This window comes from Pseudarthrobacter sp. PvP090, assembly GCF_040547365.1.
Taxonomy (GTDB): domain Bacteria; phylum Actinomycetota; class Actinomycetes; order Actinomycetales; family Micrococcaceae; genus Arthrobacter.
This window is the reverse complement of sequence record NZ_JBEPPO010000002.1, coordinates 230,687-406,391: the sequence shown is the minus strand read 5'-3', so window position 1 is coordinate 406,391 and position 175,705 is coordinate 230,687. Positions and strand designations below refer to the sequence as shown.

147 protein-coding genes and 1 tRNA gene (1 of these 148 only partly in view) are annotated in these 175,705 nt (G+C 68.4%); 99 read left to right on the top strand and 49 right to left on the bottom strand.

Annotated features, from left to right (window positions below; genetic code table 11):
* From ABIC21_RS03745 to ABIC21_RS03695, 11 genes are all read left to right on the top strand, one after another.
* Positions 1–1,449, top strand: a 1,449-nt coding sequence (locus ABIC21_RS03745) for a hypothetical protein (RefSeq protein WP_354349058.1), incomplete at its 5' end; no start/stop codon positions are given.
* A 6-nt stretch (positions 1,450–1,455) separates the two neighbouring features.
* Complete coding sequence (locus ABIC21_RS03740) at positions 1,456–2,445, top strand: HAD-IIA family hydrolase (protein ID WP_354349057.1); 990 nt, start codon at positions 1,456–1,458, stop codon at positions 2,443–2,445.
* A gap of 10 nt (positions 2,446–2,455) precedes the next feature.
* On the top strand, positions 2,456–2,773 hold the full coding sequence (locus ABIC21_RS03735; RefSeq protein ID WP_354349056.1) for a hypothetical protein: 318 nt from the start codon (positions 2,456–2,458) through the stop codon (positions 2,771–2,773).
* Complete coding sequence (locus ABIC21_RS03730; RefSeq protein WP_354349055.1) at positions 2,760–3,572, top strand: TlyA family RNA methyltransferase; 813 nt, start codon at positions 2,760–2,762, stop codon at positions 3,570–3,572. The genes ABIC21_RS03735 and ABIC21_RS03730 overlap by 14 nt, the downstream gene beginning before the upstream one ends.
* A gap of 22 nt (positions 3,573–3,594) precedes the next feature.
* The gene (locus tag ABIC21_RS03725) at positions 3,595–4,635 is read left to right on the top strand and encodes an NAD kinase (RefSeq protein WP_354349054.1); all 1,041 of its coding nucleotides are present in this window, start codon (positions 3,595–3,597) and stop codon (positions 4,633–4,635) included.
* A 3-nt stretch (positions 4,636–4,638) separates the two neighbouring features.
* Positions 4,639–6,378, top strand: a complete 1,740-nt coding sequence (recN, locus tag ABIC21_RS03720) for a DNA repair protein RecN (protein ID WP_354349053.1) — start codon at positions 4,639–4,641, stop codon at positions 6,376–6,378.
* A 79-nt stretch (positions 6,379–6,457) separates the two neighbouring features.
* Positions 6,458–8,269 carry a CTP synthase gene (gene pyrG / locus ABIC21_RS03715; protein WP_354349052.1) on the top strand — a complete coding sequence of 604 codons (1,812 nt, stop codon included), beginning with the start codon at positions 6,458–6,460 and terminating at the stop codon, positions 8,267–8,269.
* 27 nt (positions 8,270–8,296) lie between these two features.
* The gene (locus ABIC21_RS03710) at positions 8,297–8,959 is read left to right on the top strand and encodes an NUDIX domain-containing protein (protein ID WP_354349051.1); all 663 of its coding nucleotides are present in this window, start codon (positions 8,297–8,299) and stop codon (positions 8,957–8,959) included.
* Positions 8,959–9,954: a site-specific tyrosine recombinase XerD gene (gene xerD, locus ABIC21_RS03705; protein WP_354349050.1), complete on the top strand. Its 996-nt coding sequence runs from the start codon at positions 8,959–8,961 to the stop codon at positions 9,952–9,954. The genes ABIC21_RS03710 and xerD overlap by 1 nt, the downstream gene beginning before the upstream one ends.
* Positions 9,955–9,990: 36 nt before the next feature.
* On the top strand, positions 9,991–10,479 hold the full coding sequence (locus ABIC21_RS03700) for an 8-oxo-dGTP diphosphatase (RefSeq protein ID WP_354349049.1): 489 nt from the start codon (positions 9,991–9,993) through the stop codon (positions 10,477–10,479).
* A gap of 69 nt (positions 10,480–10,548) precedes the next feature.
* The gene (locus tag ABIC21_RS03695) at positions 10,549–11,433 is read left to right on the top strand and encodes a hypothetical protein (protein ID WP_354349048.1); all 885 of its coding nucleotides are present in this window, start codon (positions 10,549–10,551) and stop codon (positions 11,431–11,433) included.
* A gap of 62 nt (positions 11,434–11,495) precedes the next feature.
* Here the strand turns inward: ABIC21_RS03695 and ABIC21_RS03690 are convergent, their stop codons facing one another.
* The 4 genes from ABIC21_RS03690 to ABIC21_RS03675 all read right to left on the bottom strand — a co-directional run bounded on the left by ABIC21_RS03690 (position 11,496) and on the right by ABIC21_RS03675 (position 15,772).
* Entirely contained in the window at positions 11,496–12,635 is a 1,140-nt protein-coding gene (locus ABIC21_RS03690) for a bifunctional 2-methylcitrate synthase/citrate synthase (RefSeq protein WP_354349047.1), read from the bottom strand.
* Positions 12,636–12,696: 61 nt separating this feature from the next.
* The gene (gene prpB, locus ABIC21_RS03685; RefSeq protein WP_354349046.1) at positions 12,697–13,599 is read right to left on the bottom strand and encodes a methylisocitrate lyase; all 903 of its coding nucleotides are present in this window, start codon (positions 13,597–13,599) and stop codon (positions 12,697–12,699) included.
* On the bottom strand, positions 13,600–15,120 hold the full coding sequence (locus ABIC21_RS03680) for an MmgE/PrpD family protein (protein WP_354349045.1): 1,521 nt from the start codon (positions 15,118–15,120) through the stop codon (positions 13,600–13,602). It lies immediately after the preceding gene.
* Between the two features lie 10 nt (positions 15,121–15,130).
* Positions 15,131–15,772 carry a GntR family transcriptional regulator gene (locus ABIC21_RS03675; RefSeq protein WP_354349044.1) on the bottom strand — a complete coding sequence of 214 codons (642 nt, stop codon included), beginning with the start codon at positions 15,770–15,772 and terminating at the stop codon, positions 15,131–15,133.
* 175 nt (positions 15,773–15,947) lie between these two features.
* Between ABIC21_RS03675 and ABIC21_RS03670 the strand changes: the two genes are divergently transcribed.
* Positions 15,948–17,840 carry a propionyl-CoA synthetase gene (locus ABIC21_RS03670; RefSeq protein WP_354349075.1) on the top strand — a complete coding sequence of 631 codons (1,893 nt, stop codon included), beginning with the start codon at positions 15,948–15,950 and terminating at the stop codon, positions 17,838–17,840.
* 106 nt (positions 17,841–17,946) lie between these two features.
* On the opposite strand, the gene ABIC21_RS03665 is transcribed toward ABIC21_RS03670, so the two are convergent.
* Positions 17,947–18,666 carry a response regulator gene (locus tag ABIC21_RS03665; protein ID WP_354349043.1) on the bottom strand — a complete coding sequence of 240 codons (720 nt, stop codon included), beginning with the start codon at positions 18,664–18,666 and terminating at the stop codon, positions 17,947–17,949.
* Positions 18,663–20,372, bottom strand: coding sequence for a sensor histidine kinase (locus tag ABIC21_RS03660; RefSeq protein WP_354349042.1), 1,710 nt, complete (start codon positions 20,370–20,372; stop codon positions 18,663–18,665). The genes ABIC21_RS03665 and ABIC21_RS03660 overlap by 4 nt, the downstream gene beginning before the upstream one ends.
* 138 nt (positions 20,373–20,510) lie before the next feature.
* Here ABIC21_RS03660 and ABIC21_RS03655 point away from each other — a divergent pair, with 138 nt between their 5' ends.
* The 10 genes from ABIC21_RS03655 to ABIC21_RS03610 all read left to right on the top strand — a co-directional run bounded on the left by ABIC21_RS03655 (position 20,511) and on the right by ABIC21_RS03610 (position 30,376).
* Positions 20,511–21,866, top strand: coding sequence for a cation:dicarboxylate symporter family transporter (locus ABIC21_RS03655; RefSeq protein ID WP_354349041.1), 1,356 nt, complete (start codon positions 20,511–20,513; stop codon positions 21,864–21,866).
* 299 nt (positions 21,867–22,165) lie between these two features.
* Positions 22,166–23,065, top strand: a complete 900-nt coding sequence (locus tag ABIC21_RS03650) for a ParA family protein (protein ID WP_354349040.1) — start codon at positions 22,166–22,168, stop codon at positions 23,063–23,065.
* Between the two features lie 8 nt (positions 23,066–23,073).
* Entirely contained in the window at positions 23,074–23,922 is an 849-nt protein-coding gene (locus tag ABIC21_RS03645) for a segregation and condensation protein A (RefSeq protein ID WP_354349039.1), read from the top strand.
* Entirely contained in the window at positions 23,919–24,584 is a 666-nt protein-coding gene (gene scpB, locus ABIC21_RS03640) for an SMC-Scp complex subunit ScpB (RefSeq protein WP_354349038.1), read from the top strand. Before ABIC21_RS03645 ends, scpB begins: the two co-directional genes overlap by 4 nt.
* Positions 24,585–24,695: 111 nt before the next feature.
* Entirely contained in the window at positions 24,696–26,006 is a 1,311-nt protein-coding gene (locus tag ABIC21_RS03635; protein WP_354349037.1) for a pseudouridine synthase, read from the top strand.
* Positions 26,007–26,008: 2 nt separating this feature from the next.
* Positions 26,009–27,118: a prephenate dehydrogenase gene (locus tag ABIC21_RS03630; RefSeq protein ID WP_354349036.1), complete on the top strand. Its 1,110-nt coding sequence runs from the start codon at positions 26,009–26,011 to the stop codon at positions 27,116–27,118.
* On the top strand, positions 27,118–27,846 hold the full coding sequence (cmk, locus tag ABIC21_RS03625; RefSeq protein WP_354349035.1) for a (d)CMP kinase: 729 nt from the start codon (positions 27,118–27,120) through the stop codon (positions 27,844–27,846). The genes ABIC21_RS03630 and cmk overlap by 1 nt, the downstream gene beginning before the upstream one ends.
* Before the next feature lie 73 nt (positions 27,847–27,919).
* Positions 27,920–28,600: a lysophospholipid acyltransferase family protein gene (locus ABIC21_RS03620; protein WP_354349074.1), complete on the top strand. Its 681-nt coding sequence runs from the start codon at positions 27,920–27,922 to the stop codon at positions 28,598–28,600.
* Positions 28,597–30,147 (top strand): ribosome biogenesis GTPase Der, encoded by a 1,551-nt coding sequence (gene der, locus ABIC21_RS03615; protein WP_354173381.1) that lies wholly within the window; start codon positions 28,597–28,599, stop codon positions 30,145–30,147. Before ABIC21_RS03620 ends, der begins: the two co-directional genes overlap by 4 nt.
* Before the next feature lie 152 nt (positions 30,148–30,299).
* Positions 30,300–30,376: transfer RNA gene (locus ABIC21_RS03610), tRNA-Pro, on the top strand.
* A gap of 220 nt (positions 30,377–30,596) precedes the next feature.
* Here the strand turns inward: ABIC21_RS03610 and ABIC21_RS03605 are convergent.
* The gene (locus ABIC21_RS03605) at positions 30,597–31,466 is read right to left on the bottom strand and encodes an Fpg/Nei family DNA glycosylase (RefSeq protein ID WP_354349034.1); all 870 of its coding nucleotides are present in this window, start codon (positions 31,464–31,466) and stop codon (positions 30,597–30,599) included.
* 146 nt (positions 31,467–31,612) lie between these two features.
* Between ABIC21_RS03605 and gcvH the strand changes: the two genes are divergently transcribed.
* From gcvH to ABIC21_RS03580, 5 genes are all read left to right on the top strand, one after another.
* Positions 31,613–31,999, top strand: a complete 387-nt coding sequence (gene gcvH / locus ABIC21_RS03600; protein ID WP_354349033.1) for a glycine cleavage system protein GcvH — start codon at positions 31,613–31,615, stop codon at positions 31,997–31,999.
* Between the two features lie 153 nt (positions 32,000–32,152).
* Positions 32,153–32,629: an FHA domain-containing protein gene (locus ABIC21_RS03595; protein ID WP_354349032.1), complete on the top strand. Its 477-nt coding sequence runs from the start codon at positions 32,153–32,155 to the stop codon at positions 32,627–32,629.
* Between the two features lie 23 nt (positions 32,630–32,652).
* Complete coding sequence (ftsR, locus tag ABIC21_RS03590) at positions 32,653–33,369, top strand: transcriptional regulator FtsR (protein ID WP_354349031.1); 717 nt, start codon at positions 32,653–32,655, stop codon at positions 33,367–33,369.
* Positions 33,369–33,872 (top strand): bifunctional nuclease family protein, encoded by a 504-nt coding sequence (locus ABIC21_RS03585; protein ID WP_354349030.1) that lies wholly within the window; start codon positions 33,369–33,371, stop codon positions 33,870–33,872. Before ftsR ends, ABIC21_RS03585 begins: the two co-directional genes overlap by 1 nt.
* A gap of 271 nt (positions 33,873–34,143) precedes the next feature.
* Positions 34,144–34,740, top strand: coding sequence for a MerR family transcriptional regulator (locus ABIC21_RS03580; RefSeq protein WP_282383637.1), 597 nt, complete (start codon positions 34,144–34,146; stop codon positions 34,738–34,740).
* A gap of 129 nt (positions 34,741–34,869) precedes the next feature.
* Here the strand turns inward: ABIC21_RS03580 and ABIC21_RS03575 are convergent, their stop codons facing one another.
* On the bottom strand, positions 34,870–35,721 hold the full coding sequence (locus tag ABIC21_RS03575) for a ParA family protein (protein ID WP_354349029.1): 852 nt from the start codon (positions 35,719–35,721) through the stop codon (positions 34,870–34,872).
* Between the two features lie 335 nt (positions 35,722–36,056).
* Between ABIC21_RS03575 and ABIC21_RS03570 the strand changes: the two genes are divergently transcribed.
* Positions 36,057–39,452 carry a pyruvate carboxylase gene (locus ABIC21_RS03570; RefSeq protein ID WP_354349028.1) on the top strand — a complete coding sequence of 1,132 codons (3,396 nt, stop codon included), beginning with the start codon at positions 36,057–36,059 and terminating at the stop codon, positions 39,450–39,452.
* A gap of 94 nt (positions 39,453–39,546) precedes the next feature.
* Here the strand turns inward: ABIC21_RS03570 and ABIC21_RS03565 are convergent, their stop codons facing one another.
* Positions 39,547–41,367, bottom strand: coding sequence for an AMP-dependent synthetase/ligase (locus ABIC21_RS03565; RefSeq protein ID WP_354349027.1), 1,821 nt, complete (start codon positions 41,365–41,367; stop codon positions 39,547–39,549).
* 180 nt (positions 41,368–41,547) lie between these two features.
* On the opposite strand from ABIC21_RS03565, the gene ABIC21_RS03560 reads away from it, so the two are divergent.
* A complete protein-coding gene (locus tag ABIC21_RS03560; protein ID WP_354349026.1) occupies positions 41,548–42,639 on the top strand; it encodes an ROK family glucokinase in 1,092 nt (363 codons plus the stop codon).
* 63 nt (positions 42,640–42,702) lie between these two features.
* Here ABIC21_RS03560 and ABIC21_RS03555 read toward each other — a convergent pair whose 3' ends face one another.
* From ABIC21_RS03555 to ABIC21_RS03545, 3 genes are read right to left on the bottom strand one after another with little or no spacing between them, the layout of a single operon-like run.
* The gene (locus ABIC21_RS03555; RefSeq protein WP_354349025.1) at positions 42,703–43,347 is read right to left on the bottom strand and encodes a hypothetical protein; all 645 of its coding nucleotides are present in this window, start codon (positions 43,345–43,347) and stop codon (positions 42,703–42,705) included.
* On the bottom strand, positions 43,340–44,143 hold the full coding sequence (locus ABIC21_RS03550; protein WP_354349024.1) for an alpha/beta hydrolase: 804 nt from the start codon (positions 44,141–44,143) through the stop codon (positions 43,340–43,342). The genes ABIC21_RS03555 and ABIC21_RS03550 overlap by 8 nt, the downstream gene beginning before the upstream one ends.
* A complete protein-coding gene (locus tag ABIC21_RS03545) occupies positions 44,140–44,964 on the bottom strand; it encodes an alpha/beta hydrolase (protein ID WP_354349023.1) in 825 nt (274 codons plus the stop codon). Before ABIC21_RS03545 ends, ABIC21_RS03550 begins: the two co-directional genes overlap by 4 nt.
* A 111-nt stretch (positions 44,965–45,075) precedes the next feature.
* Between ABIC21_RS03545 and ABIC21_RS03540 the strand changes: the two genes are divergently transcribed.
* A complete protein-coding gene (locus ABIC21_RS03540; RefSeq protein ID WP_354349022.1) occupies positions 45,076–45,819 on the top strand; it encodes a lysophospholipid acyltransferase family protein in 744 nt (247 codons plus the stop codon).
* 124 nt (positions 45,820–45,943) lie between these two features.
* Entirely contained in the window at positions 45,944–47,332 is a 1,389-nt protein-coding gene (locus ABIC21_RS03535; RefSeq protein WP_502935952.1) for a class II 3-deoxy-7-phosphoheptulonate synthase, read from the top strand.
* A gap of 95 nt (positions 47,333–47,427) precedes the next feature.
* Here ABIC21_RS03535 and ABIC21_RS03530 read toward each other — a convergent pair whose 3' ends face one another.
* Together ABIC21_RS03530 and ABIC21_RS03525 are read right to left on the bottom strand one after the other, a co-directional pair.
* Positions 47,428–49,545 carry a Stk1 family PASTA domain-containing Ser/Thr kinase gene (locus ABIC21_RS03530; protein ID WP_502935949.1) on the bottom strand — a complete coding sequence of 706 codons (2,118 nt, stop codon included), beginning with the start codon at positions 49,543–49,545 and terminating at the stop codon, positions 47,428–47,430.
* 120 nt (positions 49,546–49,665) lie between these two features.
* Positions 49,666–51,036: a LysM peptidoglycan-binding domain-containing protein gene (locus ABIC21_RS03525; protein ID WP_354349021.1), complete on the bottom strand. Its 1,371-nt coding sequence runs from the start codon at positions 51,034–51,036 to the stop codon at positions 49,666–49,668.
* A 264-nt stretch (positions 51,037–51,300) separates the two neighbouring features.
* On the opposite strand from ABIC21_RS03525, the gene ABIC21_RS03520 reads away from it, so the two are divergent.
* A complete protein-coding gene (locus ABIC21_RS03520) occupies positions 51,301–51,654 on the top strand; it encodes an Rv2175c family DNA-binding protein (protein ID WP_024367566.1) in 354 nt (117 codons plus the stop codon).
* Positions 51,655–51,764: 110 nt separating this feature from the next.
* Here ABIC21_RS03520 and ABIC21_RS03515 read toward each other — a convergent pair whose 3' ends face one another.
* A complete protein-coding gene (locus tag ABIC21_RS03515) occupies positions 51,765–52,859 on the bottom strand; it encodes a polyprenyl synthetase family protein (RefSeq protein WP_354349020.1) in 1,095 nt (364 codons plus the stop codon).
* Positions 52,856–53,389 (bottom strand): hypothetical protein, encoded by a 534-nt coding sequence (locus ABIC21_RS03510; protein ID WP_354349019.1) that lies wholly within the window; start codon positions 53,387–53,389, stop codon positions 52,856–52,858. The genes ABIC21_RS03515 and ABIC21_RS03510 overlap by 4 nt, the downstream gene beginning before the upstream one ends.
* A gap of 74 nt (positions 53,390–53,463) precedes the next feature.
* Here ABIC21_RS03510 and dinB point away from each other — a divergent pair, with 74 nt between their 5' ends.
* The 23 genes from dinB (at position 53,464) to dnaE (ending at position 81,422) form a co-directional block, all read left to right on the top strand.
* Positions 53,464–54,726, top strand: coding sequence for a DNA polymerase IV (gene dinB / locus ABIC21_RS03505; RefSeq protein WP_502935948.1), 1,263 nt, complete (start codon positions 53,464–53,466; stop codon positions 54,724–54,726).
* A 277-nt stretch (positions 54,727–55,003) separates the two neighbouring features.
* Complete coding sequence (locus tag ABIC21_RS03500; protein ID WP_282383623.1) at positions 55,004–55,378, top strand: SCO2097 family morphological protein; 375 nt, start codon at positions 55,004–55,006, stop codon at positions 55,376–55,378.
* A 443-nt stretch (positions 55,379–55,821) separates the two neighbouring features.
* Positions 55,822–56,250 carry a division/cell wall cluster transcriptional repressor MraZ gene (mraZ, locus tag ABIC21_RS03495; RefSeq protein WP_160666519.1) on the top strand — a complete coding sequence of 143 codons (429 nt, stop codon included), beginning with the start codon at positions 55,822–55,824 and terminating at the stop codon, positions 56,248–56,250.
* A 195-nt stretch (positions 56,251–56,445) separates the two neighbouring features.
* Entirely contained in the window at positions 56,446–57,444 is a 999-nt protein-coding gene (gene rsmH, locus ABIC21_RS03490; protein WP_354349018.1) for a 16S rRNA (cytosine(1402)-N(4))-methyltransferase RsmH, read from the top strand.
* On the top strand, positions 57,441–58,121 hold the full coding sequence (gene ftsL, locus ABIC21_RS03485) for a cell division protein FtsL (RefSeq protein ID WP_354349017.1): 681 nt from the start codon (positions 57,441–57,443) through the stop codon (positions 58,119–58,121). Before rsmH ends, ftsL begins: the two co-directional genes overlap by 4 nt.
* Positions 58,122–58,163: 42 nt before the next feature.
* The gene (locus ABIC21_RS03480; RefSeq protein WP_354349016.1) at positions 58,164–59,966 is read left to right on the top strand and encodes a peptidoglycan D,D-transpeptidase FtsI family protein; all 1,803 of its coding nucleotides are present in this window, start codon (positions 58,164–58,166) and stop codon (positions 59,964–59,966) included.
* A gap of 126 nt (positions 59,967–60,092) precedes the next feature.
* Complete coding sequence (locus tag ABIC21_RS03475) at positions 60,093–61,748, top strand: UDP-N-acetylmuramoyl-L-alanyl-D-glutamate--2,6-diaminopimelate ligase (protein WP_354349015.1); 1,656 nt, start codon at positions 60,093–60,095, stop codon at positions 61,746–61,748.
* Positions 61,749–61,754: 6 nt separating this feature from the next.
* Positions 61,755–63,305 carry a UDP-N-acetylmuramoyl-tripeptide--D-alanyl-D-alanine ligase gene (locus ABIC21_RS03470; protein WP_354349014.1) on the top strand — a complete coding sequence of 517 codons (1,551 nt, stop codon included), beginning with the start codon at positions 61,755–61,757 and terminating at the stop codon, positions 63,303–63,305.
* A complete protein-coding gene (gene mraY / locus ABIC21_RS03465; protein WP_354349013.1) occupies positions 63,302–64,411 on the top strand; it encodes a phospho-N-acetylmuramoyl-pentapeptide-transferase in 1,110 nt (369 codons plus the stop codon). The genes ABIC21_RS03470 and mraY overlap by 4 nt, the downstream gene beginning before the upstream one ends.
* Complete coding sequence (gene murD, locus ABIC21_RS03460; RefSeq protein WP_502935947.1) at positions 64,393–65,991, top strand: UDP-N-acetylmuramoyl-L-alanine--D-glutamate ligase; 1,599 nt, start codon at positions 64,393–64,395, stop codon at positions 65,989–65,991. Before mraY ends, murD begins: the two co-directional genes overlap by 19 nt.
* Before the next feature lie 2 nt (positions 65,992–65,993).
* Complete coding sequence (ftsW, locus tag ABIC21_RS03455; protein ID WP_354349011.1) at positions 65,994–67,538, top strand: putative lipid II flippase FtsW; 1,545 nt, start codon at positions 65,994–65,996, stop codon at positions 67,536–67,538.
* Between the two features lie 6 nt (positions 67,539–67,544).
* Positions 67,545–68,732 carry an undecaprenyldiphospho-muramoylpentapeptide beta-N-acetylglucosaminyltransferase gene (gene murG, locus ABIC21_RS03450; protein WP_354349010.1) on the top strand — a complete coding sequence of 396 codons (1,188 nt, stop codon included), beginning with the start codon at positions 67,545–67,547 and terminating at the stop codon, positions 68,730–68,732.
* Positions 68,733–68,736: 4 nt separating this feature from the next.
* Positions 68,737–70,152 (top strand): UDP-N-acetylmuramate--L-alanine ligase, encoded by a 1,416-nt coding sequence (gene murC, locus ABIC21_RS03445; protein ID WP_354349009.1) that lies wholly within the window; start codon positions 68,737–68,739, stop codon positions 70,150–70,152.
* Positions 70,145–71,017 (top strand): cell division protein FtsQ/DivIB, encoded by an 873-nt coding sequence (locus tag ABIC21_RS03440; protein WP_354349008.1) that lies wholly within the window; start codon positions 70,145–70,147, stop codon positions 71,015–71,017. Before murC ends, ABIC21_RS03440 begins: the two co-directional genes overlap by 8 nt.
* A gap of 204 nt (positions 71,018–71,221) precedes the next feature.
* The gene (gene ftsZ / locus ABIC21_RS03435) at positions 71,222–72,448 is read left to right on the top strand and encodes a cell division protein FtsZ (protein WP_354349007.1); all 1,227 of its coding nucleotides are present in this window, start codon (positions 71,222–71,224) and stop codon (positions 72,446–72,448) included.
* Between the two features lie 99 nt (positions 72,449–72,547).
* Entirely contained in the window at positions 72,548–73,294 is a 747-nt protein-coding gene (locus ABIC21_RS03430) for a purine nucleoside phosphorylase YfiH/LACC1 family protein (RefSeq protein WP_354349006.1), read from the top strand.
* Between the two features lie 37 nt (positions 73,295–73,331).
* Positions 73,332–74,078, top strand: a complete 747-nt coding sequence (locus ABIC21_RS03425) for a YggS family pyridoxal phosphate-dependent enzyme (RefSeq protein ID WP_354349005.1) — start codon at positions 73,332–73,334, stop codon at positions 74,076–74,078.
* Positions 74,079–74,166: 88 nt separating this feature from the next.
* Positions 74,167–74,697, top strand: a complete 531-nt coding sequence (locus ABIC21_RS03420) for a cell division protein SepF (protein ID WP_354349004.1) — start codon at positions 74,167–74,169, stop codon at positions 74,695–74,697.
* Positions 74,698–74,836: 139 nt separating this feature from the next.
* The gene (locus tag ABIC21_RS03415) at positions 74,837–75,145 is read left to right on the top strand and encodes a YggT family protein (RefSeq protein ID WP_354349003.1); all 309 of its coding nucleotides are present in this window, start codon (positions 74,837–74,839) and stop codon (positions 75,143–75,145) included.
* A gap of 150 nt (positions 75,146–75,295) precedes the next feature.
* The gene (locus tag ABIC21_RS03410; RefSeq protein ID WP_354349002.1) at positions 75,296–75,982 is read left to right on the top strand and encodes a DivIVA domain-containing protein; all 687 of its coding nucleotides are present in this window, start codon (positions 75,296–75,298) and stop codon (positions 75,980–75,982) included.
* Positions 75,983–76,122: 140 nt separating this feature from the next.
* The gene (lspA, locus tag ABIC21_RS03405; protein WP_354349001.1) at positions 76,123–76,707 is read left to right on the top strand and encodes a signal peptidase II; all 585 of its coding nucleotides are present in this window, start codon (positions 76,123–76,125) and stop codon (positions 76,705–76,707) included.
* Entirely contained in the window at positions 76,697–77,770 is a 1,074-nt protein-coding gene (locus ABIC21_RS03400; RefSeq protein WP_354349000.1) for an RluA family pseudouridine synthase, read from the top strand. Before lspA ends, ABIC21_RS03400 begins: the two co-directional genes overlap by 11 nt.
* A gap of 94 nt (positions 77,771–77,864) precedes the next feature.
* A complete protein-coding gene (dnaE, locus tag ABIC21_RS03395; protein WP_354348999.1) occupies positions 77,865–81,422 on the top strand; it encodes a DNA polymerase III subunit alpha in 3,558 nt (1,185 codons plus the stop codon).
* 97 nt (positions 81,423–81,519) lie between these two features.
* Here the strand turns inward: dnaE and ABIC21_RS03390 are convergent, their stop codons facing one another.
* Positions 81,520–81,978, bottom strand: coding sequence for a flavin reductase family protein (locus tag ABIC21_RS03390; protein WP_354349070.1), 459 nt, complete (start codon positions 81,976–81,978; stop codon positions 81,520–81,522).
* A gap of 208 nt (positions 81,979–82,186) precedes the next feature.
* On the opposite strand from ABIC21_RS03390, the gene ABIC21_RS03385 reads away from it, so the two are divergent.
* The 3 genes from ABIC21_RS03385 (at position 82,187) to nrdR (ending at position 84,936) form a co-directional block, all read left to right on the top strand.
* Positions 82,187–82,804, top strand: coding sequence for a hypothetical protein (locus ABIC21_RS03385; protein WP_354348998.1), 618 nt, complete (start codon positions 82,187–82,189; stop codon positions 82,802–82,804).
* A 103-nt stretch (positions 82,805–82,907) separates the two neighbouring features.
* Positions 82,908–84,299: a histidinol dehydrogenase gene (hisD, locus tag ABIC21_RS03380; protein ID WP_502935946.1), complete on the top strand. Its 1,392-nt coding sequence runs from the start codon at positions 82,908–82,910 to the stop codon at positions 84,297–84,299.
* Between the two features lie 145 nt (positions 84,300–84,444).
* Positions 84,445–84,936, top strand: coding sequence for a transcriptional regulator NrdR (gene nrdR, locus ABIC21_RS03375; protein ID WP_354348997.1), 492 nt, complete (start codon positions 84,445–84,447; stop codon positions 84,934–84,936).
* Between the two features lie 145 nt (positions 84,937–85,081).
* Here the strand turns inward: nrdR and ppgK are convergent, their stop codons facing one another.
* A complete protein-coding gene (gene ppgK, locus ABIC21_RS03370; protein ID WP_354348996.1) occupies positions 85,082–85,885 on the bottom strand; it encodes a polyphosphate--glucose phosphotransferase in 804 nt (267 codons plus the stop codon).
* Between the two features lie 90 nt (positions 85,886–85,975).
* Positions 85,976–86,854, bottom strand: a complete 879-nt coding sequence (map, locus tag ABIC21_RS03365) for a type I methionyl aminopeptidase (protein ID WP_354348995.1) — start codon at positions 86,852–86,854, stop codon at positions 85,976–85,978.
* A gap of 70 nt (positions 86,855–86,924) precedes the next feature.
* On the opposite strand from map, the gene ABIC21_RS03360 reads away from it, so the two are divergent.
* The gene (locus tag ABIC21_RS03360; protein WP_128081649.1) at positions 86,925–87,092 is read left to right on the top strand and encodes an SPOR domain-containing protein; all 168 of its coding nucleotides are present in this window, start codon (positions 86,925–86,927) and stop codon (positions 87,090–87,092) included.
* Positions 87,093–87,224: 132 nt separating this feature from the next.
* On the top strand, positions 87,225–89,258 hold the full coding sequence (locus tag ABIC21_RS03355) for a phage holin family protein (RefSeq protein WP_354348994.1): 2,034 nt from the start codon (positions 87,225–87,227) through the stop codon (positions 89,256–89,258).
* Positions 89,259–89,333: 75 nt separating this feature from the next.
* Here the strand turns inward: ABIC21_RS03355 and ABIC21_RS03350 are convergent, their stop codons facing one another.
* The 4 genes from ABIC21_RS03350 to panB all read right to left on the bottom strand — a co-directional run bounded on the left by ABIC21_RS03350 (position 89,334) and on the right by panB (position 92,092).
* Positions 89,334–90,092 (bottom strand): MBL fold metallo-hydrolase, encoded by a 759-nt coding sequence (locus ABIC21_RS03350; protein ID WP_354348993.1) that lies wholly within the window; start codon positions 90,090–90,092, stop codon positions 89,334–89,336.
* A 13-nt stretch (positions 90,093–90,105) separates the two neighbouring features.
* Positions 90,106–90,423 (bottom strand): carboxymuconolactone decarboxylase family protein, encoded by a 318-nt coding sequence (locus ABIC21_RS03345; RefSeq protein WP_354348992.1) that lies wholly within the window; start codon positions 90,421–90,423, stop codon positions 90,106–90,108.
* A 107-nt stretch (positions 90,424–90,530) separates the two neighbouring features.
* Positions 90,531–90,926, bottom strand: coding sequence for an SHOCT domain-containing protein (locus ABIC21_RS03340; protein ID WP_354348991.1), 396 nt, complete (start codon positions 90,924–90,926; stop codon positions 90,531–90,533).
* Positions 90,927–91,156: 230 nt separating this feature from the next.
* Entirely contained in the window at positions 91,157–92,092 is a 936-nt protein-coding gene (panB, locus tag ABIC21_RS03335) for a 3-methyl-2-oxobutanoate hydroxymethyltransferase (protein WP_354348990.1), read from the bottom strand.
* 265 nt (positions 92,093–92,357) lie between these two features.
* Here panB and glnA (ABIC21_RS03330) point away from each other — a divergent pair, with 265 nt between their 5' ends.
* From glnA (ABIC21_RS03330) to ABIC21_RS03315, 4 genes are all read left to right on the top strand, one after another.
* Complete coding sequence (gene glnA, locus ABIC21_RS03330) at positions 92,358–93,698, top strand: type I glutamate--ammonia ligase (RefSeq protein ID WP_282383217.1); 1,341 nt, start codon at positions 92,358–92,360, stop codon at positions 93,696–93,698.
* Between the two features lie 9 nt (positions 93,699–93,707).
* Positions 93,708–96,719, top strand: coding sequence for a bifunctional [glutamine synthetase] adenylyltransferase/[glutamine synthetase]-adenylyl-L-tyrosine phosphorylase (locus ABIC21_RS03325; RefSeq protein WP_354348989.1), 3,012 nt, complete (start codon positions 93,708–93,710; stop codon positions 96,717–96,719).
* 116 nt (positions 96,720–96,835) lie between these two features.
* Positions 96,836–97,252, top strand: a complete 417-nt coding sequence (locus ABIC21_RS03320) for a VOC family protein (protein ID WP_354348988.1) — start codon at positions 96,836–96,838, stop codon at positions 97,250–97,252.
* A 53-nt stretch (positions 97,253–97,305) separates the two neighbouring features.
* Positions 97,306–97,821 (top strand): GNAT family N-acetyltransferase, encoded by a 516-nt coding sequence (locus ABIC21_RS03315; RefSeq protein ID WP_354348987.1) that lies wholly within the window; start codon positions 97,306–97,308, stop codon positions 97,819–97,821.
* 127 nt (positions 97,822–97,948) lie between these two features.
* Here the strand turns inward: ABIC21_RS03315 and glnA (ABIC21_RS03310) are convergent, their stop codons facing one another.
* Entirely contained in the window at positions 97,949–99,373 is a 1,425-nt protein-coding gene (glnA, locus tag ABIC21_RS03310) for a type I glutamate--ammonia ligase (RefSeq protein ID WP_354348986.1), read from the bottom strand.
* A gap of 296 nt (positions 99,374–99,669) precedes the next feature.
* Here glnA (ABIC21_RS03310) and ABIC21_RS03305 point away from each other — a divergent pair, with 296 nt between their 5' ends.
* Positions 99,670–100,107 (top strand): RDD family protein, encoded by a 438-nt coding sequence (locus tag ABIC21_RS03305; RefSeq protein WP_354348985.1) that lies wholly within the window; start codon positions 99,670–99,672, stop codon positions 100,105–100,107.
* A gap of 202 nt (positions 100,108–100,309) precedes the next feature.
* Here ABIC21_RS03305 and ABIC21_RS03300 read toward each other — a convergent pair whose 3' ends face one another.
* The 4 genes from ABIC21_RS03300 to lipB all read right to left on the bottom strand — a co-directional run bounded on the left by ABIC21_RS03300 (position 100,310) and on the right by lipB (position 103,313).
* On the bottom strand, positions 100,310–100,672 hold the full coding sequence (locus ABIC21_RS03300) for a DUF3817 domain-containing protein (protein ID WP_354348984.1): 363 nt from the start codon (positions 100,670–100,672) through the stop codon (positions 100,310–100,312).
* A 117-nt stretch (positions 100,673–100,789) separates the two neighbouring features.
* Complete coding sequence (locus tag ABIC21_RS03295; protein ID WP_354348983.1) at positions 100,790–101,551, bottom strand: DUF4191 domain-containing protein; 762 nt, start codon at positions 101,549–101,551, stop codon at positions 100,790–100,792.
* Positions 101,552–101,640: 89 nt separating this feature from the next.
* On the bottom strand, positions 101,641–102,648 hold the full coding sequence (gene lipA, locus ABIC21_RS03290; protein WP_354348982.1) for a lipoyl synthase: 1,008 nt from the start codon (positions 102,646–102,648) through the stop codon (positions 101,641–101,643).
* Positions 102,645–103,313 carry a lipoyl(octanoyl) transferase LipB gene (gene lipB, locus ABIC21_RS03285; RefSeq protein WP_354348981.1) on the bottom strand — a complete coding sequence of 223 codons (669 nt, stop codon included), beginning with the start codon at positions 103,311–103,313 and terminating at the stop codon, positions 102,645–102,647. Before lipB ends, lipA begins: the two co-directional genes overlap by 4 nt.
* A gap of 107 nt (positions 103,314–103,420) precedes the next feature.
* Between lipB and ABIC21_RS03280 the strand changes: the two genes are divergently transcribed.
* Positions 103,421–105,322 (top strand): protein kinase domain-containing protein, encoded by a 1,902-nt coding sequence (locus ABIC21_RS03280; protein ID WP_354348980.1) that lies wholly within the window; start codon positions 103,421–103,423, stop codon positions 105,320–105,322.
* Positions 105,323–105,362: 40 nt separating this feature from the next.
* Here ABIC21_RS03280 and ABIC21_RS03275 read toward each other — a convergent pair whose 3' ends face one another.
* Positions 105,363–106,265, bottom strand: coding sequence for a TIGR01777 family oxidoreductase (locus ABIC21_RS03275; protein WP_354348979.1), 903 nt, complete (start codon positions 106,263–106,265; stop codon positions 105,363–105,365).
* A 74-nt stretch (positions 106,266–106,339) separates the two neighbouring features.
* Between ABIC21_RS03275 and ABIC21_RS03270 the strand changes: the two genes are divergently transcribed.
* Complete coding sequence (locus tag ABIC21_RS03270) at positions 106,340–109,966, top strand: S41 family peptidase (RefSeq protein ID WP_354348978.1); 3,627 nt, start codon at positions 106,340–106,342, stop codon at positions 109,964–109,966.
* Between the two features lie 98 nt (positions 109,967–110,064).
* Here ABIC21_RS03270 and ABIC21_RS03265 read toward each other — a convergent pair whose 3' ends face one another.
* Positions 110,065–110,493, bottom strand: a complete 429-nt coding sequence (locus ABIC21_RS03265; RefSeq protein ID WP_354348977.1) for an OsmC family protein — start codon at positions 110,491–110,493, stop codon at positions 110,065–110,067.
* Between the two features lie 163 nt (positions 110,494–110,656).
* Between ABIC21_RS03265 and ABIC21_RS03260 the strand changes: the two genes are divergently transcribed.
* Positions 110,657–111,031, top strand: a complete 375-nt coding sequence (locus tag ABIC21_RS03260; RefSeq protein WP_354348976.1) for a VOC family protein — start codon at positions 110,657–110,659, stop codon at positions 111,029–111,031.
* An 83-nt stretch (positions 111,032–111,114) separates the two neighbouring features.
* On the opposite strand, the gene ABIC21_RS03255 is transcribed toward ABIC21_RS03260, so the two are convergent.
* The 4 genes from ABIC21_RS03255 to ABIC21_RS03240 all read right to left on the bottom strand — a co-directional run bounded on the left by ABIC21_RS03255 (position 111,115) and on the right by ABIC21_RS03240 (position 116,658).
* Positions 111,115–111,465 (bottom strand): hypothetical protein, encoded by a 351-nt coding sequence (locus ABIC21_RS03255; RefSeq protein ID WP_354348975.1) that lies wholly within the window; start codon positions 111,463–111,465, stop codon positions 111,115–111,117.
* Positions 111,466–111,625: 160 nt separating this feature from the next.
* Positions 111,626–113,368, bottom strand: a complete 1,743-nt coding sequence (sucB, locus tag ABIC21_RS03250; protein WP_354348974.1) for a 2-oxoglutarate dehydrogenase, E2 component, dihydrolipoamide succinyltransferase — start codon at positions 113,366–113,368, stop codon at positions 111,626–111,628.
* A 124-nt stretch (positions 113,369–113,492) separates the two neighbouring features.
* Positions 113,493–114,878 carry a dihydrolipoyl dehydrogenase gene (gene lpdA, locus ABIC21_RS03245; protein ID WP_226759879.1) on the bottom strand — a complete coding sequence of 462 codons (1,386 nt, stop codon included), beginning with the start codon at positions 114,876–114,878 and terminating at the stop codon, positions 113,493–113,495.
* Between the two features lie 253 nt (positions 114,879–115,131).
* Positions 115,132–116,658 (bottom strand): leucyl aminopeptidase, encoded by a 1,527-nt coding sequence (locus tag ABIC21_RS03240; RefSeq protein ID WP_354348973.1) that lies wholly within the window; start codon positions 116,656–116,658, stop codon positions 115,132–115,134.
* A 290-nt stretch (positions 116,659–116,948) separates the two neighbouring features.
* Between ABIC21_RS03240 and ABIC21_RS03235 the strand changes: the two genes are divergently transcribed.
* The 4 genes from ABIC21_RS03235 to ABIC21_RS03220 all read left to right on the top strand — a co-directional run bounded on the left by ABIC21_RS03235 (position 116,949) and on the right by ABIC21_RS03220 (position 122,361).
* Complete coding sequence (locus ABIC21_RS03235; RefSeq protein ID WP_354348972.1) at positions 116,949–117,887, top strand: proteasome assembly chaperone family protein; 939 nt, start codon at positions 116,949–116,951, stop codon at positions 117,885–117,887.
* A gap of 36 nt (positions 117,888–117,923) precedes the next feature.
* Positions 117,924–119,255 (top strand): MFS transporter, encoded by a 1,332-nt coding sequence (locus tag ABIC21_RS03230; RefSeq protein WP_354348971.1) that lies wholly within the window; start codon positions 117,924–117,926, stop codon positions 119,253–119,255.
* A 114-nt stretch (positions 119,256–119,369) separates the two neighbouring features.
* A complete protein-coding gene (locus ABIC21_RS03225; RefSeq protein ID WP_354348970.1) occupies positions 119,370–120,704 on the top strand; it encodes a DUF4192 family protein in 1,335 nt (444 codons plus the stop codon).
* 322 nt (positions 120,705–121,026) lie between these two features.
* Positions 121,027–122,361 carry an RNA polymerase sigma factor gene (locus tag ABIC21_RS03220; RefSeq protein WP_354348969.1) on the top strand — a complete coding sequence of 445 codons (1,335 nt, stop codon included), beginning with the start codon at positions 121,027–121,029 and terminating at the stop codon, positions 122,359–122,361.
* 189 nt (positions 122,362–122,550) lie between these two features.
* On the opposite strand, the gene ABIC21_RS03215 is transcribed toward ABIC21_RS03220, so the two are convergent.
* The gene (locus ABIC21_RS03215; protein WP_082492737.1) at positions 122,551–122,772 is read right to left on the bottom strand and encodes a DUF7455 domain-containing protein; all 222 of its coding nucleotides are present in this window, start codon (positions 122,770–122,772) and stop codon (positions 122,551–122,553) included.
* 238 nt (positions 122,773–123,010) lie between these two features.
* On the opposite strand from ABIC21_RS03215, the gene ABIC21_RS03210 reads away from it, so the two are divergent.
* A complete protein-coding gene (locus ABIC21_RS03210; RefSeq protein WP_354348968.1) occupies positions 123,011–125,119 on the top strand; it encodes a DNA gyrase/topoisomerase IV subunit B in 2,109 nt (702 codons plus the stop codon).
* Between the two features lie 169 nt (positions 125,120–125,288).
* Positions 125,289–126,809: a M20/M25/M40 family metallo-hydrolase gene (locus tag ABIC21_RS03205; protein ID WP_354348967.1), complete on the top strand. Its 1,521-nt coding sequence runs from the start codon at positions 125,289–125,291 to the stop codon at positions 126,807–126,809.
* A gap of 142 nt (positions 126,810–126,951) precedes the next feature.
* Here ABIC21_RS03205 and ABIC21_RS03200 read toward each other — a convergent pair whose 3' ends face one another.
* Both ABIC21_RS03200 and ABIC21_RS03195 read right to left on the bottom strand, forming a co-directional pair.
* Positions 126,952–127,941 carry a M56 family metallopeptidase gene (locus ABIC21_RS03200; RefSeq protein ID WP_354348966.1) on the bottom strand — a complete coding sequence of 330 codons (990 nt, stop codon included), beginning with the start codon at positions 127,939–127,941 and terminating at the stop codon, positions 126,952–126,954.
* A 6-nt stretch (positions 127,942–127,947) separates the two neighbouring features.
* Positions 127,948–128,334 (bottom strand): BlaI/MecI/CopY family transcriptional regulator, encoded by a 387-nt coding sequence (locus ABIC21_RS03195; RefSeq protein WP_024368330.1) that lies wholly within the window; start codon positions 128,332–128,334, stop codon positions 127,948–127,950.
* 299 nt (positions 128,335–128,633) lie between these two features.
* Between ABIC21_RS03195 and ABIC21_RS03190 the strand changes: the two genes are divergently transcribed.
* From ABIC21_RS03190 to ABIC21_RS03175, 4 genes are read left to right on the top strand one after another with little or no spacing between them, the layout of a single operon-like run.
* On the top strand, positions 128,634–130,229 hold the full coding sequence (locus ABIC21_RS03190; protein WP_354348965.1) for a cytochrome ubiquinol oxidase subunit I: 1,596 nt from the start codon (positions 128,634–128,636) through the stop codon (positions 130,227–130,229).
* Between the two features lie 36 nt (positions 130,230–130,265).
* Entirely contained in the window at positions 130,266–131,315 is a 1,050-nt protein-coding gene (gene cydB / locus ABIC21_RS03185; protein WP_354348964.1) for a cytochrome d ubiquinol oxidase subunit II, read from the top strand.
* A gap of 6 nt (positions 131,316–131,321) precedes the next feature.
* The gene (gene cydD, locus ABIC21_RS03180; RefSeq protein ID WP_354348963.1) at positions 131,322–134,948 is read left to right on the top strand and encodes a thiol reductant ABC exporter subunit CydD; all 3,627 of its coding nucleotides are present in this window, start codon (positions 131,322–131,324) and stop codon (positions 134,946–134,948) included.
* Positions 134,949–134,969: 21 nt separating this feature from the next.
* On the top strand, positions 134,970–135,962 hold the full coding sequence (locus ABIC21_RS03175; protein WP_354348962.1) for a GNAT family N-acetyltransferase: 993 nt from the start codon (positions 134,970–134,972) through the stop codon (positions 135,960–135,962).
* Between the two features lie 30 nt (positions 135,963–135,992).
* On the opposite strand, the gene ABIC21_RS03170 is transcribed toward ABIC21_RS03175, so the two are convergent.
* A complete protein-coding gene (locus ABIC21_RS03170; protein WP_354348961.1) occupies positions 135,993–136,511 on the bottom strand; it encodes a DinB family protein in 519 nt (172 codons plus the stop codon).
* A gap of 705 nt (positions 136,512–137,216) precedes the next feature.
* Positions 137,217–139,739: a DNA gyrase/topoisomerase IV subunit A gene (locus ABIC21_RS03165; protein ID WP_354348960.1), complete on the bottom strand. Its 2,523-nt coding sequence runs from the start codon at positions 139,737–139,739 to the stop codon at positions 137,217–137,219.
* Between the two features lie 67 nt (positions 139,740–139,806).
* Here ABIC21_RS03165 and ABIC21_RS03160 point away from each other — a divergent pair, with 67 nt between their 5' ends.
* The 3 genes from ABIC21_RS03160 (at position 139,807) to ABIC21_RS03150 (ending at position 144,572) form a co-directional block, all read left to right on the top strand.
* Positions 139,807–142,497 carry a bifunctional acetate--CoA ligase family protein/GNAT family N-acetyltransferase gene (locus ABIC21_RS03160; protein WP_354348959.1) on the top strand — a complete coding sequence of 897 codons (2,691 nt, stop codon included), beginning with the start codon at positions 139,807–139,809 and terminating at the stop codon, positions 142,495–142,497.
* A 100-nt stretch (positions 142,498–142,597) separates the two neighbouring features.
* A complete protein-coding gene (locus ABIC21_RS03155) occupies positions 142,598–143,344 on the top strand; it encodes a DUF5998 family protein (RefSeq protein WP_354348958.1) in 747 nt (248 codons plus the stop codon).
* Between the two features lies 1 nt (position 143,345).
* A complete protein-coding gene (locus ABIC21_RS03150; RefSeq protein WP_354348957.1) occupies positions 143,346–144,572 on the top strand; it encodes an alkaline phosphatase family protein in 1,227 nt (408 codons plus the stop codon).
* A gap of 54 nt (positions 144,573–144,626) precedes the next feature.
* Here ABIC21_RS03150 and sepH read toward each other — a convergent pair whose 3' ends face one another.
* On the bottom strand, positions 144,627–145,982 hold the full coding sequence (sepH, locus tag ABIC21_RS03145; RefSeq protein WP_354348956.1) for a septation protein SepH: 1,356 nt from the start codon (positions 145,980–145,982) through the stop codon (positions 144,627–144,629).
* A gap of 357 nt (positions 145,983–146,339) precedes the next feature.
* On the opposite strand from sepH, the gene ABIC21_RS03140 reads away from it, so the two are divergent.
* A complete protein-coding gene (locus tag ABIC21_RS03140; RefSeq protein ID WP_354348955.1) occupies positions 146,340–146,639 on the top strand; it encodes a DUF4193 domain-containing protein in 300 nt (99 codons plus the stop codon).
* A 14-nt stretch (positions 146,640–146,653) separates the two neighbouring features.
* Here the strand turns inward: ABIC21_RS03140 and ABIC21_RS03135 are convergent, their stop codons facing one another.
* Positions 146,654–147,139 (bottom strand): DUF3093 domain-containing protein, encoded by a 486-nt coding sequence (locus tag ABIC21_RS03135; protein ID WP_354348954.1) that lies wholly within the window; start codon positions 147,137–147,139, stop codon positions 146,654–146,656.
* 119 nt (positions 147,140–147,258) lie between these two features.
* Here ABIC21_RS03135 and dut point away from each other — a divergent pair, with 119 nt between their 5' ends.
* The 4 genes from dut to ABIC21_RS03115 all read left to right on the top strand — a co-directional run bounded on the left by dut (position 147,259) and on the right by ABIC21_RS03115 (position 149,945).
* A complete protein-coding gene (dut, locus tag ABIC21_RS03130) occupies positions 147,259–147,789 on the top strand; it encodes a dUTP diphosphatase (protein WP_354348953.1) in 531 nt (176 codons plus the stop codon).
* 176 nt (positions 147,790–147,965) lie between these two features.
* Complete coding sequence (locus tag ABIC21_RS03125; protein ID WP_354348952.1) at positions 147,966–148,697, top strand: DUF3710 domain-containing protein; 732 nt, start codon at positions 147,966–147,968, stop codon at positions 148,695–148,697.
* On the top strand, positions 148,690–149,130 hold the full coding sequence (locus tag ABIC21_RS03120; protein WP_354348951.1) for a hypothetical protein: 441 nt from the start codon (positions 148,690–148,692) through the stop codon (positions 149,128–149,130). Before ABIC21_RS03125 ends, ABIC21_RS03120 begins: the two co-directional genes overlap by 8 nt.
* On the top strand, positions 149,127–149,945 hold the full coding sequence (locus ABIC21_RS03115; protein WP_354348950.1) for a DUF3159 domain-containing protein: 819 nt from the start codon (positions 149,127–149,129) through the stop codon (positions 149,943–149,945). The genes ABIC21_RS03120 and ABIC21_RS03115 overlap by 4 nt, the downstream gene beginning before the upstream one ends.
* Positions 149,946–150,022: 77 nt before the next feature.
* Here the strand turns inward: ABIC21_RS03115 and ABIC21_RS03110 are convergent, their stop codons facing one another.
* The gene (locus tag ABIC21_RS03110; RefSeq protein ID WP_354348949.1) at positions 150,023–150,748 is read right to left on the bottom strand and encodes a potassium channel family protein; all 726 of its coding nucleotides are present in this window, start codon (positions 150,746–150,748) and stop codon (positions 150,023–150,025) included.
* Complete coding sequence (locus tag ABIC21_RS03105) at positions 150,749–151,420, bottom strand: potassium channel family protein (RefSeq protein ID WP_354348948.1); 672 nt, start codon at positions 151,418–151,420, stop codon at positions 150,749–150,751.
* A gap of 143 nt (positions 151,421–151,563) precedes the next feature.
* Between ABIC21_RS03105 and ABIC21_RS03100 the strand changes: the two genes are divergently transcribed.
* From ABIC21_RS03100 to ABIC21_RS03040, 13 genes are all read left to right on the top strand, one after another.
* Positions 151,564–153,540, top strand: a complete 1,977-nt coding sequence (locus ABIC21_RS03100; protein WP_354348947.1) for an APC family permease — start codon at positions 151,564–151,566, stop codon at positions 153,538–153,540.
* A complete protein-coding gene (locus ABIC21_RS03095) occupies positions 153,537–154,883 on the top strand; it encodes a class I SAM-dependent RNA methyltransferase (RefSeq protein ID WP_354348946.1) in 1,347 nt (448 codons plus the stop codon). The genes ABIC21_RS03100 and ABIC21_RS03095 overlap by 4 nt, the downstream gene beginning before the upstream one ends.
* 170 nt (positions 154,884–155,053) lie before the next feature.
* Complete coding sequence (locus ABIC21_RS03090; RefSeq protein WP_354348945.1) at positions 155,054–157,867, top strand: aconitate hydratase; 2,814 nt, start codon at positions 155,054–155,056, stop codon at positions 157,865–157,867.
* 183 nt (positions 157,868–158,050) lie between these two features.
* On the top strand, positions 158,051–160,024 hold the full coding sequence (dxs, locus tag ABIC21_RS03085; protein ID WP_354348944.1) for a 1-deoxy-D-xylulose-5-phosphate synthase: 1,974 nt from the start codon (positions 158,051–158,053) through the stop codon (positions 160,022–160,024).
* Between the two features lie 8 nt (positions 160,025–160,032).
* Positions 160,033–160,578, top strand: a complete 546-nt coding sequence (locus ABIC21_RS03080; RefSeq protein WP_354348943.1) for a DUF402 domain-containing protein — start codon at positions 160,033–160,035, stop codon at positions 160,576–160,578.
* Positions 160,575–161,132 carry a hypothetical protein gene (locus ABIC21_RS03075; RefSeq protein WP_354348942.1) on the top strand — a complete coding sequence of 186 codons (558 nt, stop codon included), beginning with the start codon at positions 160,575–160,577 and terminating at the stop codon, positions 161,130–161,132. Before ABIC21_RS03080 ends, ABIC21_RS03075 begins: the two co-directional genes overlap by 4 nt.
* Positions 161,133–161,199: 67 nt before the next feature.
* Positions 161,200–161,418, top strand: coding sequence for a helix-hairpin-helix domain-containing protein (locus ABIC21_RS03070; RefSeq protein WP_354348941.1), 219 nt, complete (start codon positions 161,200–161,202; stop codon positions 161,416–161,418).
* A gap of 70 nt (positions 161,419–161,488) precedes the next feature.
* The gene (locus ABIC21_RS03065) at positions 161,489–162,466 is read left to right on the top strand and encodes an aldo/keto reductase (RefSeq protein WP_354348940.1); all 978 of its coding nucleotides are present in this window, start codon (positions 161,489–161,491) and stop codon (positions 162,464–162,466) included.
* 15 nt (positions 162,467–162,481) lie between these two features.
* Positions 162,482–163,570, top strand: coding sequence for a nucleoside hydrolase (locus ABIC21_RS03060; RefSeq protein WP_354348939.1), 1,089 nt, complete (start codon positions 162,482–162,484; stop codon positions 163,568–163,570).
* A gap of 62 nt (positions 163,571–163,632) precedes the next feature.
* Positions 163,633–164,487 carry an ECF transporter S component gene (locus ABIC21_RS03055; RefSeq protein ID WP_354348938.1) on the top strand — a complete coding sequence of 285 codons (855 nt, stop codon included), beginning with the start codon at positions 163,633–163,635 and terminating at the stop codon, positions 164,485–164,487.
* A 17-nt stretch (positions 164,488–164,504) separates the two neighbouring features.
* Entirely contained in the window at positions 164,505–165,263 is a 759-nt protein-coding gene (locus ABIC21_RS03050; RefSeq protein WP_354348937.1) for an energy-coupling factor transporter transmembrane component T, read from the top strand.
* Complete coding sequence (locus ABIC21_RS03045; protein ID WP_354348936.1) at positions 165,260–166,837, top strand: ABC transporter ATP-binding protein; 1,578 nt, start codon at positions 165,260–165,262, stop codon at positions 166,835–166,837. The genes ABIC21_RS03050 and ABIC21_RS03045 overlap by 4 nt, the downstream gene beginning before the upstream one ends.
* A 57-nt stretch (positions 166,838–166,894) precedes the next feature.
* The gene (locus ABIC21_RS03040; RefSeq protein ID WP_354348935.1) at positions 166,895–167,857 is read left to right on the top strand and encodes a hypothetical protein; all 963 of its coding nucleotides are present in this window, start codon (positions 166,895–166,897) and stop codon (positions 167,855–167,857) included.
* A 62-nt stretch (positions 167,858–167,919) separates the two neighbouring features.
* Here the strand turns inward: ABIC21_RS03040 and ABIC21_RS03035 are convergent, their stop codons facing one another.
* The 6 genes from ABIC21_RS03035 to ABIC21_RS03010 all read right to left on the bottom strand — a co-directional run.
* The gene (locus tag ABIC21_RS03035) at positions 167,920–170,085 is read right to left on the bottom strand and encodes a 3-hydroxyacyl-CoA dehydrogenase NAD-binding domain-containing protein (protein ID WP_354348934.1); all 2,166 of its coding nucleotides are present in this window, start codon (positions 170,083–170,085) and stop codon (positions 167,920–167,922) included.
* Positions 170,082–171,323, bottom strand: a complete 1,242-nt coding sequence (locus ABIC21_RS03030; RefSeq protein WP_354349068.1) for a thiolase family protein — start codon at positions 171,321–171,323, stop codon at positions 170,082–170,084. The genes ABIC21_RS03035 and ABIC21_RS03030 overlap by 4 nt, the downstream gene beginning before the upstream one ends.
* 283 nt (positions 171,324–171,606) lie before the next feature.
* Positions 171,607–172,986: an HRDC domain-containing protein gene (locus ABIC21_RS03025; RefSeq protein ID WP_354348933.1), complete on the bottom strand. Its 1,380-nt coding sequence runs from the start codon at positions 172,984–172,986 to the stop codon at positions 171,607–171,609.
* An 86-nt stretch (positions 172,987–173,072) separates the two neighbouring features.
* Entirely contained in the window at positions 173,073–173,723 is a 651-nt protein-coding gene (locus ABIC21_RS03020) for a DUF3000 domain-containing protein (RefSeq protein WP_354349067.1), read from the bottom strand.
* Between the two features lie 102 nt (positions 173,724–173,825).
* The gene (locus tag ABIC21_RS03015; protein WP_354349066.1) at positions 173,826–174,914 is read right to left on the bottom strand and encodes a threonine aldolase family protein; all 1,089 of its coding nucleotides are present in this window, start codon (positions 174,912–174,914) and stop codon (positions 173,826–173,828) included.
* Between the two features lie 63 nt (positions 174,915–174,977).
* Positions 174,978–175,705: the 3' portion of an SDR family NAD(P)-dependent oxidoreductase gene (locus ABIC21_RS03010; RefSeq protein ID WP_354348932.1), read on the bottom strand. 31 nt of this gene lie beyond the right edge of the window; only the last 728 of its 759 coding nucleotides appear in the window; the start codon falls outside the window, past its right edge; the stop codon is at positions 174,978–174,980.

Genomic DNA, 175,705 nt, shown 5'->3' with positions numbered 1-175,705 from the left:
GACCGGAAGCCGCCGTACAGCGGTGGCGGCGATCGTGACCGCAAGCCGTATGGTGACCGTGCTCCGCGTGAAGGTGGCGGCGAACGCCGGAGCTTTGGTACCGGTGGCGGGGACCGGAAGCCGCCGTACAGCGGTGGCGGCGATCGTGACCGCAAGCCGTATGGTGACCGTGCTCCGCGTGAAGGTGGCGGCGAACGCCGGAGCTTCGGTACCGGCGGCGCGGACCGCAAGCCCTACAGCGCCGGCGACAACCGTAAGCCCTTTGGCAGCCGTGATGACCGGCCTGCCCGGAGCTTTGACCGCGGCGACTCCGGTCCCCGCCAGTTCGGCCGCGACCGGGCAGAAGACCGCCCCGTCCGCGTCCCCAACGCCCGGGACCTCCGCAGCGCCAACCGCCCCGACCGCGAGCGTTCACCGCAGATCGACGACGACGTTACGGGCAAGGAACTGGACCGCGCCACGCACCACCAGATCAAGACCCTCGAGGACAACAGCGCCGAGTGGGTGGCCCGCCACCTCGTGATGGCCGGCCGTCTCATCGACGACGAGCCGGAGCTGGCCTTCCAGCATGCCCTCGCAGCCAGCCGGCGCGGAGGCCGCCTCGCGGCCGTCCGCGAAGCCGTGGGCCTGACGGCCTACGCCGCCGGCCACTACGGCGAAGCCCTGCGCGAGTTCCGCACCTACCGGAGGATCAGCGGCTCCAACATGCACCTGCCCGTGATGGCCGACTGCGAACGCGGACTCGGCCGGCCCGACCGCGCCCTGGAAATGGCACGCTCCGAAGAAGCCAAGGACCTCGACGCCCCCGGCAAGGCGGAACTGGCCATTGTGGCCGCCGGCGCCCGCACCGATCTGGGCCAGCTCGACGCCGCCGTCTCGGAACTGGAAATCGCCCAGCTGGACATCAACCGGGCGTTCTCCTACAGCCCGCGGCTGTTCCGCGCCTACGCCGAAGCCCTCGCCGCGGTCGGCCGCACCGCCGAGGCGGAGAAGTGGCAGCGCCAGGCCACCGTCGCCGAGAACGCCCTTGGCCTCGACGTCTCGGAGGACCCGGACATCATCGATCTTGGCTGGGACGAGGAAGAGGAAGCCCGCGAGGAAGAGCAGCAGCGCCGGCTCCTGGCCGAGCAGGCCGCCCAGCGGTCCGCCGCGGCTGCCCCGCAGGAAGGGTCGCCGCGCGCCGCCAGTGCCGAGGCGGTGGCCGGCCTGCCGGAAACAGAGGCGGCAGGCAACGCCCTCGACGAAGGATCCGACGACGCTGAATCCGACTTCTGGGAGTCCGACGATGCTGAGTCCGATGACGACTCGGTGGAAAAGGACGCTTTGGACCGGTCGGAGGTCCTCACCGGAGACGACTCCGGGGAGACCGGACACGATGATTCAGGCGAGACCGGGCATGAAGAGTCCCGCGACGCCGACTCCCGCGAGCCGGAACGCTCCGAAGGCTGATCGGGAATGGCCGCACCGGAGCTGATCTCCACCTTCGACGCACTGCTCGCCGACCTCGACGGCGTTGTCTACGCGGGCCCGCACGCCATACCAGGCGCCGTGGAATCCCTGCGCCGGCTCGCCGGGATCGGCGTCGGCCTCGGCTACGTGACGAACAACGCCTCCCGGACGCCGGCGCAGGTGGCGCAGCACCTGCGCGAGCTGGGAGCGCCGGCGGAAGACCACCAGGTGGTCAGCTCCTCGCAGGCCGCGGGCGAGCTGCTGGCTTCCCTGCTGCCGGCGGGTGCCCGCGTGCTGGTCACCGGCGGGGACTCCCTGGCGCAGGAGATCGAGCTCGCCGGCCTGGTGCCGGTGCGGAGCGAAGCGGAGCAGCCCGTCGCCGTCGTGCAGGGCTTCCATCCGGACCTCGGGTGGAAAGACCTGGCGGAAGCCGCCTACGTCATTGCCGGCGGCGCCCTGTGGGTGGCCACCAACACGGACATGTCCATTCCCCAGGCCCGGGGGATGGCCCCCGGCAACGGGACACTCGTTGCTGCCGTGGCGGCCGCCACCGGGCAGCGGCCGCTCGTCGCCGGGAAACCGGAAGCGCCGCTGTTCCACGCTGCGGCCAAACGCCTTGCCGCGGACCGGCCGCTCGTCGTTGGCGACCGCCTGGACACCGACATCCTCGGCGGAAACAGGGCCGGCTTCGCAACCGTGGCCGTGCTGACCGGCGTCGACACGCGGGAAACGATTCTCGCCGCGCGCACACTGGAGCGGCCCGGCTATCTCATCAACGACCTCACGGACCTCTACCGTCCCTACCCGGCGATTGAGATCGACGCCGGGCAGCACCGCTGCGGCGCGGCCGCCGCCGCCGTGCACGGGCAAGCGGTCCGGGTCAGCGGAGATCCCGGCGACCTCGACGCCTGGCGGGCCGCCTGCTCGGCCTGGTGGGCCGCCCATCCCGAGACCGCCACTGCCCTGGCACCGGTCCTCGAATGGCTGGATCACTAGACTGGGGATCATGACCGAGCTGAACCACACCACCGGAACCGACCCCGAAGGGGGAGACGCCCAGGTCACCTGGCCGCAACTTCCGGCGGAAGCCGGTGGGGCCGCAGGAAGTGATCCTTCCCGGGACCTCGCCGTCGGCGAACTGCTGAGCCGTCTCGGGGACGTGCCGGGCCTCCCCGTGGCCCGCCACGGGGAGGTCTATACCCTCCTGCACGATGAACTGCTGGCGGCCCTGAACGAGGCCGTCGCGGAACAACCAGCCACAGACCCGGCCGCCGCCGCCGGACCGACCCACTCACCAAGGAATGCCACGAATGAGCAGGCTTGACCAGGCCCTCGTCAGCCGAGGGCTGGCGAGGTCCCGCACCCATGCCGCCCGCCTCATCGCCGAAGGCAAGGTCAGTTCCGCCGGTGAGGTGCTGGCCAAGGCCTCCCTCCAGATCCAGGACGAGACCGTCCTCGACGTCGCAGCCGCCGACGAGGACAATTACGTCAGCCGTGCCGGACACAAACTGGCCGGCGCGCTGGACGCTTTTCCGGCCGTCGAGGTCGAGGGCAAGCGGTGCCTGGACGCCGGGGCCTCCACCGGCGGATTCACCGAGGTGCTGCTGCGGCGCGGCGCGGCCCACGTCGTGGCCGTCGACGTCGGTCACGACCAGCTGGTCCCCGTGATCCGGAATGACCCCCGTGTTTCCGTCCACGAGGGCCTCAACGTCCGCTACATGGCCCCGGATGAGATCGGCGGACCGGCGGCGGTGACGGTGGCGGACCTGTCTTTCATCTCCCTCACGCTCGTCCTTGCGCCCCTCGCGGCGTGCACGGAACCTGGCGGCGACCTCGTCCTGATGGTCAAGCCGCAGTTCGAGATCGGCAAGGACCGGCTGGGCCGCACCGGTGTCGTCACCTCGGAGTGGGAGCGCCGCCTCGCCGTGGGCAAAGTCGCGGCGGAGGCCATGGACACGGGGCTGGAACTGAGGGGCCTCGCCAGCAGCCCGCTGCCCGGCCAGGACGGAAACGTCGAGTACTTCCTGTGGATAAAGCGCGGGATTCGAACAGACCTGCCTAAGATCGAAGAGCGGGACGCAGCCGTCGCTGCGTTGCTCGGAACAATCTGGCCCAAGTACTAGAAGCACTGGAAAGCGGAACCCGATGAGCAGGCGTGTCCTCATCCTTGCCCACACAGGCCGTGAGGAGTCCCTCAAGGCTGCCTGGGAAGCGTGCGCGCAGCTTCACGAGTCCGGCATCATTCCCGTGATGCTCAAATCCGAGCTCGGCGACATGGTCCGTTTCTTCGGCCGGCTCGACCAGCCTGTCGAAATCCTCCATGACCACGTGATGCTGCCCGACGTCGAGCTCGTCATGGTGCTCGGCGGCGACGGGACCATTCTCCGTGCGGCTGAACTGGTGCGCGAGGTCGACGTTCCTCTGCTCGGTGTGAACCTTGGCCACGTGGGATTCCTGGCCGAGAGCGAGCGGGCGGATCTGGCCCAAACCGTCGAATGGATCGCGAGCCGCGAATACACCGTGGAAGAGCGGATGACCATCGACGTCCAGGTCTGGGTCCGCGGGCAGAAAATCTGGCACACCTGGGCCCTGAACGAGGCCGCGATCGAAAAAGGCAACCGGGAACGGATGCTCGAGGTGGTCACCGAGGTCGACGAACGCCCGCTGACGTCCTTCGGCTGCGACGGCGTTGTCCTTGCCACCCCCACCGGCTCCACGGCCTACGCCTTCTCCGCTGGCGGCCCGGTGGTATGGCCTGAGGTCGAGGCGCTGCTGATTGTGCCGATCAGCGCCCACGCGCTCTTCGCCAAGCCGCTGGTGGTCTCGCCCCGGTCCCGGCTCGCGGTCGAAATCCTGAACCGCACCGACGCGCAGGGCGTCCTGTGGTGCGACGGCCGCCGCTCGGTGGACCTTCCGCCCGGCGCGCGCGTGGAAGTGACCCGCTCCGCCACCCCCGTCCGGCTCGCCCGCACCCACCAGACACCCTTCTCCGGTCGCCTGGTCCGCAAGTTCGAACTGCCCATCCAGGGCTGGCGCGGGCCGATGCCGCACACCGCCACGGTCCATACCGGGCCGGTGCCGGTGATCCGCACCCCCCGGCCGATGCCCCCGCTTCCCACTCCGCCGCAGGCTGGGCCGCCGTACGCCGGGCCGGGCGAGACCCCTGATCCCTCGACTGCGAAGTGACCCATGCTTGAAGAACTGAGAATCCGCGACCTCGGCGTCATCACCGACGCGACGCTGCCCCTCGGCCCGGGACTGAGCGTCGTGACCGGTGAAACCGGTGCCGGCAAGACCATGGTGGTGACCGCCGTCGGGCTGCTGCTCGGCGCCCGGTCCGACGCCGGTGCCGTGCGCAGCGGCGCGAAAAGCGCCTCCGCGGAGGCGACAGTGAAGCTCGACGCCGGGCACCCGGCCGTGGCGCGCGCCCGGGAGGCCGGGGCCGAGGTCGAGGAGTTCGACGGCGGCGCCGAGCTGCTGCTCGCCCGCAGCGTGGGCGCGGACGGCCGCAGCCGCGCCTACCTCGGCGGGCGGGCCGCGCCGGTGGGGGTGCTCGGGGAGATCGGGGAAACCCTCGTGGTGGTCCACGGCCAGTCCGGGCAGATCCGGCTCAAGAGTGCGGTCGCGCAGCGCGGCGCCCTCGACAAATTCGCGGGGGAGAGCCTCTCCGCAGCGCTCGGCAGCTACCAGGAGCTCTACGCCCACTGGAAGTCCAGCCAGACCGAGCTGGACGAGCTCCGCAGCGCCGCCCGGGAACGCCTCCGCGAGGCCGAATCCCTGGAGGCTGCCCTGGCCGAGATCGACGCCGTCGACCCGCAACCGGGGGAGGACGAAACGCTCAAGGCGGAGGCGGTCAAGCTCGCCAACGTCGAGGAACTCCGGATCGCGGCCACCACGGCACACCAGGCGCTCATCGCCGAGGACTTCGGTGACGGCAACGACGCCACCGCACTGGTGGATGCCGCCAAACGCACCCTGGAGCACGTCGCCGAGCATGACGAGGAACTCGGCTCCGCGGCCGCCCGGCTCGCTGAGGTCGGCTTCCTGCTCAACGACATCGCCACCGAACTCGCCAGCTACCAGGCCGCCCTCGACACCGAAGGCCCGGAACGGCTCGCCGAGATCGAGGACCGCCGGGCCGCCCTGGCAAAGCTGGTGCGCAAATACGCCCCGAGCATCGACGAAGTGCTGGTCTGGGCCGAGGAGTCCCGGGCGCGCTTCCTGGAGCTGCAGGACGACTCCACCAGGATCGAGGCACTGGAGGCCGAGGTGGGCCGCGCCGGGACCGAGCTGGCCAAGCAGGCCGCCGGCATCAGCAAGCTCCGCACGAAGGCCGCCAAGGACCTCTCCGCCCGCGTCAGCGCCGAACTGAAGGCCCTGGCGATGGCGGATGCCACCCTGGTCATCAACGTCGAATCCGGCGGCCGGCCGGGACCGCACGGCGCGGACGAGATCTCCTTCCTGCTCCAGCCGCACTCCGGCGCCCCCGCCCGCCCGCTGGGCAAAGGCGCCTCGGGGGGTGAACTGTCCCGCGTGATGCTTGCCATCGAGGTGGTGCTGGCCGCGGTCGACCCGGTCCCCACCTTCGTCTTCGACGAGGTTGACGCCGGCGTGGGCGGCCGTGCCGCCGTCGAGATCGGACGCCGGCTGGCGATGCTGGCCCGCCACGTCCAGGTGCTCGTAGTCACCCACTTGCCGCAGGTGGCGGCCTTCGCCGACCAGCACATCCGGGTCACCAAGACCTCCGTGCGCGGCGCCGATGGCGCTACGGCAACCGGCTTCACGTCCAGCGACGTCCAGCTCCTCGACGAGGCGGAACGCGTCCGGGAGCTGGCCCGCATGCTCGCCGGCCAGGAGGACTCCGAATCCGCCCAGGCCCACGCCCAGGAGCTCCTCGACGACGCCCGGCTGCTGCCGCAGCAAGCGTGAACGCCCACGTGTGGCGGCCCCGTGCCGGAATGACAATCACACCGGCTCGCCGCGAACAGACCCCTGGAAGGCTGAATTGATGATAGGCTCGAACTCCGTGGTGCAGCGATCAAATTCCCGTGTAAATTCCCGGTTTCCGGGCTCGTCCAAGACGACCAAACACATCTTCGTCACCGGTGGTGTGGCGTCCTCGCTCGGTAAGGGGCTGACGGCTTCGAGCCTCGGCCACCTCCTGCGGGCACGCGGCTTGTCTGTAACAATGCAAAAGCTCGATCCCTATCTGAATGTGGATCCGGGCACGATGAACCCCTTCCAGCACGGCGAAGTCTTCGTGACTGACGACGGCGCCGAAACGGACCTCGACATCGGCCACTACGAGCGGTTCCTCGATGAGAACCTTGAGGGCTCGGCCAACGTCACGACCGGCCAGGTCTACTCCACGGTCATCGCCAAGGAACGCCGCGGCGAATACCTCGGCGACACCGTCCAGGTCATCCCGCACATCACCGATGAGATCAAGCGCCGCATGCGGCTTCCCGCCGAGGGCAAGCACGCTCCCGACGTGATCATCACCGAAATCGGCGGCACCGTGGGCGACATCGAGTCACAGCCCTTCCTAGAGTCCGCCCGCCAGGTCCGTCAGGACATCGGCCGCGGCAACGTGTTCTTCCTGCACGTCTCCCTCGTGCCGTACATCGGCCCGTCGCAGGAACTGAAGACCAAACCGACGCAGCACTCCGTTGCCGCACTGCGCTCCATCGGCATCCAGCCCGAGGCCATCGTGATCCGTTCGGACCGTGAAGTCCCGCAGGCCATGCGCGACAAGATCGGCCGCATGTGCGACGTCGACATCGACGCCGTCATCGGCTGCCCGGATGCGCCGAGCATCTACGACATCCCGAAGACCCTGCACTCCCAGGGCCTGGATTCCTACATCGTCCGCGCCCTGGACCTTCCCTTCAAGGACGTTGACTGGACCAGCTGGGACAGGCTCCTCGACGCGGTCCACAACCCCAAGCACGAGGTTGAAATCGCCCTGGTCGGCAAGTACATCGACCTGCCGGACGCCTACCTGTCCGTGACCGAGGCCCTGCGCGCCGGCGGCTTCGCCAACGACACCAAGGTCAAGATCCGCTGGGTCCCCTCGGACGAATGCGAAACCCACGAGGGCGCCGTCAAGTCCCTGGACGGCGTCGACGCCATCTGTGTCCCGGGCGGCTTCGGCATCCGCGGACTCGAAGGTAAGCTGGGCGCGCTGAAGTACGCCCGTGAAAGCAAGCTCCCGGTCCTGGGCCTCTGCCTGGGCCTGCAGTGCATGGTGATCGAGTACGCCCGCAACGTGGTCGGACTCGAGGGCGCTTCCTCGTCCGAGTTCGAGCCGGATTCGAAGTACCCGGTGATTGCCACGATGGAGGAGCAGCTGGACATCGTCGACGGCAAGGGCGACCTGGGCGGCACCATGCGCCTGGGCCTGTACGAGGCCAAACTGGACGAAGGGTCCGTGGTCGCCGAGACCTACGGCACCACCAAGGTCAGCGAACGGCACCGCCACCGCTACGAGGTCAACAACAAGTACCGCGAGCAGATCGCCGCCCAGGGACTGGTGTTCTCCGGAACGTCGCCCGACGGCAAACTGGTGGAGTACGTGGAGCTTCCCCGCGAAGTCCACCCGTACTATGTGGCCACGCAGGCGCACCCGGAGCTCAGCTCACGCCCCACCCGGCCGCACGCCCTGTTCTCGGGGCTGGTGAAGGCCGCCCTGGAGCACCAGAAGGGCAACGGCAGCAAGGCCCCTAAGGCAGGTGCAGCCCAGGCAGAGACAGGCACGGCAGAGGCGGCCAAGACTGCTCCGGCCGCCACCAAGCCTTCTTCCCCGGTAGTGTCGAAGTAACCCCCAACTGAATCAAAGGACGGCGCGATGCCCGGAACCCCTGAAACCCCCAGTGCTGCACGGCAGGTTTCGGATGAACCGAGCCCGCGCCGTCTTTTGTCCTCCAGGACGGTCTACGAAGGCCGGATCTGGGACGTCGTCAGTGACAGTTTCCAGCTCAACGACGACGGCGATCCGCTCGTCCGTGACTACATCGACCACCCCGGGGCGGTGGCGATCCTCCCGATGAACGACGACGGCGAGGTGCTGCTGATCAAGCAGTACCGGCACCCCGTCGGCATGGACCTCTGGGAGATCCCGGCCGGGCTCCTCGACGTCGAGGGCGAGGACTTCGTCGCCGGCGCGGCCCGGGAACTCGCCGAGGAGGCCGACCTCATCGCCGGCCAATGGAACGTGCTGGCCGATTTCTTCAATTCCCCCGGCTCCTCCAGCGAGGCGATCCGCATCTACCTCGCCCGGGACCTGAGTGATGTGCCCGGCCACGAACTCCACGTCCGCACCGACGAGGAAGCCGAAATCGAACTGCACTGGATCCCGCTGGACGCTGCCGTCCTGGCCGTGCTGGAGGGGCGCCTGCACAACCCGTCCGCCGTCGTCGGAGTCCTCGCCGCCGCGGCCGCCCGTGCCGACGACTTCAAGAGCCTCCGCCCGGGCAGCGCGCCGTGGCCCGCGCATCCCAGCCAGCGCTGATGGCGGAACCGCTGACAGCCGCGCCTCCGGCCCGGCCGCTGACGGCGATAGACCGCGCCATGACGGACTACCTGCAGCACATGGGCGTGGAACGGGGACTCGCGGCCAACACCCTCTCCGCCTACCGCCGGGATCTGGCCCGTTACGCCAGGCACCTCGCCCACACCGGCCGCCGGCGCCCCGCCGAGATCACCCGGCGCGACGTCACCGGCTTCGTCCAGGCGCTCTCCGACGGATCCGACGGCGGCTCGGTCCTGGGCGTCCGGTCGGCAGCCCGGACGGTAGTGGCCGTACGGGGACTGCACAAGTTCTGGGCACTCGAGGGTGTTACTCCCACTGACCCCGCCAGCGACGTCCACCCGCCCATGCCCGGCAAACGCCTGCCCAAGGCCATCAGTGTCGACGAGGTCACGCGGATCCTGGAGGCGGTCGGCACGGACACCGCCACCGGACTGCGCGACCGCGCGCTGCTGGAGTTCCTGTATTCCACCGGCGCCCGGATCAGCGAAGCCGTGGGCCTCGACGTCGATGACATCTCCCTGCACACGGCTGGGGAAGCAGGACACGCCGGGGACGCCGGCCCGGCAATCGTCCGGCTCTTCGGCAAGGGATCCAAGGAACGGCTCGTCCCGCTGGGATCCTTCGGTGCCCGTGCCCTGGACGCCTACCTCGTCCGCGGCCGGCCGCTGCTGTCCGCCAAGGGCAAGGGGACCCCTGCACTGTTCCTGAACGCCCGCGGCGGACGGATCAGCCGGCAGAGTGCCTGGACCATCCTCAAGACTGCCGCAGAAAAAGCCGGCATCACCAAGGACGTCTCGCCGCACACCCTGCGGCACTCCTTCGCGACGCACCTGCTCGAGGGCGGGGCCGACGTCCGCGTGGTCCAGGAACTGCTCGGCCATGCCTCCGTCACCACCACGCAGGTCTACACGCTGGTCACGGCGGACACCCTGCGGGAGATTTATGCCGCCGCGCATCCCCGGGCGCTGGGCTGAGCCGTAGCAGCGTACCGCGACGCTAGGCTTGGACACATGGCCTCCACTCCCGTCACCCTATGTTTCCTGCTCCGCGACGCAGGCTCCCGCACTGAGGTGCTGCTGGGGCTGAAGCGGACCGGGTTCGGCACGGGCAAGATCGTGGGCATTGGCGGTCACGTCGAAGCGGGGGAGAGCGACGCCGAAGCCGTCGTCCGCGAAGTCTGGGAAGAGGCCGGGGTCGTCGTCCGGCGGGAGGACCTCGCCGATGCCGGGGTCGTTGAGTTCCTCTTTCCCACCCGCCCCGAGTGGAACATGTACTGCCGGCTCTTCACCGCGCGGCGCTGGGAGGGCGAGCCGGCGGAGAGCCCTGAGATCACGCCCGACTGGTTCGATACCGAAGCCCTGCCGCTGCACCTGATGTGGCAGGACGCGGAACACTGGCTCCCGGCCGCCCTGGCGGGCGAGGCGCACGACGTCGTGGTGGTCCTGAACGAGGACAACGAGACTGTGGCGTCGGTCGAAAAACTTTCCGGGGAAGTTTAAGCCGGGCAGGCCAGCCAACCAACCAACCACTCGAAGAATTCACCAGGACACACAACCAGGGGGACGGACATGGAATCGAGCAACGACACCGCGAGCAGGGTATTCAGCGACGACGGCACGGAGCCGGGCCGCTCCGCGGAGGCTGCCCCGCGCCGCCGCTGGCCCTGGGTGGCGGGGATCCTGGCCGTGGCCGCCGTCGCGGCCGCGAGCGGGGTGCTGATGGCCGGCACCCTGGCCTCCACACCGGAGCCGGCCGGAACGGCCGGGGGCGTGGTGGCTCCCACCGCCTCGGCATCGCTCGCGACGGAACCGGGCACGGCGCCTTCGGCGGATCCAGGCGTCGTCCCGCCGGGCGCCCCGTCTACGGCCCCGCCCCCGGCGACGGACGACACCGTCGCCGGCCCCCCGGCCGGACGTTACGTCAGCGCCTCGGCCGGAGCCTCCTTCGAGCTCCCCGACGGCTGGACAGTGGAGGAGCCCGCAGCCCGGTCCGCGGACTACCCGGGCAGCCGCATCGTCGTCTTCAATGAAGCCCGGATGCAGGTAGCGGAGTTGTTCCACGGGACGGCCGGTGGGGTTGGCGGCGCATGCGGCCCTGGCCCCTACACCATGACGGAGCTGGACTCCGCTCCCGCGCTGGAGAACCAGTGGGCCACGGCAGCCGGCGTGCGGTTTTCCTACCGCGTCCTCGATCTGCGGGCCGACGGCGGTGCCTTCGATTACCAGCTTGGGCTGGTCGACCGGGCGACCGGGCAGCTGGGCGGCAGTTGCCTGATGTACTCGTTCGTCTCCGGGGCGCCCCAGGGCACGCTGTCCTTCGCGAACCGCGCGGCCCAGGGCCCGGCGCACGATGACCCCATCTTCAACTCGATGGACGACGCCAAGGAGTACATGCGGACTCCGGAATACCGGAAGCTCAAGGCCATGATCCTTAGCCTGGAGGTCAAGGACTAGCAGCAACGACGGCGGCCGGCCACCTCGTTGAGGTGACCGGCCGCCGTTGCGGTGCAGGGGGACTAGGCCAGGTGCCGTTCCTCGACGCCGTTGTATTCGCTGAGCGGGCGGATCAGCGAGTTCGCGTCCAGCTGCTCCATGATGTGCGCGGTCCAGCCGGTGATGCGGCTCGCGACAAACAAAGGAGTGAAGGTCGCGGTGTCGAACCCCATGAGGTGGTACGTGGGGCCGGTCGGATAGTCGAGGTTCGGCTTGATGGCCTTGGCCTCGTCCATGGCCTGCTCAAGACCGTTGTAGAGTCCCAGGAGTTCCGGCCGGCCGTAGTGCGCAATCATCTTGTCCAGCGCCGCCTTCATCGTGGGCACGCGGGAGTCGCCGTGCTTGTAGACGCGGTGGCCGAACCCCATGACCTTCTTCTTCTGGGCCAGGGCGTTTTCCATCCAGGCCTTGGCCCGGGCGGCTGCCTCCTCCAGGGATTCCTCCGGCCGGATGCCGATCTCGTCGAAGGTGTGCATAACGGCCTCGTTGGCTCCGCCGTGGAGCGGACCCTTGAGCGCACCGATGGCACCCGTCACGGCCGAATGCAGGTCCGAGAGGGTGGAGGTGATGACCCGGGCCGTGAACGTGGAGGCGTTGAAGGAGTGCTCGGCGTACAGGATCATCGAGACGTTGAACGCGTCGACGACTTCGGGGACGGCCTCCTCGCCGAACGTCATCCAGAGGAAGTTCGCGTCGTAGCCCAGATCCTCGCGGGGCTCCACGAGGTCCAGGCCGTGACGGCGACGCTGGTCGTAGGCCACCACGGCCGGCATGGCCGCGAACAGGTCAACGGCCTTGGCCAGGTTGGCCTCGCGCGAGGAGTCCTCGGCGAGCGGGTGCCGCGCCCCCATGACGGAGGCCGCCGTCCGGCAGACGTCCATTGGATGTGAGGTGGTCGGCAGCGCGTCGATGACCTGCTTGACGACCGGATCCAGGGCGCGGCCGGCCCGTTCCCGGGCCGTGAACTCCGCCAGCTGCTCCGGGGTCGGCAGTTCGCCGTTCCACAGCAGGTAGGCAACTTCCTCGAAGCTGCACTTGGCGGCCAGTTCCTGGACTGGATAGCCGCGGTACAGCAGGGAATTGGTGTCCGGGTTGACCTTGGAGACGGCGGTGTAGTCCACCACGACGCCGGCGAGGCCCTTTTTGATGTCCTGTTCAGCCATGCTGAAACTCCTTTGTTCCTGTCGCCTGGGTACCGGCACGAGCCGGTGGTTCTGTATGCGGTTACTGCCCGGGGATCTGGAAATTGAAGACCCCGGTATCAAAGCGGTTGTAGGACTCGTAGTCGACGAGGTCATACAAACGCGCACGGGTCAGCATGCTTCCAACCTGTGCCTCCTGCGTTCCGTCGGCCCTAATCGATTCCAGAGTACGCTCCGCAGCGCCCATGGCACTACGGAGCAGGGTCACCGGGTAGATGATCATGTTGACCCCGACTCCGGCGAGCTGTTCCACCGTGAACAGGGCGCTCTGGCCGAACTCGGTCATGTTGGCCAGGATCGGCACGTCGACGGCGTCACGGATCGCCTGGAACTCGCTGAGGTCCTTCATGGCCTCCGGGAAGATGGCGTCCGCCCCGGCCTCCACGAGCGACTTGGCGCGGTCCTGGGCCGCCTTGAGACCGTCCGTGGCACGGATGTCTGTCCGCGCCATGATCAGGAAGTTCGGGTCACGCCTGGCATCGGCCGCCGCGCGGATGCGCTTGGTGGCCGTGTCCAGGTCCACCACGTTCTTGCCGTCGAGGTGGCCGCAGCGCTTCGGGTTGAACTGGTCCTCGATGTGCAGGCCGGCGAGGCCGGCGTTCTCAAGTTCCTGGACCGAGCGGGCCACGTTCATCGGCTCGCCGAAGCCGGTGTCGGCGTCGACGATGCTGGGCAGGTCCGTCATCCGGGCGATCTGCCCGGCCCGGGTGGCCACCTCGGTGAGCGTGGTCAGCCCGATGTCGGGCAGGCCCAGGTCATTGGCCAGGACGGCGCCGGAGATGTAGACACCGGCGAAGCCCTTTTCCTCGATCAGCCGGGCCGAGAGCGGATTGAACGCGCCCGGGAACTGCTGGATCGTCCCGGAGGCCAGGAGCTCGCGGAAACGGACCCGCTTCTGCTCCGGCGTGACCTTCGAGTACAGCATTTAGAAGAGTCCCTTCGGTGCGGCGGCCAGGTCGATCACGCCGTCGGCGGCCCGGATGTTGAGCTGGTCCAGCTCGCCGGCGGCCAGCTCGGGCAGGCGGGCGGCGGCGGCCAGGAAGCGTTCGATCTCCTCGTCGGCGACGAGGCCGGCGGCGAGGGTGCGGAATTTGTTCACGTACTGTTCCCGCGCAAACGGCCGGGCGCCCAGCGGGTGCGCGTCGGCGACGGCGATCTCGTCGGCGATGACCGTGCCGTCCTTGAGCGTGATGACCACGGTGCCGCCGAAGGCCTTCTCCGCGATGTCCAGGGAGTGGTAGCGGCGGGTCCATTCCGGGTCCTCGACGGTGGTGACCTTGTGCCAGAGTTCCACGGTGTCCGGGCGCGCGGCGCGTTCCGGGGCGTAGGAATCGACGTGGTGCCAGGCGCCGTCCTGCAGCGCGACCGTGAAGATGTACGGGATGGAGTGGTCCAGTGTTTCGCGGCTGGCCGTGGGGCTGTACTTCTGCGGATCGTTGGCGCCGGAGCCGATCACGTAGTGCGTGTGGTGGCTGGTCTTGATCAGCACGGACTCCACGTTGGCCGGGTCCGTGACCTCCGGGTGCGCGCCGTGGAGCTTGCGTGCCAGGTCGATCCACGCCTGGGCCTGGTACTCGGCCGAGTGCTCCTTGGTGTAGGTGTCCATGATGGCGCGCTTGGTTTCGCCGGGTGTCGGCAGCGGCACGGTGTAGGAGGCGTCGGGGCCGTCCAGCATCCAGGCGATGACGCCGTCCTCGCCCTCGTAGATCGGCACGGGGGAGGTCTGGCCGCGCATGGCCCGGTCCGCGGACTCGACGGCCATCTTGCCGGCAAACGCGGGGGCGTGCGCCTTCCAGGTGGAGATCTCGCCTTTGCGGGACTGCCGGGTGGCGGTGGTGGTGTGCAGGGCCTGTCCGATGGACTGGAAGATCGTCTCGACGTCGAGTCCCAGCAGGGTGCCGATGCCGGCGGCGGCGGAGGGGCCGAGGTGCGCGACATGGTCGATCTTGTGCTTGTGCAGGCAGATGGCCTTGACCAGGTTGACCTGGATCTCATAGCCGGTGGCGATGCCGCGGATCAGGTCCTGGCCGCTGGAGCCCACGTGCTGGGCGACGGCGAGGATCGGGGGAATGTTGTCACCGGGGTGGGAGTAGTCCGCGGCGAGGAAGGTGTCGTGGTAGTCGAGCTCACGGACGGCGACGCCGTTGGCCCAGGCAGCCCATTCGGGGGCCACGCGCTCTTCGATGCCGAAGACCTTCGAGCCCTGGCCGCCGGTGGTGGGGCCGTGGGTCAGGGCCTGGGCGCGGGCCGCGACGATCGGTGCGCGGTTCAGCGAGGCGATCGCCACGGAGGCGTTGTCGATCACCCGGTTGATCACCATGTCGGTGACCTCGTCCGAGACCGCGACGGGGTCGGCGGCAACCTGGGCGATCTTGAAGGCGAGCTGGTCCTCGCGGGGCAGGTTTTCCTCGCTCTTGTAAACGCGGACGTGATGTTCCTTGACCATGGTGCTCCTTTTATTGAGGTGTATGCGTGGCTTTGACGTGGGAAAGACTGCGGTGCAGGTGGAGCGTGGTCGCGGCCTCCGCCAGCCGGGGGTTGCCGGCGGCGATCGCCTCGGCGATGGCGGCATGCTCGGCGGCGGCCGCGGTGAGCCGTTCGGCGTCGTCGGCCGCCAGCCGGCGGACCCTGACCAGGTGGACGCGCAGGCTGCGCATCGCCTGCGCGAGGTAGGAGTTGTGGATCGCGGCGTCGATGGCCGCGTCCAGCCGTCCGACCAGCCCGTAGTAGTCGTGCCGGGCCGGGTCACCGGCGCTGATCAGCGACGGTGCCTGGCACAGTTCGCTGCGGAGCTGTTCGAAGGTGGCGGCGTCGCCGCGTTCGGCGGCCAGCGCCGCTGCCTTGCCCTCCAGTGTTTCGCGCAGTTCGAAGAGTTCGTCGATGTCCTCCAGCGAGATATCGGTGACGACGACGCCGCGGCCGCCCGCCGTCGTCGTCAGTCCCTCCGCGGTGAGCCGGCTCAGGGCCTCCCGCAGCGGGGTCCGGGAGATGCCGAGCCGCTCGGATTGCTCCACTTCCGCGAGCACCGTCCCCGGCGCCAGGCGCCACTCGATGATGTCGTCGCGCAGGGCCGCATAGGCCTTGTCGCTGGCGCGCATCCTGACTCCTTCGTTGGCTGACGCTGTCCAGTGTATACACGGAAGTTACTTTTGCCCAGCATTTGCCCCAAATCGGGTTCGCCGGCAGTGGTTCTGTATACATAAGCCTTGTGCCGCGAGCCCGGACGGGGCTACCATGAGCACCATCACATCGTCGTGGACGGGACTCATTTTCATGGTTAGCAAGAACTACCGGGACAGCTACGCACGCAGCCTGGACACGCCCGAAGCATTCTGGCTCGAAGCCGCAGGGAAGATATCCTGGACCACCCCGCCGCAGCAGGCCCTGGATTCCAGCAGGGAGCCGCTGTACGACTGGTTCCCCGACGGCGTGCTCAACACGTCCTACAACGCGCTGGACCGCCACGTGGAGGAGGGCAGGGGCGGGCAGGACGCCCTGATCTACGACTCCGCCATGCTCGGCACACAGCAGCGCTACAGCTACGCGGAGCTCACGGACCTCGTCGCCCGGTTCGCCGGCGTGCTGCGCAGCCACGGCGTGGGCAAGGGCGACCGCGTCGTCATCTACATGCCGATGATCCCGGAGGCGGCCATCGCGATGCTCGCCACCGCCCGGCTCGGCGCCGTGCACTCCGTCGTCTTCGGCGGCTTCGCCCCCAAGGAACTCGCCGCCCGCATCCGCGACGCCGCCCCCGCCGCCATCGTCACGGCCTCCGGCGGCATCGAACCCTCGCGCCGGATAGAGTACCTCCCCGCCGTCGGGGAAGCCCTCGGCCTGGCCGGCGTGCCGGACACCCCCGTCCTGGTGAAAGCGCGCGAAGGCTTTGCCTCCGTGGTGGCCGACCACGCCGGCTGGCTGGACTGGGACGCCGAGATAGCCTCCGCCGTGCCCGCCGCGCCGGTGGACGTCAAGGCCACCGATCCGCTGTACATCCTCTACACCTCGGGAACCACCGGCGCCCCCAAAGGCGTCGTGCGGGACAACGGCGGCCACGCCGTGGCGCTCAGCTGGACCCTGGAGAACATCTACGACATCGGACCCGGCGACGTGATGTGGACAGCCTCCGACGTCGGCTGGGTGGTGGGGCATTCATACATCGTGTACGGCCCGCTGCTGGCCGGCGCCACCACCGTCCTCTACGAAGGCAAGCCCGTGGGCACGCCCGACGCCGGGGCGTTCTGGCGCGTCATCCAGGACCACAAGGTCAACGTGCTGTTCACCGCGCCCACCGCCCTGCGCGCCATCCGGAAGGCCGACCCCGAAGCCAGCCTGCTCGGCGCCTACGACATTTCCAGCCTGCGCACCCTGTTTGCCGCCGGTGAACGGCTCGACACCGACACCTTCCACTGGGCCACCCGGATCCTGGGCGTCCCGGTCGTGGACCACTGGTGGCAGACGGAGACCGGCTGGGCCATCTGCGCCAACCCGCGCGGGCTCGACGGCCTGCCCATCAAGGCCGGCTCGCCCAGTGTGCCGATGCCCGGCTTCAAGCTGAACATCGTCGACGGATCCGGGACGGACGTCGAGGCGGGGACGGAGGGCAACATCGTCCTGGCGCTGCCGCTGCCGCCGGGCACACTGACGACGCTCTGGGGCAACGACGAGCGCTACATCTCTTCCTACCTGCAGGCGTTCGAGGGCTACTACGCCACCGGCGACTCCGGCTACCGGGATGAGGACGGCTACCTTTTCGTGATGGGCCGCACCGACGACATCATCAACGTGGCCGGCCACCGGCTCTCGACCGGCGCCATGGAACAGGTCATCGGCCAGCACCCGGCCGTTGCCGAATGCGCCGTGATCGGCCTCGCGGACCCGTTGAAGGGCCAGCGTCCCAGCGGCTATGTGGTGCTGAAGTCCGGAGTCGATGTGCCCGAGGAGATCCTGGTCAAGGACCTCATCGCGCTGGTCCGGCGCGACATCGGCGCCGTCGCCGACTTCAAGCACGTCACCGTGGTGGAAGCACTGCCCAAGACCCGGTCGGGCAAGATCCTGCGCAAAACCATGCGCCAGATAGCCGACGGCGACGACTACGTGGTGCCCTCGACGATCGAGGACGCCGGCGTGATCGACCAGCTCATCGGAACGCTCCGCCCCGGCCAGTAGTCCCGGCCAGCCAATCGCGCCCCAGCCCCGACGCCGAGTGTGCACCTCGCGGCAGTGTTCTTGAGAGTTATTGCCGCGAAATGCACACTCGACGGGAGCGGAAGGCTTACGACGCCGTCCGGGTCCAGCGGTATTCGTTCTCCGGCCGGCCCGGCGCTCCGTAGCGCGCGGTCCGGGTGACCGTGCCGGCGTCGGCGAGATATTCGAGGTAGCGCCGTGCGGTCACCCTGGACATCCCCAGGGCGTCCATCACCTCGCTCGCCGACACGGCCCCGGACTGCAGCTTCATAAAGTCCTGCACCGATTCCAGCGTGGACGCGGCCAGCCCCTTGGGCAGGGGCAGCTCCGAGGGCGCTCGCAGGCTCGCGAAGGCCTGGTCCACGTCGCTCTGCGATGCGCCGGGACCGGCGTGACCGGCGGCGGGGGAGGCCAGCTGCTCCCGGAAGAGCCGGTAGCTGCCGAGCTTGTCCGCGAAGGTGGCGAAGGTGAAGGGCTTGATCAGGTACTGCACCACGCCGGTGGCCACAGCGCTGCGGACGATGTTCAGTTCGCGGACGGCGGTGATGGCGATGATGTCCGCGAACAGCCCGGCGGCACGCATCCGCCGGGCGATGTCGAGGCCGTGCAGGTCCGGCAGGTTCATGTCCAGCAGGACCAGATCCACCGGTGTGCCGGCCGCCGCGAAGTCCGTCATCAGCCGGAGCGCTGACTGCCCGTCCGGGGCCGTGCCCGCCAGCGTGAATCCCTCCAGCCGGCCGATATAGGCGGCGTGGGCCGCCGCGGCGATGGGCTCGTCTTCGACGACGAGTACACGGATGTCGCTCATTGCTGTCCCTTGCTGGTCAGTGGTGCCGCCGGCGCTGTCGCAGTTAATGCCGCCGGCGACGTTGGCAGTGTGACACGGAACAGCGCCCCGGCCGGGCTGGTGATGGTCATGGTACCGCCGAGCCGCTGCACGGCCTGGCGGACCAGGGCCAGGCCGAGGCCCCGCCCGAACGGCCCCGGGGCTTTGGTGCTGAAGCCGTGCCGGAAGATGTCCTCGACGGCCTGCGGGTCGATCCCAGGCCCGCTGTCCTCCACCGTGATCTCCAGGGCCCCGGGGGACGTTTCCACCGTGAGCTCGACGAGTTTCGGGGCCGGGGCCTCGGCCGCGGCATCGATGGCGTTGTCCAGCAGGTTGCCCAGGATCGCCACGAGGTCCTGTACGGCCAGCCCGGACACGCCCGCCGGGCCGCTCCCGGTCCCCGCGGTGTTCAGGGTCAGCTCGACGCCCCGCTCGTGGGCCTCCGCGGCCTTGCCCATGATCAGCGCGCCGAGCACGGGCTCCTCGAGGGAGCCCACCACGTCATCGGTCAGCCGCTGGCTCAGCTCTAGGTCCTGGGTGGCGAAGGCCAGGGCTTCGGTGCCGCGCCCCAGTTCCATCAGGGAAACGATCGTGTGGAGCCGGTTGGCGTGCTCGTGGGTCTGAGCGCGCAGTGCATCGGAGAGGGTGCGCATGGTTTCCAGCTCGCTGCCCAGCGACTCGATTTCGGTGCGGTCGCGGATCGTGGCCACGGTCCCGTATACGGCCGCGCTGCCGCGCCCGCCGGCAGAACCGGGCCCGACGGCCGGCCCCTGGTTCACCACGAGGACCCGCGAGCCGGTCAGGTGGATCTCGTCGAGGGCGGTCCGGCCTGATTCGAACAGCTCCCTGAGGCTGGGGGCCAGCGGGAGCTCCGCGAGCGACGGCGCCTCCTGCCGCCCGCGGCCGTCGGATGGGCCGGGTGAGCCGCCGCCGTCGGACGCGCGCGGGGTGAGCCCCAGCAGTTCGGCGGCCTGGTCGTTGTACATCACCACCTTGCCCCTGGGATCGATCAGGATGACACCTTCGCGGACCGAGTGCAGGACCGATTCGTAGTAGGCGAAGAGCTGCGCCAACTGCTCCGGTCCCCAGCCGCGGGTGACCTGGCGCAGGTACCGCCCCAGCAGCCAGGACGCCGCCGCTCCGCCGGCCAGGAGGGCCAGGCCGATGGCCACGAGCGCCGGCAGCCTGCCGGAGACGGCGATGTCCACGGTGCGGACGGTCACGCCGGCCGCAACCAGCGCCCGCACGGTGCCGTCGGAGTCCCGGACCGGGGCGATGGTCCGCACCGATGGTCCGAGGGTGCCGGCCGTCATCTCGGTGAACACCTGCCCGTTCAGGGCGGCGTCGATCGAGCCGATATAGGGCTTCCCGAGTTCCTCGTCCCGGGGGTGGGTCCACCGGGTCCGGTCCGGCGCCATGATCGTGATGAAATCCGCGTCCGCGTCCTCCGTCACCTTCAGGGCATACGGCTGCAGCAGGGCGGTGGGATCGGCGGCGTCCGCCGCCTCCAGCACGAGGGGGTTGTCCGCCACCGAGGTCGCGACGGCGGCCATCCGCCGGCCGGCCTCATCGTAGGCGTGGTCGCGCGCATCAACGAACGTCGCCGTCCCCACGATCGCCGTGAGGGTCAGCATAAACAGCAGATGGGCCACAAACAGCCGTCTGGCGATGCTCCAGCGGTGGATCATCCACACCTTCCATGACCAATATGAACGCAACGGTGATGCGCGTCACTCCATCCCCAATGATGGTGGAACACGCAGAACGGACGTGATGGGCCCACAGCCTGTGCCGCACCGACGTCCAGACTATCCAAGGAGAACACCATGACCTCTCAAAGAGGAGAGTCGGCGGCATTGGCCGCGACGCCGGTCAAGAAGCGCAAGGGTCTCGACAAGTCCCATTATCTCTACATCGCGGTCATCGCGGCCGTCATCCTCGGCGCCCTGGTCGGGCTGATGTTCCCCGAGTTCGCCAAGTCCCTGAAGCCGCTGGGCGACGGGTTCATCAAACTCATCAAGATGATGATCGGCCCGGTCATCTTCTGCACCATCGTGCTGGGTATCGGCTCGATCGCCAAGGCGGCCACGGTCGGCAAGGTCGGCGGCCTGGCCCTGGGCTACTTCATGGTGATGTCCACCTTCGCGCTGGCCATCGGCCTCGTCGTCGGCAACCTGATCCACCCGGGCGAGGGCCTCAAGCTCGCCCCCTACGACCCGAGCAAGAAGGCCGCCACGGACAGCACGGTCGAATTCCTGCTCGGCATCATCCCGGGTGACATCCCGGTCCTGCCGACCCTGCTCGCCGCGCTGCTGGTCGGTTTCGCCCTCCAGCAGATGGGCGCCCAGGGCGCTCCGATCCTCAAGACCGTCGGCTACGGCCAGGCCCTCGTCTTCCGCATCCTGGTCATGATCATGTGGCTGGCCCCGGTCGGAGCCTTCGGCGCGATCGCCGCCGTCGTCGGTGCCACCGGCATGCAGGCCATCCTCAGCATGGCCACCCTGATGGGCGCCTTCTACATCACCTGCGCACTGTTCATCGACGTGATCCTCGGCGGCCTGCTCAAGGTCGTCGCCGGCCTCAACATCTTCCGCCTGATGAAGTACCTTGGCCGCGAATACCTGCTGATCTTCTCCACGTCGTCCTCCGAAGCCGCCCTGCCCCGGCTGATCGCGAAGATGGAACACCTTGGCGTGTCCAAGCCGGTCGTCGGCGTCACGGTCCCCACCGGCTACTCCTTCAACCTCGACGGCACCGCCATCTACCTGACCATGGCGTCCCTGTTCGTCGCCAACGCCATGGGCACCCCGCTGGACCTCGGCGCTCAGGTCTCGCTGCTGATCTTCATGATCATCGCTTCCAAGGGCGCTGCCGGTGTCACCGGCGCCGGCCTGGCCACGCTGGCTGCCGGGCTCCAGGCCCACAAGCCGGAACTGCTCGGCGGCGTCGGCATGATCGTCGGCATCGACCGGTTCATGTCCGAGGCCCGCGCCCTGACCAACTTCACCGGCAACGCTGTCGCCACCGTCCTGATCGGCACCTGGGTCAAGGAGATCGACGGCGCCCAGGTCGAGCGGGTCCTCTCCGGCAGCGAACCCTTCGACGAGCAGACCATGATCGCCGGACACGGTACACACGAGGAAACGCCGGCACCGGCACAGCCCGTGCTGGCCAACGCCTGAGCTGTTCCAGCACCCGTCGCGAACCACCAATGACCGCCCGGACGCGCGCAAGCGTCCGGGCGGTTTTTCGCGCCGCCGCAGGAACCTTCGACTTCTACCAGAAGGTTGAGGCTCAAATAATGGCCGCTGTCAAGGTCCGCGGAATACCGTGTCGGGCGCTGTAGCCTTGGGAGGAATAAGATCGTCGCTGGACGTCCGGCGGCAGTAGTACCAGGCGTGAAAACTACCAGCACGACAATCACCAGGCACGACAATCACCAGGCACGACAATCACCGTCATCGAAAGTGTGGATAGATACGTGAGCAGCGAACAGGGTTCAGCAACTCTGGAAGGCACCGAACTCGATCTGGAAGACGCCGTCATGGGCCCCACCGGGCGCCCTCAACGCGACTTTCCGGAGCCGGCACCGCTGTCATCCCACGGACCCGCGCGGGTCATTGCCATGGTCAACCAGAAGGGCGGGGTGGGGAAAACCACCTCCACCATCAACCTTGCCGCGGCGCTGGCCGAATTCGGCCGCCGTGTGCTGGTCGTGGACTTCGACCCGCAGGGTGCACTCTCCGCCGGCCTCGGCATCAATCCTCACGAACTGGATCTCACGGTCTACAACGTCCTGATGGACCGCAAGGTCGACATCCGCGATGCCATCCACAAGACCGGCGTGGAAAACCTGGACCTGCTCCCGGCCAACATCGACCTCTCCGCCGCGGAGGTCCAGCTCGTCAACGAGGTGGCCCGCGAACAGGTGCTGGACCGGGCCCTGAAGAAGGTGGAGGATGACTACGACGTCGTCCTGATCGACTGCCAGCCCTCGCTGGGCCTCCTCACGGTCAACGCCCTGACGGCCGCCCACGGCGTCATCATCCCGCTGATCTGCGAGTTCTTCGCGCTACGCGCCGTCGCCCTGCTGGTGGAGACCATCGACAAGGTCCAGGACCGGCTGAATCCGCGGCTCCAGGTCGACGGCGTCCTCGCCACCATGTACGACGCCCGCACGCTGCACAGCCGCGAGGTGATCTCCCGCCTGGTGGAGGCCTTCGACGACAAAGTCTTCGAAACCGTCATCAAGCGGTCCATCAAGTTCGCGGACGCCACTGTCGCGGCCGAGCCGATCACCAGCTACGCCGGCAACCACATCGGCGCCGACGCCTACCGCAACCTGGCCAAAGAGCTGATCTCGCGCGGCGGCGCGCCCTAGTCAGGGCCGTGGCAGCAACAGGGACCCCGACGGCGGAGCTTTCGCCGGCCGGGAAGAAACCCGGCTTCGAGGTCAGGCTGGCCAACTTCACCGGCCCTTTCGACCTCCTTCTGGGCCTGATCTCCAAGCACCAGCTGGACATCACGGACGTGGCGCTGTCCACCGTCACCGATGAGTTCATCAAGTACATCAAGGGCCTGCAGAACCTGGGCGAGGAATGGGCGCTTGATGAAGCCAGCGAATTCCTGGTCATCGCCGCCACCCTGCTCGACCTCAAGGCAGCCCGGCTGTTGCCCTCCGGCGAAGTCGAGGACGAGGAAGACATTGCCCTGCTGGAAGCCCGGGACCTGTTGTTCGCACGGCTCCTGCAGTACAAGGCGTTCAAGCAGGTGGCGGGCATGATGGGTTCCACCCTCGAGCTCGAGGGCCGCCGCTACCCGCGGCAGGTCGCGCTTGAAGGGCACTTCGCGGCCCTGCTTCCGGAGCTGCTCTGGAAGCACACCCCGCAGCAGTTCGCCGCCCTGGCCGGGAAGGCCCTCGAGGCCAAGGACGCAGCGCCCACCGAGATCGGCCTCGCCCACCTCCACGGCACCCCCGTCAGCGTCAAGGAGCAGGCCGAACTGCTCGGCCTGCGGCTGCAGCGCGGCGCCCCACTCACTTTCCGGACCCTGATCGCCGACGCCGAGTCCACGCTCGTCGTGGTGGCACGCTTCCTGGCCCTGCTGGAGCTGTTCCGGGACAAGGCGGTGGCCTTCGAGCAGCTGGAGCCGCTGGGCGACCTGACCGTCCGCTGGACCGCCGACGGCGGGTCCTGGAGCAGCGACGACCTGAGCGACGAATATGAGGAGCAGCCGTGAATGAAACACCCGACGCCGGTCCCGACGGCACCGGCCCGCCCGGCGTCGGCAGCCTCCCCGGTGGAGCCCGCGCCGCCCTTGAAGCCGTCCTCATGGTGATCGACGAACCGGCGACGGCGGCCGGGCTCGCTTCCGGGCTTAACCTGACCGTCGACGTCGTCGAGGAACTGCTCACGGAACTGCAGCGGGAGTATAACGGTTATACTGTTAATGCCCCGGATGTGCACGACGCCAGTTTCAACGGCTTCAGTGCCACCCCCCGGGGCTTTGAATTGCGGAATATCGCCGGAGGCTGGCGGATCTATTCCCGCGCCGAGTTCGCCGATATTGTCGGCGGGTTCGTGCTGGAGGGACAGACAGCCAGGCTGACGCAGGCGGCGCTCGAAACGCTCGCCGTGATCGCTTACCGCCAGCCCGTATCAAGGGCGCGGGTGTCTGCAATTCGAGGAGTTAATGTTGACTCTGTCGTGCGGACGCTGACGCAGCGGGGGCTGATCGAGGACTCGGGAACTGATCCTGAATCCGGGGCCATCCTCTACCGTACGACGTCGTATTTCCTGGAGCGGATGGGAATCGGCTCGGTGGCGGAACTGCCGCAACTTTCACCCCATCTTCCGGGGCTGGAAGGCATCGAAGAATTCTACGACGCAGCAAGAATGTAGGCAGGAACAACTGCCTGCGCACGAGTATCCACCGGGGCAGAAGCTTTTTGCCCCAGCAGGCGGGTGTTGTCGGGAGACAGCGGCCGTCGGCCAATAAACGAAGGACGGGTCATGACACAGGCGGGACGCCAGGGTTCACCACGTAACAGTTCGGGACGCAACAGTGCCGAACAAAGCAGTGCCGGACAAAGCAGAGGTCAGGGCTCCGGCCGCGGCGCACAGGGCGGCGCAGGCCGCAGCGGCGGAGCCGACTACAAGGGCGGTTCAGGCCGCGGCGCACAGGGCAGCGGAAGCCGCAGCGGGGGAGCAGGCTTCAAGGGCGGCGGAGACCGCACCTTCAAGCACCCCAAGCCCCGCGAAGAGGCCTTCATCGATCCGGACCTGCAGGGTCCCGACGGCACGCCGACGGCAGCGTCGTCTACAAAAAGGACAGTTTCCGGCGACTGGAAGTCCAAGGCGCCCTCCGGCAAGGAAGCAGCCCGCAAGGCCGCCGCCCGCAAGCCTGGCTTCGGCAAGGCCCCCGGCACCCCTGGTGCCCTCAAGCCCAAGCCGCGCATCGGCGCCGGAGCGGCCAAGGCCACCGGTTCCCGCGCCTTCGGCAGCGAACGCTTCGGCCAGAACCTCGGACCAGTGCGCAAGCCGGCCCGCAAGCGCGGCCCCCGCGCCGAGGTGCCCCAGTCCGAACTGCACGACCAGGACGGCATCCGCCTCCAGAAGGTCATGGCCTCGGCCGGCGTCGCCTCACGGCGCGTCTGCGAAGAAATGATCGCCGAGGGCCGTGTTGAGGTCGACGGCCAGGTCGTCACAGAGCTCGGTGTCCGCATCGACCCGAAGACCGCCGTGGTCCACGTGGACGGCCTGCGCATCCAGCTCGACGAGAACATGGTCTACATGGTGTTCAACAAGCCCAAGGGCGTTGTCTCCACGATGGAAGACCCGGACGGCCGTCCCTGCGTCAGCGACTTCGTCCGCAACAACCACGGCGAACGCCTGTTCCACGTCGGACGCCTCGACGTTGCCACCGAGGGCCTGCTGCTGCTGACGAACGACGGCGAACTGGCCAACCGCCTGACGCACCCCTCCTACGAAGTCCCCAAGACCTACCTGGTGCAGGTCCGCGGGCCGTTCCCGCAGGGCATCGGCGCCGAGCTCAAGGCCGGCGTCGAACTCGAGGACGGCATCGCGTCGGTTGACTCCTTCAAGCTGGTGGACTCCACCCCGGGCCACGTGCTGATCGAGGTCGTGCTGCACTCGGGCAAAAACCGGATTGTCCGCCGCCTGTTCGATGCCGTCGGTTTCCCGGTGCTGCGCCTGGTCCGGGTGAAGGTCGGCCCCATCGGCCTGGGCGACCAGCGCCAGGGCAGCATCCGCAACCTCGGCAAGCAGGAAGTCGGCCACCTGCTGGCATCCGTAGGGCTGTAGGCATGTCCGCCTTTCGCACCCACGGCCGCGGCCACCTTAACGGTCCGGTGGTGGTCGTGGGGACCGGGCTCCTGGGCACCAGCATCGGGCTGGGGCTGCGGGGCCGCGGAGTGGCAGTCTTCCTCTCCGACCCTTCGCCCACCAACCAGGCCGTCGCCGTCGACATCGGCGCGGGCCTGCCTTTGGCGCGCCTTGACGGCGAGCAGCCGGAACTCGTCGTGGTCGCCGCACCGCCCGATGTCACGGCGGACGTGGTGGAACGCGCCCTCCAGGACTACCCGGCGGCCACTGTCGTGGATATCGCCAGCGTGAAGGCGGGCATCCAGGCCGAGCTCCGCGCCCGCGGCGCCGACCTCGGCCGCTACGTGGGCACCCACCCCATGGCCGGCCGTGAAAAGTCGGGCCCCGTCGCTGCCCGCGGCGAGCTGTTCACCTCGATGCCGTGGGTCCTGTGCCCCTCGGAGGAGACCCTGCCCCAGTCCCTGCAGGCTGCGCGCGCGCTGGCCGGGGACCTGGGCGCCGTCGTCTCTGAATTCGCGGCCGAGGAACACGACGAGGCCGTCGCGCTCGTGTCGCACGTGCCGCAGGTGGTGTCCTCGCTCGTGGCCAGCCGGCTGCAGGGCACCCCGCTGCATGCGCTGTCCCTCGCCGGGAACGGCCTGCGGGACGTCACCCGGATCGCGGCGAGTGATCCGACCCTGTGGGTGCAGATCCTCGGCGCGAACGCGGACAAGGTCGTGGAGATCCTGCACGGCCTCCGCGAGGACCTCAACCGGCTCATCGGAACGCTGGAGGACCCGACGGCGCCCGGTGCCCGTCTCGACCTTGCCCAGCTGATCAGCGAAGGCAACGCCGGCCAGGCCCGCATCCCGGGCAAGCACGGCGGACCGCCGCAGGCGTACTCCTGGCTGACGGTCCTCGTCGACGACACGCCCGGACAGATCGCCAGGCTCCTGACCGAGATCGGCGAGATCGGCGTCAACCTCGAGGACCTCCGGCTGGACCACTCCTCGGGCCAGAACGTGGGCATGGTGGAAATCTCCGTGCTGCCGAACAAGCACGAACTGTTAATAGAAGCCCTGAACGACCGTGGATGGCGGGTACTCCAGTAATGACCCAGGAACTTATCGAAACCGTGGACGTCCTGCGCCCCGGGAAGAGCCTTGTCGTCGCCATTGACGGGCCGTCCGGATCGGGCAAGTCCAGCGTGAGCAAAGAGGTGGCACGCCGGCTCAAACTGGCCTACCTCGACACCGGCGCCATGTACCGTGCCCTGACCTGGTTCTGCCTGGACAGCGGCACGGACCTGGACGACGGCGCAGCCGTCGAGGCTGCCTCCAAGAGCTTGCCGCTGGAAATCAGCACCAGCCCGCTGGAGGAATACGTGCTGGTCGGCGGCACCGATGTCACCCTCGCGATCCGCGAGCCGTCGATCTCCGCCGCCGTCAGCGCCGTCGCCACCACCCTGGGCGCCCGCACGGAACTGATCCGCCGGCAGCGCGAGCTGATCGAAAAGCACCACCGCCGCATGGTGGTCGAAGGGCGCGACATCACCACCGTCGTCGCGCCCCACGCCGAGGTGCGGATGCTGCTCACCGCGAGCGAGGAGGCGCGCCTACGCCGCCGGGGCATCCAGCTTGGCGGCAGCCAGAACGCCGAACAGCTCGCCGCGCAGGTCACCCAGCGCGACGCGAAGGACTCGACCGTGGTGAACTTCACGCGGGCCGCTGACGGTGTGGTGACGCTGGACTCCTCGGAGCTCGACTTCGCCGAGACCGTCGATGCCGCGCTCAGCATCGTTAACCGCATCGTGAACCATCAGGTGCTCAACCGTGACTGACGCCGGGCAGAAGCAGGCTGTTCCGTCCCCGGCAGGGCTGCCGGCCCGCTGGACCACCCTCTGGAGCCGGCCCGTGGGCTGGGCCCTGAACCACGTCCTCTACCGGACGTCGGTCACGGGGCGGTCGAACGTGCCGGCGACGGGTCCGGTGATCTTCGCCGGCAACCACATCAGCTTCCTGGACGGACCGGTGATGTTCGGGGCGTCCCCGCGCGCCATGCACATCCTGGTCAAGAAGGAAATGTTCACCGGCTTCCTCGGCCGCGTGCTGCGGGCCTCCGGGCAGCTGGCGGTGGACCGCACGGGCGACCGGGCGGCCCTCCTCGCGGCCAAGGCCGTGCTCGACGCCGGACGGTGCGTCGGCATTCTTCCCGAAGGGACGCGGGGGAGTGGAGAGGCCTCCGCCATCAACAAGGGGGTGGCCTGGCTCGCGCTGAACTCCGGCGCAACCGTGGTGCCCGTGGCCATCCTCGGGACCCGGATGGGCGGCGAACACCTCGACGCCGTTCCCCGGCCGCGCCGGAGGCTGCACGTCAGCTTCGGCGGAGCCCTCAATGTCAGCCGCAGGCCCGGCGAGACCGGGCGTGTTTCAATGGACAGGGCCGGAACCGAGATCCGCGCCGCGCTGGCCCGCCATGTCCAGGACTCGATCCTAAGAACAGGGCAGCCCTTGCCCGACGCGGATTCCCCGCAAGAACGTCATGAAGCAGTAGCCGGGACGCCGGCAGATCACCCCATAAGGAATGTGCAATGAGCGATACGACTCAAACCTCCGGCCAATTTGGCGCCGGCGAAGACGAATACACGCCCACCGGCACGGACCAGGTGGCCGAGCACCTCGCCGCCCTGGACGATGAGGAAGCCGAGGTCCGTGCGGCCTCCCTCCGGGCCGGCCTGGACGACTACGATCTGGACGAAGACGACGCCGCCCTCCTGAGCGGCGAGTACGACGACGAGGATTTCGACGGCCCCGTCAAGCTTGATCCGGTCCTGGCCATCATCGGCCGGCCCAACGTGGGCAAGTCCACCCTGGTGAACCGCATCCTCGGCCGCCGCGAAGCCGTGGTGGAAGACACCCCCGGCGTCACGCGCGACCGCGTGATGTACTCGGCCACCTGGAACGGCCGGAACTTCACGGTCGTCGACACCGGCGGCTGGGAGCACGATGCCCGCGGCATCCACGCCCGCGTCGCCGAACAGGCCGAGATGGCCGTGGAACTCGCCGACGCCGTGCTGTTCGTCGTCGACTCCGCCGTTGGCGCCACCGCCACCGACGAAGCCGTCGTGAAGATGCTCCGGAAGTCCAAGAAGCCGGTCATCATGGTGGCCAACAAGGTCGACGACTTCGCGCAGGAAGCCGACTCGGCAACGCTCTGGGGCCTCGGCTTCGGCGAGCCCTACCCGGTCTCGGCGCTGCACGGCCGCGGCGTCGCCGACCTGCTGGACCACGTCATGGACACTCTTCCCGAGTTCTCCACCATCGAGGGCCTGGAGCGCTCCGGCGGTCCGCGCCGCATTGCCCTCATCGGGCGCCCGAACGTGGGCAAGTCCTCGCTGCTGAACAAGCTGGCCGGTTCCGAGCGCGTTGTCGTGGACAACACCGCCGGCACCACCCGTGACCCGGTCGATGAGTTCATCGAGCTCGGCGGCCGCACCTGGCGTTTCGTTGATACCGCCGGTATCCGCCGCCGCCAGCACATGGCCCAGGGCGCGGATTTCTACGCCTCACTGCGCACGCAGAGCGCGCTCGAAAAGGCGGAGGTCGCCGTCGTGCTCCTCGCGGTCGACGAAGTGCTCAGCGAGCAGGATGTCCGCATCCTGCAGCTGGCCATCGAATCCGGCCGGGCCCTGGTTCTCGCGTTCAACAAGTGGGACCTGCTGGACGACGAGCGTCGCATCTACCTGGAGCGTGAAATCGAGCAGGACCTGGCCCACGTGGCCTGGGCGCCGCGCGTGAACATCTCGGCGCTGACCGGGTGGCACAAGGACCGGCTGGTCCCGGCCCTCGACACGGCCCTGGAAAGCTGGGACAAGCGCATCCCCACGGGGCGGCTCAACGCCTTCCTCGGCGAGCTGGTCGCGGCACACCCGCACCCGGTCCGCGGCGGCAAGCAGCCCCGCATCCTCTTCGGCACCCAGGCCTCCAGCCGTCCGCCGAAGTTCGTGCTCTTCACCACGGGCTTCCTGGACCCGGGCTACCGCCGCTTCATCACCCGCCGGCTCCGCGAAACCTTCGGGTTCGAGGGCACGCCCATCGAGGTCAACATGCGTGTGCGGGAAAAGCGCGGCAAGAAGCGTTAATTCCGACACACCTTGCCCGTGGCATGCGGAAAGTGTCACGGGCACCCTCCGGAATCGTGTAAGCTTTTGGAGGTGGTTCGGCCGGACTGCTCAGATGAACTCTTCTGGTTACACAGGAGGATGACATCGAGAGCGGAGAACGGCGGAACTAACGGGCTGTAGCGCAGCTTGGTAGCGCACTTGACTGGGGGTCAAGGGGTCGCAGGTTCAAATCCTGTCAGCCCGACCATAGAAACCGCAGGTCAGGGGCCGTTTCCGGAGAAATCCGGAAACGGCCTTTGCTGTTTAACCAGGATGCAGCAACGGATGTAGCAACGCGGGAGCCTCTCTATGATCAGGAAGGGATCGTTGTCGCAGACGTCGACCTGGGTCGCTGCATGACCGCGAAGCGATGGTTCGACGTCGTGGGGCACTACAGCCGCGAGGACGTTACCCCCTGGTAACGGCGGCTACTTCAGGAAACGCGATGTCCGGCGGTCGGCCAGGATCTTTCCCTGCGTCTGGCAGCCGGGGCAGTACTGCAGGGACGTGTCCGCGAAGGACACCTCGCGGACGGTGTCCCCGCACACCGGGCACGCTTCACCGGCCCGCCCGTGGACCCTCATGTTGCTCCGCTTGGTGTCCTTGAGTTCCTGGGGCGGTTTGCCGCTGGCTTTCCGCAGCGCCGTCCCGAGGCTGCCGTGGATCGCGTCGTAGAGCCGCTGGACCGCATCCCGGTCCAGGGACCGGGCAAGGGCGAAGGGTGAGATCCTGGCCGCGTGCAGGATCTCGTCGCTGTAGGCGTTTCCGATGCCGGCGATGACGCCCTGGCTCCGCAGCACGCCCTTGATTTGCTGGGAACTGGAACTGAGGATCCCCGCCAGGGCACCGACGTCGAACCCTGCACTGAACGGATCCGGTCCCAGCGCGGCAATGCCGGGAACGTCGGCGGGATCCCGGACCACGTACACCGCCAGGCTCTTCTTCGTGCCGGCCTCGGTCAGGTCCAAATCGAGGGGACCGGAGCCGCCGGAAAACGACAGCCGCACCGCAATGTGCCCCGTGCCCATTTTCAGGGGGGTGCCCGTGGGCGTGTCGGTGAAGCGGACCCAGCCGGCCCGCGCCAGGTGGAAGACAAAAGACAGCCCGCCGGCCTCCAGACTGACGAACTTGCCGAAGCGGCGCACCCCGGTCACGGTCCGGCCCTCCAGTTCGGAGATGGGGGGATCCGCCGTTTTGAGCACCGCGAAGGAGACGACCTGGATCTTCGTGACAGCAGCGCCGAGCAGGTGCGCGGCGAGGAAGTCCGTCAGGGCTGCCACTTCCGGAAGTTCGGGCATTGCCTAGCCGTTACCGGGGATTTCCGTCATCGCCCCATCATGCCAGAGTCCTCCCCGGGCCCGACCGGATATGCCTATACTTTCAGCGGCGGACAGTTCACGTGCCCGCCGTCGATATTGGTGATTGACCCGATGAAAGGCCCGTCATGAGCATCATTCCCGAAGAGCTGTCCTACACCGCAGAACACGAGTGGGTTTCCGCCCCGAACGCCGACGGTGTCGTGCGCGTGGGCATCACTGATTTTGCCCAGGACGCCCTTGGGGACGTCGTCTATGCCCAGATGCCTGAGGTGGGCACGACGATCAAGGCAAACGACGTCGTCGGGGAGGTCGAGTCCACCAAGAGCGTCAGCGACATCTACGCCCCGGTTTCCGGCGAAGTCGTGTCCCGGAACGAGGCCCTGGACACCGATTCCGCCCTCATCAATTCGGATCCCTACGGCGAGGGCTGGCTGATGGAAATCAAGCTGGCAGAAGCCGACGCGATCGAGTCACTCCTCAGTGCATCGGAGTACGAACAACAGGTAGGCTAAAGCTAAAGCCCTTTCGGGCCGGGTCGTTGTTCTCACCGCTGGGAAACCAGCCAGACAACGCCCCGCCGAAGGGTTGAATCCCGGATTTGCCAGGCACTTCCGGACGGCATGCGTTGTTTGCAGGGGGGACACCTGCAGCGAATGGAGGAATCAATGTTTGGGCACGAACGCAACAACACCGGTGACGGTTTTGGCACGGGTGGAGTGAAGGCTTCGGAGACCACGTCGATCAACCTCACGCCGGTCCGCGACGAACCGACCATCACCCCGAAGCTCTCGGCTGAGGAGCGGGCCGCCGTCGAGGCGCTGCCTTACGGCTCCGCCCTGCTGGTCGCGCACAGCGGCCCCAACACCGGCGCCCGCTTCCTGCTGGACTCGGACATCACGACGGCGGGCCGGCACCCGGACGCCGACATCTTCCTCGACGACGTCACGGTCTCCCGCCGGCACGTCGAGTTCCGCCGCACGGCACGCAGCTTCGAAGTCGTGGACACCGGAAGCCTGAACGGCACCTACGTGAACCACGACCGCGTCGACAGCGTCGAACTGAAGTCCGGCCACGAGGTGCAGATCGGGAAGTTCCGCCTCACCTTCTACCTGAGCCCTGCCCGCGCAGCAGGCAACGTCTGATTCCGGGGTAGCTGCCTGTGGCCATGGCACAAGCGGAACGGCGCGGACCCCAGGTTCTGAACATCGGGGAAGTCCTGGCTCAGTTGAGCGACGACTTCCCCAGCATGACCGCGTCAAAAATCCGGTTCCTTGAGGAAAAAGGACTGATCAACCCCCAGCGGACCCCCGCCGGGTACCGGCAGTACGCCGAGAACGACGTCGAGCGGCTGCGTTTTGTGCTTGCCCTCCAGCGGGACCAGTACCTGCCGCTGAAGGTCATCAAGGACTACCTTGACGCGATCGACCGCGGCGAACGTCCGGACAACCTGCCTCCCGGCGTTACGGTCTCGCCGCGGATCGTCTCCGAGGAACTGGCCTCCGAACTCCAGAACCGGGTCCGCCGGCTCAGCGAGGCACAACTCCGGACCGAGTCCGGCGCCAGCGTGCCCCTGCTGGAATCGCTCCTGAGCTACGGCCTGATCGGCCATGTAAACGGCAAATTCGATGAGCACGCCCTCCAGGTGGCACGCGCCTGCGTCCAGCTGGAAAGCCACGGACTGGAACCACGCCACCTGCGGCCGTTCCAGGCCGCCGCCGAACGCGAATTCGGGCTGGTGGAGCGTGCGGTGGCCACCCTGACCTCCCGCAAGGATGCCGCCTCCCATGCCCGCGCCGCCGAGGCGGCCCGGGAGATCAGCGAGCTGTGCCTGACGCTGCACCGGGCCCTGGTCCAAGACCGCATCTCGAGGATGGACATCTGATGATTGAGGTGGAAATTGTAGGCGTGCGGATTGAGCTTCCGTCCAACCAGCCGCTGGTCCTGCTCAAGGAGATCCACGGGGAGCGGCACGTGCCGATCTGGATCGGCACCCCGGAGGCCAGCGCCATCGCCCTGGCCCAGCAGGGGGTCGTGCCGCCGCGCCCCATGACCCACGACCTGCTGATCGACGTCGTCGAAACCCTCGGACACACGATCGTCAGCGTCAACATCGTGGCCGTGGAGGACAACATCTTCTACGGGCAGCTCCAGTTCGAGAACGGGACCACGGTCAGTTCCCGGGCCTCCGACGCCCTCGCACTGGCCCTCCGCGCCAAGTGCCGGATCTGGTGCGCCGACGCCGTGATGGAAGAGGCCGGGGTGCGGATCACCGAACACGACGAGGGCGAAGACACCCACCCGGGTCCCGCCGTCGACGAGGAGGGGGAGCTGCGCCGCTTCCGCGAGTTCCTCGACGACGTCGAGCCTGAAGACTTCGCCGGCTGAGCGGGCCCGCACCACGCGAAGGTTAAAGTCGAGGATGAAAGTTTCGACACGCCCCGGCAATACCCCGAACGTCTTTGACCTTGGGCCCCGGCAGGCCTAACGTCAGAAGTACAAGTTCCCATTGCACGCAACAACCGCTCAGGTCACACTGGAAGGTGCAGCCCCGGCGAAATGACACGGATGAATTTTATCCACCCGTGGTTTCTTTTCGCTAGGGATAACTGGTTGTTACTGCATTTTCCGCAGGGGAGCCATGACAAGGAGGATCCACGTGAGTCCGAAAGGCGAAGCAGGCGAGCTCAACCAGCCCTCGACGGCTGGTGTAGCCGTGCCCGCTAGCGGTGCCCAGGGCCTGCTGTTCACCGAGGATCTCCCTGTTTTGGACGAGGACGCGGGCTACCGCGGCCCGACGGCCTGCAAGGCGGCAGGCATCACCTACCGTCAGCTGGACTACTGGGCACGCACGGGTCTGGTCGAGCCCGCCGTCCGCGGTGCCGCAGGTTCAGGGTCCCAGCGCCTCTACGGATTCCGCGACATCCTGGTCCTCAAGGTCGTCAAACGCCTCCTTGATACCGGCGTTTCCCTGCAGCAGATCCGGACCGCCGTCGAGCACCTCCGGGAACGCGGCGTCGAGGATCTCGCCCAGATCACCCTGATGAGCGACGGCGCCAGTGTGTACGAGTGCACCTCGGCGGATGAAGTCATTGATCTCGTCCAGGGCGGACAGGGCGTCTTCGGCATCGCCGTCGGCCGTGTCTGGCGGGAAGTGGAAGGCAGCCTCGCGGCGCTGCCGAGCGAACATGCCGGCGTCCAGTCGTTCCCGGACGATGAACTCAGCAAGCGCCGGGCCACCCGCAAGATCGGCTAGGCACCGGCCGCCAGCCGCACTGGCCCCCGCTGCACCAAACAGCAACGCGGGGTCACTTGCCGCCATCACGGCATGATTGATGGGCGGTAAGTGACCCCGCGTTGCTTTTCGTTTTTTTGCGGGGCGTGGCTAGCGGTTGACGCGGTCCCGGATCCGGGCAGGTGTCGGCTGGCCGTCCGCGCCCAGCAGGTTGGCCAGCAGTGTGTCGAACAGGGCGGCGGCGTTCTTTGCCGAATCGCCGGGCCAGTGGTGGATGGAGTGGGCGGCGCCCTGGATTTGCTGCCAGTTGGCCTGCTCCGGGATGTGCGGTGACAGCAGCAGCCCGCCGAACATCAACTCCATTTCGGCGAGCCGGAAGGTGTGCTCGGCGGATCCGGTGCGCACCCGGTTCGCGACGATGCCGGCCGGGGAGAGTTTCGGGGCGAATTCCTGCCGGAACAGTTGGATGGCCCGCATGGTGCGTTCCGTGCCCGCAACCGAGAAGAGACCCGGTTCGGCCACGAGGGTGACCTTGTCGCTGGCGGACCAGGCCATCCGGGTGAGCCCGTTCAGGGAGGGCGGGCAATCCACGAGGACCAGCTCGTACTTCTCCGCGCCGGCCAGGACTGCGGAGAGCCGGCGCAGGTCGCGGCGGCCCAGATCCGGGCGGTCGTAAATGCCGGTGTAGGCGGAGCCGACGGCCACATCCAGGATGGCCGGCGCGGAACCTGCGGGAGCACCGCCGTTGGCGGCTGCGCGTTCCACCCAGCCGCTGGGGACCACGTTTTCGGCCAGGCGGGCCCGCCGGGGAGCCTTGAGCATCCGGCCGATGTCCTGCTGGTCTCCCGGCCGGACTCCAAGGGCCGTACTCGCATCCGCGTGCGGATCAAGGTCGACGACGAGGGTGGGGATGCCGGCGGCCAATGCCGCGGACGCCAATCCGGTGGTCACCGATGTCTTGCCGACACCGCCTTTGAGGCTGCTGATGCTGACTACTTGCACTTGAAAAACCAATACCTAACGCCGGTTGCCGGGACGGGGTCCTGCCGGCTCCTGCGTTCCCCGGAGCCGGGGCGTGCATGCGCCACCCACCACCTCATCATATGTTGCCGCCCTGCCTAAACCTGCCTCATCTGGTGCCGGGGCGGCAGATGAAAGATAAGCTTCAGGCAGGGCCGGGACCCGCCCTGCCGGATGTACTGTCCTGATGTACTTGCCTAATCCGGCACACGTGACGCGCGTCGCTGTGACGGTCGACACAATAATTTGTGTTTGTCCGTGCACGTCTTAGACACTGTGACCAATTACCGATACACCCGCGATGATGCAGGAGAAGTATGTTTTCGAAGATTCTGGTGGCCAATCGCGGCGAAATCGCGATCCGTGCCTTCCGCGCCGGCTACGAACTCGGTGCCAAGACTGTCGCCGTCTTCCCCAACGAGGACCGCAACTCAATCCACCGCCAGAAGGCCGACGAGGCCTATCTGATCGGTGAGGAGGGCCACCCCGTCCGGGCCTACCTCGACGTCGACGAGGTGGTGCGCGTGGCCAAGGAATCCGGGGCCGACGCCATCTACCCCGGCTACGGTTTCCTCTCCGAGAACCCGCGCCTGGCCCGGGCCGCGGCGGCGGCCGGCATCACCTTTGTGGGGCCGCCCGCCGAGGTCCTGGAACTGGCAGGCAACAAGGTCGCCGCGCTCGAGGCAGCCCGCAAAGCCGGCGTCCCGGTCCTGAAGTCCAGCCAGCCCTCCAAGGACCTGGACGAACTCATCGCAGCCGCCGACGTCATCGGCTTCCCCATCTTCGCCAAGGCCGTCGCCGGCGGCGGCGGGCGCGGCATGCGCCGCGTCGACACCCGCGACGCCCTTCCGGAAGCGCTGCAGGCTGCCATGCGCGAAGCCGACGCAGCGTTCGGCGACCCGACTATGTTTCTGGAGCAGGCCGTGCTGCGCCCCCGACACATCGAGGTCCAGATCCTGGCCGATGCCGAGGGCAACGTCATGCACCTCTTCGAGCGCGACTGCTCCATCCAGCGCCGCCACCAGAAGGTCATCGAGATCGCCCCGGCGCCGAACCTCGACGAAGGCATCCGGCAGGCGCTGTACCGCGACGCCGTGAAGTTCGCCAAGGCGCTGAACTACGTCAACGCCGGAACCGTGGAATTCCTTGTCGACACCGTCGGGGAGCGCGCCGGCCAGCACGTCTTCATCGAAATGAACCCGCGGATCCAGGTAGAGCACACGGTCACCGAGGAAGTCACCGACGTCGACCTCGTCCAGGCACAGCTGCGCATCGCTGCCGGAGAGACGCTCGCGGACCTTGGCCTCTCCCAGGAGACGGTCCAGCTCAAGGGTGCCGCCCTGCAGTGCCGAATCACCACGGAGGACCCCGCCAACGGCTTCCGGCCCGACGTCGGCAAGATCACCGGCTACCGTTCAGCCGGCGGAGCCGGTGTCAGGCTCGACGGCGGCACCGTCTACTCCGGTGCCGAAATCAGCCCGCACTTCGACTCGATGCTGGTCAAGCTGACCTGCCGCGGCCGCGAGTACCCGGCCGCCGTGGCCCGGGCACGCAGGGCCCTCGCCGAGTTCCGCATCCGCGGGGTCTCCACTAACATCTCGTTCCTGCAGGCTGTCCTGGACGATCCGGACTTCATCGCCGGCAACGTGGCCACGTCCTTCATTGACGAACGCCCCGAACTGCTCAAGGCCCGGGTCTCCGCGGACCGCGGCACCAAGCTCCTGACCTGGCTCGCCGACGTCACCGTGAACAAGCCCAACGGCGAGCTCACGGTCCACAGCGATCCCGCCGCCAAGCTCCCTTCCCTCGACGACGCGCCCGCCCGGCAGGGCTCCCGCCAGCGGCTGCTGGAGCTGGGCCCGGATGGGTTCGCGAAGGCCCTGCGCACGCAGGACGCGGTCGCCGTCACGGACACCACGTTCCGCGACGCCCACCAGTCGCTGCTCGCCACCCGCGTCCGTACCCGCGACCTCGTCGCTGCGGGCCCGGCCGTGTCCAAACTCCTGCCGGAACTGCTCTCCGTCGAGGCCTGGGGCGGCGCCACCTACGATGTGGCCCTGCGCTTCCTGGGCGAGGACCCCTGGGATCGGCTCGCGGCCCTGCGCAAGGCGCTGCCGAACGTCTGCCTGCAGATGCTCCTCCGCGGCCGCAACACGGTCGGCTACACCCCCTACCCGGAAGAGGTCACGGTGGCCTTCGTCAACGAGGCCGCCGCCACCGGCATCGATATCTTCCGCATCTTCGATGCGCTCAACGACGTCAACCAGATGGCCCCGGCCATCCGCGCCGTCCGCGGGACCGGCACGGCCGTCGCGGAGGTGGCCCTGTGCTACACCGCAGACATGCTGGACCCGGACGAGACGCTGTACACCCTGGACTACTACCTGGAGCTGGCGCAGAAGATCGTCGACGCCGGCGCGCACATCCTGGCGATCAAGGATATGGCCGGGCTCCTGCGCCCCGCCGCCGCGGCCCGCCTCGTGACCGCCCTGCGCGAGCGCTTCGACCTCCCGGTCCACCTGCACACCCACGACACCGCCGGCGGCCAGCTGGCCACCCTGCTGGCAGCGGTCGACGCCGGAGTGGACGCCGTGGACGTAGCCTCCGCCTCGCTCGCCGGCACCACCAGCCAGCCCTCAGCCTCTGCGCTGGTGGCGGCCCTGGCCCACACGCCCCGCGACACCGGGCTGAGCCTGGCGAACGTGTGCGCCCTGGAACCGTACTGGGAGGCCGTCCGCCGCGTCTATGCACCGTTCGAATCCGGCCTCCCGGGCCCCACCGGGCGCGTGTACCAGCACGAAATCCCCGGCGGACAGCTCTCCAACCTGCGCCAGCAGGCGATCGCGCTGGGCCTCGGGGAGCGGTTCGAGGCCATCGAGGACATGTACACCGCGGCTGACCGGATCCTCGGCCGGCTCGTGAAGGTCACCCCGTCCTCCAAGGTCGTAGGTGACCTGGCCCTGCACCTCGTGGGACTCAACGCCGACCCCGCGGACTTCAACGAGAACCCGCAGAAATACGACATCCCGGATTCCGTGATCGGCTTCCTCTCCGGTGAACTGGGCGATCCTCCCGGAGGCTGGCCGGAGCCGTTCCGCACCAAGGCGCTGCAGGGCCGCACCGTCAAGGTCCGCGACGTCGAGCTCAGCGCCGAGGACAGCGCCGCCCTGGCGTCCGATTCCAAGACCGTGCAGCAGACCCTCAACCGGCTGCTCTTCGCCGGTCCCACCAAGGACTACCAGAAGAGTGTGGAGTCCTACGGCAACCTCTCGGTGCTGGACACCCGCGACTACCTCTTCGGGCTGCAGCGCGGCGCCGAGCACGAGATCGAGCTGGAGAAGGGAGTCCGCCTGATCGCCTCCCTCGAAGCGGTCTCCGAGCCGGACGAGAAGGGCATGCGCACCGTGATGTGCACGCTCAACGGACAGTCCCGCCCCGTAGTGGTCCGGGACCGTTCCGTGGTCAGCAACGTCAAGGCCGCCGAACGTGCCGACACCTCCCAGCCCGGCCAGGTGGCCGCACCGTTCGCCGGCGCCGTCACCCTGACCGTCAAGGCCGGCGAGGCGGTCAAGGCCGGCGACACCGTCGCCACGATCGAGGCCATGAAGATGGAGGCGTCCATCACGACGCCGGTCGACGGCACGGTCTCGCGCCTCGCCGTCGGAGCGATCGAGCAGGTCCAGGGCGGCGACCTGCTGCTGGTCGTCGAGTAACCGCACCGCAACGCCCGACACCACCGCGCGAGACCAAATGAGGGTCCTTCCGGCCGAGAGGCAGGAAGGACCCTCCTACTTGTGGCTGCGCCGCCTAGACCTGGGCGGGACGCGGGGTGCCGTACATTTCCTCGATGACGTTCTCGAAGTCCTTCATCACCTGGGCGCGCTTGACCTTCATCGACGGCGTGAGGTGCCCGGAGGCTTCGGTGAAATCGGCGGGCACGATCCGGAAGGACTTGATGGCCTCGGCCTGGGACACCGACTGGTTGGCGCCGTTGATGAGTTCCTGCACAGCGGCCTTGACCACCGGGTTGTCCGTGGCCTCGGCAAGGGTGGTCGAGGCGGGCAGCCCGTGCCGGTGCAGCCAGCCGGGCAGGGCCTCCTCGTCGAGGGTGACCAGGGCGCCGATGAAGGGTCGGTTGTCACCAACCACCAGCACCTGGGAGACGAGCGCGTCGGCACGGATCTGGTCCTCCAGGAGGGCCGGCACCACGTTCTTGCCGCTGGCTGTGACAATGATTTCCTTCTTGCGCCCGGTGATGGTCAGGAAGCCCTGCTCATCGAGCTGGCCAATATCGCCGGTGCGGAACCAGCCATCGACAAAGGACTCGCCGGAGAGGTCTTCACGCTTGTAGTACCCGCGCATCACGCACACGCCCTTGGCGAGGATCTCGCCGTCTTCGGCGATTTTCACGGCATTGCCGGGAATCGGGGCGCCGACGGTGCCGATCTTGATCAGATCCGGGGTGTTCACGGTGACGGGGGCCGTGGTCTCGGTCAGCCCGTAGCCTTCCAGGATCTGCATGCCGATGCCCTGGAAGAAGTGACCTAGCCGCTCGCCCAGCGGGCCGCCGCCGGAGACGGCGTGGGCCACCTCGCCGCCCATGGCCGCGCGGAGCTTGCTGTAGACGAGCTTGTCGAAGAGGGTGTGCTTGAGCTTGAGGCCCAGGCCGATCTTGCCGGCCTGGCGGGCGCGGGAGAATTCGATGGCGGTGTCCGCGGCGCGGTGGAAGATGGCGCCCTTGCCACCGTCCTCGGCCTTGGTCAGTGCCGAGTTGTAGACCTTTTCGAAGACCCGCGGCACCGCGAGGATGAAGGTCGGCTTGTAGCTCTGCAGGTCCGGCAGGAGGTTCTTGATGTCCGGAGTGTGCGCCACGGTGACGCCGGCGGCGACCGCGAGCACCGAGATGAAGCGCGCGAACACGTGGGCCAAGGGCAGGAACATGATGGTCCGGGCCTGCTCGTGGACGATCTTGTTCAGCGAGGTGGCGAGCGCGTTTTCGGAGAGTTCCACGAAATTGCCGTGGGTCAGCTCGCAGCCCTTGGGCCTACCAGTGGTGCCCGAGGTGTAGATGATGGTGGCGAGGTCGCCGAGGGAAGCAAGGCTGCGCCGTGCCTCGAGTTCCTCGTCGGTGACGGCCGCGCCGGCGGCACGGACCTCGTCCAACCCGGACCCTTCGAGCTGCCAGACGTGGGCCAGGGCGGTGAGACCTTCGGAGGTGGCGGCCTGCCGGATGACATTTTCATGGTGGGCGGACTCGCCGAACGCGGCGACGGCGCCGGAGTCCCCCAGGTTCCAGGCGACCTGGGAGGGGGAAGAAGTCTCGTAGATCGGCACGGAGACGGCACCGGCGAACCAGATGGCAAAGTCGATGAGGGCCCACTCATACCGTGTGCGCGACATGATGCCCACCCGGTCGCCGGCTGCCACGCCGCTGGCCATCAGGCCCTTGGCGAGCAGGGATACGTCGGCGAGGAAGTCGGTGGCCCGGACGTCCTGCCATTGTCCGGCCGCGTCGAGGCGGGAGAACAAAGCCGGATTGGAGGCCTTCGCGGCCTGGCGCAGCACCAGGTCGGTGACGTTCGTTTCCGGGGGGACGGTGACCAGGGGCGGGACACTGATTTCTCGCACATTAGCTCCTTTGATATCCATGACCCGCGAGGGGTACGACTAACACTAGTATGCGGTCCTAGGCATGTGTGTTACGCCACATCTACTGGTGGGTAACCTTACGGTTTGGTAACCCCCGGTGCCGGCGGGAGCGGTGATGCGGCCGCTGCCCGGCCGCTCCGGCGAATAGGATAGGGAACCATGCACACACCTACACCCGGACAGCAGCCCGGCCCGTACCGCAGGACGGCCGCCTGGCGGCGCAGGACGCTGGCGGGCGCAGCCGCCGCACCGGCCGGCCAGGGTTTCCGTGAGCACCTGCGGCTGGGCCGGAAAGGACTCGCCATCGGCGTGGACATCGGCGGCACCAAGGTTGCGGCCGGTGTGGTCGACGCGGAGGGCAGGATCCTCGCACAGGCCAAGCGGTCCACCCCCGGCAACGACCCCCGTGCGGTCGAACAAGTGATTGTCGAACTGGTCGAGGAATTAGGCCAAGGCCACCGGATCTGGTCGGTCGGGATCGGCGCGGCCGGCTGGATGGACCTCGACGGCGGGACCGTGCTGTTCAGCCCGCATCTTGCCTGGCGCAACGAGCCGCTCCGGGACAACCTGCAGCGGTTGCTCCGCCGGCCCGTGCTGCTGACCAACGACGCCGATGCGGCCGGCTGGGCGGAGTGGCGCTTCGGTGCCGGGCAGGGCCAGAACCGACTGGTCTGCATTACCCTCGGCACCGGGATTGGCGGTGCCATGGTGATGGACGGCCGGCTGGAACGCGGGCGCTTCGGTGTGGCCGGGGAATTCGGCCATCAGATCATCATGCCAGGCGGCCACCGCTGCGAGTGCGGCAACCGGGGCTGCTGGGAGCAGTACGCGTCCGGCAACGCGCTCGGCCGGGAAGCCCGGGAACTCGCCGCCGCCAACTCCCCGGTGGCCCAGGAACTGCTCAAAGCGGTGGACGGCCACGCGGAGCGCATCACCGGAGTGATCGTCACGGAATTGGCCAAAGCCGGTGACCCGACTTCCCGCGAGCTGCTGGAGGACGTCGGGGAGTGGCTCGGGCTGGGCCTGGCCAACCTCGCCGCCGCGCTGGATCCGGGCAAGTTCGTGATTGGCGGCGGACTCTGCGACGCCGGCGAGCTGCTGGTCGGCCCGGCCCGGAAGGCGTTCGCCCGGAACCTGACGGGACGCGGGTTCCGGCCGGCAGCGGACATCGAGCTGGCGGCGCTGGGCCCGAACGCGGGCCTGATCGGCGCGGCGGACCTGTCCCGGGTCAGCAGCCGCATGCACAGCTAGCCGGACACCGGCCCGGCCGGCGCGCCGGCACAGCGGGCACCGCCGGAACGGGGTCCGGCCCGGTCAGATGCGTGCGCCGTCGTCGTGTTCGTCCTTTTCCCCCGGCAGCTTCATGATCAGGAAGACCACCGACGCCGCGAAGGCGGCCACCATTCCGAGGATGGCCAGCAGCGGGGCGGAGCGCCAGAACATCGCGGAGATCAGGAGCGCCACGGGGCCACCCACGGCCCCCAGCCAAGCCAGCATCGTCAGCGGGTCTGTTCCGGCGAGGCTGGGCGGTTCCTCCGGCACGAAGTCGCCCGGACCCAGCGGGTCATCGTCCGAGCCCTCGTAGTCCCGAGGCCCCGGGGCATCCCCAGGACGATCGGCGCCCGCTCCCGCCGAGGGGCCCCCGTCCGCCCGGCTCTGCGCCCCCCGCTCCTCGGCGGACAGCTCAATCGGCACGCCAACGGAAAGGCCTAGCGGGTCGAAGTCGCTGAAAGGCCGTGGCGCGCCGGCGCCGGCGCCTTCACTAGCCGAACGGTCCGCGCCGGATGCTTCCGGGAGCCCCGGTTCGTCATCGCTGTCCCGGTCGTCCCGGGCTTCGGGGGTCCCGGGGCCCGCCTCCGCGTCCGTGTCCCTGCCTTCCAGTCGCGCGACCAGATCCAGCCAGACGGCGTCGTCCTGGTTGGCGCTGGAATCCGCGGAGTCCGGGTCCGGTCTAGTCATCTGCCGTGTCCTTTTGGCTAGCGTGGGCGGCGTCCGGGCCGCCTTCCGCACCCAGCGACCGGATAAATTCGGCCGTGCCGCGGAAGATTTCGGGCGCGTCGTTGTCCATCGTAGCCACGTGGTAGCTGTTTTCCAGCCGGATCACCTCCAGCGGGGCGTGGGCCAGTCCCCGGCGCAGGGCCACCATGCTCGACTCGGAGACCACGTGGTCCACCGCGGAACGGTACACCCGCACCGGGGCGGTAATCCGGGGGAGCAGCCGCACGGTGTCCTTGAACATCTTGTTGAGCTCGTGGGCCGCGGCGACCGGCGTCCGGGGGTAGGCCCCCTCGTCGATGCCCTCTTTGAGGATGTCGTTGGCGATCGCCGGGGTGCTCTTGACCACGAATTTCAGGATTCCCGCCAGCGGTGCCCTGGGATCGTCAATGACAAGGCCGGGGTTCACCACCACGGCCCCGGCCACCGGACGCGTGGCGGCAATCCGCAGCGCCAGTGCCCCGCCCATCGACAGCCCGGCCACGACGACCTGCTCACAGTCCGCAGCGAGTTCAAGGTAGGCAGCGTCGAGCGCCGCGTGCCAGTCCCGCCAGTGTGTCCGGGCCAAATCCTGCCAGCTGGTACCGTGCCCGGGCAGCAGCGGTGCCCGCACGGCGAAGCCGGCATCGGCCAGTGACCAGGCCCAGTCCCTGACGCCGTGCGGGCTGCCTGTGAAGCCGTGCGAGATTACGACGCCGGTGCGGAAACCGGTTCCGGTGAACGGGCTGCAGAACGGTGTGTGGTCCGGGGGGATGGTCATCGGGTCTCCGGGGGGCTGGTGGCGGGTTGGTCGGTTACCGCCGCGGACCGTGCGGAGGCGGCGGCATGGCGGAGGAAGAACTGAACGGACTGTTCGAAAATCAGCGGGGCGTCGACGTCGAGCGTCGCCACATGCCCGCTGTCCGGCAAACTGACCAGCTCCAGCTCCCGCGACCCCAGTCCTTTCCGCAGCAGCTCGACGGAGGAGGGCGGGACCACGATGTCGGTCGCGGACTGGAAGACGAGGGCCGGAGCGGCGACGGCGGGCAGTTCGCGCCGCGCGGCCTTGAAGAGCCTGCTCAGCTGGTGGACGGCTTCCAAAGGGGTGAGCGAGTAGTCGCCGTCCTCGGTGGCGGACGCCGTCGGATGCGGTTCCTGTACCGGGACGGTGGTGCGCTTGATGTGCTTGAGCAGGCCGATGTAGCGCACCCTGCGGTCGTAGAAGCTCAGTCCCGGGTTGACGACGGCAACTCCGGTGACACGGTGGTGCGCCGCCGTGCGCAGGGCGATGGTCCCGCCCATGGAAAGCCCTGCCACGTAGCAGTGCCCGGTCCGGGCGGAGAGTTCCAGATAGGCGTCCTCGAAGGCCTGGTACCAGTCCTGCCAGCCGTGGCGGGCCAGATCGCGCCAGTCCGTGCCATGCCCCGGCAGCAGCGGCACGGACACCGCGAAGCCCTGACGGGCCAGATGCTCCGCCCAGGGCAGGACGCTCAGGGGGCTGCCGGTGAAGCCGTGGCAGATGGCCACGCCGATGCCCGCGGTGGCGCCGTGGCCGGGATAACTGAACGCTGCGGGCGCCAGGGGAGTGCTGCTTCCGGTCATGAGCCCATCGTGTCACTGTTCCGGACAAAACTCACTAGAGTAGGGTGTCATTGAAGTGCCGGCCGGGTCCGATGGAGGGCCGGCCGAACGCCTTCCGGAGAGGTTCACCACGTGTTTTATTGGTTCATGAAGACGTTCGTTCTCGGGCCCGTCCTGAAGACGCTTTTCAGGCCCTGGGTCAAGGGCCTGGACAACGTCCCCGCCCAAGGCGCAGCCATCCTGGCCTCCAACCATCTCTCCTTTTCCGACTCCATCTTCATGCCGCTGATGGTGCCCCGCCCCGTTGTGTTCCTCGCGAAATCGGAGTACTTCACCGGAAAGGGGATCAAGGGCAGGCTGACGGCCGCCTTCTTCCGGCTGACCAACCAGCTGCCGATGGACCGCTCCGGCGGTGCGGCATCCGCCCTCTCACTCAATGCCGGCATGGACGTGCTGAAGAACGGCTCGCTGCTGGGCATCTACCCGGAAGGCACCCGCAGCCCTGATTCCCGGCTGTACCGCGGCAAGGTGGGGGTGGCGCGGCTGGCCCTGCAGGCCCGCGTCCCGGTGATCCCGGTCGCGATGATCGGCACGGACAAGGTCCAGCCGATCGGCAAGCGGATGCCCAACATCCGGCGCATCGGCATGATCTTCGGCGAACCACTGGACTTTAGCCGGTACTACGGCATGGAGGATGACCGGCTGATCCAGCGGTCCGTGACAGATGAGATCATGTACGAGCTCATGAGGCTCTCCGGCCAGGAATACGTCGACGAGTACGCCGCCGTCGTCAAGCTCCGGCTCGCCGGGAAAGCCACCGGGGTGCCGGAGGACGGCGCCGCCGGCACCGGACCGGCGACCACGGGGAACGCGTGACCGGAGCGTGTGACGGTACCAGCGCAGTCAATGACGGCCCGGGTCCGACGATCGCCGCGGAGGCAACTATCCTTAGAGTGTGACTGAGCTATCTGCGCCTTCGGCCTCCCCCCTGAACAGTTCCTTGAGCGGCTCGCCCGTGGCGGGCTCTGCCCTGACCAGCACCGCCCAGAGCGGTGCCGCCAACTATCCCGGCCTGGACCACTGGCGGGATCTGCCTGCCTCCCAGCAGCCGAACTGGTCGGACAAGTCCGTCTTCGAAGCCTCCGTTAAGGAACTCTCCGTCCTCCCGCCGCTCGTGTTCGCGGGCGAAGTGGACATCCTGCGCGAACGCCTCGCCGCAGCGGCACAGGGCAAGGCCTTCCTGCTTCAGGGCGGCGACTGCGCGGAAACGTTCGAGGCCGCCACGGCGGACAAGATCAGTGCCCGCGTCCGCACCATCCTGCAGATGGCGGTGGTCCTCACTTACGGCGCCGCGATGCCGGTGATCAAAATGGGCCGGATGGCCGGGCAGTTCGCGAAGCCGCGTTCCTCCAACGATGAGACCCGTGAGGGCGTCACCCTGCCGGCCTACCGCGGCGACATCGTCAACGGCTACGACTTCACGCCGGAATCCCGCGCGCACGACGCTGGCCGGATGCTGAAGGCCTACCACACCTCCGCCTCCACCCTGAACCTGATCCGGGCGTTCACCCAGGGCGGCTTCGCGGACCTTCGGCTGGTGCACCAGTGGAACAAGGGCTTCACCGAAAACCCCGCCCACGCACGCTACGAATCGCTGGCGCGTGACATCGACCGTGCCATCAAGTTCATGTCTTCCTGCGGCGCGGACTTCGAGGCCCTCAAGCGCGTGGAGTTCTACGCCAGCCACGAAGCGCTGCTCCTCGACTACGAGCGGGCCCTGACCCGCATCGATTCCCGCACGGGCTTCCCGTATGACACCTCGGCGCACTTCCTCTGGATCGGTGAGCGCACCCGCGAACTGGACCACGCCCACGTGGACTTCCTCTCGCGGGTCCGCAACCCGATTGGGGTGAAGCTGGGGCCGGGCACCAGCGGCGACGACGCGCTGCGCCTGATCGACAAGCTGGACCCGGACCGCGAACCCGGCCGCCTGACCTTCATCACCCGGATGGGCGCCGGCAACATCCGCGAGAAGCTGCCCCCGATCGTGGAGCGGGTGACCGCGTCCGGCGCCCAGGTCCTCTGGGTCACCGACCCGATGCACGGCAACACGGTCACCTCGCCGAACGGCTACAAGACCCGCAACTTCGACGACGTCATTGATGAGGTGCGCGGCTTCTTCGAGGTCCACCACTCGCTCGGCACGGTCCCCGGCGGGCTGCACGTCGAAATGACCGGCGACGACGTGGCCGAGTGCCTCGGAGGGGCCGATCCGGTGGACCAGGAGTCATTCCTGGACCGCTACGAATCGGTCTGCGACCCACGCCTGAACCACATGCAGTCCCTCGAGATGGCCTTCCTGGTGGCCGGGGCCCTGGCCAAGCGCTAAAACGGTCCCAGCTTGAGAAAGCTCCGCCCGGCTGGTTTCAGCCGGGCGGAGCTTTCTTAATGGAGCCTGTTTAAAGCCGAGCCGAGCCGGCCCGGTCAGACCACCGTCAGGGTGACGACGGAGCCCTCCGGAACCTTCTTGTTTACGGGGTCCTGGTCCCGGACGGTGCCAAAGAAACCGCCCAGGATTTCGTTCACCCGGACTTCGAACCCCAGCTGCTTGAGGGCTGCTTCGGCTTCTTCGACCTGTTTGCCGATGAAGCTCGGAACGTCGACGAGCCTGGGCCCCTTGGAAACGGTCAGGGTGACGGTGCTGCCCCGGGTGAGGTTTCCGGAGGCCGGATCCTGCGCCACCACGGCTCCCTTGGGCACGGTCCGGTGAAAGACGGTTTCGGGCGAGATCACGGCCTTCAGGCCGGCGGCTTCGATGGCCTTGACCGCCTCCCCCTGCTCCTGGCCCCGCACGTCCGGCACCGGAATGGGCTGCGGGCCCTTGGAGACGATGAGGTCCACCGGCGTGCCGTGCCGGACCGGATTGCCGCTGCGCGGCGCCTGCGCCAGGACGGTGCCGGCGGGTGCGGATTCGTCAAAGGTTTCAGAGATCTGTCCCAGGGCCATGCCCGCGCCGTTAAGGGAGGTCTTGGCCTCGTCCAGGGACTTCCCGACCAGCTCCGGCAGGGGGAACAGCTCGGGGCCCTTGGAGACCGCGAGGGACACGGGCTGGAACTTTCGGATAACTTCGCCGGCGGCGGGTTCAGATCCCACCACCAGCCCGGGGGCGACGTCGTCGTGGAAGACATCCCTGGTGGTGGACTGGAATCCGGCCGTGCGGAGCAGCTGCTGGGCCTCCGCCACGGTCTTGTTCGCGAGTTCCGGGATCGTGCCGGGGGAGCCCGGCCCCATGCCGAAGAACCAGCCTGCCCCGCCGGCCAGCAGCGCAGCGATGACGAGAACAAGTATCCAGAGCAGCCCACGCCGCCGGGGGTCGCCCTCGCGCAGGCTGCGGACCGGCGTGGCGGCGGCCCGCTGGCGCGCTTTCTCCTCGTCACGGTCGTGTTTGCGCTGCGCCCGCTTGCCGGCAGGACCTGGCGGACCGCCTCCGTCGTCGTAGTTGGCTGCGTAGGGCACGTCGTCGGGGGCGGACAGGGGGCCGTAGCCGGGGTGCCGCGGGGCCGCGGACATCACGGTGGTCGGATTGCTGCCGCGGACGATGAATTCGGTGGGCTGCTGGCGTCCGCCGATGACTTCGGTGGCGCCGTTGCCGGATTGCGGATCCGGGGAACCGCCGGGGCGTCGGGCCGGCGGACCGGGCGGGGGCGGCACTGCCGGCAGGGCCGGACGCGCAGCAGGGGGCTGCAGGTCGAGTTCGGCGTCGCTGAGGTTCCTCCGGATGTGGCGGAGTTCGGAAAGCAGCGCGTACCCGTCGACGGGGCGTTTGTCGGGGTCGTTGGCCGTGCACCACTGCACGAGTTCGTCGATCTCGGCGGCGAGCCCCGGCACCAACACGGAGGGGGCACCAACGGACGAGTTGACGTGCTGGTAGGCGACCTGGATGGGGACCTCGCCGTCGAACGGCTGCCGGCCGGTGATCATCTCATAGAGCATGATCCCGACCGAATAGATGTCACTGCGCGCATCGGCCTGCCGGCCCAGCACGAGTTCGGGGGAGAGGTATGCCACGGTGCCGATCAAGGCGCCGGTACTGGTCGACGTCGAAATGGCCCGGGCCAGCCCGAAGTCACCCAGCTTGATCCGACCGTCGTCGGCGATCAGCACGTTCTCGGGTTTGATGTCCCGGTGGATGAGGCCGGCTTCATGGGCAGCCCCCAGGCCTTCGACCACGGGGTCGATCAGGGCCAGGGCCAGGCGCGGGGGAAGGGCGCCCTTGTCCTTGAGGACATCGCGCAGGGTGTGGCCCTTGATGTATTCCATGACCAGGTAGGCCACCCGGTCGTCCTCGCCCTGGTCAAGCACCCCCACGACGTGCGGGTGCGACAGGCGGGCGGCGGCCTTTGCCTCGCGGCCCAGCCGGTCGAGGAACTGCGGGTCGCCGGCCATGTGGGGGTGCAGCACCTTCAGGGCAACATCCCGCTCCAGCCTGCGGTCGGTGGCCACGTAAACAGTGGACATGCCGCCGCTGGCGAGCCTGGACTGAATCAGGTACCGGCCATCCACCAGGGTGCCAACGAGAGGGTCCGACGAGTAATCCTGCACTATACGATCCTAATCGCTGCACGGAAACGGGCCCGAATCAACATGCGATCCGGGCCCGTATCGTTATCCTCCGGGCGCGGCAGGGGCGGGTAACGCCGCGGCCGTGGCTGCTCTGGATTCTTAGCCGAAGTTCTTCCGGTGGGCCTTGATGGACTCCACGTAGAGCTTGGTGTCGTCATACATGCCGTACTGGCTGACCGAGTACTGGCCCTGGTAGTAGCCCGCGATGGCGTTGTCCAGGCCCTCGCTGGTGCGGAGCAGCTGGCGGATGATCGCGACGCCGGCCGTTACGTTGTCGTAAGGGTCCAACAGGTTCAGCTGGCGTCCCACGAGGTCCGACGCCCACTCCCCCGAGGATGGGATGACCTGCATGGTGCCGATCGCGTTGGCTGGGGAGACGGAGCGGTGGTCGAAGCCTGATTCCTGGAGCGCGAAGGCCAGGGCGAGGGCCGGGTCGACCCCCATGCGGCGCGCCGTGTCCGCGACGATGTTCTTCATCTGCTCACGGCTGGGCACCGGCGAGGCGTTCAGCAGGGCCTTGTTCCGGTTGGCGGAGCTAACGACGGCGGCCGGGTATGTGTAGCCGAGGAAGGTGCTCGGGACGAGCGGCGTGACGGTGGCAGCGGGCGGAGTGGAGGCCGGTGCGATGGATGCGCCCGAAAGCGCCAGCTTCTGGCCCGGGTAGATGATGCTGCTCATCGTCAGGCGGTTGGCGGACAGGATGTCGGCGAGCCTGACGCCGTTCCTGGCGGCGATGCCCGAGAGGGTGTCGCCGGCCTTGATGGTGTAGGAACCTGACGCGGGGGCGGGAGCCGGGGTCGCCGCCGGCGCCACCGGGGCGGGGCCAGCCGGGGCAGGAGCTTCGGTGCCGCCGCCGATCTTGATCTTCTGGCCGGGGTAAATGATGGAGCCCATGTTGAGCCCGTTCCACTCGAACACGTGGGAGAGCTTGACGCCGTGGCGGGCTGCGATTGCGCCGAGCGTGTCGCCTGACTTCACGGTGTAGACGCTGCCGCCCGCAGCAACGGCGGACGTGGCGGGAGCCGCCGGGTCCGGTGCTGTGGCCGTGCCGCCCAGTTTGACCTTCTGGCCGGGGTAGATGATCGTGTTCGCCTGCAGCCCGTTCAATGTCAGGACGGCATACGTGTCCAGGCCAAACTTGCCGGCGATGCCGCTGACCGTGTCGCCGCGGGCGATTGTGTACTCCGCCGGGACGGAAACCTTTGCTGGACGGAAGGCGGACGGCAGGGACGCCGGGACGGATCCGGCGGGAATCATCGCGGAACCCAGCGCCCGGGCGGTCTGCCCCTGGGCCTGTGCCTGCATGGCCGCAGCGAGCGTGGCCGGGATGGCTTGGGAGCGGGAATCCGCCGCAGCCGGCTGGGCGATCGCCAAAGAAGACAGGACGACGGCGGGAAGGGCTGCCGTTGTGGCCGCAATCAGCGGCAGGCTGGGCCGCGCAGTGGGCTGTGGCGAACGTGACGTCGTCATGGGAAAGGTCCTCTTCTCAGCGGCGAACGCTGCGGTTCTGGCCGGCAGTACTGGTGTTACCAGTGTGACTCAAGTTATGATTGTTACAAATGTGATCTATGTGAATCTCTCATAATTTGGGGATTAGCACAAGAACTGTTTGACCTTCCGCAAACAGGAATTTGTGGAGTGTCGATCGGGGGCTGCGTGCGGCCGGAGGCAGCCGGCACTTAGCCGGCGGGCACCGACTAGGCGCAGAGCCCGCAGACATGGCAATCTTGATCCGTGAGTAATGTAGAAAGCCTTGTGGGCGAATGGCTGCCCCTGCCCGATGTCGCACAGCTCCTGAACGTCTCGATTACTAAGGTTCATGCGCTCCTCGACGAACGCGCGCTGGCTGCTCTGAGGGTCGGTGAACGCCGGATCCGTTGCGTTCCTGCGGAATTCATCCAGGACGGCCATGCCGTTGAGAGCCTCAAGGGAACAATCGTGGTCCTCGCCGACGCCGGCTATTCCGACGAAGAACTTATCACCTGGTTGTTTACGCCGGATGAATCCCTTCGCGGCCGTCCGATCGACGCCCTCCGGGAGGGGCGCAAGACGGAAATCCGGCGCCGGGCGCAGTCCCTGGCCTGGTAGCCGCGAACAACGCCCCCGTCCTTGAATAATGCAGGCCCGGCACCTCACATCTGAGGTGCCGGGCCTGCATTATTGGTCCTGCCGGGTTGGGGTGTTGCCGGGACTCCGATTCAGGCTGCGCGGCTGACCGTGGCCTCGGCCAGCTTCCGGAGCGCCGTCTTGGGCAGCTCCTCCAGCGGCAGGAGGTCCAGTGCGGCGAAAGCTGCGCGGCCAAATTCATCGATCAGCACTTCCGTGGCCTGGAGGGCGCCGCAGTCCGCGATGATGCGGCGGATTTCGTCCACGTCGGCTTCGTCCAGTCCGGGGCTGCCCAGCTTCGCGTCGATGAACGCGGATTCGGCGGGGCTGGCCAGGTCCAGGGCAAAGGCGATCAGAACGGTGCGCTTGCCTTCACGCAGATCGTCTCCCGCCGGTTTGCCGGTGGTGACCGGATCGCCGAAGACCCCCAGGACGTCGTCGCGGAGCTGGAAGGCCTCGCCCAGGGGGAGGGCGAATGCCGAGTAGCCCCGCAGCAGCTCGTCGTGGGCGCCAGCCAGGGCGCCGCCCAGAGCCAGCGGATGTTCAGTGGAGTACTTGGCCGACTTGAAGCGAATGATCGACTGGGCGCGGCTGACGGCTCCGGCCCGGTCGCGGCGGGGTCCGGCGACCTCTTCGAGGATGTCGAGGTACTGGCCCGCCATGACCTCGGCCCGCATCAGGTTGAAGATCAGCCGTGCCTGGCTTCCCGAGGCTGCGCTCTGCCCGATCTCGGTAAATGATTCCTCGCTGAACGACAGGCAGAGGTCGCCGGTCAGGATGGCGGCCGCGTGTCCGAACCGTTCGCTGTCCAGTGCCCAGCCCTGCGTCTCGTGCAGTTCGCTGAAGCGCCGGTGCACGCTGGGGCCGCCCCTGCGCGTGTCGGAGCGGTCGATGATGTCGTCGTGGATGAGGGCAGCTGCCTGGAACAGCTCCAGCGCGGAGCCGGCCGTCACGATCTCGTTGGCTCCCGCCCCGCCGCCGGCGCCCCGCCAGCCCCAGTAGCACATGAGGGCCCGGAGGCGTTTGCCGCCCGTGACGAGGTTCGAGATCGATCCCATCAGCGGATCGATGTCCGGCGAGATCGAGGACATCACCGTCTGGCGGGTGGCCAGGAAATCGGTGAGCTTCCCGGCGACGGCGGCCACGTAGGCGGCCTGTTCCAGACGCAGCTGCTCCGCGAGGGTCACTTGACGGACTCGGCGGTGACGTTCGCGCCGATGGTGAAGGTGGAGGTCCCGGCGTTTTCGAGCACCGAAATGTTGACCGTTTCGGTGTCGCCGCGAAGGAAGTCCTTGGACGGCACCGCTCCCACGGTTTCCCCCGGAACGGCTGTGAAGCCCTGGGCTTCCAGTTCCTTCGTGTAGAAGGCGAGCACCTCGGCCGACGGCGCGGAGATGCTGCCGACGAGTGCCACGGTGGCGGGCTCCGTGGTCTTGTCAAAGCTGCTTGATACGACCTTCGCCCCGGGCATCACCGGCAGGAGCGCCTCCGGGAACCCGGGAACCATCGCGCCGACGGTGGCCGAGGTACCGGGTTCAGCGGAGGGGCTGGCCGGCGCCGTCGTCGTGGGCGCGGCCGCGGACGGCGCAACCGAGGCCGACGGGGAGCCCGAGGAGGCGGTGCCGGGATTGGCGGGCGTGCATGCGGCCAGGGCCATCAGCGTGCCCGCCGCCACAACGGCTAACGCAGCACGGTTGCGCTGTCCAAATACCTTCACAGGGACTTTCCTCCTGGTGTTGACGCCGGATTCAGCCTCCAGTTTAGTCAGTCCCGGGGCATAGGATTGAAGTTGTGGGGCCGGACCAGGATAAACAGCAGCGGGAGCAGTCTCCCCAGGGCGCAGCACGACGGCCCAGCGAAGCGCAAATGCGGGAGCTCCGGCGGAGCAGCATCATGCACGTGGACATGGACGCATTCTTTGTGTCCGTAGAACTGCGCAGCCGTCCGGCGCTTGTGGGAAGGCCCGTGATCGTGGGCTACCCCGCCGACCGGTCCGTCGTGCTCTCCGCCTCCTACGAAGCCCGGAGATTCGGCGTCAAATCCGCCATGCCGATGGTGGTGGCCATGCGGATGTGCCCCTCCGCCGTCGTCATCGAGCCCCGGCACAAGCTGTACTACGAGGTGTCCGGCCAGATTATGGAGATCTTCGGGTCGATAACCGACCTGGTGGAGCCGCTCAGCGTGGACGAGGCGTTCCTCGACGTCGGGGGAGCGATCCGACGGCTGGGCCCGCCCCGCGAGATCGGCGAACTCATCCGCACCCGGGTCCGCAGTGAACTAGGCATCACCGCGTCCGTGGGGATTGCCGCCAGCAAGTTCGTGGCGAAAATTGCCTCCACCCGGTGCAAGCCGAACGGGCTCCTGCTCATCGGTCCCGAAGAGACCGTCCCGTACCTGCACAGTCTTCCGGTCAGCGCACTCTGGGGGGTCGGGGCCAAGACGGTGGAGGTGCTGTCCCGGATGGGCATCCGCACCGTCGCGGACGTCGCGGCGTCCCCGCTCCCGTCCCTCCGGAAGGTGCTCGGAGCTTCCGGCGAACACGTTTACCGGCTGTCGTGGGGGATTGACCCCCGCCCGGTGACCCCCGTCCGGCTCGAGAAGAGCATTGGCGCGGAAGAGACCTTTGCGGTGGACACGGCCGACGAGGCCCTGCTGCACCGGGAATTGCTGCGCCTGTCGCACCGGACGGCGGAGCGGCTCCGCGGGGCCGGCATGCACGCCCGGACCGTTGCCCTCAAGCTGCGCTACGCCGACTTCTCCACGATTACCCGCAGCCGCACCGTCAGCACCCCGATCGACAGCGCGCAGCTGCTGTACGCCGTCGCCGTCCAGCTGCTGGAATCGATCGGCGACCGCCCCATGACCGTGCGGCTCGTGGGCATCCGCGCCGAGCAGCTGGAAGAGGCGGCACAGGCGCCGCTGCAGCTCAGCCTTGACCGCCGGGACGACAACTGGCGCGCCGCGGAGCAGGTCCTGGACCAGGTGACCCGGAAATTTGGCACAAAGTCCGTGCTGCCGGCCAGGCTCCTGGACCCCGGGAGCAATTCGGGCTGATCCCGGGACGAAAATCGGCCACCTCTTGAAGTCAAGGGGACGTTCGGCATCTTTCAGAACAGGGCGCAACAAACTATCCTTATTTATACGTAAGTTTGGAACGACCGGATCGAGCGTTCGGGCTAATGCAGGACCAGCTGAACACCCCGGAAGGGGCCGTGGAGAACTCCACTCGGCCAAAGACGGCGAATGGGAACCACGCGCGAATCCCGCACGTTGTGGGTTTAGGGACACTGGCCGCGTCAGCCTGGACGTTGGCCGACTTAAGGAGGTCGTGATGCCGCTCTCGGAGCACGAACAGAAGTTGCTGGAGCAACTTGAGAAGCAGCTGCATGAGGACGACCCGAAGTTCGCCAGCTCGATGGGCTCGGACGCGGGACGTTCATGGTCAACCCGCCACCTGGTGATCGGCGTCCTGGCCACCCTGGCCGGCGTCGTCCTCCTGCTCTTTGGCGTGACGATCCAGAACATCTTCGTCGGGGTCTTGGGCTTTGTGGTCATGGGTGCCGGGGTCTATTACGCCACCATGCGCGGTGCGGCCGCCGGGAAGGCCAAGGCCTCAGGTGCGGCCCGGAAGTCCGGAAAGCCCCGGAGTTCGTTCATGAGCAATCTTGAGGAACGCTGGGACGAGAGGCACCGCGGGGAGCCCTAAGCTCCGCCCGACACAGGACTTCCAGTCCAATCTCCACTTTCCACCACAGGGCAAACCCCGGTGGCATAAAGGACCCGCTCCGGCGGGTCTTTTGTCGTTAAACCAGGGCCGACCATGATCAGCCAGGGCTAAAGCGCCGCGGTTCGCGCCGAATTCGGTGCCGCACGAGCGCCGCCGGACCTCGCTGTGTCCTTCACGGCCCCTCCCGTGGCCCACGCTGCAGCGCGGTCCGCCGCGGCCCCTCCGCATGCCCTCCACTCCGGCCCACTCGCCCCGTTTCCCAGTCATTACAGGGAAAAAGGTGCCCCCGGTCCCACAAATTGACGCCGAATCGCTCGGCGTGTCGTTGACTGTGGAGGGATGTGGAGTAATGTGGAGGACGTAAGAGGGTAGTGGCAGCACAGGGGACGTTGGGCTTCCTACGATCAGACGGGCGGTGGGCCGTGTTTCTCGGCACACATTCACCGCGTCTGGACGAAAAGGGTCGAATCATCCTTCCTGCGAAGTTCCGCGAGGAGCTTGCCGGCGGACTGGTTCTCACAAGGGGCCAGGAACGCTGCATCTACGTCTTCAGTGAGGCGGAATTCGGCCGGGTTCACGAGCAAATGCGGGAGGCTCCCATCTCCAGCAAGCAGGCTCGTGACTACATCCGTGTCTTCCTCTCTGGAGCCTCCGACGAGGTACCTGACAAGCAGGGGCGCGTGACGATTCCGCCGGCGCTCCGGGAGTACGCAGGACTCGGCCGGGAACTCGCCGTTATTGGTGCAGGCACCCGCGCGGAGATCTGGGATGCCCAGGCCTGGAATGAGTACCTCGCTGAAAAGGAAACGGCCTTCTCGGAGACCGACGACGCAATACCGGGGATTCTCTGAGGCCCCACAGAACCAAGCAGCACTGCACGATTCTTGACCGAGATCTCCAGCCGCCCATCCTGCCGTTTTCCTGGCTCACTTCCCCGGAGCCAGGCGGACGCAGGGTAGGCGCGGATGGGGATCTGGATCAAGAAGCGGCACGCGCAGCCCGCAACCGCACTCCAGGAATCAGCCGGACCACGAAAGGACGCAGGCATGACGGACCCTGACCAGTCGAAGCCCACGTCCGAACGTCATGTACCGGTCCTCAAGGACCGGTGCATCAATTTGCTGGCCCCCGGGTTCGAGGCCGCACGCAGCCGTGGCGAGACCCCCGTGGTCATCGACGCCACCCTGGGCATGGGCGGTCACTCCGAGGCCATGCTGCAGCGATTTCCGGACCTGCACCTGATCGGCATCGACCGTGACGAGGAAGCGTTGGCCCTCGCGGGGGAACGGCTCCGGCCCTTCGTTGACCGGATCGACCTCGTGCACGCCGTATACGACGAAATCCCCGACATCCTTGCCGACCTCGGCTTCGCGGAGGTCCACGGGGTCCTGATGGACCTCGGGGTCTCGTCGCTCCAGCTGGACGAACGGGAACGCGGCTTCGCCTACTCTTTCGACGCCCCGCTGGACATGCGCATGGACACGAGCCGCGGCCAGACTGCCGCCGACGTCGTCAACAACTACAGCGAAGAGGACCTGGTCCGGATCATCCGGAAATGGGGCGAGGAGAAATTCGCCGGACGCATCGCCAACCGGATCGTCACCGCCCGCGCCGGGAAGCCCTTCACGACAACGGGGGAGCTTGTCGAACAGATCCGTGACGTTGTCCCCGCCGGCGCCGCCAAGACGGGCGGACACCCGGCAAAGCGCACCTTCCAGGCCCTCCGGATCGAGGTCAACGAAGAGCTCGACGTCCTGGAACGCGCCATCCCCGCGGCCATCAACGCCATCGCCGTCGGCGGCCGCGTCGTCGTTATGTCCTACCACTCGCTGGAAGACAAGATCGTCAAAGGCTTCTTCCAGTCAGGATCCAAATCCTCCGCACCGCTCGGCTTTCCCGTGGAACTCGAAGAGCACAAGGCCGAGCTGAAAACCCTGACGAAGGGCACCGAAGTGCCCACCGCCGCCGAAATCGCCGAGAACCCACGCGCCGCGTCCGCCAGGCTCCGCGCCGTGGAACGCATCAAAGCCAGGAGGGCCGCATGAGCACTGCCGCTGTCAACAGATTCCCCGTTGCCACAGGCGCGACAGCCCGCGCCCTGCCCGGGATCAGTCCCGGTCCCTCCCGGAAAGCCCGCACCCCGCTCTCGCTGGTCCGGTCAGCCCCGCAGAAGCGCCGTGCCCCGTTCGTGGTGCTCTGCTTCGGCCTCCTCGCAGTAGCCCTGATGACGGTGCTGGTCCTCAACATTTCTGTGTCCACCGCGCAGTACCAGCTGGTGCAGCTGCGGAGCGCGCAGTCCACGCTGACGAAGCAGAATCAGGACCTGACCCAGCAGGTGCAGAACTTTGATGCGCCGCAGAACCTGGCCGCCAAAGCGACCGAGCTGGGCATGGTGGCCTCCACCGCGAAGGGCCAGATCGACCTCTCCACCCTGACCGTCACCGGCAAGGCCAAACCCGCGGTCAAGGGCGACGCCCCCGGCGCTGTCATTGCCGCCCCGGCCGTGGCCGGACAACTCAGCGTCGTTCCGCCCGCCACCGTCAAGGAGCCCCTCGCGGGCCGCAATACCGCAGCGGCGCCAGCCGCCGCCGCTGCCGAGGCAGCATCGGCCGCAACCGCCGGGGACGCGCCCGTTCCGCCCGCCGCCGAAGCCGCCGCCCCGGCCGTCGAACTCCACGGAGGCTCCGTTCCCGCCCCCGCGCAGAAGGTTCCGGGACAGTAACGCAGAACGGACCACCAGCCAGGCAACCAGCAAGGGATCATCGTGGCGCAGAACACCGGTAAGGCACGCAAGGCGAAAGCGCCGAGCGCGACCCGGCGGCTGCGGCTGGGCCTCGGCGTCATGCTGACGCTCCTGCTCGTCGTCGGCGGAAAACTCTTCCTGGTCCAGGGCCTCGACGTCGGCGGCATGGCCGAGGCCGCCCTGCAGAACAGGCTGACCCCCATTGAACTGCCTGCCGAGCGCGGAAGCATCCTGGATACCAACGGCACCGTCCTGGCCAGCAGCGTGATCCGCTACAACCTGGTGGTCGACCAGACGGTCAATACCAAGACCGAGGAGTTCCGCCGGCTGGAGCCGGTGGACGGCAAGGAGGAGCTGGTCAAGGTCTCCCGGGAGCAGGGCATCGACGAACTCGCCACAGTGCTGGGAATGGACAAGGACACCCTCACGGACGCACTGACGGGGGAACAGCGCTACTACATCGTGGCCAAGGACCTGAAGCCGGACGTCGAGGACCGCATCTCGAAGCTCCAAATCCCCGGCATCGTCACCGAGGGCACCAGCAAGCGGGTCTACCCCAACGGCTCGGTGGCCGGCGGGATTGTTGGGTTCCTGCGGGACGGCACCACCGGCCAGGCCGGCCTCGAGCAGACCCAGGACGAGATTCTCAAAGGAACCGCGGGCAAACGGCTCTTCGAAATCGGCGCGGACGGGCTGCGCATCCCGGTCGGTGTCGACCAGCTGACCCCGGCTGTGAACGGCAAGGACATCAAGCTCACACTGAACTCGGACCTCCAGTACTTCGCCCAGCAGGCCATCCAGAGCCAGCGGGATAAACTCAGCGCCGAGTGGGGCGTCGTCATTGTCCAGGACATCAAGACCGGCAACATTATCGCGATGGCGGACACCAACGCACCGGACCCCAACGACCCGGGCAAGGTCGATGCGCAGGACCGCGGCGTCCGCGCCGTCACCGCGGCGTATGAGCCCGGCTCGGTGGAAAAGATGATCACGGCCGCCGCCCTGATCGAGGAGGGCAAGTCCAGCCCGTTGGACAAGTTCACCATCCCGCCGTCGTACACCGTGGACGGGCAGACGTTCAGCGATGCCTTCCCCCACGGCACCGAAGACCGGACCCTGGCCGGCATCCTTGGCTTCTCGATGAATACCGGCACCGTCATGGCCGGCCAGCGGCTCAGCAAGGAGCAGCGCTACGACTGGCTGAAGAAGTTCGGCATCGGGGAAGCCCCGGACATCGGGCTCCCTGCCGAGGCCGCGGGCATCCTCACCCCCCACGAGCAATGGGACGGCCGCCAGGAGTACACGGTCCTGTTCGGCCAGGGCGTCTCGCAGTCCACCCTGCAAACAGTCCGGGCCTTCCAGGCCATCGGCAACGACGGCGTGATGCTCCAGCCGCGGCTGATCGACAGCTACATCAACCCGGACGGCTCCGAGGAAATGGTGCCGGCGCAGGCTCCGCGGCAGATCGTCACCCCGGACACCGCCCGGCAGGTGCGGGACATCCTCGAGAGCGCCGTCACGGAGGGACAGATCAAGGAAGCAGGACTGGGCGGCTACCGGGTCGGGGCAAAGACCGGCACCTCGCAGTCGCCGTGCGACGACGGCACCGCCGGCTTCTGCGGCTTCACGGCGACGATGGTGGGGATGGCGCCGATGGACGATCCGCGGTTTATTGTTGAAGTGGTCCTGCAACGGCCCAAAGGCGATATCTACGGCATCTCGAACGGACCGGTATTCCGGTCCGTGATGAGCCAGGCGCTGCGGACGTACAACGTCCCGCCGTCCACCGGCGAACCCGTCCGGCTGCCGCAGTACGCCAGGTAGCACCCGCGCAGCAACCAGCATCACGCACGTCCAACCACCAACCTGTACCGGGAAACTGAGCCTGCGGGCCGGAGCAATCCTCCGTGCGCAGCGTCAGATCCACCGGCACCACCAACGGAGATCCACGTGTCAGACCAGAATGCCCCCGGTCCTTCCGCCGCGCCGTCCGGCCCCGGGTCCACCTCGGGCTTCCGGCCCACTGCGGTTGCTGCAGTGCCGCTGGCGACGATCGGTGAGTCGATCGGAGTCGTTGTTCCCGGGGCGTCGGGCTCCGTCCCGGTCACCGGGATCTCCCTGAATTCCCGAGCCATCCAGCCCGGCGACCTCTACGTCGCCCTGCCCGGCGCGACCCGGCACGGGGCCGACTTCGTGTCCCAGGCACTGGAGGCCGGAGCGGCCGCCGTACTGACGGACGACGCCGGGGCGCGCCTGCTGGCGTTTTCCCACGATATCGCCGTGCCGGTGCTGCTCGCCGGGGAACCCCGCAGCCACGTGGGCAGGCTGTCGGCCCTGATCTACCGCAGCCGGCCGGAGGACGCCCCGGCACCGGCCCTCTACGGCGTCACAGGCACCAACGGGAAAACCACCACCACTTACTTCATCAACGCCCTCCTGCAGGCCCTCGGGCAGAAAACGGGACTGATCGGCACCATCGAAATCCTGGCCGGTGGCGCACCGATTCCGAGCCTCCTCACCACGCCGGAGTCCACCGACGTCCACGCCCTGCTGGCCCTCATGCGCGAACGCGGCCTCGACGCGGCCTCGATGGAGGTCTCCTCGCACGCGATCTCCTTCCGTCGCGTAGACGGGGTGGTGTTCGACGTCGCCGGCTTCACCAACCTGACCCAGGACCACCTCGACCTGCACGGCAGCATGGACGAGTACTTCCAGACCAAGGCTCAGCTTTTCACCCCCGGGCGGGCCAGCAGGGCAGTCGTGACGGTGGACGACGACTGGGGTGTCAAGCTGGCCGGTACCGCAGCCATCCCGGTCACGACCCTGGCCACGCACGCCCATGCAGGGACGGGGTCGCCGGCAGCGGCGGACTGGACAGTCAACCGGCAGGCACCGCACGGACTCGGCACCGACTTCACCCTCCGCCACCGCGACGGCACGGAACTGCGGATCCACACCGGGTTGCCCGGGAGCTTCAACGTGGCCAACGCGGCGCTGGCAACGGTGATGGTGCTCGCGGGCGGCTACGACGCCGCAACCGTCCAGGCCGCCCTCGACGCCGCCGACCCCTTCACCGTCGCCGTCCCCGGCCGCATGCAGCTCGTCTCCACCGCCCCCGCCGCGGTGGTCGACTTCGCCCACAACCCCGACGCCCTGGCCCGCGCACTGGAAGCCGTCCGCTCGCCGGAACCGGGGTCCCGGGTGATCATCGTCTTTGGCGCCACCGGACAACGGGACCAGGGCAAGCGCCCCGCCATGGGCGCTATTGCCGCGCGCCTCGCCGACGTCGTCATTGTCAGCGACGACGACCCGCACGACGAGGACGCCGCGGCGATCCGCGGCGACGTCCTGGTCGGCGCGGTCGAGGCCAAGGAGCACGAGGGCCTGGACTGCAGCATCCTCGAGGTCTTTCCCCGCGATGCCGCCATCCGGAAGGCCGTGGAACTCGCGGGCCCGGCCGACACCATCCTCGTCGCGGGACGGGGCCACGAAATTTGGCAGGAAGTCAAGGGCGTCAACCTCGCCCTTGACGACAGGGTGGAGCTCCGCTCCGCCTTGACAGCTCGGGGATTCACCGTTCTCGAAGACCAGCGGATAGAGTCCTAAACCGAGATGATTGAACTTACCGCGGCGGAAATCGCCGACATAACCAACGGCCGGCTGGCCGCCGAACCGGGGATTACCCCCGGCTCCGTGGTGACCGATTCCCGGGAAGCCACGCCGGGTTCCCTCTACGTGGCCAGACCGGGGGAGACGGCCGACGGCCACGATTTCGTCGCCGCGGCCTTCGAACGCGGGGCCGTGCTGGCCCTGGTCGAACACGACGTCTCCGACGCCGCCGGCCGCAACTACCCGGCCGTCGTGGTCCAGGACTCGGTCCTCGCGATGGGCGCCCTGGCCGCGGAGACCGTGCGGCGGATCCGTGCCGCCCGCGCGGCCGAGGGCGAGCCGCTGACCGTGATTGGCATCACCGGGTCCGCCGGCAAGACCACCACCAAGGACCTGCTGGCCGGGATCCTGGCAGCGGAAGGCAACACCGTTGCCCCGCAGGGTTCCTACAACGGTGAAGTCGGGGTCCCGCTCACCATCTTCAAAGCCGGGATCGACACCCGTTACCTCGTGATCGAGATGGGCGCCACGGGCGTCGGACACATCAGCTACCTCGCGGAGATGGTCCGCCCCGACATCGGGGTGGTGCTGGGGGTCGGCACGGCCCACGCCGGCGAATTCGGCGGTGTGGACAACATCGCCCTCGCCAAGGGGGAACTCGTCGAGGCCCTGCCGGCGACCGGCACTGCCGTCCTGAACCTGGACGATGCCCGCGTTGCCGCCATGGCCTCGCGCACCCGGGCCGCCGTGCTCGGCTACTCCGCCCAGCCGGCCCGTGACCCGCAACGCGACACAGCCGGAACAGCCGGGGTCCGTGCCGAGGGCCTCGAGCTGACTCCGGGCGGCAACCCCGAATTCGACCTTTTCGTGCCGGGTGAGAGCGCCGGCCACCACGTCGCGGCCAAGCTGATCGGCGCCCACCACATCGCCAACCTGCTGGCAGCGGCGGCGGCGGCCCACGCCGCCGGCGTCCCGGCCGCACGGATCGCGGCGTCGCTGGGCGCCCAGACGGCCGCCAGCCGGTGGCGGATGGAACGCACCGAACGGCCCGACGGCGTCACCGTCATCAACGATGCATACAATGCCAATCCGGAATCCATGCGCGCCGCGCTGCGGACCCTCGCCGATCTCGGCAGGGGCCGCCGGACCTGGGCCGTGCTCGGAGCAATGCTGGAGCTCGGCCCCGACTCCATCCGTGAACACATGGCGGTGGGCACCCAGGTGGTCCGTCTCAACATCTCCCGGCTCGTCGTCGTCGGACGCGAGGCGCGTTCGCTGTACGTGTCGGCCGTCAACGAGGGGTCCTGGGGTGACGAGTGCGTCTTCGCCGAGACCCCGGAGGAGGCCTACGACCTCCTGCAGGCCGAGCTCGAGCCCGGTGACCTCGTGCTCTTCAAGTCCTCCAACAGCATCGGGCTGCGCCACTTGGGGGATCGGATAGCATTACCCCCACAGGCCCCCGGGACCGCTGCCGGTGCCGATGAGGGAACGGCTGCCCAAAACGCAGCCGGAAACGCCGCCGGAACCGCCACTGAAGGGAGTGCGCTGCTGTGATTGCACTGCTCATGGGCTCTGGACTGGCCTTGCTGTTTGCCTTCCTGGGCACCCCGCTTTTTATCCGCTTCCTGGTCCGCAAGAGCTACGGGCAATTCATCCGGGATGACGGACCCACCACGCACCACACCAAGCGCGGCACCCCCACCATGGGCGGCGCCGTCGTGGTCCTGGCGGTGCTCGCCAGCTACGGCATCACGCACTTCGTCATGTGGATGATCAACCCGGCGTCACCGGGCCCTTCCGCTTCGGCCCTGCTGCTGCTGTTCCTTATGGTCGGCATGGGGCTGGTGGGCTTCCTGGATGACTTCATCAAGATCTCCAAGCAGCGGAGCCTGGGCCTGAACGCCAAGGCAAAGCTGGTCCTGCAGGCCGCCGTGGGCATCATCTTCGCGGTCCTCGCCCTGCAGTTCCCGGACGAGAACAACGTGACGCCTGCGTCCTACCAGATCTCCCTGGTCCGCGACATCCCGTGGCTGAACCTGGCCTTCGCCGGCACGGTCATTGGCGCCATCCTCTTCGTGCTGTGGTCGAACCTGATCATCACCGCCGCCACCAACGGCGTGAACCTCACGGACGGCCTCGACGGCCTCGCCGCCGGTGCCTCGATCATGGTCTTCGGCGCCTACACCCTGATGGGGATCTGGCAGAGCAACCAGTCCTGCGGTTCGCCGCGTCAGGCCGGCGCCGGCTGCTACACCGTCCGCGACCCGCTGGACCTGGCGCTGCTCGCCGCGATCCTTAGTGCGGCCCTGGTCGGGTTCCTGTGGTGGAACACCTCGCCGGCAAAAATCTTCATGGGCGACACCGGTTCCCTCGCCATCGGCGGCGCCGTCGCCGGCTTCGCCATCCTGTCCCGGACCGAACTGCTGCTCGCCTTCATCGGCGGCCTCTTCGTCCTGATCACGCTCTCCGTGATCATCCAGGTCGGCTACTTCAAGATCACCAAGGGCAAACGGTTCTTCAAGATGGCCCCGCTCCAGCACCACTTTGAACTCAAAGGCTGGGCCGAGGTCACGGTCGTCGTCCGGTTCTGGATCCTGTGCGGACTCTTCGTCGCCGCCGGCCTGGGCATCTTCTACGCCGAATGGGTGGTACTCCTGTGACTGGTCCGATTCCCGCACCCCTCACCACCTCGCCCCGCCTCCAGGACCTGATCAGCTGGGACTCCGACTGGGCCGGACTGAGGGTCGTCGTTACCGGCATCGGAGTCTCCGGCTTCGCCGCCGCTGACACGCTGATCGAACTTGGCGCGCGCGTGGTCGTGGTCGACGCCGCCACCAGTCCCACGGCGCAGGCCCAGGCGGACACCCTCCGGATCGTCGGCGCCGACGTCCTGCTGGGCGAGGACGCCGTGGAGACCGTTCCGAAAATCGACGGTGCCAGGCCGGACCTGATCGTCACCTCCCCGGGCTGGCGGCCCGACCAGGCGCTGCTTGCCGCCGCGGCCAGGGCCCACATCCCGGTCTGGGGCGACGTCGAACTCGCGTGGCGGCTCCGCGAACGCAAGGGACGCAAGACCGCCGACTGGCTGACCATCACCGGCACCAACGGCAAGACCACCACCGTCGGGCTGACCGAGTCGATGCTACAGGCGGCCGGGCTCAAGGCCATCGCCGTCGGCAACGTCGGGACACCGATCCTGGATGCCCTGCGCGATCCGGTGGACTACGACGTCTTCGCCGTCGAGCTCTCCAGCTTCCAGCTGCACTGGAGCGACTCCGTCTCACCGGTCGCGAGCGTTTGCCTCAATGTCGCCGAGGACCATGTCGACTGGCACGGATCCTATGCCTCCTACCTGGCGGACAAGGCCAAAATCTACGAACACACCCAGAAGGCGTGCATCTACAACGCCGAGCAGATCGAAACCGAACGCATGGTCGAGGACGCCGACGTCGTCGAAGGCTGCCGTGCGGTGGCCTTCACCACGGTCACGCCGGCCGTCAGCATGCTCGGCGTCGTCGAAGGTCTTTTGGTGGACCGCGCCTTCATCGCCGAGCGCAAGGACAGCGCCGCCGAACTGGCGGCCGTGTCGGACCTCGGTCCGGTGGCACCGCGCCACATGGTGGCCAATGCCCTGGCCGCCGCGGCCCTCGTCCGGGCGTACGGCGTCGAGCCGGCGGCCGTGCGCAAGGGCCTGCTGAACTATCTGCCGGGGGACCACCGCATCCAGCTCGTCGCGCGCCACGACGGCGTCCTCTGGATCAATGACTCAAAGGCCACGAACCCGCACGCCGCCGCTGCCTCGCTCTCCGCGTTTGAGAGCGTCGTGTGGATCGCCGGCGGGCTGTCCAAAGGCGTGAACTATGAGCCGCTGGTCCAGGAACACGCCCGACGCCTCAAAGCAGTGGTCCTGATCGGCGCCGACTCCAGCGATCTGCGCTCGGCGCTGCAGCGACACGCACCCGATGTCCCCGTGTTCGGCGCGGGGAAGGGCGAAACTGAAGAGGTGCAGACTGCCGGAACGGCCGACGCCGTAGCAGGACCCCCGCCGATATTCGGCGAGACTGTGATGGCCCAGGCCGTTGCGTCGGCGGCGCGGCTGGCCGCCTCCGGGGACACTGTGCTCCTGGCCCCGGCGGCAGCATCCATGGATCAGTTCTCTTCCTACGCTCACCGTGGCGACGCCTTCATCGAAGCTGTCCGCGAGCTCGTGGAAGGGCAGGCTCAGACCAGCGAGGAGTAACAATGGTCAGCACGCCCACACGTAACCCCGCGGCCGCACCGGCCGCCACCAAGCCGCCGGCCGCGAAAGCACCGGCGCCCGGGGCAGCACCCGGCCCACAATCGGTCGCCAGGAGAGTCCAGGGCTGGTACCGGGGATTCTGGTCCGCCCTGGAAGGGACGGGGAAGTCCCGCAACGGCTCCACGTACTACCTGATCCTGGGATCAACCCTCGCGCTCACGGCCATCGGCATCATGATGGTGCTCTCCGCGTCCAGCGTCGAGGCCATCGCGGCAGGGGAGTCGCCCTACACTGCCGCCCTCAAACAGGGGATGTTCGCCGGGATCGGCTTGTTCGGCATGTTCCTGCTTTCGCGGGTCAATGTTGCCTGGCTTAAGCGCGGCGCCTGGATCGCCATCATTGTGGCGTTCGTGCTGCTGGCGCTGGTGCTGCTCGTCGGCCGCAGCGCCCTCGGCAACCAGAACTGGATCGACGTCGGACCCTTCACCTTCCAGCCCTCCGAGGCCGCCAAACTGGCCCTTGCCCTCTGGATGGCCACGGTCCTGGACCGCAAGGCCAAACTGCTGTCCCAGGCCAAGCATGCCCTGATTCCCGTCGTGCTCCCGGGCGCCGCCGGAGTGATCGGGCTCATTCTTATGGGCAACGACCTCGGTACCGCCATGATCGTCATGATGATCACGGCTGCCGCCCTGTTCTTCGCCGGAGTGCGGCTGTACCTGTTCGGCATCGCCGGGGTGGTCCTCGCCGCGGGCACCGCCGTCCTGGCCATCACGAGCCCCAACCGCGTGTGCCGCATCCTGTCCTGGACCGGGCAAACCTGCGCCGACGGCTCCGACTTGAACTACCAGTCCACCAACGGCCTCTACGGGCTCGCCTCCGGCGGATGGTTCGGGGTGGGGCTGGGCCAGAGCCGGCAGAAGTACAGCTGGATCCCGGAAGCCCACAATGACTTCATTTTCGCCATCATCGGCGAGGAGCTCGGACTCGTCGGAACCCTCGTGGTGCTGGTCCTCTTCGGCATTCTCGGCACCGCCATCTACCGCGTGGTGGTGGCCCAGAAGGACATGTTCCACCGGGTCCTGGCCGGCACCATCATGGTCTGGCTGCTCGGCCAGGCGACGGTCAACATGGCCGTGGTCACCGGGCTGGCCCCCGTGGTCGGCATCCCGCTCCCGTTCATTTCCTATGGCGGTTCTGCGCTTCTGATGTCGCTGTGCGCCATCGGCGTAGTCTTGTCACTGGCCCGGGCCCAGATGGCACCCGGCCTGCAGCCGAAGCGGCTGTTCAGGTTCGGCCCGGCCGGACTCGCGGCGTCCTTGCGGAAACGCACCGCGGCGCGTACCGCGGCCGCGAACACTGCAAAACCAGCCAAACCAGCCAAACCCGGCAACCCCGGAAACCCGGGAAAACCGGGCGCGGGTCCGGCTGCCAGGGCCGCCACGGCCCGGAAGGCGGCCGCCGGAACAACGCTCGCCGGAGCTCCGGCTGCCGGACCACCGACCGCCAGAACGCCCGCCCCCAGCAATCCCGCACGAAAGCGTAAATAGGCCTCCATGAACACCGATTCATCCTTGTCCGTCGTCCTCGCCGGCGGCGGAACCGCCGGGCACATCAGCCCGCTCCTGGCCATCGCGAACGCACTCCGCGAGGCCCGCCCCGGGGTACGGCTGCTGGCTGTCGGAACACCCGGCGGGATGGAAGCCAGGCTGGTCCCGGCCGCAGGCCTGGACCTCGCCACCGTGAGCCGGGTGCCGTTCCCGCGCAGGCCCTCCATGGACCTGTTGCGGCTCCCCGGCCGGCTGGCCGGCGCCGTGAAGCAAGCCGGCGTCATCCTTGATGAGGCCAATGCGGACGTCCTGGTCGGCGTCGGCGGATACGTCTGCACGCCGATGTACCTCGCCGCCTGGCGCCGGAAGATCCCCATCGTCATCCACGAGGCGAACACCCGCCCGGGGCTGGCGAACCGCGTGGGAGCCCGGCTGGGCGGACACGTCGCCGTGGCCTTCGCCGCCACCAGGCTGGGGGACTCCCGGCACGTCGGCATGCCGATGCGCCAGGAAATCTCCGGCCTTGACCGGTCCGCTGCCAGGACCGCGGCCCGGGCAGCCCTCGGACTGGACCCGGACCGTCCGGCCCTGATTGTGACCGGTGGCTCCTCGGGCGCCCAAAGCATCAACCGCACCATCGCCGCATCGGTCGGCCTCCTCGCGGACGCCGGCATCCAGACCCTGCACCTCACCGGACGCGGCAAGGCAGTCCACGACGCCGACGGCAAGCCCCTCGCGGCACCCGGCTACCAGCAGCGCGAATACGTCGACGGCATGGAAACCGTGTACGCCGCGGCAGACCTGCTGCTGGCCCGGTCCGGGGCCGCAACGGTCTGCGAGGTCGCCGCCGTCGGCCTGCCCGCAGTCTTCGTTCCGCTGCCGATCGGCAACGGCGAACAGGCGCTCAACGCCGCCGGACTCGTCGACGCGGGAGGTGCCCTGCTGGTGGAGGACAGCACGTTTTCGCCCGGCTGGGTCGGTGAGCACATCATCCCGCTGCTCCAAGACCCGGACCGGCTCGCCCGGATGGCGGCCAGCGCCGAAAAGCTCGGCATCCGGGACGCTGACCAGCGCATGGCCGGGCTCGTCCTTGAAACGGCGGCCTCAGTGCACGCGAAGCCGTTGAAGGCACCGTCGTCGAATGCCACGTCGTTGAAAGCAAAGCCCTCGAAGCAGCACAGCAGGAAGCGGTAACGGAATGACCCAGCCCGAACACCACAACGCCCCCGCGGCGGCCCGCACCGGGGCAGACCTCGGCCGGGTGCACTTCATCGGCATCGGCGGCGTGGGCATGTCCGCCGTGGCCCGCATCCTTGTGGCCCGCGGCCTGCCGGTTAGCGGCTCCGACGCCAAGGACCTGCCGGTCATGGCGGACCTGGCCGCCGCCGGAGCCCGGATCTGCGTCGGCTACGAGGCCGCCAACCTGGGCGACGCGCAAAGTGTGGTCGCCGGTTCGGCCATCCGCCCGGACAATCCCGAGCTGACGGCGGCCCGCGCCGCCGGACTTCCGGTGCTGCACCGCTCCGAGGCCCTGGCGGCCGCGATGGCGCAGGACACCGCCGTCACCGTGGCCGGAACACACGGCAAGTCCACCACGACGTCGATGATCACCGTCCTCCTGCAGGGCGCCGGCCTGGACCCGTCCTTCGCCATCGGCGCGAACGTCCCGGCGCTGGGCGTCAACGCCGCCACCGGCAGCTCGCCGGTCTTCGTCGCTGAAGCCGACGAATCCGACGGCTCGTTCCTGAACTACCGCCCGCGCATCGCCGTCGTGACCAACGTCGAACCGGACCACCTCGACTACTACGGCACCGCCGAGGCCGTCTACGCCTCCTTCGACCGCTTCACCGCCCTGCTCCCGGCCGACGGGGTGCTGGTTGCCTGCGCGGACGATCCGGGAGCCCTGGCCCTGGCCCGGCGGACGCTGGAGCGCGGCAACACCCGCGTCGTGCTCTACGGCACCGGCGATGACGCCCAGGTTGTCCTGCACGACGGCGGCCAGGGGGACGTTGCGGTCACCACCGCCGCCGGACGCTTCCCCCTTGAACTGCACGTTCCCGGGCGGCACAACGCCCTCAACGCGGCGGCCGCCTTCGCCGTCGCCCTGGAACTCGGTGTGGACCCCGGCATCGCCGCGGGAGCCCTGGCCCACTTCACTGGGGCGTCCCGGCGCTTCGAATACAAGGGCGAGGGCCGCGGCGTCCGCGTCTACGACGACTACGCCCACCACCCCACCGAAGTGCGGGCAGCCCTGTCCGCCGCGCGGTCGGTGGCCGGCGGCCACAGGCTGCACGTCCTCTTCCAGCCGCACCTGTTTTCCCGGACCCGGGAATTCGCCGAAGAGTTCGCCGCAGCGCTCAGCGCGGCCGACACCGCGCTGGTCCTGGACATCTACCCCGCCCGCGAAGATCCGATTCCGGGCGTCAGCAGCGAGCTGATCGCGGTACACCTTGGCGCCGGGGGCCGGCTCGTAGGACCGGGCGACGAGGCGGTGCGGTCCGTTGTCTCCGCCGCGGCGTCCGGGGACATCGTGCTCACCGTCGGGGCGGGTGACGTCACCGCCTACGGGCCGCTGATCGTCGCGGCCCTCAACGGCGGGGCTCCCCGTGCCTAGCACCCGCCGCCCCAGCTATAAGGCCGGCGCACGCCGGCCGCCCTCGGCCCACGGGACCCCGGGGTCTCCCGACGTCATCTCAGCCTCCAAGGACAGTCCGGCGGTTGGCGCCGCAACCACCCCGGCGACCCCGCCGGCTCCAGGGAACGTGCTGTCCTTTCCGGAACCCAAAGCCAAACGCCGCAGGCGCATGCTGCAGGGCACCACCGCGGCCCTGGCGGTGCTGATCGCGGGAATCCTCACCGCCGCCGTCTATTCACCGGTCCTGGCGCTCCAGACGGTCACCGTGGAGGGAACCAGACTGCTGACGACAGACCAGGTCCGGACGGCCCTCGCGCCGCTGCAGGGCAAACCGCTCCCGCAGATCAGCGACGACGACGTGGCAGCACTCCTGCAGCCGCTGGTCCAGGTCAAAAAAGTCACCACCCAGGCCCGCCCGCCCTCGACACTCCAGATCAAGGTGACCGAACGCGTTCCGGTGGCTTTGGTCAAGCAGGGCGAGGCGCACCAGTTGGTCGACGTCGAGGGCGTGAAACTCAGCGACACGGCCGATCCGGCGTCGATCCCGCTGCCGGTCATCGACGGCGGCGGCGGCACCCTGCCCAAGGACTTGTTCCACGCCATCACCGAAGTCCTGGGCGCGCTGCCCGCCGATGTGCTGGCCCGCCTCTCGAATGCCTCGGCGAAGTCGGTGGACGCTGTTGAACTCAAGCTCGTGGACGGCCAAACGATCGTCTGGGGCAACGCGGGGGAGAAGGAGCTCAAAGCCAAGGTCCTCGAGGTCCTGCTGAAGGCCCCCGTTGACCCGAAAAACCCAGTGAAGATCTACGACGTCAGCGTTCCGCGGCACCCGGTCACCCGGTAGCCGCCGATCAGTTCGCCGGGAAGCTATTTCACGGTATTACCGCGACACGCGGCGCCGGTTATTGAATGTCCCCGGCATAGGAAATAGCGTCACAACATGAGTTACTTGACATAACTATAACCTTCAACTCGAAGGTTAAGGTTCAAAGCTTCAAGCCCGACTCCATCAGTTTTCGCAATAGAACACGAACAAGGGACACGTAACGTGGCAGCTCCGCAGAATTACTTGGCCGTCATCAAGGTCGTCGGCATCGGCGGCGGTGGCGTGAACGCAGTCAACCGCATGATCGAGGTCGGTCTCCGCGGCGTCGAATTCATCGCTGTCAACACCGATGCGCAGGCATTGTTGATGAGCGATGCAGACGTCAAGCTCGACATCGGGCGTGAGCTAACGCGCGGCCTGGGAGCCGGTGCGAACCCGGAGGTCGGGCGGCAGGCTGCCGAGGACCACGCCGAGGAAATCGAAGAGGTCATCCGCGGCGCTGACATGGTCTTCGTCACTGCCGGCGAAGGCGGCGGCACCGGCACCGGCGGCGCACCCGTCGTCGCCCGCATCGCCCGCTCGCTTGGCGCGCTGACCATCGGCGTTGTCACCCGCCCGTTCACGTTCGAAGGCCGACGCCGCGCCGGCTCCGCGGAGGCCGGCATCGACGCCCTGCGCGATGAAGTCGACACACTGATCGTCATCCCGAACGATCGTCTGCTCTCCATCAGCGACCGCAACGTCTCCGTCCTTGACGCGTTCCGTTCCGCCGACCAGGTCCTGCTGTCCGGTGTCCAGGGCATCACGGACCTGATCACCACGCCGGGCCTGATCAACCTCGACTTCGCCGACGTCAAATCCGTCATGCAGGGCGCTGGCTCCGCGCTGATGGGCATCGGTTCGGCACGCGGTGAAGACCGCGCCGTCAAGGCAGCGGAGCTCGCCATCGCCTCCCCGCTGCTTGAAGCATCGATCGACGGGGCCCACGGCGTCCTGCTGTCCATCCAGGGCGGCTCGGACCTTGGTCTCTTCGAGATCAACGAGGCCGCCCGGCTGGTCCAGGAAGTCGCCCACCCCGAGGCCAACATCATCTTCGGCGCGGTCATCGACGATGCCCTCGGTGACGAGGCTCGTGTCACGGTCATCGCAGCGGGCTTCGACGACGTCAAGGCCACATCGCCGTCCATGGACCAGTCCCTGCCGCAGTCGGCGCCGCAGCGTCCGGCCGCGCCGGCCGCAGCGCCCGCCCCGGTCCAGGCCCCGTCCTCGGCCCAGGTCCAGCCGCTGCACGCCACGGTCGGCGCCTCGAGTTACGGCGGCTGGGGCCAGCAGCGCCCGTCCGCAGTCCCGGCAGACTCCGGCTTCGACGTCGACCTGCCGTCTGTCGTGGAACCGGACCTGTCCGGCCGCCACTCCGACGATCTGGATGTCCCTGACTTCCTCAAGTAGATCCTGAAGCACCATGGCACTGCCGGTTGGCAGTGCCATGGTGCTTTCTCGTAGGATCGAAGTTCGGCAAACAAGTTTGGCAACGATTTGGGGTTTTGAGTGTTCTCATGGCGGGCGGAAGTCCGGCCCGGCGTCTGGGTGGCATTCACCGACGCTGCCGCCGGCAACCTGGCGCTCCATGTCGGCGATGATCCGGCCGCGGTCGGGCTCCGGCGCCGGGCCATCGAAGCGGCGGCAGGACTCGGAGTCCGGCGCTTCCAGTACATGAACCAGGTCCATGGCAGCGACGTCGCGGGCATTGGCGCCGCCGCGACCGCCGCCGGTTCTGGTGCCGCCACTGCCGGCGCCCCGACCGCCGACGCCATGGTGTCCTTCGGCGAGCCGCTGGCGGTGATGGTGGCCGACTGTGTGCCGGTCGTCCTGGTGGGGGACAGGACCGGCGGAGAAGCCCCCGTCCTCGCGGTGGTGCATGCCGGCCGCCCCGGCGTCGCATCCGGCGTCGTCCCGGCGGCGGTGGCGCGCATGCACGAACTTGGCGCGGCGCGGCTGAGCGCCTGGATCGGCCCGTCCGTCTGCGGGCGCTGCTATGAGGTCCCCGGGGACATGCGCGACCGCGTGGCCGCCGTGGTTCCCGCCGCCAGGTGCACCACCTCCCGCGGTACCCCTGGCCTGGACCTGCCGGCGGCCGTCCGCAGTCAGCTGCAGGACGGCGGTGCCAGGATCGAGTACTCCGGGGGCTGCACCCTGGAAGACGAAAATCTCTTCTCGTACCGCCGTGACCCGCACACCGGACGCTTCGCGGGACTCGTCTGGACCGATGCCGGGAACGCCGGCGGGAACCCTTAGGGCGAATGAGCGAATGAGTGAATGAGCGGATGAGCGGATGACCGAACGTGAGCCTACACCCGGGCAGCACGATCCCCGGCTGGAACAGCTGCGCGTGCGGCTCGCTGCCGTCCGGCAGCGCATCGACACCGCCGTCGCAGCGGCCGGCCGGCAGGGGCGGCCGCCCCACCTGATCGTGGTTACGAAATTCCACCCCGCCGACGACGTCCGGCGCCTCGCCGCGCTCGGCATCACCGACGTCGGCGAGAACCGGGACCAGGAGGCCGCGGAGAAGGCCGCCGCGCTGGGCGGGCTTCAGCTCCGCTGGCACTTCATCGGCCAGCTCCAGAGCAACAAGGCCAAGTCCGTCGTGAAATACGCCCACGCCGTGCACTCCGTGGACCGGCTGCAACTGGCCGGCGCCCTGGCAAAAGCTATGGCCGCCGAACAGCAGCGAACCGGGCGGGCGCCGCTGGAGTGCTTCATCCAGGTCAGCCTCGACGACGACGCCGGCGGACACCGCGGCGGAGCCCTTGCCGCGGACGTCCCGGCGCTGGCCGAGCAGTTGGCCGGGGCGGAGGGGCTTCGCCTGGCCGGCGTGATGGCAGTCGCCCCCTTCGGCGCGGATCCGGTTCCGGCATTCGAGAAGCTCGCAGGGATTTCCGCCCGCCTGTCCGCCGTCCATCCCGGCGCCACCGGCATTTCGGCGGGCATGAGCCAGGACCTGGAACAGGCCGTCCGGTTCGGGGCGACACACCTTCGCGTCGGCTCCGATATTCTCGGTCCGCGTCCGGCGTTGCGGTAGGTTCAAACGTATTGGAAGGTAATGGCGGGGATTCCAAGGCTGCTAAGTCATTGATCGGCCCGCTGACGGACACGATTAGGAGTCGACCATGGCCGGCGCTCTGCGCAAGACAATGATCTATCTTGGGCTCGCCGACGGCGACGAACACTACGGGTCCGAGCACCAAACATCGCACAAGGATGAGGACAATTCCATGGAGCATGACCGCGAGGAACGCCGTGCACCGGCGCCTGTCCGCGAGGTCCCCAGGGAAGAGCCCTACGCCGCTGAAGAGGAATATCGCGCACCTGTGACACCCATCAAGCGAGCGGCATCGAGCCGTGAAGAGCACACCGGACTCCGCCAGATCACCACGATCCATCCGCGGTCCTACAACGACGCCAAACTCATCGGTGAAAGCTTCAGAGACGGCATTCCCGTCATCATGAATGTCACGGATATGGGGGAAGCGGACGCGAAGCGACTCGTCGACTTCTCCGCCGGTCTCGTCTTTGGACTTCGCGGCAGCATCGAGCGCGTCACCAACAAGGTTTTCCTGCTGTCGCCTTCGTACGTTGAAGTCATCGGCGATGACAAGAAGGTCAGCGAGACACAGGCGAGCTTCTTCAACCAAAGCTGAGCCAGGATTCTTCCGACAGATGCCAGGCAGGGACACCTTTGTCTGGCATCCTTGCTGAATTTTCCGTGTTGAAATAGAGGCGTAACTATCAAGAGGACACTGCGGTATCCGGAATGAACATGGAGATATGAGTTAACTCATGGGAATTGTTTTCGGACTTGTTTATATCGCCCTGCTGCTGTTCTTTGTTGCCCTCATCATCCGGCTGATCTTTGACTGGGTGCAGATGTTTGCGCGAAGCTGGCGGCCGCGCGGCGTGGCCCTCGTCACCGCACACGCTGTGTATTCGGTCACAGACAGGCCCCTCAAACTGCTTCGGCGGCTCATTCCGCCGCTGCGGCTGGGAGGAATCTCCCTGGACCTCGGCTTCCTGCTGCTGTTCGTGGCAGTCACCATCGCCATGGGGGTAGCCAAGTTCCTGGTGTTCTCCCAGCCCGTCGTGGCGTAGCCGGGCCGCGGACCTGGTCCGCAGCCACCAACAGCTAGAAAACTCCGGTTTGACACTGCGGTGTTGAATTAGAGTAACCAGACCATATTTAGGTACCGTAGTTTGACGGCCGAAAGGCCTACTGACTAACTAGACCAACGAGGTGACCAGATGGCTTTGACGCCAGAAGACGTTGTCAACAAGCGCTTTCAGCCGACCAAGTTCCGCGAAGGCTACGACCAGGACGAAGTTGATGACTTCCTGGACGAGATCGTCGTCGAACTGCGACGCCTGAACCAGGAGAACGACGAGCTCCGCAAGAAGCTCGCCGGACTGGGCGCCGGCACGCCTGCCAGCTCCGCCGCCGCGGCTCCCGTCGTGGAAAAGGTTCCGGCACCCGTCAAGGCCGAAAAGGAAGACCGCGCCAAGGCAGAAGCCGAGGCCAAGGCCGCCGAAGCCGCCAAAGCTGCTGAAGCTGCCAAGAAGAAGGCGGCCGAGCAGGCCGCGGCCCCGGCACGCGCCGCGGCTACGCCGGCCGCCGAATCCGCAGCCGGCCTGCTGGCCATGGCGCAGCAGATGCACGACAAGCACGTCGCCGACGGTGAGCAGCAGCGCGACAAAATCATCGCCGAAGCGCAGATCGAGGCCAGCAGCCTCGTCAACGACGCGCAGGAGAAGTCACGCAAGATCCTTGGTGCCCTCGAACAGCAGCGCTCCGTCCTGGAACGCAAGGTCGAGCAGCTCCGCGGCTTCGAGCGTGACTACCGCTCACGCCTGAAGGCCTACATCGAAGGCCAGCTGCGTGACCTGGATGCCCGCGGCTCCGTCGCGGCCCCTGAGGTCGAAGCCAGCAGCTAGGGCAATAAGCAAGTATTCTGAAAGCCGGTGGCTGAGGATTCCTCGGCCGCCGGCTTTTGGCATTAACCCCCGGTTCCGCCGGCGGCCGTGACCGAGCACCCAGCCCCCAGTCCCTGCACTGGCCCGCGAACGAAAGCCTTATGACTGACGCACCATCACCCGACGCCACGCAGCCCGCTGGGCAGGCCGCCGAGATCCCCGCCAGGCCGCGTCCGCGGCGCGCCCTGCTGCTCTCCGTCTTTTTTGGCCTGGCGGTGTTCGCCTACGTCTTCGACCAGCTGACCAAACTGTGGGTTACCGGGAACATGACCGAGGGGGAGCGGATCCCGGTGCTGCCCCCGCTGCTGCACTGGTACTACATCCGCAACTCCGGCGCTGCCTTCTCCATCGGCGAGAACGTCACCTGGGTGTTCACCATCATCATGACCGCGGTCTCCATCGCCATCCTGCTTCAGCTGCGCAAGCTGGGGTCGATCTGGTGGGCCCTGGCGCTCGGGCTGCTGCTCGGCGGCGCGCTGGGCAACCTCACGGACCGGCTGTTCCGCGAGCCCTCGTTCGCCATGGGCCACGTCGTGGACTTCATCCAGCTCCCCAACTTCGCGATCTTCAACATCGCCGACTCGGCCGTCGTATCCTCCGTGGTGATCATCTGCCTGCTGACGCTGCGCGGGATCTCCCTGGACGGCTCCCGCCTGACGAAAGACACAGTAAAACATGACTCCTGAGCCCACGGCGCCTGAACACCACACGCCCGAAGACCTGGCCCCGGAGGACCTGACGCCCGCCGGCGCCCAGCCGGAGGACATCCTGCCCGAAGACGTCGACGACGTCGACGACGGCAGCGAGGGCGCCACGGCTGCCGCCTCCTACCGGTTTGTGGTCCCGGATGAACTCGCGGGAAGCCGGGTGGATGCCGGGCTGGCGAAACTCATGGATATTTCCCGCTCACAGGCCGCCACGCTGATCGCTGAGGGCAACGTGATCAGCAAGGACAAAGCGGTCGGGAAGTCGCTTAAGCTGGCCCCCGGCGCCGTGCTCGACGTCACCGTCCCGGCACGCCGGGACCCCCTGGAAATTGTGGAGGAAGTAGTGGAAGGCCTGAACATCCTGCTGGACGATGACGAATTTGTCGTCATCGACAAACCGGTCGGTGTGGCCGCGCATCCCTCACCGGGCTGGGTGGGACCCACGGTCGTCGGAGGACTCGCCGGCCTCGGCTACCGAATCTCCACGTCCGGCTCCCCGGAACGTGCGGGCATCGTCCACCGGCTCGACGTCGGGACGTCCGGGGTTATGGTGGTCGCCAAGACAGAAGAGGCGTACACCGCGCTCAAGCGTGCCTTCAAGGAACGCACCGTGGACAAGGTTTACCACGCCGTGGTCCAGGGCCTTCCGGATCCGCTGGCGGGCACCATTGACGCGCCGATCGGGCGCCACCCCGGCCATGACTGGCGTTTCGCGGTCATCGAGGACGGCCGGGACTCCATCACGCACTACGAGGTCTTGGAGGCGTTCGGTAAGGCTTCGCTCGTGGAAGTCCACCTCGAGACCGGCCGCACGCACCAGATCCGCGTCCACTTTTCCGCCCTGCGCCACCCCTGCGCCGGCGACCTGACCTACGGCGCGGACCCGCGCCTCGCCGCCACGCTGGGGCTCACCCGGCAGTGGCTGCACGCCCGGCAGTTGGGCTTCGACCACCCCCGGACCGGGGAACGGGTCATAGTCACCAGCGAGTACCCGCAGGACCTGCGGTACGCGCTGGAGGTCCTGGAGTCCGGACAGGCCTGACGCCCCTTGGTGCGCCACCCGATGTGACCTGTCCAATCGGGTGGCGGACGGAGTGCCGCGCTGAAAGGTCCGTGCGCGGCACTAGAATGGTTCGGTGACTTCCAGCAACGACTCGTTTGTCCATCTCCACAACCACACCGAGTACTCGATGTTGGACGGCGCCGCCCGGCTCAGTGAACTGTTCGACGAAACCGAGCGGCTCGGCATGCCCGCCCTGGCCACCACGGACCACGGCTACCTGTTCGGCGCCTTCGACTTCTGGAAGCGGGCCACGGACCAGGGCATCAGGCCGATCATCGGCGTCGAGGCCTACGTCACGCCCGGAACGGCGCGCACGGACAAGACCCGCGTCCGCTGGGGCGAGGAGAGCCAGCGCAAGGATGACATCTCCGGCGGTGGCTCCTATACGCACATGACGCTGCTCAGCTACAACAACAAGGGCATGCGGAACCTGTTCCGGGCCTCGTCCATCGCCTCCCTGGACTCGGTCTTCGGCAAATGGCCCCGGCTGGACCGCGAGCTGCTGAACACCTACTCCGAAGGCCTGATCGCCACCACCGGCTGCCCGTCCGGTGAAGTCCAGACCAGGCTCCGGCTCGGGCAGTACCGGGAAGCCGTCGAGGCGGCCGCCGAGTTCCGCGACATTTTCGGCGCCGAGAACTACTTTTGCGAACTCATGGACCATGGCCTGGACATCGAGCGGCGCGTCACCGGTGACCTGCTGCGCCTGGCCAAGGAACTGAACCTGCCGCTGGTGGCCACCAACGACCTGCACTACACGCACGAGCACGACGCGAAGGCGCACGAGGCCCTGCTGGCCATCCAGTCGGGTTCCACCCTGCTGGAGCCCACCTACGACAACGGCGGCTCGCGCTTCGCCTTCTCCGGCAGCGGCTACTACCTGAAGTCCCCGCAGGAAATGCGGGAGCTGTTCCGCGACCACCCGGAGGCGTGCGACAACACCCTCCTGATCGCCGAGCGCTGCGACGTGTCCTTCAACACCGGCGCCAACTACATGCCCCGGTTCCCCTGCCCGGAGGGGGAGGATGAGACGTCCTGGCTGGTCAAGGAAGTCGACAAGGGACTCCAGTACCGCTACCCCAAGGGCATCCCGGACAAGGTGCGCGCCCAGGCCGACTACGAACTCGGCGTCATCACGTCCATGGGCTTCCCGGGCTACTTCCTCGTCGTGGCCGACTTCATCAACTGGGCCAAGAACAACGGCATCCGGGTGGGTCCCGGACGTGGCTCGGGCGCCGGGTCCATGGTGGCCTACGCCATGCGCATCACCGACCTCGATCCGCTGCACCACGGCCTCATCTTCGAGCGCTTCCTCAACCCGGACCGCGTCTCCATGCCCGACTTCGACGTCGACTTCGATGACCGGCGCCGCTCCGAAGTCATCGACTACGTCACGCGCAAATACGGCGACGAACGTGTCGCGATGATCGTCACCTACGGCACCATCAAAACCAAGCAGGCGCTCAAGGACTCCTCGCGCGTGCTGGGCTACCCGTTCAGCATGGGCGAACAGCTCACCAAGGCGCTCCCGCCGGCCGTGATGGCCAAGGACATTCCGCTGGCGGATATCCAGAACAAGGACTCCAAGCGCTACAGCGAGGCCGGCGACTTCCGGCAGCTGATCGCCACGGACCCGGAAGCCGCCAAGGTGTTCGAAACGGCGCTCGGCATCGAGGGCCTGAAACGCCAGTGGGGTGTCCACGCGGCCGGTGTCATCATGTCCTCGGACCCGATCATCGACGTCATCCCGATCATGCGCCGTTTCCAGGACGGCCAGGTCATCACGCAGTTTGACTACCCGACGTCCGAGGGCCTCGGCCTGATCAAGATGGACTTCCTCGGCCTGCGAAACCTCACGATCATTTCCGACGCCCTCGAAAACATCAAGATGAACCGCGGGATCGACCTGGACCTGGAGTCCCTGGAGCTCGACGACGCGGCATCCTACGAGCTGCTGGCCCGGGGCGACACCCTGGGCGTGTTCCAGCTCGACGGCGGCCCGATGCGCTCCCTGCTCAAACTCATGAAGCCTGACAACTTCGAAGACATCTCCGCCGTGTTGGCCCTCTACCGCCCCGGCCCCATGGGCGCCAACGCCCACACTGACTACGCCCTGCGCAAGAACAAAATCCAGGAAGTCATCCCGATCCACCCGGAGCTGGAGGAACCGCTCGCCGAAATCCTCGGTGGCACCTACGGCCTGATCGTGTACCAGGAGCAGGTGATGGCCGTGGCGCAGAAGCTCGCCGGCTACACCCTGGGACAGGCCGACATCCTGCGCCGCGCCATGGGCAAGAAGAAGAAATCCGAGCTGGACAAGCAGTTCGCGGGCTTCTCCCAGGGCATGCAGGACAACGGCTACTCCATGGCCGCGGTCAAGACCCTCTGGGACATCCTGCTGCCGTTCTCCGACTACGCCTTCAACAAGGCCCACTCGGCCGCCTACGGCGTGATCTCCTACTGGACCGCCTACCTCAAAGCCCACTATGCGCCCGAGTACATGGCCGCCCTGCTCACCAGCGTCGGGGACGACAAGGACAAGTCGGCCATCTACCTCAACGAATGCCGGCGCATGGGCATCACGGTGCTGCCGCCGGACGTCAACGAGTCCGCGCTTAACTTCACCCCCGTCGGCACCGACATCCGCTTCGGCATGGGCGCCATCCGCAACGTCGGCGTCAACGCCGTCGAGGCCATGGTCGCCGCCCGGGACACGGAAGGCGCCTACACGTCCTTCAAGGACTACCTGGTGAAGGTCCCGGCCGTGGTGTGCAACAAGCGCACGATTGAATCCCTCATCAAGGCCGGTGCGTTCGATTCGCTCGGCCACCACCGGCGCGCCCTGGCCATGATCCACGAAGAAGCGATCGACTCAGTCATTACGCTCAAACGCAACGAGGCGATCGGCCAGTTCGACCTGTTCGCCGGTTTCGACGAGGCCGAATCCGAGGCCTCGCTGAGCATTGAAATCCCGGACCTCCCCGAATGGGAGAAAAAGGACAAGCTCTCCTTCGAACGCGACATGCTCGGCCTGTACGTCTCCGACCACCCGCTCCAGGGACTCGAAGGGGTCCTGAGCCAGCACGCCGACCAGTCCATCACCTCGCTCATCGCCGAGGACGGCCCGCACGACGGCGCCATCGTCACCATCGCCGGCATGATCACCTCACTGAGCCGGCGGATCGCGAAAGCCAGCGGCAACGCCTACGCCCGCGCGGAGATCGAGGACCTGGGCGGTTCCGTCGAGGTCATGTTCTTCGGCCAGGTCTACGGCCCCATCGCCTCCGTGCTCGCCGAAGACCTGATCGTGGTGGTCAAGGGACGGCTGCAGCGCCGCGATGACGGCGCCGTCGCCCTCAACTGCATGGAACTGTCCGTCCCGGACCTCAGCGAGGGCCTCAACGGCCCGCTCGTGATCACCATGCAGACCCACAAAGCGACCGAAGCGGTCGTGACCGAGCTCGGAGACGTGCTGCGCACACACCGCGGCAAGTCCGAGGTCCGGCTGCACCTGCAGGGCGACTCCCGGGTGGAGATCATGGGCCTGCCCGTGCATCTCCGGGTGAACCCCAGCCCCTCATTGTTCGGGGACCTGAAGGTGCTGCTCGGCCCGACCTGCCTGGACAGCTGAGTTGCAGGGGGCCCTTCCCCCGCCGAGGTGACAGCTAATGCCCATGCCGCTCAAGGACATGGGCATTAACTGTCACCTCGTGAGGCGAAGCAGCCGCTCAGATCTCGTAGTCGAGCGGCGCGGGCTGGCCGTAGGCGCCGGAGTGGTAGAGCAGCGGAGCGCCGTCGGCGCCCACCTCACCTTCCACGACCTCGACCACCACCACGGCGTTGTTCTCGAAGGAGAGCCGCATCTGGACCTTCCCGATCAGCCAGCCGGCCACGTCGTTCAGGATGGGCACCTCATGGGGCCCGAGCGCCCAGTGATCGCCCTCGAAGCGGTTGCTGGTCCGGGCAAAGCGGTCGGCCAGCGACTGGTTCTCCAGTCCCAGCATGTGGACGCCGATGTAGGTGGTGTTGGCCACGGCCGGCCAGGAGCTGGAAGTGCGGGCCATATTGAACGTGAACCGGGGCGGCTTCGCCGACAGCGAGGCCACGGAGGTCGCCGTAAAACCGAAGGGGACACCGTTGAAGTTGGCGGTGATGATGGCCACACCGGCCGCATGCCGGCGGAACATTTCCTTGAAGGTTCCCTCGAAGGCTTGGTCCTCTGTGGCCACTGCGATCCAACTCCCTGCTGCACGTGTGTGATGTTCCTACCCTGCCAGCGTATTGCGCCTGGGAACGGCGGCGGTACTTGTTTACCCGGAGGCGTCATGTGGAACGTCACCCGGGGCCGCGCGGTGTCATGTGCCCCGCCGCCGGAAAGCTTGTTAAGGTGTGTGCATGACACACCCCGCAGTGCACGGCCAGCTCCCGCAGGATGCCCCGCAGCAGATGCCCGGGGTTTCGCTCCCGGGTTCCGGCGGGGACGCGGCATCCGGCCGGCCGGTCCCCACGGACGGCGTCCGTGCCACGTCGTGGCGGAAGGCCGCCGTCATCGCCGCCGCCGGAGTTCCCGTGGGGCTGCTCTGGTGGATCCTGGCGCCCTCCGGGCTGAACCTGCTCTCGGGCGATCCGGAGCTGCGGAGCGGCGGCAACACCGAAGGGTGGCTGCCCCGGGACCTGGTGCTGGCGGGCCTGTTCCTGCTCGCCGGCTGCATTTCGGGCGCAGTCGCCTCCGGCAGCAAGCACGTGCCGCCGTCCGGCCGGGACGTTGTTCTCGCCGTGGGTGCGGGCGCACTGGGCGCCCTCGCGGCCTGGGGGACCGGCGTGCTGTGTGGCCTCTGGTGGGGAACGCCCGAAGACACCTCGGCCAGTGCCAGCATTGCCTTTTCATTGCGCTCCCTCGCCGTCCTCGCGATCTGGCCGGCCGCGACGGCACTGACCATTTTCCTGAACACTGTCTTCACGACGCCGACGCCGACGCCGACGCCGACGCCCGAAGACGGGCCGGGGGCCTGAAGCCGGGCCCGGGGCCTGACCACGGGTCCGCCGGGCATCCCCGGACCGACAGGCCCGGTGTAACAGGCGCGGAACCCGCCGGCGCTGCCCGTAAAATGAACGGGTGACCACTTCAGCTGACAGCTCCGTGCCCGCCGCTACCGCGCCCCCGGTTCCCGCCGGTCCCACCTTCCGCACCGTGGACCTCCGCGGCCAGCGGCTGACCCTCGCCGGCCTCCGCGCCGCGGTGCCCCGGGCGCAGGCAGGCACCATGGCTGATGCCGAGCACAAAGTCCTGGACATTATCGACGCCGTCCGGACCCGGGGTTTCGAGGCGCTCAGCGAACTGGCCCGGACCTTCGACGGCGTGGAGCAGTCGCACCCGAGGGTCCCCGCCGAAGCGCTGGCAGCGGCCCTGGCCGGACTCGATCCCGCCGTGCGGGCGGCTCTGGAAGAGTCCATCAGGCGCGCGCGGCTCTTTGCCGACGCCCAGCGGCCCGCGGACACCGACGTCGAACTCGGCGAAGGTGCGGTGGTCAGCCAGAACTGGGTCCCCGTGGCCCGCGTGGGCCTCTACGTCCCCGGCGGCCTGGCGGTCTACCCCTCCTCCGTGATCATGAACGTCGTCCCGGCCCTCGCGGCCGGCGTCGAATCCATCGCCCTGGCATCTCCGCCGCAGAAGGACTTCGGCGGGCTCCCGCACCCCACGATCCTTGCCGCAGCGTGCCTGCTCGGGATTGACGAGGTCTACGCGATCGGCGGCGCCCAGGCCATTGCGGCCTTCGCCTACGGCATCGCCGCCACGGAGGAGAAGGCCGGACTGGACCCCGTTGACGTCGTCACCGGCCCGGGCAACGTCTTTGTCGCCACGGCTAAGCGCCTCGTCAAGGGCGTCGTCGGCATCGATTCCGAGGCCGGCACCACTGAGATCGCGATCCTGGCCGATGCCACCGCGAAGCCGGACCTCGTCGCGGCCGACCTGATCAGCCAGGCCGAGCACGACCCCAAGGCGGCGTCCGTGCTGATCACGGACTCCGAGGACCTCGCCGCCGCCGTCCGGGTGGAACTCGAGCGGCAGGCGGCAGCGACCAAGCACAGTGCGCGGGTCCGTGAGGCTCTCTCCGGCCCGCAGTCCGGCGTCGTGCTGGTGGACAACCTGGACCAGGGCATCGCGGCGTGCAACGCCTACGCCGCCGAACACCTGGAGATCATGACGGCGGACGCGGCCGGCGTCGCGGGCCGGATCCGCAGCGCCGGGGCGATCTTCGTGGGGGACTACAGCCCAGTCAGCCTCGGCGACTACTGCGCCGGTTCCAACCACGTGCTGCCGACCAGCGGCACCGCGGCGTTCTCCTCGGGCCTGAACGTGACCACGTTCCTGCGTGCCATCCAGGTGGTTAACTACACGCGCGCCGCCCTGGCAGAGGTCAGCGGCCACATCGTGAGCCTGTCCGGGGCGGAGGACCTGCCGGCGCACGGCGAGGCGGTCACCGCCCGGTTCCCGCAGGGCGCCTGACCACAACATGTAGTAATTACAGGCTTGTTATTCAGCTACATCTAGTCGTAAACTGATGGCGGAGCCAACCGCCGAACGCCGAACGCCAACCGCCGAATCGTCGAACACCGTTCGGCCATCCGCCTGCGCCAGGGGAGGAAACGTTATGTATTGTCCGTTTTGCCGGAACCCTGATTCGCGTGTCGTGGACAGCCGGATCGCCGACGACGGTTCAGCCATCCGGCGGCGCCGGCAGTGCCCCGAATGCGGCCGCCGCTTCACCACTGTCGAGACCACCAGCCTGACCGTGATCAAGCGCTCCGGCGTTGGCGAGCCGTTCAGCCGCAGCAAGGTCATCAACGGCGTCCGCAAGGCCTGCCAGGGCCGTCCGGTCACCGAGGACGACCTCGCGATGCTGGCCCAGGAAGTCGAAGAGGCCATCCGCGCCTCCGGCGCCGCGGAAATCGAGGCGCATGAAGTCGGCCTTGCCATCCTCAACCCGCTCCAGCGCCTCGACGAGGTCGCCTACCTGCGCTTCGCGAGCGTCTACCAGGCCTTCGAATCCCTCGAGGACTTCGAGGCGGCCATTTCCCTGCTCCGCCATGAGGCCGAGACCAAGGGCCGTGAGGGCACGAGCCAGCAGAAGAGCGCGCTCTAAGGCCGTTCCAGGAGCGCCGGCTCACAGACTCCGGTGGTGGCAGCGGAGGGGAAGCCGCGGCCACCACCGGCACCACATAATAAAGAGCCATCACTCCGGGTCGTTCCCAGCGTTCAGAACGACCCGGAGTGATAGCTCTTTTTGGCTACTTGGCGAGCTTGTGCTTCAGTGCGATCTCGAGGGCGGCGCCGACGATGCCGGCGTCATTCTTCAGCTCGGCCGGAACGATGGGCGTGCGCAGCTGCAGCCGCGGCAGGTACTCGTCGGCGCGCTTCGAGATGCCGCCGCCGATGATGAACAGCTCGGGGGAGAAGAGGAACTCCACGTGGGACAGGTACCGCTGCAGCAGCACGCTGTACTCTTCCCAGCTCAGGCCGTCCCGCTCACGGGCCACGGCCGAGGCCTTGCTCTCGGCGTCGAATCCGTCAATTTCCAGGTGTCCGAGTTCGGCGTTGGGAACCAGCTTGCCGTCGAAGATGAACGCGGAACCGATGCCCGTGCCGAGCGTGATGACGAGCACGGTACCTTCCACGAATTCACCCGCGCCGAAACGGGCCTCCGCGAGACCGGCTGCGTCGGCGTCGTTGATGACCTCCACGGGCCGGCCCAGGCGGGCGGTCAGCATTGCGTCAATGTCCATTTCCAGCCAGGACTTGTCCACGTTGGCGGCGGAGTGGACCACACCATGCTGGATGATGCCGGGAAAGGTGACGCCCACGGGCGAGTCCGGCGCCGGAGCGTCGGGCCGGGCGGACAGCTCGGCGACAACCTGGGCCACGACCTCGGCCACGGATTCGGGGGTGGAGGGCTGCGGCGTGGGCATGCGGAGGCGGTCACCGACCAGTTTCCCCTTCTTCAGGTCCACGATCCCGCCCTTGATCCCGGTCCCGCCGATGTCGATGCCGATCAGCGGGGCGTTCTTCTTCAACTTCTCGTCCTTCTTGGCCAATGTGGTTCCGTTCGTGGCAGGGGGGCGGGGCTAGGAGGGTGCGGCCCAGGGCCGACGGGCGAAGACCGGGATCTTCTGGTGGAGCGGGAATCAGGGGAGCGTCAGTACTTCGGCGCCGGACTCCGTGACAAGCAGTGTGTGCTCGAACTGTGCGGTGCGTTTGCGGTCGCGGGTCACCACGGTCCAGTCATCGGCCCACATGTCCCAGTCCACGGTTCCGAGCGTCAGCATGGGCTCGATCGTGAAGACCATTCCGGCTTCGATGACGGTGTTGTAGGCGGGGGCGGCGTCGTAGTGCGGGATGATCAGGCCGGTGTGGAAAGCCTCGCCCACGCCGTGGCCGGTGAAGTCGCGGACCACCCCGTACCCAAAGCGTTTGGCATAGGACTCGATGGCCCGGCCGATCACGTTGATTTCGCGGCCCGGTGCCACGGCGCGGATGGCGCGGTTCAGAGACTCCTGCGTGCGCTCTACGAGCAGCCGGGATTCTTCGTCGACATCGCCGACCAGGAAAGTGTAGTTGGTGTCGCCGTGGACGCCGCCAATGAAGGCCGTGATGTCGATATTGAGGATGTCCCCGTCCCGGACCACCGTGCTGTCCGGGATGCCATGGCAGATGACTTCGTTCAGCGACGAGCACAAGGACTTGGGAAAGCCGCGGTAGCCGAGGGTCGACGGATACGCCTTGTGGTCCAGCAGGAACTCGTGGCCCACCCGGTCCAGCTGGTCCGTGGTGACTCCGGGCTGGATATGCTTCCCGACCTCGACGATCGCCTGCGCGGCGATTCGTGAAGCGATGCGGATCTTTTCAATGGTCTCCGCCGTCTTGACCTCTGATCCGGTGAACTTGGCCGGTGCGGGCTTGCCCACGTATTCGGGACGCGCGATCGACGCCGGAACGGGAAGCTGCGGACTGACGGCTCCCGGGACCAGGGTTCCGATGGGTGCAGTCGAGGCTAGAGAAGGCATACATTGATCATATAAGGCACGGCCGGAGGCATATAAACAATGGCCGGGAAATATCAGCTGAGGAGCATCGATGCCGGAGTACTGGTACAACGTCAACACGCATGAGGTTGAAGAGGACGCCATGTCCGATTGGAGCCAGCTGATTGGCCCGTACAAGACGCGGGAAGAAGCTGAACACGCCCTCGAGAAGGTCAAGGCCCGCAACGAATCCTGGGAAAAAGGCGACGAGGACGACTAGGTTCGATAACACAGCCTGAAGCTGGACAGTCGCCTGCACGTATCCGCGGGCAGCCGCGCCACCCGGCGGGCCCGGTTTTTCTCACCCGGTGCGGATGAGTGACCGCCGGTTGCGGCGGGCCATACTGGGAAAATGCCGACGAGCGATACGCGCACCCGCGGCGTCCGAGTCACCGACCTGGCCAGGCTGGCCGCAGCCTGGGCCGCCTCGACTGTAGCGCTCATCATCACCGGGGCGCTGCTGCCGGGGTTCTCGGCAACCAGTTGGTGGGACTACGCCGCCGTGGCAGCAGCGGCCGGCATCGTCGGCCTGATCCTGCGCCCCATGCTGGTGGAGATCTCGGCGAGGGTGGGCTGGCTGGCGGTGCTTCTTACCGCTGTTCTAGGCCAGGCCCTGATCATGTATGTCGCCATCCGGCTGGTGCCCGGCATCGAGTCGACGGCGTGGACCGCCCTTGCCGCAACCTGGATCAGTGCCGTCGTGGCCACCCTCATCTCGTGGGCCACCACGGCCGGTACTGATGACGGCCTGATCACGTCCCTGGCCGGCAGGGCGCGCCGGCAGAACACGGTGACCGACCCGGACGTTGACGGCGTCCTGTTCGTGCAGCTCGACGGTGTCCCTTTCCCGGTGCTGCAGTGGGCGGTCCAGTCCGGAGCGGTACCGAATATCCGGCGGTGGCTGTCCTCGGGCGACTACACGTGCCGCGAATGGACTCCCCAACTCCCATGCACCACCCCGGCCAGCCAGATGGGCATCCTGCACGGCACCGTTGACGGGATCCCCGCGTTCCGGTGGTACGACCGGGAGCTCAACCGGGTCCTGGTCGCCAACCGTCCGGCGGACGCACGGGTGATCGAGGAAAGGCACAGCACCGGGCAGGGCCTGCTTTGCGACGACGGGGTCTCCATTTCGAACCTGTTCACCGGTGACGCGCCCCGATCGCTGCTGACGATGAGCCGGGTGGAGGTCAGCCGTGGCTCCACCCAGACGCGCCGTGCGTTCGCCTGGTTCTTCACTTCACCGAACGGGTTCATGCGCAGCCTCACGCGGACCGTCGGGGAGGTCATCAAGGAGCGGTGGCAGGCCCGACGACAGGTCAGGCGTGACTTCGACCCGCGGGTGCACCGGGACTGGACCTTCGCCCTGCTGCGGGCAGTGACCAACAGTCTCCTGCGTGACCTGAACACGGCCCTGGTCGCCGAGGAGCTTCGTCGCGGCACGAAATGCATCTATGTCGACTACGTGGACTACGACGAGATCGCCCACCACGCAGGCGTGTTCCGGCCCGAGTCACTCGCTTCCCTGGATGGGCTGGACCGCACGCTGGGGTCCCTGGCCCGGCTCGCCGGCTCCGCTCCCCGCCGCTACCGGCTGGTGGTGCTCTCGGATCACGGCCAGTCCCAGGGCACCCCCTTCGCTGACCGGTACGGCCAGACGCTCGGCGACCTGTGTGCTGAACTCATGCAGGAACATGTACAGACCGTGGACGCGTCCGTCGAGGGGCTGGGGCGCGCAGACTCGATAGCCGGCGACATCGCGGCCGGGGGGATGACCGGGAAGCTTGCCGCCCGCGCCAACGAGGGGCTGACCAAGGCACAGCAGACTTCAGCTCCCGGCAAGGCCGCCGAGGAGCCCGTGGTTGTGCTGGGCTCGGGCAACCTGGGCCTGGTCTACGTGCGCGGTGACCGGCGCTGGACGCTCGAGGCGCTCGAGCGGGAGTGGCCGGCCCTGGTGCCGGGCCTGGCGGGCCATCCCGGCGTCGGGTTCGTCGCCGGCATCGACGACGACGGCCGGGCATGGGCGATCGGGAACGGCGGGCGCGTCGACCTCGCCAGCGGGGCGGTGGAGGGCGCCGACCCGCTGACCGGCCTCGGGCCCCACGCGGCGCGGGTCCTCCGACGTGCCCTGATGGACCCCGAGGCGCCGGATCTCTACGTCAACAGCATGGTCGATCCGGTGACCAACGACGTCGCGGCGTTCGAGGGCCTGGTCGGCTCCCACGGGGGCCTCGGCGGCTGGCAGGACCGCGCCGTGCTGCTCGGCCCCGCCGATCTCATGGCGGGGCTGCCCGAGCGGATAGAGGGTGCCGATGAGCTCCACCGGGTGCTGGTGGCGATGCTCGAGGCCTGTGGCCAGCGCGCCACGACGGCGTTCCCGCGCTGAGTAATCTGGCCACCGCGCGAAGTGGCCGGACCGCCGCGGCGGGCCTGGCCCGCGGGCCAGTTCACCGTCCCCGGCTCACCCGGGCGCCACCCATGACTGGCCTGGGGAGAGAACGACGGCCGTGCAGCCGGGGGCCCGCTCCGCCACGGCGTCCGCGAACCGGCGCCCGGGCAGTTCCAGCCAGCTCCGGGCAAAGTGTGTGACGAAGGGCGGGTGCAGCGTGCCCCAGTGCACCGGCAGGGCAAATCGCGCTCCGCTCAGTGCGACGGCCTGGGCGGCCGTCTCGGGGTTCAGGTGCCCCGCCGAGAGCTTGGGCCCCCACCCCCAGACCGGCACCAAGGCGACATCGATGGGGCCGCCCGCCATGGCGGCGAACCCGGCCATCTCCGGAAACAGCCCCGTGTCACCCGCGATCCAGACGATGCCCGACGGGCCGCGCACGATCTGGCCGTGGGCGTCGTTGGGGCGGTGCGGCATGGGGCGGTGTCGATGCTCCGCCGGCACCTGCCGTATTTCAACGCCGCGGCCTGCCGGCGTCCAGCCATCCCCCAACGGGACTGTGTTCAGAAACCTGCGGCGGCTCAGCCAGGCAACGTTTCCCGGGGCACTCATCAGGGCCGCCCCTGGCAGCATGCGGAGGGACCGCAGTTCGGCATGGTCGTGGTGCAGGTGGGAGAGGAGTACGACGTCGGGCCCGTTCCACGACGCCGGGTCCGGCCGGGGCGCCAGGCGCCGCAGCAGCCCGGCGTGGGGACGTAGCAACGGATCGGTCAGGATCCGGACGCCGTCGAGATCCAGGACCACAGAGGAGTGGCCGAGCCAGGTGAGTCTCATGCCGGGACCTGTGTCACTCCGTCTCTTCCTCCATGACGGCGATCGCGAACCCAAGCGCTTCGGTGATGTTGATTGCAGCCGACATCGTCCGGGCCGTTCCGATGATGGGGGCCACGGCGACGAGCACGTTTTGAACATCCTCGGCCGTAACGCCGGACTCGATCGCGGGCCCCACATGGGCAAGGTAGGAGATGGGCCGGGCATCGACCGCGGCGAGAGCGGCGATGCGAATCATGAGCAGCGCATCGGCCGGCAGGTCGGAGCGCCCCAGCGCGGCGTCGGTAATGGCGCCGATGGTCTCGAGAACCGGGTTCTCACTCTGAGCGGACATGGTCGATCTCCTTCACATGGGTTGCCATGACGGCCCCAGGAGGGGTCGCCGTTCGTGCTCAATGAAGAACGCGCACCGGGACCCGGGGCGCAGCCCGTCACTTCGGGTCAGGCCATGGCCTTTGCCTTGAGGGACTCAAACTCGGTCTGGTTGATGGCTCCGGAGTCGAGCAGGGCCTTGGCATCGGCGATCTGGCTGGCCGGGCTGGCAGACTTCCCTGCGACCTGCTGGATGTACTCCTGCTGGGCGGCCTGTTGTTCGGCCATGGCGGCCATCTGCCGTTCGGTCATGCTGCGGCCCCGGGCGATCAGGTAGATGAGGGCGCCCAGCCAGGGGACGAAGACCAGCAGGACCACCCAGCCGGCTTTGCCCCAGCCGCTGAGCGATCGGTCGCCGAACAAGTCAAACAGGCAACGGAACCACACCATCAGGGCCGCGATCCAGATAAAGAACCAGAAACTCCACAGCAGGACGTCCCAGAAGTCAGTCGAAATCGAGTCCATGGCTACTCCTCCACTAGTGTCCGCCGGTGTCCGGCCCGTCGTCTCAAGCACGAATCAGGCCGGCGGGGCGGAATATCTGCCGGGGCCCGGTGCAGGCCCTCAATGGCCAGACTGCCCGGCCGGGCGGGACTCCGCATCGTTCGTGAAGGATGAGGTGGCGCCGCGAACCCGCGGCGGCGGCCCCGGAGGGTCAGCCCACAGCGGCCTGGGAGGTCAATACCGGCGGCCGCCTAGAAGGAGTGCTCGGGGCCGGGGAACCCGCCGGAGCGCACGTCCTCGCCGTAGGCCTTCGCGGCGTCGCTGAGTGAGGTGCGCAGATCCGCGTACTGCTTGACGAACTTGGCCATCTTGCCGCCGCGCAGGCCCGCCATGTCCTGCCACACCAGCACCTGGCCGGTGGTGGCGTTGCCGGCGCCGATCCCGACGGTGGGGACGTCGACGGCGGCGTCCACGGCCGCCGCCGTCGCCGCCGGAACCATTTCCATCAGGACGCAGAACGCGCCGGCCTCGGCGAGGGCGACGGCGTCGTCGATGAGGCGCTGGGCGTCGTCGCCGCGGCCCTGGACCCGGTAGCCGCCGAGGGCGTGCTCGCTCTGCGGGGTGAATCCGATATGCGCCATCACGGGAATGCCGGCCTGGACCATGGCCCGGACGGTTTCGGCGTAGAACTTGCCGCCCTCGATCTTGACTGCGTGGGCGAGCCCCTCCTTGAGGAAACGCACGCCGGTGGCCACCGCCTGCTGGGCGGAGACCTCGTAGCTGCCAAAGGGCAGGTCCGCCACGACGAGGGCGCGCTTGGCCGAGCGGGTGACGGCGCGGCAGAGGGGGAGCAGCTCGTCCACGGTGACGGGCAGGCTGGTTTCGTTGCCGAAGACATTGTTGGAGGCCGAGTCACCCACGAGGAGGACCTCGATGCCGGCCTGGTCGAAGATTTCCGCCGTGTACTGGTCGTAGGCGGTCAGCATGGCGAAGCGCTCACCGTTGAGCTTGGCCTGGCGCAGGTGGTGGGTGCGGATCTTCGCCACCGGCTTCCGGGCGCCGGGCTCCTGGCCCCCCGTCGGGCCTGCGGCCGCAGCCGCGGACGTGCCCGCGGCCGCCGGTCCGTTGCCGTAGGGGGCGGCTAGTTCTGCGGGCATGCTGGAATCGGGGCTTGTGCTTGAGGCCATGGCACGAGCGTAGTGCGATACCGTGCGTCCTAGCTACCGGCCTCCAGCCCGCGGATGCGTGAATCACATCACACAGCCGCCCGCAGGGAGACCCGGGGAGCGTCCGGGGCGGCGAATCCGGGGCTCCCAGTGTTAACGCTGTGTTACGCGGGGCAGCGGCGCCAGCAATCGGTGGCAATGATTAGTAAAGTGAACCGTGAGCAGCTGCGGGACCCATGCACGACGGGCCTGGGGCACGGACGAAAGAACCGGAAAGAGGGCCAGTATGGACCGCCAGCAAGAGTTTGTCCTGCGGACGATCGAAGAGCGCGACGTGCGGTTTGTGCGGCTGTGGTTCACCGACGTCGTGGGATCGCTGAAGTCCGTTGCGCTGGCCCCGGCCGAAGTCGAAGGCGCGTTCGAGGAGGGCCTGGGCTTTGACGGGTCCTCCATCGAGGGCCTGGCCCGCGTTTTCGAATCCGACATGCTGGCCCAGCCGGACCCCGCCACGTTCCAGATCCTGCCGTGGCGGGGCGAGACCGAAGCGACGTCCCGGATGTTCTGCGACATCCTGACCCCCGATGGCGAACCCTCCGCGGCTGATCCGCGCAACGTCCTCAAGCGCAACCTGGCCAAGGCCGCGGACATGGGCTTCACCTGCTACACCCATCCCGAGATCGAGTTCTACCTGCTCAAGTCCCAGCAGCCGGGTCCGGACGGTGCCCCCGTCCCCGTGGACGAGGGCGGCTACTTCGACCACGTTCCGGGCGGTGTGGCGCAGGACTTCCGCCGCACGGCCGTGACCATGCTGGAATCGGTCGGCATCTCCGTCGAGTTCAGCCACCACGAGGCCGGCCCCGGCCAGAACGAGATCGACCTGCGCTACGCGGATGCCCTGCAGACCGCGGACAACATCATGACGTTCCGCACTGTGATCAAGGAGGTCGCACTCCAGCAGGGCACGTACGCCACCTTCATGCCGAAACCGTTCACGGCCCACCCGGGTTCGGGCATGCACACCCACTTCTCACTCTTCGAGGGCGACACGAATGCCTTCTACGAGGCGGGCGCGGAGTTCCAGCTTTCCGAGACGGCCCGGCAGTTCATCGCCGGCATCCTCAAGCACGCCCCCGAGTTCACCGCGGTCACCAACCAGTTCGTGAACTCCTACAAGCGGCTCTGGGGCGGGGGCGAAGCGCCCAGCTACCTCAGCTGGGGCCACAACAACCGCTCCGCCCTGGTCCGCGTCCCGCTGTACAAGCCCGGCAAGGGCCAGTCCGCGCGGATCGAGTACCGCGGCATCGACTCGGCCGCCAACCCCTACCTCGCCTACGCCGTGCTGCTGGGCGCCGGGCTCAAGGGCATCGAGGAGGGCTACCAGCTTCCCGCCGCCGCCGAGGACGACATCTGGTCGCTGAGTTCGGCCGAGCGCCGGGCGATGGGCCACGACCCGCTGCCGGCCAGCCTGCACGACGCCATCCGCTCGATGGAGGACTCCGAACTTATGCCGCAGATCCTGGGTGAGCAGGTGTTCGAACACTTCCTGCGCAACAAGCGTGCCGAGTGGCAGGACTACCGCCTCCAGGTCACGCCCTACGAGCTGCAGCGCAACCTCGGCATCCTCTAGGCGGCCCGGGTGAGCCTGGCACGACGCCTCATTGCCGCCGGTTTCAGCGATCTGGAAAACGGTGAACGGTGGCTGGCCGCCCCGGAACTGGAGGGCCTGGACCAGGGCATCCTCATCTCGGGGCTGCAGCTGGCCGCGAACCCGGACACGGCGCTGCAGTCGCTCGTGCGGCTGATCGAGAAGCACCCGGACCTGCGGAAGCTGGCGGTCGCGGAACCGGAACGCAGCGAGCCCCTGTACCGGGTGCTGGGCGCTTCGGAGGCGCTGGGGGAGTTCCTGATCCGGCACCCCGAACACCTCGAAGCCTTCGAGGTGACCGCGAGCCCGGAACCGCGGGCCGCGGACACCGCGGAACTGCGTGCCCGGTTGCTGCGCTCCGTGCAGGCCGATCCGAAATCCGTCCGCCCGGTCGCGGCGCTGACCGGGCAGGAGGGCTACGTGGCGCTCCGCACGGAGTACCGGCGCGGCCTCGTCGAGCTCGCTGTCAAGGATCTCTGCGCCGCGGACCCGCTGGACTTTATGCCCGCCGCCGGCGCCGAACTGGCGGATCTCGCCGGCGCCGCGATCGAGGCGGCCCTGGCCGTCTCGCGGGCCGAGGCCGCCGAGCATTTCAGCGCCACCGAGGTGGCCGACGTCGGGCTGGCCGTCATCGGCATGGGCAAATGCGGCGCCCGCGAACTCAACTACATTTCCGACGTCGACGTCATTTACGTGATCGAGTCCGGCGAGCTGGACGATTCGCGCGCCAACACGATCGGAACGGCCCTGGCGTCCGGCATTTCCCGGGCCATCATGTCCGTCGGCCGCGAACCCGGGCTGTGGGAAGTCGACGCCAACCTGCGCCCGGAGGGCAAGTCCGGGCCGCTGGTCAGGACCCTCGCCTCGCACCAGAGCTACTATGCCCGCTGGGCCGAAAGCTGGGAATTCCAGGCCCTGCTCAAGGCCCGGACCATCGCCGGGGACACGGAGCTTGGCGCCCGCTACGAGGCCGCCGTCGCGCCGCTGATCTGGTCCTCCGCCGGCCGGGAAGGCTTCGTGGAGTCCGTCCGCTCCATGCGCCGCCGCGTCACCGAACACATCCCCGCCGAGGAGGAGCAACGGCAGATCAAGCTGGGCCGGGGAGGGCTGCGCGACGTCGAATTCACCGTCCAGCTGCTGCAGCTCGTGCACGGCAAATCCGACGAAACTCTGCGCTGCCGCGACACCACGTCGGCCATCGCCGCGTTGTCCGCGGGCGGCTACATCGGCCGCTCCGATGCCGCCGAGTTCGACCGGGACTACCGTTATCTCCGGCTCCTCGAACACCGGATCCAGCTCTTCCAAATGCGCCGCACACACCTCATGCCGGTCAAGGAGGCCTCGCTGCGGGCCCTCGCCAAGGCTGTGCTCGGTCCCTTCTCCAGCGAACGGCCCAAACCCGACGCCCTGGTCGCGGCCTGGCGCAAGACCAAACGCTCCGTGCGTGAGCTGCACGAACGCATCTTCTACCGCCCGCTGCTCAACACTGCGGCGGCGCTCAGCAGCGAGGAAGCCAGGCTCAGCCCGGAAGCAGCACAGGGACGCCTCGCCGCCCTGGGCTACCTTGATCCCAGCGGCGCCATGCGCCACATCGAAGCCCTCACCGGCGGGGTCAGCCGCCGCGCCGCGCTGCAGCGCCAGCTCCTGCCGATCCTGCTCGGCTGGCTCGCGGAGGGCGTGGACCCCGACGCCGGCCTGCTTGCCTTCCGGCGGGTCAGCGAAGCCCTCGGCACCACCCACTGGTACCTCGGCATGCTCCGTGACTCGACGGCGGCGGCCGAGCGGCTCTGCCACGTGCTGTCCAACTCCCGCCTGATCGCCGACCTGCTGGAAGTCTCACCCGAATCCGTGGCCTGGCTCGGCTCGGACAAGGAACTGGTGCCCGTTACGTTCGAGGCGCAGTGGCTTGAGATCGTCTCGAAGATGTCCCGGCACGCGGAGCCGGAAAGCGCGATGCGCCTGATCCGGCTGATCCGCCGCCGCGAGATCCTGCGGATTGCGATCGCGGACAGCGCGGGGCTGCTGGACCAGGACCAGGTCGGAGCCGCGCTGGCCGACACTGACCGGGCCGCGGTCCTGGGCGCACTGCGCGTCGCGGAAACCGTGGTCACCGCCGACGAGCCGCTCAAAACGCATGTGCTGGTGGTCGCCATGGGCCGGCAGGGCGGCCGGGAGATCGGCTACGGCTCGGACGCGGACGTGATGTACGTGCACCGCGGGCTGCCCGGAGTACCCGAGGAAGAGGCCCAGCAGCAGGCCCTGCAGATCGTCAGCAGGCTCTCCAACCTGCTGACCCAGCCGCTCAAGCCTGCCATCCTCGCCGAGCGCGTGCTGATGGTGGACGCCGACCTGCGCCCCGAGGGCAAGAGTGGCCCCATGGTGCGGTCGCTGGAATCCTATGCCGAGTACTACCGGCGTTGGTCGCTCGTGTGGGAGGCGCAGGCGCTGCTGCGTGCCCGCCCGATGGCCGGCGACGACGAACTGGCCGCCGGATTCGTGGCGCTGATCAACCCGATCCGCTACCCCGAGTCGCTCTCCGAGAACGACGCGCGCGAGGTCCGGCGCGTCAAGGCCCGCGTGGAAGCGGAGCGGCTGCCCCGCGGCGCGGACCCAGCCCGGCACCTGAAGCTGGGCCGCGGCGGCCTGACCGACGTCGAATGGCTGGCCCAGCTGCTCCAGCTGCAGCACGCCGCACAGCACCCCGGGCTGCGGACCACCTCGACCGTCGAGGCGCTCGAGGCGGCTGCCGCCGTCGGGCTCCTCGACGCGGGGGACGTGGTGGTCCTGCTCCGCGCCTGGCGCCTGGCGAGCCGGATCCGGTCTGCCAACGTGATCTGGACCGGCCGGGCTTCAGATGTGCTGCCGTCCTCCCGCCGGGACCTGGAAGCTGTCGCGCGCTGGTGCGGCTACGGGCAGGGCAACGCCGCCGCGCTTGAGGAGGACTACCTGCGGCTCAGCCGCCGGGCACGGGGCGTGTTCGAGCGGGTCTTCTACGGCCAGTGACGTCGTCCGGCGGGATTCTGCCAGACTCCTGATGGACTCCTGTGCGGGTCCGCCGGGAGCCCGTCGGCGGCCGTCAAGGGCTGACACGCGCCGGGCCCCGGTGCTACTTTGGGCCCATGGCCAAGCAAATGTTCCTGAATCTCCCCGTGAAGGACCTCGACAAATCGGTCCAGTTCTTCACCGCGCTGGGGTTTTCCTTCAATCCCGACTTCACCGATGAGAACGCCACCTGCATGATCATCAACGACGACGCGTTCGTGATGCTGCTGGTGGAGAACTACTTCAAGACCTTCACGTCCAAGCCCATCGCCGACGCCGGTAGCGCCACCGAAGCGATCATGTCCTTCTCCCTGGACAGCCGCGAGGCCGTGGACGGGCTGGTCAGGACGGCCCTCACCGCCGGCGGGACCCCGTCCGAGGAAGCCCAGGACTACGGCTTTATGTACACCCACAGCTTCCAGGACCCGGACGGCCATCTGTGGGAAGTCTTCTGGATGGACCCTGCCGGACCGCCCAAGGACGCGGCACTCTGACCTGACGGAACACCCGGAGGCGGGGCCCCCGCCGGCGTGGGTAGGCTTCTTTTATGGCTGAACACGTGTGGCTGCTGCCGCTGAAGGACCTGGATGACGATGCGCGCGCCATCAAGCTGGGGGAAATTGCCGAACTCGATGTCCTGGAGGACCAGCGGAAGTTCGTCGGCGAGCCGCTGCGGATGGTGCTGATCGGGCTGGAAGAGGAGTCCCGGCACCCGTTCGTGATAGACGCCAACGGATCGGCCGTCGGGGTCCTGACGCTGCAGACCGGGGCCGCGACCCTGGCCGGCTGGGCCGATGACGACTCGGTCTGGTTGCTGCGTGGTTTCCTGATCGACCGCCGGCAGCAGGGGAAGGGCCTCGGCACGCTGGCTGCGGAGGCCGCCGTGCGGGCCGCTGCGAAGCTGACGGCGGCCCTCGGCGGCGGGCAGGCCGGCGTCGTGCTCTCGGTCAACGAACAAAACCCTGCCGGGCAGGCCGCCTACCGGAAGGCCGGGTTCGAGGACCGCGGCCAGTACCTCGGCGGCGACGCCGGCCCGCAGCGGACCATGTTCCGGTCGTTCTGAACGGTTCTCCCGGTTCTGCGGCCGCCCGCTGGGCCGGTCACGGCCCGAACCGCGGGTTAAAGACCGGCGGCCCCCACCGCAAAGGTGGGGGCCGCCGTCGTCAATTCCGGTGCGGAAGCGCTATTGGCTAGACGCCGTAGTACAGCTCGAACTCGTACGGGTTCGGGCGCAGCGAGAGCGGACGGATCTCGTTCTCGTACTTGTACTCGATCCAGGTGTCGATCAGGTCCTGGGTGAAGACGCCGCCGGCCTGGAGGAACTCGTTGTCCTCGGCCAGGGCATCCAGGGCCTCTTCGAGCGTGCCGGGAGCCTTGGGGATATCCTTGGCTTCCTCGGCGGGAAGCTCGTAGAGGTCCTTGTCGATCGGGGCCGGCGGTTCGATGCGGTTGCGGATGCCGTCAATGCCGGCCATCAGCTGGGCAGCGAAGGCCAGGTACGGGTTGGAGGAGGGGTCCGGAGCGCGGAACTCGATGCGCTTGGCCTTCGGGTTGGAGCCCGTGATCGGGATGCGGATGCCGGCGGAGCGGTTGCCCTGCGAGTAAACCATGTTGACCGGAGCTTCGAAGCCCTTGACCAGGCGGCGGTAGGAGTTCACCGTCGGGTTGGTGAAAGCCAGCACGGCGGAGGAGTGCTTCAGCAGGCCGCCGATGTACCAGCGGGCCATGTCGGACAGGCCAGCGTAGCCCTTTTCGTCGTAGAACAGCGGCTCGCCACCGTTCCACAGCGACTGGTGGCAGTGCATGCCCGAGCCGTTGTCACCGAAGACCGGCTTCGGCATGAAGGTAACCGACTTGCCCCAGGCATCGGCGGTGTTCTTGATGACGTACTTGAACTTCTGCAGGTCATCAGCCGCGTGGGTCAGCGTGGTGAACTTGTAGTTGATTTCAGCCTGGCCGGCGGAGCCGACCTCGTGGTGGCTGCGCTCGACCTCAAGGCCGGCCTCATCCAGGTTGATGCACATGGCGTCGCGGAGGTCAGCCTGCTTGTCGGTGGGGGAGACCGGGAAGTAGCCGCCCTTGACGGGGGTCTTGTAGCCGAGGTTTCCGCCCTCTTCTTCGCGCCCGGTGTTCCAGTGTGCTTCCTCGGAATCGATCTTGTAGAAGCTGCCCTGCGGGGAGGACTGGTACTGCACGTTGTCGAAGACGAAGAACTCGGCCTCGGGTGCAAAGAATGCGGTGTCGGCGATGCCGGTGGAAGCCAGGTAGGCCTCGGCCTTCTCGGCAACGCCGCGGGGGTCGCGGTGGTACGGGTCACCGGTGCGCGGGTTCACGATCGAGAAGTTCAGCGCAAGGGTCTTCTCCATGCGGAACGTGTCGAGGAACGCCGTCGTGACGTCCGGGATGAGCTGCATGTCCGACTCGGCGATGCCCTGGAAGCCACGGATCGAAGATCCGTCGAAGAGCTGGCCGTTGACGAAGAAGTCCGCGTCAACGCTCTTGGCGGGCACATTGAAGTGCTGCTGAACGCCGGGGAGATCGGTGAAGCGAATATCGACGAACTTAACGTCTTCGTCTTTGATGAACTTGAGGACTTCGTCCGCAGTCTTGAACATCTATGCTCCTTATGCATGTGAAAGATCTGGCCGTCAGGCCGTGTGGTCCAGCGCAGTCCGACAGCGGGGAAAACACAAAAGTGTCCCCGCTCCTATGCCGCTAGCAACTGTTACCACCCTAAGGACACGGGGTTTCCCCGCGGTGTCCGCTTTGTTTCCGGCAGGTTACAGAATGCCCTGACAGGTAAACGGTAGTCGCTGTCCACAACGTGGCCTATCCGTGACCAGAGTGTGGCCCCTGAATGTCCACATCCTGAACAGCGCGGGGAGGCGTGCAATGCCGATAGTCTTGGAGGGTGGTTGATCGTAAAGACATAGGTTCATGGCTCACCGGGCCGGACACGTCCGGCATTTCGAAGTACCCGGGAGAGCGGCTGGGCCTGCCCGAGTCCGGGCCGGGTTCCATTGCCCGCGCCGGCCGGCGCATCGTCGCCATCTGCATTGACTGGGCAATCGCACTGCTGATCAGCAATTACGCTTTCGGCGGCGACCCCTGGGCGACCCTCGCCGTGTTCGCCGTCGAGCAGGCGCTGCTCGTCGGCACCCTCGGCTACAGCATCGGCCACCGCATCGTGGGGATCCACGTCGTCCGGCTCGGCGGCGGCCCCGCCGGCCCCGTGCCGGCCCTGGTCCGCAGCCTCCTGCTGTGCCTCGTGATCCCCGCCGTCATCTTCGACCCGGACCACCGCGGGCTCCACGACAAAGCCATGAACACCGTCCTGGTCCGGATGTAGCTTCCGCCGCCCTCCGCCGGGTTCGCCCGGCCGCGAGGACGCGCCGCAACCCGTCGATTCGCCACGAATGGCCGCTAAACCTCGTCGATTCGCCACGAATGGCCGCTAAACCTCGCGGCATAGCGGCCATTCGCGTCACATGGGTGGGCGGGGTGCCGGGTCCGGGCCGGCCCGCAGGGTGGAATCCTGAGCGTGACCGCGGCTAGACCCCGGCCGGCTCCTGTGCCGGCTGAGCAGCGTCCTGTCCGGCTTTGACCGTCAGGTAGCCGTGGCGGCCCGCCCAGCGCTCAAACCAGACCGTGGCGAACGGGAACACCGCAGAGAGCCCCGCGAACAGGGCAACCCGGAACGGCCAGCGCTGCATGCCCCACAAGCTCAGTGCTGCGATCCCGTAGCCGATGAAGAACGCGCCGTGGATCGGACCGGCGATCTCCACGCCGAGTTCCGTGGTCCGGGTGATCCACTTGAGGAACATCCCCACCAGCAGCGCGGCCCAGCTGAAGGCCTCGGCGACGGCCAGGATCCGGAAGATGCGGATCACGGCAGAAGTGGACGGACGTTTCATGGCGGAATCTCCGGGTTCTGTCCCGAGGGGACGTTAGGGCTGCGGTGGGCAAAGAAAACGCCCCGGCTGCGGCCTGAAAGGCGGATACCGGGGCGTTCCTGTTCTCTGGCGTGTGGCCTAGCGTCCGCGTGCCGCTTTACGGTCCGGGCGGGCCTTGTAGGGATCGATGCCCTTGGGGATGGGCAGGCGGCTTCCGAGCGACGAGATGCGCTTGGACACCGTGCTGACCTCAAGCTTGGTCAGCTCGTTCTTCATCTTGGTCATCTTCTTGGCGACCTGGCTGATGGGCACCTGGCCCTCGCCCCGGCCGGTTTCGATCACGTGGATGGTGACGTTGGGCAGGATGCGGGCGAGTCGCTTGCGTTCGGCGTCGAGCAGCGGCTTGACGCGCGTGCTGGGGCCCTCGCTGACGAGCACGACGCCGGGACGGCCGATGGCGCGGAAGACGGCGTCCTGGGTGCGGGGGTTGACGGCGACGGGCTGCTCTTCGACGATCCAGCCGCGCTTGAGCGTGCCCAGCGCAGCGCCCGAGGCGCCGGGCTGGTTTTCAATCCGGGCGAAGGCGGCGCGCTCGGCGCGGCGGGACAGGATCAGGGTTGCCGCCAGGATGCCCAGCGGGAGGCCGATGATCAGGCCGGTGATCCAGTTGTCCAGCAGGAATCCGATGACGAAGCTGACCGCCACGACGCCGAGGAACGCCAGCAGCATGAGCCACGGCACCATCGGATCGTGCTGGCGGGTCATCTGGAAGACTTCGCGGATCTGCTTCAGACGGCTCGGCTTCTTGACCTTGGCCACCTTGGGCTTACGGGAGAAGAGGCCGCGCTTCGGAGCATCAGAAGCCGGAGTGGAGTTGCTGGAATCAGGGGAATTCGCCATAGTGCCTTAATTCTACGTGATCTACGGCAAAGGGCCGGACGCCGGATTCCTCCGGTGCCGGCCCTTCGCCGCAATCGTTACAACTGGATTCAGGCGCGCGCCGCGAGCAGCGAACTGGCTTCCTGACGGGTGCTGCCCGAGCTTTCGATGTGGGCGAGCTGGGCCGGGATTTCCCAGCCCTTCTTGCGCATCGCGGTGGCCCAGAGCCGGCCGGCACGGTAGGAGGAACGCACCAGCGGCCCGCTCATGACGCCCAGGAAACCGATCTCGTCAGCTTCCTGCTGCAGGTCCACGAATTCCTGCGGCTTGACCCAGCGGTCAACCGGCAGGTGCCGCTCGGACGGGCGCAGGTACTGGGTGATGGTGATGAGGTCGCAGCCGGCGTCATGCAGGTCCCGGAGCGCCTCGGAGATTTCCTCGCGGGTCTCGCCCATGCCCAGGATCAGGTTGGACTTCGTGACCATCCCGAGGTTGCGGCCCTGCGTGATGACATCGAGCGACCGCTCGTAGCGGAAAGCCGGGCGGATGCGCTTGAAGATGCGGGGCACGGTCTCGACGTTGTGCGCGAACACCTCGGGCTTGGAGTCGCAGATCGCCTCGATGTGCTCCGGCTTGCCGGAGAAGTCGGGAATCAGGAGCTCGACGCCGGTGCCCGGGTTGAGTTCGTGGATCTTGCGGACCGTCTCGGCGTAGAGCCAGACGCCCTCGTCGGCGAGGTCGTCGCGGGCCACACCGGTGACGGTGGCGTAACGGAGCTGCATCGCCTGGACGGAGCGGGCCACCTTGGTGGGTTCGAAAACGTCCACGGGGGAGGGCTTGCCGGTGTCGATCTGGCAGAAGTCGCAGCGGCGGGTGCATTCGGAGCCGCCGATCAGGAAGGTGGCTTCCTTGTCTTCCCAGCATTCGAAGATGTTGGGGCAGCCGGCCTCTTCACACACGGTGTGGAGGCCTTCCTTTTTAACGAGGTTCTTGAGCTGCACGAACTCGGGACCCATCTGGACCTTGGCCTTGATCCATTCCGGCTTGCGTTCCACCGGGGTGGCCGCATTGCGCTGCTCGATACGCAGCATTTTCCGGCCTTCTGGTGCCAGGGTCACAGTAGAGCTCCTTCATGGGTTGCAACTAGCGCTTCTTCATTGTTGCGCAGTTCTTCGATGATCCGCGACACGAGGTCGGCGGGGGTGACGTCCCGGCCCGTCTCCTGCGAGATGGTGGTGACGCCGGCGTCGGTGATGCCGCAGGCGATGATCTGGGAATACGGTGCAAGGTCGTTGTTGCAGTTGATCGCGAAGCCGTGCATGGTGACGCCCTCGTGGACGCGGATGCCGATCGCGGCAATCTTGCGCGGGGGGCCCTTCTCGTCCTGGTCGATCCAGACGCCGGCTCGTCCCTTGATCCGGACGGCGTCGATGCCGTAGTCGGCCAGGACGGAAATGATGACGGCTTCGAGCCGCTCCACGTAGTCACGGATCCCGGCCGGGTTCCGGAGCTTGATGATGGGGTAGCCGACCAGCTGTCCCGGGCCGTGCCAGGTGAGCTTGCCGCCGCGGTCCACCGGGACCACGGGAGTGCCGTCAAAGGGGCGTTCATGGTCTTCGGTGCGTTTGCCTGCCGTGTAGACGGCGGCGTGCTCCAGCAGCAGGACCGTGCTGGGGGCGGTGCCGGCGAGAACCCTCTCGTGGAGTTCGCGCTGGATGTCCCAGCCGTGCGTGTAATCGACGAATTCCGGGTCGAGACCCAGCCGGGAGAACTCAAGAGTCATGGCATCCAGCTTAGACCCCGGCTGTCGCAGCGGCCGATTCTGTGGCCAAGCTCTCACCCCTGTGGATAACTTCTGCGGGATTCCGCGGGATCCGCTATTCCTTGGTTATGGAAGATCACGCCCCATCCGGCACCGCCGAACCCGACGTTCCCGGATACGACGTCGGCCGTTGCCTCGGGCGCGGCGGCAGCGCCACTGTCTGGCTGGTGACCGAACTGTCGACCGGTCGCGAGTACGCGCTGAAGTGTTTCGTTGCCAGCGATGGCACCGGCCGTGGCGAAGCAGAGGAGGCGGTCCGGCGCGAGGTGCGGATCCTGTCCGGCCTCGGCCATGACCACCTGGTGCAGGCCCATTCGGTGTTGCGCCTGGAAGGCGGCGGCTGGGATGGTCCTGCCGGCACCGGCACCGGCACCGGCGAAAGTGATGGTGGCTCTGACGGGCCGTGGGCGGGGAGCCTCGGCCTGATCATGGACTACGCCGCGGGCGGCTCTCTGGGGCAGCTCGTGGCCGGCCGGGGGAGCCTTGGGCCGGGGGAGACCGTGACCGTCCTGACCCCGATCGCCCAGGCCCTGGCGTACCTGCACGGTCAGGGCTTCACACACGGCGACGTCTCGCCCGGCAACGTGCTGTTCACCGCCCACGGCAAACCGCTGCTGGCCGACCTGGGCGTGGCCCGCATGGTCGCCGACGCCAGGGCGGTGCCGGACACCGGAACCGAGGGTTTCCGCGACCCGGCACCGGTGGACGCCGTAAGGGCCGGGCTGCAACCGGAACGTGATGTGTATTCCCTGGCGGCCCTGGGCTGGTACTGCCTGACCGGCCGCGCGCCTGAGCCCGGCGCGCAGCGGCCGCCACTGCCGCTGCTGGTTCCTGGGGTTCCCCCTGCGCTTGCTGCGGCCCTGGAATCCGGGCTTCAAGAGGACCGCAGGCTGCGGCCCTCTGCCGCCGAGCTCGCCGCCGCCGTCCATCGCAGCTCCTTGGCCGCACCGGTCGACCTCTCGGTCTCGGTCCACCCCACCGTCATTCCGCAGCTGCTCACGCGCCGCATCCCGCCCGGCACGGCGCGGGAGCGTCGGGTCGAAGAACTCCGTTCCCTCCCGCGCCGGTTCCGCAGGCCGCACGCGGATGCTCCGCTGCCAGGCCCCGCGTCGCCTGCTGCCGGGAATCCCGCTGACGCTGGCCCAGAGGCCGGGCGCGGTGCGGTCCGCCCTGGCGCGCGCCACTCCACCCGCCGGGGAGCCAACGGGTGGCGCCCCTTCCGGCGTGGCCCTTACCGGCTTGGCTCCGCCCGGCCGGGCACTGCTGGGCCGTCCGCCGCCCGCCCGGTGCGGCCGGGCCGACGCGGCATCCGGGCCGTGGCCGTGTGCCTGGCCGTCCTGGCAGTCCTTGCCGCCGCGTGGGGACTCGCCAGGACCGCGCTGCCCGCACCGTTCCCCGGCCGTGCCGTCAACGACGCCGGGTCAGTCAGGGAGTCCGCCGCGGCACCCGCGGGGCCCGCCCCTCATACCGCGGCCGCCCTTCCACCCGGAGTGCAGGCACAACTCGCATCGCAGGACCCCGAGGAGGCGGTCCGCGGACTGGCCTGGCTCCGCTCGCTGGCCTTCAGCTCGGGGGAGTTCGGCCTGCTGGACCAGGTCAACGTGCCGGCGTCGGCGGCGGCAACGGCGGACGGCCGAATCAGTGGCAGGCTCAAGGAATCCGGCCGGGTGCTGGCGGGATTCACCACCCTCCTGTCCCACGTGGCACGTGACGTGGCTGAGGAGGGGGACGGCGGCCCGTCCCGGGCCGTCGTGGCTGTCACCGCGGGCACCTCCGCCTATCAGGAACGCGATGCCACCGGGGCGGTGCTGGCGGACGCCGCGGCCGCACCGGATCAGGATCTGCGGCTCGTCCTGGCGACGGTCGAGGGCCGCTGGCGGATCCAGGACATCCTTCCCGCCGCCGGAGCCCCCGCCGTCGGTGCCCCAGCTGACACCGGAGCCCCCGCAGCCGGAGCTGCTGGCGGTTGATCCCCGCCGGAACCGCTCGCGGCGACCGGCCGCCGGGCACTCAGGACTTCGGGCCGCGTTCCACCGCCCAGGCGGCAGCCTCGGCAAGCGACGGGTGCTGCCATTCGAAGCCCGCCTCGCTCAGGACGGACGGTTCCATCCGCTGGCTGGAGAGCAGCAGCTCATCGGCGAGCTTGCCCATCACCAAGCGCAGCACCGGGGCGGGGACACGGAACACAGCCGGCCGGTGCAGGGCGTTGGCCAGAGCGGCGATCAGCGAGTTCACGTCCGCGCTCTCGGGGGCGCAAAGATTCACCGGCCCGGAGAGCCGGCTGTTGAGCAGAAAACTAAAAGCGCCGGCGACATCGGGGAGCGTGACCCATGGCCAGTACTGCCGGCCGTTGCCCAGCGGGCCACCCACGCCCAGGCGCAGCAGCGGCATGAGCCGTCCCAGGGCGCCACCGGAACGGCTCAGCACGACGCCCGTGCGCGGAGTGACCACCCGGACGCCGGCAGGAGCCTCATGCGCCGCCGCTTCCCAGTCGGCGCAGATCCGGGCCAATACGCTGTTGCCCGCGGGGGCGTTCTCCCGGAGCAGCGCCAGCCCGGCGTTGCCGTAGTAGTTGGCGCCCGACTGGCTCAGGAAGACCGACGGTGGAGTGTCCTGGCGCCCCATGGCCGCCGCCAGGGTCCGCGTCGGCCCGAGACGCGAGTTGCGGAGTTCGTTGATGCGGGAGCGGGTCCAGGGCCGGTCCCCGATGCCGGCGCCGGAGAGGTTGATGACAGCGTCGGCCCCCTTCAGCGCGGTGTCGTCGATGCTGCCCTCCGCGGGGTTCCACTGGAACTCGGACGGCGCGGCGGGCGGCCGCCTGACGAGCGTGCCGACGTCGTGCCCGGCGCTGCGCAGGGTGCTGGAAAGGGCGGTTCCGATCAGCCCGGAGGCTCCGGCAACAATGATTCGCATGATCCATCTCACCATGCCCGGCACAGCAGGGATACCTTCCGGGCGGGAAGGCCCGCCTTGACTATGATCTAACGATGACCTCTTCGAGTTACCTCCGTTTCCCGCATCTGCACGGCGATCTGGTCACTTTTGTGGCCGAGGACGACGTGTGGATTGCGCCCGTCGGCGGGGGCCGCGCCTGGCGCGTGTCCTCGCTGCAGCTGCCCGCCCGCAACCCCCGCTTCACGCCGGACGGCAAACGCCTGGTGTGGACGGTCGTTCAAGGTACGGCCCCGGAAGTAGTCACCGCGGACGTCGACGGCGGTGGCTACCGGCAGTTGAGCTACTTCGGCCACGCCACCACCAAAGTCAAGGGCTTCACCCCGGGCGGCGACGTCCTGGTCACCAGCGCCTTCCGCCAGGCCGACAGCCGCCTCACCCACGCCTACAGCCTGCCCGTCAGCGGCGGCTGGGCCACCGAACTCCCCTTGGGCCCGGTGGAGTCCGTTGCCTTCGGACCGGTGGTCGGCGACGAACGCCCCGTCGTTCTCGCCAGCGTGCTCTCCCGTGAACCCGCGTGGTGGAAGCGCTACAGGGGAGGCGCCGCGGGCAAGCTCTGGATCGACGCCGACGGAAACGGCGAATTCGAACGCCTCGCCGCCGAACTGGACGGCAACCTGACCGACCCGATGTGGGTTGACAGCCGCATCGCCTTCCTTTCCGACCATGAGGGCTACGGCAACCTCTACTCCGTGCTGCCCAACGGCTCCGGGCTGCGCCGCCACACGGACCACGAGGATTTCTACGTGCGGCACGCCGCCACCGACGGCCGGCGCGTGATCTTCGAGTCCGCCGGTGAGCTGTGGATGCTGCCGGACCTCGGGTCGGAGGCCGTCAAACTGGAGATCTCGCTGGGGTCCGCTTCCCAGACCCGCCGCGGCGCGCCGCTGAAGCCCTCACGGCACCTCGGCGATGTGGTTCCGGACCGTACCGGCGGCTCCAGCGCTGTGGAGGCCCACGGCACCCTGCACTGGCTGCGGCATAAGGACGGCCCCTCGCGCGTCCTGGAAGCCACCCCCGGCGTCCGGGCCCGCCTGCCCCGCCCGTTCGGCGCGGGCCGGATCGCCTACGTTGCCGACCATGACGGCGTCGAGGCCCTGTACCTGAAGCCGATCGCCGCGCCCCTGGAGACCGGACCCCTGGGGGCCGGGAACACCGGCCCGGTCAACCCCGCAGCTGGGCACGAATCCGGCAGGCAGCCGGCCGCACCGGCGCCGCAGGGGCCCGCCCACGCGGGGGAGGATTCCGACGCCGGCACGCCCCTGCCCAGCCCGGTCCCCGCCGCAGCCCTCACCCGGCCGGGCGCCGTAGCCGCGGTCCCGGCGGCACGCCCGGACGCGCCGGGCCGGAACCCCGCCGCCTCCAGCCAAGCCGCCGCGAACGCGGCCCACCCGGCCTCCCCGGACGACGCCGCCGACACAGTTGGACCTGCGGAAGGCAACGCCCCGGCGGAGCAGGGACCGTCCGGCCGCCTGACCAGGATCGACTTCCCCAAGCCGACCAGGGCCAGCGCCATCGAGGCCAGCCCGGACGGCAACTGGCTGGCCGTCGGCACCGCGTTCGGCGACATCTACCTCGCCGACACCCGCACCGGCACCCTGTCCCTTGTGAGCAGCATCGGCGAGGGCAGCATCGAGGGCTTCAGCTGGTCCCCGGACTCGGCCTGGCTGGGCTGGTCCGAGCCGGTCACGTCCTTCGGCTCCCGCAGCCGGCTGCGCATCACCGGCGTGGACGACGCCGGCGCCGCGGCGGACGGGAAGCGGACCATCATCGAGGTCACCGACGGGCGCTTCCGCGACGAGTCGCCGTCCTTCACCCCCGACGGCAAGTACCTGGCGTTCCTCTCCAACCGCAGCTTCGACCCGGTCTACGACGGTCACTCCTTCGACCTGTCCTTCCCGAGTCCGATCAAGCCCTACCTGGTCGCCCTCGCCGCGGACACCCCCTCGCCCTTCGGTCCCAGCGTTGACCTGGAGGACACCGCCGACGCCGGCACGGCCGCCGCCGTCGAGGGAGCCGACCAGGACCAGGTTCCCGCGGTCCGGGTCGACGCCGAAGGCCTGGCCCACCGCGTCATCAGCGTGCCGGTGCCGCAGGGCAACTACTCGGCCCTGACCGCCACCGCCGGGGCCCTGCTCTGGCTCGACAGCGAACTGTCCGGTGTCACCGGCGAGGGCCGCGCCAGCCTCGAGGACAAGAACGCTGCGCCGTGCCTCGTCCGTTTCGACCTGGCCCGGCGCAAAACCACCACCATCGTGGACGCCCTGGACAGCTACCGGCTCTCCGGCGACGGCGAGAAGGTCGTGGTCCTGCAGGACAAGCAGATCCGCGTCTCGCCCGTCAACGCCAAGGCGGACGAGGAATCCGGGCAACTGGTCAAGGTCGACCTCAGCCGCATCCGCGTGCAGCTCGACCCGCTCAGCGTCTGGGGCCAGGCCTTCGACGAGGCCTGGCGGCTCCAGCGTGACTTCTTCTGGACGGAAGACATGGCCGGGCAGGACTGGGACTCGGTGCACGCCCGCTACCGTCCCCTCGTGGACCGGCTCGGCTCGCACGACGACCTTGTGGACCTGCTGTGGGAGCTCCACGGTGAACTGGGCACCTCCCACGCTTACGTCCGTCCCGCCGCCGTCACCGAGAACGGCAGCAACGGCCAGGGCCGCCTCGGCGCCGACCTCGCCTTCACCGGCGGGGGCTGGGAAATTACACGGATCCTCGCGGGGGAGTCCTCCGACCCGCTGGCCACTTCGCCGCTGACCCGCCCGGGCGCGGACGCAAAGGCCGGCGACGTGCTGCTGGCGATCGACGGCGTCGAGCTGACCGAAGCGCGCACGCCCGCCATGCAGCTGGTCGGCGCCGCAGGACGCGCCGTCGAGCTCACGCTGCGCAACGGCGCCGGGCACGGAAGCCAGGCCGGACAGCAGCGCCGGGTGGCCGTGGTCCCGGTCCGGGACGAGGAGCGGCTGCGGTACCAGGAATGGGTGGCCGCGAACCGCCGGACCGTCCGGCAGGCCTCAGAGGGCACCTTCGGCTACCTGCACATCCCCGACATGATGGCCAACGGCTGGGCCCAGCTGCACCGCGACCTCGACACCGAAACGGCCCTTGACGGGCTGATCGTCGACGTCCGCCGCAACCGGGGAGGGCACACCTCCCAGCTCGTCGCGGAGCTCATCGGCCGCAAGGTCACCGGCTGGAGCATGCCCCGCGGGGAGCGGCCGCGGACGTACCCGCACCACGCACCGCGCGGGCCCGTCATCATCCTGACCGACGAATTCGCCGGATCCGACGGCGACATCATCACCCAGGTCTCCAAGCTGCGGGGGATCGGGCCGGTCATCGGCACCCGGACCTGGGGCGGCGTCGTCGGCATCGACAACCGCTTCGCCCTCGCCGACGGGACTGGCGTGACCCAGCCGCGCTACGCCACCTGGTTCTCCGGCGGCGTGGGCTGGGGGGTCGAGAACTTCGGCGTCGCCCCGGACATCGAAGTGACCTTCCCGCCGCACGCGTACGCCGCCGGCACCGACCCGCAGCTGGAATACGGCATCGGCGCCCTCAAGGAAATGATCCAGGAGCTGCCCACCGACCGGCCGCCCCTGCGCGAGGGCTACCGCCAGGTCCGGCCCGCCCCGTTGCCGGCCCGCCAGCCCGGCAGCTAGGCGGGGCGGCGCCGGCACGGCCGGCTTGTCCGCCCACGGCGAAGGCCCCCGTTCCCTTGGTCAGGGAACGGGGGCCTTCGCCGTTAACGCGTCAGCTGCTAGGAGGCCAGGGTGGCGTCCAGGGTGATCTTGATGCCGGTCAGGGCGGCCGAGACGGGGCAACCCACCTTGGCTTCCTCGGCAATCCGCTGGAACTCGTCCTCCGTGATCCCGGGGATCCGCGCGCTGACAGTCAGGTGGCTGTCCGTGATGCCGGTACCGGGCACGAAGGTGACGTCGGCCTTGGTGTGGACCTCTTCGGGGGCGTGGCCGGCCTGTGCGACGGCGAGGCTGAAAGCCATGGAGAAGCAGGCCGAGTGCGCTGCGGCGATGAGCTCTTCGGGGCTGGTCTTGCCCTCGGAGGCCTCGGCGCGCGCCTTCCAGGTGACATCGAAGTTGCCCAGGCCGGAGCTGTCCAGCGTGGTGTTGCCTGCGCCCGTCATCAGGTCGCCATTCCATACAGTGTGTGCGGTGCGTGTAGCTGCCATGTCCACTCCTCGTCATTTGTGAATCCGCGATCCGGCGATGAGCCGGACCATGCCGTGTCCCATCCTAGGGATTCGACGCAGACTGTGCACGGGGGTTCCGCTGTCAGTGGATTGTGACCCGCATTCAGTGCCGTCGGTACAGTGCCATCCGTAAAGTGTCGGCATGGACATCACTGAACCCGGCGCCGCAACCCCGGCGCGCATCGCCACGATCATGGTCAACGCCCTCGACGCCGAGCGACTGGCCGGGTTCTGGGCGGGACTTCTGGGCACGGCGGTGTCCTCGCGCTTCGAGCAGTTCGTCTGGCTCCGGCCCGCCGGCCCGGGAGCGCCGCAGCTGGCATTCCAGCAGGTGGACCGGCCCACGGAGGGCAGGCGCCGCCTGCACCTGGACATCCACGGCCCCGATCCCGGGGCCCTGCGGGCTCTCGCCGAGTCGCTCGGTGCTGTCTTCGTGGAGGGCCACGATATCGGCGCTTTCCACTGGGACGTGATGCAGGATCCCGAGGGCAACGAATTCTGCATCGCCGGAGAGTGAGCCTTTGACGCTGCGCTGATCCCTTAAACGACGACGGCGATGCACCCGCTCGGGGTGCATCGCCGTCGCTGAGCTGCGGGGGGCTACTGCCAGAGGGTGGCGATGGCCACGTTGAGCAGGGCCAGTCCGCCGACAGCGTGGGCGAGGCCGTTGCCGACCTCCTCGCCCTTCTTGTACCGGCGGCGGCCGATGAAGGCCAGGACGCCCACGGCCAGGGCGACGGCCAGCTTGATGCCGAGCTTGGCGTAGTTGGCATCCATGTCCAGGGCCGGGATGAGCCCCATCAGGGCGATACCGGTGAGGAGCTGCAGCATCGCGCCGTCGAACTGGCGCGGGTGCACAGTGGGCTGTTTCATCTGGCCGATCCAGATGCCCACGATCATGGCGGCGCCGACGATGTGCAGGAAGACCATGACGTTATAGACGATATTCATGGCCTCAGTCTAGCCAGAAGATTCTACGCTCCGTAGTAAGACCCGCCCGGTCCGGCGACGAGCCCTGCCGGCCAGCAAAAACGGCGACGGCGGCGCGGCTTCCGGTGGTTTCCCACCGGTGTCCGCACCGCCGTCGCCGTCGGTGTTATGCCCTGGAAGGCTAGAGCCCCAGGTCGGATTCGAAGGCGCCTTCCTCAAGGCGTGCCTTCAGCGTCTGCAGGAAGCGTCCTGCGTCGGCGCCGTCTACCAGCCGGTGGTCGTACGTCAGGGAGAGGTACATCATCGAGCGGATGGCCAGCGAGTCATCGCCGTTCTCGTCAGCGACGACGACCGCGCGCTTGACGATCGCCCCGGTGCCGAGGATGGCAACCTGCGGCTGGTTGATGATCGGGGTGTCGAACAGGGCGCCCACGGAACCGATGTTGGTGATGCTGAAGGTTCCGCCGGAGAGCTCGTCCGGGCCGATCTTGCCGTTGCGGGTGCGGTCCGCGACGTCGGCGATCTTGCCGGCCAGGCCGGCGAGGTTCAGGTTGCCGGCGTCGGCAATGACCGGAACCAGCAGGCCCTTGTCCGTGTCCACCGCAATCGCCAGGTGCTCGGCGTTGTGGTAGGTGATCTCCTGCTTGTCCTCGTCGTAGGAGGCATTGACCTTCGGGTGCTGCTTCAGGGCCTCGGCCACAGCCTTGGCGATGAAGGGCAGGAAGGTCAGCTTGGAGCCGTTCTGCGCCTGGAAGGAGTTCTTGGCCTTGGCACGCAGCTTGGCAACCTTGGTCATGTCGACCTCGTGCACCTGCGTCAGCTGGGTGGAGATGTCCAGCGACTCGCGCATGCGGCGGGCGATGACCTGGCGGATCCGCGGGGCCTTCTGCACGGTGCCGCGCAGGGAGGACTGGTCAGCGGTGGGACGCGCCGCCGGAGCAGCGGACGGCGCCGGGGCAGCAGCGGCGGGTGCCGGGGCGGCCTTGGCTTCTGCCGCCGCCAGCACGTCCTGCTTGCGGATGCGGCCGCCGACGCCGGTGCCGGCCAGCGAGGCGATGTCCACGCCCTGCTGGTTGGCCAGCTTGCGGACGAGCGGGGTGACGTAGCCGGACTCAGCGGACGCGGCGGCCGGGGCAGCAGCGGGAGCAGCCGGAGCGGCTTCCTTAGCCGGTGCGGGAGCCTCCTGCTTGGGGGCCTCCTGCTTCGGAGCCGCAGCCGGGGCGGCCTCCGGCTTCGGAGCCGCAGCTGCTTCCTTCGGGGCTTCCTTCGGGGCTTCCTTGGCGGGAGCCGCAGCGGGGGCTGCCGCGCCGGAACCGATCACGGCGAGGACAGAGCCGACCTCGGCCGTTTCGTCCTCGGCGACGCGGATTTCCTGCAGGGTGCCGGCGACCGGTGACGGGATCTCGGTGTCGACCTTGTCGGTGGACACCTCGAGCAGCGGCTCGTCGACCTCGACCGTGTCGCCAATGCTCTTGAGCCAGCGGGTGACGGTGCCTTCGGTGACGCTCTCGCCCAGGGCGGGGAGCGTCACCTCGTGGCCTTCGCCGGCGGGAGCGGCGGCCTCGGCCGCGGGAGCTTCAGCTTCGGGGGCCGGCGCTTCGGCGGCGGGTGCTTCAGCTTCGGGGGCCGGTGCTTCCTCGGCCGGTGCCTCGGCGGCAGGGGCTTCGCCCGCGCCCGCGGAACCGGAGCCGTCGCCGATGCGCACCAGCGGCGCGCCAACTTCAGCGGTCTCGTCTTCGGCGACGAGGATTTCCTCGATCACGCCGGCGATCGGAGAAGGGATCTCGGTGTCTACTTTGTCGGTGGAAACCTCGAGCAGCGGCTCGTCCACCTCTACCCGGTCACCTACCTGCTTGAGCCAGCGGGTGACGGTTCCTTCGGTGACACTCTCACCGAGGGCGGGCAAGTTAACGGATTCAGACATGTCGTCCCCGTTCTCCTTATTGATCTTTAGTGCGGATGATTGCTGCCTGGGTCGAGCTTAGTGCACCCGGCATTTCGGGCCGGGTGCACTAAGCGCGGAGTCTTGCGGTGGTGCGGCGGAACTGTTAGCCGTGCAGGGGCTTGCCGGCCAGAGCCAGGTGGGCCTCGCCCAGGGACTCGTTCTGGGTCGGGTGTGCGTGGACCAGCTGGGCCACGTCCTCCGGGTAGGCTTCCCAGTTCACGATCAGCTGGGCCTCGCCGATCTGCTCGCCCATGCGGGCGCCGATCATGTGGACGCCGACGACGGGGCCGTCCTTCTGGCGGACCAGCTTGACCAGGCCGCTGGTGCCCAGGATGGAGCTCTTGCCGTTGCCGGCGAGGTTGTATTCCTGGGTCTGGATCTGGTCGTCACCGAACTTGGCCTTGGCGGCCTTTTCCGTGTAGCCCACCGTGGCGATTTCGGGCTCGGAGTAGGTGACCTTGGGGATGTTGACGTCTTCGACGACGACGGGCTTCAGGCCAGCGATTTCCTCGGCGACGAAGATGCCCTGCTGGTAGCCGCGGTGTGCCAGCTGGACGCCGGGGACGATGTCGCCTACGGCGTAGACGTTGCCGACGCCGGTGTGCAGGCGCTCGTTGGTGATGACGAAGCCGCGGTCGATGGTCAGCCCGGCCTCTTCGTAGCCGAGGTTCGCCGTGACCGGGCCGCGGCCGACGGCGACGAGCATGAGGTCGGCTTCGAACGTCTTGCCGTCCACGAGGGTGACCTTGACGCCGTCGGCGTTCTGTTCCACGCCCTGGAAGAAGGTGCCGGTGGAGAACTTGATGCCGCGCTTCTTGAAGGCGCGCTCGAAGGCCTTGACGATCGTCGCGTCCTCGTTCGGGACCAGCGAGGGCAGGCCCTCGATGATGGTGACGTCGACGCCGAAGGACTTCCAGACCGAGGCGAACTCGACGCCGATCACGCCGCCGCCCAGGATGATCGCGCTCTTGGGGATGAAGTCCATGGTGAGGGCCTCGTCGGAGGTGATGACCTTGCCGCCGATTTCCAGGCCAGGCAGCGAGCGGGAGTAGGAGCCGGTCGCGAGGACAATGTTCTTGCCCTTGTACGCGGTGCCGTTCACGACGACGGTGTCGGTGCCCTGCAGCTTGCCTTCGCCCTCGATGACGGTGATGCCCTTTTTGCCCTTGATGAGGCCCTGCAGGCCCTTGAACTTGCCGGCAATGATGCCGTCCTTGTAGGCGTTGACAGCGGTGATGTCGATGCTGTCCAGGGTGACGTTGACGCCGTACTTGGCCGAGTCACGGGCGTGGTCGGCCAGTTCCGCGGAGTGCAGCAGGGCCTTGGTGGGGATACAGCCGTTGTGCAGGCAGGTGCCGCCCAGCTTGCCCTTTTCGATCAGGCCGACGGTGAGGCCGAGCTGAACGGCACGCAGGGCAGTTGCGTAGCCGCCGCTGCCGCCGCCGAGTACCAGGATGTCGAATTCTTGCGCAGTTGCCTGATCGGCCACTAAAACGCTCCCTCGCGTGAACGATGACACGAGAGTACGCATCATCTGGTCTTGGAACTTCCCTGCCGTGATTATGCCAGCAGGACAGTTCCCTTTCATTTGTGACTACCGGTGTTCACCTTAGCGAACCACTAATACATGCTCCACCTTGCCGTGGCGTTTGTGGAGCGCTTGTGTCCAGTGTCACGCGGCCTGGTGGCCGGGGCAGGCTGCCCCGGCCACCAGGCGGCGCGGACGGCTGGCCGGATTGCGCCTAGGCGGTTTTGGCCAGGATGTCCTCGGCATAGGCCACCAGTGTGCGCACGGTGCAGCCCGTACCCTGCTTGTGGTTGTAGCCGTAGGGGCTGCCGTTGTTGAACGACGGGCCGGCGATGTCGATGTGGGCCCAGGGGATCGGCTCGCCGTCCTTGCCCTTGCCCACGAACTCGCGCAGGAAGACGGCCGCCGTCATCATGCCGCCGTGGCGTTCGCCGATGTTGGCGATGTCCGCGACCTGGGAGTCGAGGCTGGGGCGCAGCTCTTCGGGCAGCGGCATCGGCCAGACCAGCTCGCCGGCGCGGTCGGCGGCTGCCTTAAGCGGGCCGGTGACGGAGTCGGCGCCCATCAGGCCGGCGGTCCGGTCGCCGAGGGCGACCAGCTGGGCGCCGGTGAGGGTGGCGACGTCGATGATGGCGTCCGGGAACTCCTGGCTGGCGGCCACGATGCCGTCGGCCATGACCAGCCGGCCCTCGGCGTCGGTGTTGAGGACCTCGACGGTCTTGCCGCCGAACATGGTGAGCACGTCGGCCGGGCGCTGCGCGGCGCCGGAGGGCATGTTCTCGGCGATGCAGAGCCAGGCGGTCGCCTTGACGGGCAGGCCGAGGCCGGCGATGGCCAGCACGCTGTTAAGGACGACGGCGGCGCCGGCCATGTCGGACTTCATGTCGCCCATGCCGAGGGCGGGCTTGATCGAGATGCCGCCGGTGTCGAAGGTGATGCCCTTGCCCACGAGGGCGATTTTGGCGGTGGCACGGGCGGGGGAGTATTCGACCTTGACCAGGCGCGGCTGCCGGGTGGAACCCTTGCCGACGCCGAGGATGCCGCCGAAGCCTTCCCTTTCCAGGCGCTTCTCGTCCCATACGGTGACCTTGACGGGCAGTCCCTTGGACAGTTCCCTGGCGGCGTCCGCGAAGGATTCGGGGTAGAGGTGGCTCGGCGGCTGGTTGACCAGGGAGCGGGTCGCGTTGACGGCCTTGCCGATCAGGGCGGCACGGTCCAGTACCGGCTTCAGGGCCTTGTCGGCGGCAAAGTCGGTAACAATCACGACGTTCTTTACCGGATCCTTCAGGTCCACCTTGGAGGAGCGGTACTCGGTGAAGGAGTAGGCGCCCATCGCGGCGCCCTCGGCGACGGCGGCAACATCGCCGAGCGACGCCGTCGGGAGGGCCAGGGTGACGGTGCCGACGCCGGCCAGCTGGCGGACGGCCGAGCCGGCGGCGCGGCGGAGCGCCTCTTCGGTGAGCGGCTGCGCGGCGGAAATCTTCCCGACGCCGGCGAGCACGAGGACCTTGGCGCCGGCTTCGCTCAGGCCCGGGAGGCGGTGGGCCTGGTCGGCGGCGCCGGTAATGCCAAGAACACTCAGTGATTCCGCCAGGGCTTCGGCGGCCTTGGCCGTCAGGGGGGTGGAGAGCAGGACAGGGCCGTCCGTGCCCTGCCCGACGCCGATGACAAGGGCGTCGCTGGGGGACTTCTTAAGGTCCCCCGCGACCGCACTAAGTTTGACTTCAGTATTCTTGACCACGAGGACAGTCCTCAATTCTCTGAGTTTTTACGGCAGGAACTGCATGTTCGGCGCCCTGCCTTGGAACCTGGGCCGCTGCCGGTTGAGACGTAACCCACGTGTCTTCAAGCCGTCATAAGGCCAGCTCCGATCGTAGTCTCTCCCCGGCACGGGTGTTCAATTGAATGAGAGCTGGAGCACACCCGCATCAGGAATGAGCCGGTCCTCCACCGTGTTGTACTCCATATCAGCGCCGCCGCCCCGCAGGGCCCGTCCGGCTGCCCCACTGACTACGACGAAAGGAACATGCCGTGCTTGAACGGATTTCCGGCTCCCTGCTGGACCCCGAATCGCTTTACCTGCGTGATGACGCGCTGTTCCACAGCCCCGAGCTGCGCGGGCTGAACCTCGTCATGGGCTTCACCGGGTTCGCCGACGCAGGACACGTCGTCCGGCAGATCACCGCCGAACTGCTGGACACCCTGGACTCCGAAATGGTGGCCGAATTCGATGCCGACCAGCTGATCGACTACCGGTCCCGGCGCCCCCAGATCAGCTTCGTCGAGGACCACCTGCAGGACTACCAGGCGCCGCGCCTGGCGCTCTACCGCCTGGTCGACGGGCTCGGCAGCCCGTTCCTGCTCCTGGCCGGCTTCGAACCGGACCTGCAATGGGAGCGGTTCGCGCGCGCCGTCGTGGGCATCGTCGAGGAACTGGACATCAACCTCGTCACCTGGATCCATTCCATCCCCATGCCCGTCCCGCACACCCGGCCCGTCGGAGTGACCGTGCACGGCAACCGCCCGGACCTCATCGAGGGCATCTCGGTGTGGAAGCCCACCGTCGAGGTTCCCGCCGCCGTCGGCCACATCCTGGAACTGCGGCTCACCGAGGCCGGCCGCAACGTCGCCGGCTACGTCATGCACGTCCCGCACTACCTTGCCGAAGCCGAGTACCCGACGGCCGCCGTCGCCGGACTCGAATACCTCGGGGCGGCCACCTCGCTGATGCTGCCCACCGACCGGCTCCGCGAAGCGGGCCGGGACGTCGGGCGCCAGATCGCCGAGCAGATCGACGCTTCGGAGGAGGTGCAGCAGGTGGTCTCCCGGCTCGAAACCCGGTACGACGAGAATGCCGAGGGCACCGTGCGACGGTCCCTGCTCGCCGACGAGAACGACCAGCTGCCCAACGCCGATGACCTCGGGGCCGCCGTTGAGGCCTACCTGGCCCGTAAAGAACCCCGCGAATAAATACTATTTTCTCTATCCGCTGGGCATAATGGGGGAGTGACTTCACCCCGCGCCTGGCTGATCTGGATCGTCGGGGTCTTCGCGTACCTCGTGGCGGTCAGCCAGCGCACCTCGTTCGGTGTGGTGGGGCTGGAGGCCACCGAACGCTTCCATGCCAGCGCGGCCGAAATCTCCTTCTTCACCGTGCTGCAGCTCCTCGTCTATGCGGCCCTGCAGATTCCGGTCGGCATCCTCGTGGACCGCTTCGGCTCCCGTGCCATGATCGCCGGCGGCGCCGTCCTGATGGGCCTGGGACAGCTCCAGCTGGCCTTCGCCGAGAACATCCCCGGTGGCGTGCTGGGCCGGGTCCTGGTGGGCGCCGGCGACGCGATGACATTCATCGCCGTGATCCGGCTGATCCCGATCTGGTTCGCGCCCGCCCGCGTCCCGCTGCTGACCCAGCTGACCGGCATGTCCGGCCAGCTCGGCCAGCTCTTCAGCGTGGTGCCCTTCGCGATGATCCTGCAGCTCGCCGGCTGGACCCCCGCGTTCCTGACGCTCACGGCCATGTCCGTCCTCGCCGTCGTGCTCGTGCTGGTCCTGCTCCAGGACCGGCCGCCCGGGCACCTGGCGCCGGAACAGTCCCAGGGGCTGCGCGCCACCGGGATCTCCATCTCCCACGCCTGGCGGCAGCCCGGCACCCGGCTGGGGCTCTGGAGCCACTTCACGGTCCAGTTCAGTGGCACGGTCTTCGCGATGACCTGGGGCTACCCCTTCCTGATCTCCGCCCAGGGCCTGGAAACGCCGGCCGTTTCGGCGCTGATGACGCTGTACGTGGCCGCTGCCATCGCCGCCGGGCCGCTGATGGGCAGCTTCGTCGCCCGGCACCCGCTGCGGCGGTCCACCATGGTGCTGCTGATTTCCGCCGCCACCGCCGCGGCGTGGGCGGCAGTGCTGCTCATCCCCGGACGCTCCCCGCTGTGGCTGCTGGCAGGGCTGGTGGTGGTGCTCGCGGTCGGCGGCCCCGGTTCCATGATCGGCTTCGACTTTGCCCGCACGTTCAACCCCGCCCACCGGATCGGCACCGCGACCGGGATTGTGAACGTGGGCGGCTTCATCGCCTCACTGATCGCCATCTACCTCATCGGCCTGGTCCTTGACGTGCTGCACGCCACCGGCTTCTCGCAGGGCGAGCTGTACGGGCTCGATCCGTTCCGGATTGCCCTGAGCGTGCAGTTCCTGCTGCTGGCCGGAGGTGCCGGAGCCATCGTTGTGATCCGGCGGAAGGTGCGCAAGCAGATGGCGGCCCAGGGCGTGCAGGTCCCGCCGCTGCTGGCGGCCCTCGCCGAACAGCGCCGGCGCGGTGCGGAACGGCGCCGCACGCCCTGACCGCGGCACTTCGCCCGGTCTCCCGCGTGGTCCATCCCGGGTTGACCGCCCGGGTTGTCCACATAGGACACGCCGGCACTAACGCGGGCCCGCGCGGGCCGCGAAGCTGGCTTCATGACAGCTCCCGATCACCTGAGAATCACCGGCCCGGAGGACATCCTCGGGTTCATCCCGCACTCCCTCGGCTACTGGCCGGCCCGCAGCCTCGTGGCCATGACCATGCAGGGCAAACGGCTCGGCGCCACGCTGCGGGTGGACCTGCCCGGCGACGGCGGCAGTCCTGACTGGTCCGGCACTCCCGGGCCGGCAGGCTTTGCCCGTTCCGTGGCGTCCTATCTGGAGGCCGACGCCGAGGCGGACGGCTCACTGCTGGCCTTCTTCACCGAAGCTGACGGGGACGGCGAGCCGTGGGCGGAACTCCTGGCGGCGCTCGAGGACACGCTGGCCGAGGCCGGCATGCCCGTGCGGGACGCCTGGCTCGTCGGTGCCGACTACTGGCGCAACGCCTACTGCCTGGACCCCTCGTGCTGTGCGCCGCCCGGGCGTCCGGTGGAGGAGATCAGGAACAGCAGGCTCAACGCCGAAATGGTCTACCGCGGCAGCACCGTGGGAGCGGCTCCCGGCGACGTCCTGCTCACGCCGCCGCCGGGGCCGCCGGATCCCGCCGTGCTGGAGGCCCAGCGGGACTGGGCGCAACTGTTCTCCGCCCACGTGCGGGACCGGCGCCAGTTCGGCCAGGTCCTGGACGTGTGGGCGCGGGTGCTGCAGGCCCACGCGCCGACACTGTCAACGGCACTCACCGGCTACCTCCGCGCAACCCTGTGCGTCCCGTCCTGGCGCGACGCTGTACTGGTGATGGCCGCTGCAGGGCCGGAAGCCGCTGGGCGCGGAGCCGAGGACTTCGGGGTGTTCGACGACGGGACGCCGGATCCCGGACGGGACGGCTCCCCTCCGGCCTCCGGACCGTCTTCACGGCCACTTGCTCCGCTGCCGCCGCTTGAAGGCTTTCCGCCCCGCGGCCGGGGCCCCGGGGGAAAGGGCGGCGGGCGGGCAGGCGGCGGACGAGAAGCCCCCGGCGGCGGGCGAAAGGGCGGCAGCGGCGGTATCCGCCAGGAGCCGACGGACGTTCCCGGCTACGGCGAGGTCATGCTGGGGCTGGCGCCTCCGCTGCCGGACTGGGCTCTGATGGCCCGCCTGGACCGGGTCCTGGAGCAACTGGGAGCCGCCGGCGGGGAGGCGGGAGCCGCCGCGCTGACCGGGCGGGGCTGGATTGAGTGGTGCCGCGGCAGAGGATCCTACGCCGGCGCACTCTTCCGCCGCGCGGACCAGGAGTTCCCGGGCTACCGGCTGGCGGAACTGCTGGCGGAACTGGGCCGCCGCGGAACGCTCTGTGGCTGGGCGGCCCGAAGGGAGACGGCCTGGCAGCGGTTCGAGTCGGACGTTGCCTGACGCCACGCCAGCGACCGGCCGGGAGGGCGCCGCCACTGGGGGAGGACGGGCAACGGCGCCGCGGCCGGATATCGCGGGCCCGTGCCCCGCGTCGGTCCCGATTGAGAAAACCGTGAGACAATGGTTGCCGAGACCCGGTTGGGTCCGTGTATTGAGTGCTTGTAGTGGACCGTGGAAACAGGGAACATTACGGTCACCCCAGGAGTTCTACTAAGTGGCTCTGCTGGTCGTGATTGCACCTGATGTCAAACACGGACTTGACAGGGTCATAGTGGTGTTGCCCGTATGGTGATTCCACAGACCGCCGCTAGAAAGGTTTTCTGTGACCCCGTCTTCCGCGAAGAAGGAACCCGCCGACCAGGCCGTATTGTCCCCCGAGGAGAAGAAGGCGGCGACGAGCGCCAAGCGCGCCGCCACGCGTGCAGCCAACAAGGCTGTCAAAGACGCAGCCTTGGCCGACGGTGACACCACCGGATCGGCAGTCGCCAAGCCTGAACCCAAGAAGCGCGGGCCCAAGCCCGGCGCTAAGGCCGCGGCGGAAGCCGCCGGCAAAGCCAACGGTGACGATGACACCGATGAGGACGTCGAGGTTGACCTCGACGACGTCGTCGTGGAGGCCGTTGAGATCGGTGAGGATGGGGAGGAAATCTCCGCCAAGGCCACCGCAGCCGCCACTGGCTCCGGCTTTGTCTACTCGGATGCCGACGACGACGATGCCCCCGTGCAGCAGGTCATGTCCGCCGGCGCCACCGCCGACCCGGTCAAGGACTACCTGAAGCAGATCGGCAAGGTTGCCCTGCTGAACGCCGAGCAGGAAGTCGACCTCGCCCTGCGCATCGAGGCAGGCCTCTTTGCCGAGGAAAAGATCAACGCCGACGACGGAACCATGGATCCGAAGCTCAAGCGCGAGCTCGAATTCGTCATCCATGACGGCAAGCGTGCCAAGAACCACCTGCTGGAGGCCAACCTCCGCCTTGTGGTCTCGCTGGCCAAGCGCTACACCGGCCGCGGCATGCTGTTCCTTGACCTGATTCAGGAAGGCAACCTGGGCCTGATCCGTGCGGTCGAGAAGTTCGACTACACCAAGGGCTTCAAGTTCTCCACCTACGCCACGTGGTGGATCCGCCAGGCCATCACCCGTGCCATGGCCGACCAGGCCCGCACCATCCGTATCCCGGTGCACATGGTGGAAGTCATCAACAAGCTGGCCCGCGTGCAGCGCCAGATGCTGCAGGACCTCGGCCGCGAACCCACTCCTGAAGAGCTGGCCCTGGAACTGGACATGACACCCGAAAAGGTCGTCGAAGTCCAGAAGTACGGCCGCGAGCCGATCTCCCTGCACACGCCGCTGGGCGAGGACGGCGACTCTGAATTCGGTGACCTCATTGAGGACTCCGAAGCAGTGGTCCCGGCCGACGCGGTGAGCTTCACGCTGCTGCAGGAACAGCTGCACTCGGTGCTGGACACCCTCTCCGAACGAGAAGCCGGCGTGGTCGCCATGCGCTTCGGACTGACCGACGGACAGCCGAAGACTTTAGACGAAATCGGCAAGGTCTACGGCGTCACGCGTGAGCGGATCCGCCAGATCGAATCCAAGACCATGTCCAAGCTGCGGCACCCGTCGCGGTCCCAGGTCCTCCGGGACTACCTGGACTAGGCACGCACCAAACAACGCGGGGTCACATCGGGCACATCCTCAACGGAGGAATGGGCCGGATGTGACCCCGCGTTGTGCGTTAAGCGGCGCCGCGGTTGTTCATTAAGGGCCGCCGCGGTGTTCGTTAACGCGGAAAGAGCCCCTCCGGAATCGGAGGGGCTCTTTCTCATGTGGTCTGGCGACCGGACTCTAGTCGACCGGGACCGGCGGCTTCTCGTGAAGACGTGCGGTCTCGTCGTGCCAGTCTGAGCTGAGCGGCCGGAGCGTCGGTTCTACGGCGCGGGCGTGGTGGCCGCAGAAGAGAAGCTCACCTCCGGAGGCGCCGAGAACAACCCGGACATACGCCTGTGCTCCGCAACGATCGCACCGGTCGACGGTGGTGAGTGTGCGGTCCGCAACTGCTGTTGTCATGTTCGGCCTCCTTGGTAGATCGGTATACCTATATAACCAGCATTCGCAGCGGAAACATGGTTGGGATGGCCCACTTTCGCTGTACGCGTATCACGTCTCGGTAACGGCTTCCGGCGGGTGCGGCTCCGGAGGAGTGGCAGCACGCCGGAGGGCGGCACTCCGACTACCCTAGGAAGAGCGCCAAAAAGCTTTGTCCGTCCGATGGCGACGGTCCCGTTCCTGAAGGAGTTTCCGCCCCGTGGCACCAAGTTCTGATTACACCGCCCGGCATCTCTCCGTGCTGGAAGGCCTCGAGGCCGTCCGCAAGCGCCCGGGCATGTACATCGGTTCCACCGACTCCCGCGGGCTCATGCACTGCCTCTGGGAGATTATCGACAACTCCGTCGACGAGGCCCTCGCCGGGTTCGGCCATGACATCAAAATCATCCTGCACGCGGACAACTCGGTGGAGATCCACGACGACGGCCGCGGCGTCCCGGTGGACATCGAACCGAAAACGGGGCTCAGCGGCGTCGAAGTCGTCTTCACCAAGCTGCACGCCGGCGGCAAGTTCGGCGGCGGGTCCTACACGGCCTCCGGCGGGCTGCACGGCGTGGGCGCGTCCGTCGTGAACGCCCTGTCCGCCCGGCTGGACGTCGAAGTCGACAGGGGCGGCAAGACCTACAAGATGTCCTTCCGCCGCGGCGAGCCCGGCCGGTTCAAGGACACCGGCACCAGGCCGGACCCTGCCTCGGTCTTCTCGCCCTTCATCGACGGCTCCGTCCTGGACATCGTGGGCAAGGCCAAGCGCGGCGTGACCGGCACGCGAATCCGCTACTGGGCGGACCGGCAGATCTTCACCGCCGACGCCAAGTTCTCCTACGACGAACTCGCCGCCCGCGCCCGCCAGACCTCCTTCCTGGTTCCCGGCCTGAAACTCACCGTCCGGGACGAGCGCAAGCTCCCCGGCACCCCGGGGGAGTCCGGCGCGCACGAGGAGATCTTCCACCACGACGGCGGCATCTCCGAGTTCGTTGAGTACCTCGCCGCCGACCCCGCAGTCACGGACGTCTGGCGGCTGCACGGTGCTGGCAAGTTCAAGGAGACCGTCCCGGTCCTGGACGACCGGGGCCACAGCCAGCTGACCGAGGTCGAGCGGGACTGCGAGGTGGACGTCGCCCTCCGCTGGGGCATCGGCTACGACAGCACGGTACGCACCTTCGTCAACATCATCTCCACGCCCAAGGGCGGAACGCACCAGACCGGCTTCGAACAGGCGCTCCTCAAGACCTTCCGCAAGGCGGTCGAGACCAATGCCCGGAAGTTGAAGGCCGGCAACGACAAGATCGAGAAGGACGACATCTTCGCGGGACTCACCGCCGTGCTCACCGTCCGGCTCGCGGAACCGCAGTTCGAGGGCCAGACCAAGGAAATCCTCGGCACCTCGGCCGTCCGGGCCATCGTGGCGAAGGTCGTGGAACAGGAAATCAACGCGAAGCTGACCTCGTCCCAGCGCAACGACAAGGCCCAGTCGGCGCTGCTGCTGGAAAAGGTCGTCAGCGAGATGAAGTCGCGCATCTCCGCCCGCGTCCACAAGGAAACCCAGCGCCGCAAGAACGCCCTCGAGACGTCCTCCATGCCCACTAAGCTCGCGGACTGCCGCACGGACGACGTCGCGCGCTCCGAGCTGTTCATCGTCGAAGGCGACTCGGCGCTCGGCACCGCCAAGCTGGCGCGCTCCTCCGACTTCCAGGCGCTGCTGCCTATCCGCGGCAAGATCCTCAACGTCCAGAAGGCCTCGGTGGGCGACATGCTCTCCAACGCCGAATGCGCGGCGCTCATCCAGGTGGTGGGCGCAGGCTCCGGCCGGAGCTTCGACATCAGCGCCGCCCGCTATGGCAAGGTCATCCTGATGACCGACGCCGACGTCGACGGCGCCCACATCCGCACGCTCCTGCTCACGCTGTTCTTCCGCTACATGCGGCCGATGATCGAGGAGGGCCGGGTCTTCGCGGCCGTCCCGCCGCTGCACCGGGTGGAGGTCATCAACGCCGGCCAGAAGGCCAACGAGATGATCTACACCTACTCGGAGGCGGAACTGCACGTCCTGCTGGCGAGGCTCGCCAAGGAAGGCAAACGCTACAAGGAACCGATCCAGCGCTACAAGGGCTTGGGCGAAATGGACGCGGAGCAGCTGGCCGAGACCACAATGGACCCGCGGCACCGCACCCTGCGCAAGGTCGGCATCGACAACGCCAAGCACGCCGAAGAGACCTTCGACCTGCTGATGGGATCCGATGTCGCGCCGCGCAAGGACTTCATCATCGCCGGGGCGGCGGGCCTGGACCGGGAGCGCATCGACGCCTGAGACCCGCCTTAACGGCGTGGGGCGGCCGGCATTGTCCTTGCCGTTGCTGGATCACGCCAGTGCCCAAATGCCCTCTAACCCGGTATGCCTCGTTCCGATAGTGTCGTCTCACGGCCCCGGGCAATGACGCCCGGGGCCGGATTCCGCAGCATAAATCCAGGAGACCCCTATGAGGCAAACTCGGAATATCCAGCGCGCGGCCATCGCCGCCACGATCGGGCTGGCGGTCAGCTTCGCGCCGCCGGCCCTTGCAGCAACCGGAACCAACTCGGAGGCCCTGCGCTCCGCGGTGTCGGCAGAAAACATTAAGGCCCATCTCCAAGCGCTCCAAGACATCGCGGCTGCCAACGGCGGCAACCGCGCGGCAGACAGCCCGGGCTACGAGGCCTCGCTCGAGTACATAGAAGACGCGCTGGAGGACGCCGGCTACGTTACAGAGCTCCAGCCCTTCAGCTACGACCGCTACGACTCCACTTCGGCGACACTGGAACGTGTCTCACCGAATCCGGAAACCTACACCTACGAGAAGGACTTCCTGGACATGTCCTACTCCGGTGCCGGCGAGGCAACGGCCGCGCTGACCGCCGTCGACCTCAACCTCGCCGGCGACCACGCCTCGACCAGCGGCTGCGAAGCGGGCGACTTCGCCGGCTTCCCGGCGGGAAACATCGCCCTGATCCAGCGCGGCACCTGCACCTTCCGGATCAAGGCGGACAACGCCGCCGCCGCCGGGGCCGCGGGGGCCATTATCTTCAACCAGGGCAACGTCGTCGCGGGTGACGACCGCCTCGGCCTGTTCGGCGGCACCCTCGACTCTCCGCAGGCTGATATCCCCGTGGTCAGCACCAGCTACGCCACCGGCGCCGGGCTCGCCGGACTCTCCGGCGTGGTGATGCACCTGGCCGTCGACGCCGAAGTGGCCACGATCGAATCCTTCAACCTCCTGGCGGATACCACGGGACGTGCCGACCGCACCGTGGTGGTGGGGGCGCACCTGGACTCCGTGGCTGAGGGCCCGGGCATCAACGACAACGGCTCAGGGTCGGCCGCCATCCTGGAGACAGCGCTCCAGCTGAAGGAGCTGGGCATTCAGCCGACCAACCGGATCCGGTTCGCGTTCTGGGGCGGGGAAGAGGACGGGCTGAAGGGATCCGAGGACTACGTCTCCCAGCTGACGGCACGCCAGGTCAAGGATCACGCCGTCAACCTCAACTTCGATATGGTGGGTTCGCCCAACTTCGTCCGCTACGTCTACGACGGCGACGGCTCGGCGTTCGGGGAGAAGGGTCCCAACGGCTCCGCGGTGGTGGAGAAGGTCTTCCTGGACTACTTCAAGTCCCAGAACCTGCCCGTTGCACCGACAGAATTCGACGGACGGTCCGACTACTTCGGTTTCATCGACAACGGCATTCCGGCCGGCGGATTGTTCACCGGCGCGGAGGGCCTGAAGACTAAGACGGAGGCGGAGATCTTCGGAGGCACAGCGGACGAGCCCTATGACGGCTGTTACCACAAGGAGTGCGACGACATCAACAACCTGAACGTGACCGTGCTGGAGGAAATGGCGGACGCGATCGCCCACGCCACGCTCACCTTCGGCATGACCACCTCGGCGGTCAACGGCTCGGCAAAGGGGAACGGGTCCGGCAACGTGGACCTCGAATACAAAGCCGACAAGCTGCTGAAGTAGACCGCTGAACCACAGCGCTGCACCGGGTGCCGAGCCGCTCCGCCTTCGGGCGGGGCGGCCCGGCATATGTGTCTGTGGCCTTCGGCGGCGGCCGCGGGGCACGGGCTCAGCCCAGCAGGCCGGGGACAACCATGAAGCGGGCTCAGCCCAGCAGGCCGGGAACAATCAGAAGCGCCGTCGGAACCGCCAGCAGCAGCAGGCAGCCCGCCAGGACCGCTCCGCGGAGGGGTTCCGGGAGCGGAGGCTGCGGCGAGAGCAGCCGGCTGACGCGGGACGCCGTCGTCCGGGCCGAACCGGCGCCGCCGGTGGCACCGGGCTGGCCGGGCTCGCCGTCGGACAGTTCGGGTTCGCCGAAGGCCATCCGGGCAGCGGGGGTACCGGGGGAGCCGCTCGCCACAATCGCGATCGCCTTGATCAGGGTGGCCTTGCTTTCGGTCTTCAGCGCGACGTCGTCGGCGAGCATCTCAATCAGCGAACTGACCGCTTCCTGCGCCAGCCGCGTGGTGGGCAGCCACGGCAGCGCCTGCCGCCAGGCCGCGAAGGCCCAGAGCAGCAAATGGTGGCGCTGGTCCAGATGGGCGTTCTCGTGGTTCAGGACCGCGCGGAGTTCGGCGGGTTCCAGGGCCGCCATGAGCCCGTCGGAGAGCACGGTGACCGAGCGGGCGCCGCCGGGCAGGCAGTACGCGACAGGTGAGTCGACGTTGATCACCATGGTCCGCGGGCCGTCAGCGGAGGGGGACGCGAGCAGGTCCAGAAGTTCACGGTGCCGGCGCCGCTGGCGCTGGATCTTGTAGTACGTCAGCAGCAGGGTGAAGACCAGATGGGCGGTCAGCAGCGCCGCGGCCGAGAGTGCGAAGATGTGCCAGAAGCCCAGCGCCGTGGTGGGGGCGTTGTTGAAGACCATCCCGGCCAGGGCCTTGAGGCCGGCCAGCAGGTTGTCCCCGATCGGCTCCAGCCCGTAGACCAGCATGGCGCCGATCATGGACAGCCCGCCGGCGAGGGCAATCGCCTGCCAGAGCAGCATCGCCGTGAACGGCGAACGTGCCGGCCACTGGGCGCGGGACAGCAGGATGGGCACCGGCCAGGCCAGCGCCATCGCCAGGACCGCCAGAAACCATGAGGTCCAGAACATCGGGCGCTAGCTGAGTCCCAGCAGCTTGCGCAGCGTTTCTGCCTCGGTGTCGGTGACGGAACCAATAAAACGGGCCAGCACGGCCTCGCGGTCGGGTGCGGAGCCCAGCACCTCGTGCATCAGCTCGGCGGTGTGGTCCTCACGGCTGGAGACTGCCTGGTAGCGGTGCGGGCGGGTGCCGCGTTCACGCTCCACCAGGCCCTTGCGCTCCAGACGGGAGAGCACGGTCAGCACCGTGGTGACGGCCAGATCCTTGCCCTCGTGTCCAGCGGTACCGTTTTCGGCGCGCGTGCTCTGTGCGAGCAGATCCCGCAGGGTGTTCGCCGTCGCAGCCTCATGGCCTGCCCAGAGCAGGTCCATCACTGCCCGTTCCAGTTCACCGAGACTTGCCATTCCGTACATCCTTCGTGAGGGCCGCCCGGCGCATCGACTCTGCCGGGCGGTCAGTGAATACTTCAGTCTTAAATTTAGCGTGTTTTGCGGATAGTTTCTACATGAGGTAGAAGTGCCTGGCCCGGGCGTGTCGTGCCGGGTGTCCCGGGATGCCCGGGAGGGGCCGGGCGGCGTCTCCATTGCGGGCCGTTACGTGCCGTGGGACTCTGGGTGCAGTGAACCATCAAAGTGTTCTACACTCTGTAGAAGAATCTTTCTACGTGATGTAGAAGTTGCTCCTAGCAAAGTTAGGGACTGCCTTGGACGCCTTGGAAATCGCACGCTGGCAATTCGGAATCACTACCGTCTACCACTTCATGATGGTGCCGCTCACGATTGGCCTGGGCCTCGTCGTCGCCGTGATCCAGACGATGTGGCACCGCACCGGCAAGCCGGAATACCTCCGGATGACCAAGTTCTGGGGCAAGCTCTTCCTGATCAACTTCATCATGGGCGTCGCCACCGGCATTGTGCAGGAATTCCAGTTCGGCATGGCATGGAGCGAATACAGCCGCTTCGTGGGCGACGTGTTCGGGGCGCCGCTGGCCATGGAGGCCCTGCTGGCGTTCTTCGTGGAATCGACGTTCCTGGGGCTCTGGATCTTCGGCTGGAAACAGCTCAAGCCCGGCATCCACCTGGCCTGCCTCTGGATCGCCGTCATCGGTTCGGTCTTCTCCGCCTACTTCATCATCGTCGCGAACAGCTGGATGCAGCACCCGGTGGGTGTGGAGATGATCAACGGCCGTCCCGTGATGACCGACGCCTGGGCGGTCTTCACCAACAACACCGCCCTCGTCGCCGTCCCGCACACCATCTTCGGCGCCCTCGCCGTCGCCGGTGCCTTCCTGCTCGGCATCGCCTGGTACCACCTGTGGCGCCGCCGGCACGACGGGATCGACACCATCGGCGCGGACGGCAAGGTCGTTCCCGGCGAGGCCGCCATCCCCGGCCGGGACCGCGCCGACCACGCCGTCTGGATCCGCTCCCTGCGGATCGGCGCCGTCGTCGCCATGATTTCCTTCGCCGGCACCGCCATCACCGGGGACCTGCAGGGCAAACTCATGTTCGAACAGCAGCCCATGAAGATGGCCGCCGCCGAGGCGGCCTGCCACGACGGCACCGGCTTCTCCATCCTGAGCATCGGCAACGTCGGCTCCAAGAACTGCGACGAGATCGTCGCGCTCATCGAGGTCCCCGGGATCCTGTCCTTCCTCGCCAAGGGCGATTTCACCACCGAGGTTAAGGGCGTCAACAGCCTGATCGACCAGTACAAGGCCGACTACGGCACGCACCTGCCGGACAACCCCATCTACGGGGAACGGGCCGGGCAGGAGATCCAGTACGTCCCGGTCATGGAGGTCACCTACTGGGGCTTCCGGATGATGATCGGCTTCGGCGGACTGGCGGCACTGGCCGCGCTGGTTGCCCTCTGGGCCACCCGCAACGGGACAGTCCCCGCCTCCCGCGGCCTGATGCGCCTGGCCGTGTTCGGGATCCTGGCGCCGTTTGGAGCGAACGCCGCCGGCTGGATCTTCACCGAGATGGGCCGCCAGCCGTTCGTCGTCGCCCCCAACCCGGACCCCAGCGGGATCGACCAGGTCTTTATGTTCACCGCCGCCGCCGTCTCACCCGGCGTCTCGGCCGGCGAACTCATGACCTCGCTGGTGGTGCTCACGGCCGTCTATGCGGTGCTGCTGGTGGTCGAGGTCAAGCTGCTGGTCAAATACATCCGCGGCGGGGTGGTCGCGGCCATGCCCGAACTCGCGCACGTCCCCGCGGACGAGAACGAGGATGCCACCCCCAAGGGCGGCGGCCCCGGCAAGCCCGGGGACGACGTCCTGGCCTTCGCCTACTAAGCCTTCGCTCCCCACGAAACGCAGAGGATACTCAGCATGGATCTCCTTCCCACCATCTGGTTCATCGCCATCGCGGTGCTATGGACGGGCTATCTCTTCCTCGAGGGCTTCGACCTCGGCGTCGGGATGCTGATGAAGGGCTTCGCCCGGAACAACACCGAACGCCGTGTGCTGCTCAACACGATCGGACCGGTCTGGGACGGCAACGAGGTCTGGCTCCTGACCGCGGGCGGCGCCACCTTCGCGGCCTTCCCGCTCTGGTACGCCTCGCTGTTCTCCGCCCTCTACCTGCCGCTGCTGCTGGTCCTGGTCGCCCTCATCTTCCGCGCCGTGGCCTTCGAATACCGCGGCAAGGTGGACAACCCCCGCTGGCGGGCCCGCTGGGACTGGGCCATCTCCCTCGGCTCCCTCGTGGCGGCCTTCGGCATCGGCGCCGCCCTGGGGCTGACCACCACCGGACTCCCGATCAACGCCAACGGCGACCGCGAAGGCGGCCCGTTCGCGTGGTTCAGCGCCTATGCGGTGCTGGGCGGCCTCGCCGTCGTCGGCTTCTCGCTGCTGCACGGCCTGGCCTTCCTGGCCCTGAAGACCGACGGCGACGTCCGGCACCGCGCCCGCCGGTGGCTCGTCCGGCTCCTGCCCGTACTGCTGCTGCCCATCGCGGGGTGGGCGATCAGCCTGCAGCTGCTCAGCGGCGAGCTGTGGACCGTGCTGGCGGTCGTCGCCGCCGTCGTCGCCGCCGTCCTGGCGTGGAACTTCGCCCGCACTGGCGCCGAAGGCCGCGCGTTCCTGTCCCTGGGCACCTTCCTGCTCCTCGGCAGCGCCTCGATCTTCGGCGCCGCGTTCCCGGTGGTGCTGCCTTCCACACTGAATCCGGACTTCAACCTGACTATTTCCAACGCCTCCTCCTCGGACTACACCCTCGGGCTGATGAGCATCGTCGCCTGCATCGGGCTGCCCCTGGTGCTCGCCTATCAGGCCTGGACCTACTGGGTGTTCCGGCGCCGGGTGAGCGACGCCCACATCCCCGAGGCCCACAGCTTCCTCCCCGCCATCGCAGCCAAAGCCCTGGCACCCAAGGACTAGCACCTGATGAGACCGCAGTTCCCCCCGGGCCCCGCCAGCCGCGCCGCCCTCTACCTGCTGGGCCTCCTCGCGGCCCTGAAGGCCCTGTCCCTCGTGCTGATCGCGCAGGCGGTCGCCTCCATGCTCGCGGGGCTCATGGCCGGCGACCCGGCTTGGAGCGAACAACTGTACTGGGGGGTTGCGGGCGTGGCGCTTCGGTCCCTGACGGTCTGGGCGCAGGCCGTCGCGTCGCGCCGGGCCGCGCTGGGCGTGAAGGAGGAGCTGCGCTCGCAGCTGCTGGAGCGTGCGCTGCGCAACGGCACACGGTCCGCCGGCCCTTCCGACGGCGGCCTCGCGATTCTGGCGACCCGGGGACTGGACGCCCTGGACAGCTACTACACCCAGTTCCTGCCCGCCCTGGTGAACTGCGCCGCGATCCCGTTGCTGCTGGGCGCGCGTATCCTGTACGCCGACTGGATCAGTGCCGCCGTGATCGTGCTGACCGTGCCGCTGGTACCGCTCTTTATGGTCCTGATCGGCCGCTACACCGATGACCGCGTCCGGGAAGCCCAGTCGGCCCTGTCCCGGCTGTCCGGCCACATGCTGGAGCTGGCCAAGGGCCTGCCCGTCCTCGTCGGTCTGGGCCGCGCCACCGCCCAGCGCAAGGCCCTTGAGGACCTCTCCGAGGAATACCGCCACCGGACTATGGGGACCCTGCGGACCGCCTTCCTCTCCGCCCTCGCGCTGGAACTCATCGCCACCATCTCCGTGGCGGTCGTCGCGGTCTTCATCGGCGTCCGGCTGGTCCACGGCGACATGGCGCTGGAGGCAGGGCTGCTGGCCCTGATTCTCGCCCCCGACTGCTACCTCCCTTTGCGGGAGCTGGGCACCGCCCACCACGCCAGCGACGACGGCCGTGCCGCGCTCGCCGAAACCACCGCTGTCCTACAGGCACCCGAACCCACACCGCTGCGGCCCGCCGCGCCCGCCGCGTCTGCTCTTCCTGCCGCTGCCGCGGCGTCCGGGGCGGACTCCGCCTCTGCCGGGGCTGCCGCCGGAGCGGGCCGTCCGCCTGCGGTGGGCGTGGCCGGGCTGACCGTCCGGTACGGCGGCAGGACGGATGCCGCCGTCGGGCCCCTGAGCTTCACCGCGGCCCCGGGCCGGATCACCGCCCTGGACGGCCCCAGCGGAGCCGGCAAGAGCACCGTCCTCGGGGTGCTGGCCGGCACCATCGGGACCGGCAGCGGCACGGACCAGGAAACCACCGTGACCGGGCGCCTCGAAGGATTCACGACGGCGGACCTCGCCTGGGTGCCGCAGCATCCCGTGATGGTGGCCCCCACCGTGCTGGACGAGGTCATGCTGTACCTGGGCTCCGCGGCGGGCCCTGCGTCGGACGGCGGCGGCGTCGATGCGGGGCAGGCAGAGGCCGCGGCCCGGCGCTGCCTCGCAGCCTGCGCCGCGGAGCACCTCACAGCGAAAAATCCTGCCGAACTCAGCCCGGGAGAGCTGCGCCGCGTCGCCCTGGCCCGCGGCCTGGCGAGGATCGATGCCGGAGCCCGGGTGCTGCTGCTCGATGAACCCACTGCCCACCTGGACCGGGAATCCGCCACCGCCGTGAGCCGCGCCATCGCCGCGCTCCGCGGAAAGGTCACCGTCCTGCTGGTGGCCCACGACCGGCTGACCCGGGAACTCGCCGATGAGATTGTGGCCGTGGCCCCCGGGGTGGCGGTGGAGCCGCGGGCCGAAAGATCCGCCGGTACAGCGATTTCCCACGCAGCGACCGGCGCCGGGACTTTCACCGCCGCGGTTTCCGCCGATGAAGCCGCGCTGCTGGAACGTCGGGCGGCCGCAGCTGAGCCGTCCGGACTCGAGCAGCCCGGAGTCGAGCAGCCCAAACTCCCGCCCGCCGGGACCATGGGTCCGCGCGGCGCGCAGGCCGGGACGGCCGTCGGCACCTCCGGTGGTTCAACGGCAACCCGGCTCCGCCGTTTGCTCGCCCCCGTGGGAGCAAAGTTCGCCGCGGCCGGCGCCGTCGGCACCCTGGCGGCGCTCTTCGCCGTCGCCCTCGCCGGACTGTCCGGCTGGCTGATCATCCGCGCCAGCGAGCAGCCGCCCATTCTGTACCTGCTCACCGCGATCGTGGGCGTGCGCTTCTTCGGCATCGGCCGGGCGGCGCTGCGCTACCTCGAACGCCTCGTGCTGCACGACGCCGTCTTTGCCGCCCTCACCCGGCTCCGCGGCCGGCTCTGGGAGTCGCTGAGCCGGCGGGCCCTCTCGCTGCGCCGGCTGCTGCAGGGCGGCAACGTCCTGGGCACCGTCGTGGACGACGTCGACACAGTCCGGGAGCTGCTGCCCCGGGTCGTCCTGCCGCCACTCACCGCCGTGGCTGTCGCGGCCGCAGCCGTCACCGGCATCGCGCTGCTCCTGCCGGCCGCGCTCCCCGCCGTGATTGCCGCGGCCGTGCTGAGCCTCGTGGCAGCCCCCGCCCTGGCGCTGGCAGCGGACCGGATGTCCGCCGGCACCGAGCAGAAGCTGCGCACCGGCGTCCTCCGCCAGGTCGCGGCCGCGCTCGACGCCCGCGCTGAACTCCACGCCAACGGCGTCTCCGCGCCGGTGCTCGCGGCCATCACCCGGGATGACCGCTCGGCGACCGCAGCCTCCCAGCGCTCGGCGTGGGCCGAGGGGCTTGGCCAGGGCTTGACGGTGCTGGCCTGCGGGACGGCCGCCCTGGCCAGTGCCGTGCTGGCGGCTCCGCTGGCCCTCAGCGGAGCCATTGAGGCGTCCACGGTTGCCGTCGTGGTGCTGCTCCAGCTCGCCCTCGTGGAGCCCTACGCGGCCATCACGACGGCGGTCCGGCAATACCCGGCGCTGCGGGCCGTGCTGGCGCGCATCGGCGAGGCGGGTGTCCTGGACGACGGCGGAGACGGGGACACCGACGAATCCGGCGGCCTGGTCCCGGTCGCCGGGAGGCCCGGCGGCAGGCCCGGGATTGAACTCAGGGACCTGGCGGCCGCCTGGCCGGGCGGGCAGCCGGTCTTCACCGGCCTCACCGCCACAGCCGAACCCGGTCGCTGGCTCGCCGTCACCGGCACCTCGGGCTCCGGAAAATCCACCCTTCTCGCCGTCGTCCTGGGCTTCCTCCCGGCAGCCGGCGGCCAGATCCTGCTGGGCGGACGCGCTGCCTGGTGCCCGCAGGAGGCGCACCTCTTCGACTCGACGATCCGCGGCAACCTGCTGCTGGGGCTTCCGGAGAGCCAGCGCGGGGAAGAACCGGAGCCTCGACTGCTGGACGCCCTGGACGCCGTGGGCCTCGGTCCGCTGATGGGGCGGCTGGAGCACGGACTGGACACCCGGATCGGACCCGGCGGAGCCTTCCTCAGCGGAGGCGAACGCCAGCGCCTGGCCGTCGCCCGCACGCTCCTGACCGGCGCGGACGTGATCCTGCTCGATGAACCCACGGCCCACCTGGATGCGGAGTCCGGCCGCGCGATGCTGGCCGAGCTCCGGCACGGCCTGCGGGACCGCACGGTTGTCCTCGTGACCCACAACCCGGAGGACATCGCCGCGGATGACAGCAGACTGGACCTGGACCGGGCGGCCGTGAATGCTGCGCTGTCCCAGGAGTCAACGCCGTTGCTGGCGCGGGGGTAGGCCGGACGTTAGCCTGTTGCCATGAACGGATACCCCGACGCCCTGGCCACCCTGGACCCCCGCCTTCAGTGGCGGGCCGCCGGGACCGCGGACCTCGACGACTGGGCGGCGCTCATCGCCCGGACCGCCGCCGTCGAACGGCCCGTCTGGTTTGAGCGCCGCGCCGACCTGGAACAGGTCCTCGAATCGCAGAAGAACCCGGCCGCCGCGAACACGGTTCTCGGCTTTGACCCGCGGGGCGTGGCCCGGGCCTATGGCAGGATCACCAAGAACCCGGACGGGGAGAAGGCGATCGGGTACGGCTGCGTCGATCCCGGGTGGCAGGGACTCGGGATCGGCACCGGATTGCTGGGCTGGATGGAGGCAAGGACCCGGCAGCGTTTTGCCGGGGACGCGGTGCCGGGTTCAACCCCCAGGCTGCGGCTCCACATGGAGCAGCAACACACGCACCAGGCCGCCCTGTTCGGGGACGCCGGCTACCGGATCGTCCGCTACTACAACGAGATGCACCGGCCCCTGGCGGACGGATTTCCCGAGGCGGTGCTGGGCGAAGGGCTGGAAATCGTGGACTTCGGGCCCGTGCTGCACGAGCCCGTGCGGCTCGCGCACAACGAGGCTTTCCGGGACCACTGGGGCAGCGAGCCCCGGGACGAGGAAGCCTGGGGCTTCGTGGTGAACGATCCGCTGGCCCGGCCGGACCTGAGCGCCGTCGTCGTGGAGCAGTCCACCGGGAAGGTGGCGGGCTACCAGCTCGCCAGCCATGACGCCGTCAGCGCGGAGTCGCGGGGCTACAAAGAGGGTTACACAGACCTGCTGGGTGTGCGGCGCGAGTTTCGCGGCCGGGGTGTGGCCCAGGCACTCCTGGCCGATGCGATGCGCCGCTTCGCCGCAGCGGGGATGGACAAGGCCTCGCTCGACGTCGACTCGGAGAACCCCACCGGCGCCCTGGCCCTCTACGCCAAGATGGGCTACGTCGCCGTCAACAGCAGCATGGCCTGGGACAAGGAACTGTAGCTATCCGTCCACACGCTATCCGTCCACGCGCTATCCATCCACATCGTGGAGGTGATGGACGACGTCGTGCAGGAAGTACTGCGAGAAGGTCAGCACCGTGAACTCCGAGCCGTTGCTGCGGATTCCTGTGCGGCCCCACTGGTCCTCCGGGACCCGTCCGAAGGAAGCGGCGATCTGCTCGCCCTCCGTGGTGAGTTCCGCGCTGACCTCGGCCGGGTCTGCGTTGGCGTAGTCCTTCTCGATCGCGGTCACGTCCTGGTCCCAGTCGTCGAACCGGGCGTTCTCCTCGCGGAGCATGAGGTCCAGCCGGTAGTCGAACAGGCTGAAGACGTCCCGGACATGGCAGGCGTATTCCAGCACGGACCACGTGTCCCCGTTCGGGCGTTCGGCGGCGTCCGGACGCCGCAGGGCGGCGCGCCAGCGTGGCAGCATACTGGCCAGCTTTCCGGGCGCGGTGGCCGGGGTGCACGCTGAGACGTCGAAACCGCACTCCGGACAAGGCCGCTGCAGCACCCAGGTCCAGTCCTTGTTGTCCGCGATGATAGGCATGCGAGCAGTCTAAACGCATTCCGGCGCAGCCGAGGGGCCGACCGCGGACTGAGGCCCGCCCACGGGGGCGGGGAAGGTCGGGCTCCAATTCTCCCCTGCGCGGATGATGGGGCAGCAGCAACGTCGCACTGCCCGCTGACATGCGATTCCTCGCGGTCCGCTGAATGCGGGGCTAGGCTTCCCACAAGTGGAACGTGAAGGTTTTTAGCCTTCAGCTCCAGCCGTGGGCCAAGCATCCATCGGGTGTGCACCCTCGAGCGGGGCGTGATTTTGAGCACGCCGAGTTCGCTGCAATTCAGGACCGAAACCATGTCCGTTTGCTCGAAAATCCCTTACCAAACACTCTGGTCTGCAGAGCACGCCCTTACGGCAATACAAAGAAAGTCATCGGCGCGGGGACGAAAGCCGCCCACGGGAGTCTACTTCTGCAGCCCATGCCGCCGGTGGCACCTCACCTCGAAGTCGAAGTCGCAGATACCAAGGTGGGCCGCCACCGTTGCTTCGCCTAGTCCCGGGCTCGTTGGTGAGTCCACTTGCGGCCATTCACCACGAATAGCCGCCACGGCGGGCCGAATAGCGGCCATTTGTGGTGAATGGGTGAGCGTTGGCGGCCATTTGTGGCAAATGGGTGAGCGGCGGGCGTGACGGGTGCGCCCGGGCGTTGGCGGAAAACCCGGTGACCGGGCGCCGTGGCCCCGCAGGAGCCTAGGCTTCCGTCTCGGTCGCCGGCTGCCAGGACATACTCGGACCGATCGCGTCGATGGCCTGGGAGAGCGGGATGCCTGACCCGTCGCGGCGGCCGTGTTCCCCGGGCAGGGAGCGGGCCACCCCGGCCTGGGAGGACGCCTTCGCGGGGCCGTGGCCGGCCCAGGCGAGCAGCAGGGTGTCCTCGCCCTTGAGGAAGCGGTGCGCCCGGACCCCTGCGGTGGCGCGTCCCTTGGCCGGGTATTCAGCGAGGGCGGTGACTTTGGCGGCTCCGGGCGCCGTGCCCGGGAGCGCCCCGTCCGTGCCGGCGATGGTCACCACGACGGCGTCGGCGTCGGCCGGGCTGGCGGCCCCGAAGAACATCACCTGGTCCCCGGCGGCCAGCTTGATGCCGGCCATGCCGCCCGCGGTCCGGCCCTGCGGACGGACCGCCGAGGCCGGGAAGCGCAGCAGCTGCGACTGCCGCGTCACGAAGACGAGGTCGACGTCGTCGGCACCCGCGGGGGCCACACCCACCACAGTGTCCTTGTCCTTGAGCGCAATGACTTCCCAGTCCTCGCGGTTCAGCGGGTAGTCGGGCTGGACGCGCTTGACCACACCCTGGGCCGTGCCGACGGCCAGCACCTCATCCAGCGGCGCGAACGCCACCAGCGATTCGCCCTTGAGCAGGGTGATGAAGTCCTTGGCCGGCACTCCGCCGGCCATGTTCGGGGTGCCCTGGGTCGGCGGCAGCACGGGCATGTCCATGACCTGGAGCCGGAGCATGCGGCCCTGCGAGGTGACGGCGGCAATCTCGCCCCGGGCGGACGTTTTCACCACGGAGGTGAACACATCGTGCCGGGTCCGCGGGCCTGCCTCGGCGAGGCTGTCCTGGTTGGCGGTGCGCGCGATCTGGCCGGAGGCGGTGAGAATCGCCCAGCAGGGGTCGTCCGCGATCTCCAGGGCCAGGGGAGCGGCCTTGCCCTTGGCTCCGGGCGCGGCAGCCAGGGCGGCGGCGACGGTGGGGGAGACGGCCTCGGATTCGAGCAGCACGGTCCGGCGCGGGGTGCCGTATTTCTCGGCGATCTCGGCCAGTTCGGAGGACACGAGGGCACGGAGCCGTTCGCTGGAGCCGAGGATGGCTTCGAGTTCGGCGATCTCCCGGCGCAGCTCGTCCTGCTCCTTCTCGAGTTCGATCCGCGAGTACTTGGTCAGCTGCCGGAGCCGGAGTTCCAGGATGTAGTTGGCCTGGATCTCGGAGAGGTCGTAGATGGACATCAGCCGGGTCCTGGCCGCGGCCGCCTCGTCCGAGGAACGGATGATCTGGATGACCTCGTCGATGTCCACGATCGCGATGAGGAGGCCCTCGACCAGGTGCAGGCGGTCCTTCTTCTTGCCCAGGCGGAAGGCGGTGCGCCGGCGCACCACGGTAATGCGGTGCTCCACATAGACGGTCAGCAGCTGCAGCAGCCCGAGGGTCTGCGGCTGCCCGTCGACGAGGGTGACGTTGTTGATGCCGAAGGAATCCTCCATCGGCGAGTACCGGTAGAGCTGCTGCAGCACGGCGTTGGGGTTGAAGCCGTTCTTCAGCTCGATCACGAGGCGCAGGCCGTGCTTGCGGTCCGTGAGGTCCACGATGTCGCTGATGCCGGTGAGCTTCTTGCCGTTGACGGCGTCCTTGATCTTCTCGATCACCTTTTCCGGCCCCACCATGTACGGCAGTTCCGTGACCACCAGCCCCGTGCGGCGGGCCGAGAGCTGTTCGACCTCCACCTTGGCGCGGGTCTTGAAGGAGCCGCGGCCGGTGGCGTAGGCGTCCCGGATGCCGTCCAGGCCCACGATCCGGCCGCCGGTGGGCAGGTCCGGCCCGGGGACGAACCTCATGATGTCCTCGAGCGTGGCGTCCGGGTGCTCGATCAGGTGCCGGGCCGCGGCGATCACTTCCACCAGGTTGTGCGGGGCCATGTTCGTGGCCATACCGACGGCGATGCCGGTGGCGCCGTTGACCAGCAGGTTCGGGAACGCCGCCGGCAGCACGTCCGGCTGGGTCAGCTGGTTGTCGTAGTTCGGGACGAAGTCGACGACGTCCTCGTCGAGGTGGTCCGTCAGGGTCAGGGCCGCGGCCGCGAGGCGGGCCTCGGTGTACCGCGGGGCCGCCGGGCCGTCGTCGAGCGAGCCGAAGTTGCCATGGCCGTCAATGAGCGGCAGCCGCAGCGAGAAGTCCTGCGCCATGCGCACCATGGCGTCGTAGATCGCCGTGTCACCGTGCGGGTGCAGCTTGCCCATGACCTCGCCCACCACACGGGCGCTCTTGACGTGGCCGCGGTCGGGGCGGAGGCCCATCTCGCTCATCATGTACAGGATGCGCCGCTGCACGGGCTTGAGGCCGTCCCGGGCATCCGGAAGGGCCCGCGAGTAGATCACCGAATAGGCGTACTCGAGGAACGAGCCCTCCATCTCGGAGGTGACGTCGATATCGACGATGTTTTCTACGAAATCCTGGCTGGCTTCCCCTGCCGGGGACGGGGTTTGGCGGCGGGCCATGAGGCTGGTGGGTCCTTCTGAGCGTTGCAGAACGAAAGCTGCGAAAGTTTATGACTAGGCTAAGCCTATGGTGGATCAGCCCGCGGACGGCGTATATCCGGAATATTGGGAAGCCGATGTTGTCCTGCGCGACGGCGGGACGGCGCATCTGCGCCCGATCCACCCTTCCGACGCGGACTCGGTGCAGGCCTTCCACGTGGGCCAGTCGCAGAAGTCCATCTACATGCGGTTCTTCGCGTTCAAGTCCAAACTCTCCGCCAAGGAACTCAAGCGGTTCACCGAGGTGGACTACAAGGACCGGGTGGCCCTCGTCATCACCATCGGCGGGGAAATCATGGGCATCGGCCGCTACGACCGTCTCGATGACCCCGAGGAAGCCGAAGTCGCGTTCAACATCTCCGACGCGCACCAGGGCCGCGGCATCGGGTCCATCCTGCTCGAGCACCTCGCCGCCGCCGCCCGCGAAAACGGGATCCGGAAATTCAGCGCCGAGGTGCTCCCGGAGAACCGCAAGATGCTGATGGTGTTTTCCGACGCCGGCTACGACGTCAAACGCCACTTCGATGACGGGGTGGTCAGCCTCGAGTTCAACATCGACCCCACGGACAAGTCCCGCGCCGTGATGGAATCCCGGGAACACCGCGCCGAGGCCCGCAGCATCCAGGAACTGCTCGCCCCCTCCTCCGTGGCCGTCATCGGGGCCAGCCGCAAATGGGGCACCGTGGGCTACCAGCTGCTGGAGCACATCATCGAAGGCGGCTTCACCGGCCCGGTCTACGCAATCAACCCGGAAGCTTTCGAGCTCGCCGGCATGCTCTCCTTCGCCCGGCTCTCCGAGGTGCCGGGCCCGGTCAAACTCGCGATCATCGCCGTCCCGTACGCCGAGGTCCCCAAGGTTGTGGAGGAATGCGGCGCCGCCGGGGTCAAGGGGATCGTGGTGGCCACCGCCGGGTACGCGGACGACGGCGAACGCGGCCTCGCCCGGCAGCGTGAACTCGTCCGGCAGGCCCGCGCCAACGGCATGCGCGTGATCGGCCCGGCCTCGCTGGGCATCATGAACACCAGCCCGGACGTGTCCCTCAACGCCTCGATGGCGCCCTCGCTCGGCCGCCGCGGCGGCCTGGGCCTGTTCAGCCAGTCGGCGGCGATCGGCGTCTCCCTCTACGCGGCCTCCAGCCGGCGCCGCGTCGGGATCTCCACCTTCCTCTCGGCCGGGAACCGCGCCGACGTCTCCGGCAACGACATGATGCAGTACTGGGAGGACGACGCCGACACGACCGCCGTCGGGCTCTACCTCGAATCGATCGGCAACCCGCGCAAGTTCTCCCGCCTGGCCCGGCGCCTGGCTCGGACCAAACCGGTGATCGTGGCGAAGTCCGACGCGATGGGCCTCGGGCTTCCCCCCGGCCACGCCGTCCGCACCACCCAGGCCCCGCCGGAGGCCCTCGACGCGATGATGCGCCAGGCCGGGGTGATCCGCGTCGAGACCATCGAACAGCTCATGGACGTCGCCCAGATCGTCTCCAGCCAGCCCCTGCCGGCGGGCCCGGGGATCGCTGTCTTCAGCAACTCCCGGGCGCTCGGCAAGGTCGTCGCGGACAGCGCGGCGGCGCAGGGACTCGGTGTGGTGCGGGTTGTCACCGACGTCGACCTGGACGCCGGGATGTCCGTGGCGCTGCCCGCCCTGCGGCACAGCCTGCAGGAAGTCCTCACCGCCGACACGGTCCACGCCGTGGTGGTCGCGCTGCTGCCGGCCCACGGCCTCACCGTCGAAAAGATCGCCGGCGTGCTTGCCGAATGTTCGGTGGCGGCCGGCAAACCCGTGGTGGCGGCGTTCAGCGGTCTGCTGGACCCGTCCATCTATGTCGAGGGAATGGTGGGCGACGAGGCAGGGCCGACGGTCGTCCCCTGCTACTCAAACCCCGGCGCGGCCGTCGCCGCGCTGGGATCCGTGGTCCGCTACGCCCAGTGGCTGAGCCGGGACCATGGCCTCTTTGTGGAACCCGAGGGCTGCGACCCGGACGGCACCCACGACGAGCTGGAACGCCTGCTGGACAAGGTGGGCGGCGAGCAGCTACTCCGGCTGGACGCGGAGACGGCCGCGGGCCTGCTGGCCCGCTACGGCATCCGGGTGGTCCCGTCCGTCGGCTTCGACACCGCCGATGAGGCCGTCGCCGCCGCGGACCGGCTGGGCTGGCCGGTGGCGCTGAAGACCACCGACCCCGCCCTGCGGCACCGGCTGGACCTCGGCGGGGTGCGCCTGGACATCCAGGACGCGGAGTCGCTGCGGAGGAACGTGCTGGAAATGCGCAAGTCGCTGGAGCGCTACGGTTCGCCGTCGCTGGAAGTGCAGACCATGGCGCCGGTGGGGCAGGCCTGCACACTCCGCGCCATCGAGGACCCGCTGCTGGGCCCGGTGGTTTCCTTCGGCCTGGCCGGGGACGCCGTTAACCTGCTCGACGACTGGGCCCACCGGGTGCCGCCGCTGTCCGGCTCGGACCTGCACGACTTCATCCGGGCCCCCCGGGCCTCGCGGAAGCTCTTCGGCTACCAGGGATTGCCGGCCGTGGACGCCCGGGCCCTGGAGGACCTCGCCGCCCGGCTGGCCAGGCTCAAGGACAACCATCCGGAAATCGCCCTCGTCGACTTCAACCCCGTGCTCGCCGGGCCGGAGGGGGCGTCGATCCTTTCGGCGGACGTCCGGATCGGCAACGCCGCCCAGCGCACCGACAGCGCCCGCCGCGCCATGCGCAGCTGACGCGCAGGGAGAGCGGCGGGGAGCCTGCGGCCCGTCGGCGGGGAGCCTCCCTGGCGGCAATGGTTAGCATGTCCCCAGCCGATCTGTGAAAATGGAGACCATGAGCTTTCAGTCTCCGACACCCAAGCCCCAGGCGACCGTCTCCGGACGCCCGGGCGGCGCGAACCATCACGGCCTGCATGATCACAGCGCGCAGGGTCAGAGCCTGGAAGGTGCCCTCCAGCAGGCAGGCTTCTACCCCCGGCTCGTGGCCGACGTCGTCGCCGACGCCCTCGACGGGCGCGACTGCGTGGCCCACCTGGTGCATCTGGAGACACACTTCGACCGCGCCGAGGTCCGCCGCCACATCACCGTGCTGGTCCTGACCGAAGACATGCTGGTCATCACCCACGTGGACGACCAGCAGCTGGATGAGGCGGGGGAGCAGACCGTCGCGCAGGTCTCCACGGAATCCGTTCCCGTCACACAGATCCGCTCCGTGGTGCTCAGCTACGTGTACGCGCAGCCCCAGGAGTACAAGTCCTCGGACCCGGTCCGCGAGCTGACCCTGTCCATCGCCTGGTCCGGCGGCCAGCGCCTCGACATGGGCCCCGCCAGCTGCGGCGACCCTCAGTGCGAGGCCGACCACGGCTACAGCGGGACCATCGCGCAGGAGGACATCGTGATCCGGATCAGCGCCGAAGCCGACGGCCTTCAGGCGGTCCAGGACGCCAAGTTGTTCGCCCGTGCCCTCCGTGCCGTGAACACCGGATCCTCCGCCCCGGTGGCGCACACCGGCCCCGGACTGCCGCCGCGCCCGCGGATGGGCGTCTTCGGAAGCCGCGCCAGCCGCGGCCACCAGCGCTGAGATGACGCCGGTCCGCGTGCCCGAACCGCTGTCCACCGCCCACGCCCTCCCGCAGAGCCTGCCCGCGGCCCCGGCCTTCGGCGACCGCTCCATCGCCGAGGTGCTCACGAGCGCCGCGGCCAGCGTGGGGGTTCCCGGCTTCGAAAACCGCCTGAAACTGCCCCCGGCGAAGCGCATCTGCGTTGTGCTCGCCGACGGGCTGGGCCGCAACCTGCTCAAGCAGAAGTCGGCGCACACGCCGTTCCTGCGCGACGTGATGCAGTCCGGCCAGGGGCAGGTGCCGGTCTCCCTGGACTCGGCGTTCCCGTCCACCACGGCCGCGTCCCTCGCCAGCTTCGGCACCGGCCTCGCGGCCGGACAGCATGGCATGGTGGGCTACGATGTGCTGGACCCGGACCAGGACCGGGTGGTCAACATGCTGGGCGGCTGGGACGCCGACGTCGATCCGGAGCAGTGGCAGCCGTTCCCCACCGTCTTCCAGCGGGCCGCGGAGCACGTGGAGGTCACGACGGTCAGCCTCCCGCAGTTCAGCGACTCCGCCATGACCCGGGCCGCACTCCGGGGCGGCCGCTATGTCACAGCCACCACCTCGCATGCCAGGACCGCGGGCGCCGCCGAGGCGATGGCCGGCGCCGGGCCGTCGCTGATGTACTTCTACGTCAACGAACTGGACAAGGCCGGGCACCGCCACGGCTGCCAGTCGCCGCAGTGGGAACACCAGCTCGAGGAACTCGACGCCACGGTGAATCGGCTCAGCGCCACGCTGCCGGCAGGCACTACCATCCTGCTCACGGCGGACCACGGCATGCTGGACGTGCCGGAATCCCAGCGGATCGACTACGCGGCCGACCCCGCCCTCGTGGCCGGGGTACGCCACACCGCGGGCGAACCGCGCATGGTCCACCTGTACCTGGAGGAATCGGAAGGCGAGTCCGGCCGGGCGCGGCTGCTGGAGGCATGGCGGGCGCGTTTCGGCGACCGGATCTGGGCTTTCACCCGGGAGGAGGCCATCGCCGCGGGGCTCTTCGGCGCGGTGCGGGCCGAGGTCGGGCCGCGGATCGGCGACGTGATGATTGCGGCCAGGGATGCCCTGGCCTTCTATGACACCCGCCGTGTCCGGCCGACGGCCCTTGAAGTCGTCGGCCAGCACGGCTCGCTGACGAAAGCCGAACGCGAAGTCCCGCTCTTGTGTTTCCAGGCCGACGGAAAAAGGGCCCCCCGCGCCTGACTGCGCGTGAAGGGCCCTGCAGCGTGTGGCCGCGCCGTGAATCTGCGGCGGACGCTAGTCCCCGCGGGCTCCGAAGACGATTTCATCCCAGCTGGGAATGCTGGAGCGCTTCGGCTTCGCCGGCTGGCGTTCCGGCTGCTCCGCGTCGCGGTCATCCCGGGCAGCGGCAGGGGTCTCACGCTGCTGGCGCCGCGAGGTTCCGCCGCCCAGCAGTTCGTCCAGCCCCGGGCTGGAGGTGGGGCCCTGCTGCCCGAGGGGACGCAGCTGCGAGGCCGCGATGGTGATTTCCCGGGTGTCGGTGCTGACGCCGTCGTGCAGTTTCAGGGCGTCGTCCGGTTCCTCCTCATGGCGGGGGGCCAGGGTGAGCCGTGACATGATCGAGGGCCTGCCGTCGCGGCGGCGTTCCCAGGGATCGGCGGGCGGGCGGGGCTCAGGGTCCGCGGCGTCCGGTTTCCCGGGTTCGCCCGTCCCGGCCGCAGCAGGTTCCGGCTCGGCCGGCTCCTCGGCAAGTATCTCGGAAGGCCTCGGGTGGGCCGCGGGAACACCGTTGGTCAGCAGCTTGGCGAGGGCGTCGTCGGCGTCCTCGTCCACCCCGAGGCGCTGCCCGCGGCGGGAGCGCAGCATGTCGAGCAGCCCGTCGGATTCCTGTTCCTGCTGCAGCTGCTGCTGCAGCTGGACCACCTGGAGCTGGGCGGTTGCCGTGCGGGCGGCAGCGTCGGCGTCGGTTTCAAAATCAAAGGGCCGGTCCGAGACGGCGGTGAGCCGGCGGGCCGGGACGGGGCCGTCGAGGGGCTCCAGTTCGCTGAGCTGCTGGGCCCAGCGGTTGGCGTTCTGCAGGGATTTCCGGGCGGGGCTGAAGGTCCACATGGCCGGCGGTTCCTCGCCGATGCCGGCAGGGCCGCCGGGCTTCGCCTCGAAGCGAGCCACCACGTTCCAGCTCCCGTCCGGGCGCCGCCAGGAGTCCCACTCCACGGTGGCGGCATCAATGCCGTGCGCGCTGAGCCGGTGGGCCACCATCTCGCCGAGCGAGGCCGGCTGGTCGCCGAACACGGAGCGGTACATGTCGTGGCCGGGGGCGGGGGCGGCGACTTCCACCTTGCGGGCCTGCTGGGCGACGTGCTCGCGCTCGGCAAGTACCGGCCCCTCGTAGCGCTGGACTTTCGCGAGCGGAATTCCGGAGAGCTCCGCCACCTCGGCCGCCGTCGAGCCGCTGCGGATCCGCGCCTGGATATCGCGCGGAGACATGGCAATGGGCGCGGCGACCGCGCCGGAGGCGGCCTTGGCCGACGTCCGGCTGGCTGCCACCCGAAGTGCTTCATCGATTGGCAGCTGGAACATCTCGCCGCCGGTGCCGCTCAACAGGAGATGCTCCCCGTCGTCGTGGACGCCTACAAGCCGTAGATCCTGCATACAAATCCTCCACCCTGGCATTACTAACAATCGAAACTCTGCCACCGATGCGGGCGAATTCCGGTGAGGACGGAGGGCGCGCCGTCATTTTCCGCGAATTTCCGGCATTTTCCGGCACTGCGCCGGGTCAGGTGCCGTCCCGGCCGCGGAGCCGGCTGCCGAGGGTCCGTGCCGCGGACCAGAGGACTCTGGCTTTCACTGGGCGCTTAAGCAAAAATGACCCGACATCGGGCACAAAAACCGCGTGTCCGGCGTTGACACCGGTGAACCGATCCCGGGGGCCCAGGGCTACCGCCCGTGAGGACCCGCCAGGCCCGGCGAACCAACCGAACAACTGCGGAGTGTGAGCGACAAACAATGGCGACAGACTACGATGCGCCGCGCAAGACCGAGGAAGACCTCAGCGAGGACTCCCTTGAGGCGTTGAAAGCGCGGCGTACGGAAAAGCCTTCCGCAGTGGTCGATGAAGACGAATCGGACCTTGCGGAAGGCTACGAACTCCCCGGCGCGGACTTGTCGGGGGAGGAACTGCTGGTCCGGGTCCTGCCGGCCCAGGCCGACGAATTCACCTGTGCCTCCTGTTTCCTCGTCCGCCACCGTTCGCAGATAGCCCGCGAAAAGGACGGCCTCAAGTACTGCAAGGACTGCGAGGGCTAGGGGTTCAGTGAGGGCTAGGAGTTCAGTGCGGCGAGCAGTTTGTCGGGGTGCCGGGTGGACGTCAGCCAGTACGGGGTGCGGTCCGAGGGATCGGTGATCTCGATGCGGACCACCGGATCGATCCAGCCGCGGATGCACAGGAACGCCAGGCCGTTCAGGCGGGTGCCGCGTTCCGCCGTCGCCTCCTGGCCCCGGAACGCGGACGCGGAGCCGACGAAGCGGCGCTCGATTGTGGCGCGGCCGACGCGCAGCGTGGAGCCGGTGACCGTGATGGCGGGGGTCGAGACGACCAGCAGGACAGCGATGATCGTGAACAGGACGACCGCCGCGGTGAGCCCGGCGGCCATGCTGATGGGGGCGAACACCAGGATCCCGGCGCCCGACAGTCCCGCCGACACCAGCCAGATCCAGAAGTTCGGCCAGAGCTTCTCGCTGTACAGAACGGTTGCGTCGCTGGGGGTGCTGTTGGGGGCAGGCACGGCTGCACTGGATTCGGGCATAAGCCCAGCTTTCCACTTTTCCCGGGCTATTTCACCTTGGCGCCGGAAGCGGGGGCGGGGCCCTCGCCCGCCGGCCGCGGCTAGGCCGATGTTCCCGGCGGGCGTTAGAGTGAGGGACTGTGACTGAAGAAACGACTGCAGTGGACGCCGCCGGAGCGGCACAGCCAGAAGCACAGCCGGCGGCAGGGTTCGGGGCCCCCACCCTGACGGTGCAGCTGAAGATGCTCGACGACGGCCTGGAGCCGCCGTCGTACGCGCACCCGGGCGACGCTGGAGCGGACCTGCGCGCCCGCGAGGACGTGGTGCTGGAACCGGGGGAGCGCCGGCTGGTGCCCACCGGTGTGGCCATTGCCCTCCCCGACGGCTTCGTGGCCCTGATCCACCCGCGGTCCGGGCTCGCGACCAAGCACGGACTGACCGTCGTGAACGCCCCCGGCACCGTCGACGCCGGCTACCGCGGAGAAATTTCGGTGACGCTGCTGAATACAGACCGCGACCACGCGATCGAACTCAAGCGCGGCGATAGAATTGCACAAATGGTTATTCAACGCGTGGAGCACGCCCGGTTCCTGCCGGTCCAGGACCTCAACGGCTCGGTTCGCGGCGCCGGAGGCTTCGGATCCACCGGCGGCTTCGGCGCGCCGGTCTGACGGGAAGCCGGCCAGACCGCAGTATTGCAGTGACCTATGAGCAGGACCCATTTACAGGACGTATCAGCCGGCCGCCGTTTTCTGCGTGAGTGCAGCATGAGACAGCACCAGACAGCAGGCGCCCCGCGGACGCGGGCGCCGCGGCGGCACGGAATCACAACTAAGGAGACAACCCCATGGTTTTTGGGCGTGGCAGGAAAGCCAAGCAGGAACAGCCGGCAGACTCCGGGGAAACCCAGGAGGCGGTCACTGATGCTTCCGCCGACGACTCCGCCGGGACGTCCGCCGCTGCCCCCGTCCGCGGCGCCACGGGTCCTTTCGACGTATCTGACATCGAGGACCAGGAAGGCTACGTGGACCTCGGTGCCCTGCTGATTGCTCCCGCCGAAGGCCTGCAGCTCCGGCTTGAGGTCGAGGAAGCCACCCAGCGGGTCGTCGCCGTCACCATGGACCTGAACGGCTCCAGCCTCCAGCTCCAGGCTTTCGCGGCTCCCCGCTCCGAGGGCCTGTGGGATGAAATCCGTGAGCAGATCGGCCAGTCGGTGGGCAGCCAGGGCGGCCAGGTTGAGGAGATCCAGGGCGGGTTCGGCACCGAGCTGCTCGCCAAGCTCCCCGCCAGCGGCGCCGACGGAAGCCACGGCTACCGCGTGGCCCGCTTCATCGGCGTCGACGGTCCGCGCTGGTTCCTGCGCGGCGTGTTCGGCGGGGAGGCCGCTGTGGACCGTGAGGCCGCCGCCGGCCTCGAGGGGCTGTTCCGGCAGATCGTGGTGGTGCGCGGTGAGAACCCCATGCCGCCGCGCGACCTGCTGCAGCTCCGCCTGCCGAAGGACAACGCCGTGCCCGCACCGCAGTCCGCCCCGGACCTCGGGCAGCCGGAACGTGGACCGGAGACTACCCAGATTGGCTGATGCCCCCCGCCAGGATCCGGCCTCCTCCGTCTCCGTGAGGGGGCTGCCGGACCGCGGCCGCGTCTTGTGCCACGGCTACATCGAGTCGGTCACCTACGCACCGGCCACCCACGTCGCCGCCTTCACCGCGGTCGTCGTCGACCACGACGTGCCCAAAACCCGCGGCGCCAAAGCAGTCCCTGCGGGATCCGTCCAGCCTGCTGCCAAAGCCGCCGCTGCCGAACCCGCCGGAGCCGGGTCCGCCGCCCCGCGGCGCCAGCGCCCTGCCGTCCCGAAGGACCGCCTCCGGGTGGTCTGGCTCGGGCGGCGCCGCATCCCCGGGGTCGACGCCGGCACCGAACTCCGCCTGCAGGGCATGGTCACCGTGCGCGACGGCCTGCCGACCATGTTCAACCCCCGCTACGAAATAGTGTCCCGCCAGGAGGAACAATGACCGTGCCTGAGAAGCCCGAGCCCGCTGTTCAACCCGGCGCTGCTCAGTCCGGCGCTGTTCAGTCCGGCGCTGTCCAGCCTGCCTCCACTCAGCCCGCAGCCCGGCCGGGACCGGACCAGGAGCCCGCCGCAGCCCAGCCCACCGTGGCTCAGCTCGCCGAAGGCTACGCGGCCAAGGCCGGACTGCACCGATCAGGCAACGGCAACATCGACGTGCTCAAGAGCGCCGGCGGGATCCAGGGCATTGCCGAAAGCATCCTCCCGGGTCTGGTCTTCCTGGTCGCCTTCACGATCACGCGGGAGCTGCCCCTGGCGCTGACCGCCGCGCTGGCCGTGGCCGCGGCCTTCACCGTCGTCCGGCTGGTCCAGCGCAAACCGCTGACGCAGGCACTGGCGGGGATCGCCGGCGTCGGGGTCTCCGCGTGGCTGGCCAACACCACCGGCAAGGCCGAGGACTTCTACGTCCCCGGATTCTTCACCAACTTCGCCTACATCGTGGCGATGTCGATCTCGATTGCCGTGCGCTGGCCGTTTGCCGGGCTGATCTTCGGGTTCATCCGGAACGAGGGCCTGGACTGGCGGAAGGACCCGGCGCGGGTCAAGGCCTACCAGATCGGCACCTGGGTGATCATCGGGGTGCTGTCGCTGCGGCTGCTGGTGCAGGTCCCGCTGTACTTCATGGGCGAGCCCGGCTTCGCGGCCCTCGCCACGACGCGGCTCCTGATGGGTGCGCCGCTGTACATCCTGGGCATCTGGGTCGCCTGGCTGCTGACCCGCCCCGCCCCGGCCGCCGCCCCGGCCACCCCAACGGCCTAGTACCCCGGATGCTCTATCACTAAACGTCGTTCCCAGCGGTGGGAACGACGTGTAGTGATAGGGCAGCCAAAACCGGGCTAACCGTCGAAGCCGTCGTCAGCGGTGACGGCGGGCTGGTCTTGGTCAGGCTCCTCGTCGGCCGCCGACTCCGGCGAGAGCAGGGCGCGCAGCTCATCCTCGGCCGCGATCGTGGTCACGAAGAACAGCTCGTCACCGCCGTCGATCACATCGTCACGGCTCGGCGTGATCGGCGCCTGGTCCCGCAGGATCGCCACCAGGGTCGAATCCTCCGGCCAGTCGATGTCGCCGACCGTCAGGCCAATCACATGCGAATCGTGGGGGACCGTGAACTCCACCAGCGATGACACTCCGGTCTGCAGGGTCAGCAGGCGGACGAGGTCGCCGATCTCCACCGCCTCCTCGACCAGGGCGGTCATCAGCTGCGGGGTGTTGACCGCGACGTCGACGCCCCAGGAGTCGTCGAACATCCAGTCATTCTTGGGGTTGTTGACCCGGCCCACAGTCCTGCCGACGCCGAATTCGGTCTTCGCCAGCAGCGAGACCACCAGGTTGACCTTGTCGTCACCGGTTGCGGAGACCACGACGTCGGCGTCCTCCAGTTTCGCGTCCTGAAGGGTGCTCAGCTCGCATGCATCGCCGACCAGCCAGTGCGCGCCGCGCAGGCCGCTGCGCCCGATCACCTCCGGCTTCAGGTCGATCAGCAGGATTTCGTGTTTGTGGGCCAGCAGTTCGCGCGCGATCGAGGAACCGACGCTTCCCGCCCCGACAATGACGACTTTCACTTAGGACTCCTTGGCGGGGGACTTGGCAAGAATGTGGGCGACTTCGGTGCTGCGGTCCACACCCAGCATGGCGTGCACGGTGTCGCCGTCCTGGTAGAGGGTACCGGCCACGGGCAGCATGCCCTCGCCGAACCGGGTCAGGTACGCGACACGGACCCCGGCGGCCTTCTCGATCGCGGTGACAGGGTGGCCGATCCATTCGGGATTCAGATCCACCTCGGCGAGCACGAGCCGGCCCGAGGGGTCCCGGAAGTCGCCGGCGAGGTGCTGTTCGGGCAGGATCCGGCGGAGCACCTGGTCCGCGCTCCAGCGCACGGCGGCGACCGTGGGGATGCCCAGGCGCTGGTAGATTTCCGCGCGGCCCGGGTCGTAGATCCGGGCGACCACGTGCGGGACATGGAAGGTTTCGCGGGCCACCCGGGTGGCCAGGATGTTGGAGTTGTCGCCGCTGGAGACGGCAGCGAAGGCATAGGCCTCCGCGACGCCGGCCTGTTTGAGGGTCTCCCGGTCAAAGCCGACGCCGGTGACCTTGCGGCCGGTGAAGCCCGTGCGGAGCCGCCGGAACGCGCGGTCGTCCTGGTCGATGATGGCCACGGAATGGCCCGCGTCCTCGAGCGTGTGCGCGAGGGTTGCCCCCACGCGGCCACAACCCATTATCACGAAGTGCGCCAACCGTGCCTCCTGTTGTTCCTGTACTGCTGCTGGGTAAAACTCTACCGGCCACCGCGGCCCGGGCGGCCAGCCCCGGGAGCCGCCCCGGCGGCGGGGATCGCCGCCGTCATGACATCGCGTCCGAATCGGACTAGCTTTGTGTGGTGCCGACAATTTTCAATGCCGTGAAGCGGGTGCTGGTAGGCAGGCCGTTCCGGAACGACAGCCTGGCTCACACCCTGCTTCCCAAGCGGATAGCCCTGCCCGTTTTCGCCTCCGACGCGCTGTCCTCCGTGGCGTACGCGCCGGACGAAATCCTCCTGACGCTGGCGCTGGCCGGCGTCAGTGCCGTGGCGTTCTCGCCGTGGGTGGGCCTGGCCGTCATGGTGGTGCTGCTGACGGTCGTCGCCTCCTACCGCCAGAACGTCCACGCCTACCCCTCCGGCGGCGGAGACTACGAGATCGCCAACGAGAACCTGGGCAAGTACGCCGGGCTCACCGTCGCCTCCGCGCTGCTGGTCGACTACGTGCTGACCGTCGCCGTGTCGATGTCCTCCGCCGCCACCTACCTCACCACCGCGGTGCCTTCGCTGCACGGCCAGCAGGCCGGCATCGCGACGGTCGGCGTCGTGGTCCTTGCCCTCGTGAACCTGCGCGGCATCAAGGAAGCCGGCACGGTGTTCGCCCTGCCGACGTATATCTTCATGGCCTCCATCCTCGGCATGACCGCCATCGGCGTCTTCCAGGCCGCCACCGGCCAGCTGGGCGAGGCGCCCTCGGCTGCGTTCACGATCGTCCCCGCGCCGGGCTTCGACGAAGGACTGGTGGGACTGGCCGGCGCGTTCCTGCTGCTGCGGGCCTTTTCCTCCGGCGCCGCCGCGCTGACCGGCATTGAGGCCATCAGCAACGGCGTGCCGAACTTCAAGAAGCCCAAGAGCAAGAACGCCGCGACGACGCTGCTGCTGCTCGGTGTGATCGCCGCTTCCATGCTTGCCGGGATCATCTACCTCGCGAACGCCACCAAGGTGCACATCGTGCTGGACCCGGCCACCGAGTTCCTGCTGGACGGACAGCCGCCGCCCGAGGGGTACATCCAGAGCCCGGCGATCAGCCAGATTGCCCAGACGATCTTCGGCGGCGGGTCTATCTTCTTTTTCATCGTGGTCGCCGCCACCGGCGTGATCCTCGTGTTCGCCTCCAACACGGCCTTCAACGGCTTCCCGGTGCTCGGCTCGATCCTGGCCCAGGACGGTTACCTGCCCCGACAGCTGCGCACCCGCGGGGACCGGCTGGCCTTCAGCAACGGCGTGCTGGCCCTGGCCGCCGGCGCCCTGGTGCTGATTATCGCCTTCAACGCGGACGTCACCAAGCTCATCCAGCTCTACATCGTGGGCGTCTTCATCTCCTTCACCATCAGCCAGCTCGGCATGGTCCGGCACTGGGGCCGGCAACTGAAACTCGCCAAGGACCCCGCGGTGAAGCGGCGGATGCTCAAATCGCGCACCATCAACGGCATCGGCTTCGGCATGACCGCCACGGTCCTGCTGATCGTGCTGATCACCAAGTTCCAGCAGGGTGCCTGGATCGCGCTGCTGGCCATGTTCGTGCTGTTCCTGATCATGTGGAGCATCCGGGCGCACTACGACAATGTGGCCAAGGAACTCGCCGTGGACGAGGACTCCTCGCCGCGGGCCCTGCCCACCCGCGTGCACGCCGTGCTGCTCGTCTCGCACGTCCGGAAGCCGGTGCTCCGGGCGCTCGCCTACGCCCGCGCGTCGCGGCCCTCCCGGCTGGACGCCATCACCGTGGACATCAGCGCCGAGGAGACCGAGCAAACGGTCGCGGACTGGGAGAAGCTGGAAATCCCGGTACCGTTGACGGTGCTGGCCAGTCCGTTCCGCGAAACGGTGACGCCCATCATGGAATACATCAAGAACATGCGGCGCGACTCGCCCCGCGACCTGATCGTCGTCTACATCCCCGAATACGTCGTGGGCAAATGGTGGGAGCAACTGGTGCACAACCAGACCGCACTGCGCATCAAGACCCGGCTGCACTTCGAGCCGGGCGTCATGGTGTGTAGTGTGCCGTGGCAGCTGAAATCATCCGAAGAAGCCAAGAGACTGCAGGACATCCAATGAGCTCCGACACCCAGACGCAACCGCACACCGAACTGATCGTCGACGTCGGGCCGGTTGCCCACGGCGGGCACTGCGTGGCCCGGCACGAGGGGCGTGTGGTGTTCGTCCGCCACGGCATCCCCGGCGAGAAGGTCCGGGTCCGCCTCACGGAGTCCGGCCCGGACGCCAAGTTCTGGCGCGGCGACGTCGTGGAGGTCCTGGCGGCTTCCCCCGACCGGGTGGAGCACTTCTGGGACCTGGCCGATTCCGTGCGCTCCTGGTCGCACCGCCACCCGCCGCTGGGAGGGGCCGAGCTCGGCCACATCTCCCTCGACCGCCAGCGCAGCCTCAAGGCCGAGGTGCTGGCCGAACAGCTGCGCCGCCTCGCCGGCGTCGACCTCCCCATCACCGTGGAAGCCGTGGGGGAGCCCGGACCCGGGGCGGCGGCGGGCCTCGCCTGGCGCACCCGCGCCGGGTTCGCCGTGACCCCCGCCGGAAAGCTGGGCATGCACGCGCACCGCTCCGACACCGTCCTGCCGGTCCGGGAGATGCCCCTGGCCTCGGACGCCATCAACGCGCTCCGGCTCTGGGACATCGACCTGCAGGGCATCGAGCGCATTGAGGTCGCCGCCCCGGCCAACGGCTCCCGCCCGCTCGTGCTCCTTGTCCCGGCCGCGGGAACCCGGGCCAAGCGGCTCAGCGCGGTCCTCGCCCAGCTGCCCGAGGACGTCTCGGTGGCCAGCTTCGATCCCGTCAAGGGCGAAGTGCTGCGGCTTCGCGGGCGCACCTACGTCCAGGAGACCGCGTCCGGCCACGACTACCGTGTCACCGGCGACGGTTTCTGGCAGATCCACCGGGACGGCCCGGACACCCTCGTCGGGGCCGTGACCGGATTCCTGCACGACGGCGGCTTCCTGGCACCGGGCGCCGCGGTGGCCGACCTGTACGCCGGGGCCGGGCTGTTCACAGCGCCGCTCGCGGACGCCGTGGGTGTCACCGGGTCCGTGCTCTCCGTCGAGGGATCGCCCGGCAGCAGCCGGGACGCCCGCAAGAACCTCCATGACGCAACCCAGGTGGAGATCGTCCAGGGCCGGGTGGAACGGGTCCTGCGCGAGAAGGCACGCAGCTTCGACGCCATCCTGCTGGACCCGCCCCGGGCCGGTGCCGGCAAGGCCGTCGTCAACCAGTTGGTCGGAACGGGTCCCCGGGCCGTGGCCTATGTGTCCTGCGATCCGGCGTCCTTTGCCCGCGATGTGGGCTACTTCCGGCAGTCCGGCTGGGAACTGGCGGGGCTGCGGGCCTTTGACCTGTATCCGCATACGCACCACATGGAGACTGTGGCGCTGCTGACTCCCCGGGCCTAAGGCCACTAGGATGGGCGGAGTAGTCCGACGTCGCGCTCCGTAATCACGGCTGACCTCCTGCACCCTGTACTGGACCTTGTGCGAACAAGGCCGGCACTAGTTAGGGCCACCTAACTAGCAAGGGGTCTGCGGCGCGACAAAGATGAAACTGTTGCGAGAGGAGTCCTGCGATGAGCATTGTGGACAGCTTCGGTTCAAAAGGCAAACTTAATGTAGCCGGTACCGAATACGAAATTTTCCGGTTGAACTCCGTTGAAGGTGCAGAAAACCTTCCGTTCAGCCTCAAGGTATTGCTTGAAAACCTGTTGAGGACCGAGGACGGCGCCAACATTACGGCCGATCACGTCCGAGCACTGGCCGGCTGGGACCCCAGCGCCGAGCCCGACACTGAAATCCAGTTCACGCCGGCGCGCGTGATCATGCAGGACTTCACTGGCGTGCCCTGCGTTGTGGACCTTGCCACCATGCGTGAAGCAGTCAAGGAGCTTGGCGGTGACCCCAAGCGGGTCAACCCGCTGGCACCTGCCGAGATGGTGATTGACCACTCCGTGCAGATCGACGCCTTTGGCAACTCCGGCGCACTGGAGCGCAATATGGAGATCGAGTACCAGCGCAACGGCGAGCGGTACCAGTTCCTGCGGTGGGGCCAGACTGCGTTTGACGACTTCAAGGTCGTCCCGCCGGGAACCGGCATCGTGCACCAGGTCAACATCGAGTACCTGGCCCGCACCGTCATGACCCGCGAAATCGATGGCGTTGTCCGGGCCTACCCGGACACCTGCGTCGGCACCGACTCGCACACCACCATGGTCAACGGCCTGGGTGTGCTGGGCTGGGGCGTCGGCGGCATCGAAGCCGAGGCAGCCATGCTTGGCCAGCCCGTCTCCATGCTGATCCCGCGCGTCGTGGGCTTCAAGCTGACCGGGTCCATCCCGGCCGGCGCGACCGCCACCGACGTCGTCCTGACCATCACCGAGCAGCTGCGCAAGCACGGTGTGGTCGGCAAGTTCGTGGAGTTTTACGGCGAAGGCGTCGCGGCTGTGCCGCTGGCCAACCGCGCCACCATCGGCAACATGAGCCCGGAGTTCGGCTCCACGGCCGCCATGTTCCCGATCGACGACGTCACCCTCGACTACCTGCGCCTCACCGGCCGCTCGGACGCGAACGTCGCCCTCGTGGAGTCCTACGCGAAGGAACAGGGCCTCTGGCACGATCCTTCCCGCGAGATCAAGTTCTCCGAGTACCTCGAGCTGGACCTGTCGACGGTTGTCCCGTCGATCTCCGGCCCGAAGCGCCCGCAGGACCGCATCATCCTCACGGAGTCCAAGGACCAGTTCCGCCAGGACCTGCGCAACTATGTGAAGGAAGAACTGGCCGGCGGCAGCGTGGACGAGGCAATCGACGAAAGCTTCCCCGCTTCCGACTCGCCGTCCTTCACGGGCTCCGCAAGCCACCTCACGGACGAGGCCCCGCACGCGCACGGCCCGGCTGCCGACGGCCGCCAGTCCAACCCGGTCAGCGTCAAGACCGCGGACGGCCGCGAGTTCGAGCTGGACCACGGTGCGGTGTCGATCGCCTCGATCACGTCCTGCACCAACACGTCCAACCCGTCCGTGATGCTGGCCGCCGCACTGCTGGCCCGCAACGCCGTCGACAAGGGCCTGACCTCGAAGCCGTGGGTCAAGACCTCCGTGGCTCCCGGGTCCAAGGTCGTCACCGACTACTACAACAAGTCGGGCCTGACCCCGTACCTGGAGAAGCTCGGCTTCTACATCGTCGGTTACGGCTGCGCGACCTGCATCGGCAACTCCGGCCCGCTCGACGCCGAAATCTCCGAGGCCATCCAGGCCAACGACCTTTCCGTCACCGCCGTGCTGTCCGGTAACCGCAACTTCGAAGGCCGGATCAACCCGGACGTGAAGATGAACTACCTGGCTTCCCCGCCGCTGGTCATCGCCTACGCCCTGGCCGGGACCATGGACTTCGACTTCGAGGCCGACGCCCTGGGCCAGGACGAGGCCGGCAACGACGTCTTCCTGAAGGACATCTGGCCGAACCCGGTGGAGGTCCAGCAGGTCATCGATTCCTCGATCGACAAGGAAATGTTCGCCCGCGGCTACGAGGGCGTCTTCGAAGGCGACGACCGCTGGAAGGCACTTTCCACGCCGGCCGGCGACACCTTCGCCTGGGATCCGAAGTCCACCTACGTCCGGAAGCCCCCGTACTTCGACGGCATGAAGGCAACGCCGGAGCCCGTCCAGGACATCACCGGCGCACGCGTGCTGCTGAAGCTGGGCGATTCCGTCACCACGGACCACATCTCCCCGGCAGGTTCCTTCAAGTCGGACACCCCGGCCGGACAGTACCTGCTGGCCAACGGTGTGGAGCGCAAGGACTTCAACTCCTACGGCTCACGCCGTGGCAACCACGAGGTCATGATCCGCGGAACGTTCGCGAACATCCGGATCAAGAACCAGATCCTGGACGGCGTCGAGGGTGGCTTCACCCGCGACTTCACCCAGGCCGACGGTCCGCAGGCCTACGTCTACGACGCCGCGCAGAACTACCAGGCTGCCGGCACCCCGCTGGTGGTCCTGGCCGGCAAGGAGTACGGCTCCGGTTCATCCCGTGACTGGGCAGCCAAGGGCACCGCACTCCTGGGCGTCAAGGCCGTCGTGGCCGAAAGCTACGAGCGCATCCACCGCTCCAACCTGATCGGCATGGGCGTCCTGCCCCTGCAGTACCCGGCCGGCCAGAACGCTGCCAGCCTCGGGCTGACCGGCACGGAAACCTTCGCGGTTGAGGGCGTCACCGCCCTCAACGAAGGCACCACGCCGAAGACGCTCAAGGTGACCGCCACGGCCGAAGACGGCACCGTCACGTCCTTCGATGCGGTCCTGCGCATCGATACCCCGGGCGAGGCTGACTACTACCGCAACGGCGGCATCCTGCAGTACGTACTGCGCCAGATCTCCGCCAGCTAGCACAGCGTTCCTTCCGCAGGGGAGGAACAGTTGCCAGGTGCGAAAGCCCCGGCCGGTCACTGACCGGCCGGGGCTTTTCCATGCCCGGCGTGTTCCGGCCTCGTTCCGGACGCGTTCCGGCACGAGGGCTACTCCGGAGGCGTTAGAGTTAGAAGGCATGTCTACCACCCGAAGGAGGGGCCGTTGGGAATCTTGGAGACCATCCGGAATCCGCAGGACCTGAGCAAGTTGTCAGAGGCGCAGCTGGATCAGCTGGCAGCCGAGGTCAGGGAATTCCTGATCGGCAACGTCTCCCAGACGGGCGGGCACCTGGGCCCGAACCTCGGCGTCGTCGAACTCACCATCGCGGTCCACCGGATCTTCGATTCACCCCGCGACAGCATCGTCTTCGACACCGGCCACCAGTCCTACGTGCACAAGCTCCTCACCGGACGCCAGGACTTCAGCACCCTGCGCCAGCAGGGCGGCCTGTCCGGCTACCCGGACCGCGCCGAATCCGAGCACGACATCGTCGAAAGCTCGCACGCCTCCTCCTCGCTCTCCTGGGCGGACGGGATCTCCCGCGCCCGGCAGCTGACCGGCGACGGCGACCGCTACGTCATCGCCGTCGTCGGGGACGGCGCCCTGACCGGCGGCATGGCCTGGGAGGCCCTCAACAACATCGCCGCGGACACGAAGCGCCGCGTCGTGATCGTCGTAAACGACAACGGCCGCTCCTACGCCCCGACTGTCGGCGGATTCGCCGATTACCTCGCCTCGCTGCGCCCCACCATCGATTCGTTCCGTGCCGCGCCGGCCTACGAGGGCACCCTGGACTGGTGGCGGAAAAAGCTGCAAAACGGCGGACCCGCGGGCCAGTTCACCTACCGCAGCCTCCACGCCATGAAAAAGGGCGTCAAGGACTGGTGGGCCCCGCAGGGCATGTTCGAGGACCTCGGGATGAAGTACATCGGCCCCGTGGACGGCCACAACCTCCAGGCCATGGAACATGCCCTCTCTACCGCCCGGACCTACGCCGGGCCCGTGATCGTGCACGCCATGACCGAAAAGGGCCACGGCTACGCGCCCGCCCGTGCCCATGAAGCGGACCAGTTCCACGCCGTCGGCATCATCGACCCGGAGACGGGCGAACCCACCGAGGCCGGCGGTGCGAAGTCCTGGACCGCCGTCTTCGCCGACGAGATCGCCGACATCGCGGACGAGCGCAAGGACATCGTCGGCATCACCGGCGCCATGCTGATCCCCGTCGGGCTGCACAAGTTCGCCGCCCGGCACCCGGAGCGGGTGTTCGACGTCGGCATCGCCGAACAGCACGCCCTCACCTCCGCCGCCGGCATGGCCTTCGGCGGGCTGCACCCCGTCGTCGCCGTCTACGCGACGTTCCTGAACCGCGCCTTCGACCAGCTCCTGATGGATGTCGCCCTGCACAAGGCCGGCGTCACGATCGTCCTGGACCGGGCCGGCGTCACCGGGCCCGACGGCGCCAGCCACCACGGCATGTGGGACATGGCCATGGTCCAGATCGTTCCCGGCCTGCACCTCGCCGCGCCGCGCGACGCCAGCCGGCTGCGCGAGGAGCTCCGCGAAGCCGTCGCCATCGAGGATGCCCCCAGCGTGATCCGCTACTCCAAGGGAACCGTGGGCGCCGAGGTGGGGGCCATCGAGCGGCTCAGTGACGGCGTGGACGTGCTGGCCCGCCGCCCGGCCGGCTCCAGCGACAACGATGTGCTGATCGTCAGCGTCGGGGCGATGTCCGAACTGGCCCTGGATGTCTCCAACCGGCTCGGCGCGCAGGGCATCAGCTCCACGGTCGTGGACCCCCGCTGGCTGCTCCCGGTCCGCAAGTCGATCATCGCCCTCGCCTCGCACCACCGCCTCGTCATCTGCATCGAGGACGGCGTCCGTGCCGGCGGCGTCGGGTCCCGGATCCGCCAGGAAATGCGGGCCGCCGGCGTGGACACCGCGCTGAACGAGGTCGGCCTCCCGGTGGAGTTCCTCGACCACGGATCCCGCAGCCAGGTACTCGAACGGGTCGGGTTGACCGCCCAACAGATCACGCACGACGTCGTGGCGCAGGTCCTGGGGACCAAGGTGCCCTTCGCGCGGCCCCTCCCGGGCCAGGAACACCCCAGCACGGGCAGCCTGCCGATCCTGTGAGGATCCCCGTGAGAATTCCCGATGGACTGGCGCCGGGCGACCTGGTGGTGTCCCGGAACCGGAAATGGAACGGCAAGGCCCACTGGGTGGTGCCCGGCACCTACCTCGGCGAGGACCGCCATGGGTGGTGGATCTTCCAGGGGGCCAACGAGTTCTGCTCCCGGCCGGGTGCGGCGTTCTACGCCGAATCCGACGCCGTGCTGCTGGTCCCGCGCTCCGGCGAGTACGTGGCCACGTTCTACGACGAGGCGCATCCCGCCGGCGTCCAGGTCTACGTGGATCTGGCGACCGGCCACGGCTGGAACACGATCCGGCCGGGAGTCACCGAGTTCCACCTGATCGACATGGACCTGGACGTGATCCGCACCGTGGACCGCGGGGTGTACGTGGACGATGAAGACGAGTTTGCCGAGCACCGGGTTGAAATGGACTACCCCGCAGACGTGGTGGACCGGATCAGCGCGGCGTCGGATCAGCTTTACCAGGCCGTCAAGGCACAACAGCCACCGTTCGACGGCGCAGACCGCGAATGGTTCAGGAGAGGACGGGCATGAGCGGAATTATCCGGGTTTACAAACGCAACGACGAAGGGGTCCTCGAGTTCAGGGAGGGCTGGTTTGACGAGGATTACAGCCAGTTCGTGATGAACTACGGCGTCGTCGGGCACCAGAGCAAGACCGACGAGACCGACGTCGCCGACGCCGCCGCCGCGGAAGGCCTGATGGATGCCTTCGCCGTGCAGTGCGCCGAGGACGGCTTCGCCGAAATCCCCGAGGAGGAGCAGTTCTGGGTCGTGGCCCAGTACGCCCTGAAGACCAAGGACGGCACGGACCGCGACCGCTACCTCGAGGAAAAGGCCAAGGACGCCCTGATCAGCCACCTGGCCTGGCGCGGCCTCGGCATTGTGGACCGCTCGGAGTTCTCCGATGCCAAGCTCAACATCTTCATCCTCACCCCGGACGTCAACAAGGCCGTCAATGCGATCAAGGTCTGCATCCGCGGCGAGGACCTCGACTTCACCAAACTGAGCATCGGCGCCGCGGCGTTCGGCGAGACCGCCTTCAAGCTCAAGCACTCCCCGAAGCCGGCCAACAGCTTCGCCCTGTAAGTCCAGGGCAGTTCCACCTGCACGATTCACATCAGTTTTGGGGGACAACGACTGGAAGGCATGCATCATGGCACCGAAATCCGTTGAACCTGGCCGTACCCCGCTGCCGCGGGGGATCGCGGCTCCCGCCCGCCGGGCCCTCGCCCACGCCGGCGTCGAGACCCTCGAGCAGGTGGTGGCGCTGGGCCGCCGTGCCCTTGCCGGCTTGCACGGGATGTGCCCGCGGACCCTCGCCCAGCTTGAGGACGCCCTGGACGAACACGGGCTGGAACTGCCCGCAGGGTAGGCGTCGGCGCTGCCGGCGCCCCTCCCTGCCCTGCCCGGGAGCCACTGCCGGCCGTTATAGGCTGAACCCCATGACTGAATACCGCCGCGTAGGAAATTCCGGACTGACCGTCTCCGTCGTGGGGCTTGGCTGCAACAATCTGGGCCGGTCCAAGACGGCGACCGAGTCGCAGGAGGGGACCGACGCCGTCGTGCATGCGGCCCTGGACGCCGGGATTACCTTCTTCGACGTCGCCGACACCTACGGCCGGGAGCCGGGCCTCAGCGAGACGATGCTGGGCAAGGCCCTGCGCGGCCGCCGCGACGACGCGGTGATCGGCACCAAGTTCGGCATGGACATGCGCGGCGTCAACGGCAACGACTTCGGTGCCCGAGGTTCCCGCGGCTACATCATCACGGCCGCCGAGGCCTCGCTGCGGCGGCTCGGGACCGACTGGATCGACCTCTACCAGTTCCACACCCCCGACCCCCTGACCCCGATCGACGAGACACTCGCCGCCCTCGACGAGCTCGTCACCAGCGGCAAGGTCCGCTATATCGGCCACTCCAACCGTGCCGGCTGGCAGATCGCCGAGGCGGAGTTCGTGGCCCGCACCCGCGGGGGAGCGCGCTTCATCTCCAGCCAGAACCACTACAACCTGCTGGACCGCCGCGCCGAGCTCGAGGTCACGCCCGCCGCCGAGGCCTACGGGCTGGGCGTCCTGCCGTACTTCCCGCTGGCCAACGGCCTGCTGACCGGCAAATACGCGAAGGACACCGCGCCGGAGGGCTCACGCCTCAGCCACACCCGTACCCACCTGGTCCACGACGCCGACTGGGACCAGCTGGCTGCCTTCCGTGCCTTCGCCGCCGAGCGCGGCCTGGACGAGATCCAGGTGGCTTTCTCCTGGCTCGCCGCCCAGCCCTCAGTCAGCAGCGTCATCGCCGGTGCCACCCGGCCCGAACAGGTCCGGCAGAACGCCGCCGCCGTGGCCTGGATTCCCAGCGCCGCGGAACGTGCCGAACTCAACGACATCTTCCCGCGCACGCCGAAGGTCGCGCTGTTCTAGATGGAGCTGCTCTAAATGGCTCCAGCCCCGGGGGCCCTGCCTGGCGTTCCTGCTGTGCCGCAGACCATCCTGATGGACGTCGACACCGGGATCGACGACGCCCTGGCCCTCGTCTACCTGCTGTCCCGCCCGGAGGTCCACCTGCAGGCGATCACCTGCACGGCCGGCAACGTTGGTGCCCGCCAGGTCGCGCTCAACAACCTGGCGCTGCTTCAGCTGTGCGGCAGGGCCGGCGTTGAGGTGGCCATCGGCGCCGAGGTGCCGCTGGAAATCCCGCTGGTCACCACCGAGGAGACCCACGGCCCGCAGGGGATCGGCCACGCGGAACTGCCGGCGCCCGCGCAGCAGATCTCCCCGCGCCACGCCGTCGACGTCTGGGTGGAGGAAGTCCGGGCGCACCCGGGGGAGATCACCGGGCTGATCACGGGGCCGCTGACCAACTTCGCCCTGGCCCTGCGCCGCGAGCCGGAGCTGCCGATGTTGCTCAAGGGCCTGGTGATCATGGGCGGGAGCTTCTACTACCAGGGCAACACGACGCCGACCGCGGAATGGAACGTCTCGGTGGACCCGCACGCGGCCCGGGAAGTCTTCGCCGCCTACCGCGGCCTGCCGGAGGACAAGCTGCCGGTGTTGTGCGCGCTGGAGACCACGGAGCGGATCGAAATGCTCCCGGACCACCTCCGGCGCCTTGGCGAGGCCGCCGGGGCCGGGCCCGAACTGGTCCTCCCGGACCAGCCCGAGGGGCTCCGCAGCGCCTCGGCCAGCCCGCTCGTGGCCTGCCTGTCGGATGCGATCCGGTTCTACATGGAATTCCACCGGCTCTACGACCAGGGCTACGTGGCGCACATGCATGACGCCTTCGCGGCGTGCGCCGCCGTCGGACGCACCCCGTTCACCACACGCGTGGCCACGGTCGACGTCGAAACCGCCTCACCGCTGCTGGTCGGCACCACGGTGGCGGACTTCCGCGGGCTGTGGGGCCTGCCGCCCAACGCCCGGATCGTCGCCTCCAATGACCCGGAGCAGTGCTTCGAGGAGCTGATTTCCTCCGTGGGCGCGCTGGCGCGGCGGAGCATGTCCGCCGGTCGTCCCGCCACTGGCTAGGATGGTAGCTGCGCCGAGGTGACATAGGCGGATGTTGCAGCCCCCACCGAAGGACCATCCCCATGTCACAGCAGTCCCTGACCCTCCCTGCCACCGGATCCGGCCCCGGCGCCGGTTCCGCCGCCGGCACAGCCACTGCACGGCGCAACCGCCGCCTGCTGGAGCTCGCCGGTGCCGCCGCGATCGTGGCCACCTATGTCTTCCTTGTCCTCACCCAGCCTGCGTACATCGCCAACGGACCGGCCAGCTTCTCCGCGCTCGTCGCCCTCGGCGGGTTCCTGCTCGGTGCGGTCCTGCTGATCGCCGCTGCACTTCCGGTCCTGCCCACGTCCACCCTGGTGCTGATGCCGGTGGCGCTGGTCCTGAACGTGGTCCTCGGCCAGCTCATGGGCACCACCGGGCTGCCGTTCTACTTCGATGCCATCGGCACCGTCCTGATTGCCGTCCTCGCCGGGCCGGCTGCGGGAGCCGCCACGGGCGCCCTCAGCAGCATCGTCTGGTCCTTCGTCAACCCGACCGTGCTGCCCTTCGCGGCCGGGGCGGCACTGATCGGCTTCCTCGCCGGACTCGCTGCCCGAGGCGGCCTGTTCCGCCGCTTCTACCTGGCACCCGTGGCCGGCTTCGTCACCGGCATCCTCGCCGGCGTCGTCTCCGCGCCGATCGCAGCCTTCGTCTTTGGCGGCACCGCGGGCCTCGGCACCGGAGCGGTCGTCAGCGCCTTCCGCGCCATGGGCGACACCCTGCTCGCAGCCATCACCAAGCAGGCGCTGATCTCGGACCCGATGGACAAGGCCATTGTCTTCGCAATCGCCGCGCTGCTGGTCTACGCCCTGCCGCGCCGCACCACCCTCCAGTTCCCGTTCGTGCGGCGCCACCGGGTGCTCGCCGGCAAGGCTCCCGGAACGCCCGAAGACTGAACCGGACTCCCCGCAGAATGCGCCCCACCCTCCATCCGCTGACGTCGCTGACGGCGGCCGGCTGCACAGCAGTGATCACGACGGCGGCCGGCAGCTGGCCGCTGTCCGTCGCTGTCGGCCTCGCGGCAGCGGTGCTGGCCGTGCGGGCCGGCGCCGGCCGCCGTGTTCTGGCCACGGCCGCGGCGGTCCTGGTGCCGCTGGGGCTGTCGCTGCTGATGCTGCACGGGCTCTTCTTCCCGGAAGGCCCGACCGTCCTGGCCGTGTGGGGGCCCGCGCGGGTCACGGCAGAGGGCCTCGCCTTCGCACTGGAGGCGGGCACCCGCACGGGTGCCTGCGTGATGGCGCTGCTGCTCTTCTCCTTCACCGTGAGCGCCCCCGATCTGGTGGCGGCGCTGGCTGCGCGGGGGCTGCCGCCGCAGTTCGGCTTCGTGCTGGCCTCCGCGCTCACCCTCCTGCCGGCCATGGCCGGCCGGCTGGAGAGCATCAGGTCGGCGCAGGAGGCCCGCGGGCTGGTGCTCCGCGGCGGGGTGTTGTCCCGGCTCATCGCTGTCCGGCTGCAGATGGTCCCGCTGGTGCTGGGCCTCATCGAGGACTCCGGGAGCCGTGCCCAGGCCCTGGAGGCACGCGGCTTCGGCGGCCCGGGGCCCCGGACCAGCTACCGCGAGGTTGCCGACCCTCTCCTCGAGCGCCGGTTCCGGGCCGTGCTGCTGCTGCTCGCAGCCGCGGCCGTAGCCGTGCGCCTCGGCGCTTCCTGGCCGGCAGCGGGGCCGTTATGACCAGCGCTGATCCTGACGCCACGATGACCAGGCCCACCACGCCCGCCCCGATCTCCACGCAGACCGCCGCTGATCCCACCGCCACCACGACGGGGGCCGTGCTGGCCGCCCGGATCGGCAGCTTCCGCTTCCACGGCGACACCGCCCCCGCGCTGTACGACGTGGATCTCAGCGCGCGTCCGGGGACTGTCACGGCGGTCCTCGGCGGTTCCGGCAGCGGGAAGACCACCCTGGGCAAACTGCTGGCCGGCTGGCTCCGGCCCGGCCCGGCCGGACAGCTCAGCGGTTCGCTCGCACTGGCCGGGGAGCTGCTGGAGTTCCGCGGCGGCGAGGACGACCCCCGGATCAATCCCGCCGCCTGGTCGGACCGGGTGGGCTACGTCCCCCAGGATGCGGCTGCCATGCTATCCACGGTCCGCTCCACCGTCGCCGAGGAACTCGCCTTCGGCCTGGAAAACCGCGGCACCCCGAGGCCACAGATGCTCCGGGACGTCGCAGGCATCGCGGAACTGGCCGGCCTCACCGCGCTCCTGGACCGGGATCCCGCCACCCTTTCCGGCGGCGAACTGCGCCGCCTGGCCATGGCCTGCGCCGTCATCGCCGGCCCCGGGGTTCTGATCCTCGACGAACCCCTGGCCTCCCTGGACGCTGCGGGTGTCGTCCTGGTCCGGGACCTGATCGCCCGGCTCACCGCGGCCGGTACCGCCGTCGTGGTGCTGAGCCAGGCAACCGACGGCCTTGCACGCTCCGCCGCGCACTGGATCATCCTCGACGGCGGCACCGCCACCGCCAGCGGCACGCCCCGGGAGCTGATCCGGTCAGCGGAACTGGCCCGGACCGGGACGGTGCTGCACGCGGTCACCCACACCGTGTCCGACGTGCGGGCCGCGGATCCGGAGCCGGCAGCCGGGCCTTTGCTTGAGCTGGCGGGCGTCGGTTTTGGCTTCCCGGGGGCCGGTGGAGTTGCGGGGGAGCCGCTGCTGCGGGATCTGCGGCTCACGGTGCGGCCCGGAGAGGTGGTGGCGGTTACCGGCAGGAACGGCGCCGGCAAATCAACGCTGCTGCGGCATTTCAATGGGCTGCTTCGTCCGGATACGGGGACGGTGCGGATCGCCGGAAACAGCATTGCCGGTCTCCCGGCGGGCCGGGTGGCCGCGTCGGTGGGACTGCTCTTCCAGCAGCCCCGCGACCAGCTGTTCGAGCGGACCGTGCTGCGCGAGGTCAGTTTCGGCCTGCGACGGCTCCATGGCAAGGAAGCCGGTGCCAGGGCACACGAGGCGCTGGACGCCGTCGGGCTGTCCGGGGACGCCGGCAGGCACCCGGCGGAGCTGCCCGCCTCAAAGCAGCGGCTCCTGGCCCTTGCCACCGTCCTGGCCCGCAGGCCGGCGGTGCTCGCCCTGGATGAGCCCACCGTGGGACTGGACCGGCACGGACTCAAGCGGCTGGACCACTCCGTTTCGGCCGCGGCGGCGCGGGGCGCCGCCGTCGTCCTGGTCACCCACGATGCCGCCTACGCCCGGGCCACCGCGCACCGCGTCCTCGAGCTCAGCGCCGGGAGTCTGCGGCAAACCTGACGGGCAGGGGGCTTGTGACCCTACCGGTCCACCCGCCGGGTAGCCGAGCATGGGGCCATGAGCACCCAAGCCGGCACCACCACAATTGCCGAGGTTCCGGCCGTCCTCACGATTTCGTCCGGGATCTGGCTGGTGCTTGGGGCACTCGGAACCGTCTGGACGCTGATGGGACTGCTCATGGTCCTGGCCTTCAGCGGGATGGTCGCGCCGCAGACGTACCTCCCGGCGCTGGCGCTCTACCTGGCCAGCGCGGCCGTGTTTGTGACGGCTGCTGTGCTTGCTGTGGTCCTGAGACGGGGCCGTCGGCCGGCACGCATTGTTTTGTCCGCCTATGTGGTGATCCTTCCGGCACTCCTGTTCCTCCCCGGCGGCCCGCCCCCCGGCGGGATCCCCTGGCAGGTCGTGCTGCTCTCTCCCGCCGGTGGGGTCGGGGTGCTTGCGGTCGCCGCCACGGTGCTCATGTGGCTGCCACCGGCCAACGCCTATTTCGCCGGCCGTGCTGCGCACCCGCTGGAAACGCCAGCCGGTTCGGAACCCCCGTCTGGCCGGGTGCCACAGGCTGTGACGGCGGCAGGCTGGATCCTGGTTGTCGCCGGGGTTGTCGCCGCGCTGCAGGCGGCGCTGGGGCTGGTCCTCTTCGTGGGAACCCTTGGCTCCGGCGGGAACACAACTCCGGCGCTGGTGCTTTGGCTGACGCTTGCTGCAGTGGCGGCAGCAGACCTCGTCTGTGTCACTCCGGTCCGCCGGGGAAAGCCGTTCGTCCGGCCTATCGTGACCCTCATCCCGCTGGCCGGACTCACGCTCCTCGTCCTGGCCACCATCGCCGGCGTTTCGTCCCTGCCCGCCGGGAGCCCGGGGGCCGCGGGCGGGCTGGCGCCGGCGATCTTCCTGACGGTCCTCTCCCAGGGGCTGCCGCTCCTCGCGGGTCTGGTGGCGGCGGTGCTCGTCTGGCTGCCCTCGGCCCGGCGATACTTCCGCCGCGGTGCCGCGGCTCTCCCGGCCGGCACCACCGGATCCTGACACGGCGGCGCCGCCCGCGCTGCGTTGGCAGTGCGGGCGGCGCCGCGGTTCGCGGATCAGGCTCAGGCGGCCGGTTCGGACGCCACGCCGGGGGCCAGGAACTTCCGGCCGGTGACACGCTCGGAGGCTCCCACCCGGTCCAGGTACGGGGTGATGCCGCCCAGGAACATCGGCCAGCCCGCCCCGAGGATCATGCAGAGGTCGATGTCCTCCGGGCCGGCCACCACACCCTCGTCCAGCATCAGCCCGATTTCCTCGGCCAGGGCATCCTGCGTGCGGCGCAGCACCTCCTCGCCGGTGGAGGGTGTCTCGCCGAAGGACATCAGCGCCAGGGTATCTGCCGGGATCACGGGCTCGCCGGCCTGCACCGAGGCCGGATCCCAGATGGACTTCACTCCGTTGTCGATGAGTTTCTGCAGGTTCTGCGAGACCGGGAAACGGTCCCCGAACGCGGTGTGCAGGGACTCCTGGACGTGCTGCGCGACCGGCAGCCCCACCATGGCGCCGAGGACGAACGGCGTCATCGGCAGTCCCATGGGGCGCAGCGCGTTGTCCGCCACCCCGGCCGGAGTGCCCTCGTCGAACGCGGCCGTCACTTCGCCCATGAGGCGCAGCAGGATGCGGTTGACCACGAACGCGGGCGCGTCCTTGACTAGCACGGCGGACTTCTTGAGTCCCTTGGCGAGCTCGAACGCGGTGGCCAGCACGGCGTCGTCGGTCCTGGGGGCGCGGACGATTTCCAGCAGCGGCATCACGGCCACGGGGTTGAAGAAGTGGAAGCCCACAAGGCGCTCCGGATGCTCCAGGTCCTCGGCCATGGCGGTGACGGACAGCGAGGAGGTGTTCGTGGCGAGGATGCAGTCGGCGGAAACGATCGCCTCGACCTCCTTGAAGACCTGCTTCTTGACGTTGAGCTCCTCGAACACCGCCTCGATGACGAAGTCGGCGTCGGCAAACGCTTCCTTCGACACCGATCCGGTGACGAGAGCCCGGGTCCGGTTGGCGGCGTCGGGGCTGATCCGGCCCTTCTGCAGCAGTTTGTCCACCTCGGCGTGCACGTAGCCCACGCCCTTGTCCACGCGGGCCTGGTCGATATCCGTCATCACCACGGGCACCTTGAGCTGGCGGGCGAAGAGCAGGGCGAGCTGGCTGGCCATCAGGCCGGCACCCACGACGCCGATTTTGGTCACCGGACGTGCCAGCTTGCGGTCCGGGGCGCCGGCGGGGCGCTTGGACCGGCGCTGCACGAGGTCAAGGAAGGCGTAGACGGTGGAGCGGAACTCGTCGGTCTGCATCAGGTCCGCGAGCGTCTCGCATTCCAGCTCCGCGGACTGGGCCTGCGTCAGCGTGCGGTTGGCTTCCATCACCTCGAGGACCTTGGCCGGCGCCGGGGAGGCGTTGGAGGTCTTGGCCTCCACGTACGACCGGCCCGCGGCGATGGCGCCCGCCCAGCGGGCCGCGACCTCCGGGGTAGAGGGATCAACGGCGTTGGTGCGTTCCGGGCTCACGGAGCCTGCGATGACCTGCGCGGCCCACGCGACGGACTGCTCGACGAAGTCGGCGGGCTCGAAGATGGCGTCCGCCATGCCCAGCTTGAACGCCTGTGGCCCGGTCAGCGTCCGGTTGTTGCTCAGCGGGTTCTCGATCATCACCTTGACGGCGTTTTCCGGCCCGATCAGCCGCGGCAGGATGTACACCCCGCCCCAGCCGGGGATGAGCCCGATGAACGCCTCAGGCAGGGCCAGGGCCCCGGCCCCGGTGGACACGGTGCGGTAGGTGGACTGCAGGGCGATCTCCAGCCCGCCGCCGAGGGCGAGGCCGTTGATGAAGGCGAAGCTGGGCACACCCAGATTCGCCAGCGTGGAGTAGACGTCGTGGCCGAGCTGGGCCATCCACAGGCCGTGTTCGCGGCCGCTGAGGGACTTCACCGTGGACAGGTCTGCGCCGGCGACCAGGAAGTAGGGCTTGCCGGTGACGCCGACGCCCACGATCTCGCCGCGGGCGGCGCGCTCCCTGAGCCCTTCCAGGACGGTGCCGAGTTCGATCAGGGTGTTGGGACCCAGCGTGGTGGGCTTGGAGTGGTCCAGGCCGTTGTCCAGTGTGACCAGGGCGAAGGTGCCGGGGCTCCTGCCGTCCACCGCCGGCAGGTCGATGTCCTGGACGTAGGAGTGGGTGACGGTCTCGTTCGGGAAGAGGTCGGCAAGCTTGCGGAAATCGGCGGCGCTCATGCTGAGGCTCCAGTCTCGGTGGTGGTGGCGGTCGTCTCTTCGAGGGCGAGGCCGTAGGCGGGGTGGTGCGGGTTCTCCCAGATCACGGTGGCGCCCATGCCGAGGCCGATGCACATCGTGGTCATGCCGAAGCGGACCGTGGGGTCCTCCTCGAACTGGCGGGCCAGCTGGTTCATCAGCCGCACGCCGGAGGACGCGAGAGGGTGGCCGACGGCGATCGCCCCGCCGTAGCGGTTGACCCGGGGGTCGTCGTCGGCGATGCCGAAGTGGTCCAGGAAGCTGAGCACCTGGACGGCGAAGGCCTCATTGATTTCGAACAAGCCGATGTCCCCGATGCCCAGCCCGGCGTTTTTGAGCGCCTTCTCCGTGGCCGGGACCGGGCCGATGCCCATGACTTCGGGTTCGACGCCGGCGAAGGCGTAGCTGACCAGGCGCATCTTGACCGGCAGGCCCAGTTCCTCGGCGGCGTCGGCGGAGGCCAGCAGGGCGGCGGTGGCGCCGTCGTTGAGTCCGGCGGCGTTGCCGGCGGTGACCCGGCCATGGGCGCGGAACGGGGTCTTGAGCGCGGCGAGGTCGTCCACCGACGTGCCCGGCCGCGGCGGCTCGTCCACCGTGTTCACGGTCCAGCCCTGGCCCGGTTTTATCGTGGCGACGGGCACCAGGTCCGGCTGGATCTGCTCCCTGGCGTAGGCGGCCGCGAGCTTGTCCTGGGAGGCGACGGCGTAGGCGTCGGTGCGGACCTTGGTGATGGCGGGAAAGCGGTCGTGCAGGTTCTCGGCGGTGTTGCCCATGTTCAGGGCCGCCGGGTCCACGATCCGTTCGGACATAAAGCGCGGGTTGGGGTCCGCGCCGGCGCCCATCGGGTGGTTGCCCATGTGTTCGACGCCGCCGGCGATCACGACGTCGTAGGCGCCGAAGCCAATGCCGCTCGCGGTGGTGGTCACGGCCGTCATGGCGCCGGCGCACATCCGGTCGATCGCAAAGCCCGGCACGGTCCGCGGCAGCCCGGCCAGCAGGGCGGCGGTGCGGCCGATGGTCAGGCCCTGGTCGCCGGTCTGGGTGGTGGCAGCGATGGCCACTTCGTCGATGCGTTCGGCCGGCAGGGACGGGTTGCGGCGCATCAGTTCGCGGATGCATTTGACCACCAGGTCGTCGGCGCGTGTTCCGGCGTAGATGCCCTTTTCGCCGGCGCGGCCGAACGGGGTGCGGACGCCGTCGACAAAAACGACATCGCGTATGGCGCGGGGACGTGCGGCGCGGGGACCCGCGGTCCTGTTTCTTCCGAGGCTCGGCTTTGCGCCGCTGTCTTTTCCGCTGCTGGGGTTGCCGCTGCTGGGGGGCTGGCTCACGTGTTACTCCTCATCGAGACATGGGTGCCGGATCCGCGCCCCGGGCTCAAGGAGCCAGGGGCAGCAGGAGGCCGGGCGACATCAGACAACATGTTACTCGTCAGTAACATAGCTGGCAAGGAGTTCGTGGCGCGCCGCCGGGGAGAAGTTCCGGGAGCCGGCGCGGCCGGTCCTAGGGCGCCGTGTCCGGCGCTGCGTCCGTCGTGGCCGGCACGGACTTGGCTTCCTTCACGGGCAGCGGCTGCGGGTTCTGGAAGGCCTCGGCAACGAGGGGCGCGACGAGTTCAATCTGCCACTGGCGGGCCCCCAGGTTCGCCAGTTCCTCGGCGATGCCTTCGTCGCTGGGCTCGACCGGCGGGCGCCAGCAGACGCGGCGGAGGTAATCCGGCGTCAGCAGGTTTTCCACCGGCATGTTCAGCTCCTCGGCCTTGGCCTGCAGCAGCGGCCGGGCGGTGGCAAGCCGGGCGGCGGCCTCCGGGTCCCGGTCGGCCCAGACGCGCGGGGGCGGGGGAGCGTTGGTGGGCAGGTGCAGGGGAGGGAGGTCCTCGAGGGTGCGGGCGGTGCTGATGCAGCGCAGCCACCGCGGCGCCTCGCGCTGGGCGGCGCGGCCGTGGAAGCCCTTGGTGCCCAGCAGCTGGGGCACGGTGGCGGGCATGGCCTTGGCGGCGGCGACGAGGGCGGAATCGGGGATGAGCCGGCCGGGGGCGACGTCGCGCTTCTGTGCCAGCGAGTCGCGCTCAAGCCACAGTTCGCGGACCGCGGCCAGCTGGCGCCGGTCGCGGATCTGGTGCAGCCCGGAGGTCTTGCGCCACGGGTCCACGCGGGGCGGCGCCTGCCCGGTCTCGAGGATGGCGGCGAATTCCTGTTCGGCGAAGTCCAGCTTGCCGTCGGCGACCAGGAGCTCAATGAGTTCCTCGCGCAGCTCGGTGAGGACCTCGACGTCGAGCGCGGCGTAGCGCAGCCACGGTTCCGGCAGCGGCCGGGTGGACCAGTCGGCCGCGGAGTGTTCCTTCGCGAGGCCAAAGCCGAGGAGCTGTTCGATCACGGCGGCGAGTCCCACCCGGGGGAGCCCGGCGAGGCGGGCCGCGAGCTCGGTGTCAAAGAGTTTGTCCGGCCACATGCCGAGTTCGGACAGGCAGGGCAGGTCCTGGCTGGCCGCGTGCAGGATCCATTCGACGCCGTGCAGGGCGTCGTTGACGATGGCCAGGTCCTTGAAGGGTTCGGGATCAATCAGCCAGGTGCCGGAGCCCTCCCGGCGGATCTGGACCAGGAAGGCGCGCTGGCCGTACCGGAAACCGGAGGCCCGCTCGGCGTCCACTCCCGCGGGGCCGTGGCCTGCTGCGAGGGCCGCGGCGCAGCGTTCCAGGCCGGACTGCGTTTCAATGACAAGCGGCACACCGTCGCGGGGGGCATCGAGATCGATGATCTCGGGGACCAGGCTGTCGAAGCCGTCCACCGCGATGTGGGCTGTGGTGTCAGCCGCCTCGGTCTTGCTTTGCACTGTGTTGGCGGCCGCGCCCGCGGTGGTGATTTCCGGAATATGAGGGGTCATGATGACTTCAGTTTAGCGACAACACGGTGTCGGGGGCCGCGCTTCCGCCAAAGCGAAGCACGTTCCCCCGGTGCGCGGGCCGCATTTCAGGCCAGTCCGCGGCGCCAGCGCGGCAGCGGCGTGACGCCTTCGGGCAGCGGGGGAAGGCCCGCGAACGTGCAGACCATGTCCGACCAGGCCTCAAGGTGGGACGTGATGTCGGGTGTGGCCGGAGTCCAGGATGCCCGGAGCTCAATGTCGATCGAATTGGGCCGGTCCGCTAGAGTCCCAAAGCTTTCGGACAGCACCCGGGTCGCGGTGCCGCCGGCCGAGCGGTATGGGGCGGCATGGTTTTCGAGGGCTTCAGCGAGCCACGCCCACGCGACGGAGCCGAGCATTTCGTCGTTGCCCATTTCCGGCTCCAGCTGGGCGCGGATGTAGGTGACAATCCGGAACTCGCCCTCCCAGACCGCGGACCCGTCGGGATCGTGCAGCAGGATGAAGCGGCCGGTGGCCAGCTCGATGTCGTCGCTGGCGGACGCCCGCGCCAAGGCCGCGGCCGCAGGGCCGTGAACGGCGACGGAGGGCGCCGCCCCGCCGGGGGCGACAACTTCTGCCCCGAGGGCGACGGAGAATGGCGCCAGCCGCGCGGGCGCCGGGATCTCCTCCAGGCGCAGCTCATTGCGGGTTCGTGCCTGCCGAAGGGTTCCCAAGGCAAAGAGAAAATCCGCCGGAACCTGGTCGAGTGCGTTCACAATGGAAGATTATGCAAGGGGCGCTCCCAAGCCCGGCAGGCTCGCCGCCGCTGCCCCGTCCGGCTTTCACCGGGCCGGGCGACGGCGGCCGTCCTGCCGCCGGGGTCAGCCGGCAGCGAGTTCGCGCCTGATGGCAGCGATGAAGGAATCAACGTCGTCCTCGGTGGTGTCGAACGAGCACATCCAGCGGACCTCACGTTTCGCCTCGTTCCAGTCGTAGAAACGGAAGGATTCGCGCAGCCGGTCCGCAACTCCGGCCGGCAGGATCGCGAACACGCCGTTGGACTCGGTCTTCTGGCTCAGTTCCACGCCGGGGATGGACTCGACGCCGGCACGCAGCCGGGCAGCCATCGCGTTGGCGTGCGAAGCGGAGCGCAGCCACAGGTCACCCTCGAGCAGGGCGATGAACTGGGCGGACATGAACCGCATCTTGGAGGCCAGCTGCATGTTCATCTTGCGCAGGTAGATCAGCCCCTGGGCCGCGGCCGGGTTCAGCGCCACCACGACCTCGCCGAAGAGCAGTCCGTTCTTGGTGCCGCCGAAGGAGAGGATGTCCACGCCGGCGTCGCGGGTGAAGGCCCGCAGCGGCACGCCCAGGTGGGCGGCGGCGTTGGCCAGCCGGGCGCCGTCCATGTGCAGCTTCATGCCCTTGGAATGGACATGCTCCGCGATGGCCCGGACCTCGTCGGGGGTGTAGCAGGTGCCGAGCTCGGTGGTCTGGGTGATGGACACCGCCAGCGGCTGGGCGCGGTGCTCGTCGCCCCAGCCCCACGCCTCCTTGTCGATCAGCTCGGGGGTGAGCTTGCCGTCCGCCGTGGGGACCTGGAGCAGTTTGATGCCGCCGATCCGCTCCGGTGCGCCGTTCTCGTCCATGTTGATGTGGGCGGTCGACGCGCAGACGACGGCGCCCCAGCGCGGCAGCAGGGACTGCAGCGACAGCACATTGGCGCCGGTGCCGTTAAAGACCGGGAAGCATTCGATTCCCTCACCGAAGTGCTGCTCCATCAGCTGCTGCAGCCGGGCGGTGTAGGCGTCCTCGCCGTAGGAGACCTGGTGGCCCTCGTTGGCAGCGGCCAGGGCGGCCAGCACCTCGGGGTGGACGCCGGAGTAGTTGTCCGAGGCAAAGCCACGGACGGAGGGATCGTGGAGCCGCACGGCAGTGCTGGCAGGGGCAATTTCAACTGTGCTTGTCATCGGTTTGCTCACGCTTTCAGTCTAAGGAGGTCCGGGCCCAGGGGCTAAGTCCAGGGTCCGGGCTCAGGGCTTGGGCTCGGGGCCCAGCAGTATCCGACGGCCGTTCAGCTCGGCCGCGGGGGAGGTGAAGAGCCCGACGGCGGCAGCCGCCAGGTCCTCCACGTCGGTGAATCCTGGGAAGCGGCGCTCCGGCGACTTCGCCCGCATGGCCGCGTCCACGAGGGCCTTCACCACGAAGACCACCGCGGCGCTGCGCTGTTCCACGGGGTCTTCCTTGCGGCCAGACTGGCTCGCCTGGAACCCGTCGGCGAGGGCCAGGGTCCAGGCTTCAGCGGCGGCCTTGGCGGCCGCGTAGCTGGCGCCGCCCGCCGTCGGCTTGGCCGCCGCGGTGGAGGAAACCATGGCGAAGCGCCCGGCGTCCGAGGCGGCGAGATCGTCGTAGAAGACCCGTGTGACGTTCCGCAGCGTGGTGATGGCGCCGCGTTCCAGGAATTCCCAGTCCTCGTCGCTCTGGTCCGTGATGCCCTTCGCGCCGCGCCAGCCGCCGACCAGGTGGATGACGCCGTCGACCGACCCTCCCGTTCCGGCCAGCCGGGCATGCACCGCCGTGTGCAGCGACCGGACCTCGGCGAGGTCCGCGAGGTCGCACACCAGCGGCGTGACGCCGCTGCCGGCTTCCGCGGCGGCCGCCTCAATCCGGGGCCCGTCCGAGCCCACAGTGAAGACGGTGTGCCCGGCGTGGCGCAGGGCGCGGGCGGCAGCGATCCCCGAAGGGCCGCTGCCGCCCGTGA

Coding starts and splice junctions, on each gene's coding strand:
- panB (WP_354348990.1), bottom strand. CDS start 92,092: ATGGCCTCAAGCACAAGCCCCGATTCCAGCATGCCCGCAGAACTAGCC.
- sucB (WP_354348974.1), bottom strand. CDS start 113,368: ATGTCTGAATCCGTTAACTTGCCCGCCCTCGGTGAGAGTGTCACCGAA.
- ABIC21_RS03165 (WP_354348960.1), bottom strand. CDS start 139,739: ATGGCCCGCCGCCAAACCCCGTCCCCGGCAGGGGAAGCCAGCCAGGAT.
- ABIC21_RS03275 (WP_354348979.1), bottom strand. CDS start 106,265: ATGCGAATCATTGTTGCCGGAGCCTCCGGGCTGATCGGAACCGCCCTT.
- ABIC21_RS03710 (WP_354349051.1), top strand. CDS start 8,297: ATGCCCGGAACCCCTGAAACCCCCAGTGCTGCACGGCAGGTTTCGGAT.
- ABIC21_RS03215 (WP_082492737.1), bottom strand. CDS start 122,772: ATGACAACAGCAGTTGCGGACCGCACACTCACCACCGTCGACCGGTGC.
- ABIC21_RS03425 (WP_354349005.1), top strand. CDS start 73,332: ATGACCGAACGTGAGCCTACACCCGGGCAGCACGATCCCCGGCTGGAA.
- ABIC21_RS03545 (WP_354349023.1), bottom strand. CDS start 44,964: ATGACCGGAAGCAGCACTCCCCTGGCGCCCGCAGCGTTCAGTTATCCC.
- ABIC21_RS03550 (WP_354349024.1), bottom strand. CDS start 44,143: ATGACCATCCCCCCGGACCACACACCGTTCTGCAGCCCGTTCACCGGA.
- ABIC21_RS03670 (WP_354349075.1), top strand. CDS start 15,948: ATGGTTAGCAAGAACTACCGGGACAGCTACGCACGCAGCCTGGACACG.
- ABIC21_RS03675 (WP_354349044.1), bottom strand. CDS start 15,772: ATGCGCGCCAGCGACAAGGCCTATGCGGCCCTGCGCGACGACATCATC.
- map (WP_354348995.1), bottom strand. CDS start 86,854: ATGCCTTCTCTAGCCTCGACTGCACCCATCGGAACCCTGGTCCCGGGA.
- ftsL (WP_354349017.1), top strand. CDS start 57,441: ATGAGCACTGCCGCTGTCAACAGATTCCCCGTTGCCACAGGCGCGACA.
- ABIC21_RS03680 (WP_354349045.1), bottom strand. CDS start 15,120: ATGGTCAAGGAACATCACGTCCGCGTTTACAAGAGCGAGGAAAACCTG.
- ABIC21_RS03125 (WP_354348952.1), top strand. CDS start 147,966: ATGGTTTTTGGGCGTGGCAGGAAAGCCAAGCAGGAACAGCCGGCAGAC.
- ABIC21_RS03700 (WP_354349049.1), top strand. CDS start 9,991: ATGGCCTCCACTCCCGTCACCCTATGTTTCCTGCTCCGCGACGCAGGC.
- lspA (WP_354349001.1), top strand. CDS start 76,123: ATGACTGACGCACCATCACCCGACGCCACGCAGCCCGCTGGGCAGGCC.
- murG (WP_354349010.1), top strand. CDS start 67,545: ATGAACACCGATTCATCCTTGTCCGTCGTCCTCGCCGGCGGCGGAACC.
- cydD (WP_354348963.1), top strand. CDS start 131,322: ATGAGACCGCAGTTCCCCCCGGGCCCCGCCAGCCGCGCCGCCCTCTAC.
- ABIC21_RS03730 (WP_354349055.1), top strand. CDS start 2,760: ATGAGCAGGCTTGACCAGGCCCTCGTCAGCCGAGGGCTGGCGAGGTCC.
- ABIC21_RS03660 (WP_354349042.1), bottom strand. CDS start 20,372: ATGATCCACCGCTGGAGCATCGCCAGACGGCTGTTTGTGGCCCATCTG.
- der (WP_354173381.1), top strand. CDS start 28,597: ATGAGCGATACGACTCAAACCTCCGGCCAATTTGGCGCCGGCGAAGAC.
- ABIC21_RS03095 (WP_354348946.1), top strand. CDS start 153,537: ATGAGCTCCGACACCCAGACGCAACCGCACACCGAACTGATCGTCGAC.
- murD (WP_502935947.1), top strand. CDS start 64,393: ATGGGTGGTACTCCTGTGACTGGTCCGATTCCCGCACCCCTCACCACC.
- ABIC21_RS03570 (WP_354349028.1), top strand. CDS start 36,057: ATGTTTTCGAAGATTCTGGTGGCCAATCGCGGCGAAATCGCGATCCGT.
- ABIC21_RS03360 (WP_128081649.1), top strand. CDS start 86,925: ATGCCGGAGTACTGGTACAACGTCAACACGCATGAGGTTGAAGAGGAC.
- recN (WP_354349053.1), top strand. CDS start 4,639: ATGCTTGAAGAACTGAGAATCCGCGACCTCGGCGTCATCACCGACGCG.
- ABIC21_RS03160 (WP_354348959.1), top strand. CDS start 139,807: ATGGTGGATCAGCCCGCGGACGGCGTATATCCGGAATATTGGGAAGCC.
- ftsW (WP_354349011.1), top strand. CDS start 65,994: ATGGTCAGCACGCCCACACGTAACCCCGCGGCCGCACCGGCCGCCACC.
- ABIC21_RS03415 (WP_354349003.1), top strand. CDS start 74,837: ATGGGAATTGTTTTCGGACTTGTTTATATCGCCCTGCTGCTGTTCTTT.
- ABIC21_RS03595 (WP_354349032.1), top strand. CDS start 32,153: ATGTTTGGGCACGAACGCAACAACACCGGTGACGGTTTTGGCACGGGT.
- ABIC21_RS03690 (WP_354349047.1), bottom strand. CDS start 12,635: ATGGCTGAACAGGACATCAAAAAGGGCCTCGCCGGCGTCGTGGTGGAC.
- ABIC21_RS03345 (WP_354348992.1), bottom strand. CDS start 90,423: ATGTCCGCTCAGAGTGAGAACCCGGTTCTCGAGACCATCGGCGCCATT.
- xerD (WP_354349050.1), top strand. CDS start 8,959: ATGGCGGAACCGCTGACAGCCGCGCCTCCGGCCCGGCCGCTGACGGCG.
- ABIC21_RS03605 (WP_354349034.1), bottom strand. CDS start 31,466: ATGCCCGAACTTCCGGAAGTGGCAGCCCTGACGGACTTCCTCGCCGCG.
- ABIC21_RS03655 (WP_354349041.1), top strand. CDS start 20,511: ATGACCTCTCAAAGAGGAGAGTCGGCGGCATTGGCCGCGACGCCGGTC.
- ABIC21_RS03060 (WP_354348939.1), top strand. CDS start 162,482: ATGGCTCCAGCCCCGGGGGCCCTGCCTGGCGTTCCTGCTGTGCCGCAG.
- ABIC21_RS03315 (WP_354348987.1), top strand. CDS start 97,306: ATGGCTGAACACGTGTGGCTGCTGCCGCTGAAGGACCTGGATGACGAT.
- ABIC21_RS03195 (WP_024368330.1), bottom strand. CDS start 128,334: ATGGCAAGTCTCGGTGAACTGGAACGGGCAGTGATGGACCTGCTCTGG.
- ABIC21_RS03225 (WP_354348970.1), top strand. CDS start 119,370: ATGACAGCTCCCGATCACCTGAGAATCACCGGCCCGGAGGACATCCTC.
- ABIC21_RS03255 (WP_354348975.1), bottom strand. CDS start 111,465: ATGAATATCGTCTATAACGTCATGGTCTTCCTGCACATCGTCGGCGCC.
- ABIC21_RS03725 (WP_354349054.1), top strand. CDS start 3,595: ATGAGCAGGCGTGTCCTCATCCTTGCCCACACAGGCCGTGAGGAGTCC.
- ABIC21_RS03740 (WP_354349057.1), top strand. CDS start 1,456: ATGGCCGCACCGGAGCTGATCTCCACCTTCGACGCACTGCTCGCCGAC.
- ABIC21_RS03055 (WP_354348938.1), top strand. CDS start 163,633: ATGTCACAGCAGTCCCTGACCCTCCCTGCCACCGGATCCGGCCCCGGC.
- sepH (WP_354348956.1), bottom strand. CDS start 145,982: ATGCAGGATCTACGGCTTGTAGGCGTCCACGACGACGGGGAGCATCTC.
- ABIC21_RS03150 (WP_354348957.1), top strand. CDS start 143,346: ATGACGCCGGTCCGCGTGCCCGAACCGCTGTCCACCGCCCACGCCCTC.
- ABIC21_RS03155 (WP_354348958.1), top strand. CDS start 142,598: ATGAGCTTTCAGTCTCCGACACCCAAGCCCCAGGCGACCGTCTCCGGA.
- cmk (WP_354349035.1), top strand. CDS start 27,118: ATGACCCAGGAACTTATCGAAACCGTGGACGTCCTGCGCCCCGGGAAG.
- ABIC21_RS03420 (WP_354349004.1), top strand. CDS start 74,167: ATGGCCGGCGCTCTGCGCAAGACAATGATCTATCTTGGGCTCGCCGAC.
- ABIC21_RS03015 (WP_354349066.1), bottom strand. CDS start 174,914: ATGACAAGCACAGTTGAAATTGCCCCTGCCAGCACTGCCGTGCGGCTC.
- ABIC21_RS03140 (WP_354348955.1), top strand. CDS start 146,340: ATGGCGACAGACTACGATGCGCCGCGCAAGACCGAGGAAGACCTCAGC.
- ABIC21_RS03135 (WP_354348954.1), bottom strand. CDS start 147,139: ATGCCCGAATCCAGTGCAGCCGTGCCTGCCCCCAACAGCACCCCCAGC.
- ABIC21_RS03265 (WP_354348977.1), bottom strand. CDS start 110,493: ATGGCAGCTACACGCACCGCACACACTGTATGGAATGGCGACCTGATG.
- cydB (WP_354348964.1), top strand. CDS start 130,266: ATGGATCTCCTTCCCACCATCTGGTTCATCGCCATCGCGGTGCTATGG.
- ABIC21_RS03400 (WP_354349000.1), top strand. CDS start 76,697: ATGACTCCTGAGCCCACGGCGCCTGAACACCACACGCCCGAAGACCTG.
- ABIC21_RS03070 (WP_354348941.1), top strand. CDS start 161,200: ATGGCACCGAAATCCGTTGAACCTGGCCGTACCCCGCTGCCGCGGGGG.
- ABIC21_RS03300 (WP_354348984.1), bottom strand. CDS start 100,672: ATGAAACGTCCGTCCACTTCTGCCGTGATCCGCATCTTCCGGATCCTG.
- ABIC21_RS03050 (WP_354348937.1), top strand. CDS start 164,505: ATGCGCCCCACCCTCCATCCGCTGACGTCGCTGACGGCGGCCGGCTGC.
- ABIC21_RS03735 (WP_354349056.1), top strand. CDS start 2,456: ATGACCGAGCTGAACCACACCACCGGAACCGACCCCGAAGGGGGAGAC.
- ABIC21_RS03390 (WP_354349070.1), bottom strand. CDS start 81,978: ATGTTCCGCCGGCATGCGGCCGGTGTGGCCATCATCACCGCCAACTTC.
- ABIC21_RS03115 (WP_354348950.1), top strand. CDS start 149,127: ATGACCGTGCCTGAGAAGCCCGAGCCCGCTGTTCAACCCGGCGCTGCT.
- ABIC21_RS03555 (WP_354349025.1), bottom strand. CDS start 43,347: ATGACTAGACCGGACCCGGACTCCGCGGATTCCAGCGCCAACCAGGAC.
- ABIC21_RS03630 (WP_354349036.1), top strand. CDS start 26,009: ATGTCCGCCTTTCGCACCCACGGCCGCGGCCACCTTAACGGTCCGGTG.
- ABIC21_RS03205 (WP_354348967.1), top strand. CDS start 125,289: ATGAGGCAAACTCGGAATATCCAGCGCGCGGCCATCGCCGCCACGATC.
- murC (WP_354349009.1), top strand. CDS start 68,737: ATGACCCAGCCCGAACACCACAACGCCCCCGCGGCGGCCCGCACCGGG.
- ABIC21_RS03350 (WP_354348993.1), bottom strand. CDS start 90,092: ATGAGACTCACCTGGCTCGGCCACTCCTCTGTGGTCCTGGATCTCGAC.
- ABIC21_RS03560 (WP_354349026.1), top strand. CDS start 41,548: ATGCACACACCTACACCCGGACAGCAGCCCGGCCCGTACCGCAGGACG.
- ABIC21_RS03320 (WP_354348988.1), top strand. CDS start 96,836: ATGGCCAAGCAAATGTTCCTGAATCTCCCCGTGAAGGACCTCGACAAA.
- ABIC21_RS03695 (WP_354349048.1), top strand. CDS start 10,549: ATGGAATCGAGCAACGACACCGCGAGCAGGGTATTCAGCGACGACGGC.
- ABIC21_RS03280 (WP_354348980.1), top strand. CDS start 103,421: ATGGAAGATCACGCCCCATCCGGCACCGCCGAACCCGACGTTCCCGGA.
- glnA (WP_282383217.1), top strand. CDS start 92,358: ATGGACCGCCAGCAAGAGTTTGTCCTGCGGACGATCGAAGAGCGCGAC.
- ABIC21_RS03025 (WP_354348933.1), bottom strand. CDS start 172,986: ATGACCCCTCATATTCCGGAAATCACCACCGCGGGCGCGGCCGCCAAC.
- rsmH (WP_354349018.1), top strand. CDS start 56,446: ATGACGGACCCTGACCAGTCGAAGCCCACGTCCGAACGTCATGTACCG.
- ABIC21_RS03635 (WP_354349037.1), top strand. CDS start 24,696: ATGACACAGGCGGGACGCCAGGGTTCACCACGTAACAGTTCGGGACGC.
- ABIC21_RS03035 (WP_354348934.1), bottom strand. CDS start 170,085: ATGAGCGCCGCCGATTTCCGCAAGCTTGCCGACCTCTTCCCGAACGAG.
- ABIC21_RS03090 (WP_354348945.1), top strand. CDS start 155,054: ATGAGCATTGTGGACAGCTTCGGTTCAAAAGGCAAACTTAATGTAGCC.
- ABIC21_RS03385 (WP_354348998.1), top strand. CDS start 82,187: ATGACACACCCCGCAGTGCACGGCCAGCTCCCGCAGGATGCCCCGCAG.
- ABIC21_RS03075 (WP_354348942.1), top strand. CDS start 160,575: ATGAGCGGAATTATCCGGGTTTACAAACGCAACGACGAAGGGGTCCTC.
- ftsR (WP_354349031.1), top strand. CDS start 32,653: ATGGCACAAGCGGAACGGCGCGGACCCCAGGTTCTGAACATCGGGGAA.
- ABIC21_RS03200 (WP_354348966.1), bottom strand. CDS start 127,941: ATGTTCTGGACCTCATGGTTTCTGGCGGTCCTGGCGATGGCGCTGGCC.
- lipB (WP_354348981.1), bottom strand. CDS start 103,313: ATGACTCTTGAGTTCTCCCGGCTGGGTCTCGACCCGGAATTCGTCGAT.
- ABIC21_RS03045 (WP_354348936.1), top strand. CDS start 165,260: ATGACCAGCGCTGATCCTGACGCCACGATGACCAGGCCCACCACGCCC.
- ABIC21_RS03270 (WP_354348978.1), top strand. CDS start 106,340: ATGACCTCTTCGAGTTACCTCCGTTTCCCGCATCTGCACGGCGATCTG.
- ABIC21_RS03470 (WP_354349014.1), top strand. CDS start 61,755: ATGATTGAACTTACCGCGGCGGAAATCGCCGACATAACCAACGGCCGG.
- gcvH (WP_354349033.1), top strand. CDS start 31,613: ATGAGCATCATTCCCGAAGAGCTGTCCTACACCGCAGAACACGAGTGG.
- ABIC21_RS03340 (WP_354348991.1), bottom strand. CDS start 90,926: ATGGACTCGATTTCGACTGACTTCTGGGACGTCCTGCTGTGGAGTTTC.
- glnA (WP_354348986.1), bottom strand. CDS start 99,373: ATGTTCAAGACTGCGGACGAAGTCCTCAAGTTCATCAAAGACGAAGAC.
- ABIC21_RS03040 (WP_354348935.1), top strand. CDS start 166,895: ATGAGCACCCAAGCCGGCACCACCACAATTGCCGAGGTTCCGGCCGTC.
- prpB (WP_354349046.1), bottom strand. CDS start 13,599: ATGCTGTACTCGAAGGTCACGCCGGAGCAGAAGCGGGTCCGTTTCCGC.
- pyrG (WP_354349052.1), top strand. CDS start 6,458: ATGATAGGCTCGAACTCCGTGGTGCAGCGATCAAATTCCCGTGTAAAT.
- ABIC21_RS03525 (WP_354349021.1), bottom strand. CDS start 51,036: ATGACGACGTCACGTTCGCCACAGCCCACTGCGCGGCCCAGCCTGCCG.
- ABIC21_RS03170 (WP_354348961.1), bottom strand. CDS start 136,511: ATGCCTATCATCGCGGACAACAAGGACTGGACCTGGGTGCTGCAGCGG.
- ABIC21_RS03585 (WP_354349030.1), top strand. CDS start 33,369: ATGATTGAGGTGGAAATTGTAGGCGTGCGGATTGAGCTTCCGTCCAAC.
- ABIC21_RS03295 (WP_354348983.1), bottom strand. CDS start 101,551: ATGGCGAATTCCCCTGATTCCAGCAACTCCACTCCGGCTTCTGATGCT.
- ABIC21_RS03065 (WP_354348940.1), top strand. CDS start 161,489: ATGACTGAATACCGCCGCGTAGGAAATTCCGGACTGACCGTCTCCGTC.
- ABIC21_RS03260 (WP_354348976.1), top strand. CDS start 110,657: ATGGACATCACTGAACCCGGCGCCGCAACCCCGGCGCGCATCGCCACG.
- ABIC21_RS03175 (WP_354348962.1), top strand. CDS start 134,970: ATGAACGGATACCCCGACGCCCTGGCCACCCTGGACCCCCGCCTTCAG.
- ABIC21_RS03410 (WP_354349002.1), top strand. CDS start 75,296: ATGGCTTTGACGCCAGAAGACGTTGTCAACAAGCGCTTTCAGCCGACC.
- ABIC21_RS03500 (WP_282383623.1), top strand. CDS start 55,004: ATGCCGCTCTCGGAGCACGAACAGAAGTTGCTGGAGCAACTTGAGAAG.
- ABIC21_RS03665 (WP_354349043.1), bottom strand. CDS start 18,666: ATGAGCGACATCCGTGTACTCGTCGTCGAAGACGAGCCCATCGCCGCG.
- nrdR (WP_354348997.1), top strand. CDS start 84,445: ATGTATTGTCCGTTTTGCCGGAACCCTGATTCGCGTGTCGTGGACAGC.
- ABIC21_RS03355 (WP_354348994.1), top strand. CDS start 87,225: ATGCCGACGAGCGATACGCGCACCCGCGGCGTCCGAGTCACCGACCTG.